This is a genomic window from Streptomyces sp. SirexAA-E (assembly GCF_000177195.2).
GTDB lineage: Bacteria > Actinomycetota > Actinomycetes > Streptomycetales > Streptomycetaceae > Streptomyces > Streptomyces flavovirens.
The window spans coordinates 3,551,368-3,779,791 of sequence record NC_015953.1 but is presented as its reverse complement, the minus strand read 5'-3'; the positions used below and the strand labels follow the sequence as shown (position 1 = coordinate 3,779,791).

Here is a 228,424-nt window from a genome sequence, read left to right as displayed (position 1 = left end):
ATGCCTGTCGCACGCGCCGGAGCCGGTCTGCGGCTCATGAGGACCACGGTGTTCACCGCGGTCTGCGTCGCGCTGGCCGCGGCAGGACACGGCCTCGCCGCGGGTGCCGGGGTTCCCGGCTGGACCCTGGCCGCAGGTTTCCTCGGGGTCTTCGCCGCCGTGGCGGTGCTCGCCGGGCGCGAGCGTTCCCTCCCCTCGATCGTCGGCGCGCTGGCCGCCGGACAGCTGGCCCTGCACGCCCTGTTCGGCCTCGGCCGGCACACCCAGGGGACCGCGACGGCGTCCGGGGACGACTCGCTGGTCCGGTTCGCGGCGAGCCTGGTGTGCGGGGCGGGGCCGACGCAGTTGAGCGCCGGCGAGGCGCACCGCATCGTCACCACCGCGGGCATCGACCCGGCGGCCGTGGCGCAGGGGCACAGCCACCTGGCGTCCGGAGCGGCCGCCGTCCCCGACGCCGCTTCGGCGGCGGACCCTTCGGCCATGGCCATGACGGCCGGGCTGCTGCCGAGCCTGCCCATGTTCCTGGGCCACCTCCTCGCCGCGCTCGCCACCGGCTGGCTGCTGCGCCGGGGCGAGGTCGCGGTCTTCCGGCTGGCCGAACTCTCGGCCCACGGCGGCCGGCAGCTCGCCGCCGTCGCCCGGCTCCGGGCGCTGCGCGCGGCCATGTCCCTCGTGCGCGCCCTGCGCGCGGGGCTTCCGGGGCAGCCCGCGAACGGGCCGCGCCGCCCCCTGCGTACCGCGGTGGACGCCCCGGCGCCCGCGACCGGGGACCCTCTGCAGCATCTGGTGATCAGGCGCGGGCCGCCGTCCGCGTACGTACGCGCAGCCTGACGCGGCCACTCCGCCGGATTCCGGTGCGGAGGCGGTCGCGAGCCGTCGCGCACCCGCGCGCCGGACCACCTTCTTCCGTGAACTGTGGAGTGATCCCTGTCATGAACGTTTCCCGTATCGTCCTCGCCGGCGGCGTCGCCGCGTCCACCGTCCTGCTCCTCGCCGGGCCCGCCGCCGCGCACGTCAGCGTGCAGCCGCAGGGCGAGGCCGCCAAGGGCGGGTACGCCACCGTCAACTTCAAGGTCCCCAACGAGCGTGACGACGCCTCCACCGTCAAGCTCGAGGTCAACTTCCCGACCGACCACCCGCTGGCCTCCGTCAGCCCGCAGCCGGTTCCCGGCTGGAAGATCGAGGTCACCAAGAGCGAGCTGGCCAAGCCGCTGGATGTGCACGGCAAGAAGATCGACAAGGCCGTCTCCAAGGTCACCTGGACCGCCGAGGGCAAGGGCATCGAGGCGGGCTTCTTCCAGCAGTTCCCTCTCTCGGTCGGGCAGCTCCCCGAGGACGCCGACCAGCTGGTCTTCAAGGCTCTGCAGACGTACAGCAACAAGGAGGTCGTCCGCTGGATCGAGGAGCCGACCGAGGGCGGCGAAGAGCCGGACAGCCCCGCTCCCGTCCTCCAGCTGACCGCCGCGTCCACCGACGCCCACGGCGCGTCCGCCGACGACAAGAGCGGCGAGGCGGACCACGCGAAGGAGACCACGGCCTCCTCGGACGACACCGCCTCGTCGAGCGACAGCGACAACACGGCCCGCGTCCTCGGTGTCGTCGGCATCGTCATCGGCATCGCGGGCGTCGCGTTCGGCGTCCTGGCCGGCCGCCGCCGCAGCGCCTGATCCACGGCTCCACCACCCGCACCACAGACCAGGAAACAGCTCTCCATGCGCAACAAGAAGACGGTGCTGGCCGCGGCGTTCGCCGCCGTGGCCGCACTGACCCTGTCCGCCTGCGACAACGGCGGCGACAGCTCCGCGGACTCGGCGGTCGCCGACGTGTCCGCGGAGACGAAGACCCAGGCCGCGACGGTGCTCGACCAGCCCTTCACCAAGCCGGACCTCGTCCTCACCGACACGCACGGCAAGACCTTCGACCTCCGGGAGAAGACCAAGGGCAAGCCGACGCTCATCTACTTCGGCTACACCAACTGCCCCGACGTCTGCCCGCTGACCATGAGCAACATCGCTCTCGCCAAGCGGGCCCTGCCCGCGGCCGACCAGGACAAGCTCCAGGTCGTCTTCGTCACGACCGACCCCGAGAGGGACACCCCGGCGTCCCTGGGCAGCTGGCTCAAGGCCCAGGACCCCGGCTTCACCGGTCTCACCGGCGACTTCCCGACCATCCAGGCGGGGGCACGGCAGATCGGCATCGGCATCGACGCGCCGAAGAAGGAGAAGGACGGCACCGTCGTCTCCATGCACGGGTCCCAGGTCATCGCGTTCTCCCCGAAGACCGACAAGGGATACGTGCTGTACAGCGAGGACACCACGGCCGACGACTACACGAAGGACCTCCCCGCGCTCATCGAGGGGAAGAACCCGTGAACCGCCGCACGCCCCTCGTCGGCGCCCTGGCCCTCACCACCGGGCTGGCGCTGACGGGGTGCTCCTCGGACGCCGCGCCCGCGCTGGAGGTCACCGGCGCGTTCATGCCGCAGCCGGTGAGTGACATGGCCGCCGGATTCCTCGTCGTGAAGAACAGCGGCGGGTCCGACCGGCTCACCTCGGTGACCAGTTCGCTCTCCGACCACGTCACGATCCACGAGACGACGAACCAGGCGATGCGGATGGTCACCTCCTTCGAGGTGCCCGCGGGCGGCGAGCTCGACCTCGAACGCGGCGGCGGCCACATCATGTTCGCCGACCTCAAGAAGCGGCCTCGGCAGGGGGACACCGTCTCGGTGCAGCTCCACTTCGAGAAGGCCGGCCCGATCTCGGTCGACGTGCCCGTCAAGGAGACCACCTACAACCCGAAGAAGAAGTGAGGTACTGACACCCCATGACGGCCACCGCCCCGCACTTCGGGCCCTCCCCGATACGACGGCCGCTCACCGCGGCCGCGCTCCTCGCCACGCTGATCAGTCTGCTGCTCGGCCTGGTGCTGGCCGGCGCGAGCCCGGCGTCCGCGCACGCCGCACTCACCGGGAGCGACCCGCAGGACGGGTCGGTGGTCGCCACCGCCCCCGAGGAGGTCACCCTCACCTTCTCCGAGGAGATCGCCGTCGGCGGCGACTCGATCAGGGTCCTGGGGCCCGACGGCGAACGCGCCGACACCGGCGAGCCCCGTGATCTGACGGACGGCGGGCCCGTGCGGTACGGCGTCGCCCTCCACAGCGGTCTGCCGGACGGCACCTACACCGTCGCCTGGCAGGCCGTCTCCGCGGACAGCCACCCGGTCGCCGGAGCCTTCACCTTCTCCGTCGGTGCTCCTTCGAAGACCACGGTCGCGCTCGACTCCGGCAACGCGGGCGGCGGCCTCGTCGGCACGCTCTACGACATCGCGCGCTACGCCGCGTACGCCGGTTTCATCCTGCTCGCCGGCGGCTCGGCCTTCGTCCTCGCCTGCTGGCGGCGCGGGGCCGGGGCACGGCCGTTGCAGCGTCTCGTCGTACGCGGCTGGATCACCATCACCGCCGCCACCCTGGTCATGCTGCTCCTGCGCAACCCCTACACAGGCTCCGGCAAGCTGGCGGACGCATTCGACCTGGACGGGCTCCAGGCCGCCCTCGACACCAAGCCGGGAGCGGCCCTGGTGTCCCGGCTGCTGCTCCTGGGGGCCTCCGCGCTCTTCGTCGCCGTCCTCTTCGGGGCGTACGCCAAGCGCGAGGACGAGAAGGAGAAGCAGGACCTCACCTTCGGACTGGCCGTCGGCGGAGCGGTGATCGCCGTCGGTATCGCGGGCACCTGGGCGCTGGCCGAGCACGCCTCGACGGGTATCCAGCCGGGCATCGCGATGCCCGTGGACGTGGCCCACCTGCTCGCCGTCGCCGCCTGGCTGGGCGGCCTCGTCGCCCTGCTGGTCGCCCTCTACCGGACGCCGCACATCACGGCCGACGCGGTACGGCGGTTCTCACGCATGGCGTTCGGCAGCGTCGTCGTCCTCGTCGGTACCGGCATCTACCAGTCCTGGCGGCAGGTGGGCTCGTGGTCCGCCCTGACCGGTACCCGGTACGGGCAGCTGCTGCTGATCAAGGTGGGGCTCGTCGCGGTGCTCCTCGCGGTCGCGTGGTTCTCCCGTCGGTGGACGGGCCGCCTCGCGGAGGGCGAGGAGGAGGCGGTAAGCGCCGTAGAGGTTTCGGAGGGTACGGACGGCCCGGAGGCCCCTGAAATCGCCGGACCCGCCGAAACCTCCGAGCCTGATCCGCAGCGCGCCGTCCAACTCGCCCGGCAGCGGGCCGCCCTGACGGCCACCCGGCAGAAGCGCGCCCGCGACTCCGATCCCGGGCGCTCCGGGCTGCGCCGCTCCGTACTGACGGAGACCGGCATCGCCGTGGTGCTGCTCGTGGTCACGACGATCCTGACCTCCACCGAGCCGGGGCGGACCGAGGAGGAGGCCGCCCGCGCCACCGCGGCGGTGACCGCGCCGGCGGCCGGCGGAGAGGTCAACCTGAGCCTGCCGTTCGACACGGGCGGCACCGACGGCAAGGGAACCGTCCGGATCGACATCACGCCCGGCCGGACCGGCGCCAACGACGTGCATCTCTGGATCGACGGGCCGGACGGTCCGATGGACGTCCCCGAGGTGAAGCTCGCCTTCACCCTGGAGTCCAAGGACATCGGCCCGCTGCCCGTCGTTCCCGACCACCTGGCCGCGGGGCACTGGACGGCGAGCGGCGTCCAGATCCCGATGGCGGGCGACTGGAAGCTCGCCGTGACCGTCCGGACGTCGGACATCGACCAGACGACCATCGACAAGAACGTGAAGATCGGCTGAGCAAGGTGAGCACGAAGAAGACGAAAGCCGCCCGGGAGAGCGCGCAGCAGACAGGCGTGACGCCGGGCAGCGGCGGCGGTGTCACCCGGCGGAGGCTGATCGGCGGTGCCGGGGCAGCCGGTGCGGCCGGCCTGGTACTCGGCGCGGCGGGCGGGGCCGGGGGCTATGCCGCCACCCGCGACGACGTGCCGGCCGCGCTGACGACGGTCGGCTCGACCGAGGAGATGTTTCACGGGAAACATCAACCGGGGATCCTCACTCCGCTTCAGGCCCGCGGGCACCTGATCGCCTTCGATCTGGCCCCCGGGGCGGGGCGGAAGGAAGCCGCGGCCCTGATGCGCCGCTGGTCGGCCGTGGCCGAACGGCTGATGGCAGGCCGGCCCTCCGGCGACGGCGCGGGCCACGACACCGGAGTGGCGCTCGACGCCGGACCGTCCTCTCTGACGGTCACCTTCGGGTTCGGCCGTACCTTCTTCGATCGCACGGGACTGGTCGCCCGCCGTCCGGCCGGGCTCGATCCGCTGCCGTCCTTCTCCTCCGATCACCTCGACGCCAAGCGGTCCGACGGCGATGTCTGGGTGCAGATCGGCGCCGACGACGCGCTCGTGGCGTTCCACGCCCTGCGCGCGGTGCAGAAGGAGGCCGGGGAGGCGGCCCGGGTGCGCTGGCAGATGAACGGCTTCAACCGGACCCCGGGTGCCACGGCCGAGCCGATGACGGCCCGGAACCTCATGGGCCAGCTCGACGGGACCGGCAATCCCAAGCCTGCGGAGAGCGACTTCGAGGAGCGGGTCTTCGTGCAGGCCGACGACGCCGCGCACGCGTGGCTGGAGGGGGGCTCGTACGCCGTCGTACGGCGGATCAGGATGCTCCTCGACGACTGGGAGAAGCTCACCGTCGACCGGCAGGAGCGGGTCATCGGACGACGCAAGGCGGACGGCGCGCCGCTCAGCGGCGGCACCGAGACGACGGAGATGGACCTGGACAAGGCGGGACCGGACGGCAGACTGCTGATCCCCGACAACGCCCACGCCCGGATCTCCTCGCCGGAGAAGAACGGGGGCGCCGCCATGCTGCGACGGCCCTTCTCGTACCACGACGGTCTCTCGGACGACGGCACCCCGGACGCCGGACTGCTGTTCATCTGCTGGCAGGCCGACCCGTTCAGGGGGTTCGTGCCGGTGCAGCGCAAGCTCGACCGAGGCGACGCGCTCTCCCCGTTCATCCGGCACGAGGCGAGCGGTCTCTTCGCCGTTCCGGGGGGCACCGCGCCCGGGGAGTACGTGGGGCAGCGGCTGCTCGAAGGGTGAGCGGGGGAGGACTCGGCAACGGTCCTTCCCGCCCCGTCGGCCCATTAGGGTGACCGTATGTCAGCCACGCGTTACGCCTATCTCGGCCCCGAAGGCACCTTCACCGAGGTGGCCCTCCGCACGCTTCCGGAAGCTGCCACCCGCGAGCTCGTCCCCATGGTCTCCGTCCCGGCCGCGCTGGACGCGGTGCGCAGTGGCGAGGCGGCGGCGGCGCTCGTCCCCATCGAGAACTCCGTCGAGGGCGGGATCACCGCGACGCTCGACGAGCTGACCACGGGCGCCCCGCTGATGATCTACCGCGAGGTGCTGCTCTCCATCACCTTCGCGCTGCTGGTACGGCCCGGCACCGAGCTGTCCGACATCAAGACCGTCACCGCCCACCCGGCCGCCCAGCCGCAGGTGCGCAACTGGATGGCCGCCCATCTGCCGAACGCGGTGTGGGAGTCCTCCGCGTCCAACGCGGACGGCGCACGGCTGGTCCAGGAGGGCCGGTTCGACGCCGCCTTCGCCGGGGAGTTCGCCGCCGCGACGTACGGGCTGGAACCGCTCGTGACGGAGATCCACGACGCGGCGAACGCGCAGACCCGTTTCGTTCTGGTGGGCCGTCCGGCCAGGCCCTCGGCGCCGACGGGAGCGGACAAGACGTCCGTCGTCATCTGGCTCGGCGAGGACCACCCGGGCGCCCTGCTCGAACTGCTCCAGGAGTTCGCGGTGCGCGGGGTCAACCTGATGCTGATCCAGTCGCGGCCCACGGGGGAGGGCATCGGCAACTACTGCTTCGCGGTGGATGCGGAGGGACACATCGCGGATCGCCGGGTCGGTGAGGCCCTGATGGGGCTGAAGCGGATCTGCCCGAATGTGCGCTTCCTGGGTTCCTACCCGAGGGCAGGGGTGACGCCCGACGAGGTAGGTCCCCTGCGCATCGGGACGTCGGACCGGGACTTCACCGAGGCTTCGGACTGGCTGGCCCGCAGCCAGGACGGCCGGGTCTGAGGAGCGGAAGCCGGGGGCCGGGTCTGAGGAGCGGAAGCCGGGGGCCGTGCCCGCGCGGGAGGCCGGGGGGGTGACCGAACCCCGAAAGTTATCCACAGGGGTCGTTTTCACCTGGGGACAAGTCGACAGCGGTAAGCCGCATGGTCGACAAATCGCCCTACCGCCCCAAGGTCCCGCACAGACGTGCAGTCTCGTCCATGTCACCCAAATTCCGTTGATCAACTCTTTAGAGCGAGGAATTCCCACTCGAATGAGTGCGTGAATCAGGTTTGAGCGACGAACGCAGCGCGCTCGCGCGACTTTCGGAACGCCCTCTTCCGATGTCCACAGAACTTCCTCACAGCCTGTGGATAACTAAAGCCGACCCCCTCCACCTGTGGACAAGAAACCGGAGCCGGCGACCCCCAACTCCCGCCGCGTGTACCGGTGATGCGCGGGCCACGGGGCGAATTTGCCCCTTTTCCGCACATTAGGTCTTCTTTATCGAAGGCCCCGCCCCCTCGTCCCGCCGCGCGATTCCCCGCAGGATTACCGATTCCGGCAATTCCGGCAAAACGCCACACCCGTCGATATCGGTTCGAGTGGTGGATGCCCGCACCGGTAGCCTTGAGGGGTGATTGACCTTCGCCTGCTCCGTGAGGACCCCGACCGTGTTCGCGCCTCCCAGCGCGCCCGTGGAGAGGACGTCGCGCTCGTCGACGCCCTGCTCTCCGCCGACGAGCTGCGCAGGTCGTCCGGCGTCCGCTTCGACGAACTCCGCTCCGAGCAGAAGTCGCTCGGGAAGCTGATCCCCAAGGCCACCCCCGAGGAGCGCACCGAGCTCCTGAAGAAGGCCGACCAGCTGAAGACCGAGGTGAAGGCGGCCGACGCCGCCCGGGACGAGGCCGATGCCGAGGCCAAGCGGTTGCTGCTCCTGCTCGGCAACGTCGTCCACGAGGACGTGCCGGTCGGCGGCGAGGAGGACTTCGTCGTCCTGGAGACGCACGGCACGATCCGTGACTTCGGTGCCGAGGGCTTCGAGCCCAAGGACCACCTGGAGCTCGGTGAGTCGCTCGGCGCCATCGACATGGAGCGGGGCGCCAAGGTCTCCGGATCACGCTTCTACTACCTGACGGGTGTCGGCGCGCTCCTGGAGCTCGCCCTGGTCAACGCCGCCATCGCACAGGCCACCGAGGCCGGTTTCGTCCCGATGCTGACGCCCGCCCTCGTACGCCCCCGCGCCATGGAGGGCACGGGCTTCCTGGGGCAGGCCGCGGAGAACGTGTACCACTTGGAGAAGGACGACTACTACCTGGTCGGCACCTCCGAGGTCCCGCTCGCGGCGTACCACATGGACGAGATCATCGAGGCCGACAAGCTGCCCCTGCGGTACGCGGGCTTCTCGCCGTGCTTCCGTCGCGAGGCCGGCACGTACGGCAAGGACACCCGGGGCATCTTCCGCGTCCACCAGTTCGACAAGGTCGAGATGTTCTCGTACGTCGACCCTGCGGACGCCGAGGCCGAGCACCGCAGGCTCCTGGACTGGGAGAAGCAGTGGCTCACCGCCCTGGAGCTGCCGTTCCAGGTGATCGACGTCGCCACCGGCGACCTGGGTGCCTCCGCCTCCCGGAAGTTCGACTGCGAGGCGTGGATCCCCACCCAGGGCAAGTACCGCGAGCTGACGTCCGCGTCGAACTGCGACGGTTTCCAGGCCCGCCGGCTCTCGGTCCGGATGCGCGACGGCAAGAAGGTGCAGCCGCTCTCCACGCTGAACGGCACCCTCTGCGCCGTGCCGCGCACGATCGTGGCGATCCTGGAGAACCACCAGCTGGCCGACGGTTCGGTGCGGGTGCCGGAGATCCTCCGCCCGTACCTGGGCGGCCGCGAGGTCCTGGAGCCGGTCTCCAAGTGAATTTCCCCTACAAACTCGTCGCGACCGACCTCGACGGCACGCTGCTGCGTGACGACCACACGGTCTCCCCGCGCACCCGTGAGGCGCTGGCGGCGGTGACCGCCGCCGGTGCCGCGCACATCGTCGTCACCGGCCGCGCCGTCCCCTGGACCAAGCACATCCTGGACGACCTGGGGTACGACGGTCTGGCGGTGTGCGGTCAGGGTGCGCAGGTCTACCACGCCGGAGAGCACCGGCTGCTGACCTCCCTGACCCTGGACCGCAGGCTGGCCGGGGTCGCGCTGGCCAAGATCGAGGCGGAGGTCGGCCCCCTGGCACTGGCCGCAAGCCGTGACGGACTCGACGGCGAGGTGCTGGTCGGCCCCGGCTACCGGGTGCAGGAAGGGCCGCTGCCGGCCCTCCTCGTGGACGACGTCGCCGAGATGTGGACCGCCCCGCTCAACAAGGTCTACATACAGCATCCGGAGCTGAGCGACGACGCCCTCACCGAGGCCGCCCGGCAGGCCGTGGGCGGCCTGGTGGACGTGGTGATGGCGGGGCCGGGCGTGGTCGAGATCCTGCCGCTGGGGCTGAGCAAGGCGACCGGCCTCTCGCTGGCCGCCCGCCGCCTGGGCCTGAAGGCGGCGGACACCGTGGCCTTCGGCGACATGCCGAACGACATCCCCATGTTCGGCTGGGCCCGGCACGGGGTGGCCATGGCCAACGCCCACGAGGAGCTGAAGGCCGTGGCCGACGAGGTCACCGCCTCCAACGAGCACGACGGCATCGCCCTGGTGCTGGAGAACCTGCTCCGGACAACGCCCCGCCTGTGAGGCGCCGCCCCACCCGCGTGCGGCGGCTCCGCACGCGGGTGGCGGTCACGGCGCGGTGGGGGCGGATCTCTCCTGTCGTCTTCTGCGGAGGATGCGCGGATCGAACGCGCGCGGGGGTGGACCCCGACGACGGCTTAGCAAGCCGCTGCCTTACCACTCGGCCAATCCTCCGGGAGGTGGCCCCGCGCGATGCGCACGGGTGGCCACCCGGGGGTCCTGCTGCGGCAGCGTCGCGCGTAGCTGATGTGGCTACCGCGGTGCCGGCTGCGGACCGCCCTGCGGGGAACTCGACGGACTCTCACTCCTGGTCATCGCCGTGCTCCTCCCCGGTTCCGGTGGGCGCCGCCCCGTGGCGCCGTCGCACATACTGTGCCCGAGCACACCGCCGGGGGCCACCGGTTTTCCGTCCCCCCGGCGACGGCCCCCGGCGGGTGGCCCGCCGCGGAGTGGGGTCACCCGCTCGTACAGCGGCCCAGGCCCCTGACCCGGCGGGCGACGTCGTCCAGGCACGCGTCCAGCCGGGCGATGTCCTGCGAGACCTCCGCCGGCCGGACGCTGACAGCACCGACGACCTGATGGGTGACGTCCAGCTTCCGGTCGAGTACGTCGAGTCGGCAGGACATCCTGCCGAGTACGGGCCCCAGCTCCTGGAGCGCGCTGCCGACACCGGCGAGGCACCTTTCCACCTGGGAGACCCGGCGGTCGAGCGAGGCGTAGGAGACCCGAAGTTCCTCCTCGGCGTCCAGCAGACGAGTCCGGACGCAGCGGGCGATGTCGCTGTCGCGAAGAATCATGGCCACGTTGAGCACGGTCCGGCGGGTGTACAACCGCAGCTGGGTCGCCGCCTGTGGATAACCTTCCGGCCCGCCACCCTTCCATAGCGACAGCATGTCGCTATGGAAGACCCGCAGGTCAGCGCCGCGCAGAGTCCTCATCCCGTTCTCCGTCAGCTCACGCTGATGCCGATCCGTGAGCCTCTTCAGCGTGGCTGTGGACACCTCGAAGTACCGGGCGACATCCTCTGTGCGCAGGTGCATCCCGTCGGGGAGCATGACAAGGGCCTTGACCTTGTCGAGGGCGTCGACGCGCCCCATCCGCTCGGCCCGCAGTGCGGGGGATTCGAGCAGGGCGGCTTCCGTGGGCATGGGCATGCCTTTCGTACGGGGACACGGCGATGGACTGCCCTGTCCCCCTGGGCTGCGGGGTGGAGGTCGCTCACGGTGGCCACTTGCCCGATGACCGGCCCGACGAGTGATGTCCGCCACCCGCGCCGGCACTCCCCGATGTCACGAAAGCTCGACGTCACAGATTCCAGTTGCCTCCACGCGCCCGGCCCAACGAACCGATAACCGTACGGGTTACGCCCCGCGCCCCGTGCCCCGCCCCGCGCCCCGTGCCCCGCCCCGTGCCCCGCGCCCCGCGCCCCGCGCCGTGCGCCCGCGCTCCGCGCACACGGAACAACCCCCGCCCATCGGGCGGGGGTTGCGTCCTGCATGCGTCGTGGCGTCGGCCTCACTCCTCGCCCGCGAGCTTCAGCGCCCGCAGCTTCTGGCCCGCGTACCAGGTCGCCACGATCGTGACGCCGACCAGGAGGACGGTGGCCAGCGGCAGGCCGACGTCCGAGGTGACCAGGCCTTCGCCGGCGACCCGCTCCGCGACCGACAGGGACCACTGCTGCACGCTCAGCGTCCTCGCGCCCGGCACCAGGCTGCCGAACAGCGCCTCCCACACCAGCGCGTACACCAGGCCGAAGACCACCGCGTGCCGGCTGACCGTGCCCAGCAGCAGGAACAGCGCGCTGTACGCGATCGACGCGACCAGCGCCGCGATCGTGTAGGCCACCGCGACCTGCCCGCCGTTGCCGTTGAGGATCAGCCCCGCGACGAGGGTCGGCACCGCGGAGAAGAGCATCGTCACCGCGACGGCGACGATCAGCTTGGTGAAGATGATCGTCGGCCGCTTCACCGGCTTGGCCAGCAGGTAGACGATCGACCCGTCGTCGATCTCCGGCCCGATGGCGCCCGTACCCGCGATGACACCGATCAGCGGCACCATCGTGGCGATGGCGAACCCGCCGAGAACGCCCGAGGCGACGCTGTCGTCAGCCCCGGCGAACGCCCGTACCGCCACGGCGATGGCCACCAGCAGCACGGGCAGGACGAACAGGATGGCGGCCCGGCGCCGGCCGAGCAGGGCCCGGTAGGTGAGCCGGGCGACTGTGGGGTCGTACATGACGCTTCACAGCTCCTTTCAGGCCACTACTCAGGCCGCTACGAGGTAGGAAAAGACCGATTCGAGGGACTCGTCGGACGGTGAGACGGTCAGCAGCCGGATGCCGTGTTCGCGTGCCACCTTCGGCAGCAGGGTGGTGAAGCGCCCGAAGTCGACGGCCTGGATCAGCAGGGCCCCTTCGGTGGTGTCGACCTCGATCCCCGCCGTCGACGGATCGGCGATGAGCGCGGCGGCGAGCGCCCGGTCGTCGCCGGAGCGCACGAGATAGCGGTGCGGCCGGTCCGTCATCAGCCGGCGGATCTTCCGGAAGTCGCCGGAGGCGGCGTGCCGTCCCGCGACGATCACCTCGATGTGGGAGGCGAGCTGCTCGACCTCCTCCAGGATGTGCGAGGAGAACAGGACCGTCCGGCCTTCCGCCCCCATCCGCCGCAGCAGTTCCATCAGCTGCATCCGCTGACGCGGGTCCATGCCGTTGAACGGTTCGTCGAGCAGCAGCACGGAGGGCTCGTGCACCAGGGCGGACGCCATCTTCACGCGCTGGCGCATGCCCTTGCTGTACGTGGAGATCTTCCGGTCCTGCGCGTACTCCATCTCGACCGTGGCCAGCGCCTTGTGCGCGGCCGCGTCTCCCAGGCCGTGCAGCTCGGCGTTGGCGACGACGAACTCCCGGCCGGTCAGGAAGTCGTACATCCCCTCCCGCTCGGGCACGATGCCGATGTCCCGGTACACGGCCTCGTTGCGCCAGATCTGCTTGCCGTCGAGGGTGACCTTTCCGGTCGACGGGGCCAGGAATCCGGCCATCATGTTGATCAGCGTGGACTTTCCCGCGCCGTTGGGGCCCAGCAGCCCCGTGACGCCGGGGCCCACGGTCATGCTCACGTCGTTGACGGCGACCACGTTGCCGAACCAGCGCGAGGTGTGGTCGATCTCGATGGTGGTCACAGCCCGACCCTCCGGTAGCGGCGCATCAGGACGGCGTACGAGCCGACGACGAGCGCGAGAACAACGAGCAGATAGACCACGCCTGCCGCGGCACCCGGTCCCTCGCCGCCGGGGAAGGCGGAGGAGGCGCCGAGGAAGGCGGTCTGCACCCCGTCGATGAGCGTGATCGGCGAGAACAGGCCCAGCCACGGGACGGCACTGGCCGACCCGGTCGACCAGGCGATGCCCTGGACGGTCGACACGGCTCCGTAGGTGATGGTCAGTACGGCGATGACGGCGGCGACGCCGAAGCCCCGCCGCGGGGTCAGCGCGGCGACGACGAGTCCGAGACCCGCGAAGAGGACCGACAGCAGGGCCACCGAGACCATCCCCTGTCCGAACCACTTGCTCTGGTCCGCGAGATCGAACTTGGCGAGCAGCGCGCCCACATAGAGGATCAGGAGCGGCAGCCCGGTGAGGACGAACAGGGCGGATGCCATCGCGCCCAGCTTGGCCAGCACGTAGTCGACGCGTTCGATCGGCCGCGAGAAGTACAGCGGCACGCTCTTGAAGCGGAGGTCCCTCGACACGGACTGCGGCGCCTGCGAAGCGACGAAGAGGCCGATCACGGCCTGGAGGTAGATCGCGAACGAGGTGTACTTGAGCGGCAGTTCGGTCATGTTCGGTGTGGCCATGGCGACCGCGACGATGATCAGTGCCACCAGGCACATCACCCCGCACAGCAGCATCGGCAGCACCTTGGACTTGGCGGACCGCCCCAGGCCGAACGACCCGCGCAGCGACTGCGAGTAGAGCGAACGGCGGGCGTAGGCGCGGCCCAGCCGCACGCCGTCGTACGAGCGGTATCCGATGTTGTGGATCCGGGAGGCGTCGCTCCCGGTGTCGGCGCTCATCACGACCGCTTCCCTTCTGTTCCTGTTCCTGCTCCGGCCGTCGCGACCGCGGCGGCCTGCGGGGCCGCCTCGCTCCGGAAGACCTCGGCGATGTGGTGGCGCCGCTGTTCCATGCGGATCAGGCCGAGCCCCAGCCCGGCCACGCTGTCGCGGACCAGGTCGTACGTCTCCTCGCCCGTCGCCTCCAGCAGGAGGATGTGGCCGGCGCCCGGCAGCCCTTCGGCGTCGAGCCCGTCGAGACCCAGGAGGGTGACACCGGCGTCGGCGAGCACCCGGCGCAGGGCGTGCGTCCCGTCGGGGTGCTCGTCGCTGTCCGTGACCTCGACGGCCAGGGTCGTGGTGGTCTGGGTGAACTCGCTGGTGGAGCTGGACCGCAGCAGCGTTCCGCCGTCGATGACGACGACGTGGTCGCAGGTGCGCTCCAGTTCGCCGAGGAGGTGCGAGGTGACCAGGACGGAGATCCCGAAGTCCGAGTGGACGCGGCGGATCAGGCCGAGCATCTCGTCCCGGCCGACCGGGTCCAGACCGTTGGTCGGCTCGTCCAGCAGCACCAGCTGCGGGTCGTGGACCAGGGCCTGGGCCAGCTTCACCCGTTGCTTCATGCCGGTCGAGTAGCCGCCGATGGGGCGGTACCGCTCCTCGTAGAGTCCGACGTGCCGCAGGGTGTCGGCGGTCCGCTCGCGCGCCGCCGTCGGCGGCAGGCCGGACATCCGCGCCATGTGGACGACGAACTCCGTCGCCGACACATCGGGCGGCAGGCAGTCGTGCTCGGGCATGTACCCGACCCGCTCCCGGATCGCGGCGCCTTCCGTGGCGACGTCGAGCCCGAGCACCGCGGCCCGGCCTTCGGTGGCGGGGGACAGACCCAGCAGGATCTTGATCAAGGTGGACTTGCCGGCTCCGTTGGAACCCACCAGACCGGTCACACCCGGTCCGATGTCCAAGGTGAGCCGGTCAAGCGCGGTCACCCGGGGGAACCTCTTGCTCAGGCTTTCGGTCGCGATCACAGTCACATCCACGAAGGTACTGGCGCGCCCCGCGGGAGTCGTCAGCCCAGACGGTCGTATCGGGATCAGACCAGAGGTGTACGGACCCGTAAGGGGGCCCCACGGAGGACGAGCCGTTGTCCACAGGTTCCCGGCATCCCTTGACGCGGAGGCGGTGGGTTGCCACATTCGGCGGTGTCACGTTACGGACACGTAGCGCGATGCCGACAACGACGAGGGAGCGGCGTGAAGCTTCTGGGCGCGCGCGAGCGCTGGGTGAGTACGGGCGGGATCGAGCTGTGTGTCGCCGAGTTGGGCGACCCGTCGCGGCCGACGATCGTCCTCGTCCACGGATATCCCGACAGCAAGGAGGTCTGGTCGCGGGTCGCGGACCGACTGGCGGAGCAGTGGCACGTGGTCCTCTACGACGTGCGGGGCCACGGCCGTTCGACGGCGCCCCGGCCGCTGCGCGGCGGCTTCACGCTCGAGAAGCTGACGGACGACTTCCTGGCGGTCGTGGACGCGGTGAGCCCTGACCGGCCCGTCCACCTGGTCGGACACGACTGGGGCTCGGTGCAGTCCTGGGAGTTCGTCACGGTGGAGCGGACCAAGGGCCGTGTGGCGTCGTTCACTTCGATGTCCGGGCCCGGCCTCGACCACTTCGGCCACTGGATCAAGCGCCGGGTGTCCCGGCGGACTCCCCGTGACCTGCGGGAGTTGGCCGGTCAGGGAGCCAAGTCCTGGTACGTGTACGCCCTGCACACACCCGTGCTGCCCGAGATGGCCTGGCGCGGTCCACTCGGCAGGCAGTGGCCTCGGATCCTCCAACGCATGGAGAGGGTCCCGGCGGACGGCTATCCGACATCCTCCCTGCCCAGGGACGCGGCCCACGGCGCCTGGCTCTACCGTGACAACGTCCGTACGCGGCTGCGCCGTCCACGCCACGACGCCCACGCCCACGTGCCCGTCCAGCTGATCACACCGACCGGTGACGCGTTCCTGTCCCCTTCGCTCTACGACGAACTGGAGTCGTGGGTCCCTACGTTGCTCCGGCGCTCCCTGCCGGCCAAGCACTGGGTCCCACGTACCCGCCCGGACCAGTTGGCCTCCTGGATCACGGAGTTCGCCAAGGACGTCTCCTGACGACGGCGAACGCCGCGGCGGACGCCCGCGTTTGAACATCTGCGGCCAACACGCCGACCCTCACCGCCTTTTGGCGTGTGACGTCCAACTCACGTGCGAGAAAACGCCTTTGCTACGAGGCACCTCAACTTCCCTGTCAGTGAGGAAGCTTGTGTAAATCCCCTGCGGCTCGGGCGAGTTGTCCACAGAATTGCCATCCAGCCTGTGGATAACTCGACTTGGTTGTGGATCAAACCTCGACCGCCTCAACGATGTCCCGAACGCCGCGTGAATTCCGGATGCGCCCAGGGCGCCCTTGCGGGCACGCTGGCCGGATGGACGCACACCGCACCGTAAAGGTGTCCAAGTACCTGTCGAGACATCTGCGGCATCAACCGGACCGGATCGGCATCACCCTCGACGCCCACGGCTGGGTGCCCGTCGACGACCTGCTGCGGGCCTGCGCCCGAAACGGCTTCGCCGTGTCCCGGGCCGAGCTCGACCATGTCGTGGCGGCCAACGACAAGCAACGGTTCACCCTGGACGGCGACCGCATCCGCGCCAACCAGGGCCACACGGTGACGGTCGACCTCGATCTGCCGCCGGCCGAGCCTCCCGAGTACCTGTACCACGGCACGGTGGGCCGGGTGCTCGACGCGATCCGCGCCGAGGGGCTACGGCCCATGGCGCGCCACCACGTCCATCTCTCACCCGACCGGGAGACGGCCGCCCGCGTCGGCGCCCGGCGCGGCGTCCCCGTCGTCCTGTCCGTACACGCGGGCGCCATGCACCGCGCGGGTCACCTCTTCCATGTGAGCACCAACGGGGTGTGGCTCACCGCCGCCGTCCCGCCGCGCTTCCTGCGGCTGCCCGCGTAACCAGGACCCGGCCTTCGCGGGGGTCACCGTAGAGTCGGGCGCATGACGTCCTCCCGCCGCCTGAGCACCGTGATCCTGCCCGTCCACCGATGGAACGACGGTGGACGCGCCCTGTGGACCCGAGCCGAAGAGCTGGGCTTCCACGCCGCGTACACCTACGACCACCTCGCGTGGCGCACGTTCCGCGACGGTCCGTGGTTCGGCGCCGTCCCCACCCTGACGGCCGCCGCGTGCGCCACCGAGCGGCTGCGTCTGGGCACGCTGGTCACCTCGCCCAACTTCCGGCATCCGGTGACGCTCGCCAAGGACCTCATCTCGCTCGACGACGTGTCCGGCGGCCGGGTCACCCTGGGCATCGGTGCCGGGGGGAACGGCTTCGACGCCACGACCCTGCTCCGACGCGGCGAGGAGCCGTGGACCCCGCGCGAGCGCGCCGACCACTTCGACGAGTTCGTCCCCCTCCTGGACCAGCTCCTCCGGGAGCCGTCGGTGACGCACGAGGGCCGGTTCTACGCGGCGAACGAGGCACGGAACATCCCGGGCTGCGTCCAGCGGCCCCGGCTGCCCTTCGCGGTCGCCGCGACGGGGCCGCGCGGGCTGAAGCTCGCCGCGCGGTACGGGCAGGCGTGGGTGACCACCGGAGACCCGAAGCTCTACGAGGCCGGCACCCCCGAGCAGTCGGTGGCGGCGCTCCGCGGGCAGATCTCCCGGCTCGGTGAGGCCGGGGAAGCCGTCGGCCGGGACGTCTCGGACCTCGACAAGGTCCTCCTGACCGGCTTCACCCCCGACCGCCCGCTCCAGTCGCTCGACGCGTTCGTGGACTTCGCCGGCACCCACTTCGCCCTCGGATTCACCGAGATCGTCCTGCACTGGCCGATCCCGGACTCCGATTTCGCGGCCGACGGCGCGGTCTTCGAACGGATCGCCACCGAGGCCCTCTCCCAGCTCCGCTGACCGCTCCGACCCGGATTTCGCACGGCCCAGCCTTTGGCATATGCCAGTGTCATGTACCGAGCTCAGAGGCCCGCCCTCTCAGATGTGCGCCCCTCTGCACGACCGTGCGACCTGGTACGGGAGAATGACGGGGTGACCTCAGCTATCGACCCGCCTCTTCCCGCCGTCACCCGGCTGATCGCCACCGATCTGGACGGCACTCTGCTGCGCGACGACAAGACCCTGTCGGACCGTACGATCGCGGCTCTCGCAGCCGCCGAGGAGGCGGGGATCGAGGTCTTCTTCGTCACCGGACGGCCGGCCCGCTGGATGGACGTCGTCAGCGCCCATGTGCACGGACACGGAATGGCGATCTGCGCGAACGGCGCGGCCGTCGCCGACCTGCACGCGGACGGCCGCCTGGTCGAGGTCCGGCCCCTGGAACGCGCGGCGGCCCTGGACGTGGTCCGGATCCTGCGCGATGCCGCCCCGAGCACGTCGTTCGCCGTCGAACTGGCCACGGGCATCCACTACGAGCCCTCCTACCCGCCGTTCCACCTGGACCCCGGCGCCACCGTGGCGGTCGCGGAGAAGCTGCTCCACGAGGAACGGCCGGGTGTCGGCGCGCCGGTCCTGAAGGTGCTCGCCCACCACCCCGAGCTGACCCCCGACGACTTCCTCACGCTGGCCCGCGAGGCCGCCGGAGGCCTCGCCTCGGTCACCCGCTCCAGCCCCACCGCGCTCTTGGAGATCAGCGGTCCCGGCGTCTCCAAGGCCGGCACGCTCGCCGCCTGCTGCGCCGAGCGCGGTATCGCCCCGGCCGAGGTGGTCGCCTTCGGTGACATGCCCAACGACGTGGAGATGTTGAGCTGGGCGGGCGCCTCGTTCGCGATGGGCAACGCCCACCCGGCCGCGGTGGCGGCCGCCACCGGGGTCACCCTCACCAACAACGAGGACGGCGTCGCGGTCGTCATCGAGCGGATCCTCGCGGAACGCTGAGGCCGGACACCCTCGTCAGAGGGGGACCTGCCAGTACACCGTCGTCCCTCCGCCGTCCTCGCCCGTCCCTGGACCGAACCAGCTCGCCCCGCCCAGCGACTCGGCGCGGCGGGCCAGGTTGCGCAGCCCGCTGCGCCGCCCGCTCTCCGGGATGCCCACCCCGTCGTCGGCGACCGACAGCCGTACCGCGTCCCGCCCGTCCGGCAGGACCGCGGTGGCGTCGACGGTCACCTCGACACGGGAGGCACGGGCGTGGCGGAAGGCGTTGGACAGCGCCTCGCGCAGCGCGGCGATCAGGTTCTTGCCCGCGAGTTCCCCGACGAGCGAGTCGACCGGCCCCAGGAAGCGGTGCGACGGCTTGAAGCCGAGGGGCACCGCGGCCATACCGATCTCCCGCATCACCCGGGTCCGCAGCCGTCCCGGCACCTCGGCGGGTTCCTGCTGCAAGGCGAAGACGGCCGTGCGGATCTCCTGGATGGTCACGTCCAGTTCGTCGACGGCCCGCCCGACCCCCTCGCGCACCGCGGTCACCGCGGACCGCTGCTGGGCCTGTTCGAGCATCATCCCGGTGCTGAAGAGCCGCTGGATGACCAGGTCGTGCAGGTCGCGTGCGATGCGGTCCCGGTCCTCGTAGACGGCCAGACGCTCCCGGTCGCGCTGAGCCTCGGCCGTCATCAGCGCGAGCGCCGCCTGCGCCGCGAACTGGGTGGCCAGCAGCCGTTCCGCCTCGCTGTAGGGCCGGCCCCCCTTCGCCCTCGGCATCGCGAGCGCGCCGAGCACCCGTCCGCCGACACTCAGCGGCAGCAGCATGTGCGGACCGAAGCGGTCGGCGAGCCGGGTGATCACACGGCTGTCGCCCGCCACGTCGTCCATGAAGACCGGCTCGCCCCTCAGCAGCGCGGCCGCCACCGGGCTCGTCGGTGGAATGATCACCCCCAGCGACGGGGCCGGGTCGTCGGACGCGACGGCCACCACCTCGAGGCCGCCCTCCTCCGCCGGCAGCAGCACGACGCCGGCGGCGGAGTCGGCGAGGCGGCGGGCCTGTTCGGCCACGACGGTCAGTGCGTCGTCGGCGTCCCCACCCGACAGGAGGGCCGTGGTCACGGCCACCGAACCGTCGATCCACCGTTCGCGCTGCCGGGCCGCCTCGTACGACCGCGCATGGCCGATGGCGATCCCGGCCTCCGTGGCGAGCACCCGCAACAGGTGGCGGTCGGTGACGCCGAATGGCTCTCCGCCCGCCTTCTCGGCCACGTAGAGGTTGCCGAAGAGGTCGCCCTGGACATGGACCGGAACCCCGAGGAACGTACGCATCCGCGGGTGGGCCGCCGGAAAGCCGGCGAACCGCGGGTCCTCCGTGAGGTCCTCCAGGGTGATCGGCCCCGGCTCGTGGATGAGCGCGCCGAGCAGACCGGTACGGCCGTCGGGGCGGCGCCCGACGGCGTGGGCGATCTCGCCGGGCACTCCGTGGGTGACGAAGTCGGAAAGCCCCTCGCCGGCCTCGTCGATGACGCCGATCGCCGCGTAGCGGGCACGGGTGAGCTCCGCGGCGGTCCCGCAGATGCGGTCGAGGGTGGAGTGCAGTTCCAGTCCGGTGCCGACCGACCTCGTGGCCTCCAGCAGTTCCGGCACGCGCGCGGTGAGCTCGTCGGAGAGCCCGCGCAGGCTTCCGGTGGCCCGCGTCGCGGAATCGGGCGAGTCCTTCGCGTCCTGCTCGGCCATGAGCCGAGCCTAATGAGCGCCGATCCGTCCGGAAAGTCGGATCTGAAGCGACGCGGAAGTGCCGGACTCCTGCGGCAGGCCTCGTGACGGACGGGAAGCCCCGCCTACACCCCCAGCGGCGCCATCCGCGTCTGTCGACGCTCGCGCTCCAGCATTCCGCGCAACGGACCGTCCACCGCGGCCAGCTCCGCGTAGGGGCCCCGCTGCACGACCCGGCCCCCGTCGAGCACCAGGATCTCGTCGACGGCGTCCAGTCCGGCCAGCCGGTGGGTGATGAGCACGGTCGTCCGGCCCCGGGTGGCGTCCAGCAGGTCCGCGGTCAGTGCGTCGGCCGTCGCCAGGTCGAGGTGCTCCGCCGGCTCGTCGAGGACCAGCACGGGGAAGTCGGCGAGGAGGGCGCGCGCCAGCGCGAGCCGTTGGCGCTGCCCGCCCGAGAGCCGGGCGCCGTGTTCGCCCACCAGGGTGTCGATGCCGTCCGGCAGCGACCGGACCCAGTCCAGCAGCCGGGCACGGGCCAGGGCCTCGCTCAGTTCGTCGTCCGTCGCACCGGTCCGGGCGAGCCGCAGGTTCTCCCGGAGGGAACTGTCGAAGACGTGCGCGTCCTGGGCGCACAGCCCGACGAACGTCCGGACCGTGTCCCCGTCCAGTGCGGACGCCTCCACACCACCGAGGCGGTACGTCCCCTGCCTCGGGTCCAGGAAACGGAGCAGCACCTGCGCGAGGGTGGTCTTCCCCGAGCCGGACGCCCCCACCACCGCCACACGGCGCCCGGGGACCAGCGTCAGGTCGACGCCGACCAGGGCGTCGCGTCCCGCCCCGTCGTACCGCGCGGACAGGTCTCGCAGAACCAGCGGGAACGGTGAGGCGGGCGCATCGGCCGGTGCGTCGGGTTCCCGCACCGGCAGGGGGGCGTCCAGCACCTCGTGGATGCGTTCCGCGCTCCGCCCGGTCCTTCGGCGGTACTGCACGGCGAGCGGCAGGCCGTTCACCGCTTCGAAGGCCGCGAGCGGGGTGAGGACGATCACGGCGAGCTCCACACCGGCCAGGCGTCCGTCGTGCACCGCCGCAAGGCCGACGAGTGCCGCTCCCACGACGGACAGGCCGCAGATCAGTACGGACAGTCCGCCACCGATCGCGGTCGCCGTCGCGGCGCGCGAGGCGATCGCGGTGAGGACCGCGTCGGCCGCCCGCGCCTGCCGCTTGCGTTCCGGCAGCGCGCCGGCGACCGTCAGCTCGGCCGTCCCGGTGAGCAGGTCGGCGCCCCGGACCGCGAGAGCCGACCGGGCGGGGGCCAGCCTGCGTTCGGCGTTCCGCGCACATGCGCCGCTCACCAGAGGCACACCGACCCCCGCGAGGAGGAGCCCGGCCGCCAGCACGGCCCCCGCCTCCGGGAGCAGCCAGCCGGTGAAGCCCACGGCACCCACCCCGACCAGGAGCGCGGTGCCGGCGGGCAGCAGCCACCGCAGCCAGTAGTCCTGGAGGGCGTCCACGTCGGAGACCAGCCGCGACAGCAGGTCCCCGCGCCGTGCCGTACGCAGACCGGCGGGCGCGACGCGTTCCAGCCCGCGGTAGACCGAGACCCTGAGTTCGGCGAGCATCCTGAGCACCGCGTCATGGGAGACCAGCCGCTCCGCGTACCGGAACACCGCCCGGCCCAGGCCGAAGGCCCTGGTCGCGGTGACCGCCACCATCAGGTACAGCACCGGTGGCTGCTCGGAGGCGCGCGAGATCAGCCAGCCGGAGACGGCCATGAGACCGACGGACGAGCCGACCGCGAGGCTTCCCAGCAGCAGCGCCAGGGCCAGCTTCCCCCGCTCGGCGCGGGCGGCCTCGCGGATCCGCGCGAACACGCTGCCGCGGCCCCGGGACTCCGTCCGTTCCAGTGGGGCGGACTCTTGGACCGCCACAGACTCCGGTCCCGGCCCGCTCCGGGCTTCCCGGGCCGCCCCTGCGGTCCCGGCGTCCGGCTCCGGCCGCCCGGTCGCCCGCGGCTCCAGCGTCACCACCCGGTCCGCGACCGCGAGCAGCGCCGGGCGGTGGACCACCAGCAGCACGGTCCGTCCCGCGGACAGGCGCCGTACCGCGTCGACGATGCCGGCCTCCGTCTCGCCGTCCAGGCTCGCCGTCGGCTCGTCGAGGAGCAGCAGCGGCCGGTCGGCGAGGAACGCCCGTGCCAGGGCGAGCCGTTGCCGCTGGCCCGCGGAGAGACCGGCGCCGTCCTCTCCCAGCGCGGTGCGTGCCCCGTCCGGCAGCGCGGCCACGAAGTCGTACGCCCCCGCCTCCCGCAGAGCCGTCTCCACCGCGTCGTCGTCCGCGTCCGGGCGCGCCAGCCGTACGTTGTCCGCGATCGTCCCGGAGAAGAGGTGGGGTCGCTGGGGCACCCAGGCGATCTGCTCGCGCCAGCGCTCCGGCGAGAGGGCCGACAGGTCGCTCCCACCGACGCGTACGCGCCCTTCGTCGGGCCGGGTGAAGCCCAGCACCACGTCGAGGAGCGTGGACTTGCCGACCCCGCTCGGGCCGACCAGGGCGACCGTCTCGCCCGGTTCCACCACCAGGCAGGCCGCGTCCAGCGCCGGTTCGGTGCGCCCCGGATGCCGGACGGTCACCTCGTCCAGCTCCAGACGCAGTGAGGCGGGCACGGCCGATGTGCCGCCGGACACCGGCTCCGTCTCCAGGACGGAGAAGATCTCCTCCGCGGCCGAGAGCCCCTCCGCCGCGGCGTGGTACTGGGCGCCCACCTGCCGGATCGGCAGGTAGGCCTCGGGCGCGAGGATGAGGATGACCAGCCCGGTGTAGAGGTCGAGTTCGCCGTGGACGAGCCGCATCCCGATCGTCACGGCGACCAGGGCCACCGAGAGCGTCGCCAGCAGTTCCAGGGCGAACGAGGAGAGGAAGGCGATGCGCAGCGTCTTGAGGGTGGCCTGCCGGTACTGCGAGGTGATGGTGCGGATCGACGCGGCCTGTGCCTTGGCCCGGCCGAAGACCTTCAGCGTCGGCAGTCCGGCGACCACGTCGAGGAAGTGCCCGGAGAGCCGCGAGAGCAGCTGCCACTGACGGTCCATCCGGGACTGGGTGGCCCAGCCGATGAGGGCCATGAAGAGGGGGATCAGAGGCAGCGTCACCACGATGATCGCCGCCGACACCCAGTCCTCCGTGACGATCCTGGCCAGTACCGCCACCGGTACGACGACGGCCAGCCCGAGCTGCGGAAGGTAGCGCGAGAAGTAGTCGTCGAGGGCGTCGACCCCACGGGTGGCCAGCGCCACCAGGGAGCCCGTGCGCTGTCCGCCCAGCCAGCCCGGGCCGAGGTCCGTGGCCCGTTCCATGAGCCGGCCGCGCAGCTCGGACTTGACCGCCGCGCTCGCCCGGAACGCGGCACGCTCCGTCAGCCAGGCCACGAGCGCGCGGCCGAGAGCGACCGCGAGGAGCAGCAGGAGGGGTGTGCGGAGTCCGTCGACGGCGAGGCCGTCCTCGAATCCGCCCACCACCACCTCGGCGACGAGCATGGCCTGAGCGATCACCAGGGCCGCCCCGGCCAGCCCGAGCGCCACCGCGGCCGCCAGGAAGAAGCGGGTGGCACGTGCGTACCGGAGCAGGCGCGGGTCGATCGGTTTCACGTGAAACAGCTCCCCAGTGAACTCATGTCGTTCGGTTGCGCGACGGGGTCAGTGCGGATCGGCGATGTGCTGCGTGCCGATGCGCTTGCGGAACACCCAGTACGTCCAGCCCTGGTAGAGCAGCACGAGCGGGGTCGCGATGCCCGCGCACCAGGTCATGATCGTGAGGGTGTATCCGCTGGACGAGGCGTTGCTGACCGTGAGGTTCCAGGCGTCGTCCAGCGAGGACGGCATCACGTTCGGGAACAGCGTCAGGAAGAGCATCGCCACCGTGGCCGTGATGGCCAGGCCGGAGAGTCCGAACGACCAGCCCTCGCGTCCCGCGGCGATGGCCCCGATGGCGGCGACCAGCGACACCGCGGCGACCACCAGCGCCAGCAGGCTCCATCCGTCGCCGTTGTCGCGCTGCGTCAGGACGAGGAAGACCAGGGCGAGCACCGCGGTGACCAGGCCGAGCTTGACCGCGAGCGAGCGCGCCCGCCCCCGGATGTCCCCGACGGTCTTGAGCGCGGCGAACACCGTGCCGTGGAAGGTGAAGAGGAAGAGGGTGACCACACCACCCAGCAGCGCGTACGGGTTGAGCAGGTCCCAGAGGTTACCGACGTACTCCATGTCGGCGTCGATCTTCACCCCGCGGACGATGTTCCCGAACGCCACGCCCCAGAGCACGGCGGGGATCAGAGAGGTCCAGAAGATCGCGTGTTCCCAGTTGGTCTGCCAGCGTTCCTCGGTCCGCTTGGCGCGGTACTCGAAGGCGACCCCGCGCACGATCAGGCAGACCAGGATGATCAGCAGCGGCAGGTAGAAGCCGGAGAACAGGGTGGCGTACCACTCCGGGAAGGCCGCGAAGGTCGCGCCGCCGGCGCTGAGCAGCCACACCTCGTTCCCGTCCCAGACGGGGCCGATCGTGTTGATCAGGACTCGGCGTTCCTTGCGGTCACGGGCCAGCAGCTTGGTGAGGACCCCGATACCGAAGTCGAATCCCTCGAGGAAGAAGTAACCGGTCCACAGGACGGCTATGAGTACGAACCAGACGTCGTGGAGTTCCATCTCTCAGCTCCGCAGCTCAGTAGGAGAAGGCCATCGGCCGGTCGGCGTCCTGGTCGTGGCCGCCGATCCTGGTGGGTGGATGCAGGTCGGCCTCGGTGAGCTCCGGCGGCCCGGCCTTGACGTACTTGACGAGCAGCTTGACCTCGATCACGGCGAGGATCGCGTAGAGCGCGGTGAAGCCGATCATGGAGGTGAGGACCTCGCCCTGCGAGACGCCGGGGGATACCGCGTCCCGGGTCTGGAACACCCCGAACACCACCCAGGGCTGTCGTCCCATCTCGGTGAAGATCCAGCCCCAGGAGTTGGCGATCAGGGGGAAGAGCATGGTCCACAGCGCGGTGATCCAGTAGAGCCGGGCGAACTTCGGGCTCAGCGCCTTGTTCTTGAAGAGGACCAGATGCGGCACCTCGTCCTCGCCCGTACGCAGCGACGGCGGCAGCAGGAACTTCCTCCGTGTCAGCCACAGCCCGAGCAGACCGAGCCCGAACGACGCCATGCCGAAGCCGATCATCCAGCGGAAGCTCCAGAACGCGACCGGGATGTTGGGCCGGTAGTCGCCGGGCCCGTAGGTCTCCTGGAGCTCCGCGTTGATGTCGTTGATGCCGGGGACGTGCGAGGTGAAGGTGTTGTCCGCGAGGAAGGAGAGCACTCCGGGGATGGAGATCTCCACGTCGTTGTGTCCTTCGGCGACGTCCCCGACCGCGAAGAGCGAGAAGGGCGCACCGTCCTCCCCCTCCCACAGGGCCTCCGCGGCGGCCATCTTCATCGGCTGCTGCTTGAACATCACCTTGCCGAGGGAGTCGCCGCTGACCGCGGTGAGCATTCCCGCGGCGACCACTGTGACCAGACCGACGCGCAGCGAGGTGCGCATCACCGGGATGTGCCTCTTGCGGGCCAGGTGGAAGGCGGAGATGCCCACCATGAAGGCGCCGCCCACGAGGAAGGCAGCCGTGATGGTGTGGAAGAACTGGGTGAGCGCGGTGTCCTGGGTGAGGACCTTGAAGAAGTCGGTGAGCTCGGCCCGCCCGCGTTCCTCGTTGATCCGGTACCCGACCGGGTGCTGCATCCAGGAGTTGGCCGCCAGGATGAAGAAGGTGGAGAGGACCGTCCCCAGGGAGACCATCCATATGCAGGCCAGGTGGATCTTCTTGGGCAGCTTGTCCCATCCGAAGATCCACAGCCCGATGAAGGTGGACTCGAAGAAGAAGGCGATGAGCGCCTCGAAGGCGAGCGGCGCCCCGAAGACGTCACCGACGAAGCGCGAGTAGTCGGACCAGTTCATGCCGAACTGGAACTCCTGGACGATGCCGGTGACCACGCCCATGGCGATGTTGATCAGGAACAGCTTTCCCCAGAACTTCGTGGCCCTGAGGTACTTCTCGTTGTCCGTCCGCACCCATGCGGTCTGCAGGCCGGCGGTGAGCGCGGCGAGAGAGATCGTGAGGGGGACGAACAGGAAGTGGTAGACGGTGGTGATGCCGAACTGCCATCGCGCCAGGGTCTCCGGTGCCAGAGCTAGATCCACGTCTCTTCTCCTTGCGTCACCGCGATCACGGGTGCGGATCATCCCCATTGATCCCGCCGATCACGGGAGGAAACGGGACACGCTTGTGAACGCGTTCACATTCACAAGCAATTATGGCGCACAAGGTTTCGAGACCGATGAGTGGGGGGTGCATTCCGGCCGAACCGGCGGAGAGACCCCGGGCCGCCCCGGGCAGCACAGTGGCCCCGGCCCGGTCGACGGTGATCGACACGGCCCGGGGCCACCGGTACGGACAACGGCAGGCGCCGCGCTCCTACAGCTCCCTGCGGTACGAATCCGCCACCTTCAGGAGAATGTCGTTGGCCTCGGTCTCCCCGATCGAGATCCGCACCCCCTCGCCCGCGAACGGCCGGACCGTCACACCCGCCTCCTCGCAGACCGCGGCGAAGTCGAGCGTGCGCTCACCCAGCCGCAGCCAGACGAAGTTGGCCTGCGACTCCGGAACGGTCCAGCCCTGCCGCACCAGCCCCTCCCGCACCCGGGTCCGCTCCCCGACCAGCGCGCCGACCCGGCCCAGCAGCTCGTCCTCGGCCCGTAGCGACGCGACCGCCGCGTCCTGGGCGACCTGGCTGACGCCGAAGGGGACGGCCGTCTTGCGCAGCGCCGCCGCCACCGGCTCGTGCGCCACCGCGAAGCCGACCCGCAGCCCCGCCAGGCCGTACGCCTTCGAGAAGGTCCGCAGCACCGCCACGTTGGGCCGGTCCCGGTAGATCTCGATCCCGTCCGGCACCTCGGCGTCCCGGATGAACTCCTTGTACGCCTCGTCCAGGACGACCAGCACATCGTCCGGCACACGATCCAGGAACCGCTCCAGCTCCGCCCTGCGCACCACCGTGCCGGTCGGGTTGTTGGGGTTGCAGACGAAGATCATCCGGGTCCGGTCGGTGATCGCGTCCGCCATCGCGTCGAGATCATGCACCTCGCCGTCGGTCAGCGGGACCTTGACGGAGGTCGCCCCGCTGATCTGCGTGATGATCGGGTACGCCTCGAAGGACCGCCAGGCGTAGACGACCTCGTCGCCCGGGCCCGACGTGGCCTGGAGCAGCTGCTGCGCCACACCGACCGATCCGGTGCCGGTGGCCAGATGGGAGACCGGCACACCGAACCGGTCGGACAGCTCGTTCATCAGACCGGTGCAGGCCATGTCCGGGTAGCGGTTGAAGACGGCGGCCGCGGCGAGGGCCGACTCCATCACCCCCGGCAGCGGCGGATACGGATTCTCGTTGGAGGACAGCTTGAAGGCGGCCGGTCCACCGGCGGCCGCCGGCTTGCCCGGTACATAGGCGGGGACGCCGTCCAGCTCGGCGCGCAGCTTGGGGCTCGTCTCGCTCACCGCAGGTCCTCCTAGACCGTCCGTACACAGCAATACTGCTCACCTTATGAGGATTGAGGGCCCCTGCGAACGGCTCGTGCCCGAAATCCGTGTCCGCGCGACCGAGCGCCTGCCCTCCCCCGGCGTCGGCACCGGGCGACCCGGGGCCGAGGAGGGGGGCGCCAGCGCGTTCCAGCGCGCGCCGGTGGCTCACTCCGTGGCGCGCGTCCCTCGAAGAGGTGAGTTGAGACCTCTTCGATACCTGGGCCATTCAACAGGCCGTCGCTGCCGGGCGCATGACACTTAACCCAGAAAGCCCTTAACTCCCTTGACTTGCAAGGCAGTAGCCAATGAATGATCATGCAGAAACGTGCCTGTCAACGCGTGCATATGCGACCGGCCCTACCCACCGTCGGAGCCCTACTATCGGCTCGCCATGACAGCAGCAGGGAAGCACCAGGTGAGCCGGACAGAGACGCCCCGGCGCAGCGGCCGACCGGGACGTGCGGGCATCCGTGATGTCGCGGCGGCGGCCGGCGTCTCCATCACGACCGTTTCCGACGCCCTCAACGGCAAGGGCAGACTGCCGGACGCCACCCGCCGCCATGTCCGCGAGGTCGCCGAGCGCCTGGGCTACCGGCCGTCGGCAGCGGCCCGCACCCTCCGCACGGGCAAGTCCGGCCTCATCGGTCTGACCGTGACCACGTACGGGGATGAACCTTTCACCTTCACCGAGTTCGCGTACTTCGCCGAGATGGCCAGAGCCGCCACCTCGGCCGCCCTGGCCCGCGGCTACGCGCTCGTCATCCTCCCCGCCACCTCGCGGCACGACGTCTGGTCCAACGTGGCCCTCGACGGCACGGTCGTCATCGATCCGTCCGACCAGGACCCCGTCGTCACCGAGCTGGTCCGCCAAGGGCTGCCGGTCGTCTCGGACGGGCGCCCGGCCGGGACACTGCCCGTCACCGCGTGGGTCGACAACGACCACCGCGCAGCGGTGCTCGACCTCCTCGACCATCTCGCCGCGGCGGGGGCCCGCCGCATCGGGCTGCTGACCGGCACCACGACCGACACGTACACCCGTCTGTCCACGACCGCCTACCTCCACTGGTGCGAGCGGGTCGGGCAGGACCCGGTCTACGAGTCGTACCCGGCCCACGACCCGTGTGCGGGCGCGGTGGCGGCCGACCGCCTCCTGGCCCGCCCGGACCGGCCGGACGCCGTCTACGGCCTGTTCGACCCCAACGGGACCGATCTGCTGGCCGCCGCCCGCCGCTACGGGCTGCGTGTCCCCGAGGACCTGCTGCTGGTCTGCTGCAGCGAGTCCACGGTGTACGCGTCGACCGAACCCCCCATCACGACGCTCTCGCTCAAGCCGCGCAGGATCGGCACGGCGGTCGTCCAGCTCCTCATCGACGCCATCGAGGGCGTTGAACACGACGGGCCGGTCGAGCAGGTCATACCGACGGAGCTCATCGTCCGGACGTCCTCGCAACGGCGTCCACCCCGTACGACGGTCAGCGCGCCACGCTCACCCGCCGGGGACTGACCGGGTCATTCCGGGCCAATTGACCGGTGAACTCCGAGTGCGTCCGGATTCACCACCCCTGGTGCGTCACACAGCACGATCCGCATTCCTATGATGGGCGCACGACACCGCGGACCACCTCTACCAGGCAAGGCCCGTCAGGTGTACGGCGGCGCAACGGTGGTGGAGGGGTCGATGACTCAGGGGGCCGGTCAGGAACCCGTGGTGCGGACAGCGACGTTGCGCGACTTCCGCGTACCGCCTTATGCGCAGGCGCCGATGCCCCCGCCCTCTCCGCACCCCGGCAACGCGCCGCTGCCGGGCGCGGTCCCGGAGGGGTACACCCCCACCGAGCGCGACCTCCCCGTGATCAGCCGTGGCGACACCGCCCAGGTGCCGGCCGCGCAGGAGCAGCGGCAGGGCGGTGATCCGGGCCGTGGGCCGCTGTACGTGGTCGGCGACGTCCACGGGTACCTCGACGAGCTGCTCGCCGCCCTGCGCGAACAGGGGCTCGTCGACGCCGAGGGCCGCTGGTCGGCCGGCAACACCCGGCTGTGGTTCCTCGGCGACTTCACCGACCGCGGTCCGGACGGCATCGGGGTCATCGACCTCGTCATGCGGCTGTCCGCGGAGGCCGCGGCGGCCGGCGGGTACTGCAAGGCCCTGATGGGCAACCACGAACTGCTCCTGATCGGCGCCAAGAGGTTCGGCGACACACCGGTGAACTCCGGGGCGGGCACCGCCACCTTCCAGGCGGCGTGGCTGCTCAACGGCGGGCAGAAGACCGACATGGAGCGGCTCCAGGACGTCCACCTCCAGTGGATGGCCCGGCTCGACGCGGTCGTCGAGGAGGACGGCCATCTGCTGATGCACTCCGACACGACCGCCTACCTCGACTACGGCTCCACCGTCGAGGACGTCAACGACACGGTGCACGCCATTCTCACGCGGCACGACGCGGACGAGTGCTGGGATCTCTTCCGCAAGCTCACCAAGCGGTTCGCCTTCCGCGACGAGGGCGGCGCACAGGCGGTCCGCGAGCTGATGGCGACCTACGGCGGCCGACGGGTCGTCCACGGTCACAGCCCGATCCCCTATCTGCTCGGCGAGGTCGGGTCGGAGGAGGGTGAGGACAGCGCCCGCACCGTGGTGGACGGTCCGCACGTGTACGCGGACGGGCTGGCCATCGCCATGGACGGCGGCGTCACAATGGCCGGAAAGCTACTGGTCGTCCAACTTCCCCTGCATGACTGACGCTTCCCGGGGAAGATCCCTCACGCCCTGACCGCGCGGCCGCCGGGCCCATTTTCGGAAACCCCCTGTCACGTCCTGCCGTAACAGCTCTACCATCGGCGTACCAGTAGCAGGCTCTCCTCCGTTTCCGCCCGACCCCGGCAGCCCGGTCGGTCAGGCCCTACGGAGCATCGGGGGATGCACATGAAAAGCGCTCCGCACCTGCTGACCGAGGACCGGCCCGCCTACGAGCGGATCCTCGCGGACGCACTGCGCCACGCCCATGAACGTCCGGATCTCGACGGGATCGGGGACCGCCTCACCGCGGAGCGGCTCCGGACGATGGCGCTCGACGCCACCGCCCTGATCACCGCGGCGGCCGCCCCCGAGTACGACCACTACGTGAAGGTCCGCGGCGAGCTGCGCCGGCCGGCCGGTCTGGCGGAGGCGAATCTCGGCCTCGGTTCCGCCCCAGGCGGCCAGGACCGCACGGGTGCCGGCACGCTCGCGGTGATCGCCGCGCTGGCCCCGGTCCTCGCCGGCACGGCCGCCCTGATATTCCTGCTGGTCGGCTATCTGCTGAAGGCGTTCAGCCCGTCCCTGTCCTTCGCCGGCACCATGGTCACCGCCGGGTGGTTCTTCGCCGTGGCCGCCGCCGTGGCGATCCTCGTCGCCGCCGTCGGACTCCTCGTCACCGCTCTGCGCAACGGCGCGACCGCGCTGCCCGCCATGGACGAGGAGGAGCTGCCCGAGGACGTGGCGCGGGCCCGGGAGGCCTGGCGCCACGCCCTGCTGGAACGCGGCATCCTGCCGTTCCTCCGGGACGCCCTGGCCGATCCGACCGCCGGGCCCGCGACGCGGACCCCGCACCGGTCGGCCCAGCGCATCCCGAAGATCGGTTACAGCAGGCCCGACTTCTCGGGTCCGCAGGAGGGCCGGTCGGCCGGAACCCGCCCGACGTTCACCAGCCCCGACTTCTCCAGTCCGGACTTCGGCGGCCCGGAGCACCAGCCGGAGTGACGGCGCGGCGTGGTGGCCGTCCGCGCCGCGCCGGTGCCTCGTCGACGCCCCGCGGTGCGCCGGGCGGCCCTGCTCGCCGGCCGCCCGGTGCCAGGTGGGCGGCCGGTGCCAGGTGGGCGGCCGGGTCAGGTGAGCGGCCGGGTCAGTCCGCCAACGGCAGATAGACCCGGTTACCACCGGCCGCGAACTCCACGGACTTCTCCCGCATCCCCGCCTCGATCGCGGCCTGGTCCTCACCGTGCTCGCGCCGGATGTCGTGCGAGATCTTCATCGAGCAGAACTTCGGCCCGCACATCGAGCAGAAGTGCGCCGTCTTGGCGGGCTCGGCCGGGAGCGTCTCGTCGTGGAACTCCCGCGCGGTGTCCGGGTCGAGCGCCAGGTTGAACTGATCCTCCCAGCGGAACTCGAACCGCGCGTCCGACAGCGCGTCGTCCCAGTCCTGCGCCCCGGGGTGGCCCTTGGCGAGATCCGCCGCGTGCGCGGCGATCTTGTAGGTGATGACCCCCGTCTTCACGTCGTCCCGGTTGGGCAGCCCCAGGTGCTCCTTGGGCGTGACGTAGCAGAGCATCGCCGTACCCCACCAGGCGATCATCGCCGCTCCGATGCCCGAGGTGATGTGGTCGTAGGCGGGCGCCACATCGGTGGTCAGCGGGCCGAGCGTGTAGAACGGCGCCTCCTCGCAGATCTCCTGCTGGAGGTCGATGTTCTCCTTGATCTTGTGCATCGGGACGTGCCCCGGGCCCTCGATCATCGTCTGGACGCCGAACCGCTTGGCCACGGAGTTGAGCTCGCCCAGCGTCCGCAGCTCGGCGAACTGCGCCTCGTCGTTGGCGTCCGCGATGGACCCGGGGCGCAGCCCGTCGCCGAGTGAGTACGTCACGTCGTAGGAGGCGAGGATCTCGCAGAGCTCCTCGAAGTGCTCGTACAGGAACGACTCCTTGTGGTGCGCGAGACACCAGGCCGCCATGATCGAGCCGCCGCGCGAGACGATGCCCGTCTTGCGCCGGGCGGTCAGCGGGACGTACGGCAGCCGCACACCGGCGTGCACCGTCATGTAGTCGACGCCCTGTTCCGCCTGCTCGATGACGGTGTCCTTGTAGACCTCCCAGGTCAGCTCCTCGGCCCGGCCGTCGACCTTCTCCAGGGCCTGGTAGAGCGGGACGGTCCCGATCGGTACGGGCGAGTTGCGCAGCACCCACTCGCGCGTGGTGTGGATGTTGCGGCCGGTGGACAGGTCCATGACCGTGTCGGCACCCCACCTGGTCGCCCAGGTCATCTTGTCCACCTCCTCCTCGATCGACGAGGTGACCGCGGAGTTGCCGATGTTGGCGTTGACCTTCACCAGGAACCGCTTGCCGATGATCATCGGCTCGATCTCCGGGTGGTTCACATTGGCCGGCAGCACCGCCCGGCCCGCCGCGATCTCCTCGCGCACGACCTCGGGAGCGACGTTCTCCCGAATCGCGACGTACTCCATCTCCGGGGTGATCTCGCCCCGGCGGGCGTAGGCGAGCTGGGTGACCGGCCGGCCGTCGCGGCTGCGGCGCGGGCGGCGCGGGCGGCCGGGGAAGACCGCGTCGAGGTTGCGCAGGCCTCCGCGCGGCGAGGTGTGCTTGAGCCCGTCGTCCTCGGGGCGCGCGGGGCGGCCCTCGTACTCCTCGGTGTCCCCGCGGGCGATGATCCAGTTCTCCCGCAGGGGCGCGAGCCCCCGGCGGACATCGGTTTCGGTGGCGGGATCGGTGTACGGCCCCGACGTGTCGTACAGCGTCACGTCCTTGCCGTTGGTGAGGTGCACCTGACGGACCGGCACCTGGAGGTCCGGGCGGGAGCCCTGGACGTATCCCTTGTGCCAGCCGATGGACTTCCCGGCCTCGTCCTCCGGTGCGCTCCGCGCATCCGGTACATTCCGCGCATTCCGCTTCGAGGCAGGCGTGCGTGCGTCCGCTGTGGTCATGAGACCTACTCCCTACGCCGGCATTACCCGGTAACAGGTTCGGCGGTCGGCGCAGCGTGTCCCGTACGGAAATACGGAGGTCAGCGCCCTCTCAGCCCGGTGCTCCGAGCTCCCGCGTGTGCAAAGGTGCCACCACGCTAGCCTCCTCCCTGGCGTGCTGGCCAGAGGGCCTCCCCTCTTCTTGGGATGATCGCGGTGTGACGTCCCCAGGAAACGCACCCGAGCCGCACGGCCCCGCATCGGGCAGCACGCAGAGCCATGCGCACGCCCATACGCACAGCCACGGCCCCGCCGCACCGGTCTCCAAGCACCTGCGCAAGGTCATCGCGGCCGTGCTCATCCCGTTCGCCACCGCGGTCCTCGTGGGTCTGGTGGCGTTCTGGCCCGGCGGAGCCCCGGACCACGAGCGCACCGGCGTCGGCTTCGACCGGCAGACCCAGGACGGCAGAGTGGTGAAGGTCGTCGCGGTGGACTGCGCCGACGTGAACGCCGGACAGGTGCCGCCGACCGGCGACACCTCGACACCGTCCGGGCGTGAGGCCGTCGCCGAGCAGACGGGCGCGTGCAAGAAGGCCACGGTCGAGGTGACGACCGGCAAGGACAAGGGCCGCACGTTCGTCGAGATCGTCCAGCCCGATGCCACACGGCAGCTGAAGCAGGGTCAGGGAGTGGTCGTGGCGTACGCCCCCGACGCGCCCCGCGATCTGCAGTACTCGGTGACGGACGTCGACCGCTCGTTCCCGATGGCCCTGCTGGCCGGAATCTTCGCCCTGGCGGTGGTCGTCGTGGGCAGGCTGCGCGGACTCATGGCGCTGATCGCACTCGCGGTCTCGTTCGCGGTGCTCACGCTGTTCATCCTGCCGGCGATCCTGCAGGGCTCGAATCCGCTGGTCGTGGCGGTCATCGGGGCCAGCGCCATCATGCTGATCGCCCTCTACACCTGCCACGGCCTGACGGCCCGTACCTCCGTCGCCGTACTCGGCACCCTCATCTCACTGCTGCTGATCGGGCTCCTGGGCTCCCTCTTCATCGGCTGGGCGAGCCTGAGCGGCAACACCGACGACAACACCGGCCTGATCCACGGGCTCTACCCGGAGATCGACATGAGCGGCCTGTTGCTGGCCGGTGTCATCATCGGATCGCTCGGTGTGCTCGACGACGTGACCGTCACCCAGACGTCGGCGGTCTGGGAACTGCACCAGGCGGACCCCACCATGGGCGTGCGGCGGCTCTACAAGGCCGGCATCAGGATCGGCCGGGACCACATCGCCTCGGTCGTCAACACGCTCGTGCTCGCGTACGCGGGCGCGGCGCTGCCCCTGCTGCTGCTCTTCTCCATCGCCCAGAGCAGCGTCGGAGTGGTGGCCAACAGCGAACTGGTCGCCGAGGAGATCGTCCGGACGCTCGTCGGATCGATCGGCCTGGTCGCCTCGGTGCCGGTGACGACGGTGCTCGCGGCGCTGGTGGTCTCCGCGGACCGCACGGGGCTCGGCGCGGAAGCCGGAGCTCCTGCACCCGTACGGACCGGGAGGGGCCGACGCCGCAAGGCGTGAGCACACGGGCTCACGGACGCCGGGAGCCCCGATCGCTCAGCCGGCGTTCTGCTCCTTGGCCAGAATGCGGCCCAGGGCCTCTTCCAGACTGCCGTCGAAGTCACCCAGCGTGTGCTCCTGTCCCAGTGGTACCAACTTGTCCGTCCGGTCGAGAAATGCCACAAGAGGTGCCGTACCGGCCCGGAAGAGCGCACGGTCGGCGCCTACCTGGAGCCTGATGTGTACATCCGAGAGACCCTCGGGTTCGGTCGGGGCAATGTGCACATCGCCGTCGCCGCTCGGGCTGTTGAGCCCGTCCAGCAGCAACTCACGGCCGAACGCCCAGGTGACGGGGGCGTCACCGGGCAGGTGGAAGGTCATCCGGATCGCATACGGATCGCTGACCTCGTACCGGAGCTCCACCGGAATACGGAACGAGAGCTCCTCCGAGACGAGGAAGCTCATCATGACCTCTGCTTGAACCGACTCGCGCATCGTTCAACCCCGCAGTAGATGAAACTGGCCAGGAATGATCCCCCATGGCCCTATTGACGCCATCGTGGTGCACGCGATAGCAGATCACAAGGAGTGATTTTTCAGATACTGATAGAGAACACGAACGAGCGCAAGAACGTGGTTACTTCGCAGCGTAGTTGTTCGATCGCAGCGAGCAACCGTTCTTCTTGCTCCAGGGGGAGCGAAACCGCCATCGCCGCCACAGCGGGGCCCACGGTGATCGGAATGGCCGCGCACACCGTCCCCAGGGCGTACTCCTGCCGTTCGACGACGGGCTCCATGCGCTTCATCGCTCTCAGCCGGGCGAGAAACGTCTGACGGTCCCGTACGGAGTAACGCGTCAACTGCCGCACCGGATACCGGTCGAGATGGTCCTCCCGCGCGCGCTCGTCGAGCTGTCCCAGGAGGCACTGCCCGAGCGCGTGGGCGTGCCCCGTCTCCCGGAAGGCGGCCCATTCGCGCACGGAGGGAGCGGCCGGACTGTCGGCCACCGCGACCAGCTCGATCTCGCCGTCCCGGTAGAGGGCGCAGTACACGGGCGCCCCGATGACGTCGGCCCAGTGGGCGAGCGAGTCCACGATCACGCCGGGGCGGGAGGAGCGGCCGCCGACCAGCTTCTCGGCAGCGGCGCCGAACAGGAAGACACCGTTCTCCCTGCGGAGATATCCCTCGTGGGTCAGGGTGCGCAGCAGGTGGTAGGCGGTGGGAAGAGGGAGCCCCGCCTCCCGCGCCAGTTGCTTCGCGGGGGCCCCGTCCCGATGGGTGCCCACAGCCTCCATCAGTCTCAACGCCCGCTGAACCGAACCGATCAACGTCGGGACAGCAGGGCTCGATGCCGTGGTCACAGGTCACCCCCAGGCATGGTGACGGGCTCTCAGCCCTCCCACGGGGGCCGCCCCCGCGGGCCCGCCGCGAGCCTGGGGTCCGGAGACCGACCGGTCGCACAAACCACTGGGCAGGATGGTGACGGACAGTCATTTCCCAGCTGGCGGCAGCGGTACGCAACTGTATCGGCACGTTCCGTCACGAGGGGAGTTTCGTGACGGACTTAGCTCAGCTGGGCTAATCGCCGTATCAGCGGCCCGCCCTGACCGTCACCGTCCGTCACGGGACGTTGTATGCACGATCGTCCTACCAGTCGCTCCGGGAGGACGACATGAACTTGCGCACGAGAAAGATCAGGCCGCCGACCAGCATGACGGCGATCAGCACCTTGAAGAGCAGGCCGATGACGAACCCGACCACGCTGGCGATCAGCCCGCCGAACACGACGAGCACGATGAGCGGCACCGCGACCCACTTCACCCACCAGGGCATCCCCGCGAAAATCTCCTGTACCGCCATCGTCCGTACCTCGTCTCTGTGAGTTCCTGCCTCGATGCTAGAGGCGTGGGGCGGCTCCGCGGAGGGGTGGCATCCCTTGAAGACCCCTGAGCGGTCCCCTAGGGAACCCCGAGTCGCGGCGCTCAGCCCTCGGGCGGGGAGAAGACCACCATGACCCGGAGGTCCTCGGTGACGTGGTGGAACTTGTGGGCGGTCCCCGCGGGCACGTACACGACGCTTCCCCGGCCCACCTGTGTGGTCTCCGTGCCGACCGTGATCGAGGCGCGGCCGCTCACGACGAGGTAGACCTCGTCCTGGCCATGGGGCTGCTGCGGGTCGAGTGCGCCGGCGTCCAGGGCGTACAGGCCGACGGACATGTTGCGTTCACGGATGAACTGCAGGTAGGCGCCGTCGTTGGCGGCGCGTTCCGCCTCCAGCTCGTCCAGTCGGAATGCCTTCATCGTCCGTCCGCCCCTCGCGCCTGTTCTCGTCACTCACGCCGGTGTCCGCCACCGATCACGTCTGCCACGATCAGACACATGAAGAATTTCGTAGTCAAGACGATCGCCAACGCGGGTGCGCTGGCCGTGGCCATCTGGCTGCTCCAGGACATCACGCTCACCGGCCACAGCACCGGCCGCAAGGTGCTCACGCTCATCGTGGTTGCGCTGCTGTTCGGCCTGGTCAACTTCGTCGTGAAGCCGGTGGTCAAGCTCCTGACCCTGCCGTTGTTCATCCTGACGCTCGGACTGATCACCCTGGTCGTCAACGCCCTGATGCTGATGCTGACCTCCTGGCTGGCCGGCGTCCTGGACGTGAGCTTCCACGTCGAGGGCTTCTGGACCGCCGTCCTGGGCGGCCTGATCATCTCGGTGGTCTCCTGGGCGCTCAACGTCGTGCTGCCCGACGAGGACTGAGCCCGCGCCCGAGGCGCGGTGCGGAGCGGACCGGTGAGGAGCCGGAAGAGAGACGAGGAAGCAGAGATGAGCACCACGAGCGACGGAACCCGGGCCGTACGGGCGGGACTGCCTACACCGCAGCAGTACGAGCCGACGCTGCCCGGCCCGGTCTTCGCCGCGCATTTCCATCTGTCCGGTGAGCCCGTGGGCCCGTACACCTACGGCCGGGACACGAACCCGACGTGGACCCATCTGGAGCGGGCGATCGGTGAGCTGGAGGCACCGGGGGAGCAGGTGGAGACCACGGTCTTCGCCTCCGGGATGGCGGCTGTCTCCGCCGTCCTGCTCTCCCGGGCCCGCACCGGGGACATCGTGGTCCTGCCAGACGACGGCTATCAGGCCCTGCCCCTGGTGCGGGAGCAGCTGGAGGCGTACGGGGTGCGGGTCCGTACGGCTCCGACCGGTGGCGATGCCCAGTTGCGGGCCCTGGAGGGGGCGAAGCTGCTGTGGCTGGAGACCCCTTCCAACCCGGGACTCGACGTCTGCGACGTGCGTCGGCTGGTCGCGGCCGCGCATGAGGCGGGCGCGCTGGTCGCGGTCGACAACACACTCGCCACACCCCTGGGCCAGCGCCCCCTGGAGCTCGGTGCGGACTTCTCGGTGGCGAGCGACACCAAGGGCATGACCGGGCACGGCGACATCCTGCTGGGCCATGTGTCGTGCAAGGACCCGGAACTGTCCGCGGGCGTGCGGCGGTGGCGGAAGGTCGTCGGCGCGATCCCCGGCCCGATGGAGGCCTGGCTCGCCCACCGTTCGCTGTCCACGGTGCAGCTGCGGGTGGACCGGCAGTGCGGCACTGCGCTCGCCCTGGCAGAGGCCCTGTCGAGGCGGTCGGACGTGACAGGTCTGCGCTATCCCGGGCTGCCCGACGATCCCTCGCACGCGACCGCCGTGCGGCAGATGCGGCGCTTCGGATCCGTGGTCTCCTTCGTCCTGGCGGACAAGGACACGGCCGAGCGCTTCCTGGCCGGGCTGCGGCTGGTCGACGACGCGACGAGCTTCGGCAGCGTGCGGTCGACCGCCGAGCGCCGGGCACGCTGGGGCGGCGACGCCGTCCCGGAGGGCTTCATCCGCTTCTCGGTGGGTGCCGAGGACCCGGACGACCTGCTGGCCGACGTCGAGAGCGCGCTGGACGAGGCCGCCCGCTGACGGACCGGTCCGCAGGGTCCGGTGTGACCGGCCGGGGGCGGGCGTCCCCGTCGCCCGGCCGGTCCGCTCGGGACGGATGGTCCGAGCCTCCCCCCTCGTGGCTCGGACCACCCCGGTTCCTCGCACGACGAACCGTCTGGACAAGGCTAGTTGACCGAGCGTCAGTGTCCAATCACAGAAGCGACAGCTCCCTATCGGCATATTTATGGTTGTGCGGTCGCACGCGTCGCCGGGGTGGGAGGGGCGAGCCGTGGACCTGGCCCTGCTGCGCACGTTCGTCACGGTGCACCGGGCCGGACCGTCCACCCGGGCCGCCGCTCTGCTCGGGCTGTCCCAACCGGCCGTCACCTGCCAGATACGGACGCTGGAGGGGCAGCTGGGCCGCCCTCTCTTCCTGCGCGGGGCACGGGGCGTGACTCCGACGACCGTGGGGGACGAGCTCGCGCGGCGAGCTGCTGACATCGACCGCGCTCTGCGACGAGGGACACGTCCTGGTCGCGGCGCCCCGGTGGGCGAGGAAGCTGGAGCCCGGAGCGCTGCGCCACCTGGAACGAGGTGAGGTAGTAGCGCTGCTGGACCCCCGGTGCCCCCGCTACGGACCTACTTCCTGGTGGTGAGGGACCGGCACACTCTCCTTTCCGCACATCGCGCGGGCGCACGAGTGGCTGGTGCGCGCTGCTGTCGACTGGTGAGCCGAGGGCCGACAGGCGTTTCAGATCGGGTTTCGTGGGCCACGCTCTTGCCATGACCGAACGCCCTGTGGTCAAGCGCACCGCACGCGCCGTCCTGCTCGACGGCGACGACCTCATCCTGATCAAGCGCACCAAGCCCGGGGTCGATCCGTACTGGGTCACGCCGGGTGGCGGTGTCGAGCCGGAGGACGCCACCGTCATCGACGCCCTGCACCGCGAGGTCGACGAGGAACTCGGCGCCAAGGTCGTCGACGTCGTCCCCTGCTTCGTCGACACGGTCGAGCACATCGAGGGTGGCGGCATCAAAGGCGTCAAGGTGCAGCACTTCTTCGTCTGCCGACTGGAGTCGATGGACCCCTCGCGCCGACATGGACCGGAGATCGAGGAGCCCTGCGGCGACTACGAGATCGTGCGCGTGCCCTTCAGCCGGGTGGGCATCGCGGCGGTACACCTCGTACCGCTCTCCCTCCGCCACTACCTCGACGGGAACATCGAGGGGGTACGGGCGATGCACGCCCCCGACCTGGGGTGACGCGAGCCCGGCGGTTCACCCTCGCCCGCTGGGCCGCACGGGACGCTGGACGCTCCGCGCGTCAGACGCCCCGCGGCCGTGCCCGGCGCCATGTTTCACGTGAAACCAGCGTCCTTCGTCATCGCCGATCCAGCGCTGAAGCTCCGGGTACGGTGCGCGGGAGTCAGTTCCGGCCGGCGGCGACGGGATCCGGATGCGGTGCCTGGCCGGCGACCGGACGGTTCTCGTCGCCCCGGGCCGAACGGCGCTCGATCGCACCGGAGACAAGCGCCAGGATCAGCGCGGCGGCTGCCAGGACGGCACCCACCCAGTTGGGCGCGGTGTAGCCGAAGCCGGCCGCGATGACCATGCCGCCGAGCCACGCCGAAAGGGCGTTGCCCAGATTGAAGGCCCCGATGTTCACGGCCGAGGCCAGAGTGGGCGCGCCCGCCGCGTGGTCCAGTACGCGCTTCTGGAGCGGGGGTACGGTCGCGAAGCCCAGAGCGCCGATGAGGACGACGGTGACGGCGGCGGCGATCTTGTTGTGTGCCGTCAGCGTGAACAGGGCGAGGACCAGGGAGAGCGCGCCGAGCGAGACGTACAGCATCGGCATCAGGTGGCGGTCGGCGAACCGCCCGCCGAGCAGGTTGCCCGCGACCATGCCGATACCGAAGAGGACCAGCAGCCAAGTGACAGAGGCCGGTGCGTAACCGGCGACCTCCGTCATCATCGGCGTGATGTACGTGATCGCCGCGAAGACCCCGCCGAATCCGAGCACGGTCATGGCCATGGCCAGCAGCACCTGGACATTGCGGAACGCCGCCAATTCAGGCCGGATGCGCACGTCCTTGGGCTTCGGCTGCTCGGGCACGAGCTTCGCCACGCCGAGGAGTCCGATCACGCCGAGCCCCGCGACGACGAAGAACGTGGTTCGCCAGCCGATGCTCTGCCCGATGAAGGTGCCGAGAGGGACACCGACGACGTTGGCGACGGTGAGGCCGGTGAACATCATGGCGATGGCGCCGGCCTTCTTCTCCGGGGCGACCAGTCCGGCGGCCACCACCGAGCCGATCCCGAAGAAGGCGCCGTGGGCGAGGGAGGCGATCACCCGTCCGGCCAGCATCACGCCGAAGACGGGGGCCAGCGCGGACACCACATTGCCCACGACGAACAGCCCCATCAGGAGCATCAGCATGCGCTTGCGGGTGGTCCGGGTGCCGAGAACGGTCATCAGCGGGGCACCGAGGACCACGCCGAGGGCGTAGCCCGTGACCAGGAACCCTGCGGTCGGGATCGAGACCTGGAAATCGGCCGCGACATCGGGGAGCAACCCCATGATCACGAACTCGGTCGTGCCGATTCCGAAGGCCCCGATGGCGAGAGCGAGGAGCGCGAGCGGCATGATTTCACCTTCACTAAAGATTGCGTCTGCGCCTTACGGGCGTCCACAATAATTGCGTACGCCGGTTAATTGCAAGCGCTGGCTATTGCGCACGTGCCCTACCCTGGACTGCAGTAGCTCCCGCGCCGAGGAGAGAGAGACATGACAGCGACGGACCCCGCACTCACCGCCCTCGCCCAGAGCTGGTGCGCCCTCTCCCTGCTCCACGGAAAGATCGAGGCGCACATCGAGCGGGCCCTCCAGTCCCGCCACGGCCTCAGCGTGCGGGAGTACTCACTGCTCGACGTCCTCAGCCGCCAGCACAGCGGCACCGGCGGCCATCTGCAGATGAAGCAGGTCGCGGACGCCGTGGTACTCAGCCAGAGCGCCACCACGAGGCTCGTCACCCGCCTCGAGGACCGCGGACTGCTGACCCGCTATCTCTGCGACACCGACCGCCGGGGCATCTACACCGACGTGACGGAAGCCGGTCTCACACTGCTGGACGAGGCCCGGCCCACCAACGACGGCGCACTGCGCGCAGCGCTGGACGAGGCCGCAAAGAACCCGGAGCTGGCTCCGCTGGTCCGGACGGTCGAAGCACTCAAAGTCCCTGCCTGAGCGGCCGGGTTGTTGCGTAGTCTGCCGATCATGAGCGATCTCGACATACGCCCCGCCGCACTCTCCGACCTCCCGGCCGTCGTGGCCATGCTGGCCGACGACCCGCTGGGCGCCCAGCGCGAGTCACCGGACGACCTCGCCCCCTACCGGACGGCGTTCCACCGGCTGGCGGACGACCCGAACCAGCACCTGGTCGTGGCCGTGCGTGAGGCGCGCGTCGTGGGGACCCTGCAACTGACCGTCGTTCCCGGGCTGTCCCGGAAGGGTGCGACCCGGTCGATCATCGAAGGTGTCCGCATCCACGCCGACGAACGCGGAAGCGGTCTCGGCACCCAGCTGATCCAGTGGGCGGTCGACGAATCGCGGCGTCAGGGCTGCCGCCTGGTGCAGCTGACGTCCGACGCCACCCGTACCGACGCCCACCGCTTCTACGAACGGCTCGGCTTCACCGCGAGCCATGTGGGGTTCAAGCTCAGCCTCTGAGCCGACCGGTCCCGCCGGCCCCCACCCCCGCCCTTCCCGTACGAACCCGCCGACCGCGAGGGACGCATGCACCGCATCGACGACGAGCAGCGCCGCCTCAGGCTCGGCCGCAGGCACCTGCTGGCCCCCTCGGTGCGCGCCCCCTCCGTTCCGGCCGTCGCGGACGCGGTGGTTGCGCTGCATTCCACCGACGCCGCGACGCTCCACCTCTCGGTGTGCGCCCGGCTGTCGGAGCCGCGCGTCACCCTTATGGAGCGGGCCCTCTACGACGAGGTCTCACTGGTCCGGCTCCTCTCCATGCGCAACACCCTCTTCACCGTCTCCAGCGGGTTCGCTCCCTTCGTCGACGCCGCGAACGCGCGGGCCGTCGCGGCGAAGGAACGGCGGACCTTCCTCAAGCATCTGGAAGCGGACGGCAAGGGTCTGGACGCACGCTGGCTCGCGGACGCCGAACAGGAGACCGTCGCCGTGTTGGCCGAGCGTGGCCGGGCCAGTGGGAGCGAGCTGTCGGCAGCCGTACCGGCCCTCCGGACCAAGATCACCGTCTTTCCCGGCACGAGGCAGGAGACCGTGCAGGGTGTCGCCTCCCGGGTGATCCGTCTCCTGGCTGCCGAGGGGCGCATCCGGCGTGACCGGCCGCGCGGCTCATGGACCTCCAGCCAGTTCCGATGGACGGCATCCGATCCCTGGCCGTCTTCGCCCCCGGCCACGGCACAGGCCGAGGTGGCTCGGCGCTGGCTCCACGCGTACGGGCCCGGCACCGAGGCCGACCTGAAGTGGTGGACGGGCTGGGGGCTCCGCGAGACACGCACGGCGCTGGCTGCCGTCGGTGCGGAGGAGGTGCTGCTCGACGGCGGGGCGGCGGGCTGGGTCGCTCCTGGGGATCTCGGCCCCGAGCCGCCCGTGGAGCCCTGGGCTGCGCTTCTGCCCAGCCTCGACCCCAGCGCCATGGGCTGGGCCGACCGAGGCTTCCAGCTCCAGGCCGACCATCGGGCGGCGCTGTTCGACCGGGCCGGAAACATCGGGCCGACGGTGTGGTGGAACGGCAGGATCGTGGGCGGCTGGGCCCAGCGAGCCGACGGTGAGATCGTGTGGCGGCTGCTGTCGGACGTCGGCCAGGACGGCTCCGCCCTGATCGAGTCCGAGGCGTCCCGTCTGACCGCCTGGGTGGGCGACACCAGGATCACTCCACGCTTCCGCACTCCCATGGAACGCGAACTGACGTCCTGACCCCTCGACGGTCCCGGCATACCGGAGCTGATGTTTCACGTGAAACGGCGCCCGCGACCGTGTGAGGGGTGGTCATGGTCGGAGGGGCTGCAGCCTGGTGCGCAGCGGCAGAATTCGTTGCCCTCCGGGTCGGCCAGAACGTGCCAGCTCTCGGTGCCGGTCTGGCCGACGTCGGCGGGCCTGGCACCGAGCGCGAGCAGCCGCTCCAGCTCCGCGTCCTGGTCGCGGTCGGTGGCGTTGACATCGATGTGCAGCGGGAGCTTCCCGGTACGCGGGTCACTGCTGGGGCTGAGGACGAGGGTGGGCTGCGGGCCACCGAAGCCGGTGTCGGGCGGACCGATCGCGATGCTTCCGTCGTCCTCGCGTTCGAGTTCGACGTAGCCGAGGACCTTGCTCCAGAACCCGGCAAGCCGCTCAGGGTCGGCGGCATCGATGACCAGTTCACTGATGCGGCATGACATGTGCGTCAGTGTATGTAGTCCACCCGCACATCGGTCAGCGTCGGCGCAACGGAACGCGGCACCTACGCGCTCACGCGCACAGGGACCCGCCGTGCCCACCGTCACGTGGCCAGGCCACGCCATCCCCCCTCGTCCACGCCCCCGGGCACGGCCGCCGCAGGGTCGTACGGCTCCCTCGTGAAGGCGAAGGAGCCCAGGTCCAGATGATCGACGGTGCCGTCGTCGGCACGTACGACCCGGAGGGTCTCGCCCGCGTAGTAGCCGTCGAGACCGGTCCAGGTCCCGTCCGCGGCGGCCCGGAAGCGAGCTCCGCGTCCGGGGCCCTGGAGCGGCCGGAGCTCCACTCCACGGTCCGCCCGGAGGGTGAGGGTGTGGGCGCGCGTGCCCCAGTACCAGGGGCCGGTCAGGGCCAGCAGTTCCTGGTCCACCTCGGGCAGCGGGCGCCAGGGTTCCGGGATCCTCGGCTCGGCCTCGGCGACGATCCGAACGAGGTCGGCGGCGACCGTGGCGATCGCCGGACCGGAAGTGGCATTGGAGAGCACCACCGCCGCGACGTCGTCCTCGACGCTGAACCACAGCGCGGCGAGGAAGCCCGGGAGCGATCCGGTGTGGCCCAGGAGCGTACGGCCCTCCTGCCGTACCGCCTGAAGGCCGAGTCCGTAGTTCCCGTCCTGGTCCACGGTCTCGAGCGGAGCCGCGGGCGTACGCATCTGCTCGACCGACGACGCGCTCAGCACGCGGTCGTCGCCCCGCGCGAGGAACAGGGCGAAGCGGAGCAGGTCGGTGGTGGTCGACCAGAGCTGACCCGCCGGCGCCATGAGTCCGAGGTCCTCGACGGGCTCGGGAAGCATGACGTCGGCCCACGGATGAACAGCCCAGCCGTCGGCGTGCGGGGCCTGGGGCTGCACCGTCGTTCGGTCCATCCCCAGAGGATCGAGGATCTCGCGGCGCAGTACCTCGGCCCAGGAGTCACCCCGCAGCTTCTCCACGAGCGCACCGAGCAGCGTGTAACCCGGGTTGGAGTAATGGTGGCCGTGGCCCGCCGGGTGCACCAGCGGCTGCCCGCCCAGCACGTCCGACAGCTCCGGCCTGATACGGCCCGGAGTCCTCTCCCACCAGGGCGCCGGCGTCTCCGCGGCCAGTCCCGCACTGTGGCCCAGCAGTTGGAAGACGGTCGCCTCACCCACACCGGTGCCGGGCAGATGCTTCTCCAGCGGATCGTCCAGGCCGAGCAGGCCCTCGTCACGGAGGCGCAGCACCAGCACGGCGGTGAAGGTCTTGGTGAGGGAGCCGATCCGGTACTGGGTGTCGTCGTCCGGGGCATGGTCCCGCACGCAGCTGCGCGCCCCGCTCCAGGCGATTCGGCCCGCGCGCTGCACCGCCGCGACGAGTGACGGGGTTCGGCCCTCGGTCTGGGCGGTGGCGATGCGGTGGAGCAGGGCTCGCCGGGTACCGGGAAGCAGCGATTCGGATGAGGTCATGGTCAAGGACTACCCGCGGCCGCACCCGTCCGGCCAGCCCTTTTCGCGGTCGGCGTGACGGACCGGCCGACTTCGCGGTCGGCGTGACGGACCGGCCGACTTCGCGGTCGGCGTGACGGACCGGCCGACTTCGCGGTCGGCGTGACGGGCCGGCCGACTTCGCGGTCGACGTGACGGGCCTGTGCCCGCACGCCTCGATGTGGGGCATGGCGGGTCCTGCCCGCTCGGAACGACCGCGCGCACACGCCCCGTTCAGCCGTGGCCCGTGTCCTTCGCCCCATGAGGGAGCAAGGGGAAGAGCCGGGCGATGAGCGCGACCGGCAGAGCATCCGCGGGCCGGGCCAGGGGACGCTCTTCGCGGTCCCGGTAGGGTGCGAGCGCCTGTCGGACGGCGTCAGCGACCCGGCTCATCTCTTCGGGGGTCAGATAGGCGATGGCGCTGAATGCCTCGTCGTGGCGCCACTCGGACGGTGCCTCGTCCCGCCGGGCCAGCCATCGCTGCCAGCTCTCGTCCTCCAGCCCCCGAGCCAGGTCGCCGAACTCCGCCCGCGCCGACGGCTCGACGGCGGGGTCCGGGCGCCTCAGACGCCAGGGGCGGGCACGGCCCCCCTGATGGGGGGCTTCCTCGATGTATCCGTGCCGTGCGAGCTGGCGTAGATGGAACGAGCAGAGTCCGGAGCTGTACCCCAGCCGGGAAGCCGCTTCGGTCGCCGTGACCGTCCCGACTTCGCCGAGCAGATCCAGCAACGCCGTACGCACCTCGTGCACGCGCAGGTCCTCGCCGGCTCCGGCCGCCCGGTCGTGCGGAGTGTTGACGTCGTCTTCAGTCACTTTGCAAAGTCTGCTACTTTGCAAAGCTCTTGGCAAGTGAAGTGGTGTGTGGGCGGAAGGAAGAGGAGACGGCCATGGCTGTGCGCGACGAGGGAGACGCTCCTGCCGACCGGCGGGTCCGGGTGCTGGGACGGCCGGTCGACACGTACCCGGATCTGGCGCCGGAGGCACGACGGGGCTCGGTACGCCGGATCACGGTGGTGGGTGAGGAGGTCCTGAGCCGTCCGTGCCAGGAGGTGACCTCGTTCGGCTCCCCCGGATTGGCGGCGCTGATCGACGACATGTTCGTGACAATGTACGTCGCCGACGGTGCCGGCCTGGCCGCCAACCAGGTCGACGTCGATCTGCGGCTGTTCGTCTACGACTGCCCGGACGACCAGGGCGTCCGGCACGTGGGGCACATCGTCAACCCGGTCCTGGACCAGCCCGATCCGGGCAGCCGCCGGCTCGTCGACGACTCCGAGGGTTGCCTGTCCGTGCCCGGGGCCTCCATGACGCTCCCCCGCACCGACCGTGCCACCGTTCGTGGCTTCGACAAGGACGGCAACCCGCTCGTCATCGAGGGCACGGGGTACTTCGCACGCTGCCTCCAGCACGAGAGCGACCACCTCGTCGGCCACACGTATCTCGACCGGCTGTCCAAGCGGGACCGCAAGGACGCGCTGCGTCAGATGGAGGAGCGCTCCGAGGACGTCTTCGCCCGCCGCGCCCTCAAGGCCTCCCACCCGAGGTGAAGCACCCCGCGCGCACTACGCCGCGGATGCCGGCTCCCCCGGCATCCGGAAGCCACCGATCTCCTGCTCGAGCAGTTCGGCCAGGCGTAGCGGAGTGCGGTCCTCGAACATCGGACCGATGATCTGCACGCCCACCGGCAGCCCCTCGGGGGACCGGCCCGCAGGTACGGCGGTGGCGGGCAGGCCGGGCATGGTGGCCAGGCCGGCCCAGACGAGCTGGTCGAAGTACGGGTACTCGGCGCCGTCGATGTCGATCCGGCGCTCCCTCGGGTCGGGGAGATGGTCGTGCGGGAACGCCGGGGTGGGCGTGACGGGGCACACCACGGCGTCGAACTCGACGAAGAGCCGCCGCCAGCCGTGACGATGGAGTTCTCGGCGGCCGTTCGCCTCCATCCAGTCATGGTGGCTCGACACCATGCTGCGCAGCCGGACCGCGTCGAGGCTCCGGTCGTCCACGCCCAGTCCGGCGGCGCGGATCCGCAACTGCTCGTACGTTTCGACGGGGAACCGCGCGACGGAGCTCGAGAACAGCAGCTGTGTGTAGACCGTCGCGGCTTCGACCAGGTCAGGCAGCAGCGGACTGTGCCGTTCGACTCGGGCACCGCCGTCGACAAGCGCGTCGGCCACCCGGTCCACGCCCGCGCGCACAGCGGAAGCCGTCGGAATGAGCGGGTGCGTGTCGACGAGCAGGACCCGGAAGTCGCGGAGCCGCTCGTGGCGGGCGGGCGGCAGCGTCACCTGGTGCGCCACACCGAACGTCAGCGGGTCCGGTCCGGCCATGACGTCCAGCAGGAGCGTGAGGTCGCGGGCCGAGCGCGCCATCGGACCGACGACGGCGAGGTCGGGCTCCGTCGGCCACGCGGGCGCGAGCGGGGGGACCATACCGCGGCCGGCCGCCAGACCGAGCGTCGGCTTGTGCGCGTAGACACCGCAGAAGTGCGCGGGGGTGCGCAGTGAACCGGCGATGTCGGAGCCGATCGACAGCGCGCCGAATCCCGAGGCCAGCGCCGCCGCCGATCCGCCGGAGGAGCCGCCCGACGTACGGCCGTGGTCCCACGGGTTGTTGGTGGTGCCGTAGATCTTGTTGAAGCTCTGCACGTCCTGCAGCCCCACAGGAACATTGGTCTTGCCGAGCACCACCGCGCCTGCCTCCTTCAGCCGCGACACCTGCACCGCGTCCTCGGCCGGCATGTGGTCCCGGTGCGGCTCCATACCCCAGTTCGTGGGCAGCCCGGCGACGTTGTACGACTCCTTGACCGTCACCGGAATGCCGAGCAGCGGCCGGTCCTCACCGCGGGCGCGCGCCTCGTCGGCATCACGCGCGGCGGCCCGCGCACGGTCGAAGTCCGGCACACAGATCGCGTTGACCGCCTTGTCGTCCCGCTCGATACGGGCGATCGCCTCGTCGGTCAGTTCCGCCGACGTCACTTCTCCGGCACGCAACGAACCCACGAGTTCCTCGGCCGTCAGAAAATTCCACTCCATGGATCGGACCGTACGGACCTACGCGAGAGGCCACGAAACGCCGCCGCGCACAACACCTCGGAAACGGCCGGGCACACCCCGCCGAGCCCGGACACGAGGGTGCCCCCGCAAGCCCGGACCGCGCACCGATGAGTCTCCCGCGCCACGCTGGTCAGTACGCCGGACACCCCGACCGGAAGGCTGAGCCATGCGGAAACTGATCTACGGCATGAACCTGACCCTGGACGGCTACACCGCCGCGGCCGGCGACGACATCGGGTGGAGCGGGCCGCCGAGCGACGAGCTGTTCCAGTGGTGGCTCGACCAGGAGCAGGCGAACGGCCTGTCGCTGTACGGGCGCAAGCTGTGGGAGACGATGAGCTCCTACTGGCCGACCGGCGACCAGCAGCCCGACGCCACCCCGGCGGAGATCGAGTTCGCGCGGAACTGGCGGGACACGCCGAAGGTGGTGTTCTCCTCGACGATCGACGAGGTCGACTGGAACACCCGCCTGGTCACCGGCGACGCGATCGCCGAGATCACCCGGCTCAAGGCCGAGGACGGCGGCCCGATGAACATCGGCGGCGCAACGCTCGCCGGGGCGGCCATGCGTGCTGGGCTGATCGACGAGTACGTGATCGCCGCCCATCCGGTCCTGGTGGGCAGCGGCACGCCGTTCTTCACCGCGCTGGACAGCTGGGTGAACCTGAATCTGGTCGAGACGCGGACGTTTCCCGGCGGCGTGGTCCTGACCAGGTACGAGACGAGGCGCTGAGCAGCAGCCCCCACGCGGTGGTCCCACGGCGACGCCGCATACGACATCGGGCCACCACTGCCCATGCCTCAGTCGGCCCGGACGACTCCGGCTGCGGGCCGCGCTCGGTGCGGCGGGTGACGGGCGTCCGCGCTGTCGAGGGGAGATCGCCCGTTCACCGCCCAGACGGCCAGCGCGCAGACCGCGAATCCTGCCCCGAGGAGGCTGGAACCTGCCCAGCCGTGGATGGAGAAGACCGCGGTGGTCGCGGCGGCTCCAAGGGCGGAGCCGAGCGAGTAGAACACCATGTAGCCGCCGATGACTCCGCTGGTGCGATCCGGGTGCGCGGTGGTGAGCAGGTGCTGGTTACTCACGTGTACGGCCTGGACCGCGAAGTCGAGGGCCACGATTCCGACGATGAGGAGCCCCGGTGTCCCCGGCAGCTGCGCGATGGCTGCCCACGAGAGGACGAGCAGGGTGAGCGCGAGGCCGGTGACCTGAGCCGTCCGTCCCGCATCCGCCCACCGTCCCGCGCGTGCGGCGCCGAGGGCGCCGGCAAGCCCCGCGATGCCGAACAATCCGATCTGGCTCTCGTTCAGGTGCCAGGGTGCGTCCGCAAGCGGCAGGGACAGCCCACTCCACAGCGTTCCGAAGGACGCGAACAAGAAGAACGCGATGAGCCCGCGCGTCAGCAGGAGGCGCTGTCCGAAGAGTCCGCCGAGTGAAACGACGGCCTGCCTGTACCCCGCGGGTCTGCTGTGACGGTCTTCCGTCGGCAGTGCGACGAGGACGAGAACCGCGAGCCCGAGCGACAGCACCGCCAGCACCACATAGATGCTCCGCCAGCCCCACACATCGGCGAGCGTGCCGGTGGCAACCCGTGCGCCCAGGATGCCGACCACGACACCCGAGGTCACGACACCGATGTTCCGGCCTCGTTCGGCAGGCGGCGAGAGGGACGCCGCGTAGGCCACGGTGGTCTGTACGACGACCGCGAACAGCCCGGCCACTGTGAGCCCCGCGAACGCCATCCATCCGGCTGACGCGGAGGCCGTCAGGACCAGGCCGGTCGCGGTGATCGCCAGGTGCACGGCGATGAGCCGCCGCCGGTCGACGACCACATCGCCGAGCGGCACCAGCAGCACCAGCCCTGCCAGATAGCCGAACTGACCGGTCGCAACGATCCACCCCGTGTGTGCCGCCGACACACCGAGATCCCGTCCCATCGGTTCCAGAACCGGCTGCGCGGCATAGATGCCGGCCACCGCGACGCCACACACCACCGCGAGCAGTAGCCGCCGCCACACGTCCATCGCACCCGGCCCCAATCAGTAGCGAATCGCAACCGTTTTGACGGTAGGGCATGCTGGTTTCATTCCGCAACTCTTTGGGAGGTGTCATGCCGCGCACCACCACGCGCGTCCCGAAGCCCGACTGGACCGACCCCGACTGCCCTGTAGCCCGCACACTCGATCTCGTCGGCGACAGATGGAGCCTTCTCGTCATCCGCGACGCGATGGACGGGGCGCGATCGTTCACCGAGTTCCAGCGACGTACCGGCATCGCCCGCAACATCCTCACCGAGCGCCTGCGCAAGCTCACCGCATACGGGCTCCTCGCCCAACGCACCGCGCCATCGGGCCGCCGTCAGGAATACGTGCTCACCGACGCCGGCCGCGACCTCTTCCCCGTCATCCTCACCCTGCGGCAGTGGGGGGAGCGCCACGCCTTCGCGCCCGGCGAGGCGCACTCCACCTTGGTCGACGAGCACGGCACCCCTGTGCCGGACATCGTGCCGACCAGCGCCGACGGCAACCCTCTCGACACCGATACCACGCACGTGCAGAAGATCCGGTAGAAGCCAAGACTCCGACGTGCTCGAACATCTGGGCCGGGGGCATCCACAGACCCGGGTCGACCAGGACGGAGTGCGGGCGTCATGGGCAGACCCGCCGTACCGGCGGAACGTACGCTACGGCGATACCCGCGACAGCCGGGAGACACCCCAGGCCAGTCGCCGCCAGGACTGCCCTCTCCACGACACGACAGCGGAGAAAACGACACGGCGACAGAGAAACACGACGGGGAACCTCAGGTCTGCGCCATGTCCACGAAGCGGGAGTAGTGCCCCTGGAACGCCACGGTGATCGTCGCGGTCGGGCCGTTACGGTGCTTGGCCACGATCAGGTCCGCCTCGCCCGCACGCGGTGACTCCTTCTCGTACGCGTCCTCGCGGTGCAGCAGGATGACCATGTCGGCGTCCTGCTCGATGGATCCCGACTCACGCAGGTCGGAGACCATCGGCTTCTTGTCCGTGCGCTGCTCGGGGCCACGGTTCAGCTGGGAGAGCGCGATGACCGGGAGCTCAAGCTCCTTGGCGAGGAGCTTGAGGTTTCGGGACATGTCCGAGACCTCCTGCTGCCGGCTCTCGGCGCGCTTCGCGCCACCGGACTGCATCAGCTGGAGGTAGTCGATGACCACCAGCTTGAGGTCGTTGCGCTGCTTGAGCCGACGGCACTTCGCGCGGATCTCCATCATCGAGAGGTTCGGCGAGTCATCGATGTAGAGAGGGGCGGCCGAGACGTCCGGCATCCGCCGTGCCAGCCGCGTCCAGTCCTCGTCGGTCATGGTGCCGGACCGCATGTGGTGCAGAGCCACCCGCGCCTCGGCCGAGAGCAGGCGCATCGCGATCTCGTTGCGCCCCATCTCCAGGGAGAAGATCACGCTCGGCAGGTTGCTCTTGATCGAGCACGCCCGGGCGAAGTCGAGCGCCAGGGTCGACTTACCCATGGCGGGACGCGCGGCGATGACGATCATCTGACCGGGGTGCAGGCCGTTCGTCAGGGAGTCGAGGTCGGTGAACCCGGTGGGGACACCCGTCATCTCACCGCTGCGGGAACCGATCGCCTCGATCTCGTCGAGGGCGCCCTCCATGATGTCGCCGAGCGGCAGGTAGTCCTCGCTGGTCCGCTGCTCGGTGACGGCGTAGATCTCGGCCTGCGCCGAGTTCACGATCTCGTCGACGTCCCCGTCGGCCGCGTACCCCATCTGCGTGATCTTCGTACCGGCCTCGACGAGACGGCGGAGGACCGCACGCTCGTGGACGATCTCCGCGTAGTACGAGGCGTTGGCCGCGGTCGGAACCGACTGGACCAGGGTGTGCAGATAAGGGGCCCCGCCGACCTTGGTGATCTCGCCGCGCTTGACCAGCTCGGCCGCCACGGTGATCGGGTCCGCCGGCTCGCCCTTGGCGTAGAGGTCGAGGATCGCCGTGTACACGGTCTCGTGGGCCGGACGGTAGAAGTCATGGCCCTTGATGATCTCCACGACGTCCGCGATGGCGTCCTTGGAGAGCAGCATCCCGCCCAGCACGGACTGCTCGGCGTCGAGGTCCTGCGGTGGGACCCGCTCGAAGCCGGACTGACCGTTGTCCCAGCCGCTGTCCCGCCCCCGCTCGTGCTGCTCGTCGCGCCCCTTGCCCTCGCCTCGGCGCTGACGGGAGACAGGCAGACGGTCACTGGGACCGACGTCGGCCCAGGGATCGTCCAAAGGCTCGGGGATGCTCACCGGGCCACCTCCTCCCGTCCGCTGAGCGGACCTAGCCGTGCCACTCTTTCTTACGGCACAGCACCGACAAACAAGACGCCCGACTCCGGTTCCGACGCGTCAAGTTCTGCGAGTTTCCAGGCCGGAACGAAGTGCGGGCGCCGGTACACGGTAGGCCCGTCCGCACCGTCAGCCAATCTGGTTATCCACAGGCCATGTGGACGACGTACCAGATGCTGTGGAGAACCTGCCTGATCCTGTGCACGGACCGGGGGACAGAACTGTGGACAAACTCATAGCCCCACCCCCGTAACCCACCTGACCTGCCCTTTCCCCGTCCACTGACTGTGGGAGAGAAAAACTTTCGCCCCCGCACCAAGATCACCGAGATCCTCACGCGACCACACCGGGAAGGCCCTCAGAAGTAAGGGATGCCAAGGCTTTGCATCTCTTACCTGTGGAAGATTAGATTGGCGCCTATGACCGAGGCTCCCGCGACCCCACCCCCGTCCCGTCGTCGACACGACCGCGAGATCATCGCACTCGCCGTTCCGGCCTTCGGCGCCCTCGTCGCCGAGCCACTCTTCGTCATGGTCGACAGCGCCATCGTCGGCCACCTCGGCACCCCGCAACTGGCCGGGCTGGGGGTGGCAGCAGCCCTGCTGACCACCGCGGTGAGCGTTTTCGTGTTCCTCGCCTACGCCACCACGGCCGCCGTCGCCCGCCGGGTGGGCGCGGGCGACCTTCCCGCAGCGATCCGTCAGGGCATGGACGGGATCTGGCTCGCCCTGCTCCTCGGGGCCGCCGTGGTCGCCGTCGCTCTGCCCACCGCGCCCTGGTTGGTCGAAGCGTTCGGCGCCTCCGACACAGCCGCCCCGTACGCCACCACTTATCTGCGCATCTCCAGCCTCGGCATCCCCGCGATGCTGGTCGTCCTCGCGGCGACGGGCGTACTGCGCGGGCTCCAGGACACCCGGACCCCCTTGTACGTCGCCGTCGGCGGATTCGCCGCCAACGGCGTCCTCAACGTGGTCCTTGTCTACGGAGCCGGCCTCGGCATCGCCGGATCCGCCTGGGGAACGGTGATCGCCCAGGCGGCCATGGCATTCGTCTACCTCGTCGTGGTGATCCGCGGCGCCCGACGGCACGGCGCCTCGCTCCGCCCTGACGCCGCAGGCATCCGGGCCAGCGCCCACGCGGGTGTCCCCTTGCTGGTCCGTACGCTCTCGCTCCGTTCGGTCCTGATGATCGCCACCGCCGTCGCCGCTCGGCTCGGCGACACGGACATAGCCGCGCACCAGATCATCCTCTCGCTGTGGAGCCTCGCGTCCTTCGCCCTGGACGCCATCGCCATCGCCGGACAGGCGATCATCGGCCGCTATCTCGGGGCGAACGACTCCGACGGAGCCCGCGAAGCCTGTCGACGGATGGTCCAGTGGGGCATCGCGGCCGGTCTCGTCATCGGGGTGCTCATCATCCTGACCCGCCCCCTGTTCATCCCGCTGTTCACCGGCGACACCTCCGTGCGCGAGACACTGCTGCCCGCTCTCCTCGTCGTCGCCCTCACCCAGCCGTTCGCGGGCGTGGTCTATGTCCTGGACGGCGTACTGATGGGTGCGGGCGACGGCCGCTACCTCGCCTGGGCCATGCTGCTGACCCTGGCCGTCTTCGCCCCTGCCGCACTCCTCGTCCCCGCCTTCGGAGGAGGCCTCACCGCGCTGTGGTGGACGATGGCGCTGATGATGGTGATCCGCCTGGCCACGCTCTGGCTACGCGCCCGGTCCGGCCGCTGGATCGTGACCGGCGCCACCCGCTGAACAACCCTGACCCCCGGAAACAGTCGGCCACCGGAAGCGTGGTTTCACGTGAAACGTCGTTCCGTTCGCGGTTTCACGTGAAACCGCGAACGGAATGACGAAGGGCCGCACCCGGTGGGGGTGCGGCCCTTCATTCAGCTCTGCCGAGCTGCGCCCTTAGGCGGCAACGACCTCGATACCGAGCTTCGCGGCAACCTCGGGGTGCAGACGAACGGACACCTGGTGCCCGCCCAGCGTCTTGATCGGCGAACCGAGCTCGACGCGACGCTTGTCGACGTCCGGGCCACCCGCGGACTTGATCGCCGAGGCGATGTCAGCCGGGGTGACGGAGCCGAAGAGACGGCCGGCGTCGCCGGAGCGAACAGCCAGACGAACCTTGACGCCCTCGAGCTTGGCCTTGATCTCGTTGGCCTGCTCGATGGTCGCGATCTCGTGGATCTTGCGGGCGCGGCGGATCTGCGCCACGTCCTTCTCGCCACCCTTGGTCCAGCGGATGGCAAAGCCACGCGGAACCAGGTAGTTACGGGCGTACCCGTCCTTGACGTCCACGACGTCGCCGGCGGCACCGAGGCCAGTGACCTCGTGGGTGAGGATGATCTTCATGATTCGGTCACCCTTCCCTTATCGCGCGGTGGACGTGTAGGGCAGCAGCGCCATCTCACGGCTGTTCTTGACTGCCGTGGCGACGTCACGCTGGTGCTGCGTGCAGTTGCCGGTGACGCGGCGGGCACGGATCTTGCCGCGGTCGGAAATGAACTTCCGCAGCATGTTCGTGTCCTTGTAGTCCACGTACTGGGTCTTGTCCTTGCAGAACGCGCAGACCTTCTTCTTAGGCTTGCGCACAGGCGGCTTCGCCATGGTGTTTCTCCTGTGTGATCAAGAAGTGGGGGTACGAGCAGCCCTAGAAGGGAGGCTCGTCCGAGTAGCCGCCGCCGGAACCGCCGGAGCTTCCGCCCCAGCCCCCGCCGCCACCCTGCGGAGCGGCGCCGCCGCCCTGCTGGCCGCCGGCCGGACCGCTGGTGGCCCAGGGGTCGTCCGCCGGAGCGCCGCCGCCCTGCTGACCGCCGGCCCCGGGACCGCCGCCCCAGTTGCCGCCGCCCTGCTGGCCGCCGCCGTATCCGCCCTGGCCACCCTGCCCACCACGACCGGTGGTCTTGGTGACCTTGGCCGTGGCGTTCTTGAGGCTGGGGCCGACTTCCTCGACATCCAGCTCGTAGACCGTGCGCTTGACGCCCTCGCGGTCCTCGTAGGACCGCTGCTTCAGTCGGCCCTGCACGACGACTCGCATGCCGCGCGTGAGCGACTCGGCGACGTTCTCCGCCGCCTGTCGCCAGACCGAGCAGGTGAGGAACAGGCCTTCGCCGTCCTTCCACTCATTGGTCTGCCGATCGAAGATGCGGGGAGTGGACGCGACACGGAACTTCGCGACCGCCGCACCGGACGGGGTGAAGCGCAGCTCGGGGTCGTCGACGAGATTGCCGACGACCGTGATGACGGTCTCGCCTGCCATGGATGAACCTCTCGGCGGGGATTGCTTCTGGCTGCTTGCTACTCGAACCCGATGACCGCTGAGCTGGTTGCTCAGTGGACCTCGGGACGGAGGACCTTGGTCCGGAGGACCGACTCGTTCAGGTTCATCTGTCGGTCGAGCTCCTTGACGACTGCGGGCTCGGCCTGCAGGTCGATGACCGAGTAGATGCCCTCAGGCTTCTTCTTGATCTCGTAAGAGAGACGACGACGGCCCCAGGTGTCGACCTTCTCGACCTTTCCGTTGCCCTCACGGACGACGGAGAGGAAGTTCTCGATCAGCGGGGAGACTGCTCGCTCCTCGAGATCGGGGTCGAGGATGACCATCACCTCGTAGTGACGCATGTGGAACCCACCTCCTTTGGACTCAGCGGCCACGGTCGTTCCGTGGCAGGAGGGTCGTGATGCGTGAGCAACAGTGTCTCCGAGTAAAACAGCCGCCACTGACAACGCTCTTCTCATGATGTGAAGGGGGCTGTCGGGTCGGCTTCGGGCAGACACCGGTGCAGACCGTACAGACTACCCGCAGACCGGCTTCCGGTTGAAATCCGGTGTTCAGGGCGCACAATCAAGACAGATGCGGTGTGACAGGCGCTACATCGCGCCGCCCTTTCGGCCAGGAGGTGCTTCATGGCACAGACAGTCCGATCCCCCGGCAGCCGGCCCGCTCCCAGCCACGTGACCAACGCACGCCCGGCCACCGGCTCACTCTTCGCGACGGACGGCAGGCCCCACCCCCTGCAAGAGGTGCTGATGGTGGTGACAGGGGTGCTCGGCGTCCTCGCGTTCGTGTCGGCCATGTTCCACAACCTGCACCTGCTCAGCTCGTGGGCCGGGCTGGTCGGCCTCCTGACCGGCGCCTACGGGCAGTACATCTCCAAGACCACCTGGCAGCGGTTCGCCTTCATCATGGGGATCGGCTCGTCCGGAGTCGGTTTCCTCCTCGGCATGGCGCACGGCGGCCTCTTCGGCGGCGTGATCACCTGACCGGCAGAGCCGCGGCCGACCCGGTCGGCCACGCCGCCCGGCGCTCCGGCGGGCGGCGTCCGCACGGCAGGCGCCCGGCCCGGTCCCGATGGGGCCGGGCCGGGCGCCGCTCGCTCACAGTAGGCTTCGGCGCGAGAGCCGGAGCCCCTGACCGATGGGGACACACCTGCCGAGGAGCGCCCCGCATGAGCCTGACCCTGAGGACCATCAGCCGAGAGCAGCATCTGGCGTACATCCAGAGCCTCCCCTCGGCCAGTCACTGCCAGGTCCCGGCGTGGGCGGACGTGAAGACCGAATGGCGCTCGGAGAACCTCGGGTGGTTCGACAAGAGCGGTGAGATGGTCGGTGCGGGTCTGGTGCTGTACCGCCAGCTGCCCAAGATCAAGCGCTACCTCGCCTACCTCCCCGAGGGCCCGGTCATCAACTGGTACGCCCCGAACCTGGACGACTGGCTCCAGCCGATGCTCGCGCACCTCAAGCAGCAGGGCGCCTTCTCGGTGAAGATGGGCCCGCCCGTGGTCATCCGCCGCTGGGACTCGGCCGCCATCAAGGCGGGCATCCAGGACCCCGAGGTCAAGCGGCTGCGCGACGTCGAGGCCACCCACATCGAGCCGCGGGCCTTCGAGGTCTCGGACCGGCTGCGGAAGATGGGCTGGCAGCAGGGCGAGGACGGCGGCGCCGGATTCGGTGACGTACAGCCCCGCTACGTCTTCCAGGTCCCGCTGGCCAACCGCTCCCTCGAGGACGTCCTCAAGGGCTTCAACCAGCTCTGGCGGCGCAACATCAAGAAGGCCGACAAGGCCGGCGTCGAGGTCGTCCAGGGCGGTTACGAGGACCTGGCCGAGTGGCAGCGGCTGTACGAGATCACCGCGGTGCGTGACCACTTCCGTCCGCGTCCGCTCTCCTACTTCCAGCGCATGTGGACGGTCCTCAACACCGAGGACCCCAACCGCATGCGGCTCTACTTCGCCCGGCACAACGGCGTGAACCTCTCCGCCGCCACGATGCTCGTGGTCGGTGGGCACGTCTGGTACTCGTACGGCGCTTCCGACAACATCGGGCGCGAGGTCAGGCCGTCGAACGCCATGCAGTGGCGGATGCTGCGCGACTCCTACGCGATGGGCGCGACCGTCTACGACCTGCGCGGCATCAGCGACTCCCTGGACGAGACCGATCATCTGTTCGGCCTGATCCAGTTCAAGGTCGGCACGGGCGGGGAAGCCGTCGAGTACGTCGGCGAGTGGGACTTCCCCCTCAACAAGCTGCTCCACAAGGCGCTCGACATGTATATGTCCCGCCGCTGACCCTCGCCCCACCCCTCACCCTCCGAACTCCACCGCAGCCACCAGAAAGGTTCCGGGCCGGCCATGGCGCTCTCCCTCTACGTCGACACCGCGCGCTGGCGGGCGCACCAGAAGTCCGTGATCGACCAGTTCCCCGGGCTCGTACCCGTCTGCAAGGGCAACGGATACGGCTTCGGCCACGAACGGCTGGCCGACGAGACCATCCGTTTCGGCTCCGACATCCTGGCCGTCGGCACGACGTACGAGGCCGCCCGGATCAAGGACTGGTTCAGCGGGGACCTGCTGGTGCTCACACCCTTCCGGCGGGGCGAGGAGCCGGTGCCGCTGCCCGACCGGGTGGTCCGCTCCGTCTCCTCGGTGGACGGCGTGCACGCCCTGGTGGGCGCCCGGGTCGTCATCGAGTGCATGAGCTCGATGAAGCGCCACGGCGTCAAGGAGGAGGAGCTCGGCCTGCTGCACGCGGCGATAGAGGACGTACGCCTCGAAGGGTTCGCCCTGCACCTGCCGCTGGACCGCACGGACGGCTCGGACGCGGTCGAGGAGGTCATCGCCTGGATGGACCGCCTGCGTGCCGCCCGGCTGCCCCTGCACACCATGTTCGTCAGCCACCTGAGGGCCGAGGAGCTGGCACGGCTGCAGCAGCAGTTCCCGCAGACCCGCTTCCGTGCCCGCATCGGCACGCGGCTCTGGCTCGGCGACCACGAGGCGACGGAGTACCGCGGCGCGGTCCTCGACGTCACGCCCGTCGTCAAGGGTGACCGGTTCGGTTACCGCCAGCAGAAGGCCGCCTCCGACGGCTGGCTGGTCGTCGTCGCGGGTGGCACCTCGCACGGTGTCGGCCTGGAGGCCCCCAAGGCGCTGCACGGGGTGATGCCGCGCGCCAAGGGCGTCGCACGTGCCGGTCTGGCCACGGTCAACCGCAATCTGTCGCCGTTCGTCTGGGCGGGCAAGCAGCGCTGGTTCGCCGAACCGCCGCACATGCAGGTGTCGATCCTGTTCGTCCCCTCGGACGCCGAGGAGCCGAAGGTCGGTGACGAACTGGTGGCCCATCTGCGCCACACCACCACCCAGTTCGACCGCCTGGTGGACCGCTAGTACCTCTTGGAACCGGGCCGCCGTTCAGGACGCGGGCGGGCCGTCCACCGTGCCCTCCTCCACCCGCGGCCCTTCGGCCGCGGGTGTCCGGTGTCCGGGGGAGCGGTGCGCGAGCCCGGCCAGGAGGGGCGTGTCCGGTGCCCCGTCGAGCACTCCCCCCGACGGGTCGTCCGAGCCGTCGCGCCGCACCGGGTCCCGCTCGGGCATCAGGATGTCCCGGACGACCACGGCGCACAGGTACAGCGTCCCCAGCAGGTGCAGGGCGATCGCCACCTGGTAGCCCTCCTGCGGCAGCCCCTGGTGCTTGTCACCGCTCGTCGTGTACGCGAGGTACATCCAGATCCCCAGGAAGTACACGACCTCGCAGGCCTGCCAGATCAGGAAGTCCCGCCAGCGCGGGCGGGCCAGCGCGGCGAGCGGGATCAGCCACAGCACGTACTGCGGTGAGTAGACCTTGTTGGTCAGGACGAAGGCGGCCACCACCAGGAACACCAGCTGGGCGAAGCGCGGCCGGTGGCGGGCGCTCAGGGCAAGCCCGGCGATGGCCGCGCAGAGCACGACCATCAGGAGCACCGAGGCCGTGTTCACGGTGGAGACGTCGATGGGTTTACCGGTGCGCTGGGTGATGAGCAGCCAGAACGAGCCGTAGTCGATCTGCCGTTCCTGACTGAAGGTGTAGAACTTCTTCCACCCCTCGGGGGCCGCGAGCATGACCGGCACGTTCACCACCAGCCACGCGGCCACGGCACCGAACAGCGCCCTGGTGAAGTCGCGCGGCCTCCCGGCCCGCAGACACAGGACGAGCAGGGGGCCCAGCAGCAGCACCGGGTAGAGCTTGGCCGCCGTCGCCAGGCCGATGAGGACACCGAAGGCGAGCGCCCGGCCGCGGGACCACATGAGCATCGCCGCCGCGGTCAGCGCGACGGCGAACAGGTCCCAGTTGATCGTCGCGGTGAGCGCGAACGCCGGGGCGAGGGCGACCAGCAGGCCGTCCCAGGGGCGGTACCGGTGCGTCCGGGCGACGCAGACGACGACGACCACGGCGCAGATCATGAGCATGCCCGCGTTGACCAGCCAGTACATCTGCTCGCGCTGCTGCATGGGGTCCGAGTCGGGCGTCAGCGTCAGCCAGGACGCGACCTGCATGAACAGCCCGGTGAGCACCGGGTACTCCAGATAGGCCATGTCGCCGTTGAGCCGGTCGGCATACGGCACCAGGCCGTCGGCGAAGCCCCGTCCGACGTACAGGTGCGGGATGTCGGAGTAGCAGGCGTGCGTGTACTGCGAGCTGACTCCCTGGAACCACGCCCAGTCGTAACAGGGGATCTTCTGGACCATGCCGAGGGCGAACATCCCGATCGCCACGAGCACCAGGACGCGCACCGGGGTGAGCGGGCCGGTGCCGACACGCGCCCAGCGCCCTACGGGCCCGCCGATCAGCTCGCTGCCGGCCGCCGCGACCTCGTCCTGCCGCGTAGGCCGGGCGACCGGCCGGTCCTGGTGCACGCTCGTGTCCTGTGGGCTTGGCATGCCGCACATCCTGCCGTACGGCGCTGTGTGCGCGCGGACCGTGCCCCGGGACACGCGAAGGGCCCGCCGGCACCTGGATGGTGCGGGCGGGCCCTTGTCACGCGTACCGGCGGGGTCCGGGGCGGTGGCTATCCGCCGCCGCCGAACCAGCCGCCTTGGTTACCGCCGTTGCTGTTGCCGCTGGTGCCGTTCGCACCGTCGGTCGTGCCCTCCGTGGTGCCGGCGTCGGCGCCCCCGTCCGAGGTGCCGGCATCGGTCCCGCCGTTGGCGCTCCCATCGGTGGCACCGCCGTTCGCGTTGCCCGTGTTGGTTCCGCCGTTGTCCTCCTCGCAGTCCCAGCCCCAGACTCCGCAGGTGTCGCTCGGCGACGGGCTGGGGGACGTGGTCTCCGCCGAGGGCGTCGCCGAAGGCGACTTCGACTCCGACTCCGACTCGGAGGCCGAGGGGGTCGGCGACGGGGTGGGGCTCGGGGTACCGATGACCTCGCCGTACGGCTCGGGCTTCGGGAAGCTCAGCGCCTCCTTGCCCTGGAGCGCGGTGGTCATGTAGTCGTGCCAGATCTGCGCGGGGAAGGAGTTTCCGTGGATCTTCTCCTCGCCACCGGTTCCGTACATCTCCTCGAACTTACGGTCCTTGTTCGACTCGTCGTCGTCCATGCGGAACATACTGATCGCCGTCGACAACTGCGGCGTGTACCCGACGAACCAGGCGGAGAGGTTGCCGTCCGTGGTACCCGTCTTGCCGGCCGCGTCCCGGCCTTCGAGCCGGGCGGGCTTGCCGGTGCCGTTCTCGACGACGCCCTTGAGCACGTCGGTGACGTTGTCCGCGATGGCGCTCTCCATCGCGGTCTTGGTCGCCTTCTCGTGCCGGTAGACGGTCTCCCCTTCGTGTTTGACCTCGGTGACCGAGAAGGGCTCGTTCTGCTTGCCGCTGGTGGCGAAGGTCGCGTAGGCACCCGCCATGCGGATGGCGCTCGGCGAGGACGTACCGATCGAGAACGAGGGGACGGACGAGTTCGCCATGTAGTCGTCGTCCCGAAGTCCCGCCGCGATCGCGACCTGCTTCACCTTGTCGGTGCCGACGTCCATACCGAGCTGGACATAGGGGGAGTTGGCGGACTGCTCCATCGCCTCCCGCAGGGTGATGTCGCCGTGGTCCGCGTGGTCGTCGTTGGTCTGGAGCCAGGGCTTGCCGTCGTCGTTCAGCCAGACCGTGCCGTCGTAGTTCTTGATCTCGAGGGCGTTGTCGGCGTTGTAGATGCTCTTCGGGGAGATCTGCGTACGGGTGGCCTTGTCCTGCTCCCTGCTCCCCTTCGGATCACGCACGCCGTACTGCATGCCGGCGGCGAGGACGAACGGCTTGAAGGTCGACCCGACCTGCGCACCTGTCGCGTCCGCGTTGTTGGTGTAGTGCTTGGTCGCGTCCTGGCCGCCGTAGGTCGCGAGGATCGCGCCCGTCCCGGTGTCCACCGAGGCGCCGCCGAACTGGACGTGCGCGTCCAGCTCGGGCCGCTTCTTCACGTCGATCTTGTTCTCGTAGACCTTGTTGATGGCCGCCTCGAGCTCCTTGACCTTCTTCTTCTCGAAGGTCGTGTGGATCTCGTATCCGCCCTGCGCCAGCTGCTGTTCGGTGATGTCCTGGTCGTTGTGGGCGAGGAAGTAGTCCGTGGCGAGGTCGACGAGGTAACCGGTCTGTCCGCCCAGCTCGCCGCTCTTCGTGGGCTCCTTCAGCTCGGGGAGCTTCGTGTACTTCGCCCGCTCGGTGGCGCTCAGCCGGTTGTCCTTGACCTCTTCGTCGAGGATCCACGCCCAGCGCTTCGTGGCCCTCTCCGTATTGGCCTTCTTGGACATGTTGACCGGATCGATCTCCGGGTGCCCGGCGGGGTCGTAGTAGCTCGGACCCTTGAGCAGGGTCGCCAGGAAGGCGCACTCGCTCGGGTCGAGCTTGACGGCGTCCTTGCCGAAGTACGTGCGGGCGGCCGCCTGGAGGCCCGAGGCGCTCCGGCCGTAGTAGGAGACGTTGAGGTAACCGGCCATCACCTCTTCCTTCTTCACGGTCTTGCCGACCTTGAGCGTGATGAAGAGTTCCTTGAACTTCCGGCTGAGGGTCTGCTCCTGGGAGAGCATCGAGTTCTTCACGTACTGCTGTGTGATCGTCGAACCACCCTGGGTGTCACCCCCCTTGGCCATGTTCCAGAACGCCCGGGCGATGCCCATGGGGTCGATGCCCTTGTCGTGGTCGAACGACTTGTTCTCCGCGGAGATCACCGCGTTCCGCATGGCCTCCGGGATCTGCGCGTAGGCGATCTCCTGGCGGTTGACGGAGCCGCCCGTGGCGACCAACTGCGTGTCGTCGGCCCAGTAGTAGACGTTGTTCTGCGCCTTGGCCATGTCCTTCACCTCAGGGGGCACCACAAGCGCGTACGCGATGCCGGCCGCGCCCATCATGAGGCCGAGGAAGCCCAGACACAGTCCGGAGACCAGCTTCCACGAAGGAACCCAACGCCGCACGCCGTACTTGCCGGCGCGCGGGTAGTCGATGATCCTCTTCTTGCCGGAGCGGCTGCCCGCCGCCCGGCCACGGCCTTCGGGGCCTGCGGCGTCGCCACCGCCCCGGCGCCTGCCCCCGCCGCGCTGGGCGGCTCGACGGGCCTCGGCCCGGCCGCCGTACGACTGTTCGTCGTCGTGGGCGCCGGAGGGTGATGCTGATGTGGCCCTGCGTGACGACTCGCGTCGTCCGGAGGGCTGCTGGGCGGCTCGTCTGGCCGCGGCACGTCCGCCACCTTGCGGTTGCGGCGTCTTGCGACGGTGCTCGCTCATCGAACGACTACTCCTCGGGCAGGCGAGAGCGCCTGGAAGCGGCAGTTGAGATCCGGTCCCCCCGAATTGCGGACGAGCCCTGCGGAAGGCTCATCCGCAGTACATCCGGCAGTCCGCGTTGACTGACGCGCGAGGGCGCCTCGCGGTTCCCGGTGGTCTGCATGCCGCACAGACTACGCACGGTCAAAAACCTCCTGGGACCGAACTTCACCCCAAATAACGCAAGTCGCTCCCTACGAATCACCAATGTGACGCCGCTCACGAATGCCCCTCTTGTCGAACATCACGGACCGATCTATCGTGCTGATGTATCGAGTCGATACATCAGCACGGCATAAGGTGGGCTCAGGAGCTCCGCAGGAGCACCGGACGAAGGAGGACGCGAAGGTGAGCAGACGCTCCGGCATCCTCGAATTCGCGGTGCTCGGCCTGCTCCGTGAGTCCCCGATGCACGGGTATGAGCTGCGCAAACGCCTCAACACCTCGTTGGGTATCTTCCGCGCGTTCAGCTACGGCACGCTCTATCCCTGCCTCAAGACGCTGGTCGCCAACGGCTGGTTGATCGAGGAGACCGCGAGCGATGCGGCGGCTCCGCCCACCACGGCCCGTGGGGTCGCCTCCACGGGCTCGCTGGCAGGACGCCGCGCCAAGATCGTCTACCGGTTGACGGCAGAAGGTAAGGAGCACTTCGAGGAGTTGCTGTCGCACACCGGTCCGGACGCCTGGGAGGACGAGCACTTCGCCGCTCGGTTCGCCTTCTTCGGGCAGACGGAGCGCGAGGTGCGGATGCGCGTCCTCGAAGGCCGGCGCAGCAGGCTGGAGGAGCGCCTCGAAAAGATGCGCGCCTCGCTGGCCCGCACCCGGGAACGACTCGATGACTACACGCTTGAGCTGCAGCGGCACGGCATGGAGTCCGTGGAGCGCGAAGTGCGCTGGCTGAACGAGCTCATCGAGAGCGAGCGGTCGGGACGGGATCAACGCCGATCCTCGCCCGAGGGCTGCACTCAGCACGACACATCAGGAGAGACGGGCGGCCTGCCCCGGCACCGGGACAACACCCGGCCGGATCCGTCCGACGACACCAAGTGACACCCCCTCAGGACCGCACGGGTCCGTCGGGGAACACAGAGAACACACAGGGAGCAATCGGCATGGGTTCGGTTCGCGTAGCCATCGTCGGCGTGGGCAACTGCGCCGCCTCGCTGGTGCAGGGCGTCGAGTACTACAAGGACGCCGATCCGGCCGGCAAGGTGCCCGGCCTGATGCACGTCCAGTTCGGCGACTACCACGTGAGCGACGTCGAGTTCGTCGCCGCCTTCGACGTCGACGCGAAGAAGGTCGGCCTCGACCTGGCGGACGCCATCGGCGCCAGCGAGAACAACACGATCAAGATCGCCGACGTGCCCAGCACCGGCGTGACCGTCCAGCGTGGTCACACCCACGACGGCCTGGGCAAGTACTACCGCGAGACGATCGAGGAGTCCGCCGAGGCGCCGGTCGACATCGTCCAGGTCCTCAAGGACAAGCAGGTCGACGTCCTCGTCTGCTACCTGCCGGTCGGTTCCGAGGTGGCTGCGAAGTTCTACGCGCAGTGCGCCATCGACGCCAAGGTCGCGTTCGTCAACGCCCTCCCGGTCTTCATCGCCGGCACCAAGGAGTGGGCGGACAAGTTCACCGAGGCCGGCGTCCCGATCGTCGGTGACGACATCAAGTCCCAGGTGGGCGCCACCATCACGCACCGTGTGATGGCGAAGCTCTTCGAGGACCGGGGTGTCATCCTCGACCGCACGATGCAGCTGAACGTCGGCGGCAACATGGACTTCAAGAACATGCTCGAGCGTGAGCGTCTGGAGTCCAAGAAGATCTCGAAGACCCAGGCCGTCACCTCGCAGATCCGTGACCGTGAGCTCGGTGCGGACAACGTCCACATCGGCCCCTCGGACTACGTGGCCTGGCTGGACGACCGCAAGTGGGCGTACGTCCGCCTCGAGGGCCGTGCCTTCGGTGACGTCCCGCTGAACCTGGAGTACAAGCTCGAGGTCTGGGACTCCCCGAACTCCGCCGGTGTCATCATCGACGCCGTCCGGGCGGCGAAGATCGCCAAGGACCGCGGAATCGGCGGCCCGATCCTCTCGGCCTCCTCCTACTTCATGAAGTCCCCGCCGGTGCAGTACTTCGACGACGAGGCCCGCGAGAACGTCGAGAAGTTCATCAACGGCGACGTCGAGCGCTGATCCCACCGGTGACGGCTCCCGCCTCACCGACATCGGGATGACGGGCGGCAACGCCCCGTCGGCACAGCATGCGAGGGGCCCCCGGGCAGTCCACCCGCCCGGGGGCCCCTCGCATGTGTGACCCTTGCCCACATGCCTGTCGTGCGTGATCTGGGCGTTCTCCTGCGCCTGAGGAACTTCCGTCGTCTCCTGGCTGTGCGGCTTCTCTCCCAGTCGGCCGATGGCGTCTACCAAGTCGCCCTCGCCACCTACGTGGTGTTCTCACCGGAGAACCAGGCGACACCCGGAGCCATCGCCTCGGCCATGGCGGTACTGCTGCTTCCGTACTCGCTGGTCGGCCCGTTCGCGGGTGTCCTGCTGGACCGCTGGCCGCGCCGGCAGGTCTTCCTGTACGGCAACCTCCTGCGTGCCGTACTCGCTTGCTGCACAGCCCTGTTGCTGCTCAGTTCCGTACCGGACTGGGCGTTCTACGCCTCGGCCCTGTGCGTCACCGCCGTCAACCGCTTCGTGCTGGCCGGGTTGTCGGCCGCCCTCCCACGTGTGGTGGACGACGACCGGCTCGTGGTCGCCAACTCCCTGTCCCCGACCGCCGGCACACTGGCAGCCACACTGGGCGGTGGACTGGCCCTGGCCGTCCGGCTGCTGACGGACGGATCCGACGCCGTGGTGGTGCTGCTGGGGGCCACGCTCTACCTCCTGTCGGCCCTGGCCTCCCTGAGCCTGCCCCGTGACCTCCTCGGGCCCGATAGGGGCCAGGCGCACGTGCGGCTGCGTGAGGCCCTCGCCACGACCGCACGCGGTCTCGCCGCCGGCTTCCGCCACCTCTCGGAGCGCAGGAACGCCGCACGTGCCCTCGCCGCGATGACGGTCATGCGCTTCTGTTACGGGGCGCTGACCGTAATGCTGCTGATGCTGTGCCGCTACGCGTGGGCCGACTCCGAGTCCGACGGGCTCGCCCTGCTCGGTCTGGCGCTGGGCTTCTCCGCCGCGGGCTACTTCGTGGCCGCAGTGATGACGCCTTGGGCCGTCGGACGCTTCGGTCGGTACGGCTGGCTGGCAGTGTGTGCGGGAGTGGCCGCCGTTCTGGAACCTGCGCTGGGACTGCCCTTCGCCCCCGTCCCGATGCTGGCGGCCGCTTTCGTCCTCGGCCTCGTGACCCAGGGGTCGAAAATCGCGACGGACACCGAGGTGCAGACCTCCGTCGACGATGCCTTCCGCGGCAGGGTCTTCTCGCTGTACGACGTGCTGTTCAATGCGGCCTTCGTGGCGGCGGCGGGCGCATCGGCCCTGGCCCTGCCCGCCGATGGGCGATCCACCACCGTAGTGGTCGCTGTGGCGGTGCTCTATGCCGGCGTATCCGCGGCAATGGCACACCGACCGGTCTCCCGAAGCGCTGCGGTCAAAGACTGAAGGGCGTTGTTTCACGTGAAACAACGCCCTTCAGCCCGAAGGTGCCGACGCCACCTCTGCCGCGCTCATGTTTCACGTGAAACATGAGCGAGCCACCCCGTCAGCTCTGCCCCTCCCACCACTCCTTGAGCGCCGCGATCGCCGCGTCACGCTCCATGGGCCCGTTCTCCAGGCGAAGTTCCAGGAGAAAGGCGTAGGCCTTCCCGATGACCGGTCCGGGACCGACGCCCAGGATCTTCATGATCTCGTTGCCGTCCAGGTCCGGGCGGATCGCGTCCAGCTCCTCCTGGTCCTTCAGCTGGGCGATGCGCTCCTCGAGTCCGTCATAGGTGCGCGACAGGGCGTTCGCCTTGCGCTTGTTCCGCGTCGTGCAGTCCGAGCGCGTCAGCTTGTGCAGCCGGTCCAGCAGCGGACCCGCGTCCCGCACATACCGGCGCACCGCGGAGTCGGTCCACTCCCCGTCGCCGTACCCGTGGAAGCGCAGGTGCAGCTCCACGAGCTTGGAGACGTCCTTGACCATGTCGTTGGAGTACTTGAGCTCCGTCAGCCGCTTCCTGGTCAGCTTGGCGCCCACCACCTCGTGATGGTGGAACGAGACCCGGCCGTCCTTCTCGAAACGCCGCGTCTTCGGCTTGCCGATGTCGTGCAGCAGGGCGGCGAGCCGCAGCACGAGGTCGGGGCCCTCTTCCTCCAGATCGATCGCCTGCTCCAGGACCGTCAAGGAGTGCTCGTAGACATCCTTGTGACGGTGATGCTCGTCACGTTCCAGCCGGAGCGCGGGGAGCTCGGGCAGTACACGATCCGCCAGTCCCGTCTCCACGAGCAGGCCCAGCCCCTTGCGGGGGTGACCGGACAGGAGCAGCTTGTTGAGCTCCTCGCGGACCCGCTCGGCCGAGACGATCTCGATGCGTCCGGCCATGTCCGTCATCGCCGTGAGGACATCGGGTGCGACCTCGAAGTCCAGCTGAGCCGCGAAGCGGGCGGCCCGGAGCATACGCAGCGGGTCGTCGGAGAAGGACTCCTCGGGTGTGCCCGGAGTGCGCAGCACACGCGCCGCCAGGTCGTCGAGACCGCCGTGGGGGTCGACGAACTCCTTCTCCGGCAGCGCGACGGCCATGGCGTTGACCGTGAAGTCACGGCGGACCAGGTCCTCCTCGATGGAATCCCCGTAGGAGACCTCCGGCTTCCTCGATGTCCGGTCGTACGCCTCCGACCGATAGGTCGTGATCTCGATCTGGTAGCCGTCCTTCTGCGAACCGACGGTGCCGAAGGCGATTCCGACCTCCCACACCGAGTCGGCCCACGGACGGACGATCTTGAGCACGTCCTCGGGGCGGGCATCGGTCGTGAAGTCCAGGTCGTTGCCGAGCCTGCCGAGCAATGCGTCGCGGACGGACCCCCCGACCAGAGCGAGCCGGAAGCCGGCCTCCCGGAATCGGCGGGCGAGGTCGTCGGCGACCGGGGACACCCGCAGCAGTTCACTGACTGCGCGGTGCTGCACCTGGCTCAGTGCACTGAGGTTGTCTTCGTTGGCGTTCGGCACAACAGAAAAGGGTACGTGCACCGACCGACCCGGGCGGCATCGTTTCCCGGCTCCCTGCGAGACTCTCCCGATCATGGGGCGCAGTCCGTGGCACTGAGCTCTCGGCCGCATCGTTACCATGCGTGGACGCAGAGACCGGCAGGACCGACAACCAGCCGACGACGACGAGGGACGGGTACGCGTGGCCGAGGCGGCAGACTCTCAGGGGATGACTACCTCTCCTGCCCGCCGGTGGCTCCGGCGCACAGCCTCCTTGCTCGTCGGGGTACCCCTGCTGGCAGGGCTCCTCACGGGTCCTGCGGCCCTCCCGGCCCAGGCCGCCGGTACGAGCAAGGCCGCCACCGGCTCACGGACGGTCGCTGTGTCCCTGGACACGCTCGCTCCGAGCGCGCCGGTCGAAGGCGACACCCTGACGATCTCGGGCACGCTGACCAACAAGGGCAAGAAGACGGTCAAGGACGCCGAGGTCGATCTGCGCGTCGGACCGAGGCTGTCCGGCCGGTCCGCGGTGGACGACGCCGCCTCTCGCACCGGCTACCTGCCCGGTGGCGACCCGGCCAAGCTCGGGGACCCGTACACGCTGAAGGTCCCCGCGCTCGCCTCCGGGGTCAGCCAGGACTTCACCCTCACCGTCCCTGTGGACAAGCTGGAGCTGGGAGAGGAGGGCGTGTACCAGCTGGGGGTCTCCCTCACCGGCCAGACCTCCGAAGCCCCTTACGACCAGGTACTCGGCATCCAGCGGACCTTCCTGCCGTGGCAGCCCGAGGACACCGGAAGCAAGACGAAGCTGACCTTCCTCTGGCCGCTGATCGCCTCCGCGCACGTCACGGCCGAGACGGGCTCCGACGAGCAGCAGACCCCCGTCTTCGCCGACGACGACCTCGCTCTCGAGCTCGCTCCCGGTGGCCGGCTGGAGCAGATGGTCTCGCTCGGCAGCGGGCTCCCCGTGACGTGGGTGATCGATCCGGACCTGCTGGCCTCGGTCGACGCCATGACGAAGAACTACCGCGTCAAGACCGGCGACACGACGGTCGCCGGGACGAACCAGGCCATCGCACGGCAGTGGCTCACCTCGCTGCAGTCGGCGGTGAAGGACAGCACCGTGGTGGCCCTGCCCTTCGCCGACCCCGATCTCGCGTCGATCGCCCACCGGGGCAAGAACGTCTCCGGGACGCTCAGCCATCTGCAGACGGCGACCGAGGTGGCGGGCTCGACCGTGGAGACCATCCTCCATGTGAAGCCCTCCACCGATTTCGCCTGGCCGGTCGACGGCGCCATCGACCCCTCCGTCGTCGATGTCGCCACCTCGGCCGGCGCGCACAAGGTGATCGCCAGGAGCGACAGCCTCGAAGAGGTCGGCGGCCTGTCGTACACCCCGACCGCGGCCAGACCCGTCGGAGGCGGCACCACCGCGGTCGTCGCCGACCACCGGCTCTCCACCGCCTTCACGGGCGACCTGGCCAAGGCCGGCAGTTCGACACTGGCCGTGCAGAAGTTCCTCGCGCAGACATTGGCCCTGACCGAGCAGGAGCCCGACAAGGCCCGCAGCATCGTCGTGGCTCCGCAGCGGACGCCCACGGCGGCCCAGGCACAGACCATGGCGCGCGCCCTGCGGGCCCTCACGGACGAGCACTGGACCGAGCCCCTCGACCTGGTGGCGGCGGCCGGGGAGAAGCCGGACGCCCGCGCCACCACCAAGGTGCCCAGGGCCTCCGCCTACCCGAAGAAGCTTCGCAAACAGGAGCTCCCCACCCAGGCGTTCCAGGACATCCGTACGACGCAGGACTCGCTCAACAGCTTCCAGGTCATCCTCACCCAGCCCGACCGGGTGGTGACGCCGTTCGGAAACGCGGTCAACCGCGCCGTGTCCACGTCCTGGCGTGGCAGGCCGTTGGAGGCCCAGCAGTACCGTGACGCCGTCCGGTCCTATCTGAAGAGCCTCACCACCGAGGTGCAGCTCATCACGAAGTCCGACGTCACACTCTCCGGACGCAGTGCGACGATCCCGGTCACCGTGCAGAACAAGCTGGTCCAGGGCATCGATCACCTCGTGCTCCGGCTGACGTCGGGCAACTCCACCCGCCTCAAGCTGGACGACGGCGGGGCGATGGCCGAACAACCGGTCAAGATCGCGGGCGGGCACAGCCAGTCCGTGAAGTTCGACGCCTCGGCCAACGCCAACGGCCAGGCCCAGGTCACCGCGCGGCTCTTCACCCAGGACGGGACACCGTACGGCGAGGAGATGACCTTCACGGTGAAGGTCTCCGAGGTCACACCGACGGTGCTCCTGGTGATCGCGGGCGGCCTGCTGCTGCTCGTCCTCGCGGGGATCAGGATGTACACCCAGCGCAAGCGCGCGGCGGCGGGTGACACGGAGGAGAACGACGGCGGCGAACCCGAGCAGCCGAGTGACCCGACACCGGACACCGGTCCGGAAAGCGGGAACCCTTCGGGGACGGGTGAGAAAGTGGACCGTTGAGCGATGTCTGTCGTGGCCGGTCGGCCGGGGACAATGAGGTGGGGTTTCGATGAACGCGCCGTACGACGGTGACCGCGGCCAGGGCGCGGGCGGAGCTGGGGCGCCCAGCGGTCCGCCGGTGCCTCCGGGCCCCGGTCAGGACGGGGCCGCACCCGACCCGTACCTGCAGCACGCGTACGACCACGATCCGTACCGGTCCCAGGATCTCGCCGCCCAGGACCCGGTCGCGGAGGCCCTGTACGACCGGGCCTCCCACCCGCCGCCGCCCCCCGGGACCTACCAGGAGCCGCAGGCGCTCTACCAGCAGCCTCCCGCGGCCCAGTACCCACCGGACCCCCGTGTCTGGGCCCAGACGCCGCCACCGGAGCCCGCAGGCCCTTCACGACACCTTCCCTACGGGGACGACGCGGCGACCACCCAGTACGTGGGCGTGGACGACCTGGTCACGCAGGCCGCCGAGGTCCCGGCTGAGCCCGACGCCTTCGCGCACCTCTTCCGCGACCAGCAGCAGGGCTCGGGACGGCCTCCCGAGCCGCCGGCCGAGCCTGAGGCCGCTCCGGCCCCGGTACCGCCGAAGTCGGGTGGCCGTGCCTCCGGGATACTGAAGTCGAGCGCCCTGATGGCGGCCGGGACCCTGGTGTCCCGGCTCACCGGTTTCGTCCGCAGCCTGGTGATCACGGCCGCCCTCGGCGCGGCGCTGCTCGGTGACAGCTTCACGATCGCCTACACCCTGCCGACGATGATCTACATCCTCACCGTGGGCGGCGGGCTCAACTCGGTCTTCGTGCCCCAGCTCGTCCGGTCCATGAAGGACGACGCGGACGGCGGCGAGGCCTACGCCAACCGGCTGCTCACCCTCGTGATGGTGACGCTCGGGGCGATCGTGGCCCTGGCCGTCTTCGCCTCGCCGTGGCTCATCCACACGATGTCGCCGACCATCGCCAACGACGCCGCGGCCAACAGCGTGGCCGTCACCTTCGCCCGCTACTGCCTGCCCACCATCTTCTTCATGGGCGTCCACGTGGTGATGGGCCAGATCCTCAACGCCCGCGGGAAGTTCGGGGCGATGATGTGGACCCCGGTCCTCAACAACATCGTCATGATCGTCACGTTCGGGCTCTTCATCTGGGTCTACGGCTCGTCGGCCGAGTCCCGGATGGGCGTCGAGACGATCCCGCCGGAAGGTGTCCGCCTGCTGGGCGTCGGCACCCTGCTCGGCCTCGTCGTCCAGGCCCTCGCCATGATCCCCTACCTCCGCGAAACGGGGTTCCGCTTCCGTCCGCGCTTCGACTGGAAGGGCCACGGGCTCGGCAAGACGGTCAGGCTCGCCAAGTGGACGGTCCTCTTCGTCCTGGCGAACCAGGCCGGCGTCATCGTGGTCACCCAGCTGGCGACCTCGGCCGGCAAGCTCTCCGGCAAGGACGGCACCGGCTTCCTCGCCTACTCCAACGCCCAGCTGATCTGGGGCATGCCACAGGCGATCATCACCGTCTCGGTCATGGCGGCCCTGCTGCCCCGCATCTCCCGCGCCGCCCACGACAACGACCCCGGTGCCGTCCGCGACGACATCTCGCAGGGGCTGCGCAACTCGGCGGTGGCGATCGTGCCGGTCGCGTTCACCTTCCTGGCGCTCGGTCTGCCGATGTGCACCCTGCTCTACGCCTCCAGCGGCACCGAGGCGGCACGGTCCATGGGCTTCATCCTGATGGCGTTCGGGCTCGGCCTCATCCCGTACTCCGTGCAGTACGTCGTGCTGCGCGGCTTCTACGCGTACGAGGACACCCGCACGCCCTTCTACAACACCGTCATCGTGGCGGCGGTCAACGCCGCGGTCTCCGCCCTCTGCTACGTGGTCCTTCCGGCCCGCTGGGCCGTCATCGGCATGGCGGGTGCCTACGGCCTGGCCTACGCGGTCGGCGTCGGCATCGCCTGGCGCCGACTGCGCAACCGGCTCGGAGGCGACCTCGACGGCGCCCGCGTGGTGCGCACCTACGCCCGTCTCTGCCTGGCCGCGGTTCCCGCGGCGGTGGTCGGGGGTGCCGTCGGTTTCGCCCTGCTGAAGACCCTCGGCGAAGGAGCCGGCGGGTCGGTGGTGGCCCTGGTCTGCGGCAGCGTGGTCCTGCTGGGCATCTTCTACGTCGCGGCGAGGAAGATGCGGATCGAGGAGCTCAACGGCATGGTCGGCATGGTCCGCGGACGGCTCGGACGCTGAAGTTCCCGCCGGCCGCACAACCATCACCGGACACCGCGTGTCGTGCATAGCACCGGAGTGTGGGCACAATTGGCCTGTGCAGAGCTGGCTGGCATCGCGCAACGGATGGGGAGGCAGGAACGACGGTGGCGGAACGTAGCACGGCTGCCGTCGACGTGGCCGACAACAGCGGCGACAAGCCGCTGACCGCCAAGGCGGACAAGGCCACGACCGACGGGACGGAACCCCAGGACGCCAAGGGCGCGGGCCCTGACGGCACGGACGACGGCCGGACGAGCCCGGACGCCGTGCCGGCGGCACCCGATCTGCACAGCGGCCACAAACTGGCCAAGCGCTACCGCCTCGAGGAGTGCATCACCCGTCTGGACGGATTCAGCAGCTGGCGCGCCGTCGACGAGAAGCTGCGCCGCGCGGTGGGCGTTCATCTGCTGTCCGCCGACCATCCGCGCGCCCGCTCGGTCCTGGCTGCCGCCCGCTCCTCGGCCCTGCTGGGAGATCCCCGCTTCGTCCAGGTGCTGGACGCCGTGGAGGAGGACGACCTCGTCTACGTCGTCCACGAATGGCTCCCGGACGCCACGGAGCTCACCGCGCTGCTGGCGGCCGGCCCGATGGAGGCTCATGACGCGTACCAGCTCGTGAGCCAGCTCTCCCAGGCCATGGCCGCGGCCCATCGGGAGGGCCTGTCGCACCTGCGGCTCACTCCGGGCGCCGTGTTGCGCAGCTCCACCGGCCAGTACCGGATCCGCGGCCTCGCGGTGAACGCGGCGCTGCGGGGCGTCACCGCCGAGCACCCGCTGCGTACGGACACCGAGGCCATCGGGGCCCTTCTCTATGCGGCCCTGACCCGTCGCTGGCCGTACGAGAACGACGCCTACGGCCTCACCGGTCTCCCCAAGGACCTGGGGCTGATCCCGCCCGACCAGGTACGCGCGGGCGTCCACCGGGGCCTGTCGGAGCTCGCCATGCGCGCGCTCGCCAACGACGGCGCCACGGCGTCACGGCAGGAACAGCCGTGCACCACACCGGACGAGCTGGCCAAGGCCGTCGCGGCCATGCCCCGCGTCCTGCCCCCCGAGCCCGTTTTCACGGCGCCGCCCGAGTACCAGCGCACGACCTATCAGCAGGGCACCTACGGACGGCCCTCCGCCGTCCCGGCCTCCGCCACGCAGCCCGTCGTCCAGGCCCCGCCGCCGCCCCTCCAGAGCCGTACCGGCAAGGTGCTCAAGTGGGCGGTGTCCGCCCTCCTCATCGCAGCGCTCGGACTCGGCAGCTGGCAGCTCGCGGAGACCGTCATCGACCACGGCAAGGACAGCACCGAGCCGACCACCACGCAGAACACCGAGACCGACAGCGACGACAACAACGCCCCGGAGCCCAGCAAGCCCGTCACCATCGTCGACGCCCAGGACTACGACCCGCTGGGTGACGGTTCCGAGAAGCCGGACTCGGTAAAGAGCGCCTACGACGGAGACACCAGCTCCTACTGGCCGACGGACGGCTACTACACCACGGACTTCGGCAGGCTGAAGGAAGGCGTCGGCATCGTCCTCGACCTCGGCACGTCCCAGCGGGTGGGCAGCGTCGACGTGTCCTTCCTCGGCGGCGAGACCTCGGTCGAGCTCCGGACAGCGGACAGCGCGTCGATTCCCCCGCTGCCGAACGGATTCACCAAGGTCGCTCAGGGCTCCGGAACGAAGGTGTCCCTCAGCCCCGACAAACCGGTGCAGGCGCGCTACCTTCTGGTCTGGCTCACGAAGGTGCCGTACAGCAGCGACGACGGCAAATACCGGGGCAAGATCTCGGACATCAAGATCACCAGCTGACGGCACCAGGGGAGGGGGCTCACCGTTGGACGACGCCAGATTCGCCGACACCAGCGACCAGGATCTCCTGGATCAGCATGTCGCAGGCGAACCGGACGCCTTCGGTGAGCTCGTTCGCCGCCATCGTGACCGTCTCTGGGCCGTGGCCCTGAGGACGCTCGGTGATCGCGAAGAGGCCGCGGACGCCGTGCAGGACGCTCTCGTCTCCGCCTTCCGCGCCGCACACACCTTCCGCGGTCAGTCCGCCGTCACCACATGGCTGCACCGGATCACCGTGAACGCGTGTCTGGACCGAGCCCGTAAGGCCGCCTCGCGCAGAACCGCGCCGGTGGATGACGCCGAACGGCTCGATCAGCTTCTGGAACCGCACGAATCCGCTGAGGCGCCCGCCGAACGACAGGATCTGCACCGCGAACTGCTCGCCGCCCTGGCCACCCTGCCCGCCGAGCAACGGGCCGCCCTCGTCCTCGTGGACATGCAGGCCTACCCCGTCGCCGAGGCCGCCCGCATCCTCGACGTCCCGACCGGCACGGTGAAGAGCCGTTGCGCACGGGGCAGAGCCAGACTGCTTCCCCTTCTCACACACCTGCGGAACGGCGGCGGTAAGAGCGGAGACAGCATGATGGAGAGGAACCGGACGCAGAGGGCATCCGTCCCACCACCGGCAGAACCGCACGACGCAGGCACCAGTGACCCCGCTGCGGTGAAGGGAGGAGGTGGTCACGCATGACATCGGCAGCTGACACGGCCGGGACGGATCAGCACCCGGACATCTCAGAGCTCTCCGACCTCACCGAAGGACTGGTGCCCGCCCCCCGGGCGGCAGTACTCCGCGACCACATCGACACCTGTGCGCAGTGCGGTGACGTCCACGCCTCGCTGGAAGAAATCCGCACACTGCTCGGAGACGTGCCCAGCCTCCTTCCCATGCCTGTGGAGATCGCCGACCGCATCGATGCCGCGCTGGCGGCGGAATGCCTCCCCGCGTCCGGGACGACGGCTTCTGCGGACTCGGTTTCACGTGAAACACGACAGCAGCCCTTGGACGGCACACCGGTCGCCCGTCCCGCCGGTCGCCCGAGGGCGGCCACCGGCCCGGGCCGGCGCGCGGCTGGGCGCCGTCGCCGCACCCTGATACTCGGGACCGCCTTCGGCGCCGCAGTCGTCGGGATGGGCGTCCTCCTGATGCAGTCGGTGCAGACGTCCGAGAACGCGGCTCTGAAGACCTCCGATCAAGGCGCCGAAACCATGGCGGACGCGCCCCGTGACTTCGCCGACGGCACGCTTGAGGGCCAGGTCCATGCCCTCCTGAGCGATGCCCCCACGCCCGATGCTCCGGGGACCAAGACCGTCGGCCCTGATTTGAGCGAACCCACGATGGACACCAAGTCGTCCCCGCAGGGCATGTCCCCCCGCACCGGTGTCTCCGGCGACCCCCTGCTCGCTCCCGTGGTGGACATGCCTCCGTGCATCCAACAGGGAACAGGGCGCGAGGCACCCGCTCTTGCCGTTGAGGAGGGCGCCTACCGAGGAACCCCTGCCTTCCTCGTCGTCCTGCCCCATGTGACCGACCCGAGCCGCGTGCAGGCCTACGTCGTCGACGCCGCGTGTGTCGGCTCGAGGCCCCCGTCGAAGGGACGCCTCCTCCTCTCCCACGCCTACACACGCTCCTGATCACCTCGCCGGGAAGCCGATCCGGTACTTCGGGAATGTGTGCCCCGTAGGATCCGTTGGGTGGGGTGAGAGTCGTGGAACCGACCCCAGTAGGCAGTAGGCAGTCCGCAGAGACGAGGAAGAAACCCGTGAGCGACGTCCGCAATGTGATCATCATCGGCTCCGGGCCGGCCGGTTACACCGCCGCCCTGTACACCGCACGCGCGTCGCTGAAGCCGCTGGTCTTCGAGGGCGCCGTCACCGCCGGCGGCGCGCTGATGAACACCACCGACGTGGAGAACTTCCCGGGCTTCCAGGACGGCATCATGGGCCCCGATCTCATGGACAACATGCGCGCCCAGGCCGAGCGCTTCGGTGCCGAACTCATCCCCGACGACGTGGTCTCCGTCGACCTCACCGGTGACGTCAAGACGGTCACCGACACCGCCGGGACCGTGCACCGCGCCAAGGCCGTCATCGTGACCACGGGATCCCAGCACCGCAAGCTCGGCCTGCACAACGAGGACGCCCTCTCCGGACGCGGCGTCTCCTGGTGCGCCACCTGCGACGGCTTCTTCTTCAAGGACCAGGACATCGCTGTGGTCGGCGGGGGCGACACGGCCATGGAAGAGGCGACGTTCCTCTCCCGGTTCGCCAAGTCCGTCACGATCATCCACCGCCGTGACTCCCTGCGTGCCTCCAAGGCCATGCAGGAGCGTGCCTTCGCCGACCCGAAGATCAGCTTCGCCTGGAACAGCGAGGTCGCCACGGTGCACGGCGACCAGAAGCTCTCCGGGGTCACCCTGCGCGACACCAGGACCGGTGAGACGTCCGAGCTCCCGGTGACCGGGCTGTTCATCGCCGTCGGCCACGACCCGCGCACAGAACTCTTCAAGGGTCAGCTCGAACTCGACGACGAGGGCTATCTCAAGGTCGATGCTCCGTCGACCCGCACCAACCTGCAGGGTGTCTTCGGCGCCGGTGACGTCGTCGACCACACCTACCGGCAGGCCATCACCGCTGCCGGGACCGGCTGCTCCGCCGCTCTCGACGCCGAGCGCTTCCTGGCCGCCCTCGCCGACGAGAAGCCGGCCGAGCCGGAGAAGACGCCCGCAGTCTGAACCCCCTCCTCACCCACACCCCCCGAAGTTAAGGAGGTCGCCGTGGCCGGCGCCCTGAAGAACGTGACCGACGCCTCTTTCGATGAGGACGTCCTGAAGAACGAGAAGCCCGTCCTGGTGGACTTCTGGGCTGCCTGGTGCGGCCCGTGCCGCCAGATCGCTCCTTCTCTGGAGGCCATCGCGGCCGAGCACGGCGACCAGATCGAGATCGTCAAGCTCAACATCGACGAGAACCCGTCCACCGCTGCCAAGTACGGCGTGATGTCCATCCCGACGCTCAACGTGTACCAGGGTGGAGAGGTCGCCAAGACCATCGTCGGTGCCAAGCCGAAGGCCGCGATCCTTCGCGACCTTGAGGCCTTCATCGCCGAGTAATAGCGCTGAAGCGATGTTTCACGTGAAACGGGCTCGTCCTCCGGGGCGGGCCCGTTCCGCGTGTCCGGCCACCATGCCGGGCCGCCAGGCCGTGTCCGTCCCGTCTGCGGGGGAACGAGGGTCGGACAAGAGGAAACACGGTCAAAGCGGCCTGAGCACGGGCTCCTTCTGTACGGCGCCCAACAGCCTGTCCAACGCCAGCTCGACGTCCTCCTTCCAGGAGAGCGTCGTCCGTAGCTCCAGCCTCAGCCGTGGATACGCCGGATGCGGGCGTACGGTTTTGAACCCGACCGCCAGCAGGTGGTCCGCGGGCAGGACACAGGCAGGTTCCTTCCATCGGGCGTCCCCGAAGGCCTCGACCGCTCGGAAGCCCCGCCGCAGCATGTCCTTGGCTACGGTCTGCACCAGTACCCGACCCAGCCCCTGTCCCTGGAACCCAGGCAGAATCAGAGCGGTCATCAGCTGCACGGCGTCTGGGGAGACCGGGCTCGTGGGAAACGCCGTGGACCGCGGCACGTAAGCAGGCGGTGCGTAGAGGACATAGCCGGCCGCGACATCATCGACATAGACGACCCGCCCGCAGGAGCCCCACTCCAACAGCACGGCCGAGATCCAGGACTCCTTCTCCACCTCGGGCCTACCCGCTTTTACTGCGGCTTCCCCGCTGACCGGATCAAGCTCCCAGAAGACGCACGAGCGGCAGCGCCTGGGGAGGTCCGAAAGGTTGTCCAAGGTGAGCGGTACAAGCCGACGCCCCATGTAGGCGGTTCCTCGCTTCCTTCGCCCGCCGCTTCACGCACGGCCGCCAGCGCATTCCGTTCACGGAACAGGCTGCCGACGAACCCTCCGACGGCTCCCAGCCCCAACCCGACTGTCACCAGGTGGCTGCGATGCACTGACCGCACGGCCCCGCCTCCTCTGAGGTGGTTCACGGTGGTGGATACGCCCTACCAGAACGCATCGTATCCACCCAGACCTGATGCGGATACCGAGAAAAAGCAAAGGGCGGGCCTCGTCCCGGATCACTCCGGACCTCAGCCCGCCCTCTCGTCGTCCGCCGTGGCCGGCGGACGGTTCAGTCCTCGTCCTCGGCCTGCTCCTCCGCGACGCTGCGCTCCAGCACGCGTCCCTCACCCGGCGCGAGGCTGCCGAGGATGCGGTCCAAGTCCTCCATCGAGGCGAACTCGACGACGATCTTCCCCTTCTTCTGCCCGAGGTCGACCTTCACCCGCGTCTCGAAGCGGTCCGAGAGCCTGGAGGCCAGGTCTGTCAGCGCCGGGGAGACACGCCCTCCGGCCCGGGGCCCCTTCGGCTTCGCCGAGCTGGCGAGTTCGGACCCACGAAGGTTGACGATCTCCTCGACCGCACGCACCGACAGACCCTCCGCGACGATGCGGTGAGCGAGCCGGTCCTGCTCTTCGGAGTCGTCCAACGACAGCAGTGCCCGCGCGTGGCCGGCCGAGAGAACACCCGCCGCCACCCTGCGCTGCACCGGCGGGGAGAGCCGCAGCAGCCGCAGTGTGTTGGACACCTGCGGGCGTGACCGCCCGATGCGGTCGGCCAGCTGGTCATGCGTGCAGTTGAAGTCCTTGAGCAGCTGGTCGTAGGCTGCCGCCTCCTCCAGCGGGTTCAGCTGAGCCCGGTGCAGGTTCTCCAGGAGCGCGTCGAGCAGTAGCTTCTCGTCGTCGGTCGCCCGGACGATCGCCGGGATGTCCTCCAGTCCCGCTTCGCCGCAGGCGCGCCAGCGCCGCTCACCCATGATGAGCTCGTAGCGCTCGTCTGCCACCTTGCGCACGACCACAGGCTGAAGGAGCCCGACCTCCTTGATGGAGGTGACCAGCTCGGCAAGGGCGTCCTGGTCGAAGACCACGCGCGGCTGCTTGGGGTTCGGCGTGATCTGGCTCAGCGGGATCTCGGCGAAGTACGCTCCGGCCGAATCCGTTCCTCCCACGACACTTTCCAGGTCTCCGGGGGAACTCGGCTCGGGCACCACCGGGCTGGACGACAGCGCCGTCACCTTGGCCGCGGCCACACCCCGGTCCGTGGTCCGTACAGGGCTCGTCCCGGCCACGCCCAGGCCTGCACCAGGAGCCGATACCTGCTTCTCCTGCGGAGCTGCGGGGATCAGCGCACCGAGCCCACGCCCCAGCCCTCTACGACGCTCACTCACTGCATGCCCTCCGAATTGCTCTGCTGGTGGTTCTGAACGCCCTGCTGGGCATGCTGCTGAGCCTCGTAGTGGATCCCGACGCCCCTCAAAGCGATCTCACGGGCCGCCTCGAGGTAGGACAAGGACCCGCTGGAGCCAGGATCATAGGTCAGTACGGTCTGCCCGTAACTCGGAGCCTCCGAGATGCGCACCGAGCGGGGAATGCTCGTCCGCAGCACTTCCTTTCCGAAGTGGCTGCGCACCTCCTCCGCCACCTGGGAGGCGAGCCTGGTCCGGCCGTCGTACATGGTGAGCAGAATCGTCGATACGTGGAGATCGGGGTTCAGGTGCCCCCGGACCAGATCGACATTACGCAGCAGCTGGCCGAGGCCCTCCAAGGCGTAGTACTCGCACTGGATCGGGATGAGCACCTCGGCACCAGCCACGAGCGCGTTGACGGTCAGCAGACCGAGCGACGGCGGGCAGTCGATGAGGATGTAGTCCAGCGGCTGGTCATACGCCTGGATCGCCCGCTGTAGCCGGCTCTCCCGCGCCACCAGCGAGACCAGCTCGATCTCCGCACCGGCGAGATCGATGGTGGCCGGGGCGCAGAAGAGGCCTTCGACGTCCGGGACGGGCTGAACCACCTCGGAGAGAGGCATGCTCTCCACCAGGACGTCGTAGATGGAGGGAACTTCCGCATGGTGGTCGATTCCCAGAGCAGTGGAGGCGTTCCCCTGCGGGTCGAGGTCCACCACCAGGACGCGCGCACCATGCAGTGCGAGAGAAGCGGCAAGGTTGACCGTCGAAGTCGTCTTGCCCACGCCACCCTTCTGGTTGGCGACGACCATGATGCGTGTCCGGTCAGGGCGGGGCAGGCCCTCGCCGGCGCGGCCGAGGGCCTCGACCGCCAGCTGGGCCGCCCGACCGATGGGAGTGTCGTCCATCGGCGGCGGTGTTTCACGTGAAACACCGTCCCCCATGGACTCGGTACGGGGACCGGGGACCGGATCGGTCATCGGTCCCGCGGTGTCGGCGTCGGACCGCAAGGATTCACTCTCCTCGACTTCAGGCTCGCAATGAACAGAGCCTGCCATGCTTTCGGGGTAGCGAACCAGCGAGGCCGACTCTTCTGTGGACGAATCCACTTCTGTGGACAACTCCGTGGCCCGTACGGGAGCCCGTACGGGCTTACGGTCGCGCGGTGCGGTAGACGCGCGACCGCGACCGATAATTCCCTGCAGGAGAGAGCGACGTTTCACGTGAAACACGATGCCCCTGCCGCCGAGTGCCGTGGTTTCGACACTCCGCAGACAGCAGATATCGCTGCTTTCGTGGAGCATCCACCAAAAACCGACCTAAAAGGGATGGATTGGTCGCGCCGCGTAACCAGTGCGTCTTCAGCGACGCCGACGCGTCCGGCTGGTCCTCGCGGCCTTGGCTCGCTTGGCGGCGAACCTCACGCCGCCCGGACTCTCACCGACGACGACCCGCACCACCGTGGACATCGGCTCGACGACCCCCTCACCGACGTGCAGCACCTCGGTCTCCACCACTCCGAGCTTGCTCAGAGCGGCCCGTGCGCCCTGGATCTCCTCCTCGGCGGTGCCGCCCTTCAGCGCGAGCATCTCCCCGTAGGGCCGCAGCAGGGGGACCCCCCAGCCCGCGAGCCGGTCGAGGGGAGCCACGGCCCGCGCCGTCACCACATGGACAGGGGGAAGCGATCCGAGGACCTCCTCCGCCCGACCGCGTACGACGGTCACGTGGTCGAGGCCCAGCAGCTCGACGACCTCCTGGAGGAAGTTCGTCCGGCGCAGCAGCGGCTCCAGGAGCGTGATCTTCAAGTCGGGGCGTACCAGCGCCAAGGGGATGCCGGGCAGCCCTGCCCCGGACCCCACATCGCACACCGTGACACCCTCGGGAACCGCTTCGGAGAGCACCGCGCAGTTCAGCAGGTGGCGTCCCCACAGGCGTGGCACTTCACGAGGACCGATCAGGCCCCGCTTCACCCCGGCGTCCGCCAGGAGCTCGGCGTACCGGACAGCCTCCGGAAAGAACTCTCCGAATACCGCCCGCGCCTCCTCGGGCGCCTCAGGGAGCTCTGTTTCCTCCGTCACGGGGACCGTCCTTCCATACCGCACTAGCGCACTGTGGGTGGCTGACAAACAGGCTGACAAAGATCGGCCCCGCCTGCGAACAGACGGGGCCGAGCGTACAAGGGTCCGGTCAGGCCGGAAGAACGACGACGAAGCGCTGCGGCTCCTCGCCCTCGGACTCGCTGCGCAGGCCGGCCGCGGCGATCGCGTCGTGCACGACCTTGCGCTCGAACGGGGTCATCGGCTCCAGCCTCACGGGCTCGCCCGAGCTCTTGACTTCGTCCGCCGCCTTGGCGCCCAGTGCGGCGAGCACCTCACGCTTCTTGGCGCGGAATCCGGCGATGTCCAGCATGAGGCGGCTGCGGTCACCGGTCTCACGGTGCACGGCCAGGCGCGTCAGTTCCTGAAGGGCCTCCAGCACCTCGCCGTCGCGCCCCACGAGCTTCTGCAGGTCACGCGCCGAGTCGCTGATGATCGAAACCGCGGCCCGGTCCGCCTCCACATCCATGTCGATGTCGCCGTCGAGGTCGGCGATGTCGAGCAGACCCTCGAGGTAGTCGGCCGCGATCTCGCCTTCCTGTTCGAGGCGGGTCAGGGTGTCGCTGCCCTCAGCGGCCGTGGTGGTGGTGCCTTCCGTCACGGATGGACTCCTTCTTACTTCTTGGACGGGTGCTTGGGCCGCTGGGGGCCCTTGCGCTGTCCGGACTTGGCTTGGCGTGAGGAACCGGACGCAGCGGACTTGCCCGCCGACTTCGGCTTGTCGACCTGTGATGCGTCCTGCTTCGTCAGGGAGGTCTTGGGTCCGGCATCGTCGGCCGTTCCCGACTCCTTGGCCGCACCGGGCTGGGTGGCGGCCGTCTGACGCTTCGCCTTGGTCTGGCGCTTGGGCTGCTGCCGCTTCGGCGCGGCGCCGCCCTCGGCTTCGGTGAGGGCCGCTTCGCTCTTCTCCACGGTCCCGTCCTCCTGGGCGGCGAGGCCCAGCTTGGCGAGACCGGTGATGAACTTGCGCTCGATGTCGTTGCGGTCCGAACCCTTGGCCACGATCCGCTTGACGGTGTTGCGCCGCGTCCTGCCCCGTACCTGCCCGTGCGTGGTGACGCTCTTCAGCAGCCGGCTCAGGTACTGCTCCTGCGCCTTGCTGCCCGGAGTCGGGTTCTGGTTGATCACGTACATCTGCTGACCCATGGTCCAGACGTTGGTGGTCAGCCAGTAGACGAGGACACCGACGGGGAAATTGATACCCATGACCGCGAAGATCAGGGGGAAGATGTACATCAGCATCTTCTGCTGCTGCATGTACGGGGTCTTGACCGTCAGGTCGACGTTCTTCGTCATCAGCTGGCGCTGGGTGAAGAACTGCGAGGCCGACATCATCACGATCATGATCGCGGTGACGACCCGGACGTCGGTCAGTGAGGCACCGAGCGCCGCGACCTTGTCGTCACTGTCCATGAACTTCGCGGCCAGCGGAGCACCGAAGATGTGCGCCTGACGTGCGCTGTCGAGCAGCGGCTGGTCGATGACGCCGATCGTCTTGCCCGAGGCGATGGCCGAGAGCACGTGGTACAGGGCGAAGAAGAACGGGGACTGCGCCAGGATGGGAAGGCACGAGGAGAGCGGGTTGGTCCCGGTCTCCTTGTACAGCTTCATCATCTCTTCGGACTGACGCTGTTTGTCGTTCTTGTAGCGCTCCTGGATCGCCTTCATCTTCGGCTGGAGCACCTGCATGTTCCGGGTCGACTTGATCTGCTTCACGAAGAGCGGGATCAGGCAGATCCGGATCAGGACCACGAGGGACACGATGGACAGGCCCCAGGCCCAGCCCGTGTCGTCACCGAAGATCGCTCCGTACAGCTTGTGGAACTGGACGATGACCCACGAGACAGGTGTGGTGATGAAGCTGAACAGACTGGCAATCGTGTCCACTAATCAGGCTCCTTGAGCATTGGGCGAGGTCTCTGTGGCCGGGCTCGAAGGGTCGGACACCGACCCCCGGGCAGGCACATCGGCGGCGGAGTCCCCGCCCTTGCCGCGACCCGCATGGCTGCGCAGCAGTTCGTGCCAACGCGGACGTTTGCGTGGCGGTACGTGATCCACGCCGCCGGGTGACCACGGATTGCAACGCAGGATGCGCCATGCGGTCAGCGCCGTTCCCTTGATCGCACCGTGCCGGTCGATCGCCGTATATCCATAGTGGGAACACGACGGGTAGTAACGGCAGACAGGCCCGAGAAGCGGGCTGATCGTCCACTGATACAGCTTGATGAGAGCCAGCAGCGGGTACTTCATCGCGCGCCCCCTCCCAGCAGCCGCTCCAGAGCGGCGTCCAGGTCTCGGGCCAGCTGTGCATGATCGGCATCGCCCGATCCAGGCAACGCTCGTACGACAACAAGGCTACCGGGGGGCAGCAGAGCCAGCCGGTCACGCATCAGATGGCGAAGCCTGCGCTTCACCGCGGTGCGGACGACCGCTCCACCCACTGCCTTGCTGACAACGAAACCCGCACGTGGCGGGGGAAGGCTCTCCCCCGGCACGTGCGGGTCCGTAGCACCGCTGCGTAGATGTACGACGAGCGACGGGCGGCCGGCCCGGCGTCCCCGGCGTACCGCGGTCGCGAAGTCCTCGCGCCGCCTCAGCCGGTTCTCGGTAGGCAGCACGTCATGACCTGGCCGCGATCAGGCGGACAGGTTGGCGCGACCCTTGCCACGGCGGTTCGCGAGAATCGCGCGGCCGGCACGGGTACGCATACGCAGCCGGAAGCCGTGGGTCTTGGCGCGACGACGGTTGTTCGGCTGGAAGGTGCGCTTGCTCACTCGGGGGCTCCAGAAATGATTCGTGTGTTGGCGGGACATCGCCTGGCTGTCACCGTGCGCCCACGAGGAACTCGCGTAAACGCCTTAGTGCACCGCTTCACAATCACAGGATCGTGATGTTTGCCCATCGGAGGCAGGCGGCAGCAGCCATCGACAACTCGACCTGGTCACGGTACGCGCGGCCGCGCCATTCGGTCAAACCAGCTCCACACGACCCCGTTCTGTACACAGCCTGTGGACAACGACTTGAACCGCGCGGGTCGGCCTGACTACCGTGGCTGAACTCCGGTTCCTTTCCTTCCCCCCTGCCGGGCCTCACCCGACCCGACCCATCCCGTCCCGAGAAGCACACATTCGTGGGACATGCGAGAGAGCGTGCCTTGTGGCTGATGTACCTGCCGATCTTGCCGCAGTGTGGCCACGCGTGCTGGACCAACTCCTCGGGGAGGGTCAGCAGGGCATCGAGCCGAAGGACAAGCAGTGGATCGAGCGCTGCCAGCCGCTGGCCCTCGTGGCGGACACCGCGCTGCTGGCCGTGCCCAACGAGTGGGGCAAGCGCGTCCTGGAGGGCCGGCTCGCGCCACTGATCAGCGAGACGCTGACCCGTGAGTGCGGGCGCCCGATCCGGATCGCGATCACGGTCGACGACTCCGCGAACGAGCCGCCCACCCCGCCCGCGCCGCCCATGCACCAGCAGCACCAGTCCCAGGGACAGCAGCCCCACCACTACCAGGGGCCGCAGCGGGACGAGCAGCCGCGCAACGACGTGTACGACGGCTACGGGCACCGCCCGTCCGACGACGGCATGCCCACGGCCCGTCCCGCCTACCCGGACTACCAGCAGCAGCGCCCCGGTGCCTGGCCGCGCAGCCAGGAGGACCTGTCCTGGCAGCCCCGGCACGGCGGCTACCAGGACATGGACCCGTACGCGAGCACGCGCCCCCAGCAGCCGCAGCACGACTACCGTCCGCAGCCGCCGGAGCGCCAGGGCTACGAACCGCAGCGCGACGGACGCGACCGCCACGACATGCAGGAGCAGCAGCCTCCGCACCACCAGGGCGGACACGGGCGGGCCGGCGGCCCGCCCGGCTCGCAGTCCGCGCCGGCCCCGGGGACGAACGAGCCCCATGCCCGGCTGAACCCGAAGTACCTCTTCGACACCTTCGTCATCGGCGCGTCCAACCGCTTCGCGCACGCCGCGGCGGTCGCCGTGGCCGAGGCTCCCGCGAAGGCGTACAACCCCCTGTTCATCTACGGGGAGTCGGGGCTGGGCAAGACCCACCTCCTGCATGCCATCGGGCACTACGCGCGCAGTCTCTACCCGGGCACCCGGGTGCGGTACGTGAGCTCCGAGGAGTTCACCAACGAGTTCATCAACTCGATCCGCGACGGCAAGGGCGACACCTTCCGCAAGCGGTACCGCGACGTGGACATCCTCCTGGTCGACGACATCCAGTTCCTGGCGAGCAAGGAGTCGACGCAGGAGGAGTTCTTCCACACCTTCAACACGCTCCACAACGCCAACAAGCAGATCGTGCTCTCCTCTGACCGGCCGCCCAAGCAGCTGGTGACGCTGGAGGACCGGCTCCGCAACCGCTTCGAGTGGGGCCTGACCACCGATGTGCAGCCGCCCGAGCTGGAGACGCGTATCGCGATCCTGCGGAAGAAGGCGGTGCAGGAGCAGCTCAACGCACCGCCGGAGGTGCTCGAGTTCATCGCCTCGCGGATCTCGCGCAACATCCGCGAACTGGAGGGCGCGCTCATCCGCGTGACCGCCTTCGCCAGCCTCAACCGCCAGCCGGTGGACCTGGGGCTGACCGAGATCGTGCTCAAGGACCTGATCCCGGGCGGCGAGGACACCGCGCCCGAGATCACCGCTCCGGCCATCATGGCTTCCACCGCCGACTACTTCGGGCTGACGGTGGAGGACCTCTGCGGATCCTCGCGCAGCCGCGTCCTGGTGACGGCGCGCCAGATCGCCATGTACCTCTGCAGGGAGCTCACCGATCTCTCCCTGCCCAAGATCGGGGCGCAGTTCGGCGGCCGCGACCACACGACCGTCATGCACGCCGACCGGAAGATCCGCGCGCTGATGGCGGAGCGCCGCTCCATCTACAACCAGGTCACCGAGCTCACCAACCGCATCAAGAACGGCTGACGACCGCCCAGCCGCGCCGAAGGGCGCCCGCGAGGACTGTATACAGAGGTCCCGCCGGGCGCCCTTCGGCGTATCCGGCCCCGCTCCTGTTCGAATTACGGCTGTCACCTGCGCCTTCTCCACAGATGGAGGAGGAATCTGGCGTCCACAGCCTGGGGACTGGGAAGTTGTCCATATTGCGTCCACAGGGCGTCCTGCCGATACTCCATCAGGCCAGGTCACGCGCCTGGGGATTTGTGGTCAACCGTGATCCACAGCCTGTGGACAGAATCTGGCCCCTGAGGCGCTCGCCCGTGTTGTCCACCGGCGGCCCACAGGCCAGCCCCTGTTGTCCCCAGGTTTTCCCCGGTTCCCCACAGGGCTGTCCACTGTTCGGCAACGCAACACCCTCTTTCACTGCCGAGAGTGAAAGGCGTCACACCAAGGTCGTCGATTGAGCTGTGGGGAACGTGGGTAAAGCTGGGGACAGCCCTGGGGAGAAGTGCACCCCGCCTGTGCATCGGGTGTGCAGAACTTTCGCGTGTCCACAGAGACGCCTAGTTGTCCACGGGTGCCGCCCACAGGCGCGGTGGACAAAAAACGGCTACTGACCTGCGAAAACGACGTTATCCACGGTTTCCACAAGGCCTACTACTACTACCACTCAGAGTTAGCCAGGAATCAGCTTCGAAGTGGGCCCTGTGCACAACTCGGCCTCGGAGCGTCACGCGCCTCTCGGCGCGACTTGACCCCGAGCAGCAACGAGTGTCGGTGCCGTACGTCAGACTGGACCCCGGCGGTCTCCCCGGCCCATCGGCAGGGAGCCTCCACCAGACGACGAAGGCCAGCAGGGCGAGCGAGCAACAGCAGGAGGCGGTTCCGGTGAAGATCCGGGTGGAGCGCGATGTACTCGCGGAGGCGGTGGCCTGGGTGGCCCGCAGCCTCCCGGCCCGTCCGCCGGCGCCCGTTCTCGCGGGCCTTCTGCTGAAGGCCGAGGACGGAGCACTCAGCTTCTCCAGCTTCGACTACGAGGTGTCGGCACGGGTCTCGGTGGACGCCGAGATCGAGGAGGACGGCACGGTCCTCGTCTCCGGCCGGTTGCTCGCCGACATCTGCCGCGCCCTCCCCAACCGCCCGGTGGAGATCTCCACCGACGGTGTACGGGCCACGGTGGTCTGCGGCTCCTCGCGGTTCACCCTCCACACCCTTCCTGTGGAGGAGTACCCGGCGCTGCCGACCATGCCGACGGCGACCGGCACCGTCCCCGGTGAGGTCTTCGCCTCCGCCGCCGCCCAGGTCGCCATCGCGGCCGGACGGGACGACACCCTGCCGGTGCTCACGGGCGTCCGCATCGAGATCGAGGGCGACACGGTCACCCTCGCCTCCACCGACCGCTACCGCTTCGCGGTCCGCGAGTTCCTGTGGAAGCCGGAGAACCCGGACGCCTCGGCCGTCGCCCTGGTGCCCGCCAAGACGCTCCTGGACACCGCCAAGGCGCTCACGAGCGGCGACACGGTCACCCTGGCCCTGTCCGGCTCCGGTGCCGGTGAGGGCCTCATCGGCTTCGAGGGTGCCGGCCGGCGTACGACGACGCGGCTGCTCGAGGGCGACCTGCCGAAGTACCGCACGCTCTTCCCCACCGAGTTCAACTCGGTCGCGGTCATCGAGACGGCCCCGTTCGTCGAGGCCGTCAAGCGCGTGGCCCTGGTCGCCGAGCGGAACACCCCGGTGCGGCTCAGCTTCGAGCAGGGGGTGCTGATCCTGGAGGCCGGTTCCAGCGACGACGCACAGGCTGTGGAAAGGGTCGACGCCGTCCTGGAGGGCGACGACATCTCGATCGCCTTCAACCCGACCTTCCTGCTGGACGGGCTCAGCGCGATCGACTCCCCGGTCGCCCAGCTGTCCTTCACGACGTCGACCAAGCCCGCCCTGCTCAGCGGCCGTCCGGCCGTGGACGCCGAGGCGAACGACGCCTACAAGTACCTGATCATGCCGGTCCGCCTCTCCGGCTGACCCGGCGGTCGTTCCTGTCACGGCAGCGGCCGGCGGGCGTGTTCGGCGCTGAGCACACCCGCCCCGCCGCCCCGGCCGGGCGTAGGCTCGGTCCTGGGTACGAATCGGCACAACGCTTAAGGAATCTTCTGATGGAGCTCGGTCTCGTCGGTCTCGGCAAGATGGGCGGCAACATGCGCGAGCGCATCCGCCGCGCAGGCCACACCGTCATCGGATACGACCGCAACCCGGACGTCGCCGATGTCCACAGCCTCGAAGAGCTTGTGGGCAAGCTCAAGGGTCCGCGCGTCGTGTGGGTGATGGTCCCGGCGGGCGCCGCGACCCAGTCCACCATCGACGAGCTGGCCGAGCTGCTCTCCCCGGGTGACGTCGTGGTGGACGGCGGGAACTCCCGCTGGACCGACGACGAGAAGCACGCCGTCGAGCTGGGCATCAAGGACATCGGGTTCGTCGACTGCGGCGTCTCCGGTGGCGTCTGGGGCCTGGAGAACGGCTACGCCCTGATGTACGGCGGCACCGAGGAGAACGTCGCCAAGGTCCAGCCGGTCTTCGACGCGCTGAAGCCCGAGGGCGACTTCGGTTCCGTGCACGCGGGCAAGGTCGGCGCCGGCCACTTCGCGAAGATGGTCCACAACGGCATCGAGTACGCCATGATGCAGGCGTACGCCGAGGGCTGGGAGCTGCTGGAGAAGGTCGACTCCGTCACGGACGTGCGTGAGGTCTTCCGCTCCTGGCAGGAGGGCACGGTCATCCGCTCCTGGCTGCTGGACCTGGCGGTCAACGCGCTGGACGACGACGAGCACCTGGACAAGCTCCGCGGTTTCGCCGCGGACTCAGGCGAGGGCCGGTGGACGGTCGAGGCGGCCATCGACAACGCGGTGCCGCTGCCCGCGATCACCGCGTCGCTCTTCGCGCGCTTCGCCTCGCGGCAGGACGACTCCCCGCAGATGAAGATGATCGCCGCGCTGCGCAACCAGTTCGGCGGCCACGCGGTCGAGAACAAGAAGTAGTCACACCAGCACACGCAGAGCACGAAGCAGGAAAGCGGGAAGGCCGGCGACCATGCACGTCACGCATCTCTCGCTGGCCGACTTCCGCTCGTACGCCCGGGCCGAGGTTCCTCTCGACCCGGGCGTCACCGTGTTCGTGGGGGCCAACGGCCAGGGCAAGACCAACCTGGTCGAGGCGGTCGGCTACCTGGCGACGCTCGGCAGCCACCGGGTCTCCTCCGACGCCCCGCTGGTGCGGATGGGCGCGGAGCGCGCCGTCGTCCGCGCCGCGGTCACCCAGGGCGAGCGGTCGCAGCTGATCGAGCTGGAGATCAATCCGGGCCGCGCCAACAGGGCGCGCGTCAACCGGTCCTCCCAGGTCCGCCCCCGTGACGTCCTGGGGATAGTCCGGACCGTGCTGTTCGCCCCGGAGGACCTGGCCCTGGTGAAGGGCGATCCGGGGGAGCGCCGCCGCTTCCTCGACGAGCTGGTCACCGCGCGTTCCCCGCGGATGGCGGGCGTCCGGTCCGACTACGAGCGGGTGCTGAAGCAGCGCAACACCCTGCTGAAGTCCGCCGCGATGGCCCGGCGGCACGGCGGCCGGTCGATGGACCTGTCCACCCTCGACGTCTGGGACCAGCACCTGGGCCGGGTCGGCGCGGAGCTGCTCGCCCAGCGGCTGGACCTGATCGCGACCCTTCAGCCGCTGGCCGACAAGGCGTACGCGGACGTCGCGCCGGGCGGGGGTCCGGTGGCGCTGGAGTACCGCAGCTCCGTCGGCCCCGAGGTGGGGCCCTCCCGCACCCGCGAGGAGCTGTACGAGCAGGTGATGGCGGCGCTCGCCGAGGCCCGCAAGCAGGAGATCGAGCGGGGTGTGACGCTCGTGGGCCCGCACCGCGACGACCTGGTGCTCGGACTGCGCGGGATGCCCGCCAAGGGGTACGCGAGCCACGGTGAGTCCTGGTCGTACGCGCTGGCGCTGCGGCTGGCCTCCTACGACCTGCTGCGCGGCGAGGGCAACGAGCCGGTGCTGGTCCTGGACGACGTCTTCGCCGAGCTGGACACCCGCCGCCGTGAGCGGCTGGCCGAGCTGGTGGCCCCGGGCGAGCAGGTGTTGGTGACGGCGGCGGTGGACGACGACGTCCCCGGAGTGCTGTCGGGAACGCGGTACGCGGTGTCCGAGGGCGCGGTGGAGCGGCTGTGAGCGACTCGTCGCAGATCCCCGAGCCCGCCTCTGCGGGGGCGAAGGAGCCCGAGCTGTCGGGCGTCGACCTGGCCCGGGTGGCGCTGCGGGCGGCGAAGGAGCAGGCGCGTGCCCGTGGCACGGCCGCGCAGCAGCGGAAACAGGCCGGACGTGGTGGCGGTCTGCGGTCGGGAGCCCGGTCCGACGGGCGGGACCCGCTGCCGCTGGGCTCGGCGATCAACCGGCTGATCACGGAGCGCGGCTGGGAGACGCCGGCCGCGGTGGGCGGTGTGATGGGCCGGTGGCCCCAGATCGTCGGGGACGACCTGGCCAAGCACTGCGTACCGGTGCGCTACGACGAGGAGCCGCAGGAGCGGGTGCTCACCGTCTCCTGTGATTCCACGGCGTGGGCGACGCAGCTGAGGCTGCTGGCTCCACAGCTGGTGGCGCGGCTGAACACCGATCTCGGGCACGGCACAGTGCGGATGATCAAGGTACTGGGTCCGGGGGGCCCGCAGCGGGGTTTCGGTCCGCTTCGCACCCCCGGCAGCAGAGGACCCGGCGACACCTACGGCTGACCTGGCCGTTTCCCTCTTCGCCGACCCGTCTCCCGCTCCGCGTACGGGCTCCGGAACCCCCACCGGGATGCCGGGATGGGCGGTCTGCGCCGGTTCGCACCGGCCGGCTCGGGTGAGGCGTCCCTCACCGTAGCGGGAGGTTGACAGCCCGAAGCGCTCAATGCCCGCGTGAGCCTCCCAGGGACCCGTCCTGAATATGGGGAGTCGTCAGCCGCTCATTCAGGGCGGCACATGCGTACTCAGGTACCGGCAAACCCCCATTCATGTCGGCGCTAGCGGTAGACTGGGGGCACAATCCCGCTTCCGTGCGGGAGTCGTCGATACAAGCCGAACGACGCAGCCGCTCCCGTCTGTCCGGAGAACGGCCTGTGCTGTGCCAGAAAGGGCGCTTCGTGGCCGATTCCGGCAACCCCAACGAGAACATTCCGTCCACAGCCGGTGAGCAGAGCGAGGGTTCCCCCTCGTACGACGCCAGCGCGATCACGGTCCTCGAGGGCCTGGACGCGGTCCGCAAGCGCCCGGGTATGTACATCGGTTCCACCGGTGAGCGCGGCCTCCACCACCTCGTGCAAGAGGTTGTCGACAACTCGGTCGACGAGGCGATGGCCGGGCACGCGGACACCATCGATGTGACGATCCTGGCCGACGGCGGCGTGCGCGTGGTCGACAACGGCCGCGGTATCCCGGTCGGCATCGTGCCGTCCGAAGGGAAGCCGGCCGTCGAGGTCGTGCTGACCGTGCTGCACGCCGGCGGCAAGTTCGGCGGCGGCGGCTACGCCGTCTCCGGCGGTCTGCACGGTGTGGGCGTGTCCGTCGTCAACGCCCTGTCCACACGGGTGGCCGTGGAGGTCAAGACGGACGGCTACCGCTGGACCCAGGACTACAAGCTGGGTGTCCCGACAGCCCCGCTGGCCCGTCACGAGGCCACCGAGGAGACGGGTACGACCGTCACCTTCTGGGCCGACGGCGACATCTTCGAGACCACCGACTACTCCTTCGAGACCCTCTCGCGCCGCTTCCAGGAGATGGCGTTCCTGAACAAGGGCCTCACCCTCAAGCTCACCGACGAGCGCGAGTCGGCGAAGGCGACGGCCGGTGCGGACAGCGCCGAAGCGGTCGAGGTGCCCGAGGAGGAGTCGACCCGTACGGTCACGTACCACTACGAAGACGGCATCGTCGACTTCGTCAAGTACCTGAACTCCCGCAAGGGCGACGTCATCCACCAGTCGGTGATCGACATCGAGTCCGAGGACAAGGAGCGCCTCCTCTCGGTCGAGATCGCCATGCAGTGGAACACGCAGTACAGCGAGGGTGTCTACTCCTTCGCCAACGCGATCCACACGCATGAGGGCGGTACGCACGAGGAGGGCTTCCGTGCGGCGCTGACCTCCCTGGTCAACCGGTACGCGCGGGACAAGAAGCTGCTGCGCGAGAAGGACGACAACCTCACCGGTGAGGACGTCCGCGAGGGCCTGACGGCGATCATCTCGGTGAAGCTGGGCGAGCCGCAGTTCGAGGGCCAGACCAAGACCAAGCTGGGCAACACCGAGGCCAAGACCTTCGTGCAGAAGGTCGTCCACGAGCAGCTGACGGACTGGTTCGACCGGAACCCGAACGAGGCCGCCGACATCATCCGCAAGGGCATCGCGGCCTCCACCGCCCGGGTGGCGGCCCGCAAGGCACGTGACCTGACCCGGCGCAAGGGGCTCCTGGAGAGCGCCTCGCTGCCGGGCAAGCTGAGCGACTGCCAGTCCAACGACCCGACGAAGTGCGAGATCTTCATCGTCGAGGGTGACTCCGCCGGTGGTTCGGCGAAGTCCGGCCGCAACCCGATGTACCAGGCCATCCTGCCGATCCGGGGCAAGATCCTGAACGTCGAGAAGGCCCGGGTCGACAAGATCCTCCAGAACACCGAGGTCCAGGCGCTCATCTCGGCGTTCGGCACCGGTGTCCACGAGGACTTCGACATCGAGAAGCTCCGCTATCACAAGATCATTCTCATGGCGGACGCCGACGTCGACGGCCAGCACATCAACACCCTGCTGCTGACGTTCCTCTTCCGCTTCATGCGCCCGCTGGTCGAGGCGGGGCACGTGTACCTCTCGCGTCCGCCGCTCTACAAGATCAAGTGGGGCCGCGACGACTTCGAGTACGCCTACTCCGACCGTGAGCGCGACGCCCTGGTGGCCCTCGGCAAGCAGAACGGCAAGCGGATCAAGGAAGACTCGATCCAGCGCTTCAAGGGCCTCGGCGAGATGAACGCCGAGGAGCTGCGGATCACCACGATGGACATCGACCACCGTGTGCTGGGTCAGGTCACGCTGGACGACGCGGCGCAGGCCGACGACCTGTTCTCCGTGCTGATGGGCGAGGACGTCGAGGCGCGGCGCTCGTTCATCCAGCGCAACGCCAAGGACGTCCGCTTCCTCGACATCTGAGTCGGCCGTACCAGCAAGCCGCAGCTCGAAAGGATTTTGACCAGTAATGGCCGACGAGAATTCCCCTGTGACGCCTGAAGAGGTGCCCGCCGTCCCGGGTGTGGGCATGCGTGTCGAGCCCGTGGGGCTCGAGACGGAGATGCAGCGCTCCTACCTCGACTACGCGATGTCCGTCATCGTCTCGCGTGCGCTGCCCGACGTGCGGGACGGCCTCAAGCCCGTCCACCGCCGGGTGCTGTACGCGATGTACGACGGGGGTTACCGGCCCGAGAAGGGCTTCTACAAGTGCGCTCGTGTCGTCGGTGACGTCATGGGTACGTACCACCCGCACGGCGACTCCTCGATCTACGACGCGCTCGTGCGACTGGCGCAGCACTGGTCGATGCGCATGCCGCTCGTGGACTCCAACGGCAACTTCGGTTCCCCGGGCAACGACCCGGCCGCCGCCATGCGGTACACCGAGTGCAAGATGATGCCGCTGTCCATGGAGATGGTCCGGGACATCGACGAGGAGACCGTCGACTTCCAGGACAACTACGACGGCCGCAACCAGGAGCCGACGGTTCTGCCGGCGCGCTTCCCGAACCTCCTGGTGAACGGTTCCGCGGGCATCGCGGTCGGTATGGCGACCAACATCCCGCCCCATAACCTCCGCGAGGTGGCGGCGGGCGCCCAGTGGTACCTGGAGCACCCGGAGGCCTCGCCGGACGAGCTCCTGGACGCCCTGATCGAGCGGATCAAGGGCCCGGACTTCCCGACGGGCGCGCTGGTCGTGGGCCGGAACGGGATCGAGGACGCCTACCGCACGGGCCGCGGCTCGATCACGATGCGCGCGGTCGTCGCGGTCGAGGAGATCCAGAACCGGCAGTGCCTGGTCGTCACGGAGCTCCCGTACCAGACCAACCCCGACAACCTCGCGCAGAAGATCGCCGACCTGGTCAAGGACGGCAAGATCGGCGGGATCGCGGACGTCCGCGACGAGACGTCCTCGCGTACCGGCCAGCGCCTGGTCGTGGTGCTCAAGCGGGACGCGGTCGCCAAGGTCGTCCTGAACAACCTGTACAAGCACACCGACCTTCAGACGAACTTCGGCGCGAACATGCTGGCGCTCGTCGACGGTGTTCCGCGCACCCTGTCGATCGACGCGTTCATCCGGCACTGGGTGACGCACCAGATCGAGGTCATCGTCCGGCGTACGCGCTTCCGGCTGCGCAAGGCCGAGGAGCGCGCGCACATCCTGCGTGGCCTGCTCAAGGCGCTCGACGCGATCGACGAGGTCATCGCCCTCATCCGCCGCAGCAACACGGTGGAGATCGCGCGTGAGGGCCTGATGGGCCTGCTGGAGATCGACGAGATCCAGGCGAACGCCATCCTGGAGATGCAGCTGCGGCGGCTGGCCGCGCTGGAGCGCCAGAAGATCACCGCCGAGCACGACGAGCTCCAGGCGAAGATCGACCAGTACAACGCGATCCTCGCCTCGCCGGAGTTGCAGCGGAAGATCGTCAGTGAGGAACTGGCCGCGATCGTCGACAAGTTCGGCGACGACCGGCGTTCCAAGCTGGTGCCCTTCGAGGGTGACATGTCCGTCGAGGACCTGATCGCCGAGGAGGACATCGTCGTCACGATCAGCCGTGGCGGCTATGTGAAGCGCACCAAGACGGACGACTACCGCTCGCAGAAGCGGGGCGGCAAGGGCGTCCGGGGTACGAAGCTCAGGGAAGACGACATCGTCGACCACTTCTTCGTGTCGACGACCCACCACTGGCTGCTGTTCTTCACGAACAAGGGCCGGGTCTACCGGGCCAAGGCCTACGAGCTGCCGGACGCCGGCCGGGACGCGCGCGGCCAGCACGTCGCGAACCTGCTCGCCTTCCAGCCGGACGAGCAGATCGCGCAGATCCTGGCCATCCGCGACTACGACGCGGCGCCGTACCTGGTCCTGGCGACCAAGGGCGGTCTGGTGAAGAAGACGTCGCTGAAGGATTACGATTCGCCGCGTTCGGGTGGCGTCATCGCGATCAACCTCCGGGAGACGGAGAGCGGCGCGGACGACGAACTGATCGGTGCGGAGCTGGTGTCGGCCGAGGACGACCTGCTGCTCATCAGCAGGAAGGCCCAGTCGATCCGGTTCACGGCGACGGACGACGCGCTGCGTCCGATGGGCCGTGCGACTTCTGGTGTGAAGGGCATGAGTTTCCGCGAAGGCGACGAACTGCTCTCGATGAATGTCGTCCGGCCCGGTACGTTCGTCTTCACGGCCACCGACGGCGGGTACGCGAAGCGGACCGCCGTGGACGAATACCGCGTCCAGGGCCGTGGCGGTTTGGGCATCAAGGCTGCCAAGATCGTCGAGGACCGGGGATCCCTCGTGGGGGCGCTGGTGGTGGAGGAGACGGACGAGATCCTCGCCATCACACTCGGCGGTGGTGTGATCCGTACGCGAGTCAATGAAGTCAGGGAGACGGGCCGTGACACCATGGGCGTCCAACTGATCAATCTGGGCAAGCGCGACGCCGTCGTCGGCATCGCGCGCAACGCCGAGGCGGGTCGCGAGGCCGAAGAGGTCGACGGGACCGAAGGGGCCGAAGACGACACGGTCGAGGCCCATGCCGAGAGCGTGGCCGAGGGCACGGAGCCTTCGGCCGGGGAGCACGAGGAGTAGAGCGTGAGTGGAGCCACGGGCGCCGGTCCGGCCGCTTCGGGAGCAGGCTCGAACGGTGCCCGTGGCCCTGCCACGGACTCCCAAGGGGGCACTGTGACGGACACTCGGGGACCTCAGCCCCAGTACGAGGGGTACGCGACCGGGCCACTGCCCGGCGAACGCGAACCCGCGACGGGCCCTGCGGGGCCCTACCACCCGCCCCAGGCGTACCCGTCCCCCGCGGGCGGTACGCAGGGCGTCGGTACACAAGGAGGAGTGCGGGGCGACGAGGGCGCGCAGGCGACCCGTCTGCCCCGGACGGGGGCGCGGACCACTCCGCGTACCCGTAAGGCCCGTCTGCGGGTGGCGAAGGCCGATCCGTGGTCGGTGATGAAGGTCAGCTTCCTGCTGTCCATCGCGCTGGGCATCTGCACGGTGGTCGCCTCCGCGGTGCTGTGGATGGTGATGGACGCCATGGGCGTCTTCGAGACGGTGGGTGGCACGATCAGCGAGGCCACCGGCTCGAACGAGAGCAACGGCTTCGACCTGCAGTCGTTCCTGTCGCTGCCGCGCGTCCTCATCTTCACGTCGGTCATCGCGGTGATCGACGTGGTGCTGGCCACCGCGCTGGCGACGCTGGGCTCGTTCATCTACAACCTGTCGGCCGGCTTCGTGGGTGGCGTGGAGCTCACTCTCGCCGAGGACGAGTAGGCCGCCGGGTATCGATTTTGGGACTGGCCCCGACGTGCGCTAATCTTCAGAAGTCAGCGCGACACAACAGCGCGGCGGGGCTATAGCTCAGTTGGTTAGAGCGCATCCCTGATAAGGATGAGGCCACAGGTTCAAATCCTGTTAGCCCCACCAGCACGAAGGCCCCCACCGGTTCGGTGGGGGCCTTCGGCGTCTGTGGGGCCAGGGTCGCCCTACGCCCGTGTCTGCCGACGTGCCTGGCCGCGTGCCCTGTCGCGAGATCGGCCCGTCTCTTGTCGTGGAGAAGGTTCGGTGCCGTGACCAGGGGAACGTCCGCCAGGGCCGCCTCCCCGCCGGCCGGATCGCGGGTGGCGCCGAGCAGTCCGGTTCGACCGATCCCGCTCCGCGTCCGCCCGAGGGCCGGCCGTCGGCCCTCGGGCGGACGGGCATGAAGAAGGCCCCTGCCGGAGTGGATCCGGTCCAGGGGCCTTGCCGTGTCAGCCGCGGGGCTCTCAGGGTGGCAGCGGGGTCGAATCCCTGGCGGGGGTGGGGCCGAGGGCGGCGAGGGCTCCGAGCGTCGTGCGGGCGGTGTTCACGGAGTCGGTGGTCAGCTGCCGGGTGGCGGGTGAGGAGCCGTGCGCCTCGGCGCGGATGCGCTGCTTCATCGTGGGTGGCAGCGCCCTGTCACGCGGAAGGGTCCATCGCACCGACGGGATGGCCGCGGTTGCCGGGGTCGCCGTCGTGTGCTCCTGGGGCGTGGCCGCCGGTTCCGTGGCCGTGGCCTGGGCGGTGGCGAGGCCCAGCGACGCGAGAAGTGCGAAGAAGGCGGTGACGAAGGCGGTCCAGATGCTCTTGGCCTTGAAGCTGTTCATGGCCCCTCGCTTTCAGGTGGTCCGGTTTGCTTACCTTTCTGATGATGTGGATCCGGGGTCCGAATCCGGGCACCGACGCCCGCGCTGCGCCGATCTTCCGATGAACACCACTCTTCTGGTGCAACCACCTCCGAGAACCTGCCCGACGGGCCCCGCGACGGCCGTCGTGAAGTGCCCCGGAACGGGGCGGCCGCGGGGCGCCGGGCAGGTCACCGAACGGTATCGGCCGGTGTGTATAGTCGGGCCGCAGAAGTCCCTTACGTCAAGGAAAGACGAGGTCGCGCGGTGAAGAAGCTTCTCCTGGTCGCACTGGCCGCCATCGGCGGGCTCCTCGTGTACCGCCAGATCCAGGCGGATCGCGCCGAGCAGGATCTGTGGACGGAGGCGACCGACTCCGTGCCCGCAGGTTCGGGTGTGTGAGACGGAACAGTCTGAACGTGAGGCCCCGGTCGCTCAGCGGCCGGGGCCTCGTGCTGTCCGGGTTCCTGTTGCGGGACCGTGACGGTTGTGCTCTTGAGTTCACCCCAGCAAATCATTAGCTTGCGATAGCGAAGAAGCGGGTCGGACGGCCGAGGGGGTCGCGGTGGGGGCACGGACGGGGGCGGTGGACCGGTGCCGCAGGGCGGGAGCGGCGGTGGCGGGGGCGCTGCTGGTGCTGTCGGCGGGAGCACTGCCCGTGGCGGCCGTGCCGGCCGTCACGGACGATGCCGGCGGCAGCCTGGTCATGGTGCTCGACTCGTCCGGCTCCATGGGTGAGGACGACGGCACGGGCAGCACCCGTATGGAGAGCGCCCGCCGGGCCGTGGGGGCCGTGGTCGACGCCCTGCCCGACGGCTATCCGACAGGGCTGCGGGTGTACGGCGCGGACCGCCCCCAGGGTTGCGCGGACACCCGCCTGGTGCGGCCCGTGCGCCCGCTGGACCGGGCCGCCGTGAAGAGCGCCGTCGCGGGTGTCCGGCCCACCGGGGACACCCCCATCGGCCTCTCCCTCCGGAAGGCCGCCGAAGACCTGCCCGCGCCCCGGGACGGCGCCGCCCGGACGCGCACGATCGTCCTGGTCTCCGACGGCGAGGACACCTGCGGCACGCCCCCGCCGTGCGAGGTCGCCGCGCGGCTCGCCGGGCAGGGCGCCGGTCTGCGGATCGACACCGTGGGCTTCCAGGTGAAGGGCGCGGCCCGTGAGCAGCTCGAATGTGTCGCAGAGGCGGGCAACGGGCGCTACTACGACGCCCCCGACGCCGACGCGCTCGCCCGGCAGCTCCTGCGTTCGGCCCAACTCTCCGCCTCCGGCTACCGCTTGAAGGGCGATCCGGTCGAGGGGTCCGCGCGGGCGGACGGGGCGCCGGCGCTCGGGCCCGGGCAGTACTTGGACACCATCGGGCCGGGTGAGAAGAGGTACTACTCCCTCTCCCTGGACGCCGTCTCCACGGCCGGCTTCTCGGTGACCGCCGTTCCGCAGCCCGGCGCGGCCGTCGATGCCTTCGACACCCTGCGTACCGCGCTGACGCACGCCCCCTCCGGCTCCCTGTGCGATACGGACACCCGGTACTTCGGTCAGGCCGAGGGGGCGAGTCCGCTGACCTCCGCCGTCGCGCGGATCCCGTCCGGGGACGGCAGCCGCGCCTGCGACGAGGCGGGCGGCTACCGGCTCGTGGTCGAGCGGCAGACCAAGAAGGGCTCGGACGGCGCCCGTTGGCCGCTGGAGATGGTGTACGGACTGGAGGAGCCGCTGGCCGACGGGGTCACGCCCGCCGAATCCCGGCCGGAGTACGGCACGGGTGGGAAGCGGGCCGTCCTGCCCACGGGGGATCCGCGCGACGTCCGGGGCGGCACCGGGTTCAACGACGCCGAGGAGCTGGGCGCGGGCGTATGGCGGGACCGGATCCTGCCCGCGCAGACCCTCTGGTACAAGGTCGCGGCCGGCTGGGGACAACAGGTGCGCTACGACGTGGAGTTCGCCAACGAGCCGACCGTGGACGGCGTCCCCTCGACGTACTCGTACGGGGCGACCCGGCTGTACACCCCGGAGCGGTTCCCGATCGGTGGCGGCGGCGAGTTCACCGGGAGGACGTCGTACACCGGCCGCCCGGCGACCGTGCGGATGGGGTCGGTGCCCGTCGCCTGGACGAACCGCTACGAGTCCGCCGCCTGGGTCCGGCCGGTGCACTCCGGAGGCGACTTCTACCTGGCGGTGACCCTGGGCTCGAAGGTGGCCGAGATCGCCGAGAACCCGGGGATCGGGGTGGTGCTGCGCGTGGCGGTCGTCGGGGACGAGCTGGCCGGGCCCCAGCACGGAGCCCCTGCCGTGACGCGTCCCCCCGGGCAGACGAAGCCGGGCGAGGGCGGCGATTCGGTTGCGGTCGCAGACAGCGGCGGTACGGGCGGGGCAGGATGGACCGGCATCGCGACCGCGGGCGCAGCGGGTGCCCTGGTCGCACTGATCGCGGGGCTCGTCGTCGTACGCGGCCGCCGGCGGTCGGGCGGAAGGACGACGAGGGGGAGCGCGTGAAGAGGCAGGCCAGCAGGGGCCGGGTGGCGTCGGCGGTCGCCGCGGCGATGTGCGCGGTGGCGGCGCTGCCGGGACAGGCGCACGCGGCGGCCGGCCCGGGGGCGTACGTCTTCGACCCGGCGGCGAGGACGGTGCGCGGTGCGGAGAACAACTCCGAGGCCCAGGAGCTGACGGCCGGGTCGGTCCACCGCAGTTCGATCAAGCCGGGCGAGAAACTCTACTACCGCGTGGACCTCGACGACAGGACCGACGCGTACGTCTCCGCGGTCGCCGTGCCGAAGGCCGCCGGGCAGGTCGCCTACGGGGACGGGATCACCGTCAGCATGCGCAACCTGGACGACACCCGGTGCGGTTCGGGGGACGCGTCCTTCGAGTCGGCGGAGTTCCCACGCCCCATCGCCGCGTACGCCTACCGGACGGTGGAGAAGGACGGCACCGCGCCGTGCGACGCGGCCGGCACCTACAACGTCCTGATCGAGCGGGAGAGCAAGCCGACCTCGTCCCCCGCCGCGTGGGACCTGGAGCTGCGCTTCGCCACGGAGCCGGCGCTGAAGTCCGGCCAGGCGCGGCCGACCCAGGCCCCCGAGAACTGGCCCTCGGCGTCCCCGACCCCGCCGACCGGGCAGCAGAAGCGGTCGGGCGGCAGCAGCTACTACGAGGCCACCGGCCTGGAGACCGGTGAGTGGGTGGACACCGTCGCCCCGGGGCAGACGCGCTTCTACCGCGTACCGGTGGACTGGGGCCAGCAGATCTTCGCGACGGCCGCGCTCAGCAACGACAACAAGTCCACGGAGTACCTCGGCAACGCCCTCGCGGTGGCGCTCGACAACCCGGCGCTGGGGCACGTGGACGACGCCACGGCGTCGTACTCGGGGAAGCCGGTCTCGGTGGCCCTGAGGCCGCTGCCCCCCGTGGCGTACGAGAACCGCTACGACTCCGCCTCGACCATCAGCGCCATGCGGTTCGCCGGCTGGTACTACCTGTCGGTGACGCTCGACCCGGCGGTCGCCGACCACTACGGGGACGACCCCATCGGCCTCACCCTCCGGATCAGCGTACGGGGCGAGGCCCGCTCCGGTCCCTACGCGGGCGACGCGGGGATCTTCGGCGTCACCGACGACGACAGGGACATGGCCAGGAGCGGGCAGAGCGCCCCGCAGGCGGCGAAGAGCGGCACGATGACGATGGTGGCCGCCGCCGGGATCGGCGCGGGTTCCGTGCTCGTGCTCGGGCTGGGGGTGTGGACGCTGCTCGCCAGGCGCCGGACCACCGCTCCCGGGGCGACGCCGCCGTACGGCGGTCAGCCGCCCCAGGCCTGGGGCGGCTGACCGGGCGGGTCAGGTCTGGGTCAGCGCCCAGATGCCCACCGCGAAACAGATCAGCGCCACGAGCAGCACCGGGACCGCCACCACGCGTGGCGGTCCCGGACGCGTCCGGGGCGCGGGCGGGGAGGGCACGGCGGCCGGGCCTTGGTAGGGGGCGGCCTCCGTGTAGGCGCGGGTGGGCGCCGTGCCGTGCCGCGCGGGGGCGGTGGGCGCCTGGGCGGGGTCCGGCGCGGTGGTGAAGGGCGCGCCCGGGGGCGCGGGCGGCGTACCGGGCGGGGTGTACGGCTGCGCCGGCCGGGGCGGTGGCGCCGGCTGCCGCGGGGGCGGCGCGAGGTGGAAGCTCCCCGTCTCGGACATGGAGACGGGCGGCGGCCCGTAGGCCTGCTGTCCCGCGCCCAGGGGCTGTTGGGGCGGCTGTGACGCCTGTCCGGCGCCCACGGCGCCCACGGCCCCGCCGAGGGCCTCTACGGGCGTCTGCGGGGGGCTCACGGGTCCGTCGGGGCCGAATCCGTCCGGCAGCGGACCGATCTGGTCGAAGACCTCCACCGGTTCGTCGTCCGGTCCGGCGTCCGGCAGCATCTCGACCGCCGCCGTGAGAGCCTTGCGCGCACCCGTGGCGGTACGGAACCGGGCCTGGGGGTCCGGCTGCAGGAGCCCGGCGAGGACCTGCCAGAGGGGCTCCGGCACCCCCTGCGGCGCTCCCGGGGTGCCGTGCGCGGCGAAGTACTCGATCAGCGCCTGGGAGTCGGGCTTTCGGCCCTGAAGCAGGTAGAGCGCGACCAGGCCGACCGCGAACAGGTCGGCGGGGAAGTCGGGTTCGGCTCCCATCATCTGCTCGGGGGCGAAGTAACCCGGCGTACCCACCACGTAGTTGGTCTCGGTCAGCCGCGGCTCGCCCTTGCGCATCGAGATGCCGAAGTCGGAGAGGCGCAGATGCGGCCGGTTCGTACCGGTGGCCTCCAGCAGGATGTTGGCCGGCTTGATGTCCCGGTGCACCACCCCTTCGGCGTGCACGGTGGACAGCCCGGACAGCAGCTGGTCGAGCAGCAGGCAGACGAAGCGCGGAGGCAGCGGGCCGTAGTCGCCGATGAGATGGGCCAGCGATCCGCCACTGACCAGGTCCATCGTGAACAGGACCTTGTCGTCGTCGGCGGCCCAGCTGGCGGGGGCCAGGACGTGCGGGTGCTCGATCCGCAGCGCCTGCTCGCGGACGAAGCGCAGCAGCGTGTGCGCGTCGCTCTGCTGGAGCACCTTGGCCGCCACGTACCTGCGGCGCCGGTGGTCCCAGGCGCGCCAGACGGCCCCGACCCCACCGCGTCCGATCGGATCGATCAGTTCGTACCGACCGGCGAAGACCTCACCCATTGTGCTGTGCCCGCTCCCCGTCCAAGTTCCGGCTCGTTGCCCGGCCCCCGGGACACGAGGGGCCCTGTCGTCCAGGCCCCCGCCCCCGTGGCCCCAGGGCTTCTCAGCTCTGGTGGCCTTCGTAGTGCGCGACCGCGTCGGCGGTGCGCCCCGCTCCGTACACCCGGAGGAACTCTGCCAGTTCCGGGTGGGTCGGGGCGAGGGAGTCCGCGGCGTCGATGATGTCGCCCGCGGCGGCGACCGACCGGAGCAGGGACTGGATCTCGCGGACCACGCGCCGGACCGTGGGCGCCCCGCCGCTCGTGGTGGTCTGGCCGGTGCCGGTGAGGACCGAACCGCCCTGGGACTTCTTGATCTCCTCCATACGGTCGGTGGCCTCTCCCGCGCTGACGCTGCCGTCGGCCACCTGACCGGCGAGTTCCTGAAGGGCCTGGACACGCTGGACGACCGCGGGGTTGCCGATCTTGGCCCGCTGGCCGCTCATCAACTGGGAGAGCATCGGAGCGGACAGCCCCAGTACCGCGGCGAGCCGCGCCTGGTTGAGCCCGAGGTCGTCGATCAGCCTGCGGAAGAGCGCCCCCAGCGGCTCTCCGTACCAGCTGCGCTGGAGCTCCCGGGCTCTAGCCGTCGCCTCTTGCTGCGCTGCGTCCATTGCGTCTCCCCATCGCTGCGGCTTCGCTGCTGCGAACCTCGTCGTGCATCTTACGGAGAGTGGTTGTGGACCGGGAGCCCCAATCCTTTTGCAGGATCCGGGGGGTGAACCGGTACTCTGTCCTGCGACGGACGTCGTGGCACGCAGGTGTCCGGCGCCGCCATCCCTTCCCGGGGCCTTAGCTCAGTTGGTAGAGCGCTGCCTTTGCAAGGCAGATGTCAGGAGTTCGAATCTCCTAGGCTCCACATCGAAAGCCCCCTGACCGGCAAGAACGCGGTCAGGGGGCTTCTTCCATGGCTTCGTTCATGGGCAGTGGCACGACGAGAGGGGCGTCGGAAGGACGGTTGTCCTTCCGACGCCCCTCTCGTGCGTCCCGGGCCGTTTCGCCGCTCAGGGGCGCTCGCCCCGCTCGCCGTCCTCCGAGCGGATCTCACCGATGCCGGCCTCGTCCTGCTCGGTCCTGACCTCCGGGTCGAACACCGTCGTCCCGCTGCCGTCCACGGAGGACAGCGGCGCGCGGTCGTCGGACACCTCGGTGGGGGCGGGCGGTTCCACCAGCCAGTCGGGGTTGGCCTGCTTGTCCCACCACTTCCAGGCGGCGAACGCGCCGCCCGCCAGTGCGCCGAGCACGAGGACGCCCTTGGCGAACCGGCCGCACTTGGCCCGACGCTCGTGCTTGCGTACGAGCTTCTGGACCTCCTTGGCCGTCACCTGGCCACGCAGCGCGGCCAGCGCGGCGGCGCTCCGGGCGGTCGCCTCCTCGGCCATGGGCCGGCTCGCGGCCACCGCGGACTCCACCCGCGGCACGGCGTACTCGGCGGCGCTCCGGGCCGCTCGGCGCGTCCGTACCGCGGCGCGCTGCGCCGCGTCGTCGACCTTCGGCGGCACATGGGTCAACGCCTGCTCGATACGTGGGGCGAGGTAGGCGTCGTACTGGCCACGAGCCTGCGACGCGGCCTTCGACACCTTGGGCGCGAGCCGTGCGCGGGCCTCGTGTGCGTAGTGCGCGGCCTGTTCCTTGGCCGTGTCGGCGTAGGGCGCCACCACTTCCGCGGCGTGCTGCGCGCTGTCCTTCGCCGAGTAGGTTGCGGCGCGCACGCTGTCGATGCGGGTCACGTGATCCTCCTCCTTGGTGGCGGGTAGGTACTCCGCCTATCCACCCAATTCGAAATCATGCCCGCCAAGGCCTTCGGCGCCAGATGGGACGGGCATCCGGGTCAAGAGCGACACACTCCATCAAAAGGGCATAAGGGGAGTGTTCCGACGACCATGCCACGGTGTGTGCCGGTGTGCCCCGCCCCGGCGCGCACTTGGCCGCACGTGTTCCGTGGAAAGTGGAGGAAAGGTGGGGAAGGACGGATGACAGGGTGAGCGACGCCCGAGCGCCCCGTCGGCCGGGCCGTGCGGGGGGCGCCCCGTGCGAGGATCGGAGCTCCTCAGCGCAGACGTACGGAAGGCGGACCGTGGCCGAGCAGCTTTACGCCACTTTGAGGACCAGCCAGGGAGACATCGCGATCCGGCTCCTGCCGAACCACGCGCCCAGGACGGTCAGGAACTTCGTCGAGCTCGCCACCGGGGGGCGCGAGTGGACCGACCCGGCGACGGGGACGAAGTCCACGGACCGGCTCTACGACGGCACCGTCTTCCACCGTGTGATCGGCAATTTCATGATCCAGGGCGGCGACCCACTGGGGAACGGCACGGGCGGTCCCGGGTACGAGTTCGCCGACGAGTTCCATCCGGACCTCGCCTTCACCCAGCCGTACCTGCTCGCGATGGCTAACGCGGGCCCGGGCACCAACGGCTCGCAGTTCTTCGTGACCGTGTCGCCGACGGCCTGGCTGACCGGCAAGCACACCATTTTCGGTGAGGTGGACACGGAGACCTCCCGGAGGGTCGTCGACGCCATCTCGGCGGTACCGACCAATCCGCGCACCCAGCGTCCGCTGCGGGACGTCGTGCTGGAGTCGGTCGTCATCGAGACCCACTGAGGCGGCCCGGGCCGCCGGTCGGTTCGGTCGGTCGGTTCGGCCGGGAGGTCGGTCGGTCAGCCGGTCGGTCGGTTCGGGAACCAATCGCCCTGTTCGTCCGTACTGCTACACAACGGGCGAGCGGGGCGGTCGCATGTCTGCCGCCTGCCCAGGTGAGCGCCGGGACGAGGACCGAAGGGGCCGTGACCGATGGAGCAGCAGCCTGACGACCAGGACGGGTCCGCGGCGGCGGGCGGGCCGCTCACCTGCTACCGGCATCCGGACAGGGAGACGGGCATCCGTTGCGTCCGGTGCGAGCGGCCGATCTGTACGGAGTGCATGATCGACGCCTCGGTCGGCTTCCAGTGCCCGGAGTGCGTCCGTGAGGGTTCCGGCACCGGGCACCACCCGGCCGCGAGCAGACCCCGCACCCTGGCGGGCGGGAGCGTCGCCGCCGACCCGCGTCTGATCACCAAGATCCTGCTCGTCCTCAACCTCGCGGTCTTCATCGCCGTGTCGGTCGACGACTCCCTGCTCGACGAACTGCTGCTGTTCGGCCGGGCCTACCTCGGCGATCCGTCGGCCGGGATCGAGGGGGTGGCCGAGGGGCAGTGGTACCGCCTGTTCACGTCGATGTTCCTGCACCAGGAGGTGTGGCACATCGCGTTCAACATGCTGGGGCTGTGGTGGCTGGGCGGGCCGCTCGAAGCCGCCCTGGGACGGGTGCGCTATCTCGCGCTCTACCTGCTCTCCGGCCTCGCGGGCAGTGCGCTCACCTACGCGGTCTCCGACCCCGCGCAGGGTTCGCTCGGTGCCTCCGGCGCGGTCTTCGGGCTGCTGGGCGCCACGGCCGTCCTCATGCGCCGGATGAACTACGACATGCGGCCGGTGATCGCGCTGCTCGTGGTGAACCTGATCTTCACCTTCAACCCCTGGGGATCGATCGCCTGGCAGGCCCACCTGGGCGGCCTGGTCGCCGGTGTCGTGATGGCGATCGCCATGGTGCACGCGCCCCGGGCGCACCGGGGCCTCGTACAGTTCGGCACCTGCGCACTGGTGCTGATGACGGTCGTGGTGACCGTCCTCGTGCGCACCGCAGTCCTTGTCTGAGCGGAATCGGTTGCTCGGTGATCATAGTTGTCCACAGAGCGTGCCGGATCTTGTGTATGACGTGGGGAACAGGTGTGCCCCTTGTCGCTGAGCCGGGTTCTATCAGGCAGGACAAGGGGCGTACCGGCCCCGGATGCGGAAGCGTGCACGGAGTACGGTCACACCGGCGTCAACACGAGGGAGAGTTATCCACAGATCGTCTGACCTTTTCCCCCGTCTGTGGATAACTCTGTGGGTAACTTCAGGGGAAGGCCGGGATCCGGGCTACTTCCACTGCGTGGAGACGCCGAAGCCGCCGGCGATGAAGCCGAAGCCTACGACGATGTTCCAGTTGCCCAGCGCGCTGAGCGGCATGTCGCCCTCGGTCACGTAGAAGAGCACGATCCAGGCCAGACCGATCAGGAAGAGCGCCAGCATCACCGGCGCCACCCAACTGCGGTTGGTCAGCTTTATGTTGGTGGACTGCTTCGCCGGGGGCGGCGTGAAGTCTGCCTTCTTGCGGATACGTGACTTCGGCACGAGGGACTCTCCTGTCGATGCGCTGCGTGACCGCGCAGGGATCTGTGGCTGGCGCCGGGGCGCGAGGGGGAATGCTGCCTCCCCGGGGCGTCCGTTAGCGTAGTGCTTCCGTGGCGCCTAAGGAGATAAGGGTACGTTGAGCAATTCTGCCGACTCCCCCCAAGGTCCGGTCCGGCGCGGGTCCCGGTGGCCGGTCCAAACGCTCACGGCTGCCGTTTTCGCCCTTGCCGGGCTGATCTTCGTCACCAGCGCGAACACGGCCAAGGGCACCGATATCCGCACCGACTCGTCCCTGCTGAAGCTCTCCGACCTCATTCAGCAGCGCAGCGAGAACAACGCCGAGCTGGACCGGTCGACCGCCGCCGTGCGCGCGGACATCGACGCCCTGGCCCGGCGCGACGACCGGAGCACCCGGGCCGAGGACGCGAAGCTGGACGCCCTGGAGAAGTCGGCGGGCACCACGAAGCTCACCGGCGAGGCCCTGACCGTCACCCTGGACGACGCCCCGCCGGACGCCACCGCCAACCCCGGCTACCCCGAACCGCAGCCGAACGACCTGGTCATCCACCAGCAGGACCTGCAGGCCGTCGTCAACGCGCTCTGGGAGGGCGGGGCCCGCGGCGTCCAGGTGATGGACCAGCGGCTGATCTCCACCAGCGCGGTGCGCTGCGTCGGCAACACGCTGATCCTGCAAGGCCGGGTCTACTCCCCGCCGTACCGGATCGCGGCCGTCGGCGACCGGGCCGCGCTCCGCAAGGCCCTCGACGACTCGGCGGCGATCCAGAACTACCAGCTGTACGTCAAGGCGTACGGGCTGGGCTGGAAGGTCGAGGAGAAGGACAAGGCGACGCTCCCCGGCTACTCCGGCACGGTGGACCTCCATTACGCACAGCCGGTGGAGTAGCCCGTATCCGTCCCGCTCCCGCACCCCCGCCGTTTAGTCTGGTGCCGTACCGAATGGAGGGGACAGCATGTACGGCTGGATCTGGCGGCATCTGCCGGGCAACGTGTGGGTTCGGGGTCTGATCTCACTCGTCCTGGTCCTGGCGGCCGTCTACGCGCTGTTCCAGTACGTCTTCCCCTGGGCGGAGCCGCTGCTCCCGTTCGGCGACGTGACGGTGGACGGCCAGGGCGCCCAAGGAGCGGGGACCGGCCGGTGAGCACACGCGTTCTCGTCGTGGACAACTACGACAGCTTCGTCTTCAACCTCGTCCAGTACCTCTACCAGCTCGGCGCCGAGTGCGAGGTGGTGCGCAACGACGAGGTGACCACCGCGCACGCCGAGGACGGGTTCGACGGGGTCCTGCTCTCGCCGGGCCCCGGCACCCCGGAGCAGGCGGGTGTCTGCATCGAGATGGTGCACCACTGCGCGGCCGTCGGCGTCCCGGTCTTCGGGGTCTGCCTGGGCATGCAGTCGATGGCCGTGGCGTACGGGGGTGTGGTGGACCGGGCGCCGGAACTGCTGCACGGCAAGACCTCCCCCGTGTTCCACGAGGGCCAGGGCGTGTTCGCCGGGCTGCCCTCGCCGTTCACGGCGACGCGCTACCACTCGCTGGCCGCCGAACCGGCGACCGTGCCCGATGCGCTGGAGGTCACGGCGCGTACGGAGGACGGCATCATCATGGGCCTGCGCCACCGTGAACTGGCGGTGGAGGGTGTGCAGTTCCACCCGGAGTCGGTGCTCACGGAGCACGGGCACCTGATGCTGGCCAACTGGCTTCAGCGGTGCGGGGACTCCGGGGCCGTCGCCAGGTCGGCGGGACTCGCCCCGGTGGTGGGCAAGGCCGCCGCGTGACCCCACCAGGCCCCGAGCACGACGACGGCCCCGACGGCCCGTACGTGCGGGGTGCGTACGCGGCCGACGGCACGTTCGAGGCGGCGGTGGACCAGCTCGCGGACCCGCTGAACGATCCGCTGCCGGGGCAGCACACCTCGCCGTGGTTCCGGGCGGAGACGGCTCCGAGCGGTGGTGAGGGCGGCCGGGGCGCGCCTTCGGCGGCCCAGCAGGGCGCCCAGCAGCCCGTGGAGACCCCGGGCGAGTGGTACGACCCCGAGGGCTACCGACGGGACTGGTACGGCTCCCAGGACGCCCCTCAGGCCCCTCAAGCCCCTCAAGTCGTCTCGCAGGCCCCTCGGGCGTCCGAGACCCCTCAGGCCGTGCGTGGTCCAGGGGCTCCGCAGGGGGTGCGGCCGCCCCGCGCTCCGCGGGGTGCCGAGCAGCCCGCCGCCGAGCCGGGCACGACGCGCGTGCACCGCGGCCCGGTCGTCCCTGACGAGACCGCCGTCCTGCCGGTCGCGGAGCCACGGCAGGCGGACGACGTCGACGGCACCGTGTCCGACGGCGCTGCCCCGACGTCTGAATTTGCGCCGACCGGCGGGCGGGCCGAGCGCAGACGGGCGGCGAAGGGGCGCGGACGGCGGCGTCCGGAGCCCCGCCCCGCGGCGGACACGTCCGCCGGGAAGCCGGCGGCGCCGATGTCACGTCTGGAGGCCAGACGGGCGGCCCGCGCCGCCAAGGACAGTCCGGCCGTCGTGGCCAGCCGGGTCGTGGGAGAGGTGTTCATCACCTTCGGCGTCCTGATGCTCCTCTTCGTCACCTACCAGCTGTGGTGGACCAACGTCCGCGCCGACCAGATCGCCGGGCGCGAGACCCACAAGATCCAGGACCAGTGGGCCAACGGGTCGCGCACGCCGGGCGCCTTCGAGCCCGGCCAGGGCTTCGCCATCATGCACATCCCGAAGCTGGACGTCGTCGCGCCGATCGCCGAGGGCATCAGCAAGGAGAAGGTCCTCGACCGCGGGATGGTCGGGCACTACGCCGAGGGCACGCTGAAGACCGCGATGCCGTCCGCGAAGCAGGGCAACTTCGCGGTGGCGGGCCACCGCAACACCCACGGCGAGCCGTTCCGCTACATCAACAAGCTGAAGCCCGGGGACCCGATCGTGGTCGAGACCCAGGACGCGTACTACACGTACGAGATGACCAGCATCCTCCCCCAGACGTCACCGTCCAACGTCTCGGTGATCGACGAAGTGCCGCAAGGTTCCGGCTTCACCGGTCCGGGCAGGTACATCACGCTGACGACGTGTACGCCTGAATTCACGAGTACGTACCGAATGATCGTGTGGGGCAAGATGGTCGACGAACGGCCGCGCAGCAAGGGGAAGCCCGACGCGCTCGTCGGCTGAGGCAGGCTGGGCGACATCACGACAGGGGCGGGTGCGGTGGCAGCGAGGACCGAGCAGGAAGAGCGTGCCGACGTATCGGCGCCCCCGGTGCGCGGTGGAGGCCGCCGCCATCCCGTCGCGGCGGTGGTGAGCGTCTTCGGCGAGCTGCTGATCACCGCGGGCGTGCTGCTCGGGCTCTTCGTCGCCTACTCGCTGTGGTGGACCAACGTGCTCGCCGACCGGGAGGCCGGCAAGCAGGGCGACACCGTCCGCGACCACTGGGCCGACGGCCGGGGCCCCGGCGAGCTGGACACCAAGGACGGCATCGGCTTCCTGCACGTACCCGCCATGGAGAACGGTGAGGTGCTGGTCAAGAAGGGCACCGACACCGAGACCCTCAACAACGGCATCGCCGGCTACTACACGGACCCGGTGAAATCGGCCCTGCCCGCGGACGAGAAGGGTAACTTCACGCTCGCCGCGCACCGGGACGGACACGGCGCCAGGTTCCACAACATCGACAAGGTCAAGAAGGGCGACGCGATCGTCTTCGAGACCAAGGACACCTGGTACATCTACAAGGTCTACGCGGAGCTCCCGGAGACGTCGAAGTACAACGTCGACGTGATCGCCCCGGTGCCGAAGGAGTCCGGGGTGAAGAAGCCCGGCCGGTACATCACGCTGACCACGTGCACCCCGGTCTACACGTCCAAGTACCGCTACATCGTCTGGGGCGAGCTGGTCCGTACGGAGAAGGTCGACCAGGACCGCACGAAGCCGGCGGAGCTGCGCTGAGCCGTCCGGCCTCCGGGTGGGGCCCCTTCTCGTTCAGCGCAGTGCCTGGAGCACCGTGCCCGCGCTCCACGCCTCCAGCAGCCCGCGATGGACGGCGGTGACACCGGCCTGCGCCGCGACGTCGTGCGCCTCGCGGGAGAGGGGGCGGGTCGCCACGTACACGGCCACGTCGGCCCGGTGAAGTGCCTTGGTCCCGACGAACTCCCGCATCTCGCCATCCCCCACCGCCCGGTGCGGCGTGCGGTTCCCGCACCGGGCGACCAGGCCGCGCCCGTCGGCGGTGCGGGCGGTGAGGGTGGCGTCCCTGTCGCCGCCGCTGTCGATCTCCACGTCCGTGCAGCCGTCGCGGCGCAGCGGCTCCGCCACGTGCTGCGCGAACTCCCGGCCCGTCATGGCGTCCGTCGAGGCCGTGGACCTGGCCGGGGGCCGTGATCCGGTCAGTGGCCGTCGCGCGCGGGCGCGCTCCAGCCGGTGCGGCTTCTGCTCGTGCTGGGCGAGCTTGCGTTGTGCGCGGTGGATGTCCTCACGGGCCGGGAGGAGGCCCCTGCGCTGTTCGCCCGCGCTTTCGATCAGGGCGTTCAACAGGGGCACGACGGTCGTGCCGAGGATGTGCGTGACGCGTTGGTCGATGCGGTTGTCGAGACCTGCGGCAAGGGCGGCGAGCAGGTCGGCGGGGAGGTTGTGGACAGAGTTGTCCACAGGCCGGTTCCGGGCCGTGTACTCCGTGTCGAGCAGGTAGGCACGCACCTGACGTGCGACGTTGCTGTCGCGGAGGAGCATGGCGACGTTGAGGACGGTGCGTCGGGAGAAGAGTGCGAGCGACGCTGTGTGCGTACGGATCCCACTGAGTTGCTTGAAGTAACTCAGTTCCGGGCCGGTGAGAACGCGGTAGCCGTTGCCTTCGAGTTCCTCGCGGTGGTCGAACACGACGGCCCTGATGACGGTCTCCGCCACTTCGAAGTAGGTCGCGACCATCGACGTCGTCACGTGCATGCCGTCAGGAAGAAGAGACAAGGGTTTGATCGTGTCGATGACGTGCGTACGGTCCACTACGTCATCGCGAAGCGACCTCGACTCCAGCAGTGCGGCTTCGTTGATCATGCTCATGGCCTCTCGCGTCACGGATGCGACCGGTTCGATATCCGGTTTCAGCTGTTCAACGAGTCAGCCCATATGAAGACACAACCAATGGGCTGGGCACAGCGAAGGGCCCCGGTCACTGTCCAGGTGACCGGGGCCCTGTGCGGAGGCGAGACGCCTGGTGGTCAGTCCCGTGATCCGGACTGGCCGCCGAAGAAGTTGCCGTTGCCGCCCGGCATCGTCTGCACGTTGACCGTGCTGTTCTTGTCGACCATCTGGCCTGCCTGCGGCTGGAATCCGAGGACCCTGGCGTTGTCCTCGTCCACGCCCTGGACGCTGATCTGCAGCCCGGCCTGAGCCAGGGCGGCCTTGGCCTCGGCGAGCGTCTTGTTGGACAGATCGGGGACAGCCACCTGCTCCGGCTGGGGGGGTCCCTTGGAGACCTTCAGGACGATCTGGACGTCCTTGGCCTGCTTGCTGGGGCCCTCCGGGGTCTGGCCGACGACCGTGCCCGCCGGCTGGTCGGCGTCGACTTCCTGCTTCGAGATGTTGCTGAAGCCGATGCCGTTGAGCTGGGACACCGCCTCGTCGTACGTGCGGTTGAGCACCGGAAGGTCCAGCAGCTTCTCCTTGGCCACGGTGATCGTGACCTCGGACTCCCGCTCGGCCTTGTCGCCGGGCTCCGGGGACTGCTTGGTCACCGTGTCGGGGGTGCTGTCGGACTCGACCGACTCCACCTTCACGGTGAAGCCCTTGTCCTCCAGGATCTTCTGGGCGCTCTCCTGGGACTTCTCCAGGACGTCCGGTACCTCGACCTTGGGCGCTCCGGTGGAGACGACGACGGTGACGGTGTCGCCCTTCTTCATCGTGGCGTCCGCGGCCGGATCCTGGCTGCAGATCTTGCCCTCGGCCTGGTTCTCGCACTCCTCCTTGGCGCCGACCTTCAGGGTGACGCCGGAGTTGTCCGCGAAGTTCTGCGCCTCGTCGACCGTGTAGCCGACCACCTTCGGCGCCGGGATCTCGTCGCTGCCGCTGTCGCTGGTGAAGACCGTGCGGCCGATCAGGATGGCCCCGATCAGCACCAGGACGCCCGCGACGACCAGCAGGATCGTCGAGGTGTTGCTCTTCTTCTGCTGACGTCGGCGGCCGCCGCGGTCGTCGTAGCCGCCGTCGTCCGGGTTGATCGGAGGAAGCATCGAGGTCGGGGCGCCGCCCGGGTCCGTCGGCCGCAGGGCCTGCGTGGGCTGGTCGTTGCCGTAGCCGTCGTACCCGCCGTAGCCCGCCGCGCCCATCGCCGCCGCGGCGGCGACCGGCTGGCCGTCGAGGCAGGCCTCGATGTCGGCGCGCATCTCGTCGGCCGACTGGTAGCGGTAGTCGGGGTCCTTGGTGAGCGCCTTCAGCACGATCGCGTCCATGGCGGGCGTGATCTCGGGGTCGAAGGTGCTCGGCGGCTGCGGCTCCTCGCGCACGTGCTGATAGGCGACCGCGACGGGCGAGTCCCCGACGAACGGGGGCCGCACCGCGAGGAGTTCGTAGAGCAGACAGCCGGTGGAGTACAGGTCGGAACGTGCGTCGACCTGCTCGCCCTTGGCCTGCTCCGGGGAGAGGTACTGGGCGGTGCCGATGACGGCCGCGGTCTGGGTCATCGTCATGCCGGAGTCGCCCATGGCGCGGGCGATGCCGAAGTCCATGACCTTGACCTGGCCGGTGCGCGTCAGCATGACGTTCGCCGGCTTGATGTCGCGGTGGACGATCCCGGCGCGGTGCGAGTACTCCAGCGCCTGGAGGATCCCGACCGTCATCTCCAGGGTGCGCTCCGGCAGCAGCCGGCGACCCGAGTGCAGGAGCTCTCTGAGCGTGGAGCCGTCGACGTACTCCATCACGATGTACGGGATGGACACGCCGTCGACGTAGTCCTCGCCGGTGTCGTAGACGGCGACGATCGCCGGGTGGTTGAGCGAGGCGGCCGACTGGGCCTCCCGGCGGAACCGGGCCTGGAAGGACGGATCGCGGGCGAGATCCGCCCGCAGCGTCTTCACGGCGACGGTGCGGCCGAGCCGGGTGTCGTGGGCGAGGTAGACCTCGGCCATGCCACCACGGCCGAGCACCGAGCCCAGCTCGTACCGGCCGCCGAGGCGACGCGGCTCTTCCATAACTGATCCAGCCCTCTCCGTCAGTCCCGACCGCACCCGTGTGTGGTCCGGCGGTGCGCTGTTCGCGCTTACGCTACCGGGCTAGCCCGGAGTGATCGCCCCGCACCCGTCAGCTGATATCCGACCGGTATCCCAATGTGCTGGAGCGGACAGAAGTTGTGACGGGTGTCACTTCTTTCCGTCGAGTACGGCCTTCATCACTTTCTTCGCGATCGGCGCTGCCAGACCGCCTCCGGAGATGTCGTCCCGGTTGGCCTCGCCGTCCTCGACGACCACGGCGACGGCGACCGGGGAGCCGCTGTCGGTCTTGGCGTACGAGATGAACCAGGCGTACGGCTTCTCGCTGTTGTCGAGGCCGTGCTGCGCGGTTCCGGTCTTGCCACCGACAGTGACGCCGTCGATCTGCGCGCTGGTTCCCGTGCCCTCCTCGACGACGGTCTCCATCATCTGCTGGACCTTCTGGGCGTTCTCCGCAGAGAGGGGCTGGCTGAGCTGCTCCTTGTCGTGCGTGTAGATGACGTCCAGGTTCGGTGCCTGCCGTTCGGCGACCATGTACGGCTGCATGAGCTTGCCGTCGTTGGCGATCGCCGAGGCCACCATGGCCATCTGGAGCGGGGTGGCACGGTTGGACGCCTGGCCGATGCCCGCCATGGCGTTCTGGGGCTTGTTGTCCTCGGGGTAGACGCTGGCGTCGGCCCGGACCGGCGTGAAGACCTCTTTGTTGAAGCCGAACTTGTCGGCCTGCTCGATCATCTTGTCGTTGCCGAGGTCGTCGCTCATCTTGCCGAAGACCGTGTTGCAGGAATAGCGCAGGGCCTCCCGGAGCGAGGCGTTCTCGCACGGGATGGAGCCCTCGTTCTGCAGCAGGTTGGTCGACTGCGGGAGCCGCCAGGGCAGCGGGGACTCCGTCTTGGCGTCGATGTCGGTGTAGAGGCCGTTCTCCAGCGCCGCCGCGGCCGTGACGACCTTGAACGTCGAGCCCGGCGGGTAGGTCTCCCGCAGGGCCCGGTTCAGCATGGGCTTGTCCTTGTCCTCCAGGAGCTTCTGCCGGGCGTCCGCGTCCTTGAGGGAGTTGCCCGCGAAGACGGAGGGGTCGTACGAGGGGGTGCTGGCCAGCGCCAGGATCGCGCCGGTCTGCGGGTCGAGCGCGGCGACGGCGCCCTTCTTGTTCCCGAGCCCCTGGAAGGCGGCCCGCTGGGCGGCGCCGTCGAGGGTGGTGACGATGTTCCCGCCGGTCTGCTTCTCACCCGTGAACATCGACAGCGTCCGGTCGAAGAACAGCTGGTCGCTGTTGCCGGTGAGGATGCCGTCCTCGAGGTTCTCCAGCTGCGAGGAGTCGAAGGCCTGCGAGGAGTAGCCGGTGACGGGCGCCCACATGGCGCCGTCCTTCCAGACCCGCTTGTACTTGAAGTCGCTGCCCGTGGTCTCGACGGACCCGGTGATCGGTTCGCCGTCGACGATGATGTCGCCGCGCTCGTGGGCGTACCGCTCGATCTGAACGCGGCGGTTGTGCTCGTTGGTGTTCAGTTCGTCGGCACGCACGTACTGGAGGTAGTTGGTGCGGACGAGCAGCGCGAGGACGAGGACCCCGCAGAACATCGCGATTCGGCGGAGCGGCTTGTTCACGGCCTGACCACCTGGGTCATCTCGGAGTCGGGGGAAGGCGCGGGGGCCGGGGCGGGACGACGTGCGGTGTCGCTGATTCTGATCAGGATGCCGATCAGGGCCCAGTTGGAGATGACGGACGAACCACCGGCCGCGAGGAACGGCATGGTCATACCGGTCAGCGGGATGAGCCCCATGACACCGCCGGCGACGACGAAGACCTGGATGGCGAAGGAGCCGGAGAGGCCGATCGCCAGCAGCTTGCCGAACGGGTCGCGGGCGGCGAGGGCGGTACGGACACCGCGCTCGACGATCAGGCCGTAGACGAGCAGGACGGCCATCATGCCCGCCAGACCGAGCTCCTCGCCGACGGTGGCGAGGATGAAGTCGGAGTTGGCGGCGAAGCCGATGAGGTCGGAGTTGCCCTGGCCGAGGCCGGTGCCGAGGGTCCCGCCGGAACCGAAGGCCATCAGGGACTTGGCCATCTGCTCACTGGCGTCGATCTTGCCCCATCCCGCGAACGGGTCGAGCCAGGCGGTCACACGGTCCTGGACGTGCGGTTCGAACGTGGCGACCCCGACGGCCCCTGCCGCGGACATCAGCAGACCGAAGACGATCCAGCTGGTGCGCTCGGTGGCGACGTACAGCATGACGACGAACATGCCGAAGAACAGCAGGGACGAGCCGAGGTCGGTCTCGAAGACCAGGATGAGGATCGAGAACGCCCAGACCATGAGGATCGGACCGAGGTCGCGGCCACGGGGCAGGTAGAGCCCCATGAAGCGACGGCTGGCCAGGGCCAGCGCGTCGCGTTTGACCATGAGGTAGCCGGCGAAGAACACCGCGATGATGATCTTGGCGAACTCTCCCGGCTGGAGCGTGCCGACGCCCGGGATGCTGATCCAGATCTTGGCGCCGTTCACCGCGGGGAAGAACATCGGAAGGATGAGGAGGACGAGCGCCACCAGCATGGAGATGTAGGTGTAGCGCTGCAGGATGCGGTGGTCCTTGAGGAGGATCAGGACGACGACCATGAAGGCCACACCCACAGCTGAGAACATCAGCTGCTTGGAGGCCGCAGCCACGAAGTCCCGGGTCGCCTGGAACCGTTCCGACTGGTCCAGCCGCCAGATGATGGCCAGCCCCAGCCCGTTCAGCAGGGTCGCCAGTGGCAGCAGCAGCGGGTCCGCGTACGGGGCGAACCGCCGTACCGCGAGGTGGGCCACACCGCCGAGGAGTGCGAGGCCCAGCCCGTATCCGAGCATGCCGGCGGGCAGTTCGCCGTTGAGGGCGAGGCCCACGTTGGCGTAGGCGAACACCGAGATGAGTACGGCGAAGGCGACCAGCGCCAGCTCGGTGTTGCGGCGGCTCGGTGCGTCGATCGCGCCGATGGTGGTCGTGTTGGTGACAACGCTCATGGTGCTGAAGGCCCCCTACGGCTTACTGCTTACCGCACTGCGGGACCAGCTTCTTCTCTTCCTCCGAGAGGCTGGGGCCGGGAGTGGGGGTCGCGGTCTTCTTGTTCCCCTCGGCGGGGGGCTTGGCGGACGTGCTGTCGGTGGCCTCGTCCCGGTCCTTGGCGGCTTCCGCCTCGGCCGCGCGGCGCTGGGCGTCCTTCTTGCAGGCGGACGCCTGTACCTCGAGTTCACCGACCTTCTTGCGGGCGTCGGTGAGGTTGCCCTCGGCGATGGTCGCCTCGACCTGCTTGCGCTGGTAGGGCGGGAGGTACTTCAGTTCGATCTCGGTGCTCTCCTCGACCTTCGAGAGGTCGACCCAGGCGAGATCCTGGCTGATCCCGCGGAAGAGCGCGACGTTGTCCTTCTCGACACCGACGTAGAACTGGGTCTGTGTCCAGCGGTAGCCGCCGTAGACGCCACCGCCGATGACGGCCAGCGCCAGCACGATGTAGATCGAGCGCTTCAGCCACCTGCGGCCGCCGCGCGGCTTCACGAAGTCGTCGTCGGTGTACGAGTCGAAGGCGCTGTCCGGCCCGGACCCGTAGCCGAGGTCGTCGCCGCTGCCGGGCGGGCCGAAGCCCCCGGCGGGCGGCGGGACGGTCCGGCCGAGACCGGCCGCGCGTCCGGCGGGTGTCTCCATGGCCCCGCCGTCGGCGAGCTGCGCGGCCTGGTTCTCGGCGACGGCTCCCACGACGACCGGGGTGTCGTTGAGCTGCCCGGCCAGGGTGTCACCGCTGTCGACGTCCAGGACGTCGGCGACGATGCACGTGATGTTGTCGGGGCCGCCGCCGCGCAGGGCGAGCTGGATGAGGTCCTGGATGGTCTCCTGCGGGCCCTGGTAGCTCGCCAGGGTCTCTTCCATCGTCTGGTGCGAGACGACGCCGGAGAGCCCGTCGGAGCAGATCAGGTAGCGGTCGCCGGCGCGGACCTCCCGGACGGAGAGGTCCGGCTCCACGTGGTCGCCACTGCCCAGCGCGCGCATCAGCAGCGAGCGCTGCGGGTGGGTGGTGGCCTCCTCCTCGGTGATCCGGCCCTCGTCGACGAGACGCTGCACCCAGGTGTGGTCCTGGGTGATCTGCGTCAGCACACCGTCGCGCAGCAGGTACGCACGGGAGTCGCCGACGTGCACGAGGCCGAGGCGCTGACCGGTCCAGAGCAGGGCGGTGAGCGTGGTGCCCATGCCCTCCAGCTGGGGGTCCTCCTCGACCATGACGCGCAGCTGGTCGTTGGCCCGCTGGACCGCCGTGCCGAGCGAGGTGAGGATGTCGGAGCCCGGTACGTCGTCGTCGAGCTGGACGAGAGTGGAGATCACCTCGGAGCTCGCGACCTCGCCGGCCGCCTGGCCGCCCATGCCGTCGGCGATGGCCAGGAGGCGGGGGCCGGCGTAACCGGAGTCCTCGTTGCCCTCCCGGATCATGCCCTTGTGCGATCCGGCGGCGAAGCGCAGCGACAAGCTCATGCGCACCTCGCCCGTCGGCTCGGGGTACAGCCGGTCTCGAGCCACACTGCCCACCCTCCGGTCGGGAGCCGGACGGGGTCCAGGGTCAGGACCGCCGCGGCTCGCTCGCTCCGCTCGCTCATTGTCGTACTACTTCCGCAGCTCGATGACGGTCTTGCCGATGCGGATCGGCGCGCCCAGCGGAACAGGTGTCGGGGTGGTGAGCCGGGTCCGGTCGAGATAGGTGCCGTTGGTGGACCCGAGATCCTCGACGATCCACTGGCCGTCACGGTCCGGGTAGATCCTGGCATGCCGGCTGGACGCGTAGTCGTCGTCCAGCACGATGGTCGAGTCGTGCGCCCGGCCCAGGGTGATGGTCTGCCCCTGGAGCGCGACCGTGGTGCCGGTGAGGGTCCCCTCGGAGACGACCAGCTTGGTGGGCGCCCCGCGCCGCTGGCGCCCGGACTGCTGGCGCTGCTGGGGTGGTGCCGCCGCCTGTTGCTGGCGGGCTTGCTGCGGGCGCGCGTCGTTGGCAGTGCGGCGTGAGCCGCGCTGCGTGACGCGCGTTCCGAACAGGTCACTGCGAATGACCTGGACGGCCACGATCACGAATAGCCACAGAACAGCCAGGAAACCTAGCCGCATGACCGTCAGGGTCAGCTCTGACATTGCCCCCGCTTCACCCTTCGGCTTGCCGGTAAACGATGGTGGTGCTGCCCACGACGATCCGCGAGCCGTCGCGGAGCGTAGCGCGGGTGGTGTGCTGCCCGTCCACCACGATGCCGTTGGTGGACCCGAGATCCTGGATCGTCGAGGGCGTTCCGGTCCGGATCTCACAGTGCCGGCGCGATACGCCGGGGTCGTCGATCCGCACGTCGGCGTCGGTGCTTCGTCCCATCACCAACGTCGGGCGGGAGATCTGATGGCGGGTGCCGTTGATCTCGATCCAGCGCCGCACCTGGGCGTCCGGCACAGGTGCGGACGCCGGCTGCGCGCGCCAGTCGCCGCCGGCCGGGGTCCCCGGACGCCCGCCCGGCGGCGGTGCCGCGGGCATGGGTGGAGGGGCGGTCGGCGGATAGCCGTAACCGCCCGGGCCCTGCGGGCTGGCGGGCGGATCGGGCTGGGCGTAGGGGGCGGGGCCTGTCGGCCGGCCCGGCTGCTGCGACGTACTCGACGCCAGGGTCCGGCTGCGTACGCGGTAGAGACCCGTGTCGAGGTCGTCCGCCTTCTCCAGGTGGACCTTGATCGGTCCCATGAAGGTGTACCGCTGCTGCTTGGCGTAGTCCCTGACGAGACCGGACAGTTCGTCCCCGAGCTGGCCGGAGTACGGGCTGAGGCGTTCGTAGTCGGGCGTGCTCAGTTCGACGATGAAGTCGTTGGGCACGACGGTCCGCTCGCGGTTCCAGATCGTGGCGTTGTTGTCGCACTCGCGCTGGAGAGCGCCCGCGATCTCGACCGGCTGCACCTCGGACTTGAAGACCTTGGCGAAGGTGCCGTTGACCAGACCTTCGAGACGCTGCTCGAAACGCTTCATGACTCCCATGGGGCACCTCCTCCGGTGTCGTCGTCCCTGTACTGCTTACTGATCGTATCCACGCGTCGGGAAATCGGCTGGTTCCCCTTGTCCGCAGGGTGGATGAGTGTCACCTCTCACACGGATCGTAGAGGTGGCCTCCTGCCAGTGTCCCGCACTCGGGGCGCACTCAGAAGGAGTGGGGGCGGGCTCCCAGGGTTCCCGCTTCCCCTCGTGGGTCCACGGAAACAACGGATGTGAATCCACCCCCGCCGACGTGCTAATCTTCCGGATGTCGCCAGGGGATCGCACCACACGGTGGGAGACCCGGGAAACACCACTCTTGCGCGAGTGGCGGAACGGCAGACGCGCTGGCTTCAGGTGCCAGTGTCCTTAGGGACGTGGGGGTTCAAATCCCCCCTCGCGCACAGCAGGGCACCGATGAGGTGTCCGGTAGACGAAGAGGGCCCACCGTGAAAACGGTGGGCCCTCTTCGTCATGTCCGGGCGTGGCGGACACGGGCGGGTGTGACGGTCGTTACATGGTTCGGATGTCGGCGGGCGAGGGCGCGGCGGTTGTCCGGTGTGCACCGGTCCGGGTGAAACGGCCGCGCAGGGCGGTGTGTTGACGTCTGGGACGCGTTCCCGGGCCGGTGTGCCTGTGGCGCGGGAACGGCGGTTCGACTCCGTGGGGCCGGCCGACCCACGGCCCGGTGGAACGGCTCCGTGGGTCGGCCGACTTCGGGCCCGGCGGTCAGTCCCGTAGCCCGGCCGACTCCACGGCCCGGCGGCGGAGGGCGAGTGCGGCCGGGACGACGGCCGCGATCACGGCGACCACCGCGCAGACGACCACGGCCATGCCGACGACGGCCCAGGGAAGGACGATCGTGGCGCGCACCGACAGCAGGTTCAGGGCGGCCCACATGCCCGCCAGGTTGGTTCCGGCGACCAGGACGCCCAGGACCGTGCCGACAGCCACGACCGTGAGGGCTTCGGCGCCCACCAGTCGCAGCACCTGGGGCCGGGTGGCCCCGGCCAGCCGCAGCACCGCCAGGTCGCGGACCCGGTCGGAGGTCGCCATGACCATGGTGTTGGCCAGGGAGATACCGGTGTACAGCAGCGCGATACCGAGGACCAGCAGGAGGCCGAGGCGGGTGGTGCGGTTCGTCTCCGGGTGGGTGGCGCGGATCCACGCGTCCCGGGTGAGGACCTGCCCGCCGGTGCCCCCCACCGCGGCACGGAGTCCGGCGGCCACCGCTGCGCGGTCGGCACCGGTGGCGAGGGCGACGTCGACGCGGTCGGTGCTCGCTCCCGGGGCGTTGCGCGGGGTGACGTAGGCGCCGTTGCCGCCGGTGCCGGTGGTCATCACGGCGGCGATCCGCAGTGTCTTCTCCGTCCCGTCGCCGAGCCACACCCGCACCGACTGCCCCACGGTGTGCCGCTCCCACTCCTCGTTGACGATGATCGAGCCGTCGTCCAGGTCGCTCGTCCTCCCGGCCGTGAGCGGCAGCCGGGTGGTGGCCGTGAGCGCCCCGGGGGCGACGGCACGCGCCTCGGACCGGACGAGTGCCACGCCTTCCTCCAGGACGTGGACGGCGCTGGAGGACGTCGCCGCCACCTCGGCGCCGGGCACCTCACGCAGTCTGCGCAGGGTGTCCGGGGCGAAGCCCGTCGCGGACACCGGTGTGACGACGAAGGCCGCGGTGGTCCGGTCGCGGATCTCCGCGGCCTTCGCCTCGTCCAGCGTGGCGGTGGCGCCCAGCAGCGAGCCCGCGAGGGCGACCGTGACCAGGACGGGAGCCGCGACGGCGGCGGAGCGGCGCACCCCGGCGGCCGCGTTCTCCCGGACCAGCATTCCTCCCGCGCCGGGGAGTTGGGCCGGGAGCCAGGCGATCATCCGGGTCAGCGGACGCACCACGACCGGGGCGAGCAGCGCGGTGGCGGTGACGAGCAGCATCGGACGGCTCACGTAGGTCTTGCGGTGCAGCAGGTCGCCGGGGTCGCCGTACAGGGCCAGGCCCGAGGTCACGGCCGCGGTGAGGAGCAGGGCCACCCCGGCGAGCCGGCGGCCCCACGGAAGGGTCCTGGTGTCCACGGAGGCCTCGCGCTGCGCTTCGGTGGGTCCTGTCCGCCCGGCCCGCCAGGAGGCGGCGAGGACACCGCACAGGGAGACGAGCAGGCCGGCCCAGAAGGCCAGGTGGTACGGCCAGGTCGCGGAGCCGATGGCGAACCATCGGGGCCCGAGGCCGTTGTCGGCCACCCAGCCGGCCAGCCACGGCGCGGCGTAGGAACCGAGGACGCAGCCGGCGGCCGAGGCGAGCACGCCGACCAGGAGGGCCTCGGCGGCCACCATGCGGCGGATCTGCCCGGGGGTCGCCCCGGCCGTACGCAGCAGCCCGAACTCGCGGCGCCGCTGGGCGACCGCGAACGCGAAGGTGGACGCCACCACGAAGACCGACACGAAGGCGGTGACACCCCCGGCCGTGCCGAAGAGGGCGTTCATCGCGGTGAGCGCCTTGCTGTCCCGGTCGGGGTCGGTGTCGGCCGAGCGGCGCATCGCGCCGGTGAGGACCTGGACGCCGTCGTCGCCCCGTACGGCCTCGCGTACGGCCGCCGCGTCGGCGTCCACCACGAGCTGGGTGCTCGTCGGCGCCAGTTCGGCGGCTCGGGCGTCGGTGTAGAAGACGGCCTGCTCGAATCCGCGTGAGGGGGTGGTGCCGACGACGCGCACGGTGCCGTCCCCGGTCCTCAGTTCGTCGCCCGGTTCGGCCCGGTCGCCGGTGACGACGACCTCGTCGGCCGCGCGGGGGGCACGGCCCGCCCCGATCGCGTACGGGGCGAAGGCGGCAGTGGACCAGGGGTGGCCCACCAGGTCGCCGGGCGCCCCCTGGGCCCGTACGGCGAAGGTCCGGTCCTCGACGACGGGGCCGAGTCCTCGGAGCCGGCGGACCGTCTCGGCGGGCACGGGGCGGGGGTGTGCGAGCCGCTGCACGCGGTCGCCGACGGCGGTGGGGACGCGCAGCGTGTCGGCGCCCTTGACCACGACGGACGCGGCGGCGAACCGTTCGGGCGCACGCTCGGGCGCGTCGAGCGACGAGGCGAGGGCCAGGCCCATCACGCTGAGCAGTGCCACGCCCAGCGTGAGCGCGACGAAGCTGCCGACGAAGGTGACCCAGCGGGTCCGCAGGGTGCGCAGGGCGACGCTCAGCACGACACGGCCTCCAGTCCGGTCAGGCGTGCCGCGATCGCGTCGGCGCCCGCTCCGACGAGCTCGCCGTTGACCCGGCCGTCGACGAGGAAGACCACGCGGTCGGCGTACGAGGCGGCCACCGGGTCGTGCGTGACCATGATGATCGTCCGGTTCTCGCGGTCGACCATCCCGCGCAGCAGCGAGAGCACCTCACGGCTGGTCCGTGAGTCGAGGGCGCCGGTCGGCTCGTCGGCGAAGAGCACCTCGGGGCGGGTGATCAGGGCGCGGGCCAGGGCCACGCGCTGCTGCTGGCCGCCGGACAGCTCCGTCGGCCGGTGCCCGGTCCGTGTGCCGAGCCCGACCTGCTGGAGCACCTCCCGCACCCGGGCTCGGGAGACGCGCCGGCCTGCGAGGCGCAGCGGCAGCGCCACGTTCTGCTCGGCTGTCAGCGACGGCAGCAGGTTGAAGGCCTGGAAGACGAAGCCGACGCGGTCACGGCGCAGCAGGGTCAGCCGGGTCTCGCTCAGCTTCGTCAGATCGGTGCCGCCCACGACGACGGCTCCGGAGGTGGGCCGGTCGAGTCCGGCGGCGCACTGCAACAGGGTCGACTTGCCGGAACCGGAAGGCCCCATGACCGCGGTGAACGTGCTCCGGGGAAAGGACAGCGAGACCTTGTCCAGGGCCGTCACGGCGCTGTCGCCCGTACCGTGCCGTCGGCTGACGGAGCGCAGCAGGACCGCGTCGTCGTGCATCCGCCCCCACCCGTCCGGTTCCAGCTCCCGGGATGCGCCGTTCCTGTGTGCGTCCTGCGCGGGACGGTCCGTCATCGGAGCGCCACCACCTCTCGTTTCTCGGTGGCTTCACGACATCGCGAAGGGGGGCTCCGGCGCAGTCCGGCAGGGTCTAGACCTTGGGTAGGGCCAGGCATACCCACGGCTTTCCGGCCGGACGGATGTGCGGCCCGCCCAAGGGGGCGGGGTAGTGCCTGCCCTACCCGTGGTGTGGTCCCAGGGCCCATGGCCCGCTCCCGAGCCGCCTTCTACGGTGGCGGCATGCACCCCCGATCTACGTGGCAGGCCATGGCACGGCCCGGCTTCCTGCTGTCCTCGTGGCCCTGGCGCTCGGCCGCCTATCTGCTCACCGGCGCGGTGAGCGGCGTCGTCGTCCTGGTGGGGATCGTGACCGCGGCCGTGTGCGGCGGTGTGCTCGCCCTGGTGCTGGTGGGGCTGCCGCTGCTCGTTCTCACGGCGCTCTCGGGCCTCCCGGTGGCCTGGGCGGAGCGGCACAGGCTGCGCCTGGTCGACCGGGCCCCGGCCCGCGGGCAGCACCGGAAGCCCGCCGCCGAGGGGCTGTGGGCCTGGCTCACGACACGGTTGAGGGAGCAGGCGACCTGGCGGGAGCTGGGTTACGCGGTGCTGTTCGCGGGCCTGTTGTGGCCGGTCGACGCGATCGTGGTGACCGTGGCCCTGCTCTTCCCGCTGGCCATGGCCACCACCCCGCTCTGGCTGGCCACGACAGGTGGCGGCGAGGAGGTGAAGGTGCTCAAGCTGTGGACGGTCACCACCTGGCCGGGCGCCTTCGGATTCGTGGTGCTCGGCACCGCGTTCCTGGGCCTGGGCGCCTATGTCCTGGGCGTCGCGGCGGGCGCCAGGGCCGAGCTGACCCGGCTTCTGATCGCCCCACGAGACGCCGACATGGGGGCCACGGTGGTGGAACTGACGCGCTCACGGGTGCGGTTGGTGGACGCTTTCGAGGCGGAACGGCGACGCATCGAGCGCGATCTGCACGACGGGGCCCAACAGCGGCTCGTCGCCCTGACGATGGCCCTCGGACTGGCCCGACTGGACGCGCCCGAGGGGCCGCTCGCCCAGCAGCTCGCCAAAGCCCACGACGAGGCGGGCAAGGCACTGTCGGAGCTGCGGGAACTGATCCGAGGTATCCACCCCAAGGTGCTCGCGGACTACGGACTGGCGGCAGCTGTGGCCGATGCCGCTGACCGTTCGGCTGTCCCTGTGGACATGGACCTCGAACTTCCGGGCCGCTTCTCCCAGTCCGTGGAGGCCGCCGGGTACTTCGTGGTGTGTGAGGCGCTCGCCAACGTGGGCCGGCACAGCGGGGCGAGCCGTGCGCGGGTGAGCGGCGCCTATCGGGACGGCCGGCTCTCGCTGAAGGTGAGCGACGACGGGCGGGGTGGTGCGGACGCGGCGGCGGGGAGCGGACTGACCGGACTCGCGGACCGGGTCTCGGCCCTTGATGGCAGACTCTCCCTGTCCAGTCCGCCGGGTGGTCCGACCCTGCTGTGTGTGGAGATCCCTTGCGAGTTGACCGAGGCGGCCGAACGCTGCGCGTAGTGCTGGCCGAGGACAGTGTGCTGCTGCGGGAAGGGCTCATCAGTCTGCTCGAACGGCTCGGACACGAGGTGGTCGCGGCCGTCGGGGACGCCCCGGCGCTCGTCGCCGCCGTCGAGGAGCACGACCCGGACATCGTGGTGACGGACGTGCGTATGCCGCCCGGCTTCCAGGACGAGGGCTTGCACGCGGCGGTACGGCTGCGTGAGGGACGACCCGCCCTTCCGGTCCTGGTCCTGAGTCAGTACGTGCAGCGGACCTACGCCTCCGATCTGCTGGACTCCGGCGACGGCACGGGGATCGGTTACCTGCTGAAGGACAGGGTCGGCCAGGTCGAGGAGTTCGTGGACGCCCTGTGCGAGGTGGCGGACGGCGGCACGGTCGTCGACCCGGAGGTGGTGCGTCAGCTGCTGCGCCGCCGCCGCGATCCGCTGGAGCGGCTCACCCCGCGTGAGCGCGAGGTGCTGGCCCTGATCGCGGAAGGCAAGTCGAACGGCGCCATCGCCCGTGATCTGGTGGTGTCCGAGGCGGCCGTGGGCAAGCACATCGGCAGCATCCTGGCCAAGCTGGACCTTCCCCAGGCGGACGAGACCCACCGCAGGGTCCTGGCTGTCCTGGCCTTCCTCCGGGCCTGATCCGCCGTACGACCGCTTCCCGAGCCGCAGCCGTGCGGACGTTTCACGTGAAACGGCGCACAGGCCGACCGCCGTCAGGGCTCGACGATGTCAGGGAGCGGTGTTCTCAGGGTGCGGCGTTCTCAGGGTGCGGTGCCGGTGTCTCCCGCCTCGTTGTAGCGCAAGAGGTACTCCGCGAACCGGGTGAGATCCTCCGAGGCCCATGAGCCGAGGCGCTTCCGATAGGCGGCGCGGCGGCTGGCCTGGGTCGAGGCGAGGGCCTCGGTGCCGCTGGGTGTCGGGTGCAGCACCTGCATGCGGTGGTCGTCCGGGTCCGGATGCCGTTCGACCAGGCCGAGTTTCTCCAGCGCCGCGACCTGCCTGCTGACCGTCGACTTGTCGAGCAGGTAGTGCGCCGCGAGGTCGGTGGCGCGGCAGCCCTGCTGGTGGTCGATGTGCGCGAGCAGTGTGTAGGAGACCAGGGGCAGGTCGGGGTGGAGCCGCGCCGCAGTCGCGCGGGCGCGACGTGCGAAGGCGGTCAGTTCGCGTTGGATCACGTCCATCGACTCTTCGCGTTCCTGGGGAGTACCTGTCACGAGATCACCTTTCCTCAGGCATTAGATGTATGCTACAACTATTAGTGAAGTTGTAAAAGACAACTATGAGAGGACTGCCCGAATGTCCGCAGGTCCGAGTGCGGCCCCCGGTTCGAATGCCGGAGCGCTGCGTCATGTGCTCAGCCATCTCGTCACGCCGCTGCTGATGTGCGTCGGCATGGGGCTCGCCTACCTGGGAGCCTTCCACGCTCCGGAGCCGCACGACCTGAGGGTGGATGTCGTCGGTTCGGGGCCGAGCGCCCAAGTGCTCGCGCAGACCCTGCAGGACAAGGGCGACGGCGCCCTGAGCGTGCGTACGGTGACCGACCGCGACACCGCGGTGGACCACCTGATGACCCAGCAGAGCTACGGGGCATACCTCCCGGGGAAGAGCCCGGAACTGCTGGTGGCGACCGCCTCGTCCGACACCAGCGCCACGGTGGTCCAGAAGGTGTTCACCGAGGTCGCGGCCGGACAGGGTGCGCCGCTCGACGTGACGGACGTGGCGCCGACGGCGGACGGCGACCCGACCGGCCAGGGCCTTTTCTTCCTGATGGTGGCCGTCAGTATCGGCTCCTATGCGTCGGTCGCCGTGATCGGAGGCGCCGGTGCGGTGCTGGCACTGCGGATCCGGGCCGCGCTGGCGATCGGCACCTCGTTCGTGGTGAGCCTGATCGGTGTGGCGTTCGCGGGGCCGGTGTTCGGGCTCGTGGACCACGGACTCGGCGGACTCTGGGCGATGGCGTGGCTGTACTCGGCGGGAATCCTGCTGGTCGGAGTGGGGCTGCACACCTTCCTCAAGCGGTGGACCACGCTCGGAGTGATGGCGCTCTTCGTCATGCTCAACTTCACGAGCTCGGGGGGCATCTTCCGGCCGGAGCTCCAGCCCGGCTTCTTCGGTGCCCTGCACTCCTTCTGGAACGGCGCGGGCTTCGTCGAGGGGCTGCGCAGCCACGTGTACTTCGACGGGTACGGGCTGGGCGGACATGTCCTCGTGCTGGCGCTCTGGTTCGTGGTGGGCCTGGCCGCCGTGGGGGTCGCGGGTCTCGCCGAGGCCAGGCGGCTTCGCACCGCCGCCGTGACGCCCGGGACGACGGCCGACCCGTCGGCCCTGCCGGCGGGCGCTGCTCCGGCGGCCGGGGCCGGGGGCGGTGCCGGTGCCGGTGCCGGTGCTTCCCCGAGGGGTGACGGTGCCGACGAGGAAGAGGAGATGGAGGAGGCGGTCGGGGTCTGAGCACCCGCCGCTTCGGGGGCCGCGCCCCCGGTCATAGGTGTCCACAGGCGTCCCGGCCGGTTGTCCACAGGGGAGGACGGCGGCTGCGGGGCGCCTGTACCGTCGTCGCGTTCGATACGGATAGAACAGCTGGACGAGGGCGGGGGGCGACGCTCCATGAGCGGAACCGATGTGAGGGTGCCGGTGCGGCGGACCGCGGCCGAGAGGCCCCGCATCCCGGTCGTGCCCGGCTTCGCACGGCGTCCGGCCGGGGGAGCGGCGGGGCGCGGGGCGGCCCGTGCGGTCTCCCCGAAGGCAGCAGGGAAGGCGCTTCGGCTCGCCGTGCCGCGCGCGTGGCACAGCCGTCTGGATCTGCCCACCGACCGACCGGACGCGGTGCGTGCGGTCGAGGAGTCCAACCGAGGCCGGGTCCCCGGCCTGACACCGATCCGGGTGGGACGCATGGCGGCGACCCCGTTCGCCTTCCTGCGCGGCTCGGCCGGACTGATGGCCCACGACCTGACGGGGACCCCGGTCACCGGAGTGGGCGCCCAGCTCTGCGGTGACGCGCACGCGGCCAACTTCGGGCTGTACGGCGACGCGCGCGGCAACCTGGTCATCGATCTCAACGACTTCGACGAGACCGTCTTCGGCCCGTGGGAGTGGGACCTCAAGCGGCTGGCCACCTCACTGGTGCTGGCCGGCCGTGAGGCGGGTGCGGACGAGGAGACCTGCCGTCGTGGCGCGTACGACACGGTGGGCGCGTACCGGCGCACGATGCGTCTGCTGGCCCAGCTGCCCGCGCTGGACGCCTGGAACGCCATCGCGGACGAGGAGCTCGTCTCGCACACCGACGCGCGGGACCTGCTGGGGACGCTGGAGCGGGTCTCGGCCAAGGCCCGTAAGAACACCAGCGCCCGCTTCGCGGCCAGGTCCACGACGGACTCCGACGACGGTGGCCGCTGCTTCGTCGACGCGCCGCCGGTGCTGCGCCGGGTGCCGGACGCGGAGGCCGCCGCCGTGGCGGCGGGGCTCGAGGGGTATCTCGGGACGGTGTCGGAGGACCGCGTCCCCCTCCTCGCCCGTTACGCGATCCATGACGTGGCGTTCCGTGTGGTCGGTACGGGCAGCGTGGGGACCCGGTCGTACGTCGTGCTGCTGCTCGACCACCGCGGTGAGCCGTTGGTCCTACAGGTGAAGGAAGCCCGCCCCTCCGCTCTGGCGCCCTATCTTCCGGCGGCCGGCTTCGACGTGCCGTCCGTCGAGCACGAGGGGCGCCGGGTGGTCCTCGGCCAGAAGCGGATGCAGGTCGTGAGCGACATACTGCTCGGCTGGGCGGAGGTGGACGGCCGGCCGTACCAGGTACGGCAGTTCAGGAACCGCAAGGGCAGCGTGGACCCGGGCGCGCTGGCGGCGGACGAGGTCGACGACTACGGACGGATGACCGGGGCCCTGCTGGCCCGTGCCCACGCGCACAGCGCCGACCCCCGGCTGCTCGCGGGCTACTGCGGGAAGAACTCCGAGCTGGACGAGGCGGTCGCCGCCTTCGCGGTGGCCTATGCGGACCGGACGGAAGCGGACCACGCGGAGCTCGTCCGGGCGGTCCGAGCGGGTCGTACAGCCGCCGAGTTGGGCGTGTGACCGCCTCCGGGCCCTGCCTTCGCAGGCGCGCCTGCTCTTCGACGTCCGGCACGCACGCTCGCCGCGTCGTCGGGATCACTCCCATGCGTCTGATACGTCCGGTACGGGGTGCCCTCCGCCTCGCGATCGCCCGCACCGGACGCCGTAGGGCCCACCCTCCGGGTGCGGGCGGCGCTGCTCCGAGGAGAGGCACTGGGGCGCCGCGGGTCCTCGGGGCACGGGCGTTGGCCATACGCTGGACGGGTGACCCATGAAGCCGCCGGGGTGCCGGCCACCCGGAACGACGAAGACCGGCAGGACCAGGACCGGCAGGACCAGGACCGGCAGGACCACGACCAGCCGGCCCAGGAGCAGCGGGATCCGGACCGGCCGCAGCCGGCGTACGAGGCCGGGGACGCGGCCGACGGCACGGCTGCCGGTACCGCCGCCGGTGAGCCCGCCGGGGAACCCGGTGACACGGCGGCGGACACCGGTGCTCCGACCGCACCGCGGCCCGAGGAGCGGCTCGCGAAGTCCGTGCGGGCTGCCGAGCAGGCCTTGATCGAGTTCGAGATCGCGGTGGAGACCTTCCGGGTGGAGGTCGAGAACTTCTCCCGGCTGCACCACCAGAAGCTCGGCCCGATGTACGCGCGGCTGGACGAGCTGGACGCGCAGATCGCCGAGGCGCGTGCCGCGAGGACCGGGGACCCGGAAGACCTGCGCAAGGCGCAGGAGGCCCGGGCGATCGTCATGCCGATGCCGGGTGTCGAGGAGCTCTTCCACGACTGGATGGACTCCGACGGTCTCTCGCCCGAGGCCGCGGCCATGCTCACCGAGCAGCCGGTCCGCCCGCCGAAGCGGGTCCGCCCGGGCGAGGAGGCGCGCAAGCTCTACCGGGAGCTGGCGCGTAAGGCCCACCCCGACCTGGCACCGGACGAAGCCGAGCGGGCTCGCCGGGACGAGTTCATCGCACGGGTCAACGCGGCGTACGGGCGCGGAGACGTGGCCCTGCTCAAGGAGCTGGCCGCGGAGTGGGACGCCGGGCCGGTGACACCGGAGCTCCAGCTCGGTGAGAGCGAGGAGCTCTACGCGCGGCTGGAGTGGCTGAGCCGCCGCAAGGAACTGCTCACCGTCCTCGCCAAGGAGCTGGAGGACAGTGCCATCGGCTCGATGCTGCGGATGGCGCCCGAGGATCCCGACCGGCTGCTCGACGAGATCGGCGAGAAGCTTCTGGGCGAGGTGTCGCAGCGCGAGGCCGAGCTGGCGGAGCTGGTGCAGTAGCGTTCCCGGTGACCCTGGCGTGTACGTACGAGAGAAGGCATGACCCATGAATTTCGCCCCGCTGCCCTCGGTGGACGTCGCGGCGGTGCCGTCGGACGGCTTCGTGCTGGACGTGCGTGAGGCCGACGAGTGGGCGGCCGGTCACGTCGAGGGCGCGCTGCACATCCCCATGAGTGACTTCGTGGGCCGCTTCGGCGAGCTGACCGAGGCGGCCGACGACGGACGGCGCGTTCACGTGATGTGCCGGGTCGGCGGCCGGTCCGCCCAGGTCACCCAGTACCTGGTGCAGCAGGGCGTGGACGCGGTGAACGTCGAGGGCGGCATGCTGGCCTGGGACGGCGCCGGACGACCGATGGTCACGGACAACGGCAGCCCCGCGTTCGTCCTCTGAGCCGAGCAGGTCGAGCCGAGCAGGCCGAGCCGAGCAAGCGGAGCAAGCCGAGCAAGCCGCGCCGAGAAAGCCGAGCCGAGAAAGCCGGGATGAGCCGAGCCGGGGCGGTTCGTACGACCGCCCCGGCGCTTGTGGCTACCAGCGCCTGTGGTCCCGGCCGTCAGCGGCTTCCGGCGCCTGCGGCTTCCGGCCGTCAGCGGTCGAAGTCGAGCTCCACGTCCGGGGTGACCGGGTGCGACTGGCAGGCCAGCACGAAGCCCGCCTCGGTCTCCTCCGGCTCCAGCGCGAAGTTGCGGTCCATCCGCACCTCGCCCGAGACCAGGTAGGCCCGGCAGGTCCCACACACGCCGCCCTTGCACGCGTAGGGGGCATCCGCCCGGCGCCGTAGCACCGTCTCCAGCAGCGATTCGCCCTCTTGGACGGGCCAGCTGCCCGAGCGGCCGTCCAAGGTCGCCGTGAGTGTGCTCTGCGCCGGTGCGGTCACCGTGGCCGCTGCCGCCGGCCGGGCAGGACCGTCGTCGGCGACATGGAAGATCTCCTGGTGGATGCGGGACCGGTCGACCCCCAGCTCTCGTAGCGCGCCTTCCGCCTGCCGCACCAGTCCGAAGGGACCGCACAGGAACCAGCCGTCCACGGATGGCACCACGAGCAGTGCGGGCAGCAGCCCGGTGAGGCGCTCTCGGTCAAGCCTGCCGGACGGAAGACCGGCGGCCTGTTCCTCCCGGGACAGCGCCGTCACCAGGTGGAAGCGGCCCGGATAGAGGTCCTTGAGGTCGGCCACCTCCTCCAGGAACATCGTCGACGCGGCGGTCCGATCGCTGCGGATCAAGCAGAAGCGGGCCTCGGGCTCGCGCGCCAACAACGTCGCCGCGATGGACAGCACCGGTGTGATGCCGCTGCCACCCACGACCGCGGCGTAGTGCCCGGGGCGTGGCTTCAGGACGAACCGGCCGGTCGGGGCCATCGCCTCCACCACGTCACCGACGGCGAGTTCCTTGAGGGCGTAGGTGGAGAACGCCCCGCCGTCGACCAGGCGGATGCCCACCTTGAGGACCGGCGGGTCCGGCTTCGCCGTCGCCGGCGCGCAGATCGAGTAGGAACGCCGTATCTCCTCGCCGTCGACGCGGTAGCGCACGTTCAGGTGCTGGCCCGGGGTGTGGCGGAAGGTCTCGCGCAGCTCGGACGGCACGGCGAAGGTGACAGCCACCGCGTCGTCCGTGATCCGTTCGATCGCGCTGACCCGGAGCGGATGGAACATCTACAACTCCTTGAAGTGGTCGAACGGCTCACGGCAGTCCACGCACCGGCGCAACGCCTTGCAGGCCGTGGAGGAGAAGCGGCTCAGCAACTCCGTGTCGGTGGACCCGCAGTGCGGGCAGCGCACCGACAGGGTCACCGGAACCGGCCCGTCCGGGCCCCGGTTCGGGCGGGGCGGTGCTACGCCGAACGCCGCGAGCTTGCGGCGTCCTTCGTCACTGATGTCGTCCGTCGACCAGGCCGGAGCGAGCACGGTGACCACGGACACCTCGGGCACGCCGTGTTCGTGCAGCACCCGCTCGATGTCGGCCGACATGGTCTCGACGGCCGGACAGCCGGTGTAGGTCGGGGTGAGATGAACGGTGACCCTGCCTGGACCCTGCACCTGGACGTCCCGGAGTACACCCAGTTCCTCCAGGGTCAGGACCGGGAGCTCGGGATCCGGCACGGAGCCGGCGAGCCGACGGACCTCCGCCTCCAGCGGTGTCTCCGTCACCATGACGCCCCCGGGTGGCTGCGGTGCAGGTGCTGCATCTCGGCGAGCATCCGCCCGAACGGTTCGGTGTGCAGCCCTTGCCGGCCCGCGCCTGCGGCCCAGCCCCCCGACTGCGGGCCCGTGGGGAGAGTGAGCGTGGCCCGCCGGACGACGGAGGTGACGGCAGCCAGCCAGTCGTCCCCCAGCGTCTGCCGGTCGAGGTCCAGGCCTTCGACGGGCTCGAACAGCTCCCCCGTGTACCGCCACAGCGCATCCAGGCCGCGCTGCATCCGCTCGTGGCTCTCCGCCGTGCCGTCGCCGAGCCGCAGCACCCACTGCTCCGCGTGGTCGCGGTGGTAGGCGACCTCCTTGACGGCCTTGGCCGCGAGTGCGGCGAACTGCCCCTCGCCGGCGGCCAGCCGCCCGTACAGCAGGTGCTGGTAGACGGAGAAGTAGAGCTGCCGCGCGATGGTGTGGGCGAAGTCGCCGTTGGGCTGCTCCACCAGCTGCACGTTGCGGAAGGACCGCTCCTCGCGGAGAAAAGCCAGCTCGTCCTCGTCCCCCACGGAGGAGAGCAGGGTCCTGGCCTGGCCCAGCAGGTCCAGGGCGATGTTGGCCAGCGCCACCTCCTCCTCCAGTACGGGGGCGTGACCCGCCCACTCCCCCAGCCGGTGCGAGAGGACCAGAGCGTCGTCTCCGAGAGCCAGTGCCGCGGTCACAGGTGCTTCACCCCGTCCGGGATCTCGTAGAAGGTGGGGTGCCGGTAGGGCTTGTCACCGGCGGGCTCGAAGAAGGCGTCCTTCTCGTCCGGCGAGGAAGCGGTGATCTCCGTCGACGGAACCACCCAGACGGAGACCCCCTCCGAGCGGCGGGTGTAGAGATCGCGTGCGTTGCGCAGGGCCATCTCGGCGTCCGGGGCGTGCAGGCTCCCGGCGTGTGTGTGGGACAGTCCGCGCCGGGAGCGCACGAACACCTCCCACAGCGGCCAGTCGGTCGAGCTGCTCATGCGGTCGCCTCCACGGGGTGTGCCGTCGCCTCGGCGTCGGTGGTCGTGCCTTCGGCGCCGGAGCCGTCGGCCCGCGCCCTCTGCTTGTCCGCGTACACCGCCGCCGCGTCGCGGACCCAGGCGCCCTCTTCGTGGGCGGTGCGCCGCTGGGCGAGCCGCTGGTCGTTGCAGGGGCCGTTGCCCTTGAGGACCTCCTGGAACTCCGTCCAGTCGATCTCTCCGTAGTCGTGCTGCCCGATCTCCTCGTTCCACCGGATGTCGGGGTCCGGGAGGGTGAGCCCGAGGGCCTGAGCCTGTGGCACGCAGATGTCGACGAAGCGCCGGCGCAGCTCGTCGTTGGAATGCCGCTTGATCTTCCAGGCCATCGACTGGGCCGAGTGCGACGAGGCGTCGTCGGGCGGGCCGAACATCATCAGGGAGGGCCACCACCAGCGGTCGACCGCGTCCTGGGCCATGGCGTGCTGGGCGGGCGTGCCCCGGCTGAGAGCCAGCAGCAGCTCGAACCCCTGGCGCTGGTGGAAGGACTCCTCCTTGCAGATCCTGACCATCGCCCGCGCGTACGGGCCGTAGGAGCAGCGGCAGAGCGGCACCTGGTTGGTGATGGCGGCGCCGTCGACCAGCCAGCCGATCGCGCCCACGTCCGCCCAGGTCAACGTCGGGTAGTTGAAGATCGATGAATAGCGCTGGCGTCCCGCGTGCAGCTTGTCGAGCAGCTCCTCACGGCTGGTACCGAGCGTTTCGGCGGCGCTGTACAGATACAGGCCGTGTCCGGCCTCGTCCTGCACCTTCGCCATCAGGATGGCTTTGCGGCGGAGCGAGGGCGCCCTGCTGATCCAGTTGGCCTCCGGCTGCATGCCGATGATCTCGGAGTGGGCGTGCTGCGCCATCTGGCGGACCAGCGTGGCGCGGTAGGCGTCGGGCATCCAGTCGCGCGGCTCGATCCGCTCGTCCGCCGCCACCGCGGCGTCGAACGCCGCCGCTTCCCTCTCGCTCCCGGCCTCCGCCGCGTCCGCCACGCCCTGCGCTGTCCGGCCCGCAGTCACTGCCACCATGCCAGGCTCCCTACCGACCGATCGTTCGGTTCACTTGGGTTCAATGGTGAGTCGGAGGGCCTTAGGGTGTCAACCCTGTGGATAACTGACCGGCGATCGACGGTGAGCGGGACGGGGCGCAATGGATGCGGACCACGGTGGGCGGGCCGCCGACGAGGGCAAACCGGTCTGGCCGGAGGTGACGAGCCCGTCGGCCGCCGGGCACCGGCCGTCCGGTGGTGCCGACGACCCGGCCGGCCGCATACCCGGCGCCCGGTCGGGGAGCACACCCGGTGCCGCCCCGGCGGTGGACGGCGGGGCGGCACCCCAGGGCTCGGCGGCCGAGGCCGACGACCCGCACCCCACGCCCGCCGGGCACGACCCGCACTCCACGCCTGCCGGGCACGACCCGCACTCCACGCCCGCCGGGCATGGCCAGGGAGGCGGGATAGCCGCGCTCTCGCTTCCGTACCAGGTCGTCGCCGCGTTGGCGCTGTCCGGCATCGGGCTGCTGGCCTGCCTGCACCTGGCCATGGTCTTCTTCCACGTCGCCCCGTCCAACACGCTGACGAAGCGGCACGGCAATGCGGTCGACGAGTGGGTCTACCCCGAGTTCGAGCAGAACTGGAAGCTGTTCGCCCCCAATCCGTTGCAGCAGAACATCGCCGTGCACGTACGGGCCGAGGTCCTGGGTCCGGACGGCCGTCGCACCACGCGCTGGACGAGCCTCTCCCGCGAGGACGGGGAGGCGATACGCGGAAGTCTCCTGCCCAGCCACGTCCACCAGAACGAGCTGCGTCGTGCCTGGGACTTCTACACCGGTTCGCACGACGAGCAGAACCGTGCCAACGGACTGCGCGGGGAACTCTCCGAGCGGTACATCCGCCGCATCGTGATGCTGCGTCTCTCCGGGCGTGACAACGGCGGCACCGTCGAACGCATCCAGATCCGGTCCGCGGTCACGGCCGTCGGAGCACCGGAATGGAGTGACGAGAAGATCGACACCCAGGCGACCTACCGCGTCCTCCCGTGGTGGACCGTCACTCCGTCCGACCTCCCCGAAGGCTCCGGGCAGGACCGGGCGCCGGGCGCTGCGGAGGTGGCGAAGTGAGCACGTCCCTCCGGTCCGGTGACGTGGCGCAGCGCGTCGACCGCTCGCTCGCCCGCGCCGTCCAGCGCGTCACCTCCGCCCCCCTGGGCCGATACCAGAGCGCGGTGCTCCGGATCGGTGTCTCGGGAACCTACCTGCTGTTCCTGCTGCGCGAACTGCCGAACCGGCGCGAGCTGTACGGCCCCGACAGCCCCTGGCACTGGGAGATGGCGAGTCGGCTCATCGCCGACAACCGGGCGTTCACCGCCCTGATGTGGTCGGACAGCGCGGTCTGGTTCGAGGCGGTGTACGCCCTCGCGCTGATCTCCGCAGGGCTGTTGCTGGTCGGCTGGCGTACCCGCGCCACGTCCGTGCTGTTCATGGCCGGTGTGCTCTCCCTGCAGAACCGCAGCATCTTCATGGGCGACGGCGGAGACAACGTCATCCATCTGATGGCGGTCTACCTGATGCTGACCCGGTGCGCGCGGGTCTGGTCCCTGGACGCGCGCAGGGCGGCACGTGACGCCGCACGGGTCGCGGAAGGCGGCCGTCCGGCCCGGGACGCCGTGGGGCCCGTCCTGTGGGTGCTGCTCGGCTGCGTCCTGCTGTCCGCCACGTCGGCGGGCGGCCTCGGCGGGACCCGGTGGCTGCCCGTCCTCCTGTGGATCCTGTGGCTGGGGAACGGCGCCTGGTGGGCCCTGAACCGCTCGGCGGCGGCGCGCGAACCACGCCTGCTCCTCGACGTCGTGGCCAATCTCGCCCACAATGCCGCGCTCCTCGTGATCATGGCCGAGGTGTGCCTCATCTATGCCACCGCCGGCTGGTACAAGGTCCAGGGCTCCCGCTGGCAGGACGGCACCGCGCTGTACTACCCCCTCAAGCTGGACTACTTCACCCCTTGGCCGTGGCTTTCGGGTCTGCTCGCGTCCAGCGCACTGATGGTCATGGTGTTGACGTACGTGACGGTGATCGTGCAGGTCGCCTTCCCGTTCACCCTGTTCAACCGCAAGGTCAAGAACGTCCTGCTGGTGTTGATGATCGGTGAGCACGCCGGAATCGCCGTCATACTCGGCCTGCCCTTCTTCTCGCTGGCGATGATCGCCGCGGACGCGGTCTTCCTGCCGACGGTGTTCCTGGTGTGGTTGGGCGACCGGGTGACGCGCGGGCGCCGGGGCCTGGTCTCGCGGGCGAAGGGCGGTGCCCGGGTGCTTCGGCCGCGACAGCCGGACGGTGATGCCCAGGAGGCCCCTCCACGCGGCGACGGCCCTGGCCATACGCTCGTCGGGTGACCAGCGAGACCGGCAGTACACAAGAGCAGCCCGGAGCGGCCGAAGCGGCCAGGGCGCCAGCGGCGCCCGAGGCGTCGGCGGAGCCCCTCCAGTACGACGACGGCTACGGCAACGAGGTCGGCGTCGGGCCGCACCCGCTGCCCTGGCCCGAGGGTGACCGCTACGACCCGGAGCTGCTCGCTCACGGGGACCGTCGCAACGTGGGTGATGCGTACCGGTACTGGACACGGGAGGCGATCGTCGCCGACCTCGATCTGCGCCGCCACGATTTCCACGTGGCGGTGGAGAACTGGGGGCACGACTTCAACATCGGCTCGGTGGTCCGCACGGCCAACGCCTTCCTCGCCAAGGAGGTCCACATCGTCGGGCGGCGGCGCTGGAACCGGCGGGGCGCCATGGTCACCGACCGCTACCAGCATGTGCGCCACCACCCGGACACAGCGGATCTGACCGCGTGGGCGGCCGCCGAGGGGTTGCCCGTCATCGGGATCGACAACCTGCCGGGAGCCGTACCGCTGGAGCGGACGGAGCTGCCGCGGCGCTGTGTACTGCTCTTCGGTCAGGAGGGGCCGGGGCTGACGGAGGAGGCACGCGCCCACGCCTCGATGGTCTGCTCGATCGCGCAGTTCGGTTCGACGCGGTCGATCAACGCGGGTGCGGCGGCGGCCGTCGCGATGCACGCGTGGGTGCAGAGGCACGCGGACATCCCGGACCCCCGGGGCCGGTGACCGGGTGGCCGGGGCGTCCGGCCCCGGTCACCCGGTGGGGGAACTCAGGCCTGGCGGCGTACCTCGACCACCCGGAACCGGTTGGACACGAAGGCCCCGTCGCACAGTGCCGCGTTGGCCGCAGGGTTCCCGCCCGAACCGTGGAAGTCGGAGAACGCCGCCGTCTGATTGACGAACACCCCGCCCGTGAGGTTCAGCGAGAGCTGGGCCGACTCGTCGAAGCAGACCTCCTCCACCGCGCGCTCCACGTCCGGGGAGGTCGTGTAGGCGCCGACCGTCATCGCGCCCTTCTCCCGGACGGTGCGGCGGAGCAGATGCAGCGCGTCGGCGGTCGAGTCGACGGCCACCGCGAAGGAGACCGGGCCGAAGCACTCCGAGAGGAAGGCCGCCCCGTCGTCCGGCTTGGAGCCGTCGAGCTTGACGACGACCGGTGTCCGCACCACCGCGTCGGGGAAGTCGGGGTTGGTGACGGCGCGCGAGGCGAGTGCCACCTCGCCCAGTCCCGCCGCCGCTTCGAGGCGGGCCTTCACGTCCGGGTTGACCAGCGCGCCGAGCAGGCCGTTGGCCCGTGCGTCGTCGCCGAGGAGCCCGTCGACCGCCTCCGCGAGGTCCGCGACCACCTCGTCGTAGGACTTGGCACCCGCGTCGGTGGTGATGCCGTCCCTGGGGATGAGCAGGTTCTGCGGGGTGGTGCACATCTGGCCGCTGTAGAGGGAGAGCGAGAAGGCCAGGTTGGAGAGCATGCCCCGGTAGTCGTCGGTGGAATCGACGACGATCGTGTTGACGCCCGCCTTCTCGGTGTACACCTGCGCCTGCCGGGCGTTGGCCTCCAGCCAGTCCCCGAAGGAGCTGGAACCCGTGTAGTCGATGATCTTGATCTCGGGCCGCACCGCCAGGGCCTTCGCGATCCCCTCGCCCGGACGCTCGGCCGCCAGCGCGACCAGGTTCGGGTCGAAACCGGCTTCGGCCAGCACCTCGCGTGCCAGCTGGACGGTCAGTGCCAGCGGCAGCACCGCACCCGGATGCGGCTTGACCAGGACCGGGTTGCCGGTCGCGAGCGAGGCGAAGAGGCCCGGGTAGCCGTTCCACGTGGGGAAGGTGTTGCAGCCGATCAGAAGGGACACCCCGCGGCCGGCCGCCGTGTACGACTTGTGCAGCCGGAGCGGATCGCGCTTGCCCTGGGGCTTCGACCAGTCGGCGGTCCGCGGCGTCCGGGTCTGCTCCGCGTACGCGTACGCCACCGCTTCCAGGCCGCGATCCTGGGCGTGCGGGCCGCCGGCCTGGAACGCCATCACGAAGGCCTGGCCACTGGTGTGCATCACGGCGTGGGCCAGCTCATGGGTGCGTGCGTTGATGCGGGCGAGGATCTCCAGGCAGACGAGGGCCCTGGTCTCCGGGCCCGCCGCGCGCCAGGAACCCATCGCGGCCCCCATCGCGGGCAGCAGGACGTCCGGATCGACGTGGGGGTACTCGACGCCGAGCTCCGGCCCGTACGGCGAGACCTCGCCGCCGACCCAGCCGTCGGTGCCGGGCTGGCCGAGGTCGAGCCGACCGTGGAGCACGGCGTCGAAGGCGGCCTTGCCCTCCGCCGGGCCGAGGCTGCCGGGCACACCGCCCTCGCCGTAGGCCTTGGGGTGTTCGGGATGCGGGGACCAGTACGCGCGCGTGCGGATCGCTTCGAGGGCCTGGTCGAGCGTCGGGCGGTGGGTCTCGGACAGCTTCTCGGGGGAAAGCGCGGCGGCCATGACGGACCAACTCCTCGTCGAGCCGGGCAGGGATGTGCGGACGGAGTTAGAGTAACCGAACGATCGGTCGGGACAAGGGGCCCGGAGAACCTGTGGACAACTCATGGGGGAGGATCGCGGTCATGACCACGGCCAAGCGGGACACATACACACCGGAGACCCTCCTCGCCGTCGCCGTCCATGTCTTCAACGAGCGTGGCTACGACGGCACGTCCATGGAGCACCTCTCCCAGGCGGCGGGCATCTCCAAGTCGTCGATCTACCACCACGTGGCGGGCAAGGAAGAGCTGCTCCGGCGCGCGGTGAGCCGGGCTCTGGACGGACTGTTCGGCATCCTCGACGAGCCCGGCGCCCAGCGGGGCCGCGCCGTCGTACGGGTCGAACACGTCACCCGCCGCACCGTCGAGGTGCTGATGGACGAGCTCCCCTACGTCACGCTGCTGCTGCGGGTCCGCGGTAACACGCAGACCGAGCGGTGGGCCCTGGAGCGGCGGCGCGAGTTCGACCAGCGGGTCGCCGCACTGCTCGAAGCGGCCGTGGCGGACGGTGACCTCCGTGCCGACGTGGACATACGCATGGCCACCCGGCTGCTCTTCGGAATGGTGAACTCCCTGGTGGAGTGGTACCGCCCGCAGCCGGAGGGCGCCGGTGAACGGCAGCAGCTCGCCGACACCGTCGTGCGGCTCGCCTTCGACGGGATGCGGGCCGGCCACTGACCTCCCCGGTCGGTTGAAGGGGTCAGGCGAGCTCGGACGGATGGTCCGGGCGCGGCCCCAGGTCGGTTTCCTCGAAGACCAGCAACGTGCGGGTGGACAGCACCTCGGGGATGGACTGGATCCTGGTCAGGACCAGCTCACGCAGGGCCCGGTTGTCCGGGGTGTGGACCAGGAGCAGTACGTCGAAGTCGCCGCTGACCAGGGCGATGTGGGTGGCGCCCGGCAGGGCCTGGAGCTGTTCGCGCACGGTGCGCCAGGAGTTCTGGACGATCTTGAGCGTGATGTACGCCGAGGCGCCCTGCCCGGCCCGCTCGTGGTTCACCCGCGCGCTGAAACCGCGGATCACCCCGTCCTCGACGAGCCGGTTGATCCGGGCGTAGGCGTTGGCCCGCGACACATGGACCCGCTCGGCGACGGCGCGGATCGAGGCCCGTCCGTCCGTACGCAGGATGCGGAGGATGTCGCGGTCGACGGAGTCCAGCGGGCGCGCGGGAGGCAGGGGGGCAAGGCTGTCCCCGCCCGTGTCGGCCATTTGTTCAGCTGCCATCTGCCGGTGCCTCCCTGTTGTGGACGACCTGTCCCTATCCCAGGCTGTGGAGAACCGTTTGTCCACAGGCTGGAGGTGCCTGTAGCCAAAATGCACTCGCGACCGAACAATCGGTAGGTGAGGCACGCCACACCCGTGCCCCGCTCACGCCTCGACATTTCTGCGGATTTCGACACCCCTCGATCCATCTCGATGCCAGGAGGTGCTTGTCATGACGGTCCAAGAGCTGACCGGCGCAGCCGCCTACCGGCCCACGCCGCCCCCGGCCTGGAAGCCGCTCACCGATCCCGCGCCGCTGCTCCCGGACCCTGAGCCGTACCGCGTGCTCGGTACGGACGCCGCGGCTGCCGTGGACCCCGACCTGCTCCTCCGGCTCTACGCCGAGCTGGTGCGCGGTCGCCGGTACAACGCCCAGGCCACGGCCCTGACCAAGCAGGGCAGGCTCGCGGTGTACCCGTCGAGCACGGGACAGGAGGCGTGCGAGGTGGCGGCGGCCCTCGTGCTGGAGGAGCGCGACTGGCTCTTCCCGAGCTACCGCGACACGCTCGCGGCCGTGGCGCGCGGCCTGGACCCGGTGGAGGCGTTGACGCTGCTGCGGGGCGACCGGCACACCGGCTACGACCCGCGTGAGCACCGCATCGCCCCCCTGTGCACCCCGCTGGCCACCCAGCTGCCGCACGCCGTGGGTCTCGCACACGCGGCCCGGCTCAAGGGTGACGACGTGGTCGCGCTCGCCATGGTCGGCGACGGCGGGACGAGCGAGGGCGATTTCCACGAGGCGTTGAACTTCGCGGCCGTCTGGCGCGCCCCGGTCGTCTTCCTGGTGCAGAACAACGGCTTCGCCATCTCCGTTCCGCTGGCCAAGCAGACCGCGGCTCCGTCCCTGGCCCACAAGGCCGTGGGGTACGGCATGCCGGGCCGGCTCGTCGACGGCAACGACGCGGCCGCGATGCACCAGGTGCTCGGAGAGGCCGTGGCACGGGCCAGGAGCGGCGGGGGCCCGACGCTGGTCGAGGCCGTCACGTACCGGATGGACGCGCACACGAACGCCGACGACGCGACGCGGTACCGCGGCGACAGCGACGTGGAGGCCTGGCGTGCCCACGACCCGATCCTGCTGCTGGAGCGGGAGCTCACCGGGCGCGGGCTGCTGGACGAGGAGGCCGTCGGGACGGTGCGGGAGGCCGCGGAGCGGATGGCGGCGGATCTCAGGGAGCAGATGAACGCCGATCCGCCGCTCGACCCCATGGATCTCTTCTCCCACGTCTTCGAGGAGCGGACCGGGCAACTGCTGGAGCAGGAGGCCCGGCTGAGGGACGAGCTGGAGGCAGGGCAGGGCCCGCACGAGGGCGAAGCGGAGGAAGCGCGATGACGACGACCGCTGCGGCGACGGCCGGTGGGCGGACCGGCCGGGCCGCGCAGACCACCATGGCGCAGGCTCTCGGGCGGGCGTTGCGCGACGCGATGGCCGAGGACCCGGCGGTCCACGTCCTGGGTGAGGACGTGGGCACGCTCGGAGGCGTCTTCCGCGTCACCGACGGGCTGGCGAAGGAGTTCGGCGACGACCGCTGTACGGATACACCGCTGGCGGAGGCGGGAATCCTCGGCGCGGCGGTCGGCATGGCGATGTACGGGCTGCGGCCCGTGGTGGAGATGCAGTTCGACGCGTTCGCCTACCCGGCGTTCGAGCAGTTGGTCAGCCATGTCGCCAAGATGCGGAACCGTACCGGGGGAGCCATGCCCCTGCCGATCACCGTCCGGATCCCGTACGGCGGCGGGATCGGCGGGGTGGAGCACCACAGTGACTCCTCGGAGGCGTACTACATGGCGACGCCCGGTCTCCATGTCGTCGCGCCGTCCACGGTCGAGGACGCGTACGGGCTGCTGAGGGCGTCCATCGCCTCCGACGACCCGGTGGTCTTCCTGGAGCCGAAGCGGCTGTACTGGGCCAAGGCGTCGTGGTCGCCTGACGCTCCTTCGGTGGTCGAGCCGATAGGGCGGGCCGTCGTCCGGCGCTCGGGACGCAGCGCGACCCTGATCACCTACGGGCCGTCCGTGCCGGTGTGTCTGGAGGCGGCGGAGGCGGCCACGGCCGAGGGCTGGGACCTGGAGGTCATCGACCTCCGGTCGCTCGTGCCGTTCGACGACGAGACCGTCGCGGCCTCCGTCCGGCGTACGGGGCGGGCCGTCGTCGTCCACGAGTCCTCGGGCTTCGGCGGCCCGGGGGGTGAGATCGCGGCCCGGGTGACCGAGCGCTGCTTCCACCACCTGGAGGCGCCGGTGCTGCGTGTGGCGGGCTTTGACATCCCGTATCCGCCGCCGATGCAGGAGCGGCACCACCTTCCCGGTGTGGACCGGGTGCTGGACGCGGTGGCCCGTCTTCAATGGGAGGCCGAGAGCTGATGGCCCAGGTACTCGAATTCAAGCTGCCGGACCTCGGCGAGGGGCTTACCGAGGCCGAGATCGTGCGCTGGCTGGTGGACGTCGGCGACGTCGTCGCCATCGACCAGCCGGTCGTCGAGGTCGAGACGGCCAAGGCGATGGTCGAGGTGCCCTGCCCCTACGGGGGCGTGGTGACGGCCCGGTTCGGCGAGGAAGGCACCGAGCTTCCCGTCGGATCGCCGCTGCTGACGGTCGCGGTCGGTTCGGCGGAGGACACGGCTGGCCCGGGAGCCTCCGGCCCGGCCCCTGGTCCCGCCCGGACCTCGGACCCCGATGCCGATGCGGATACCGACGGCGACGGCGGCTCGGCGGGGGAGACGTCGGGGAACGTACTGGTGGGCTACGGCACCGGGGCCCCCGCCGCGCGACGCCGACGTGTCAGGCCGACCGCGTTCGCGGCGTCGGCCTCATCGCCTGCTCCCGCCAGAGGGCCGGCTCCCGAAGGGGCATCTCACGTCGCGGCTGCGGCAGCCTCGGCTTCGGCGCCGGTGTCCGCGCGGGTACGGGACACCGAGGACCAGGGGCCCGTCGCGGTCGTCTCCCCACTGGTACGGAGGCTGGCCCGGCAGCACGGCCTCGACCTCCGGCACATCGCGGGTTCGGGTCGGGACGGCTTGATCCTGCGTACGGACGTCGAGTCCGCGATCAGAAACACGGAGCAGGAGAGCTCCTCCGCCGCGTCCCTGGACGCGCGTCCGGCACCGGACGCGGTGGGACCGGTGGCAGGCGAGCGGATCGCTCTGCGCGGGGTCCGGGGCGCGGTCGCGGACAAGCTGTCGCGTAGTCGGCACGAGATTCCCGATGCCACGTGCTGGGTGGATGCCGATGCCACCGAGCTGATGGCGGCACGGGCCGCGATGAACGGCACCCGTGCCACAGGAACGACGCCCAAGATCTCGGTGCTCGCCCTGCTGGCCCGTATCTGCACGGCGGCCCTGGCTCGCTTCCCCGAGCTCAACTCGACCGTGGACACCGAGGCACGGGAGATCGTGCGGCTGCCCGGGGTCCATCTCGGTTTCGCCGCCCAGACGGAACGGGGCCTGGTCGTCCCGGTCGTGCGTGACGCCCACACGCGCAACGCGGAGTCGATCAGCGCGGAGATCGGCACGCTGACCGAGGCGGCACGGGCGGGCAGGCTCACCCCGGCGCAGCTCACCGGCGGGACGTTCACGCTGAACAACTACGGCGTGTTCGGTGTCGACGGATCGACCCCGATCATCAATCACCCCGAGGCGGCGATGCTCGGCGTCGGCCGGATCGTCGCCAAGCCATGGGTGCACGAAGGGGAGCTGGCGGTCCGCCAGGTTGTCCAGCTCTCGCTCACCTTCGATCACCGGGTGTGCGACGGAGGGACCGCCGGGGGTTTCCTGCGCTACGTGGCGGACTGCGTGGAGCAGCCGGCGCTGCTGCTGCGCACGCTCTAGGTGTTCTGTCCACGGAGGCGGTGCTCGGGTCCGGAACCGGCGTCACAGGCGCAGGATCCGGACCGGTCTCTGCCTGGAGGCGGGATTGGGGCCAGGCCCAGTCCCAGGCGCAGGTTCGGCATCGGTGTCCGCCTCGGTTCGGGCCCGTGCCGTCAGTCGGGCCCGTGCCGTCAGTCGAGCTCGTGCCGTCAGCCGGGCCCTGTGCGCAGGCGGCTGGTTGACGGTCGTCGGCTGCCGGTCGTCGGACCTTCGGGGGCCGGTGCGGTCATGGGTTTCCTACCCCGGTGTTTCCTACCCCGGTCGGCTTCGGGGGCATGAGGGGCACGCATACTCGGGGCATGACCGCGTATGACGCCATCGTTCTCGCCGGCGGGGCCGCGAGGCGGCTCGGTGGCGCCGACAAACCAGGGCTGCGGGTAGGGGGGCGTTCCCTGCTCGACCGGGTGCTCGCCGTCTGTGCCGATGCCGGGACCACGGTGGTGGTGGGCGGGCGCAGGCCCACCCGGCGTCCGGTCGTATGGACGCGCGAAGCTCCCGCAGGCGGTGGGCCGTTGGCCGCTCTGGACGCCGGTGTGCGGCAGACGGCCGGGGACAGGATCCTGGTGCTCTCCGCCGATCTGCCGTTCCTGGCCGAGGAAACCGTCCGCTCGTTGCTGACGGAAGCGGGAACAGGCGCCTGGGAGGGGGCCATGTGCACCGATCCCGGCGGCAGGGACCAGCCTCTCGTCGCGGCCTACCGCGCCGAGCCGCTCCGCCGGGAACTGGCGCTCCTGGCCACCGAACACGGCAGCCTCGCCGGACTTCCTCTGCGGCTGCTGACCGCCGAGCTGGCCATGGCCCGCGTCGAGGCGGGGCCGCTCGCCTCGTTCGACTGCGACACCTGGGAGGACCTCGCCACCGCCCGCGCACGCATCAGGGAGCATGGGACCGTGCTGGACGAATGGATCACCGCAGTCAAGAACGAGCTGGGCATCGAACTCGAAGTCGACACCGATGTCCTGCTCGACCTCGCCCGTGACGCCGCGCACGGCGTCGCCCGGCCTGCCGCGCCGCTGACCACCTTCCTGGTGGGGTACGCGGCGGCGGCAAGCAGAGGGCAGAGCCCTGATGCCGCAGCCGAGGCGGTGGCCGAGGCCGCTCGCAAGGCCGCCGCGCTCGCCCTGAGGTGGGAGGAAGAAACAGAGGCCGGCGGAGAGACCGGCACTCCATGACCGCGCGTGGAGGCGAGGCCTCCGGCCCGCGACCGTCCTCCGGAGGGGCTGCCGGGAAGGTGACTGCCGAGACACGGGCCGCCGAAGCACGGGCCGCCGAGGAGCGGGCCGCCGAAGCACGGGCCGCCGAGGAGCGGGCCGTGGAACAGGCCCTGGCGCTCGTGGGCCGAGGACGTCGGGCGTCGGACCCCCACACCACGCAGACCCACACCACGACGCCCCATACCACGCAGGCCCGAACCAGACCGGCCTCAGCCGGAACACCGGCCTCAGCCGGAACACCGGCCTCAGCCGGAACACCGGCCTCAGCCGGAACACCGGCCTCAGCCGGAACACCGGAATCGAGCTCGCCCCCGCCCGCCCCGCCGTCCCCGGACGCGGCAGCCCATCACACCCCCAGCACCCACCACACCCCCGGCGCCTCCCACACCCACCACACCCCCAGCACTGCTCCCCGCGCGCACTCCGAGACCCCATGGCGTGAGGCGCGCGCACTGGCGGAGCGGTTGGGCCGTGCCGTACCCCTCGCCGCCCACCGCCTGCCTCTGGACCGCGCCCTCGGCCACGTCCTGGCCGAAGCGGTGGTGGCGCTCACCGATCTGCCGTCCTTCGACACGTCCGCCATGGACGGCTGGGTCGTCGCCGGGCCCGGACCCTGGACCGTACGGAACGGCGAAGGGCTCCTCGCCGGGTGCGGCGCCGCGGAACCGCTCCTCGACGGGCAGACGGTCCGCATCGCCACCGGAGCCCGCATCCCGGCCGAGGCCACCGCCGTCATCCGGAGTGAACACGCGCGGCTCGACGAGGCGAAGGGGAGGCTCCATGCCACCCGCGATGTCGTACCGGGCCAGGACATCCGCCCGCGTGGCCAGGAATGCCGTTCCGGTGACCAACTTCTCCCCGTGGGAGCCGTAGTGACCCCGCCGGTGCTCGGGCTGGCGGCAGCAGCCGGGTACGACGCGCTGGTGGGCGTGCCCCGTCCCCGCGTGGACGTCCTCGTCCTGGGCGACGAGCTCCTCACCGCCGGCCTCCCCCACGACGGGCTGATCCGGGACGCCCTCGGTCCGATGTTGGGCCCCTGGCTCCGTTCGCTGGGCGCCGAGGTCAGTGCTCCCCGGCGACTCGGCGACGACGCGGAAGCGCTCCGGCATGCCCTGACCACGTCGGACGCCGACCTCGTCCTCACCACCGGTGGAACCGCCTCCGGACCCGTCGACCACGTCCACCCGGTGCTCGCCGCAGTCGGAGCGGAACTGCTGGTGGACGGGGTGTCGGTGCGTCCCGGCCATCCGATGCTCCTGGCGCGGCTACCGGGCGGTGGGCCCTGCGTGGTGGGCCTGCCCGGCAATCCGCTCGCCGCCGTGTCCGGGCTGCTGACGCTGGCCGAGCCTCTGCTGCGGGGCATGGCCGGGCGCCCGGCTCCGGACGCGTACCGTCCGCCCGTGTACGAAGAGGTGCAGGGCCACCCGCACGACACCCGGCTGATCCCCGTCGTCCACCGTGCGGACAGCGTCGTTCCCCTGCATTACAACGGGCCTGCCATGCTTCGGGGGGTCGCCGCCGCCGACGGACTGGCCGTGGTGCCTCCGGGCGGGGTACGGTCCGGCACCGAGGTGGAGATCCTCGATCTACCGTGGACCTCGGCAGCGCCGTGGACGGAAGGGTGTTTCACGTGAAACTTCCCGGCCACGATGCGATGGCCAGGCGCGCCGACGAGCACGTCGTACCCACGCGGGTGCTTCTGCCCCGGCGTGTGGTGGACCGACCGCTCCGCCAGGTCGCCAAACGGCTCGCGATGGCCCTCACGGTGCTGGCCGTCACGGTGTTCATCGTCTGGGCGGACCGGGACGGGTACCACGACAACGCCGACAGCAAGGTCGACTTCCTCGACGCCGTCTACTACGCGACGGTGACCCTGTCGACGACCGGTTACGGCGACATCGTCCCCTACAGCGATCCGGCCAGGCTGGTCAACGTCGTGCTGGTGACGCCGTTGCGCGTGCTCTTCCTGATCATCTTGGTCGGCACCACCCTTGAGGTCCTGACAGAGCGGACCCGGGAGGACTTCCGGCTGAACCGTTGGAGATCCAACTTGCGTGAACACACCGTTGTCGTCGGTTTCGGCACGAAGGGCCGCTCGGCGATCCAGACACTCTGTGCCACAGGCCTGAGGAAAGAACAGATCGTCATCGTCGACCCCGCCGGCAAGGTGATCGAAGCCGCCAATGCCGAGGGGTTCGTCGGTGTGCTGGGTGATGCGACGCGCAGCGACGTGCTGTTGCGGGCAGAGGTCCAGAAGGCGCGGCAGGTCATCATCGCCACCCAGCGAGACGACACCGCGGTGCTTGTGGCGCTGACCGCTCGCCAGCTCAACCGGGGTGCGAAGATCGTGGCAGCCGTGCGCGAGGAGGAGAACGCGCCGCTGCTGCGTCAGTCGGGTGCCGACGCCGTGATCACCAGCGCGAGTGCGGCGGGCCGTCTGCTCGGCCTGTCCGTCCTGAGTCCCAGCGCGGGCACGGTGATGGAGGACCTCATCCAGCAGGGCAGCGGGCTCGACCTCGTCGAACGGCCGGTGATAAAGGCCGAGGTGGGCAAGAACGTCCGGGAGACCGGTGACCTGGTGGTCAGCGTGCTCCGTGGTCACCGGCTGCTGGGTTACGACGATCCGGCGGCGAGCCCGCTCCAGCTGACGGACCGGTTGATCACCATCGTGCGCGCATCTCCGCCCGCAGGCCCGCAGGTGGCCCATCCTCCGCAGTCCAACCCGCGACCGTAGGGAGGGAAGCGCCGAGGGCGTGGAGCGGGCGTGGAGCGGCCCGACCGGGACCCGCAGGCAGGTCTGAACGCTCCTGGGCGCCGCACGGAGTAGCCTCGCGCCCATGTATGCGATCACGATCCCCGAACCCGGTGGCCCCGAGGCGCTCGTATGGGCCGAGGTCCCTGATCCCGTACCAGGCGAGGGCGAAGTCCTCGTCGAGGTCGTGTCCAGCGCGGTCAACCGGGCCGATGTTCTCCAGCGGCAGGGCTTCTACAACCCGCCTCCGGGTGCCTCTCCCTACCCCGGTCTCGAATGCGCGGGTCGGGTCGCGGCGCTCGGCCCGGGGGTGACCGGCTGGTCCGTGGGCGACGAGGTGTGTGGTCTGCTCGCGGGGGGCGGCTACGCGGAGAAGGTCGCCGTGCCGTCCGGCCAACTGCTGCCCGTGCCCGAGGGGGTCGATCTGACGGTTGCCGCGGCGCTGCCCGAGGTGACCGCGACCGTCTGGTCCAACGTCTTCATGGTGGCCCACCTGCGCCCTGGCGAGACCCTGCTGGTCCACGGCGGGTCCAGCGGAATCGGCACCATGGCGATCCAGCTCGCCAAGGCCGTCGGCGCGCGCGTCGCGGTGACGGCGGGCGGCCCCGAGAAGCTGGCCCGGTGCAAGGAGCTGGGGGCCGACATCCTCATCGACTACCGCGAACAGGACTTCGTGGAGGAGCTTCGCCAGGCGACGGACGGCGTGGGCGCGGACGTCATCCTCGACATCGTCGGGGCCAAGTACCTGGACCGGAACGTCCGGGCTCTCGCGGTCAACGGCCGACTGGCGATCATCGGCCTCCAGGGCGGCGCCAAGGGCGAGCTGAACCTGAACGCCCTGCTCACCAAGCGGGCCGCCGTCACGGCGACCTCGCTGCGGAGTCGGCCGCTCGCGGAGAAGGCGGCGATCATCGCGGCCGTACGGGAACACGTCTGGCCGCTGATCGCCGACGGCGTCGTCCGGCCGATCGTGGACCGCACACTGCCGATGGCGGACGCGGCGGAGGCCCACCGGGTGCTGGAGTCGAGCACCCACATCGGCAAGGTGCTCCTCCAGACCCCTGCGGCCTGAGCCCGAGTACGGGGGCCTGAGCCCGAGCACGGCGGCCTGAGCCCGAGCACGGCCGCAGAGCCGCCCCCGTAGCCCCGGACACACACAGCGGCCCGGCGCACATCGGCCCGACCCGGCGCCCACACCGGCCGACGCACACCGAGGCCCGGCACACCATGTGTGCCGGGCCTCGCCACGTACGCCGCACACGGAACACACGTGCGGCGTACGCGTGGTTACAGGTACGGGCCGGAGCGCGCCGGACCGTGCGGGTCGGGGCCGTCCTGGTCCTCCTCGTGGAGTGCGCCCGGGGGAAGGGCACGCCGCATCTGCTCAAGCTGCGCGCGGGCCGCCATCTGCTGGGCGAACAGAGCCGTCTGGATGCCGTGGAACAGGCCTTCCAGCCAGCCGACCAGCTGGGCCTGCGCGATCCGCAGCTCCGCCTCGGAAGGGATGGAGTCCTCGGTGAACGGCAGCGAGAGGCGTTCCAGCTCCTCGACCAGCTCGGGCGCCAGGCCGTCCTCCAGCTCCTTCACGGAGCCCGCGTGGATCTCCTTCAGCCGCACCCGGCTCGCCTCGTCGAGAGGAGCCGCCCTGACCTCTTCCAGAAGCTGCTTGATCATGCTGCCGATGCGCATGACCTTCGCGGGCTGCTCGACCATCTCCGTCACCGGGACCTCGCGCGACTCTTCGTCACCGCCACCACCGCCGCCGATGGCCATTCCGTCCTGCCCCACCACGAGGACTTGGGGGTGCTCCTGCGACCGGTCATTCCTCGGCATCTCCATGTCGCCATTGTCTCGCACACGAGCCGTACGTCATGGTGGTGCCCCCGGAAAAGCATGATCCACCTTTCCCGGGGGCACCTGAACAGCCGGTCGAACCCGCCCCGGCCCCACGAGGCGCCGGGGCCCGCCTACCCGGCCCTCCGGGTCAGGGTCAGGCGCGACCCGGCGAACAAGGCGGCGAGCAGCCCGGCCGTCACCGGCACGACCACGGCCAGCAGCCCGAGGGTCTCCCACGGCAGCACGATCGGCGTGTAGGCCGAGTCCATGGGCTGCTCCCGCATCGCCTCCATGGCCTTGCTCAGGTCGACCAGACGCAGGGCCACCGCGGGCACGACACCGGCCACCGTGCCGAGCAGGACCCCGGTGAGCGCGACCACCACACACTGGAATCCGGAGAGCGTGCGCCGCAGCCGCGGGGGCGCCCCCACCGCGCTGAGCGTGGTCAGGTCGGCCTCCGCGTCGGCCTTGGCGAGCCCGGTCGTGATCGCGGCGGCTCCCAGCGTCACGATGCCTGCGAACAGGGCGAGGATCAGCAGGACCACGTCCTCCCGGGCGGCCCCGCCGTGCTCCGCCTGAAGGTAGAAGCGGCCTCCGGCCTGCGTGAAGGAGGCCGACACGGCCTGCGTCTCGGCATCCGTCGGCGTGTGCGCGACGGTGTAGAGGCTGCCGTAGGGCGCCGTGTGCAGACCGAGCCGGTCCGCGGTCTTCTGCGGCATGATCATCCGGATTCCCGGGGTGGCGGCGTACTTCGCGGGGGCGACGTACACCTTCAGCCGGTCCGTGGTGACCTCGGCCTTGCCCGGGTGCGGTTTCCGGTTCTTCTCGTCCTGGTCGCTGTACCTGTGGACGGCCTTGAGGGTGACCTCGCCGTTCTCCGCGTACGCCGAGTTGAGGAGCACAGGCGTGCCGGCGGCCAGCGCCTCGGCCGCCGCGGGGTCGTCGAGCCGGACGTACGAGGTGAGCACCTCGGCTCCCCCCACGACGATCTTGCTGCTTCCCGTGTCGAACGCGGACATGTCCAGGTACTCGTCCGTGCAGGCCGGGGACCGCATCAGCCTCTTGTGCTCGTCGGCGGAGAGGGTCTCGGCGAGCTTCTTGGCGCCGGCACCCTGCAGCGGGCAGCGATGGCTCTCGCCCTTCGGCTTGACCATGTCGAGCGAGCCGCAGTCGTTCTCCTTCTCGAAGTACACGGAGCAGTCGGACCCGGCCCAGACCCGCCCGAAGTCGGCACGGGCTCCGGTGACGGCCAGGTTCCGTTCGGTGGCGGCACGGGCCAGGGGCAGCTGGTCGACGCCCGACGCGTCCGACAGAACCAGGGCCACCGTGCCGGGGGTGAGCATGGGGATGTAGTCGTAGTCGTGTTCCGCCGACACGCTGGTCGTGTACGTGGCGATGGCCATGGTTCCCGCGACCGCCGCCATCACCGCGGCCACCGCCGGAGCCGTACGTCCACGGTTGCGGGCGGCGTCGCGCAGGGCCATCCGGGGGGAGAGCGGCAGCCGGGTGCCCAGCCGGCCCAGGAAGCCGACGATGACCGGGACGCAGGCGAGCAGCCCGAGCTCCGCGACCACGGACCCGCCGGCGATCATCGCCGTGTCGCCGCTCGTGCCGCCGAGGACGGCAACGGCCACGCCGCTCACCAGTGCCACGCAGCCCAGCAGCGGGAGCACGCGGGAGCTCCGGCGTGTTCCGCGACGGCCGGTGAGCGACTCCAGCACCGACTGCCGGCCGGCCACGATCGCGGGGGCCAGGGCCGCGAGTACCCCGGTGACGAGGCCGATCGCGGCGATGGCCAGCAGCTCCGGCGGACGGATGTCGAGGGCGCCGAACCGGATCCCGGACCAGCTCTCGATCAGCGGACGGAAGGCGGCTGTCAGCCCGATGCCCGCGGCGACCCCGGCGGTGGCGCCGACTCCGCCGAGGACCACACCGCCGGCCAGGACCACGGCCCGTACCTGACTCCGGTCGCCGCCGCAGGTGCCGACGAGGCCGAGCTGTCTGCGGGAGCGGCGGGCACCGACGGCGAAGGCGGGACCGGCCAGCAGGACGATCTCCAGGACGGCCATGGCGATGACGGTCACCAGGGCGGCACTCAGCTCCAGCTCGATCGGCTCGAAGCTCTGCCCGGCATGCGCGGCCCTCGGTATCTCCGAGTCGGGCGGCGGGTCGAGGACGACCTGGCGGGACAGCACCAGGACCCCCTTCTTGTTGGCCGTGAGCACGTCGGACCAGGGGACTCCGACTCCGGCCGGTCCCTCGACCAGCCAGGTCATGTCACCGACCTGGGGCGGCACCACCTTCTTGTCCCGGTCGGACGCGGCCTGCCAGGGCGCGATGACCGCCCCCGGATCGGCGTACAGCGCTTCCCGCCACAGATCGGCGGGCAGTTCCACGCTCCCGGTGATCGTGTACGTCTGCTCGGGACCGCGCAGCGTCGTGCGGGAGCCGATGTGGAGCCCCGTCGACTTCAGGAAGTGCTCGGTCGCCACGACCTGGTCCTTGCCGTCCGGGTAGGACCCCTTCGTCAGCTCGACCTTGCCCCGGACGAGCGGATCCGCGGTGCGCAGTTCGACGATGTCGGTGGTGATGATGCCGTGCCGGGTGGTGACCGTGGCGGGCACGCCCTGCTCGGTGATGTACCGGGCGCCCTCGGGGAGCGTGCCCGGTACGTCGACGGGGGCGGAGTCGGCGTCGGCGGCGGCGGCGTACGGTTCGGCCGGGCTGTCGTCCAGTGCGCCCCAGTTCGTGGCGTTGGGCATCTGCTCCACCTCGACGGGGCCGATGCCCGCCGAGCTGAACAACGCGTCCGCCGATCCCAGCTGGGCCGTCAGCTGCTCAGCCTTGCTGGGCGTGGAGCTGCGGTACGTGACGTCGGCGGCCGTGACCCCGAGGACCGGCAGGGCGATCATGGCGACGACGAGGGCGCTGCGGCCCTTGGACCGCAGGGCGTCGCGCCGGGCGATCCGCAGGGCGGCGCGCCAGCCGGAGAGGAGGCTCACTCGGCCCCCTCCGCGGTGAGCAGCGACTCGGCCCGGGCGGACAGCGTCTGGTCCACGACCGAGCCGTCCCGGAGGAAGACGACCCGGTCCGCCCAGGCCGCGTACCGGGGCTCGTGCGTCACCATCACGCCGGCCGCCCCCTGGTCACAGCGGTTGCGGAGCAGGGCCAGGACGGTTTCACCGGTCTCGGAGTCGAGGGCCCCGGTGGGTTCGTCGGCGAGCACCAGGCGCCGGTCGCCGACGAGGGCGCGTGCGATGGCGACCCGCTGCTGCTGGCCGCCGGACATCTCGTCCGGGAAGCGGTCGGCGACGTCGGCCAGGCCCATCTCCTCCAGAGCGGCCACGGCCTCCTTGCGCGCCTTGCGGACGGAGACGCCGTCCAGCTCCCGGGGCAGGGCGATGTTCTCCGCCGCGGTGAGGGCGGGTATCAGGTTGTAGTCCTGGAAGACGTAGCCCACGCTGCGGCGGCGCAGGGCGGCGAGCCCTCGGTGGCCCAGCGTGGAGAGGTCCTGGCCCTCGATGACGACCTGGCCGCTGGTCGCGGTGTCGAGCCCGCCGGCCAGGGTCAGGAGGGTGGACTTGCCGGAGCCGGAGGGTCCCATGACGGCGACGAGCTCGCCGGTGCGCACGGACAGGTCGATGCCCCGCAGGGCGTGCACCTCCGCGGCACCGGAGCCGTGGGTACGGGTCAGCGCCCGCAGTTCGAGGACCGGCCCGTCCACGGACGGACCGGTGGACGGGGCAGGGACGGACAAGGGCATGGCGGGTGGTTCCCCCTGAGGAAGAAGTACGGAAGACGCGGTACGCAGGTGCGGGGCCGAGCCGGCCCCCGGTCAGCGGCGGGACCCCTCGGCCCGCGTGGTCCGGCGTACGGCGGGCGTAGCAGGACGGGCGGGGGGCTCCGTGGCGGCGGCCTCGGCGAGGCGTACGAGGCGGGACTCGCAGTGGTCCAGCCACCGGGCCTCCGCCTCGGCCTGGAAGATCAGCTGTTCCACCACGAGCAGCCAGGCCACCTCGTCGCGGTCCGAGGGGACGTCGGCGAGCGCCTGTGCCTTCAGCCGCGTGTAGTCCTGCATGGCCTTCAGCGTGTGGCTGCGCTGTGACTGGATGACGGCCCGGATGTCGACCCCGGGCGCCCCCACGGCCATGGCGAGCTTGATGGCCAGCTCGTCCCTGGGCGGGTGGCTGCGGTCGACGGGCGTCCCGAACCAGTTGCGCAGCTCGGTGCGGCCGTCGTCGGTGATCGAGTAGAGCGTGTGTCCGGCGTCGTCCTCGCCGTCCTGGGTGACCATGCCGTCACGTTCCAGCCGGCTGAGCGTCGTGTAGACCTGGCCGACGTTCAGCGGCCAGGTGGAGCCCGTGCGGGACTCGAATTCGGTGCGGAGCTGGGAGCCGTACCGAGGCCCCCGTTCCAGAAGGGCCAGAAGCCCGTGACGGATCGACATACTGAGTATGTATACCGAGTATGCTCGCCACCGCAAGCCTTCCGGGGAGCGCGGACAAAGGGGGGTCAGTTGGCGCGGCGCATACGGATGGCCAGAAACCCCGTCCCCAGCCCGACCAGGACGATCCCCGTCCCGAGCAGGACCTGCTTCACGTGGCGCACGGCCGGGCGGCTCATCGCCCGCTCGCGCGCCGTCCGCCCCGGCTCGGGGAACGCGCCGGGCGGCGGGGTGTACGCGGGCGCCTCGCCCGGTTCGTCCTCCGGCGGGACCTCGTCGGCCGGAGTCCCGGTGGGCGCGACCTCCGAGGGTGCCAGCGACCTCCCGGGGCGCGCCCGCCCCTCTGCGGCCGACCGTCCGGCCATGGGCGCCTCGTCCGTGGAAGCGGAGGAAGAAGCGGAGCCGTGGGGGGAAGGGGAGGCGGGGGCCTGAAGGGCCGCGCGGAGGCCGGCGGCCGGGGCGTGCTCAGAGGCACACGCCGCCGTGGTCGCGGGGCCGAGTGCCACCCCCGCCGCCATCACCAGACAGGCCACGCACTGTGACGGCCGTGAAGCCAGGAGTCCTGGAGGCATGGGATCAGGGTCACATGCACGGATATGTCCGGCATCCTGGATGCAGCCACCGGCCGACGGGGGAGCCACCGGCCGTCGGGGGAGCCACCGGCAGCGCCGGACCCCGCCCTCATGAGCGACCCGAGCCGCCTCGGCGGAGCAGGCCGAGCCGCCTCGGCGGAGCAGGCCGGGTCACCTCGTCGGATCAGGCAGGGTCGCCCGTGGCGATGCGGAGCTCGAAGTGCGCGCCCCGCTCGGCCACGGCGGTCCCTGTGGTCGGGAACTGGTCGATGACCTGGTCCTCGGCGTACGTGTTGCCCGGGATCTCGATCACCTTGACCGTCCATCCGGCGGCGTCGATGCACGCCCTCGCCGAAAGGATGTCCTTGTAGATGAAGTTGGGCGCCTGGACCTTCGCCGGATCGTTGGTGTCCTCCGTCGCGTCCGTGCACTGGTCGGTCTTCATCGTCCGGTTGCGCTCCGGCGGCTTGTGCTCGCCGTCCGCCACGGAACCGCTGGTCCCGGGGTCGCCGTCCTTGCCGTTCTCGGAGTCGTCGTTGTTCATCACCAGCGCGCCGATCAGGCTGCCCACCGCGACCAGGGCCACCAGGGCCGACCCCACGACGATCCACTTGCTCCGCGAGGAACCGCTCCCGCCCCCCGCACCGCTCACCGTGGGCTGCGGGGACATCGTGTAGGGCGCCGGGGTCTGGTGCGCGAGGTGGGCGGGCGGCGTCCCGTAGGGCTGGGGTGCCTGCGGGTATCCGTACCCCGGGGTGGGCGCGGGCGTGGGAGCGTACGGGCCCGGCTGGTGCGGCTGCGGCTGGTAGGGCGTCTGGACGCCGTGCGGGGCCGGTGCCGCCTGGTCGACGGGCGGGAAGACCGCCGAGCCGACCCCCGCGCCGCTGTTCGCCGGGCCGCCGCCGGCGACGATCGCCGGGGCGCCCGCGTGGCCGCCCGCGTTCAGGACGCGGGTGATCTCGTCCTGCATCGCGGCGGCGCTGGGGAAGCGCTCGTTCGGATTCTTCTTCAGGGCGCGGGCGACGAGGGCGTCCATCGCGGGTGTGACCGACCGGTTGATGCTGGACGGCGCGACCGGCTCCTCCTGCACATGCGCGTACGCGATGGCGAGCGGCGAGTCCGCGTCGAACGGGATCCGGCCCGTGAGGAGTTGGAAGAGCATGATGCCGACCGAGTAGAGGTCGGAGCGCGCGTCCACCCCGCGTCCCAGGGCCTGTTCGGGGGAGAGGTACTGCGGGGTGCCGACGACCATGCCCGTCTGGGTCATGGAGGTGACGCCGGACTGCATGGCGCGGGCGATGCCGAAGTCCATGACCTTGACCACACCGCGCTTGGTCATCATGACGTTGCCGGGCTTGATGTCCCGGTGCACCAGGCCCATCTCGTGGCTGGTCTCCAGGGCGGCGAGCACGTCGGCCGTCACCTTGAGCGCCTTCTCGGCGGGCATCGCGCCGAACTGCCGGATGTCCGCCTGGAGTACGGAGCCGAGCGGCTGCCCCTCGACGTACTCCATGACGATGTACGGCATCAGCGCGCCGCCGAGCTCGTCCTCGCCCGTGTCGAACACCGAGACGATGTTGGTGTGCTGGAGTTTGGCGACCGCCTGGGCCTCGCGCCGGAAGCGCTCACGGAAGGACTGCTCGCGTCCCAGCTCCGTGTGCAGGGTCTTGATGGCGACCTGGCGGTCGAGCGCCGAGTCGTAGGCCAGGTAGACGGAGGCCATACCGCCCTCGCCGAGCAGATCGCGCAGCTGGTAGCGGCCCCCGGCCACGGAACCGCCCGCGTACCGCCCCTGCGTTCCGTGCGCGTCCTGGCTCATGAACTGCATCCCCCTGGTGATCCCTGTTACAGGCCAAGTCTGCCCGAGGGGTCCGACACGTCAAGCCGGGTGCCCGTTCCGTGACCCTACGCACAAGAAGCGTCTCGGAAGCGTTACAGGAAACGCATCGGATTTGCGCAGGCGGCGCGCCAGCCGATTGGATGACCCGTCCCTCTCGGAATCGGTGTGCGGGCCGGAGGCTGTAGCGTGACGTGGCAATGCAGCACACCGTGAGAACCCGCGGACGCGTGGACAGATACGACGGCGAGGACTGATGGCACCCGATTCCGAAGCAAACGGCGGCGGAGTTTCGGATGGCACCGACTCCTGGGGTGTCGATGGTGTCGTCGGAGACGGCCGTTACCGCATGACCCACCGGCTCGGCCGGGGCGGTATGGCGGAGGTGTTCGCCGCGGAGGACGTGCGTCTGGGACGCACCGTCGCGGTGAAGCTGCTCCGCTCCGACCTCGCCGAGGACCCTGTTTCCAAGGCCCGCTTCACACGCGAGGCGCAGTCGGTCGCCGGGCTCAACCACCATGCGATCGTCGCCGTGTACGACTCCGGCGAGGACGTCGTGGGCGGCGCGACCGTGCCGTACATCGTGATGGAGCTGGTCGAGGGGCGCACCATCCGCGACCTCCTGATCAGTGCCGAGGCCCCGCCGCCGGAGCAGGCGCTGATCATCGTCTCGGGGGTGCTGGAGGCGCTCGCGTACTCGCACCAGCACGGCATCGTGCACCGGGACATCAAGCCGGCGAACGTGATCATCACCAACTCCGGTGCCGTCAAGGTGATGGACTTCGGCATCGCCCGTGCGCTGCACGGTGCCCAGTCGACGATGACGCAGACCGGCATGGTCATGGGGACGCCCCAGTACCTCTCCCCGGAACAGGCGCTCGGCAAGGCGGTCGACCACCGCTCCGACCTGTACGCCACCGGCTGCCTGCTCTACGAACTCCTCGCCATGCGACCGCCGTTCACCGGCGAGACGCCGCTGTCGGTGGTGTACCAGCACGTGCAGGACATCCCGGTCCCGCCGTCCGACGTCTACGACGCCGTGCCGCCCGAGCTGGACGGCATGGTCATGCGCTCCCTGGCCAAGGAGCCGGACGACCGGTTCCAGAGCGCCGAGGAGATGCGCGGCCTGGTCCAGTACTCCCTGCAGATGCTCCAGGTCCAGGGCGGTCACACCGGCACGTGGAACACCGGCCCGGTCATGGCGAACGACGGCGGCGGCCACACCGCGGCGATGCACATGGGCGGCGGCACGGCCGCCATGGCGCACCCGATGCACGGTGACACCTCGCAGGGCCCGATCCTGCCGCCGATGAACCCCGACGACGGGGCGTACACCGGCAGCCATCAGAGCGGCGGCGGCGGCCGCGGCAAGATGGTGCTCTTCGTCGTGCTCGCCCTCGTCGCGATCGCGGCCGGTGTGGCGTTCGCCGTGAAGGCGGGGAACGACAGCAGTGGCGAGAAGAAGCCGTCCTCCCCCACCACGACGGTCTCGCCCTCGCCCGACGCGTCCTCGGCGAAGCCGACGGACGAGGCGACGGACGAGGCGACCGAGGAGCCGGAGAACTCCACGGGCGACCAGAACTGGCGCACCCGGCAGCCGTCCTACGAGCCGTCCTACACCCCGACCAAGCCGACCCAGGAACCGACGGAGCCCACGAGCTCACCCGACCCGGGCACGAGTGACGGCGGTACGGCGACGGAGGGCGGCTCCGGCGACGACGGCGGGTCGGAGGGCGACTCCGGCGACACCGGCGAGAGCGGTGACCCGGCCAACGGCGGTACGACCGAGGGCAACACCACCACCGGAACGGGTACCGCCGCCGGGGCCGCGGCGGGCGCGGCGGCCGGCAACACCACCACCGGCACCGGCACGACCCCGTAGGTGCGGGCGCCCGGCCTCACCCCGTGAAGGCCTCGCTGACCGCGTCGTAGGCGCGTGTCCACCACACCGCCAGGGCCGACACCGCAGGGAACTGCGGGTCGGCCCTGCGGTCGTGCAGGCGGTAGCGCCAGCTCAGTATCCAGAAGTCGTTCAGCCGCTCCCACCACACCCGGTGCACCGCGGACGCGAGTTCGGCCGCGGAAGCCCCGGCCGAGCGCCGGTAGGCGCGGGCGTACGCCCGCACCTTCTCCAGGGCCAGTTCCCCGTCCGGCCGGACGAAGAAGATGACCGCGGCCCGCACCGCCTCCTCCGCCCGTGGCTGCACGCCGAGTCGGTCCCAGTCCACGATCGCCACCGGGTCGGGCCCCCGGTAGAGCAGGTTCAGCGGATGGAAGTCGCCGTGCACCCAGCCGCGTGCCGGCTCACCGGGCGGGGGCGGGCGGCGGTGGGCGTGCTGTTCCAGCAGGGCGCGGCGTTCCACCAGCCGGTGCACGGCGAGTTCGTCGAAGGCGTCCCGGGGGCCCGTGCCGTGCGCGGAGGCGGACGCCAGCAGGTCGTCGATCAGCGCGAAGGTGTCGGCGGGGTCCGGGCTCTGCCCCCGTCCGGCCGGCGGCGGGGCCTCCTCCATGACCTGCTCCAGGCCCGTGTGCACGGCGCCGAGCAGTGCTCCGAGCCGCCGGGACTGGGCGGTCGTCAGCTGGGTGCCGTCCCGGTGGAGCCCGTCGACCCACGGGTGCAGGGCATAGCGACGGCCTTCGATGACGGTCACCGTGTCACCGTCCGTGTCCGCGAGGGGCGGGGCGACCGGGACGCCCAACGAGTGCAGCTGCTGGGTCGCACGGTGCTGCCGGACGATGGTGGCGTGGTCACCGCTGGCGTCGTCGAGGTGGTGCTTGTCGAGGTGGTGCTTGAGGAAGAACGTCCCGCGGGTGGTGGAGACCCGGTAGCCGTGGTTCAGGAGCCCCTTGGTGAGCGGCTCGCAGGCGAGGGGCTCACCGGCCCGGGGGTAGCGGCGCAGCACCTCGCCGACCGGAGGAACAGGTGGAAAAGTCACAGATGAGCGCAGCACTCGCCACATGTTAGGTGACCCTGAGTGGCCGGTTTTACGGACTTGCGTCGTAGGCGAGAGTGTGCATACGCACCACGTGGGGATCGAGTCGGAGGTACACCGGATCGAAGGGCTCGCCGTTCACTTCGAGCGGCCCGGCCCCGAAGAGATCCCGCTGACCGGGCGTGGGTTCGGTGAGTTCGGCGGGGCCCGTGCACTGCACCGCCCACAGGCCGTCGGTGCCGGACGACGCGGGGAGCCCGGGGAAGCCGACGTTGTCCGCCCCGTACGCGATGACGTTGCCGTCGCAGCACTCGTGGTAGCCCAGCCCCCTGTGCAGCCGCAGGAACACCCGGCCCTCGATCACCTGGTGCCTGGCCACGGCCAGGAGGGGCAGGGCCCGCATGCTCGCGGCCAGCCGGCCGTGACGCACCTGGGCAAGCAGCTCCATCGCCCTCCGCCCGTCGGCGACCGAGGCGGAACCGGAACCCGAACAGTCGGCCGGGCCGGAGCCGGTACACGGCCCGGCGCCCGGATCCGGAACGGGACCACCGCCGGGTCCGGTCGCGTCGGCGGGCCGGGAAGCGGAGCCGGAACCGCTGTCGGTGCCGGGGCCGAAGGGGCGGGGAGAAAGCATGGCTCCCACTGTCCGGTAGCCGTAGGAACCGCGTAAGAGTCGGCGGCCCCGAGAGGACCGGGACCAAAGTCCCCGCGGCGTCGCTCAGCGCTTCTCGGCCTGGAGCCTGGCCACGTACGCGGCCGCCTGGGAGCGGCGCTCCATGCCCAGCTTGGCCAGCAGGCTGGAGACGTAGTTCTTGATCGTCTTCTCGGCGAGGTGCAGCCGCTCGCCGATGACCCGGTTCGTCAGGCCCTCGCCGATGAGGTCGAGGATCTTGCGTTCCTGTTCCGTCAGACCGGCCAGCCGGTCGTCGCCCCCGCTCTTCCCCTCGCGGAGCCGTTCCAGCACCCGCGCGGTCGCGACCGGGTCGAGCAGGGACTTTCCGGCCGCCACGTCGCGTACGGCGCTCAGCAGCTCGTTGCCGCGGATCGCCTTGAGGACGTAACCCGAGGCCCCGGCCATGATCGCGTCGAACAGCGCCTCGTCGTCGGCGTAGGAGGTCAGCATCAGACACTTGATGCCCTCGTCCCCGGAGCGGACCTCGCGGCAGACCTCCACGCCGCTGCCGTCCGGCAGCCGCACGTCCAGGATCGCCACGTCCGGCCGCGTCGCCGGGATGCGTGCCAGGGCGTCCGCGGCGGTGCCCGCCTCGCCGACGACCTCGATGTCCTCCTCGACGGAGAGCAGCTCATGGACTCCGCGGCGGACGACTTCGTGGTCGTCGAGCAGGAATACAGTGATTTTTCCGTCTTCACGCACAAACGAAGTCTCACACACTCCTTTCCCGTCCGCCCTTCCCTGGCGGTGACGGCCGGGATAACGTGCCGTTGTTCCGGCGGCCTCGGGGGCTGTTATCAGTGCTGTGACCAGCAAGGCTTCGCGATTTTTTCGATTTACTTGGAAATCCAAGCAAAATCGCAGGTCACAGGGTGTTTCGCAGTTATGCGACGCACTGGGTAACGTGCTTATGACAGGGCGCTCGCCGGGGCACCTGTCACGCCTGTTTCCGGCCGAGGGCACCCACCCCGTGCACGGGTAACGGACACAGGCGAGCCGCACTGGTTCCCGGCCATCCCGGGGGCCGGACCGACGGAGGAGCACGCACGTGACCGTGGAGAGCACTGCCGCGCGCAAACCGCGACGCAGCAGCAAGCGGACCAGCGCCGCGAAGACGCCACAGAAATCCGAGCCGCAGCTCGTACAGCTGCTGACGCCGGAGGGTGAGCGTGTCGAGCACCCTGACTACACGATCGACCTGAGCGGCGACGAGCTGCGCGGCCTGTACCGGGACATGGTCCTGACCCGCCGCTTCGACGCCGAGGCGACCGCGTTGCAGCGGCAGGGCGAGCTGGGCCTGTGGGCCTCGCTGCTGGGCCAGGAGGCCGCGCAGATCGGCTCCGGCCGGGCGCTGCGCGACGACGACTACGTCTTCCCGACCTACCGGGAGCACGGCGTCGCCTGGTGCCGCGGGGTCGATCCCACCAACCTGCTCGGCATGTTCCGCGGCGTGAACCACGGCGGCTGGGACCCGAACAGCAACAACTTCCACCTGTACACGATCGTCATCGGCTCGCAGACCCTGCACGCCACCGGCTACGCCATGGGCGTCGCCAAGGACGGCGCGGACTCGGCCGTGATCGCGTACTTCGGTGACGGCGCCTCCAGCCAGGGTGACGTCGCGGAGTCCTTCACCTTCTCCGCCGTCTACAACGCCCCCGTCGTCTTCTTCTGCCAGAACAACCAGTGGGCGATCTCCGAGCCGACCGAGCGGCAGACCCGGGTGCCCCTCTACCAGCGCGCCCAGGGCTACGGCTTCCCCGGTGTCCGGGTCGACGGCAACGACGTCCTGGCGTGCCTGGCCGTCACGAGGTCGGCGCTGGAGCGTGCCCGCCGGGGCGAGGGTCCGACCCTCGTCGAGGCCTTCACCTACCGGATGGGCGCCCACACCACCTCCGACGACCCGACCAAGTACCGGGCGGACGAGGAGCGGGCCGCGTGGGAGGCGAGGGACCCGATCCTGCGGCTGCGCACCTACCTGGAGAAGCAGGACCTCGCCGACGCCGCGTACTTCACCGCGCTGGACGAGGAGAGCGAGGCCCTCGGCAAGCGGGTGCGCGAAGCCGTACGAGCGATGCCCGACCCGGACCGGCTGGCCATCTTCGACCACGCCTACGCCGACGGCAGCCCGCTCGTCGACGAGGAGCGCGCCCAGTTCGCCGCCTACCAGGCATCGTTCGCCGAGGAGGGCAACTAGCCATGGCCGCCCAGAAAATGTCCATCGCCAAGGCGCTCAACGAGTCGCTGCGCAAGGCCCTGGAGACGGACCCCAAGGTCCTGATCATGGGTGAGGACGTCGGTAAGCTCGGCGGTGTCTTCCGCATCACGGACGGGCTCCAGAAGGACTTCGGCGAGGACCGCGTCATCGACACGCCGCTCGCCGAGTCGGGCATCGTCGGCACGGCGATCGGCCTGGCCCTGCGCGGCTACCGTCCGGTCGTGGAGATCCAGTTCGACGGCTTCGTCTTCCCGGCGTACGACCAGATCGTCACGCAGCTCGCCAAGATGCACGCCCGCGCGCTCGGCAAGATCAAGCTGCCCGTCGTCGTCCGTATCCCCTACGGCGGCGGCATCGGGGCCGTCGAGCACCACAGCGAGTCGCCCGAGGCGCTGTTCGCGCACGTGGCCGGGCTGAAGGTCGTCTCGCCGTCCAACGCGAGCGACGCCTACTGGATGATGCAGCAGGCCGTGCAGAGCGATGACCCGGTCATCTTCTTCGAGCCGAAGCGGCGCTACTGGGACAAGGGCGAGCTGGACACCGAGGCCATCCCGGGCTCGCTGCACAGCGCCGCCACCGTCCGAGAGGGCACCGATCTCACGCTCGTCGCCTACGGCCCGATGGTGAAGGTCTGCCTGGAGGCCGCCTCGGCCGCCCAGGAGGAGGGCAAGTCGATCGAGGTCCTGGACCTGCGGTCGATGTCCCCGATCGACTTCGACGCCGTGCAGGCGTCGGTCGAGAAGACCGGCCGGCTGGTCGTGGTCCACGAGGCACCGGTGTTCTACGGCTCCGGCGCCGAGATCGCCGCACGGATCACCGAGCGCTGCTTCTACCACCTGGAGGCCCCGGTGCTACGGGTCGGCGGCTACCACGTCCCGTACCCGCCGGCCCGGCTGGAGGACGAGTACCTGCCCGGCCTGGACCGGGTGCTCGACGCCGTCGACCGCTCGCTGGCGTACTGAGGAGAGGGGTCGTGACGACGATGACCGAAACGTCTGCTCGCTTCCGTGAGTTCAAGATGCCCGATGTGGGCGAAGGACTGACCGAGGCCGAAATCCTCAAGTGGTTCGTCCAGCCCGGCGACACCGTGACCGACGGCCAGGTGGTGTGCGAGGTCGAGACGGCCAAGGCCGCGGTCGAGCTGCCGATCCCGTTCGACGGGGTCGTGCACGAGCTGCGCTTTCCCGAGGGCACCACCGTCGACGTCGGCGAGGTGATCATCGCGGTGGACGTGGCGCCCGGCAGCGGTGACGCCCCGGCCGAACCGGAACCCGTGCAGGAGGCCGTACCGGAGCCCGAGGCCGAGGAGGCCCCCAAGGGCCGCCAGCCGGTGCTCGTCGGGTACGGCGTGGCCGAGAGCTCCACCAAGCGGCGGGCCCGCAAGGGCGCCGAGGTCCCCGGCCCGGCCGCCGCCGCGGTCCAGGCCGAGCTGAACGGCCGCGCCCCCGTGGCCCCCGCCCCTTCGCCGGTGCCGGAGGGCAGGCCGCTGGCCAAGCCGCCGGTGCGCAAGCTGGCCAAGGACCTCGGGATCGACCTCGCCACGGTCACCCCGACCGGCGAGGGCGGCATCATCACCCGCGACGACGTCCACGCGGCCGCCACCCCGGCCACGCCCGAGCAGCCCGCGCCCGCCGTCGAGGAGCCGGCAGCGGCCGTGAGCCCCGCCCCGGCAGCCGCCCAGGGCGCCCGGGAGACCCGCATCCCGGTCAAGGGCGTACGCAAGGCCATCGCCCAGGCCATGGTCGGCAGCGCCTTCACCGCGCCGCACGTCACCGAGTTCGTCACCGTCGACGTGACGCGCACGATGAAGCTGGTGGCGGAGCTCAAGGAGGACAAGGACATGGCGGGGGTGCGGGTCAACCCGCTCCTCATCATCGCCAAGGCCCTCCTGGTCGCGATCAAGCGCAACCCGGCCGTCAACGCCGCCTGGGACGAGGCTGCCCAGGAGATCGTCCAGAAGCACTACGTCAACCTGGGCATCGCCGCGGCCACCCCGCGCGGCCTGATCGTGCCGAACATCAAGGACGCGCACGAGAAGACCCTCCCGGAGCTGGCCGGGGCCCTGGGCGAGCTGGTCTCCACCGCCCGCGAGGGCCGGACGTCCCCCGCCGCCATGGCGGGCGGCACGGTGACCATCACCAACGTCGGCGTCTTCGGTGTCGACACCGGCACGCCGATCCTCAACCCCGGCGAGTCGGCGATCCTCGCGGTCGGCGCCATCAAGCTCCAGCCGTGGGTCCACAAGGGCAAGGTGAAGCCGCGTCAGGTGACCACGCTGGCGTTGTCGTTCGACCACCGACTGGTCGACGGCGAGCTCGGCTCCAAGGTCCTCGCGGACGTCGCGGCGATCCTGGAACAGCCGAAGCGGTTGATCACCTGGGCCTGACGGCCCCGGCGGTAGGTGTGACGGGTGGGCCCGCGCGGAGGGCGTGCGGGCCCATCGCCATGTCCGGCGCCGGTCGCCGCAGGGAGAGTTCGGCGTAGACCGTCTTGCCCACGGCACGCGGCTCGACGCCCCAGTCGTCGGCGAGCTGCGCCACGACCACGAGGCCCCGCCCGTAGCACTCGTCGTCCGCCGCCGCCCGCAGCCCCGGCAGCCGCTCCCCGCGTGGATCACTCACCGCGATCCGGAGCGTGGCCGCGGTGAGGGTCAACTCCACGCGGAAGAGGCGGCCCCGCAGCGAGCCGTGCAGCAGGGCGTTCGTCGCCAACTCGCTGACCAGCAGCGCGGTGTCACAGGCCAGTTCCGGGTGCCCCCACTGCGCGACGAGCCGGGCGGCCCGGTGCCGGCAGAGGGACACGCTGCGTGAGGTGGGGGTGTAGTCGAGCCGGTCCCGGCGGAGGACGGGGTCGGGTGCGGGGATTTCCTGGGCTGCGGTCATGGACGCGTGCCTCCGTGGGGTGCGGGCGGTGGCGATGCCGGGGCCTGCGGTGTGGGGGCCGGGGGCGGCCCGGAGCAGGGCAGGGCGGTGCACTTCCGCCGTTCGGTTCCGCTGAGCGAGCGGGTGCGTGCTGAACGTAGCGACCTCGTGAGTTGGGTGCAAGTGAAACGGGGACAAGTGTCCCCAATGGGGGAGCGTGGTCGACGACTGGATCCGGGAGGCGGGACACTGATGCGGTGAACGGAGCGACGCGGCAAGGTAATCGGTCGTCAACTGTCCTGGCACGCAGGCTCGGTAGTGAGCTGCTGCGTCTGCGGGATGCGTCCGGGAAGACGCAGCAGGAGGCGGCCCAGGTCATCAGCGCGACCAACTCGAAGATCGTGAAGATGGAACGGGGGTGGGTCCCGATGAGGGACCCGGACATCCGTACTCTCTGCGAGTTCTACGGTGTCGATGACGCGAAGCTTGTCGGTCGCCTGCTGGAGGTGGCACGGCTGGACCGCGAGCGCCGTAAGGCGAAAGGCTGGTGGAACCAGTATCCGGAGCTGCGCTCGCTGGTCGAATACGTTGCGCTCGAAGACATCGCGACGGCCGTCAGGACCTGGCAGGTGGCCTTCGTGCCTGGGCTCCTACAGACCCCGGACTACGCGCGGGCGCTCGCGGTCGGTAACGCGGAGTGGGACGACCCGGAGGAGATCGAGCGCTTTGTCGAGGCGAAGATCGCCCGGCAGGCGCGTCTGGGGGACGCCAACCCGCTCGCCCTGTGGGCGATCGTCGGAGAAGGGGCCCTCCGTCAACTGGTCGGTGGCCGTGAGGTGATGCGTGCGCAATTGGCACGTCTCATCGAGGCTGCCGCTGAGCCAAATGTCACGGTGCAGGTTGTCCCGTTCCTCGCGGGGTCGCATCCGGGCATGACCAGCGCATTCAGCGTCGTATCGTTCGCCGAACCCGGTGCTTTGGACGTGGTTTACATGGACACGACTTCGTCTACGCTGTGGCTGGAGAGCGAGACGGACGCCGCGCGTCACAATGTCACGTTCGGCCGCATTGCTCGAAGCGGACTCGCTCCCCGCGATTCCATCGCTCTGATGGAGCGTATTCGCAAGGAGTTGTAGTCGTGCCCCACTTCGAGTTCGTCAAGTCCAGCTACAGCAGCGGCAACGGCGAGTGCGTCGAAGTAGCCCGCAACATCCCCCGTACCGTCGCCGTCCGCGACTCCAAGCGGCCCGGCGGCCCGCACGTCACCGTCACCCCCGCCGCCTGGGACGCCTTCACGGCCGACCTGCGCCGGCAGCCGTAGGCGCGACGGAGGGGCCCGGTCCGCGCAAGCGAGTGCGCGGGCCGGGCCCCTCCTCCGTACGGCCGTCGGCTACTTCTTGAACCCGTAGTCCAGCAGCTTCTTCGCGTCGCTCGTCCGGGAGCTCACCGAGGACGACGTCAGCACCGTGCCGATGACCGTCTTGCCGTTCCGGGTCGCGGCGAAGACCAGGCAGTACTTGGCGGTCGGTCCCGAGCCGGTCTTGACCCCGATCGCGCCGCTGTAACCGCCCAGCAGCGGGTTGGTGTTGTCCCACGCCATGTAGCGGTAGCCGCCGCTCTTGGTCGTGACCTTCTGCTTCGTCGACTTCGTCTTCACGACGGTGCGGAACGTGGAGTTCTTCATCGCGTTGCTCGCGAGCTTCGTCAGGTCGCGCGGGGTCGAGTAGTTCGAGCCGCTGCCGATGCCGTCGAACGAGTCGAAGTGCGTGTTCTTCAGACCGAGGCTCTTGGCGCTCGCGTTCATCTTGCCGATGAAGGACTTCACGCGGGCCGCGCGGGTGCTGCCGGAACCGAACTTGTCGGCGAGCGCGTAGGCCGCGTCACAGCCGGACGGCAGCATGAGGCCGTACAGGAGCTGGCGCACCGTCACCTTGTCGCCGACGATCAGCCGGGCCGACGAGGCGTTCTTGGAGACGATGTAGTCGCTGTACGCCTTCTGGATCGTGACCTTGGAGTCCAGATTCAGGTTCTTCTGGGCCAGCACCACCTTGGCGGTCATTATCTTCGTGGTGGAACCGGTCGGACGCCGGGTGTCGGCGGCCTTGCTGTACAGGGCCTTCGCCGTGCCGTTGTTCATCACGAACCCGCCCTTGGCGGTGATCGAGGGCGTCGGCGGTGCCGCGGCCTGGGCCCCGGAGGCGAAAGCCCCGCCCGCGAGCAGTGCTCCCGCCGTCAGGGCGATCACGGTCGCGACCGATGCGCGACGTGCGCCCGTAATGCCGTGTATCAAGGTCAACGCTCCAAATGTGTCTGCCAGGCGCCCGCACAGAGCGGTGCGCTCAGTGGTGAGACTCATGAGGCGGCCGGGAGGCTGTACACACGGACGGGTGAATGTGCGGGTGCTTGGTGATGCATCCGTCCAGATCTGCCGGCGGAAGGGAGGGCGGCCGGGCCGGAAGCTGCCCGGCCGGGGACGCCGCGGTCCAGAATCCGGACGTGGGGAACCTGCGCGTCCCTGTTGTATCTATGCTGTGTGCATGCCTGCTGCTCCTCCGGCCCCCGCCCCCCACTCGCCGCCGCCCGCCAAGCGTCCTCCCGCCGCCGAGCGGGTCTACACCCACATCAAGGAAGCGGTCCTGGACCGCCGCTACGAGGGCGGAACGCTCCTCACCGAGGGCGATCTCGCCGAGGCCGTCGGGGTCTCCCGCACGCCCGTACGGGAGGCGCTGCTGCGCCTGGAGGTCGAAGGGCTGATCAAGCTCTACCCGAAGAAGGGCGCGCTGGTGCTCGCCGTCTCCGCGCAGGAGATCTCGGACGTGGTGGAGACCCGGCTGCTGGTCGAGGAGTTCGCCGCCCGCAAGGCGGTCCCCGCCTCTCCGCGGCTCATCGCCCGGCTGGAGCAGCTTCTGGAGGAGCAGCGGCAGCTCGCGGAGGAGGGGGATCTGGCCGCCGTGTCCGTCAAGGACCGCTGCTTCCACGCCGAGATCGTGCGTCACGCGGGCAACGAGATCCTCTCGCGCCTCTACGACCAGCTCCGCGACCGTCAGTTGCGGATGGGTGTCGCCGTGATGGAGGCACATCCCGGGAGGATCGCCGCCAACATCACGGAGCACGGTGAGCTGCTCGACGCGATCCGGTCCGGTGACGCGGAGGGTGCCGCCCAGGTCGTGCGCCGCCACGTCAGCCGGGTCAGGGTGCTGGTGCGGGGTGAGGACCGATGACGTCTGCCGCTCCCGGCCTGGCGCTGCCCGGTGATCCGCCCGGCGGCCGGCGTGCCGTCTGGATCTGGGGCATCGGTGTCGCCGTCTACTTCGTCGCCATCATCTTCCGTACGAGTCTGGGGGTCGCCGGACTCGACGCCGCTGACCGGTTCGACGTCAACGCCTCGGCCCTGTCGACGTTCTCGATCCTCCAACTGCTGGTCTACGCGGGCATGCAGATACCCGTCGGCCTGATGGTCGACCGCCTCGGCACCAAGAAGGTCCTCGCGCTCGGTGCCGTGCTCTTCACCCTGGGGCAACTGGGCTTCGCGCTCTCCCCCTCGTACGGCATGGCGCTCGCCTCCCGCGCGCTGCTCGGCTGCGGGGACGCGATGACCTTCATCAGTGTCCTGCGGCTGGGCTCCCGTTGGTTCCCGGCCCGCCGCGGCCCCATGATCGGCCAGGTCGCCGCCCTGTTCGGGATGGCCGGCAACCTCGTCTCGACGCTCGTCATCGCCCGCGCGCTGCACGGCTACGGCTGGACCACCACCTTCGTCGGCAGTTCGCTGGCGGGTGTGGTGGTGCTGGTGGTCATGCTGCTCTTCCTGAAGGACCACCCCGAGGGCCATGAACCGCCGCCCGCCGAGCACGCCGGAGCGGCGTTCGTGCGGAAGCAGATCGCGGCCTCCTGGCGTGAACCGGGCACCCGGCTGGGGATGTGGGTGCACTTCACGACCCAGTTCCCCGGCATGGTCTTCCTGCTGCTGTGGGGCATGCCGTTCCTGGTCGAGGCGCAGGGGCTGAGCCGGGGGACCGCCGGTGAGCTGCTCACTCTGGTGGTGCTCTCCAACATGGTGGTGGGGCTCGTCTACGGGCAGATCATCGCCCGGCACCACGCGGCACGGGCCCCGCTCGCCCTCGGGACGGTGGCCATGACGGCCCTGCTCTGGGCCTCCGCGATCTTCTACCCCGGGGACCACGCGCCGATGGGGCTGCTGGTCACCCTGTGCGTGGTGCTCGGAGCCTGCGGGCCGGCCTCGATGATCGGCTTCGACTTCGGCCGGCCCGCCAATCCACCGGAGCGCCAGGGCACCGCCTCGGGGATCGTCAACATGGGCGGCTTCATCGCCTCGATGACCACGCTGTTCGCGATCGGGGTCCTGCTGGACGCGACGGGGGACAACTACCGCATCGCGTTCGCCTCGGTCTTCGTCCTGGAGGCGCTCGGCGTCGTCCAGATCCTGCGTCTGCACTCCCGCGCCACGGCGCGTGAACGCGACCACCACGTGGTCAGCCGGGTGGAAGCCGTGCACGTACCCGCGTGAGGTGAGGGCCGGACCGCGCCCCGGGGCCCAGGCCCGCGCCAGGGCCCTCGGGCACGCCGGGGCTACGGCGTGACGGCGAAGTGGTGCAGGATCGCCGAGGCCAGGTCCTGGTCACCCTCGACCTTGACCCGGTCCTCCACCGCCTGCGCCCGAACCCGCCCGCAGGCCAGTCGGTAGTACGTCTCCCAGTCCATCACCAGCGTCGCCGCCGGCCCCAGCGAGGGCGCGCCGTCGACCGAACCGCGCCCCTCGGCGTCGACCCGCACCGTGCGCAGGAACTCGACCGGGCCGTGCACGTCGAAGACCACGGCCGAATTCGGGGGAGCGCCCGCGTCCTTCGCGACGACCTTGGGCAGCGCGGCCAGCAGGGTGTCCCGGGCGACGAGCGCCCCGGGGGAGTCCAGGTTGCCCGGCTGACCCAGCGACGTACGCAGGTCCTGCTCATGCACCCAGACGTCGAAGGCCCGCATGTGCAGCGCCAGTTCCAGGGTCTGCTCGGTCCCGAGGGGCGCCCGCACCATGGTGTCGGGGGCACGCGTCTCGTTGCGCAGCTGACGCATGCGGCGGATGAGCGTGTACTCCAGCTCCGAGGTCATCTCCGGCGCCGTGTGGTGGCGCCGGACGTCCACCTGCATCTCCATGTAGCGCTGGATGTCGTTCTGCACGTGGTAGAGGTCGCGCGGCAGCGAGTGGATCGGACGCGGATCGCCGAGCTGTTCGCACTCCATCCCGATGACGTGCGAGACGATGTCCCGCACCGACCAGCCCGGGCATGGCGTACGTCGGTTCCACTCCCCCTCGACGAGCGGCTTCACCAGCTCGGCTATCGACTCGATGGAGTGGGTCCAGGCATCGGCGTAGGTCTGGAGGCTGGGATGGACGGTCACGGGACCCCTCGTGCGGTTCTGCGGTGCATGGGCTGAAGAGCAGGTAGTTCCGGCGGACTGGCCGGTACTGACGGCGGGTTGCGTGGGGCTCCTAAGTTACGCTGCGAGTAGGCACCCCGGCAGTGCTTTCGTGTGACGATCGTAGGCCGGTGTTGACGTCTCCCCTGCCAGGACGGTGGTAGTGTGCACGCCTCCCTCATCCAGATCGCTGTAAACCCGGATGAATCGGTCAATTCCCGTAGGGAACGCGCTGCTTCACTAGTCGTCGACCAGCGGGGGGCGGACCTGGTCGTCCTTCCCGAGCTGTGGCCGGTCGGCGCCTTCAACTACACCGAGTTCGCCACCGAGGCGGAGCCGCTGCTCGGACCCACGCACGACGTGATGGCGAAGGCCGCCGCCGAGGCCGGTGTCTGGCTGCACGCGGGCTCGTTCGTCGAGCGGGGCGAGGACGGCACCCTCTACAACACCTCGCTCGTCTTCTCTCCCGAGGGCCGGCTCGCCGCCGTCTACCGCAAGATCCACCGCTTCGGCTTCGACAAGGGCGAGGCCGTGATGATGGGCGCCGGTGAGGAGCTCGTCTCGGTCGCCCTGCCGCAGACCGTGCTCGGCCTCGCCACCTGCTATGACCTCCGTTTCCCGGAGCTGTTCCGGGGGCTGGCCGACGCGGGCGCCGAGACCCTCGTCGTCGTGGCCGGCTGGCCCGAGCGCCGCCGCTCGCACTGGACGCTGCTGGCGAAGGCCCGGGCCGTGGAGAACCAGGCGTACGTCCTGGCCGTCGGCTCGGCGGGCACCCACGCGGAGATCCAGCAGGCCGGACACAGCATCGTCGTCGACCCCTGGGGCGAGGTGCTCGCCGAGGCCGGTGCGGACGAGGAGGTGCTCACCGTGGAGTTCGACCCGGCGAGGACCGCCGCCGTCCGGGAGCAGTTCCCCGCGCTCAAGGACCGCCGCCTGGGACTCGCCCCGCGCCGCTGAGACGCGGGGCCCCCTGTTTCACGTGAAACAGGGCGTCATCCGTCGCGCTCCTTGTCGGCGAGGACGATCACGCACACCGCCACCGCCACCAGCAGGGGCACGTCCGCGTCCTCGCGCACGATGTCGATGCCGTAGGTGTCGCGGACGGTGAGCCAGCGCCGGGAGATCTGAGCCAGCAGTTCGCCGTCGTAGTCGACGGCGAACTCGCGGTCCAGGATCTTGCCGCTGACGTCGAGTTCGGTGCCTTCCACGAGCGTCACGCGATAGTGGTTGCGCAGCAGCGAGAGCCGCTTCCGCTTGATCCGGGCCAGCTCCTCGCCGCCGCGCTCGATGATCATCGTGTCGCGCAGGCTGATCAGCTTCTGGCGGAACTCCACCAGGACCCGGCCGTCGGGGTCCTTCAGCTCGAAGGTGTCGCGCAGCCGCATGGCCTTGCCGTCGACGAGGAAGAGCTTGCGTCCGTCCGCGTCCTCGATCCAGTAGTCGTCGCCGATGGCGAACATGCGCTCGCGTACGAGAAGTCTCATGGATCACAGGTTCCCGGACACTCCGGCGGAATGTGTGCAGGCCGCGGTGATGTTGACTGGTGGCATGACAGCACGTGCACGGGTCCGCGCCCCCGAACTGATCGGCAAGGGCGGCTGGCTCAATACAGGCGACCGCTCGTACACCCTCGCCGACCTGCGAGGACGTATCGTCATCCTCGACTTCTGGACCTTCTGCTGTGTGAACTGCCTGCACGTCCTGGACGAGCTGCGCGAGCTGGAGGAGAAGCACCGCGACACCGTCGTGATCATCGGTGTCCACTCGCCGAAGTTCGTGCACGAGGCGGAGCACCAGGCCGTCGTGGACGCCGTGGAGCGCTACGAGGTGCACCACCCCGTCCTTGACGACCCCGAGCTCGCCACCTGGAAGCAGTACGCGGTGCGGGCCTGGCCCACGCTGGTCGTGGTGGACCCCGAGGGATACGTCGTCGCCCAGCACGCGGGCGAGGGCCACGCGCACGCCATCGAGAAGCTCGTCGAGGAGCTGGAGGCCGAGCACGCGGCCAAGGGCACCCTGCGCCGGGGCGACGGCCCGTACGTGGCCCCCGAGCCGGTCGCGACGCATCTGCGCTTCCCCGGCAAGGCGCTCGCCCTGGCGGACGGCGGCTTCCTGGTCTCCGACACCACCCGGCACCGGCTGGTCGAGCTGGACGCGGACGGCGAGACGGTGCGCGGACACTTCGGTACCGGTGAGCGCGGCCTGACCGACGGCGGTCCGGGCGAGGCGCGGTTCAGCGAGCCGCAGGGGCTCGCGCTGCTGCCCGACGGGAGGATCGCCGTCGCCGACACGGTCAACCACGCGATCAGGGCCCTCGACCTGACCACCGGCGCCACCACCACGCTGGCGGGGACCGGCCGCCAGTGGTGGCAGGGTTCGGCCACCTCCGGCCCCGCGGCCGAGGTGGACCTCTCCTCGCCGTGGGACGTCGCCTGGTTCGGTGACCGGCTGTGGATCGCCATGGCGGGCGTGCACCAGCTGTGGACGTACGACCCGGAGGACGGAACCGTACGGGTCGCCGCCGGAACGACCAACGAAGGGCTGGTCGACGGGCCGGGCCCGGAGGCCTGGTTCGCCCAGCCCTCCGGCCTCGCCGCGACCGACGACCGGCTGTGGGTCGCCGACTCGGAGACCTCCGCGCTGCGTTACGTCGACCTGGACGGCGCGGTGCACACCGCCGTCGGCACCGGTCTCTTCGACTTCGGGCACCGGGACGGCGCCGCCGACCAGGCGCTCTTCCAGCACCCGCTGGGCGTGACGGCCCTGCCCGACGGCTCGGTGGCCGTCAGCGACACCTACAACCACGCCCTGCGGCGGTTCGACCCGGAGAGTGGCAGGGTCACGACGCTCGCCACCGATCTGCGTGAGCCCAGCGACGCCGTACTCGTCGACGGTGACCTGGTCGTCGTCGAGTCCGCCCGGCACCGGCTGACCCGGCTGCGTCTCCCCGAGGAGGCTGTCCGCGTCGCCGACCGGGCCCACCGCACCCAGCGCGCGGCCACCGGGATCGCCCCCGGCACGCTCCGGCTGGACGTGGTCTTCCAGGCCCCCGCAGGACAGAAGCTGGACACCCGCTACGGCCCCTCGACCCGGCTCCTGGTCTCCTCGACCCCGCCGGAACTGCTGGCCGAGGGTTCTGGCCCCGGCACGGACCTGAGCCGTGACCTGGTCCTCGCCGACGGGGTCACCGAGGGCGTCCTGCACGTCTCCGCGATGGCCGCCTCCTGCGACGACGACCCGGCCAACGAGTACCCGGCCTGCCATGTGCACCAGCAGGACTGGGGCGTCCCCGTCCAGGTCACCGCGGACGGGGTCGCCAGGCTCCCGCTGGTGCTGGCCGGGCTGGACGAGGAAGGCTGAGCGCCTCGGCAGCCGGCGGCGCGGTCAGGGGACCGCGCCCTCGGCGGGCCCGAGCGGCAGCGGGCCGGTGCGGGTGGCGGCCGAGACCGTGCCGGGCAGCCGGAATTCCACGGGGGCTTTCTTCCGGGTGGAAGGCACCCGGGGAGGGCCCGGATCGGGCCCCGGAACATCCGCGCCGCCCGACGGCGGCGGAGGTGCCGGGTCGCTACGAGCGGCCCGCCCGGCCCGGGCTCGGGTCCTACATCATGCGTCGGTCGTCATCCGGTACGACGGTGGTGGTCGGGGGCACGAGCATGCGGCGCCGGCGCATGATGCTCGCGTAGACGAAGACGCCGATGACTCCGACGATCATCATGATCCAGCCGACCAGGTCCACGTTGACGGTGTCCATCTCCCAGTCGGTGGCAAAGGCCAGAATGGCCCCCGCACCGATGAGGATGATGCATCCTCCGAGTCCCATGAATACCGCCTCCTCGACGGCCCGGTGGCTCCGGGCCGGTGTACGGATCGCGTACCCGGCCCGGTGCCGACCATGCGCCGGACAAAGGGAGGTGGCGGAGCGTCAGCCCGCCAGGAACGCCGTGAGGGAGTTCGCCAGGAGGTAGGGGTCGTCCGCGCCGCACAGCTCACGGGCGCTGTGCATGGAGAGGATCGCGACGCCGATGTCGACGGTCTGGATGCCGTGGCGGGCGGCGGTGATCGGGCCGATCGTCGTGCCGCAGGGCATCGCGTTGTTGGAGACGAACGTCTGCCACGGCACGCCGGCCTTCTCGCACGCCGCCGCGAACACGGCCCGGCCGCTGCCGTCGGTCGCGTAGCGCATGTTGACGTTGACCTTGAGGATCGGTCCGCCGTTGACCACCGGGTGGTGCGTGGGGTCATGGCGCTCGCCGTAGTTCGGGTGGACCGCGTGGCCGGTGTCGGAGGAGAGGCAGACGGTTCCGGCGAAGGCCCGGGCCCGGTCCTCGTAGGTGCCGCCGCGGGCGAAGACGGAACGTTCCAGGACCGTGCCCAGGAGCGGGCCGTCGGCTCCGGTGTCGGACTGGGAGCCGTTCTCCTCGTGGTCGAAGGCGGCCAGCACGGGGATGTACGGGAGGTCGCCGTCGCTCTGCCCGGCCACGGCGGCCAGTGCGGCCGTGGCCGCGTGCACCGAGAGCAGGTTGTCCATGCGCGGCCCGGCGACCAGCTCGCGGTCCCGGCCCAGGTAGGCGGGTGCCTCGACGGCGTGCGGCATCAGGTCCCAGCCGGTCACGTCCGCCGGATCGACGTCCGCCTCCCCGGCGACGAAGCGGATGAGGTCGCCCTCCTCGACCTCGCCCAGGCCCCAGATCGGCTGCATGTGCTTCTGGCGGTCGAGCTTGAGGCCCTCGGTGTTGGCCGACCGGTCCAGGTGGACGGCGAGCTGGGGCACCCGCAGCAGCGGGCGGTCGATGTTCACCAGCCGGTGCGAACCGTCACGCAGGGACAGCCGCCCCGCCAGGCCGAGGTCCCGGTCGAGCCAGGTGTTGAGCAGGGTCCCGCCGTAGATCTCGACGGCGATCTGGCGCCAGCCGTACGCGCCCGTGTCCGGCTTGGGCTTCACCCTCAGGTTCGGGGAGTCGGTGTGGGCCCCCACGATCCGGAACGGGGTGTGTGCCGAAGCCCCCTCCGGCACGTACCAGGCGACGATCGCACCGCCGCGCAGGACGTACTTCCCGCCCGCCGAGGCGTCCCAGGCCGCGGTCTCCTCGACCTGCCGGAAACCGGCCTTCTCCAGCCGGGCCGCAGCCGTGGCGACGGCGTGGTACGGGGAGGGGCCGGCCATCAGGAAGGCCATCAGATCGTCGGTGTGCCCGCGGTCGAAGCGGAGGGAAGAGCTCATGTTCTTCACTGTATCGACGCCGGACCTGGAGGGTTCACGGCGGAGGGCCGCCGCGGCCCGTCATCGTCCGGAAGTCGTCGTCATCCGGCGCCGGTCACGGAGAAGGCCCGCCCCCGGCGGGGGCGGGCCATCTCACGGATCCGTCGTGACGAGCGGAAAGGCTAGAACGCCGCCTCGTCCAGCTCCATCAGCGAGTTGTCCACGGACTCGGCGAGCGCGCGCTCGGCCGAGACGCCCGGCAGGACGTTCGCCGCGAAGAACTTCGCCGCGGCGATCTTGCCCTGGTAGAAGGCGACGTCCTTGGGGGAGGCGTTCCGCAGCTTCTCGGCCGCGACGGCCGCACCCTTCAGCAGCAGGTAACCGACGACGACGTCGCCGGAGGCCATCAGCAGGCGGGTGGTGTTGAGACCGACCTTGTAGATGTTCTTGACGTCCTCGCCGGTCGCGGTGAGGTCGGTGATCATCGTGCCGACGATCGCCTCCAGGTCCACGGCGGCCTTGGCGAGACTGTCCAGCGCGCCGGCCAGCTCCTCGTTGCCCTGGGCCTCGGCGAGGAACTTCTTGATCTCCTCGGACAGCGTGTTCAGCGAGGCGCCCTGGTCACGGACGATCTTCCGGAAGAAGAAGTCCTGGCCCTGGATCGCGGTCGTGCCCTCGTACAGGGTGTCGATCTTGGCGTCGCGGATGTACTGCTCGATCGGGTACTCCTGGAGGTACCCGGAGCCGCCGAAGGTCTGGAGCGACTGCGCGAGCTGCTCGTAGGACTTCTCGGAGCCGTAGCCCTTCACGATCGGGAGCAGCAGGTCGTTGAGGCCGTGCAGCGCCTTGGAGTCCTCGCCCGCGGCCTCCTTGACCTGGATCGCGTCCTGGACGGAGGCGGTGTACATGACCAGCGAGCGCATGCCCTCCGCGTACGCCTTCTGCGTCATGAGGGCGCGGCGCACGTCGGGGTGGTGGGTGATGGTGACCTTGGGGGCCGTCTTGTCCATGAACTGCGACAGGTCGGTGCCCTGGACGCGCTCCTTGGCGTACTCCAGCGCGTTGAGGTAACCCGTCGACAGGGTCGCGATGGCCTTCGTGCCGACCATCATGCGGGCGAACTCGATGATGCGGAACATCTGGCGGATGCCGTCGTGCTTGTCGCCGATGAGCCAGCCCTTGGCGGGGTGCTGGTCGCCGAAGGTCATCTCGCAGGTGTTGGACGCCTTGAGGCCCATCTTGTGCTCGACGTTCGTCGCGTACACGCCGTTGCGCTCGCCGAGCTCGCCGGTGGTCCAGTCGAAGTGGTACTTCGGGACCAGGAAGAGCGAGAGGCCCTTGGTGCCGGGGCCGGCGCCCTCGGGACGCGCCAGCACGTAGTGGAGGATGTTCTCGGACATGTCGTGCTCGCCCGAGGTGATGAAGCGCTTCACACCCTCGATGTGCCAGGAGCCGTCCTCCTGCTCGACCGCCTTCGTGCGCCCGGCGCCGACGTCCGAACCGGCGTCCGGCTCGGTCAGGACCATCGTCGAGCCCCACTGCTTCTCGACGGCGATCTCGGCGACCTTCTTCTGCGCCTCGTTGCCCTCGTCGAAGAGGATGCCGGCGAAGGCCGGGCCGGAGGAGTACATCCACACGGCCGGGTTCGAGCCGAGCAGCAGCTCCGCGTAGCCCCAGATCAGGGAGCGGGGGGAGGTGGTGCCGCCGATCTCCTCGGGGAGGCCCAGACGCCAGTACTCGGAGTCCATGAACGCCTGGTACGACTTCTTGAAGGAGGCCGGGACCGGCGCCGTGTTGGTCTCGGGGTCGAACACCGGGGGGTTGCGGTCGGCGTCGGCGTACGAGTCGGCGAGCTCGTTCTCCGCGAGGCGGGTGACCTCGTCGAGGATCGACTTCGCGGTGTCGACGTCCATCTCCTCGAACGGACCGGTGCCGTACACCTTGTCCCGCCCGAGGACCTCGAAGAGGTTGAACTCGATGTCGCGGAGGTTCGACTTGTAGTGCCCCATGGCAAGGCTCCGTAATCAATAGCAGTGGCGCTCAGCGCCCCGGGGAGGGTGAGGATCGGGCGACGGGCCGGCGCGTACGTATCAGCTGACCCCACGATGATGCTACCCGTCAGTAATAAGACGCAACCCCTCAAGGTGGAGATGTGTCCGATTACTCTTTGCGGCATGTATGGCTACGACCAGAACCCGGGCGCGCAGCAGCAGATGGCCGGCGGCTACGGCGAACAGCCGCTGTATCCGGAGCCCTCTCCGCCGTCCCTGGCCGACGCGGTACGGGCCTTCACGACCGGCTCCCTCTCTGCGGAGGACTTCCAGCAGATCTTCGCGACCTCCAAGGTCTACTGTCCGCGCGGTGACAACCCCGGCTTCCTCGCCCTGCACAACACCCAGCAGCCGGTGATCCCGATGTTCACCACGCTCAAGGAGCTGCGGCGGTACGCGGGCAAGGAGTCCAAGTACTTCGTGATCACCGGCGCCGAGGTGATCGACCTGCTGCCGACCGGCTACGGCTTCGTCCTGGACATGGAGGGCGACCACCGCATGGTCTTCGACGCCAAGGCGGTGGAGCAGATGGTCGACTTCGCGATGCGCCGCATGTACGGCTGACGGCTCCCGCCCCGCGCGGCGGGACCCCTGCGCGACCCGGTCAGGGCCCGTACCGAGAGACCTCGGTGCGGGCCCTCGTGCTGTCCCGGGAATGGGACACGCCTTGCAGGATGTTCACCATTCAACTAAATTGACAGCACGACTCAGCCGGAGGTGGCTCCCATGCCCGCAGTGACCGTCGAAAACCCGCTGACCCTGCCCAGGGTCGCCGCCCCGGCGGACGCCGTGGCCCGCCCCGTGCTGACCGTGACGACCGCGCCGTCCGGCTTCGAGGGCGAGGGATTCCCGGTGCGGCGCGCCTTCGCCGGGATCAACTACCGGCACCTCGACCCGTTCATCATGATGGACCAGATGGGTGAGGTGGAGTACGCGGCGGGCGAGCCGAAGGGCACGCCCTGGCACCCGCACCGCGGCTTCGAGACCGTCACCTACATCATCGACGGCAGCTTCATCCACCAGGACAGCCACGGCGGCGGCGGGGCCATCGAGAACGGCGATACGCAGTGGATGACGGCCGGTTCGGGGCTGCTCCACATCGAGACGCCGCCCGAGGCCCTCGTCATGTCCGGCGGCCTCTTCCACGGCCTCCAGCTCTGGGTGAACCTGCCGAAGGCCGACAAGATGATGGCCCCGCGCTACCAGGACATCCGCGGCGGCCAGGTCCAGCTCCTCACCTCGTCGGACGGCGGCGCGCTGCTGCGGGTCATCGCCGGCGGCCTCGACGGACACGAGGGCCCGGGCATCACCCACACCCCCATCACCATGATCCACGCGACGGTCCGGCCGGGCGCCGAGGTGACCCTGCCCTGGCGCGAGGACTTCAACGGCCTGGCCTACGTGCTCGCCGGGCGCGGATCCGTCGGTGAGCAGCGCCGCCCCGTGCGGACCGGGCAGACCGCGGTCTTCGGCGCGGGCTCCTCGCTGACCGTCCGGGCCGACGAGACGCAGGACGGGAACACCCCGGACCTGGAGGTCGTCCTGCTCGGCGGCCGTCCCATCCGGGAGCCGATGGCGCACTACGGGCCGTTCGTGATGAACACCCAGGAGGAGCTCCAGCAGGCCTTCGAGGACTTCCGGGCCGGCCGCCTCGGCAGCGTCCCCTCGGTCCACGGCATGTGACGGGGCGTCCGGCGTACGGGTGACGGCATGTCACCTGTACGCCTGTGGGCCGGGGAACGGCCCGCACGGCGTGATCAGGTGGGTGGATGCCTCCCCGGAAGCCCCTCCTGCCCGAGAGCGCGCGGCGGACGGCCGCCTGGTGCGGCGTGCTGCTGCTGGTCGCCGGAGTCGCCGCGGTGGCCGTCTGGCTGTGCGTCGCCCTCAAGACCGCCGTCACCCCCGTGCTGCTGGCCCTCCTCGGCACGGCCCTGCTCGGCCCGGTGCACCGCTGGCTGACCGGCCGCAAGGTCAACAGGTCGCTGGCCGCCGGGCTCACCTGCGCCGCGCTCGTCGCGGTGGTCGGCGGTGCCGGCTACATCGTCGTCACCGCGCTCATCGACAGCGGTGACCAGATCGTCTCGTCGCTGAAGCAGGCGGCGCAGTGGGTCATCGACCACTTCCACATCGACGGGGTCGCGAATCCGGACGATCTCGCCGACAACACCAAGGGCCTGGTCGACAAGTTCGGTGCGAGCGCCGCGGGCGGGCTGCTGACCGGCATCAGCCTCCTCACCACCCTGGGGGCCACCGCCGTCCTGGCGCTGCTGCTGACCTTCTTCTTCCTGCGTGACTCCGACCGCGCCGCACACCTCGCGCACGTCGTGGCCCCGCGCGGCACCGGCGACCTCGTGGAGGCCATGGGGCGCAGGGCCTTCGAGGCCGTCCAGGGCTTCATGCGCGGGACCACGCTCATCGCCCTGATCGACGCCGTGTGCATCACCGTCGGCCTGCTGATCCTGCGGGTGCCCGGCGCGGTGGGGCTGGGGGCGCTGGTCTTCGTCGGCGCGTACATCCCGTACCTGGGGGCCTTCGTCTCCGGGACCGTCTCCGTGCTGGTCGCGCTGGCCGACCGGGGGTTCGTGATCGCGCTCTGGGCGCTGGGGGTGGTGCTCGTGGTCCAGCTGCTGGAAGGCCATGTGCTCCAGCCGGTCATCCAGAGCCGTACGGTCCAGATGCACCCGGCCGCGATCCTGGTCGCACTGACCGCGGGGGCGAGCGTGGCGGGCCTGCTGGGCATGCTGCTCGCGGTGCCGTTCTGCGCGGCGGTGTTCGGGGTGATCGGGGAGCTGCGCGACGGAAGGAGCCTCCCGGGAGGCTCATGAGGGGCCGGTGACCCCGAGCTCCGCCGGGTCCCGGGCCTCGTAGAGCTCGAACCAGATGCACTTCCCCTCCCCGCGCGGGTCCACCCCCCAGGTGTCGGCGAGCATCTCCATCAGCATCAGCCCCCGGCCGCTGGACGCCATCTCGCCGGGCCTGCGCTTGTGCGGCAGCTCGTCGCTGGAGTCGGCCACCTCGACGCGCAGCCGGCGCTCACCGCGCTCGCCGTTGACCTCGGCGACCAGGAGGGCGTCGCCGTCCGTGTGGACCAGCACGTTCGTGGCCATCTCGGAGACCATCAGCTCCGCCGAGTCCACCTGTTCACCGTCCGCCCAGTCGTGCAGCAGCTCGCGCAGCTGCTGGCGGGCGGTGGCGATCCGCTCGGGCTCGGCCTGGGCGATGGTCATGGCCGAGCGGCGGTGCGGGGTCCTGCGGGTGCGGCCGGCGTCGCGGCGCAGCACCAGCACCGCGATGTCGTCCTCCCGGCGGTCCACCAGCGGGCCGGTCGTGGAGTGCGACTCGGGGCCGTGGACGGCCTGGACCAGGGCGTCGGCCAGCTCCTCCAGGTCGTCCACGGGGTGTTCCAGGACAGGCCGGAGCCGGGTCCAGCCGGTGGCCATGTCGTGGCCGCCGGTCTCGATGAGCCCGTCCGTGCACAGCATGATGGTCTCGCCGGCCCCCAGGACGACCCGGGTCGTCGGGTAGTCGGCGTCCGTCTCGACGCCCAGGGGCAGCCCTCCCGCGGTCTGCCGGATCACCGCGGTGCCGTCGACGCTGACCACCACCGGGTCCGGGTGCCCGGCGCGGGCGATGTCGAGGGTGCCGCTGGCCGGGTCGGCCTCCGCGTACAGGCAGGTGGCGAAACGGGCTGCGGCGACCGCGTCCTCCCCGTCGGCGGGCTCGTACGCGTCGGTGAGGCCGGACAGGAAGCGGGAGGCCCGGGAGAGCACGGCGTCCGGCCGGTGGCCCTCGGAGGCGTAGGCGCGCAGCGCGATCCGCAGCTGCCCCATCAGCCCCGCCGCCCGCACGTCGTGGCCCTGGACGTCGCCGATGACCAGGGCGATACGGCCGTTGGGGAGCGGGATCACGTCGTACCAGTCGCCCCCGACCTGGAGTCCGCCCCCGGTGGGGACGTAGCGGGCCGCCACCGTCAGGCCCGGCACGCCGGGGCCCAGGGACGGCATCATCGTCTTCTGGAGCCCGATCGACAGCTCGCGCTCGGTCTCGGCCGTTCCGGCCCGGTTCAGGGCCTGGGCGAGCATCCTGGCCACGGTCGCCAGCACGGAGCGCTCGTCCGGCGAGAAGACCACGTGGTGCTGGAAGCCGGCCATCCAGGCCCCCGTGGTGTGCCCCCCGGAGATGAGGGGCAGGAACGCCCAGGACCGGCGCCCGAAGTCGCGGGCCAGCGGCCAGGTGGTGGGGAAGCGGCGACGGTACTCCTCGGGCGACGACAGATAGATCGCCTGGCCGGTCCGCACCACCTCGGCCGCCGGGTAGTCGGTCTCCAGCGGCATGTCCGTGAACCGCTTCTCGTCGCCGGGCTCCTGCCCGTAGTGGCCGACGACCGTCAGATGGTCGCCGGAGACCCCGAAGACGGCGAGGCCGTCCAGTGAGAAGCCGGGCATGGAGAGCGAGCCGGCGACCCGCAGGACCTGCGCGGTGGAGCCCGCCTCGGCCAGCGCGCGCCCCGCGTCCAGCAGGAACGCCTCACGGGACCTCCGCCAGTCCCCGGAGACCGAGCCGTCCGCCGACGGGGCCGGTTCCGTCACCTCCTGGATCGTCCCCCGCAGGACGAACCGGTGCGGCCCCGGCTCGTCCACGGTGACCGGCCTGGACCGGCTGCGCACCGTACGCAGGACCGTGCCCTGCGCGTCCACGACCCGCAGCCGCGTCTCGGCCATGGTGCCCTTGGTGACCGCGAAGTTGACGATGCCGTTGAGCTCGTCGACGTCCCCCGGGTGGAAGCGGTGGCGCACCTCGTCGGCGTGGCAGGTGACGGGCTCCGCGGGCATGCCCATCAGCCGGGCCGCCTCCGCGTCGAGTGAGATCGTCTCCACCGCGCTGTCCCAGCTCCACAGACCGGTCCCGGTCGCGGCCAGGATGTCCTCGGTGCGCATTGCCCCACTTTATGGAGGTCTGCTCTGCGGGCGCCACCGAGGAACGGCCGCCCGAACGCGCCCTGGACAGGGGCGGTGGGCCCGAGCCGGAGGGCCGGGGAAGGGCCCGCGCCGACAATGACAATGAAGTGGTGCGCGTACGGGCGGTAGCCTGGGGTGTCAATCCACACCGACCGCGAAGACTGGATGAACGACGATGCATCGGTACAGGTCCCACACCTGCGGCGAGCTCCGCGCCTCTGACGTCGGCACCGACGTCCGGCTGAGCGGCTGGCTGCACAATCGCCGAGACCTGGGCGGCATCCTCTTCATCGATCTGCGCGACCACTACGGTCTGGTGCAGCTCGTCGCCCGCCCCGGTACCCCCGGCAACGAGGCCCTGGCGAAGCTGACCAAGGAGACCGTCGTACGGATCGACGGCAAGGTCTCCGCACGCGGCGCCGACAACGTCAACCCGGAGCTGCCCACCGGTGAGATCGAGATCGAGGTCACCGAGGTCGAGGTGCTCGGCGAGGCCGGCCCGCTGCCCTTCACGATCAACGCCGAGGACGGGGTCAACGAGGAGCGGCGCCTGGAGTACCGCTTCCTCGACCTGCGCCGCGAGCGCATGCACCGCAACATCATGCTCCGCTCGGCCGTGATCGCCTCCATCCGCTCCAAGATGGTGGCCCTCGGCTTCAACGAGATGGCGACCCCGATCCTCACCGCGACCTCCCCCGAGGGCGCCCGTGACTTCGTGGTCCCCTCCCGGCTGAACCCGGGCAAGTTCTACGCCCTCCCCCAGGCGCCGCAGCAGTTCAAGCAGCTGCTGATGATCTCCGGCTTCGACCGGTACTTCCAGATCGCGCCCTGCTTCCGCGACGAGGACGCCCGCGCCGACCGCTCGCCGGGCGAGTTCTACCAGCTCGACGTCGAGATGTCGTTCGTCGAGCAGGAGGACGTCTTCCAGCCGATCGAGAAGCTGATGACCGAGCTCTTCGAGGAGTTCGGCAACGGCCGCCACGTCACCTCGCCGTTCCCGCGCATCCCGTTCCGCGAGTCGATGCTGAAGTACGGCAACGACAAGCCGGACCTGCGCGCGCAGCTGGAGCTCGTCGACATCTCGGACGTCTTCGCCGACTCCGGGTTCAAGGCGTTCGCCGGCAAGCACGTCCGCGCGCTGCCCGTGCCGGACACCGCGGGCCAGTCCCGCAAGTTCTTCGACGGGCTGGGCGAGTACGCCGTCGAGCACGGCGCCAAGGGCCTGGCCTGGGTCCGCGTCGGCGAGGACGGCACGCTGGCCGGACCGATCGCGAAGTTCCTCACCGAGACGGACGTCAAGACGCTCACCGAGCGCCTCTCCCTCGTCCCCGGGCACGCGGTCTTCTTCGGCGCGGGTGAGTTCGACGAGGTCTCCAAGATCATGTCGGCCGTCCGGGTCGAGGCCGCCAAGCGCTCCGGCCACTTCGAGGAGGGCGTCTTCCGGTTCTGCTGGGTCGTCGACTTCCCGATGTACGAGAAGGACGAGGAGACCGGCCGGATCGACTTCTCGCACAACCCCTTCTCGATGCCCCAGGGCGGCCTAGAGGACCTGGAGACGAAGGACCCGCTGGACATCCTCGCCTGGCAGTACGACATCGTCTGCAACGGCATCGAGCTGTCGTCCGGCGCCATTCGTAACCACGAGCCCGAGCTGATGATCAAGGCGTTCGAGATCGCGGGCTACGACCGCGAGACCGTCGAGCACGAGTTCGCGGGCATGCTCCGCGCCTTCCGCCTCGGCGCCCCGCCGCACGGTGGGATCGCCCCCGGTGTCGACCGCATCGTCATGCTGCTCGCCGACGAGCCCAACATCCGCGAGACCATCGCCTTCCCGCTCAACGGCAACGCCCAGGACCTCATGATGGGCGCGCCCACGGTCCTCGACGAGACCCGGCTGCGCGAGCTGAACATCCAGCTCCGCAAGCCCGTGGCGGGCGTGAAGGAGAAGGCCGAGGCCAAGGACTCGGTCGCGCGGGACACCGGCGCGAAGTAGGCGTCGGCGGTTCCGCTTCGGTTCCACGTGAAACAGTCCCCGGCCGGATGGCCGGGGACTGTTTCACATGCGGGCCGCAAGCGGTGCGGAACCCCTCGGAAGGGGGTACGCGGAGCGGTACAGCCGGATGGCCCCGGATCCGGTTCGGCGTTGCCGGGCCCGGCAAAGACTGCCACCGGAAGACCGCGTCCACCCGCCCACGAGGAGCCCCGCACCGTGTCCGTCCTACGCCGTCCGTACGTCCTGTTCGTCGCCCTGTTGCTGCTGGTCGCCGGCTGCTCCGCCGGTGCCGCGGAGAACTCCTCGCCGCGTGGCGCGGCGGGGCCCGAGTCCTCCGCCGGGCCCGCCACGTCCTCCTCCGCCTCCCCTCGGACGGCGCCCGCCCCACCACCCGCGGAGATCCCGGCGCTGGGGCCGCAGACCCGGGCGCAGATCCCGGCCGAGGCCCGTCAGGCTGTCGTGGTGACCGGTGACGGCGTCGACTCCAACCGCTCGGTGGTCGTGCTCTACACCCGCGACGACCCCGCCACCGGATGGAGACCCACGGCCGGCCCATGGGCCGCCCACAACGGCATGAAGGGCTGGACCGAGCACCATCTCGCGGACGACCTCCGGTCACCCGTGGGAGTGTTCGGCCTCACCGACGCGGGCGGCCGCCTCCCGGACCCGGGCGCGCTGCTCCCGTACGACGAGGAACCGCGCTTCGCCGTGAGCGGCGAGGGGTTCCTCGGGGAGCCGCTCGACGGCTCCTTCGACTACGTCGTCGCCATCAACTACAACCGGGTCTCGGGGGTCAGCCCGCTGGACCGCACCCGGCCGCTCGGAGCGGAGCGGGGCGGCGGCATCTGGCTCCACGTGGACCACGGCGGACCCACGCAGGGGTGCGTCTCGCTCCCCGAGGACCGGATGAGGGAACTCCTGCGCACGCTGGACCCGGCGCGACACCCGGTGATCGTGATGGGGGACGCCACGTCCCTGCGCAGGTGATCCCCGCACGCGCGAGGGCCCGGGACCGATACCGGTCCCGGGCCCTCGTCGTGCGTGGCGGCGGTTACGCCGGCTTCTCCTCCAGGCGCGGGAAGAGCACCGCTCCCTTGGTCACCGTCGCACCGGCGGGCAGCCGGCCCCAGGTGCCCGCGTCCTGCACCGGCTGATCGGCCAGGGCGCCGAGGGACGCCTCCGCGCCGAGGGACTCCCACAGCTTCTGCGAGGTCTCCGGCATCACGGCGTTGAGCAGGACCGCGACCCCGCGCAGCGCCTCGGCCGCCGTGTACAGGATCGTCGCGAGCCGGGCCTGGCCCTCGGACGACTCGTCCTTGGCGACCTTCCAGGGCTCCTGCTCCGTGATGTAGCCGTTGACCTGCTTCACGAAGTCGAAGATCGCCAGGATGCCGCCCTGGAAGTCCAGCTCCTCGCCGATCTTCTCGTCGGCCGTGGCGACGGCCCGCGCGAGACCTTCCCGGACCGCCTGCTCCGCCTCACCGGCGGCCGTGGCCTCCGGCAGCGCGCCGCCGAAGTACTTGCCGACCATGGCCGCGAGGCGGGAGGCCAGGTTGCCGTAGTCGTTGGCGAGCTCGGAGGTGTACCGGGCGCTGAAGTCCTCCCAGGAGAACGAGCCGTCGCTGCCGTAGGCGATGGCCCGCAGGAAGTACCAGCGGTAGGCGTCCACACCGAAGTGCGAGGTCAGGTCCTGCGGCTTGATGCCGGTCAGGTTCGACTTCGACATCTTCTCGCCGCCGACCATCAGCCAGCCGTTGGCGACGACCTTGCCGGGCAGCGGGAGTCCCTGCGCCATCAGCATCGCCGGCCAGATGACCGAGTGGAAGCGCAGGATGTCCTTGCCGATCAGGTGCACGTCGGCGGGGAAGGTGGAGTCGAACTTCTCCTGGTTGGCGCCGTAGCCGACCGCCGTCGCGTAGTTGAGCAGCGCGTCGATCCACACGTAGATGACGTGCTTGGGGTCCCACGGCACCGGGACACCCCAGTCGAACGTGGAACGCGAGATCGACAGGTCCTGCAGGCCCTGCTTGACGAAGTTCACGATCTCGTTGCGCGCCGACTCGGGCTGGATGAAGCCCGGGTTGGCCTCGTAGAACTCCAGGAGCTTCGGGCCGTACTCGCTCAGCTTGAAGAAGTAGTTCTCCTCCTTGAGGATCTCCACCGGCTTCTTGTGGATCGGGCACAGCTTGGTGCCGTCCTCGGCCTCGATGAGGTCGCCGGGGAGCTTGTACTCCTCGCAGCCCACGCAGTACGGGCCTTCGTACCCGCCCTTGTAGATCTGGTCCTTGTCGTACAGGTCCTGCACGAACTCCTGCACACGGTCGGTGTGCCGCTTCTCCGTCGTCCGGATGAAGTCGTCGTTCGCGATGTTCAGGTGCTCCCAGAGGGGCTTCCACGCCTCCTCGACGAGCTTGTCGCACCAGGCCTGGGGCGTGACGTCGTTCGCCTCGGCCGTGCGCATGATCTTCTGACCGTGCTCGTCCGTGCCGGTGAGGTACCACACCTTCTCGCCGCGCTGGCGGTGCCAGCGGGTGAGCACGTCGCCTGCGACGGTCGTGTAGGCGTGGCCCAGGTGAGGAGCGTCGTTGACGTAGTAGATGGGGGTCGAGACGTAGTACGCCTTCGCCCCCTGCTTCTCGGATCCAGTGGCCGCCATGGTCGAAATCCTAACGGTCCGTGGGAGATCCACTCACCTCGATAACCGCGGCTCCGGACGCGGAGAGCTTTGCGAAACATCCTTTCCCGTACCAAAGACGCATCCTGGGAGGAGTGGGCACGCGTGCACGAGGCAGGGGACAACACCATGCGGGTACTGGTCGCCGAGGACGAGGAGATCCTGGCGGAGCTCGTCGCCACCGGACTGCGGCGGGCGGGCTTCGCCGTCGACACCGTCTACAGCGGGGACGCGGCACTCGCCTACCTGGGGCTCCACGACTACGACGTGGTCGTCCTGGACCGCGATCTTCCCCGGGTCCACGGGGACGACGTGGCACGGCGGCTGGTGGCCACCGGATCCCGGACCAAGATCCTGATGCTGACCGCGTCCGGGACCATGGAGGACCGGGTGGAGGGGCTCGATCTGGGCGCCGACGACTACGTGACCAAACCCTTCGAGTTCCCCGAGCTGGTCTCCCGGGTGCGGGCGCTGCGCCGCCGCAGCGCCCGACCCGTGCCGCCCCAGCTGGAGCGGCACGGCATCCGGCTGGACAGTGTGCGCCGGGCCGCCACCCGGGACGGGCGCGACCTGGACCTGTCACCGAAGGAGTTCACGGTGCTGCAACTGCTGCTGGAGGCCGACGGCGCCGCCGTCAGCGCGGAGGAACTGCTGGAGCGCGCCTGGGACGCCAACGCCGACCCCTTCACCGGCGCCGTCCGCGTCTGCATGAGCAAGCTGCGCGCCAAGCTGGGGGAGCCGGCGCTCATCCGCACCGTGCAGGGCGTGGGGTACGCCCTGTGACCCGGTGGCCGAAGTCCTCGCGGCGGGCGGAGGCGTGGCAGGGGCGGCACTCCACGATCCGGATGCGGATCGCCCTCGTGTACGGCGGGGTGTTCCTGGTCCTCGGCACGGCGCTGCTCGCCACGGTCAATCTGGCCTCCCGTGCCGGGACGGACTCGCAGGCCCGCGCCATCGCCACCTCGGCGGCGGTCGCCCAGCCGGGCTTCGCGGTGAACGGCCCGCTGCACCACCGCGGCCGGCTCGGGCCGCCCACGGTCTACGACGTCACCGACGACGTCAGCGACGCGGCCAGCCGTGAGCTGCTGTACTGGTCGGTCGCCGCGCTGCTCGTCATGACGGGGTGCGCGGTCGCCGTGGGCTGGTGGACGGCGGGGCGGGTGCTGCGGCCGGTCCACGCCATGACGGCGAAGGCCCGCAAGCTGTCCGAGCACACCCTGCACGAACGGATCGCGGCGGGCGGGCCGGACGACGAGCTGAAGGAGCTGGGCGAGACGCTGGACGCGCTGCTGGCGCGGCTGGAGAAGGCGTTCGACAGCCAGCGGAGGTTCATCGCCAACGCCTCGCACGAACTGCGCACCCCGCTGGCCACCCAGCGGGCCGCGATCCAGATCGGGCTCGACGACCCGTCCCCGGAGGACCTCGTACGCACCCGGCAGACCCTGCTGGACAACAACCGGCGCAGCGAACGGCTCATCGAGGGGCTGCTGGTGCTGGCGCGCAGCGAGAGGGGGCTGGCACACGGCGAGCGCGAGGACGTCGACCTGGCGCAGGTGGTGGCCGAGGAGGCCGCACGGCCCGGGTCGGCGGCGGGGCGAGCGGGTGCGGTTCCCGGCCCGGAGATCGCGGTCCTCGTCGAGCCCTGCGTCGTGCGGGGGAACCGGCAGCTGCTGGCGCAGCTGGTGGCGAATCTGCTGTCCAACGCCGTCCGGTACAACGTGCCCGGCGGGACCGTGGACGTCTCGCTGTCGGCGGGCGCGGAGCTGGTCGTCCGCAACACCGGCCCCCAGGTCGCCGACGGGGACATCGCGGGGTTCTTCCAGCCGTTCCGGCGGGGGGAGGGGCGGGACCGGATGGGCCAGGGGTCCGGTCTGGGGCTGTCGATCGTCCGGTCCATCGCGGTGGCCCACGGCGGTACGGCCACGGCGCGGCCCGGCCCGGGGGGCGGGCTCGCCGTGACCGTACGGCTGCCGGCGGGGCGTCAGTCCTCGGCGCGGAGCCCGCGGGCGGCGGTCCAGGCCGGGAGTCCGGCGAGCACCTCGCGGTAGAACGTCGCGTCGGGCACCTCGCGGGGAGCGGGCCCGGCGTGGAAGAACCCGGCGTTCGGGGCGTCCAGCCTGCGCAGGAAGTCGAAGGCCTTCGAGTCCTCGTCGCCGAACGCGACGAACTGGAAGTACAGCGGCAGCCGCGCCGCGTCCACGAGCGCCTGCTTGGCAGCGACCCTGGCGTCCGGGGCGCCGTCCGTCTGGAAGATCACGAGCGCCGGGTCCGAGGACCCGGACGCCTCGTAGTGCGCGACGACCTCCTCGACGGCCCGGTGGTAGTGGGTCCGGCCCAGTCGGCCGAGTCCCGCGTGCAGCTCGTCGATCCTGCCCTCGTGGGAGGTCAGGCCGACGGTGCCGGTGCCGTCGACGTCGGTCGAGAAGAAGACCACGGGCACGGTGGCGTCCGTGTCCAGGTGCGCGGCCAGCGCCAGGGCGCGGTCGCCCAGGTGCTGGGCGCTGCCGTCCTTGTAGAACGGCCGCATGGACCCGGACCGGTCGAGCACCAGGTAGACGGTCGCCCGCAGTCCGGTGAGCCCCTGCGCCTTGAGCTTGGCCTGCGCCGCCTTGTAAGGGGCGACGAGTCCGGGCGCGGCGGCCTTGACCCGGGCGAGCGGAACGGCGGGCCTGCCGGTGGCGGCGGGCTTCGCGGCCACCGGGGTGGCCGGGGCCGCGGCCTCCGGGGCGGGCGCCTCGGTTGCGGCCTCGGTGACGGTCTCAGGGGCGGCGGTCGGGGTGTCCTCGACCACCGGGGCGGCGGGCGCGGCCTCGGCCGCCACGATCTCGATGACCTCGACGACCTCGGCGCCCGTCTCCGGCTTCGGCTCCGTCTCCGGCTCTGCCTCCGGCTTCGGTTCGGCCGCCGTTACGGACTCCGGCTCCGGGCCCACGTCGATCGTGACCGGCTCGGACGTGGACACGGCGGCCTTGGAGGGCGTCGCCTCGGACGGCTTGGCGTCGGGGCTCGTGCCCTGGGCCGGGACCGTCGGCGCGGCGGGCGCGGACGGCTTGTCGAACGCGGCGGCCACCAGATCCGAGGCCGCTCCGTCCGTCCGGTCGGCGGTGGTGGACCGGTCCACGGGCGAGGCCGGGGCCGGTACCGAGGCCTTCGCGGGCTCGGTCGCCGAAGCGTCCGAGGAGGCCGAAGCGTCCGCAGCGGCCGAAGCGTCCGAGGAGGCCGAAGGCGTGGTCTCCGGCTCCGGCTCCGCGGGCGGGGTGCGCTCGGCCTGCGGCGGAACGGTGGCCGTGGTCGGCTCGTCCTGCTCCGTGCGGCCGAACACCTTGCGCAGCAAGCTCCGAATGCCCATGGGCGAGGCCTTTCGCATGAGTTGGGTGCGATAAATGTCCGTACTGCGGGAATTGATCCCAGGCCAGGGCGGATACGTAAGGTTAGCGGCCGGATCCGGCCGTTCGGTGGGCGCGGGCCGTCCCCGCGCCCACAGGCCTCCGACCGGGTATCCGGTGCCGTGGTGTTGACGCCGCGACAGGTGCGGAAGCCCAGCGGTGTCCGGGGCTTCACCCTCCGTTCACCGGCAGTCCCTCGTACGGCGTGGACGCGCCCCTAGCGTCACGCACGACACACAGACGGAGGGACGGACATCGTGCGGAACATGCTGCCGCTCATCGGCTCGCACCCCGGCGGGCGCTCGGCGCTGACCTGCCGCTATCGCTGCGGGGACGCCTGCTTCCAGGAGGTACCGAACACCAGCGACAACGAGTACGCCGGCGACGTCATCGCCGGTGCCCTCTCCCGCCGGTCGATGGTGCGCGCCGCCGCGGTGGTGACCGTCGCGGCCGCCGCCGGGACCGCGACGCTCGCCGGGGCGGGCGCTCCGCAGGCCGAGGCCGCGCCGCTCGCCGGGCACCCCGGGAAGAAGCCGAGGCCCACCGCGTCCGGCGCCCGCGGTCTGCGCTTCGCGCCCGTGGCGCCCAACACCCACGACAAGGTCACCGTCCCCGACGGCTACGGCCAGAACGTGGTGATCCGCTGGGGCGAACCGATTCTGCGCGGGGCCCCGGCCTTCGACCCGGACAAGCAGTCCGCCAAGGCGCAGGCGGGCCAGTTCGGTTACAACAACGACTTCCTGTCCCTGCTGCCGCTCCAGGGCGAGCGGGGCCGCCAGGTGCTGGTCGCCAATCATGAGTACACGGACGAGAACCTCATGTTCCGTGGTTACGATCCGGCCGACCCGACCCGTGAGCAGGTCGAGATCGCCTGGGCGGCGCACGGACTCTCCGTGGTCGTCGTCCAGGAGGAGAACCGCACCGGCAAGCTCTCCCCGGTCACCCGTCACCCGCTGAACCGACGGCTCACCGCGACCAGCGTCTTCCAGGTCACCGGACCGGCCGCGGGCAGCCCGCTGCTGCGTACCTCCGCCGACCGCACCGGCCGCAAGGTCCTGGGCACCCTGAACAACTGCGCGGGCGGCACCACCCCGTGGGGCACCACGCTGCACGGCGAGGAGAACTTCAACCAGTACTTCGCCCACGGCTCCAGCGCCACCGACAAGCGCTACGGCATCGGCACGGGCGAGACCGAGCGCAAGTGGGAGCGGTTCGACCGGCGCTTCGACCTGGCGAAGGAGCCCAACGAGGCGCACCGCTTCGGCTGGGTCGTCGAACTCGACCCGTACGACCCGGACTCCACGCCCCGCAAGCGGACCGCGCTGGGCCGCTTCAAGCACGAGGCCGCCCAGCCCCGGCTGACCGCCGACGGCCGGCCGGTCGTCTACATGGGCGACGACGAGAAGTTCGACTACTTCTACAAGTTCGTCTCCAGCAGGAAGATGAAGAAGGGCACCTCCCGGGCTGCCCGCGCGCACAACCTGACCCTGCTGGACGAGGGCACCCTGTACGTCGCCAAGCTGACCGGCGACTCGCCCGCCGGGGAGATCGACGGCACCGGGAAGCTCCCCGCCGACGGCGAGTTCGACGGCAGCGGTGTGTGGATCCCGCTCGCCACCGGGGACACCTCGCACGTACCCGGGATGACCGCCGACGAGGTGTACGTCTTCACGCGCCTGGCCGGTGACAAGGTCGGCGCCACCAAGATGGACCGCCCCGAGGACGTCGAGCCGTCGCCGCGTACCGGCCGGGTCTACATCGCCCTCACCAACAACTCCGACCGCGGCAAGGCGGGCCTGGCCGGTGCGGACGAGGCCAACCCGCGCAACGCCAACAAGCACGGCCAGATCCTGGAGCTCGCGGAGAACTGGGACGACCCGGCGGGCGACGGCTTCGCCTGGCGGCTCTTCCTCGTCGCGGGCGACCCCGACGACCCGTCGACGTACTTCTCCGGCTTCCCGAAGGAGAAGGTCAGCCCGATCTCCTGCCCGGACAACGTGGCCTTCGACGACCACGGCAACCTGTGGATCTCCACGGACGGGAACCAACTCGGCTCGCACGACGGGCTGTTCGGTGTGGCGACCGCGGGCGAGCGGCGCGGTGAGCTGAAGCAGTTCCTGACCGTGCCGACCGGGGCGGAGACCTGCGGGCCGGTGATCCAGGACCGCAGGGTGCTGGTCGCGGTCCAGCACCCGGGCGAGATCGACGGCGCGTCCGTGGAGAAGCCGGCCAGCACCTGGCCGGACGGCCCGGGCCGCATCGTACGGCCCTCGGTCGTGGCCGTATGGCGTAGGGACGGTGCGGACATCGGGGTCTGAGGCCCGCCGGACCGGACGATGCCCTCAGGCCTGTGCCCGTGCGGTGCGGGCCTGACGGACGTCGTTCGAAGGTTTGGTTCGGCGGAGTGGGTCGCGCGCACGGCGGGGCCGACGGGGCCACGGCGAAGCCGTGGTCGCTCGGCGAGCACCCGCCGAGCGCCTGCGGCGTCTGCGAGCGGGAGCCGTCCGCCTACGAGACGGGCGCGGTCATCAAGGGTTTCGGCTCCTGACCCCCGCGGGGGCGCCTTGCCGGACTAGAGTCGGCCCCATGGTTTCCGGTGAGGCGCCACAGGCGGAGGGCAGCGCCCGGGTCGACGTGTGGATCTGGTCGGTGCGGCTGACCAAGACGCGCTCCCAGGCGGCCGCCGCCTGCCGGGCGGGGCACGTCCGGGTCAACGGCGAGCGGGCCAAGCCGGCGCAGTCCCTGCGGTCGGGCGACGAGGTGCGGCTCCGGCACGCCGGCCGCGACCGGATCGTGGTCGTCTCCAGGATCGTGAAGAAGCGCGTCGGACCGCCGGTCGCCGTCGAGTGCTACGTCGACAACAGTCCGCCCCCGCCGCCGCGCGAGGCGGCGGTCCAGGTGCCGGTCCGCGACCGCGGGGCCGGCCGCCCGACCAAGCGCGACCGCCGCGAGATCGAGCGCCTCCAGGGCCTCCAGGGTGCCCGGCGCGCCTCCCGCCGGGACCGGGACGCCGGCTCCTGACCGGGCCCCGGCGGCCGAGCTCTCAGCTGCGGTAGTCCTCCACCTCGTCGGCGGGGCGGACCGTCGCCTTCGACGGATCGTCGCCGAACTCGGTGAGCGCCCGGCGCTGCCGCAGCAGGTCCCAGCACTGGTCGAGCCGGATCTCCACCTCCCGCAGCCGGGCCCGCTCCTCGTCCACGAGGCCGTCCAGCGTGGAACGGGCCCGCAGGTCCCGCTCCTCCGCGACCAGCCCGTCGATGTACTCGATGATGTCCTTCTCGCCCATGGTGTCGGCGCTCCTTACCCGGTGGGATGACCGGACACGGTCGGTTGACGAAGACGGCCGGTCGACGAAGTCGGTTCAGATCACGAGGACGGTCTTGCCGCGCGCACCGCCCGCGCGGTTCTGGGCCAAGGCCTGGGGGGCCTTCTCCAGGGGGAGTTCGAGGTCGATGGGCACCTGGAAGCCCCCTCGCGCGGCTCCCTCGGCCAGGGCGTCGAGCAGCTCCGCCGTCGGGGCGAGGCGGAAGTCCACCAGGGCGACGCCGGGCGGGCCCGGAACGCCCCGGGTGGTGACGGCGACACCGCCGTCCCGGACCAGCGCGGTGTGCGCGGCGAAGGCCGCCGGATCGGTGGAGACCAGATCGACGAGGACGTCGACGCCCTGTGGATACAGATCGGCCACCGCCGTCGCCAGCCCGTCCGGGCCGGTCGTGGTGTCGACGGTGGCGGCGGCGCCGAGCGCGGCCATCCGCCTCTTCTCGTCCCCCCGCACCGCCGCGACGACCCCGACCGAGCGGGCCGCCGCGAGCTGGGTCAGGAAGCTCCCCACCCCGCCCGCCGCGCCGACGACCAGCAGGCTCCGCCCGCTGCGGACGGACGTGCCGCCCAGGATCTGCGCGGCGGCCGTCCCGGCGCACGGGAGGGCCGCGGCCAGCCGGAGCGGGAGGCCGTCCGGGACCAGGGCCATCGGCGAGTCCTGGGCCACGCAGAGGTACTCGCCGTACGCGCCGCAGCGCCCCACCGGTGGTGCCGTCACCCGGCCGAACACCGGGTCGCCGACCCGGAAGCGGTTGGCACCGCCGCCGATCATGTCGACCCGGCCCGCGAAGTCGGCTCCGACGAGGAGCGGGAAGGTGTGCGGGACCGTCCCGTCCAGGGAGCCGTCGGCGGTCTGCCAGTCCAGCGGGTTGAGGCCCGCGTACTCGACCTTCACCCGCACCTCGCCGGGCGCGGGATCGGGTTTCGGTACCTCCATCAGCGAGGGTTCCACACGGAACGCGCTGACGGCGATGGCTCGCATACGGCAGACCTCTCGTTCGGCCCCCTGTCCACGCCTCCCACTGTCGCCCGGCCCCCGGGGCCGCGCATGTCGGAACCGGGTGGCCCACGACGGTGTGCCCCGGTGCGGTGCGGGCCCCTACCGTCCGGTGGTCCGCCGCGTCGCGACGATCCGTCCGGCCGTCCCGCAGACCGCCAGCACCACGCCCGCCGCGAGCACCGCCCACACGGTCGTGCGCAGCGACGCGGTGAGCGCGTCGTACACCGCCGCCGCCCCGTCCCGGTCGCTGTCCGGCACCTGGTCCAGCACCCTGCTCCGGCCGACGGCGACCGCGACGCGCAGCAGGAGCGCGCCGAGCACGAATCCGGCGCCCGCCACGGCGGTGGCCGCGAGTCCGCCCCGCGCCCCGCGCCGTACGAACGCGAGGCCGACGACGAGGACGAGCAGGACCGCCGTCCCGACGGCCGGCCAGACACTGCAGTACCGGAGCCACCGGAACGAGGTCCGCAGCTCGTCGGCGCGGTCGGCGGAGAGCAGGGTGATCGTGGTGTGCCGTACGGGGATGAGCTCGGCGAACGGCACACCGTCGTCGACCAGTTCCCGCTTGACGCGTTCGGTCACCGGCGCCAGGTCGATGGTGACGGCCTGCCCGTCGTCGCCGTGCAGGGCGGCGGTCACGGCCTGGTGCGCGGTGCGGTTGGCGCTGTCCCAGGCCTTCTGGAACGCCTCGGTCGTGGTGAAGGACCGCGCGGTGTCGTCCAGGAACTCCTCGACGGTGTCCTGGAGCGGGCCGACGTCGATGTTCTTCATCGCCTCGTCGGTGACGAGCGTGGCGACGGTGTCCCGGACGCCGGTGTCCGAGGCCAGCGGGGAGACGGCGGCGAGATAGCGGTCGGAGTCGTCGAGCTCCAGGTCGACCCAGGCGGCGAGGGCGCTGAACGGGACCAGCAGGGCGAGCAGGACGAGGAGTACCGCCGACAGGGCCGCTGAGAAGTAGGTCCGCACAGCCCCAGCCAATCGTCTGCGGCGGCGGCGCGCTGCGGGCCGTACGCCATTCGAGTTGCCGGGCGGCGCGGCCGGGTGTGCGCTGGAGAGACCGGAGGACGGGGGCGAGTCAAGGAGCTGGCGCCATGACCACACACGCAACACTGTCCCGGCACGGAGCGAGGCGTACCCGGGCCCCGGCCCGGCACCCGCACCACGCGATCGGCTGGGCGCTGCCGCTGGTGCTGGGGGTGATCGTCGGGTTCTGGGCGTTCTTCATCCGGCGGGACGGCGGCGAGACCACCGGCGGGCTGATCTGGCTCGGCGTCGCCTGCGGTGCGGCGTTCGCCGTGCTGTCGTTCCTGCTGGGGCGGATCCAGGGGAGGCTGCCGGTCGAGGTGCGGGCCGCGGCCTACGGGGCGGTGACCGCGATCGTGATCGGTTACCTCTTCAGCCTGCACCACCACACGGTGCTGGCCTCCACGGCGCTCGGACTGGGCGTCGGCGCGGGGGTGACCGCCTACGCGTACTACCTCTTCTACACGCGGTCCGAGTGAGGGCCGCGCGCACGGAGCCCGGCCCACGAGGCTGAGTAGGGTGTCCGTCTGCCTGAGGACCGTCCCCCGGGGCGGTCCTCGGGCCTTCGTGCGCCGGGGGCCCGGCCGGCGGTTGACCTTCCCGGCGGGGGAAGCCCCAGCATCGGCGGGGCCGGGCCACCCGCCCGGTACGAGGAGGGGTGCGGTGGACAGCGAAGGCCGGACGCGGGCGGCCCGGGACGCGGAGCTGGTGACGATCGGGGAGTTCGCCCGGCTGTCCCGGCTCTCGGCCAAGGCTCTGCGCCGCTACGACGAGCTGGGCCTGCTGCGGCCGGACCTGGTCGACCCGGTGAACGGCTACCGCTACTACGACCGGGCGCAGGCCGGGACGGCCCGGCTGGTGGCCTGGCTGCGCCGCATCGGGATGCCGCTCGCCCGGATCGCGGAGGTGACCGCGCTGGACGACGCCGCGGCCGCCGCCGAGATCCGCGCCTACTGGGCGCGGGTGGAGGCCGAGACCGCGGCCCGGCGGGAGCTCGCCGCCTTCCTCGTCGACCGTCTGTCAGCGAAGGAGAACGTCGGCATGGGTGACATCGACACGGACGGTCGTGGACCGGCCACGCTCGGGATCCGGTACGCGGCCCTGGCGCACCCGGGAGCGGTACGCGGGATCCAGCAGGACACGGCCTACGCGGGGGCCCGGCTGCTCGCCGTGGCCGACGGCTTCGGCGCGGCCGGTGCCGAGGCGAGCGCGGCGGCGGTCGACGCGCTGAAGCCGGCGGCGCGCGGGGCGGTCGACGCGGACGACCTGCTGGGCGCCCTCCGGGACGCGGCCGACGGTGCCGCGCGGGCGGTGCGGGAGGCGGTGGCGGGCGGCGGGGCCCCGGCGGAGTCCGGGAGCACCCTGACCGCGCTGGTGTGGACCGGGTCGCGGCTCGGGCTGGTGCACATCGGGGACTCGCGGGCGTACGTGGTGCGGGACGGGCGACTGCTGCGGATCACGCACGACGACACTCTGGTGCAGTCGATGATCGACGACGGTTCGCTGACCGAGGAGGAGGCGGCCTCGCACCCTCAGCGGGCCCTGCTGCTCAGGGCGCTGTCCGGTGACGGCGGGGAGCCCGGCCCCCGCCCGGAGGTACGGCTGCGCGACACACTGCCCGGCGACCGCTACCTGCTCTGTTCGGACGGTCTGTCGGCGGTCGTGGACGAGGCCGCCCTGACCCGCGCGGTCGTCGCCGCGGACGGCCCGGACGTGGCGGTGCGCGACCTGGTCGCGCTGGCCGGTGACGCCGGGGGCCCCGACAACGTGTCCTGTGTGGTGGCCGACGTCGTGGCCCTGTGACGCCATGGCGGACGACGGCGGGCCCCCACGCGCGTGGTGCGCGTGGGGGCCCGCCGGGTCGGTGCGGGGTCCCTCACTCGTGGACGACGGTGACGGGGCAGGTGGCGTGCTGGGTGACGTGGAGGCTGACCGAGCCGAGCAGGGTCGCCTTGAAGCCGCTGTAACCACGTGCGCCGACGACCAGCAGCTCGGCGCCCTTGGAGCGCTCCACCAGGGTCAGGGCGGCGTTGCCGATCACGACGACCTTCTCCACGCGCGCGGCGCCCTCGGCGCCGAGTGCCTCCTCCAGCGCCTCGTTGAGCGCCACGGTGGCCACGGCCTGCGGGTCGAAGTCCTCCGGCAGGCCCGGCATCATCGACGCCCAGCTGGTCGCGGGATACTCCCAGCTGTTGACCGCCTCGACCGTGTCGCCGGTCAGCTCCGCCTGGCGTACCGCCCAGCGCAGCGCCTTGATCGACTGGTCCGAGCCGTCCACACCCACGACGATCCTGCCCATGTCCGCCTCCAGCTCCTCGGAGCACGTACGGCACGTGCCCCATGTTGCGTGTATCCGTAATAACACGCGCCAAACCGGGCGCAAAGGGCCCGTAGGCCCCTTGCGTTGCCCTGTTCCCCTGTGCCTCCGAGGGCCGCTCGGTCCCGGCGGTGTCAGCTCGTCCGCAGTGCGGCGAGCTGCTGTTCGAACGGCACGACCGCGTCCTCGCCGTCGTCGGGCGTGGCCGCCCGGGAGGCCCCGGAGACGGTGCGTCCGGTGACGGCGGAGGCGAGCTCGCCACCCGCGCGGCGGATGCGGGAGGGCAGGCCCTCGGTGTACTCGTCGCCGGGCGCCCCCCAGTCCTCGGACGCCGCGTACACCGAGGTCGGCAGGGTGACCGCCCGCAGGTAGGAGAAGAGCGGGCGCATCGCGTGGTCCAGGACCAGGGAGTGGCGGGAGGTGCCGCCGGTCGCCCCGATCAGGACGGGCTTGCCGGTCAGGGCGGTGGGGTCGAGGAGATCGAAGAAGGACTTGAACAGGCCGCTGTAGGAGGCGGTGAACACGGGCGACACGGCGATCAGGCCGTCCGCCCCCGTCACCGCGTCGATCGCTTCCCGCAGGTCGGCCGGCGGGAAGCCGGTGACCAGGTGGTTGGCGACGGAGACGGCCAGGTCGCGGAGCTCGACGACGCGGACCTCGACGGCGCGGTCCTGGTCGGCGGTCAGCCGCTCACGGGTGGCCTCGGCGAGCCGGTCGGCCAGCAGCCGGGTGGACGAAGGGCTGCTCAGTCCGGCCGAGACGGCCACGATCCTCAGCGGTGCGGTGGCGAACACGGTGGTCAGACCTCCTTCGGGGCGGCGGCGGCGCGGGCCGCGGCGACCGCGGGGTGGACGGGGGCGTCCGGCACACCGGCCGGGCGCAGGGCGGCGAACTCCTTGCGCAGCACGGGCACGACCTCCTCGCCGAGGATGTCGAGCTGCTCCAGGACCGTCTTGAGCGGCAGTCCCGCGTGGTCCATCAGGAAGAGCTGGCGCTGGTAGTCGCCGACGGCGTCGCGGAAGGTCAGGGTGCGCTCGATGACCTCCTGCGGGGAGCCGACGGTCAGCGGGGTCTCGCGGGTGAAGTCCTCCAGCGAGGGCCCGTGTCCGTAGACCGGCGCGTTGTCGAAGTACGGGCGGAACTCCTTGACCGCGTCCTGCGAGTTCTTCCGCATGAAGACCTGGCCGCCGAGGCCCACGACGGCCTGCTCCGCGGTGCCGTGGCCGTAGTGGGCGTAACGGCGCCGGTAGAGCTCGACCATCTTCTTCGTGTGCTCCATGGGCCAGAAGATGTTGTTGTGGAAGAAGCCGTCGCCGTAGTACGCGGCCTGTTCGGCGATCTCCGGGGAGCGGATCGAGCCGTGCCAGACGAACGGCGGGACGCCGTCCAGCGGGCGCGGGGTCGCGGTGAAGGACTGGAGCGGGGTGCGGAACTTGCCCTCCCAGTCGACGACGTCCTCCCGCCACAGCTTGTGCAGCAGCGCGTAGTTCTCGATCGCCAGCGGGATGCCCTGGCGGATGTCCTTGCCGAACCACGGGTAGACCGGCCCGGTGTTGCCGCGGCCCATCATCAGGTCGACCCGGCCGTCGGCGAGGTGCTGGAGCGTGGCGTAGTCCTCGGCGATCTTCACCGGGTCGTTGGTGGTGATCAGCGTGGTGGACGTCGAGAGGATGAGGTTCTCGGTCCGGGCCGCGATGTAGCCGAGTGTCGTCGTGGGTGAGGACGGGACGAAGGGCGGGTTGTGGTGCTCTCCGGTCGCGAAGACGTCCAGGCCCACTTCCTCGGCCTTCTGCGCGATCGCGAGGGTCGCCTTGATCCGCTCGTTCTCGCTCGGTGTCCTGCCGGTCGTGGGGTCGGTGGTGACGTCCCCGACGGTGAAGATCCCGAACTGCATGGCGCCCGCCTCCATCTGTGCCGAACCATTTAATTGAACGTTGAACTATCGAACACACCCTACAACGGGGCACCCCCGGCCCCTATTCCCGGCCGCGCCGGACGCCCGCGGTGCGGGTCTGCGTACGCTGGACGGACCGCCGGCCGTGACGGCCGGGACGAAGGAGGAGCCCCGGATGAGCGAGAGCGAACGCTGGAAGGAGCGCGGCGTCATGCTGCGCGTCTTCGTCTACGTCTTCGCGACGCACCTCTTCGCCGGCTTCGTCATGCTGCTGTTCTACGTGGGCGGCCACGACAAGTAGCCGGCGGAGGCCCCCGGCGAAGCGCTCTCCCTCCAGGATCACCCCGCGGCCGGTGCCCTCGCGACGCGAGCGGGATCACGCGCGCGACCCCTCCCCGCCAGGACCCGTGGTCGGTACACTCGGTTCATGACCTCCGTACCGTGCCGTAACTGGTGGCGCTCCTCCTAGGAGCGGCCGCCTCACCAGCACGGAACAAGGGCCGTTCATCCATGGACGGCCCTTTCGCGTTGCCCGGGGTCCCGGGCGGGCCGTCCTCCACGCACCGACCACCCGCGAGGAGAGCCCCATGACCGCCGTCACCGACCAGCCCGTGAGCCCCGCCGTGCGCCGCAGCGCCGAGCTGGAGCAGCGCATCGCCCTGGACCCCTCGGGATTCCGGGTCCTCAGCGGGGACCGGCCCACCGGGGCCCTGCACCTCGGCCACTATTTCGGCACCCTGCGCAACCGGGTGCGGCTCCAGGACCTCGGTGTGGACGTCTTCGTGCTCATCGCCGACTACCAGGTCCTCACCGACCGGGACATCGCCGAGCGGCTCTCCGAGCATGTGGAGGGCCTCCTGCTGGACTACCTGGCGATCGGCATCGATCCCGCCCGTACGACGGTCTTCAACCACAGCGCCGTACCGGCCCTCAACCAGCTGCTGCTGCCGTTCCTCTCGCTGGTCTCCGTCGCCGAGCTGGGCCGCAACCCCACCGTGAAGGACGAGATCGCCCACTCCCGGCAGGCCGCCGTCAGCGGGCTCATGTACACCTACCCGGTGCACCAGGCCGCCGACATCCTCTTCTGCAAGGGCAACCTCGTCCCCGTCGGACAGGACCAGCTGCCGCATCTGGAGGTCACCCGCACCGTCGCCCGCCGCTTCAACGAGCGGTACGGGGCGGTCTTCCCGGAACCCGACGCGCTGCTCTCCGCCGCGCCCCTGCTGCTCGGCACCGACGGCACGAAGATGAGCAAGAGCCGCCACAACTCCGTGGCCCTGGGCGCGAGCGAGGACGAGACCGCCCGGCTGATCAAGGGCGCCACCACCGACGCCGACCGGCACATCACCTACGACCCCGAGACGCGCCCGGGGGTGTCGAGCCTGGTGCTGCTGGCCGCGCTCTGCCTCGACCGGGACCCGCACGCCGTCGCCGAGGAGATCGGGGACGGCGGCGCGGCCGCGCTGAAGCGGACGGTGACCGAGGCGGTCAACGCGACGATGGCGCCGATCCGCGCCCGCCGGGCCGAGTACGCCCGGGACATGGGACAGGTCCGGGACATCCTGCGCGCCGGCAACGAGCGCGCGAACGCCGTGGCCGAGGCGACCCTGGACGAGGTGCGGGAGGCCATGGGCATGTTCCGCTGACCCCGGCCCCTACCGGACGGTCGTCGCCCGCTGCCGGCGCAGCAGCTCCGCCAGCCCGCGCCGGGTCGCGGCGATGACCACCCGGTCCTCCGCGCGCAGCACATAACCCGGGTGCAGGTTCCAGACGAGCCCGGAGGACCGGCCCGCCGCGTCCGGGGCGGAGGGGTCGTACGGCGGCACGGCGGCCAGGTCCGGGCGGCGGTCGGCCGGCGGGGTGGCGTCCAGCGCCAGGACCCGCCAGGCGCCCGCCCGGAACGCCTGCTCGACGGTGCGGCCCACGAGCTGGGGGTAGGCGCCCACCTCCAGCGCGGCGAACAGCATCACCTTGCGCTCGACCGGCACCGCGCCGAGGATCTGCCGCCCCATCATGGCCACCGCGAACGAGGGTGCCGCCAGGTGGGAGACCGAACGCGACCGGGTCAGAGCCTGCGGGTGGGCGGTGCGCAGGGTGCGGAAGACGGCGGTGGCGAACTCGTCGTCGTACAGCCGCAGGGCCACCTGGAGGTCCGGCTTGACGGAGCGGGCGTACAGCGTGGCTTCCAGGTTGGTGGTGTCGATGCTGGTCAGGGCGAGCAGGGCGTGTGCCCGGCGGATCTTGGCCGCCTCCAGCACGCCTTCCTGGGTGACGTCGCCGATGACCGTCGGCACGTGCATGCTGCGGGCCAGCGGGATGCCCCGCGCCTCCGGGTCCTCCTCGACCACCACCACGGGGATCTCCAGCTCCCGCAGCCGCACCAAAACCCGGGTGCCGATCTTGCCGAGACCGAGCAGCACCACGTGCCCGGACAGGCCGCGCGGCGGGCGGCGCAGCGAGGACGCGTTGCGCAGCGAACCGAACGCCTCCAGCACGGCGGCGACCAGCAGCGGCAGGAGCAGCAGCCCCGCCATCCCGGACAGCAGCTGGATGACCTGACGGGACGGCGGCTCGCCCTCGGCCGGATCGCCCATCGCGAGCAGGTCGAGCAGCGTGAGATAAGCGGCGTGCAGGGGGCTGTCGCCGGTGGTGACGACGGAGGCGACGGCCAGGGCCACGGCGGCGGTCGCGACACCCAGCGCCGACCAGCGCAGCCGGCGCGAGAAGATGTGGCTCAGCGGCGCGCCCCGGCCGCCCATGCGCACGGCGACCCGGTCCGGCCCGGCGTGGCTGATGGCCTCCAGCACCACCGTGCCCCGCCCGGTGGCTGCGGCCACCGTCGCGTGGTCGGGCAGGAGTTGGGGCCCGTCGTCGCCGCTGCTGTCGGAGCCCTCGGAGCCGGCCGGGTCGTGGGTGGTGGAGGAGAGCAGGGCCAGGGTGCAGAGTCCCGGGTCGGCGAGCTCGCCCTGCCGGGGCGGGGTGCGTTCGGCGGCCCGCAGGAGCAGGCCCTCGGCCTGGATGACCTTGCTGCTGCCGGTCACCGCTGTGGCGGCGAGCGCCGGGGCTGCGGTGTCGGCGTCGGACAGCACCGTCGTGGAGGCGTCCAGCACCTCCGGGTCCATGCCGGGCATCGCGAGCGCAGCCGCCTGGTCGAGCAGGGTCTCCAGGTGCTGGCCGAGCTTGCGGTTGTAGAGCCGGATGACCAGCCGCAGGCGCGGGTTGAGCCGACGGGCCGTCAGGGCGGCCCGGATGTTCAGCTCGTCGTCGTCGTAGACCAGCGCCAGGGCGGCGGCCCGTTCGACGCCGGCCTCCTCCAGCACGTCGTCGGAGGGCTCGTGCGCCTCCATGATGCGCACCGCCTCGACCCCGGCGTTGGTGTCGCCGTCCCCGGCGCCGCCCGTCGTGCCGTTGCGGTTCATCGCGGCCGACATCCGGCCGAACAGGGCTGCGGCACGGGCCCGTTGGGTGAGCGGCAGCTCGGGGCGAGCGGCGTCGCGGCCCGGTGGGAGCAGCAACGTGACCCGTTCGCCGTACACGTAGCGCAGCTCCACGGCGAGCCGCCGGGCGAGCGCGTCGTCACCGCAGACCACCATGTGGCCGCCGGAGGTGGGTGGTTGGGGTTGATGAGGAAGTGGGGACACGAAGCCCAGCATGCCTGCTGACCCTCTTCCTGTCAGTCGTGCGTCGGCCCGGGACCGGCCAGGAGGCGGCGTGGGTCCGCCGCCCGGTCGATGGCCGTCTCCACCGCCGAGAGGCGGTCCGCGAGCAGCCCGAGGGCCGCGACCGCCCGGGTGACGGGATCGCCCTCCGGGCCGCCGAGCGCCTGTGTGCGGACGTAGGAGGCGGTGACCGCCGCCCAGCGCTCGGCCTGCCGCGCGGTGAGCGTGCCCCGCAGCGCGGCCAGCTTCAGCAGGTTCGCCTCGGCGCCCGAGGTGAGGGTCTGGGCCTCGCCCGCGTAGTGGTCGTCGACCACGGCGGACAGCTCGGCCTCGTTCATCACGGGCACGATCCGCTCGGCGATCTTGTTCATGTTGCGGTACGAGCCCTGTAGCTGGAACGGCGGCTCGGTGCGCGTCGCGTCGGTCCGCGCCGCCGACGCGATGTACGCCGCGTTCACCGCGAGGACCGTCTCCCTGGCGGTGAGCAGATGGCGCAGGACCGACACGATCCGCTCCAGCTCGGCCGGGGCGTAGGCGTGCTCCAGCTGGTCGGCGCGCACCGCGAGACCGGAACCGGACGCCATGCGCACGAGCAGCGCCAGATCGGCGCGGGAGCGGCCCGCGAGCGGGGCGAGGACCGGGTTGGCGGTCAGCGCGTTCTCCACGAAGCTCAGCGCGAAGACGTCCTCCCGGCCGCTCAGCACCTCGCCGAGGTTCCACACGTCGGCCCGGTTGGCGAGCATGTCCGGGATCCTGAACCGGTCCCCGGACTCGGTGTACGGGTTGCCCGCCATGACCACCGCGAACCGCTTCCCCCGCAGGTCGTAGCTGCGCGGCTCGCCGTCCCGCACCCCCTCGACGCGGCGCGTGGCGTCGCAGAGCGGAATGAACTTCTGGAGCAGCTCCGGCGAGGTGTGCTGGATGTCGTCCAGGTAGAGCAGGGTGTTGTTGCCCGACTCCAGCGCGAAGTTGATCTTCTCGACCTCGCGCCGGGCGGTCGCCCCGCGTGCCTGCGCCGGGTCCAGCGAGGTCACGTCGTGTCCGAGGTTGGGGCCGCTGACCTTCACGAGGACCATGCCGAGCCGGTCGGCCACGTACTCCATGAGCGTCGTCTTGCCGTAGCCGGGCGGGGAGACGAGCAGCAGCAGGCCCTGCGAGTCGGTGCGGCGGTCCGCGTCGGCGGTGCCGAGCTGCTTGGCGAGGCTGTCGCCGATCAGCGGCAGGTACACCTCGTCCAGCAGCTGGTTGCGGACGAAGGCGGACATCACGCGGGGCCGGTGGTCGTCCAGCCGCAGCCGGGCACGCTCGGCGTCGACCAGCGCGGTGCGCAGCCGCTGGTACGCGCGGAACCCGGGCACGGACTCGGCTCGGAACTCGGCGGTACGGGCGAGGAGTTCGTCCAGCCGGACCGGCAGGGTCCCCCGGTCGATCCGGGGGTGGTCGCCGAGCAGCCCGTCCACCGTCGCGGTCAGCGGGGCGTCGCGGTCGTACCGCTCCAGCTCCGGGCACAGCTCCACGGCGGCGGCCTCCGCCAGGTCCCCGGCGTCCGCCTCGGTGCCGGACGCGGCGGCGTACGAGCCGATCCAGCCCTCCACCAGCTGGCGCCGGGCCGGCAGGTCGTCGTGGAGCGCGGCCAGGTCGTCGTCGTACGCCGACGTGCCGGTCGCCCGGCGGAACTTCTCCAGGAAGGTCCGGGTGGACGTGCGCGTGACGAACCCCGCGGGGCCGCTCGTCAGCTCCTCGAAGAGGTACACGGCGGCCTGGTCCCCCGCCCCCATCACGGCCGCCCACTCCTCCTGGAGGACGGCGATCGCCGGGGCGAGCCCGAAGGTGTCGCGGGCCCGCGCCAGCGACACCGCCCGGCGCGTCCAGGAGGTGCGCAGCGCCTCGTCGGCCTCGTGCGCCCAGAACAGCTGGGCGGCCGCGCGTACGGCGGGCGGGAAGCGCAGCAGGCCCGCGCCGGTGTACAGCCGCAGCAGGACGGTCAGGATCGCGGTGGCGTCCTCGTCGTGGACGCCCCGCTGGTGGCCCTCGTCGTACGCGGCGGCGGCCGCCTCCCGGACGAGGGCCGCCAGGTCCTCGGCGCCCGCCAGCGCGTCGGCGCCGTGCTCGTCCAGCAGCCGGGCGGCCAGGTGCTCGGCGCGGTAGACGTCCTCCGACTCGGAGGGCAGCAGCCGGTCCCAGTACGGGCGGGTCGCCGCGAACTCGGGGTCGGTGACCGGGGCCCGGTAGTCGGTGCCGGTCAGCGCGAAGGCGAGCCGGTCCCCGTGCGGGACGAGGGTCAGGTCGAAGGGCTGGGTGTTCACCGCGAACCGGTGGCGGCCCAGCTTGAGGACCGTGCCGCCGTCCGCGTACAGCTCGCCCCGGTCCCGCAGCGCCCGGCCGGCCTCCTGCCGGGCCGCCTTCAGCCGCCCGTCGAGCTCGTCGGCGCGCACCGGGTCGCCCAGCTCGCGCAGCTCGTCGGCGGTGCGCCGGACCTTGGCGACCATCGGGTCGGACGCGAAGTAGGTGTGGACGGCGTCCAGGTCCTCCAGCGCGGCCAGGCGCCGGGTGACCGTCTCCAGCACCCGGGCGGCCGAGTCCGCGAGCCGCTCGGCCCGCCGGGCGCGGGCGTCCTGGAGCGTCTGCCGCCGGGCCGAGAACGCCTCGTAGACCTCGGTCCTGCGCTCGGCCAGCCGGCCGAGGAAGTCGTCGGACTCCGCGAACCGGGACTCCAGGTTCTCCAGCTGGAGCAGCAGCCGCGCCAGCTGCTCGTCGCAGGACTCGGGGGAGTCGGCGGCGGCCAGCGCCCCCGTGACGGCCTGCCCCAGCAGCGCGAACTCGGCGGCGAACTCCGCCCGGCCCTCCTGGGACAGCAGCTCCCTGCGACGGGCGTCGAGGGTGGCGCGGGCCCGGTTGGCGTCGCCCAGCACCCCGGCGATGCGCTCCAGGATGGACGTACGGACGGTGGCGTCCCCGATGTCGAGTCCGGTCACCACGTCCGTGACGGTGGCCAGCCCCTCGGTGATGCCCGTCAGCCGGTCACCGACCTCCGAGGCGTCGGCGACGGCGGTCAGCGCCTCGGCCGACTCGGTGAGGGAGGCGAGCTCCTCGTGGTAGCCGGTGAAGGCGTCGTCGCGGGAGAGGAAGGAGACGGCCCGCCGGGCGGCCGACGCCAGGTCGTCCTCGGCCTCGGCGGACAGCTCGGCGATCCGCCCGGTGTCCGCGTACCGCATCTCGGCGAGCGTCGCCAGGTGCCCGTGGGTGCGGCGCAGTTCGGTGAGCTGGTCGACCCAGGCGGCGGCCGAGCGCGGGGCCTCGCCCCGGATACGGCGCACCAGGGCGGTGAGGCGGCCGGCCGTCTCGTCGAGGGCCTCGGCGGCCTGCCGCGTCAGCTCCTGCACCGTCTCGAACTCGGCGAGGACCTGGCCGGCGGTGGCCCCGATCTCGGTCAGGGGCTCGGCGAGCAGGCCCAGCTCGGGATCGGTGAGCCAGTGGTAGCGGTCGCCGGCCCGGGCGCAGTCGGCGACGAGCCGGGCGTACACGGCGGCGGTCGGCGTCATGTCGCGTACGCCGTGGGCCAGGGCGAGGCAGTCGGAGATCCCGCGCACCAGGTCGGCGTTGCCGGTCCGGGCGAGCGGGCCCGTCCCGGCGGGGTGCGAGGCGGCATAGGTGTCGGAGACGTACGGGGTCTGCCAGCGCTGCAACGGGTGGACACGGGCGGGCCCGTCCTCGCCGCCCTTCAGCAGGACGAGGGTGCCGTCGTCCAGAAGCGCGTGCCCCCGGCCGACCAGCGGGGTGGCGACCTCCTGGCGGATCAGGTTGTACGGCAGGAGCAGGGTGCGGCTCTCGTCACGGGACCGGAAGACGTACAGCACGTCCTCGCCGTTGGGCGAGCGGACCGCACCCTCGAAGACCGGGTCGGTGAGCTCCTCGGCGGTGTCGAACGTCTTGGCCGCGCCGGTGGTGAGGTAGTAGCCGCCGGGGAAGATGATCCCCTGGTCCTCGGGGAGCCGGTGGCACGACGGCCCGATGGCGTCCAGCCGCTGGACCCGGCCGAGCAGGGTGTTGAAGACCAGGTGGCGCCAGGCCTCCTCCTTGTACGGGCGCACCCGCAGCAGGACCAGCGGCCCGGCCCGCGCGTACTCGACGTCGGCGTCCGCCAGGGACTGGAGCGGCTCGTCGACGGGCTCCTCGTAGATCCCGTCGGGGGTCTCGGTGTCGTCCTCGGTCTTGACGGTGAGCGTGCCGCCCAGGGTGTCGACGAAGAGCGCGCCCTCGGCCACGGCGATGTGCGGGTGCCGGCCGGTCCGGTGGGCGTCCCGGCCCGCCGGGATCCAGTCGAAGTCGTGCGACGGCGGGAAGACGTGGTCCTTCTCGCCCCGCGCGTCCAGGAACTCCCCGGGCGTCCCGTCCGGCCCCAGCGCCCAGCGCAGGACGCGGACGTCCTCGGCGCTCTCCCCGGTGCGGAACACCGCGATCAGCCGGCCGCCGACCCTGCGCAGCCGCAGCAGCCGGGCGTCGCGGAAGTAGCGGTGCAGACCCGCGAACTCCCGGACGAACGCCTCGTCGGCCAGGGGCCCTTCGCCCACCACCTCCTCCAGGCCGGCCTCCCGCAGGACGAGGACGTCACCGACCCCGGCCTCCCCGCCCGCCCCGGGCCCCCGCTCGAAGCCGAACAGCAACCGGTTGCCGACCGCCACCAGGTCCCGGGCCAGCGAGGGGCGCCCGGTGGGCACCTGCTCGGTGGCCAGCAGCCGCAGGCCGGTCGACCCGAACTCCTCGGTCCGCCGCGCGTTGAGCGCCTCGGCCCGCCGGACGAGCTCGTCGGCCTGCGCCCCGAGCCGCCGCCGGAGCACCTCGTAGGCACCGCCGTCGGCGAGTGTGGTGTCGGTGTCACGGTCCATGCGTACGGCTCCCTACGGGCGGTTCAACTGCGCACTGCGTATCGATGGTGGGGCTGGAGCACACGGTTCGGGGCCGCGGATCCGGCCCGTCCGGTGTGCGGGGCCCCCGCGGCCGGCGGTGCGGAATCCGCTTCCCGGGGGCCGTGGCAGGCCCCCGGGACGGGGTCCGGCTACGCCACCCCCGTGGCGGCGGCGCCGTTGCGCGAGGGCACCGGCTCCGCGGCGACGGCCCCGGCCGCCGTACCGCCGCCACCCGCGAGCGACGACACCGTCATCCCCGCCAGCCCCAGCTCCTCCGCCGCGGCCAGCAGCTGCCGTACCTGGCCGGTGGCGGCCCCCGACGTACCCCGCATCAGCTGCATCAGCAGCGCGGACACCGTCAGGTTCTGCACGTCCCCCGAGGAGACGGACCCCAGCACCCGGGTCAGGTCGTCCGTGAAGGACGCGCTGCCGTCCAGCCACGGCCCGGCCAGCGTCCGCGCGGTCTTGGAGTTGTCGACGAACCCGTCCACGCTCCGGCCCAGCGAGATCGACGACACGAGCCGGTCGAAGAAGACCGAGTCCCCGCCGACGATGTCGATGTCCGCGTTCTCCAGACCCGTCGCCAGGATCGTCGCCTGCGCCTCGGCCACCTGCCGCTGCACGTCGAACTCCGCCAGCCGGATCTCCTTCTCGGCGGCCAGCCGCAGCCGGTACTCCTCGTGCCCGCGCGACGCCTCGTCCAGCGCGGCCATCGCCGCGGCCTTCTCCGTGAGCCCCTCCGCCTCGGCCTTCAACCTCTCGCCGATGACCGCCGCGTCGGCGGTCGCCTGCGCCTGCGTACCCTCCGCGGTCGCCAGCGCCTTGAGGCGCGCGCCCTCCGCCTCGGCCTTGAGCCGGGCCTCGGTCGCCTGGGCCTCCGCGAGACCGGCCTTCTCCGTGACGTCGGCCTCCGCGTCCCGGACCTGGACCTCCGCCAGCCCGGCCGCGGCGGACTCGGCCTGGATGCCCTCCGCCAGCCGCAGCTTCGCCCGCGCGTCGAGGTCCGCCGTCTTCAGCCGGGCCTCGGCGAGCGTCAGCTGCTCGGCCGCCAGGTGCGTCGCCGCCGCCTCCGCGGCCTCCGCCGCCTTGATGTCCTTGACCAGCTTCTCCTGCGCCTCCGCCTCGGCCGCGATGATCACGGACCTGCGGGTGCGCTCCGACTCCTCGACGGACCGCAGGGTCAGGATCGACTCCTCCTGCTCGGCGACCGTACGGTCCACCGCGATCCGCTCCCGGATCACGTCCGCGACCTCGCGGCGCTCGGCCTCGACCTCCTTCGTCGCGGCGATCCGGTTCAGCTCCGTCTCGCGCTCACGGCCGATGACCTCCAGCAGCCGGTCCTTCTCGATGCGCTCGTTCTCGACGGCGATGACCCGCTCGCGGTTCTTCTGGGCGACGGCGATCTCCCGGGCCTGGTTCTCCCGCTGGATGCCGAGCTGCTCCTCGGTGCGGATGAACGCGCCCTGCGAACCGAGCCGCTCCTCCTCCTGCACGCGGGCGGTGGCGGCCTCCTCGCGGGCCCGCAGCGTCTCGACCTCGCGGCGCTGCTTGATCTCCGCCTCGGCCTGCCGGCGCTCCAGCTCCAGGATGGTCTCGCGGGCGTCGACGTCCTGCCGGGTGATCTCCTTCTGCTCGGTGCGCTGGAACTCGTTGGTCCGCACGTGCTCGATCGCCGTCAGCTCGGTGATCTTGCGGATGCCCTGCGCGTCCAGGATGTTGGCCCCGTCGAGCTGGACCATCGGCGTCTGCTCGAGGAAGTCGATCGCGGCGTCGTCGAGGTGGTAGCCGTTCAGGTCGGTCCCGATGACCCGGATGATCCGGTCCCTGAACTCCTCGCGCTTGGTGTAGAGGTCGACGAAGTCGAGCTGCTTGCCGACGGTCTTGACCGCCTCCGAGAACTTCGCGACGAAGAACTCCTGGATGGCGACCTTGTCGCTGGCCCGCTCGGTACCGATGGACTGGGCGACCTTGATGACGTCCTCGACGGTCTTGTTGACCCGGACGAAGAACGTGATGTGGATGTCGGCGCGGATGTTGTCCTGGCAGATCAGCCCCTCACGTCCGGTGCGACGGATCTCGATCGTCTTCACCGAGATGTCCATGGTCTCGGCCTTGTGGAGCACGGGCAGGACGACCGCACCGGTGAAGGTGACGTCGACCTTCTTGGTCTTGGAGATGATCAGCGCCTTGCCCTGCTCGACCTTGCGGAAGAGCCGGGTGACGACGAAGACCAGAGCGATGACGATGAGCAGGACAACGGCGATCAGCACGCCGATGCCCAAGGAGATGGCATCCATGTCAGTCCTTGACGGCTGGGGAGATGAAGCGGAAGTGAGCGGCACGCCGGGTCAGGGCATGCGGAAGCCTGGAGCCGGCCCGGTGGGCGGGTCCGGACGGCGGTCGGAACGTCAGCCCGCGTCGCGCGGCAGGGGGCGTGGGGCGAGCGCGGCGTCGTACGGCGAGACCCAGAAGAACTCGCCCTCGGCGTCGTACGCGTAGAGGAGTCCCGCGCTGCCCGCGGCGAACGCCTCGTCGGGGGTGGCGGGCGGCGTCAGCTGGCGCACCTGCACGATCGCGGTCGACCCGTCGGCCGCGGCGACCTCCGCCTGCCCGAAGTCGGCACCGACCGTTCCCGTACGGATCGTGCAGACCTGCCCCACGAAGTCCTGCCGGGATGGAGGAGGTTCCGCGGGGAAGTACCGGCGGAATCGGCGCAGAACCATGCGGACGGCCCCCCAGGCGATGAGTAGCGCTCCTACCAACACCAGGACGTGGAACAGGGCGCGTGCGGTTCCGGTGGCACCGCTGCGGAGCACCAGGACCGAACCCGTCAGGCTGACGAACCAGGAGACGAGGACGAGCAGCGACAGCGAGACGGAGACCGGCACACCACCGAGACCGACCGTGTCGGCGTCGAGATCGGTGTCGAAGGAGTCGTGTCCGACGGCCCCGGTGAGGACCAGGAGCCAGAAACAGATGACGACGACCAGGGCGGCGCCGAAGAGGACGGCCGGAAAGGCGAGTGCTGCGGAAAGGAATTCGTTCATCCGGTCCACCCCCTGGCGTCGAAGCGCCCCTGTACGAACCAGGAAGTCGGCCGGTGACGGGTGGGCGGGGCCCCGGCGCCGCGAAACCGTCGAGACGGCTCCGCAGCGACCGGGTTCTTCCCCCGTGTCCCCCGACTTTCCCCCGTAACCCCCGTGATTCCCCCGTGTGTTGCTGAAGGAATCGTGCCATCCGGCGACGGTTGGGCGCATTGCCGGAATCCGGCAAACTTGCCGGAGCCCTGTTGCCGGGCACCGGCATGCCTTCCGGGGCGTTGCCGCAATGACATAGCTGTTACATGCAAGGAGGAGTGAGCCGTGGCGGAACCGGAGATCCCGGACAGGTTCCTGGGGGGCTATGCCCAGATTCTGGGCGAGGTGGCCGACACCGGCCGCCGGCTCACCCGGGACGAGCTGGAGGCCCGGCGCACGCTGGGCCGTGAGTCCGCGGAGGCCGGGCACCAGCTCCGGGCCCTGGTACGGCTCCATCTGGCGGAGACCCGCGCGGCCTGGCCGGGCGCCGCGAAGGGGTCGGACCCGGCGGCCACCGACGCCGTGCTGGCCGCCGTGGAGCAGGTGGTCGACGCCTTCGCGGAGGGCTTCGAGCGGGCCCAGCGGCTGACGGTACGGCGCGAGGAGGCGGCCCGCCGGGAGTTCATCGACGACCTGCTGTACGGCCGCAGCGACCTGGGCCGCCTCGCGGAGCGCGCCACCCGCTTCGGGCTGCGGCTCTCCCGGGCGCACGCCGTCGCGGTGGCCACCGGCCCGGAGGCGTACACCGAGAGCGACGCGGTGCCGCGCAGTGTGGAGTCGGCCCTGCTCGCCCGGTTCAGCGGCCGGAAGATCCTGCTCACCACGAAGGACGGACGCCTCGTCTGCATCGCCCCGGGCAGCCAGCCGGACGTCCTGCGGTACTTCGCCAAGCAGGCGCACGCGGCGACGGACGGCGGCCAGGTCGCGGTCGGCCGCCCGCACCGCGGTCCGGGCGGTGTCGTCCACTCGTACGACGAGGCGCTCGAAGCCCTGGACCTGGCCCAGCGGATGGGCCTGGACGACCCGGTGCTCTACGCGGCCGACCTGCTGGTCTATCCGGTGCTGACCCGTGACCGGCAGGCGATGGCCGATCTGGTGCGCAGTGAGCTGGGCCCGCTCCAGCAGGCGAGGGGCGGCGCGGAACCGTTGCTGCACACGCTGTCCGTGTACTTCGACGCGGGCTGCGTCGCCGCCGAGACGGCCCGCCGGCTGGCGCTGAGCGTGCGGGCGCTGACCTACCGGCTGGAGCGCATCCACCAGCTGACCGGGTCCGACCCGTCCGATCCGATGCACCGCTACTCGTTGCAGACGGCGGTGATCGGTGCCCGCCTGCTGGACTGGCCGGCGAAGGAGCTCTGAGCGGACGGGCGCGGGTGGAGGTCGGCCGGGGGTGCGCAGGGGGAGTGGGCACCCCCGGCCTGCCGGGCGCGAAACGGGTGGGTGGGCCGCCGCGATCGCCCGGCGTACAGGGGTACGCCGGCCTCCGGGCCGCTACGACGCGGGTGGAGGCGGGCGTACGGACAGGCGGGACTCTTCAAGCGCGCCCTAGAGGTCGAACTCGTGCGGCGGCAGGTCGAGCGCGAAGCACGCCTCCCGTACGACGGCCCGCTCCTGCGCGTCGAAGTCGCCGTCGGCCCCGCCGATGACGATGCCGATCTGGATGACGGCCCGCGCCTCGGCGGGCTTCTTCTTCGCCTTGGCGATCTCCTGGAGCACGCTGACCTTGCCGAAGGCGAAGTCGGCGGTCAGCTGGTCCACGTAGCCGTTGAAGCGGCGCTGGAGGTCGTCCGCCGGGAAGTTGCGCAGCACGTCGTTGGCGGAGATCAGATCGGCGACACGCTGCCGCTCGGACGGGTCGATGTGGCCGTCGGCGGCGGCGACCAGGGCGCAGACGGCCATGCTCGCGTCGCGGAACGCCCCGCTCTTGAGGTCGTTCTTCTTCGCCTCCAGCTGCTGCTGCATCGTCGACGCGGATTCCTTGATCCGATCCCAAAGGGCCATGACGTCTCCATACGTTGCGGTATGTGTGGTGCGGAACCAGGGAAACTCTACAGCGGTGTAGAAGTTGCCGGGTGCCCTGTCCGTACCTTCGGTGGACGAGGTCCTGAGAACCACGGCCCCAAGCCGTCAGAAGTGCTCCTCCACCAGGACGACGAAGGGGATCGAGGCGCCCGCCCTCCGGTACTCCTCGGTGCTGCCGTCGACGGTGAGGCCCAGTGAGGCGCAGAACCGGCGCGCGGCCCGGGGCTGTCGGAGCGCGGACCGGGCCATCGACTCGCCGCACTCCTCCGGCTCCGGGAAGCGGGCGGACACCGCGTGGTAGCCGCGCCCGGCCTGCACGACGGCCTGCGGGTTGCCGCGGAGGTCGCGGTACCAGCCCGCCCGCGTCCCGCGACCGGACGCCACGGTCCAGGCCCTGCGCCCGTCCGTCCGTCCCGCCTCGACCACCTCCAGGACGGTCCGGCGCGGCTCGCCCGTGAGCCGCCCGGTGTGCACGAGCAGCAGCAGCCGCCCGCGGAACAGCGGGCCGAGCCCCATGCGGAAGAGGTGGACGGGCGCCCGTACCGCCGAGCGCCTCCAGCGGGGCGGCGGCGCGGGACGGCGGGGTCCGGAGGCGGCGGGCTCGGTGGGCGGGGGCGTCACGGGGGTACCTCGATCCGGTCGGCGGTCGGCGGGCGACGGTCGGTAGTCGGTCACACGACGTTTGCCCCATGCAAACGTCGCGCAGTCCAAGCGTGCCCGTCGTGGGCCGGGGGGCGCGAAAGGGTGCCACCGCGATGCCGGTGCGAAGGGGGTGGCCGCGCGGGGGTACAAAGAGGCATGCCCGAACATCCCGCCGCCCCCGGCGCCGCCGCGTCCGACGACGACGCCGCCCGCGACGACCCCGACCCCGACTCCGGGCGCTCCGGCGTGCTGGACGCGGGGGCCGTCCCGGCCGAGGTGGACGACGTCGACGCCGTGACCCACGCGGTGCTGACCGCGTCGCGGCTGCTCGTCGCCGTCACCGCCCGCTCGCTCGCGGCGGTCGAGGACCGGGTGACCCTGCCTCAGTTCCGGCTGCTGGTGGTGCTCGCCACACACGGCGACGCCAAGCTGGTGGAGCTCGCCGACCGGCTCGGCGTCAATCCCTCCACCGCGATGCGGATGGTGGACCGGCTGATCGCGGCCGGTCTCGCGGAGCGCCGGGTGAACCCGGGCAACCGCCGCGAGACCGTCCTGCGGGTGACGCCGGAGGGCGATCGGCTCGTCTCCGACGTCACCGCGGCCCGCCGCCGGGAGATCACCTCGATCGTGGAACGCCTCGCCCCGCGGCAGCGCACGGCGCTGGTGGAGGCGCTGACGGCGTTCACACAGGCGGGCGGCGAGGCGGCGGCCCACCCGCCGGGCTGGACGTAGACGGGGCCCGGACAAAGCCTCAGTCGGCGTCGCGCCCGGCGTGCTCGGGCGTCAGGTCCTCCAGCGAGGGCATCGGCTCCTCGCCCGCCGGAGCCTGCACGGCGTTGCCGTCCGTGCCGCTCTTGCCGCCCTTGTCCCCGGGGGTCTTGCCCTTGCCGGCGAGCATCGCCTGGAGCTTGGAGGCGACCGGCTCGGTCCAGCGGGCGGTGAGCGGACCGACGATGACCAGGATCAGCACGTACGCCGTCGCGATGGGCCCGATCCTCGGTTCCGTCGCCACGGCCAGACCGGCGATGACGATCGAGAACTCACCACGCGCGACCAGGGTGCCGCCCGCGCGCCAGCGGCCCCGGGGGCCGATTCCCGCACGTCGCGATGCGTACCAGCCGGTGCCGATCTTGGTGAAGACGGTGACGACCGCGAGCAGGGCGGCCGGGAGCAGGACCGGCGGGATCTCGGCCGGGTCGGTGGACAGCCCGAAGAAGACGAAGAAGACGGCCGCGAACAGGTCGCGCAGCGGCGTCAGCAGCTTGCGCGCGCCCTCGGCGACCTCACCGGACAGGGCGATACCCACGAGGAACGCTCCCACGGCCGCGGAGACCTGGAGCTGCTGGGCCACACCCGCCACGAGGACGGTGAGCCCGAGCACGACGAGGAGCAGCATCTCGGGGTTGTCCGAGGACACGGCCCGGCTGATGAGCCGCCCGTGGCGCAGTGCCAGGTACAGCACGAACCCGACGGTGCCGAGCGCGATGAGCAGGGCGATGCTGCCACCGGCCAGACCGACACCGGCCAGCATGGCGGTGAGCAGCGGCAGGTAGACGGCCATGGCCAGGTCCTCGATGACGAGGACGCCGAGGATGACGGGGGTCTCACGGTTACCGAGCCGCCCCATGTCCGTCATCACCTTGGCGATGACACCGGACGACGAGATCCAGGTGACGCCGGCGAGCGCGACGGCCCCCACGGGGCCCCACCCGAGCATCAGACCGGCGATGGCGCCGGGTGTCGCGTTCAGCAGGAAGTCGACGGCCCCGGACGGGTATTGCGTCTTGAGACTGGTGACGAGCTCGGAGGCGCTGTATTCCAGCCCGAGCAGAAGCAGCAGCAGGATGACGCCGATCTCGGCGCCGATGGCGGTGAACTCCTCACTTGCGCCGAGCGGCAGCAGCCCGCCCTCCCCGAAGGCCAGTCCGGCCAGCAGATACAGGGGAATGGGCGAGAGCCCTATCCGCCCGGCAAAGCGTCCGATGATGCCGAGCCCCAGAATGACGGAGCCGAGCTCCACCAGCAGTGCGGTCGTGTCGTGCACGGTCAGCCCTCCGCGATGATCTCGGAGAGCGTGTCCACGCCCTCACGCGTTCCTACAACAACGAGCGTGTCCCCGATGGCCAGCCGGAAGTCCGGCCCCGGAGACGGATGCGCACTGTGCGTGCGCAGAACAGCCACGATCGACGCCCCGGTACGGGTCCGCGCCTTCGTGTCCCCGAGCAGCCGCCCGCCGTACGGCGAGCGGGTCCCGAGCGGAATGTGCTCGGTGACGAGGTCGATCCCCTCGGTCCGTACGGCGTCGATCGGCGCGGCATCGATGAGATGCGCCAGACCGGTGGCCTCGGCGGTCGTCAGGGGTACGGAGAGCCGGCACGAATCTGGGTCGTCCTTCTCGTAGAACCCCAGGAACCGTCGTCCGTCGTGGTGCACGACCACGGAGATGTGCTGTCCCGACTCGGTGGTGTAGTCGTACTGCACGCCGACTCCGGGCAGAGATGTGCGGTGGGTTCCCATGGCTTCCTCCCGAGGAGCACGGCGGTAGGGTGATGCTTTTGATCATTTCTTTAGTCGTCCATTACCTTATCGGGCCACGTCAATGGGTCCGGGCGCGGACCGTAGGCTGGACCGATGACCAAGGGCCGACGTATACGCCGCCTGGTGGCCGGGGACACGGTCTGGCTCTGGTCCACGCGCCACCGGCACCCCGGATGCCGTGACGAGGTCTTCCTGCGCGACGAGGACTCCGGTGCGGCCCTGCGCATCGTCTTCGACCAGGCCCCCGGCCGCATCACCTCGGGCGGCTTCACCGACGCCACGGGCACGGTCTCCGCCTCCGGCGGCGGCCACCTGAACCTCCACGAACCGGGCGTGGTCCGCCGGCTGCTGGACGAGGTACTGAGGCGCGGACCGGTACCGGCGGACGGCGTGGTGGCGGTGGTGGACGGCTGGCCGCTGTTCGACGCGGTGGCCGGCGACTGATCGCGGGTGCCCGACCCGGGGCCTCCGGCGGGTGCGCCGGACCGCACCCGGGTGTCGATACCGAGCGTGCCGCCGAGCTCGTACGCCAGCAGATCGAGAGCCGGGCCGACGAGCCGGGCCATGGGGAGCAGGCGCGCGAACAGCCCCACCTCGGCCGTCCCCCGTGCGAGCTACACGCAGGTGTCCACCGTGAGGTGACGATTCGGGATCGCCCGATCCGTAGCGTTCGGATCAGTCGCGGCGCGCTCGGGCCGCAGGTCTGGCGAGGGGTTCTCATGCGGGTGGTCTGGCAGCTCGTGGCCGTGGTGGCGGTCACCATGATCGGCGGAAACGCAGTCAGCGCGTTGGACGGCGGTCCGTGGCTCACCCTCGGGCTCGGCCTCGTGACAGCAGTGGTCTCGGTGCTCGTCTACCGGTGGGTGGTGGGGAGGACCGAGCGCCGGCCGGTCACCGAGTTGGCCCGTAAGGGGGCCTGGTCCGCGATCGGGCGGGGGGCGGTGATCGGGGTCGCGATGTTCGGGGCCGTCATGGCGAACATCGCCTTCCTCGGGTACTACGACGTCCACGGCCTCGGCTCGGTGACCGGTGCGGTGGGGCTGGTCGGTTTCATGGCGGCCGCCGCCTTCACCGAGGAGGTCATGTTCCGCGGCGTCCTGTTCCGGATCATCGAGGAGTACACCGGCACCTGGATCGCGCTGATCTCGACCGGACTGGTGTTCGGCCTGATGCACCTCGCGAACCCGCACGCCGACCTGTGGGGTGCCATCGCCATCGCGATCGAGGCCGGCGGCATGCTCGGCGCCGCCTACGTCGCCACCCGCAGCCTGTGGCTGCCGATCGGCCTGCACTTCGGCTGGAACTTCGCGGCGGCCGGCATCTTCAGCACCGAGGTCTCCGGCAACGACACCCCGCAGGGACTGCTGGACACCACGACATCGGGCCCGACGCCGATCACCGGAGGTGCGTTCGGTCCGGAGGGCAGCTTGTACTCGGTGCTGTTCGGGGTGCTGGTGACCCTCGGGTTCCTGTGGCTGGCGCACCGACGCGGCAACCTGGTGCCCCGTCGCCGTGCCGACCGGACCGAGGCCGCCACTACACTCGTCCGGTGATCGGCATACCCCACATCCGGCTGCTCACAGGCAAGTTGGGCAGCCGGGTCTGGTACGTCCCGCTCACGGCGCTGCTCTTCACCGCCTCGTTCCTGCCGGGCTTCCGCAGCAACGGGACGGAGCTCGGCGGCCTGCCGGCCCGTCCCTTCGACGTCCTGGCCGTCGCGGCGGTGGCCCTCCAGGCCCTCCCGCTCGCCGCACGGCGGCGGTGGCCGGTCCTCTGCCTCACCCTGGTGGCGACCGGTTTCTCCCTCGACCAGCTGCGCGGCTACCACACGGTCGCGGGCACCGCGCTCCCCATCGCTCTGATGGCCGTGGGCTCCTACCTGGAGAGGCACCGGCGCGCCACCGCGCTCGCCTTCACCACGGCGTACGTCCCGCTGGCGGTGGCGCTCGACCGGACGGGCCCCGGCCGGTCGGTGGAGGAGTTCGTGACGTTCTACCTGGCCCTGGCCCTCGCCTGGGGCGTCGGGGCGTGGTACCGCTCCGTGAGGGCCGCCGAGGACGAGCGCCGCCGCCGCGTCGCCGAGGACAGCCGGAACGCCGAACGCACCCGGATCGCCCGCGAGCTCCACGACATCGTGACCCATCATGTGACGGCGATGGTCGTGCAGGCCGAGGCGGCTCGGTATCTGACCGCCGCGCCCGACCGTCTGGACCAGTCCCTGACGGCCGTCACCGACACCGGCCGGCGGGCCATCTCCGACCTGCGGCACCTGCTCGACCTGCTCGACCCCGACCACGGCACCGAGGCCAGGACGCCGACCGTCGGCCGGCTCCTCGCACTCGTGGAGCAGACCCGCCGGGCCGGGCAGCCCGTGGAGTTCACCGAGGAGGGCACTCCTGCCGAGTCGGCCGGAAGCGCCGAGCTCGTGGCCTACCGTGTGGTGCAGGAAGCCCTGACGAACGCACTCAAGTACGCCTACGGCAGCCCCACTTCGGTCCGGGTGCACCACGGCGAGAAGGAGATCTCGGTGGAGGTCGGTACGGACGGCTCCGGCTCGAAGGCCGGGCTCATGGGCGGGAGCGGACGTGGCCTGGCCGGTCTCCGCGAGCGGGTCGACGTCCTGGGGGGCGACTTCAGCGCGGCCGGACAGAAGGACGGCGGCTTCCTCGTGCGGGTCCGCATCCCTGCCGGGAGCCCGGCGTGACCGCACCGATACGGGTCCTGATCTGCGACGACCAGGTGCTGATCAGGACAGGGCTGTCGACGATCATCGACGCCCAGCCCGATCTGGAGGTGGCGGGCGAGTGCGGGGACGGGCGGGCCGCCGTCGACCTCGCCGCGAAGCTGCGTCCGGACGTCGTGGTGATGGATGTCCGCATGCCGGTCCTCGACGGCATCGAGGCCACCCGCCTGCTCGCCGGTGCCGGGGTGCCGCACCCCGTCAAGGTGCTGGTGGTGACGACGTTCAACCTGGACGAGTACGTCTACGAGGCGCTGCGCGCCGGTGCCGGCGGGTTCCTCCTCAAGGACGCGCCGCCCTCCCAACTCCTGCAAGGCATCCGGACCGTGGCGGCGGGCGCGGCGCTGCTCGACCCGGAGGTGACGCGCCAGCTCGTGGGCAGGTACGCCGCCCGGATCCGGCCCACCGGCGACGCGGCGCGGGACATCCCGCTGACCCCGCGCGAGTTGGAGGTCCTCCGCCTCATCGCGGACGGCCTCTCCAACAACGAGATCGCCGCCGCCCTGGTGATCAGCCGGGAGACCGTCAAGACGTTCGTCTCCCGCATCCTCACCAAGCTCGGTCTCCGCGACCGTGTCCAGGCGGTCATCTACGCCTACCGCCAGGGCCTGGTGACCTGAAACCGCCGTACGACCGGCAGCGCGCGGCCCCCGGCCACTCCTCGGTGTGATCGTTCCGCCGAAAGTCCTGCGCGGGGTTCCCGTTACGGTACGGTGATCGCGTCATCACGCTGTGTGCGTATACGCGCATGGCGCGGTCCCCGGGGGTGTGTAGGAGCACCCAGCCGAGGACCTTCATCACCAGTGGAAGCAGCCACCAGAGATGCTTTGGCATGCTATCGCGCCGTCCCGGCGCTATACGAAGGCTTCGCACGATGTCGTGCGCCATCCGCGTCTGAGCAGCGACGCGAAGATTCTCCTCCTCTACGTCCAGGGGCTCCCCGCCGAGCGGCGCGCTGTGGCCCTCAGCGAGCACGCGCGGACGCTCGGCATCACCGGGCGGGCGTATCAGAAGGCCAAGAAACTGCTGGTCGTGAACGGTTTCCTGCACGAGTGGCGGCAGCAGGGCGGGCGGGGGTTCTGGACCACCGAGCAACTGCTGGCGAACGTGGTGCTCAGCCCCGTGGAGGCCGTCCGGTCCCGGGAGGCGGGGGCGGGCGAGGCCGCCGTGGTTCCGGGTGCGCGGAAACCGACCGTCGGTCAGCCGGAGGGTCCGGCCGTCGGTGACTACCGACCGGAGGAGGAAGAACGGGAGAAGAACTCTTCCCACCCACCCTCCGAGGAGCCGCCCGAAGACGGCTGGGGACCCGAGGAAGTCGAGGCCGAACGCGCGCTGTTGTCGCTGCGGCGGTGCCATCGGTCGCTGCACCTGGGCGTCGTGGAGGCCCGCAAGCTGGTGCGGCTCGCCGTGGAGTGGCTGCGACGCGGGGTCACGGCCGAGGAGATGCGCCGGGTGCTGACCAGCGATCTGCCGCCGGACGGGGTGCGGTCGGCCGTGGGCTTCCTGCGGTACCGGCTCGTGCGGAAGCTCCCCGAGCCGCCGGGGGAGAGGACGGCGCGCACGGCCGGGCCCGAGCCGGACCGGGCCGAGGGGCCTGATCCCGCGCCGCTCCCGCCGGGGTGGGTGACGTGCCAGGGCCCCGGGGACGAACACGTCTTCCGGCCCGTGGAGGGCGCCGAGGGCGAGACGCACTGCGGGCCGTGCCGCCGCCGGACGGCCTGGGACCTCTGGTCGGAGCGCAGGGCCGCCCAACTGGCCGCCGAGCAGGCCGCCGAGGACGACTACCGGCACACCCCCTGGCGGGAACGGGTCGCCGCCCTGGAGGCCGAACGCACATAGGCCCGGCCGCGACACGGTGGGTGTCGCGGCCGGGCCCGGTGGGGACGGGGCCGGTCAGTCCTTGATCTCGATCTGCTCGCCGTTCGACGAGGAGGACGAGGACGAGGTGGGCGACGGGGCCGGCGAGGGCGCCGGTACGTCGGCCGTCCTGCCCCGCAGGTTCTGGAGCAGCGCGCCCAGGTCGACGCCCGTGGTCGAGCTGAGGAGCTCCATACCCTGGGCCACGTTGTCCGTGACCGTACGGGACAGCTGGCTGGCGCCGTCCGTGGAGATGACCGTCATCTTGTCGATGGCGCTCAGCGGCTCGGAGGCCTTGGCGACGACGCTCGGGAGCACCTCGACCAGCATCTGGAGCACGGCCGCGTCGCCGTACTGCGCGAACGCGTCGGCCTTCTTCTGCATGGCCTCGGCCTCGGCCGCACCCTTCGCGGCGATGGCCGCCGCCTCCGCCTCGCCCTCGATGCGTACGGCGTCGGCGAGCGCGGAGCGGTGGAGCTTCTCACCCTGACCGGTCAGGCGGGAGCGCTCGGCCTCGGCCTCGGCCTCCTTGACCTGGGCGATGCGGCGGGCCTCGGCCTCCTGCTCGGCCTGGTAGCGGGCGGCGTCGGCGGGCTTGCGGACCTTGGTGTCGAGCTCGCGGTCCGTCAGGGCGGCCTGGCGCTCGGCGACCTTCTCCTGCTCGCTGAGGACCTCCTGCTGGCGGGCGGCCTCGGCGAGCGGACCCGCGGCGTTGGCCTTGGCGGCGGCGGCTTCCGTCTCCGCCTTGATCTCGGCCTGCTTGAGGTAGAACGTCCGCTCGGCGATGGCGATCTCCTCGGCCGCCTTCAGCCGTGCCTGCTCGGACGCGCGCCGGGCGATGGCCTCGGCGATGTCGGCCTCCTGCTTGGCGCGGGCGGCCTCGGGGCGGCCGAGGTCCTCCAGGTAGGAGCCCTCGGTGGTGATGTCCTGGATCTGGAAGGCGTCCAGGATGAGGCCCTGGCCGGAAAGGCTGGCCTCCGCCTCCTCGGCGACCTGGCCGGCGAAGGCGGCGCGGTCGCGGATGATGTCCTCGACCGACATGCGGCCGACGATCGCGCGCAGGGCGCCGGAGAGCACTTCCTGGGTGAAGCCGACGATGCCGTCCTGCTGCTGCAGGAAGCGCTGGGCGGCGGCGCGGATCGCGTCCTCGCTGCCGCCGACCTTGACGATCGCGACGCCTTCGAGGTTGGACTTCACACCGCGCAGGGTGACGGCGCCGCGCACGGCGACGGGGATGTGCCGGCTGGACAGGTCGAGGGTGAACTTCTGCTGGACGAACGGCACGACGAAGACGCCGCCGCCGACGACGACCTTCTGCCCGCTGTTGTCGATGCTGGTGCGGCCGGTCACCGGGTCGGTGGACTTCTTGCCGCGGCGGCCGGTGATGATGAAGGCCTGGCTGGGACCCGCGACCTTGTACCGGGTGATCACGGCGAGGGCCAGGAGTACGACAAGGACGACGACGCCGACGACGGCGATCACTACTGGACTCATGAGAGGTGTCCCCCCTGCCTCCCCACGGGGGGCAGTTTGTTCGGACTGTGCGGAATGCGGACGGGCATCGGGGTCGGTGGTGTGGTGCGCTCAGCCGGTGCGCCGGGCGCGCTGGATGTCGTGCGCCCGGCGGTGGGCCGGGCGCGGCGGGTGCGTCCGCGCCCAGCGGTGCTCGGCGCGGCGGGTGTTCAGCGCTCCACGGGTCGGACCGTGACCGAGGTCGTCGAGAGCGTGCCCTCGACCCAGATCTCCGTCCCCCGCTCGACGGGCACCGCGCTCTTCGCGGAGTACTTCACCGTCTGGCCCGCGAGACGCAGCAGGACCTCACCGTAGCCGTCGGCCGGGATGCGGGTCACGACGGACCCGGAGGTGCCGACGAGATCCTCACCGCGTGGCGTGGCCGTCGTCTGGTCCCGCATCAGGGCCTTGCTGAACTTCCACGTCAGCCAGCCGGCCACGAGCCCCGCGGCCCCGCCCGCCACGGCGGCGCCGGTGGTGCCCGCCCCCGTCGTGCCGAGGACGATCGCGCCGCCGAAACCGAGCATGGAGAGGAAGCCGGCGATGACGGGGAGGGAGAGCAGACCGTCGAAGAGACCGTTCAGCAGACCGCCGAACGCATCACCCAGGAGCCCTTCGAGGACTCCGTCGAAGATCAGCGACAAGGTGAGGAGCACGATTCCCGCGATGCCGAGACCGAGAAAAACGGTCATGTGATCACTCCCCCGACTTTCGACTTCCCCCGAAGTATTTGCGCCGAACTGGCTGAATGATCCCATACACCATGGGAAAACCACACTGCCGGATCCCGGCAGTCTTTACGCGTTCTTGATGCCGGACAGCTGTGCGGCGAGCGTGTCGATCGACTGGAACGTGGCCCCCAGCAGCGCGACGTGCTTCCACCGCAGCACCCCGTCCGGGCCGATCAGGAAGACGGAACGCCGTACGCCGATACCGGGCGCGGCCACCTTGTACGCTCGGGCGACCTCCCGGTCGGTGTCGGCCAGCAGGGGCATGCGCAGCCCCTGGGCGCGGGCGAACGCCTCGTGGCTGTCCACACCCTGTGGACTGATCCCCCAGACCTCGGCGTCGAGCCCCTCGAAGATCTCGAACCCGGAGGAGTAGGAGCAGAGCTGCCTGGTGCAGACGGCCGTGTTGTCGCCCGGGTAGAAGGCGAGGACCACGGACCGGCCGCGCGCGGAGGAGAGCGTGTGGTCGCGCCGCTCGAAGGCGTCGCCGGACAGCACCCCGCCCGGCAGCGTGAAGTCCGGGGC

The 228,424-nt window shown here is 70.7% G+C and carries 201 protein-coding genes, 4 tRNA genes, 2 pseudogenes and 1 riboswitch (2 of these 208 running past the window's edge); of the genes and pseudogenes, 110 read left to right on the top strand and 97 right to left on the bottom strand.

What is annotated here, in order from left to right; translation table 11 throughout:
* The 9 genes from SACTE_RS16790 to SACTE_RS16750 form a co-directional block, all read left to right on the top strand.
* Positions 1–831, top strand: partial view of a hypothetical protein gene (locus tag SACTE_RS16790; RefSeq protein WP_014047232.1) — the 3' portion only. 6 nt of this gene lie to the left of the window's left edge; the window shows 831 of its 837 coding nt (coding positions 7–837); its start codon lies beyond the left edge, outside the window; its stop codon occupies positions 829–831.
* Positions 832–932: 101 nt separating this feature from the next.
* Complete coding sequence (locus SACTE_RS16785) at positions 933–1,667, top strand: YcnI family protein (RefSeq protein ID WP_014047231.1); 735 nt, start codon at positions 933–935, stop codon at positions 1,665–1,667.
* Positions 1,668–1,712: 45 nt separating this feature from the next.
* Positions 1,713–2,372 (top strand): SCO family protein, encoded by a 660-nt coding sequence (locus SACTE_RS16780; RefSeq protein ID WP_014047230.1) that lies wholly within the window; start codon positions 1,713–1,715, stop codon positions 2,370–2,372.
* Positions 2,369–2,812: a copper chaperone PCu(A)C gene (locus SACTE_RS16775; protein ID WP_014047229.1), complete on the top strand. Its 444-nt coding sequence runs from the start codon at positions 2,369–2,371 to the stop codon at positions 2,810–2,812. The genes SACTE_RS16780 and SACTE_RS16775 overlap by 4 nt, the downstream gene beginning before the upstream one ends.
* A 14-nt stretch (positions 2,813–2,826) precedes the next feature.
* Positions 2,827–4,761, top strand: a complete 1,935-nt coding sequence (locus SACTE_RS16770; protein WP_014047228.1) for a copper resistance protein CopC — start codon at positions 2,827–2,829, stop codon at positions 4,759–4,761.
* A gap of 56 nt (positions 4,762–4,817) precedes the next feature.
* Positions 4,818–6,071: an iron uptake transporter deferrochelatase/peroxidase subunit gene (gene efeB, locus SACTE_RS16765; protein ID WP_019992479.1), complete on the top strand. Its 1,254-nt coding sequence runs from the start codon at positions 4,818–4,820 to the stop codon at positions 6,069–6,071.
* Positions 6,072–6,128: 57 nt separating this feature from the next.
* Positions 6,129–7,064, top strand: coding sequence for a prephenate dehydratase (gene pheA / locus SACTE_RS16760; protein WP_014047226.1), 936 nt, complete (start codon positions 6,129–6,131; stop codon positions 7,062–7,064).
* A 613-nt stretch (positions 7,065–7,677) separates the two neighbouring features.
* A complete protein-coding gene (gene serS, locus SACTE_RS16755; RefSeq protein ID WP_014047225.1) occupies positions 7,678–8,955 on the top strand; it encodes a serine--tRNA ligase in 1,278 nt (425 codons plus the stop codon).
* Positions 8,952–9,767 carry an HAD family hydrolase gene (locus SACTE_RS16750; protein WP_014047224.1) on the top strand — a complete coding sequence of 272 codons (816 nt, stop codon included), beginning with the start codon at positions 8,952–8,954 and terminating at the stop codon, positions 9,765–9,767. Before serS ends, SACTE_RS16750 begins: the two co-directional genes overlap by 4 nt.
* Before the next feature lie 85 nt (positions 9,768–9,852).
* Here SACTE_RS16750 and SACTE_RS16745 read toward each other — a convergent pair.
* From SACTE_RS16745 to SACTE_RS16720, 6 genes are all read right to left on the bottom strand, one after another.
* Positions 9,853–9,938 (bottom strand) — tRNA-Ser (locus SACTE_RS16745).
* Between the two features lie 281 nt (positions 9,939–10,219).
* Positions 10,220–10,912 carry a hypothetical protein gene (locus tag SACTE_RS16740; RefSeq protein WP_014047223.1) on the bottom strand — a complete coding sequence of 231 codons (693 nt, stop codon included), beginning with the start codon at positions 10,910–10,912 and terminating at the stop codon, positions 10,220–10,222.
* Between the two features lie 367 nt (positions 10,913–11,279).
* A complete protein-coding gene (locus SACTE_RS16735) occupies positions 11,280–11,999 on the bottom strand; it encodes an ABC transporter permease subunit (RefSeq protein WP_014047222.1) in 720 nt (239 codons plus the stop codon).
* A 30-nt stretch (positions 12,000–12,029) separates the two neighbouring features.
* On the bottom strand, positions 12,030–12,941 hold the full coding sequence (locus tag SACTE_RS16730; protein ID WP_014047221.1) for an ABC transporter ATP-binding protein: 912 nt from the start codon (positions 12,939–12,941) through the stop codon (positions 12,030–12,032).
* Complete coding sequence (locus SACTE_RS16725; protein ID WP_014047220.1) at positions 12,938–13,834, bottom strand: ABC transporter permease; 897 nt, start codon at positions 13,832–13,834, stop codon at positions 12,938–12,940. Before SACTE_RS16725 ends, SACTE_RS16730 begins: the two co-directional genes overlap by 4 nt.
* Complete coding sequence (locus SACTE_RS16720; protein WP_014047219.1) at positions 13,834–14,841, bottom strand: ABC transporter ATP-binding protein; 1,008 nt, start codon at positions 14,839–14,841, stop codon at positions 13,834–13,836. The genes SACTE_RS16725 and SACTE_RS16720 overlap by 1 nt, the downstream gene beginning before the upstream one ends.
* Positions 14,842–15,066: 225 nt before the next feature.
* Here SACTE_RS16720 and SACTE_RS16715 point away from each other — a divergent pair.
* From SACTE_RS16715 to SACTE_RS16700, 4 genes and pseudogenes are all read left to right on the top strand, one after another.
* Positions 15,067–15,945: pseudogene (locus SACTE_RS16715) on the top strand (alpha/beta fold hydrolase); the annotation flags it as partial.
* A gap of 332 nt (positions 15,946–16,277) precedes the next feature.
* Positions 16,278–16,820, top strand: a complete 543-nt coding sequence (locus SACTE_RS16710) for an RNA 2'-phosphotransferase (protein ID WP_014047217.1) — start codon at positions 16,278–16,280, stop codon at positions 16,818–16,820.
* 42 nt (positions 16,821–16,862) lie between these two features.
* Positions 16,863–17,774 carry an LLM class flavin-dependent oxidoreductase gene (locus SACTE_RS16705; RefSeq protein ID WP_014047216.1) on the top strand — a complete coding sequence of 304 codons (912 nt, stop codon included), beginning with the start codon at positions 16,863–16,865 and terminating at the stop codon, positions 17,772–17,774.
* 132 nt (positions 17,775–17,906) lie between these two features.
* A complete protein-coding gene (locus SACTE_RS16700; RefSeq protein WP_014047215.1) occupies positions 17,907–18,752 on the top strand; it encodes an HAD hydrolase family protein in 846 nt (281 codons plus the stop codon).
* Between the two features lie 15 nt (positions 18,753–18,767).
* Here SACTE_RS16700 and SACTE_RS16695 read toward each other — a convergent pair whose 3' ends face one another.
* The 5 genes from SACTE_RS16695 to hisC all read right to left on the bottom strand — a co-directional run bounded on the left by SACTE_RS16695 (position 18,768) and on the right by hisC (position 28,020).
* Positions 18,768–20,474: a GAF domain-containing protein gene (locus SACTE_RS16695; RefSeq protein WP_014047214.1), complete on the bottom strand. Its 1,707-nt coding sequence runs from the start codon at positions 20,472–20,474 to the stop codon at positions 18,768–18,770.
* A 104-nt stretch (positions 20,475–20,578) separates the two neighbouring features.
* Positions 20,579–24,091 carry a thiol reductant ABC exporter subunit CydD gene (gene cydD, locus SACTE_RS16690; RefSeq protein ID WP_014047213.1) on the bottom strand — a complete coding sequence of 1,171 codons (3,513 nt, stop codon included), beginning with the start codon at positions 24,089–24,091 and terminating at the stop codon, positions 20,579–20,581.
* 48 nt (positions 24,092–24,139) lie between these two features.
* Positions 24,140–25,141: a cytochrome d ubiquinol oxidase subunit II gene (gene cydB / locus SACTE_RS16685; protein ID WP_014047212.1), complete on the bottom strand. Its 1,002-nt coding sequence runs from the start codon at positions 25,139–25,141 to the stop codon at positions 24,140–24,142.
* Between the two features lie 16 nt (positions 25,142–25,157).
* Entirely contained in the window at positions 25,158–26,666 is a 1,509-nt protein-coding gene (locus SACTE_RS16680; RefSeq protein WP_014047211.1) for a cytochrome ubiquinol oxidase subunit I, read from the bottom strand.
* Positions 26,667–26,940: 274 nt separating this feature from the next.
* Complete coding sequence (gene hisC, locus SACTE_RS16675) at positions 26,941–28,020, bottom strand: histidinol-phosphate transaminase (protein WP_014047210.1); 1,080 nt, start codon at positions 28,018–28,020, stop codon at positions 26,941–26,943.
* Between the two features lie 415 nt (positions 28,021–28,435).
* On the opposite strand from hisC, the gene SACTE_RS16670 reads away from it, so the two are divergent.
* The 3 genes from SACTE_RS16670 (at position 28,436) to SACTE_RS16660 (ending at position 31,780) form a co-directional block, all read left to right on the top strand.
* Positions 28,436–29,548 (top strand): LacI family DNA-binding transcriptional regulator, encoded by a 1,113-nt coding sequence (locus tag SACTE_RS16670; RefSeq protein WP_037758261.1) that lies wholly within the window; start codon positions 28,436–28,438, stop codon positions 29,546–29,548.
* 174 nt (positions 29,549–29,722) lie between these two features.
* Complete coding sequence (locus tag SACTE_RS16665) at positions 29,723–30,781, top strand: metallophosphoesterase (RefSeq protein WP_014047208.1); 1,059 nt, start codon at positions 29,723–29,725, stop codon at positions 30,779–30,781.
* 177 nt (positions 30,782–30,958) lie between these two features.
* Positions 30,959–31,780 carry a membrane protein gene (locus SACTE_RS16660; RefSeq protein ID WP_014047207.1) on the top strand — a complete coding sequence of 274 codons (822 nt, stop codon included), beginning with the start codon at positions 30,959–30,961 and terminating at the stop codon, positions 31,778–31,780.
* Between the two features lie 142 nt (positions 31,781–31,922).
* Here SACTE_RS16660 and thiC read toward each other — a convergent pair whose 3' ends face one another.
* Positions 31,923–33,734, bottom strand: coding sequence for a phosphomethylpyrimidine synthase ThiC (thiC, locus tag SACTE_RS16655; protein WP_014047206.1), 1,812 nt, complete (start codon positions 33,732–33,734; stop codon positions 31,923–31,925).
* Positions 33,727–33,860: riboswitch (TPP riboswitch) on the bottom strand. Its footprint overlaps the gene before it by 8 nt.
* A gap of 71 nt (positions 33,861–33,931) precedes the next feature.
* On the opposite strand from thiC, the gene SACTE_RS16650 reads away from it, so the two are divergent.
* A complete protein-coding gene (locus SACTE_RS16650; RefSeq protein WP_014047205.1) occupies positions 33,932–35,287 on the top strand; it encodes a YibE/F family protein in 1,356 nt (451 codons plus the stop codon).
* 36 nt (positions 35,288–35,323) lie between these two features.
* Here the strand turns inward: SACTE_RS16650 and SACTE_RS16645 are convergent, their stop codons facing one another.
* The 4 genes from SACTE_RS16645 to SACTE_RS16630 form a co-directional block, all read right to left on the bottom strand.
* Complete coding sequence (locus tag SACTE_RS16645; RefSeq protein ID WP_019992482.1) at positions 35,324–35,761, bottom strand: SsgA family sporulation/cell division regulator; 438 nt, start codon at positions 35,759–35,761, stop codon at positions 35,324–35,326.
* 101 nt (positions 35,762–35,862) lie between these two features.
* Positions 35,863–36,627 carry a helix-turn-helix domain-containing protein gene (locus tag SACTE_RS16640; RefSeq protein WP_093760841.1) on the bottom strand — a complete coding sequence of 255 codons (765 nt, stop codon included), beginning with the start codon at positions 36,625–36,627 and terminating at the stop codon, positions 35,863–35,865.
* A 286-nt stretch (positions 36,628–36,913) separates the two neighbouring features.
* On the bottom strand, positions 36,914–37,126 hold the full coding sequence (locus SACTE_RS16635; protein WP_014047202.1) for a DUF5326 family protein: 213 nt from the start codon (positions 37,124–37,126) through the stop codon (positions 36,914–36,916).
* Positions 37,127–37,248: 122 nt separating this feature from the next.
* Positions 37,249–37,566 carry a cupin domain-containing protein gene (locus SACTE_RS16630; RefSeq protein ID WP_014047201.1) on the bottom strand — a complete coding sequence of 106 codons (318 nt, stop codon included), beginning with the start codon at positions 37,564–37,566 and terminating at the stop codon, positions 37,249–37,251.
* A gap of 78 nt (positions 37,567–37,644) precedes the next feature.
* Between SACTE_RS16630 and SACTE_RS16625 the strand changes: the two genes are divergently transcribed.
* The 4 genes and pseudogenes from SACTE_RS16625 to SACTE_RS16615 all read left to right on the top strand — a co-directional run bounded on the left by SACTE_RS16625 (position 37,645) and on the right by SACTE_RS16615 (position 40,437).
* Positions 37,645–38,022 (top strand): phage holin family protein, encoded by a 378-nt coding sequence (locus tag SACTE_RS16625; protein ID WP_014047200.1) that lies wholly within the window; start codon positions 37,645–37,647, stop codon positions 38,020–38,022.
* 66 nt (positions 38,023–38,088) lie between these two features.
* A complete protein-coding gene (locus SACTE_RS16620) occupies positions 38,089–39,213 on the top strand; it encodes a cystathionine gamma-lyase (protein ID WP_014047199.1) in 1,125 nt (374 codons plus the stop codon).
* Between the two features lie 250 nt (positions 39,214–39,463).
* Positions 39,464–39,905, top strand: a pseudogene (locus SACTE_RS33280) (LysR family transcriptional regulator).
* Between the two features lie 52 nt (positions 39,906–39,957).
* A complete protein-coding gene (locus tag SACTE_RS16615; protein WP_014047198.1) occupies positions 39,958–40,437 on the top strand; it encodes an NUDIX hydrolase in 480 nt (159 codons plus the stop codon).
* A gap of 163 nt (positions 40,438–40,600) precedes the next feature.
* Here the strand turns inward: SACTE_RS16615 and SACTE_RS16610 are convergent, their stop codons facing one another.
* Positions 40,601–41,818 carry an MFS transporter gene (locus SACTE_RS16610; RefSeq protein ID WP_014047197.1) on the bottom strand — a complete coding sequence of 406 codons (1,218 nt, stop codon included), beginning with the start codon at positions 41,816–41,818 and terminating at the stop codon, positions 40,601–40,603.
* A 141-nt stretch (positions 41,819–41,959) separates the two neighbouring features.
* Between SACTE_RS16610 and SACTE_RS16605 the strand changes: the two genes are divergently transcribed.
* The 3 genes from SACTE_RS16605 (at position 41,960) to SACTE_RS16595 (ending at position 44,131) form a co-directional block, all read left to right on the top strand.
* Positions 41,960–42,418 (top strand): MarR family transcriptional regulator, encoded by a 459-nt coding sequence (locus tag SACTE_RS16605; protein ID WP_014047196.1) that lies wholly within the window; start codon positions 41,960–41,962, stop codon positions 42,416–42,418.
* A gap of 30 nt (positions 42,419–42,448) precedes the next feature.
* Entirely contained in the window at positions 42,449–42,901 is a 453-nt protein-coding gene (locus SACTE_RS16600; protein WP_019992484.1) for a GNAT family N-acetyltransferase, read from the top strand.
* Between the two features lie 66 nt (positions 42,902–42,967).
* The gene (locus SACTE_RS16595; RefSeq protein ID WP_014047194.1) at positions 42,968–44,131 is read left to right on the top strand and encodes a winged helix DNA-binding domain-containing protein; all 1,164 of its coding nucleotides are present in this window, start codon (positions 42,968–42,970) and stop codon (positions 44,129–44,131) included.
* A 35-nt stretch (positions 44,132–44,166) separates the two neighbouring features.
* Here the strand turns inward: SACTE_RS16595 and SACTE_RS16590 are convergent, their stop codons facing one another.
* The 3 genes from SACTE_RS16590 to SACTE_RS16580 form a co-directional block, all read right to left on the bottom strand.
* Positions 44,167–44,592 (bottom strand): VOC family protein, encoded by a 426-nt coding sequence (locus SACTE_RS16590; RefSeq protein WP_014047193.1) that lies wholly within the window; start codon positions 44,590–44,592, stop codon positions 44,167–44,169.
* Between the two features lie 101 nt (positions 44,593–44,693).
* The gene (locus SACTE_RS16585) at positions 44,694–46,073 is read right to left on the bottom strand and encodes a serine hydrolase domain-containing protein (RefSeq protein ID WP_014047192.1); all 1,380 of its coding nucleotides are present in this window, start codon (positions 46,071–46,073) and stop codon (positions 44,694–44,696) included.
* 252 nt (positions 46,074–46,325) lie between these two features.
* Positions 46,326–46,904 carry a helix-turn-helix domain-containing protein gene (locus tag SACTE_RS16580; RefSeq protein ID WP_014047191.1) on the bottom strand — a complete coding sequence of 193 codons (579 nt, stop codon included), beginning with the start codon at positions 46,902–46,904 and terminating at the stop codon, positions 46,326–46,328.
* A gap of 74 nt (positions 46,905–46,978) precedes the next feature.
* Here SACTE_RS16580 and def point away from each other — a divergent pair, with 74 nt between their 5' ends.
* On the top strand, positions 46,979–47,638 hold the full coding sequence (gene def, locus SACTE_RS16575) for a peptide deformylase (protein ID WP_014047190.1): 660 nt from the start codon (positions 46,979–46,981) through the stop codon (positions 47,636–47,638).
* A gap of 15 nt (positions 47,639–47,653) precedes the next feature.
* Here def and SACTE_RS16570 read toward each other — a convergent pair whose 3' ends face one another.
* Positions 47,654–49,123 (bottom strand): amidase, encoded by a 1,470-nt coding sequence (locus tag SACTE_RS16570; RefSeq protein ID WP_014047189.1) that lies wholly within the window; start codon positions 49,121–49,123, stop codon positions 47,654–47,656.
* A gap of 187 nt (positions 49,124–49,310) precedes the next feature.
* Between SACTE_RS16570 and SACTE_RS16565 the strand changes: the two genes are divergently transcribed.
* A complete protein-coding gene (locus SACTE_RS16565; RefSeq protein WP_014047188.1) occupies positions 49,311–49,877 on the top strand; it encodes a dihydrofolate reductase family protein in 567 nt (188 codons plus the stop codon).
* A 68-nt stretch (positions 49,878–49,945) separates the two neighbouring features.
* Here the strand turns inward: SACTE_RS16565 and SACTE_RS16560 are convergent, their stop codons facing one another.
* On the bottom strand, positions 49,946–51,169 hold the full coding sequence (locus SACTE_RS16560; RefSeq protein WP_014047187.1) for an MFS transporter: 1,224 nt from the start codon (positions 51,167–51,169) through the stop codon (positions 49,946–49,948).
* Between the two features lie 86 nt (positions 51,170–51,255).
* Here SACTE_RS16560 and SACTE_RS16555 point away from each other — a divergent pair, with 86 nt between their 5' ends.
* On the top strand, positions 51,256–51,714 hold the full coding sequence (locus tag SACTE_RS16555; protein WP_014047186.1) for a helix-turn-helix domain-containing protein: 459 nt from the start codon (positions 51,256–51,258) through the stop codon (positions 51,712–51,714).
* A 233-nt stretch (positions 51,715–51,947) separates the two neighbouring features.
* Here SACTE_RS16555 and dnaB read toward each other — a convergent pair whose 3' ends face one another.
* Positions 51,948–53,423 (bottom strand): replicative DNA helicase, encoded by a 1,476-nt coding sequence (dnaB, locus tag SACTE_RS16550; protein WP_014047185.1) that lies wholly within the window; start codon positions 53,421–53,423, stop codon positions 51,948–51,950.
* Between the two features lie 458 nt (positions 53,424–53,881).
* Between dnaB and SACTE_RS16545 the strand changes: the two genes are divergently transcribed.
* Positions 53,882–55,219, top strand: a complete 1,338-nt coding sequence (locus SACTE_RS16545; protein ID WP_014047184.1) for an MATE family efflux transporter — start codon at positions 53,882–53,884, stop codon at positions 55,217–55,219.
* A gap of 156 nt (positions 55,220–55,375) precedes the next feature.
* On the opposite strand, the gene rplI is transcribed toward SACTE_RS16545, so the two are convergent.
* The 4 genes from rplI to rpsF all read right to left on the bottom strand — a co-directional run bounded on the left by rplI (position 55,376) and on the right by rpsF (position 57,091).
* Positions 55,376–55,822 carry a 50S ribosomal protein L9 gene (gene rplI, locus SACTE_RS16540; protein WP_014047183.1) on the bottom strand — a complete coding sequence of 149 codons (447 nt, stop codon included), beginning with the start codon at positions 55,820–55,822 and terminating at the stop codon, positions 55,376–55,378.
* A gap of 18 nt (positions 55,823–55,840) precedes the next feature.
* Positions 55,841–56,077: a 30S ribosomal protein S18 gene (rpsR, locus tag SACTE_RS16535; protein WP_003967857.1), complete on the bottom strand. Its 237-nt coding sequence runs from the start codon at positions 56,075–56,077 to the stop codon at positions 55,841–55,843.
* A gap of 43 nt (positions 56,078–56,120) precedes the next feature.
* On the bottom strand, positions 56,121–56,729 hold the full coding sequence (locus tag SACTE_RS16530) for a single-stranded DNA-binding protein (RefSeq protein WP_014047182.1): 609 nt from the start codon (positions 56,727–56,729) through the stop codon (positions 56,121–56,123).
* Between the two features lie 71 nt (positions 56,730–56,800).
* Positions 56,801–57,091, bottom strand: coding sequence for a 30S ribosomal protein S6 (rpsF, locus tag SACTE_RS16525; protein ID WP_014047181.1), 291 nt, complete (start codon positions 57,089–57,091; stop codon positions 56,801–56,803).
* A 285-nt stretch (positions 57,092–57,376) separates the two neighbouring features.
* Between rpsF and SACTE_RS16520 the strand changes: the two genes are divergently transcribed.
* The 3 genes from SACTE_RS16520 (at position 57,377) to SACTE_RS16510 (ending at position 60,132) form a co-directional block, all read left to right on the top strand.
* Positions 57,377–57,733 carry a hypothetical protein gene (locus SACTE_RS16520; protein ID WP_014047180.1) on the top strand — a complete coding sequence of 119 codons (357 nt, stop codon included), beginning with the start codon at positions 57,377–57,379 and terminating at the stop codon, positions 57,731–57,733.
* 185 nt (positions 57,734–57,918) lie between these two features.
* The gene (locus tag SACTE_RS16515; protein WP_014047179.1) at positions 57,919–59,037 is read left to right on the top strand and encodes a peptidoglycan bridge formation glycyltransferase FemA/FemB family protein; all 1,119 of its coding nucleotides are present in this window, start codon (positions 57,919–57,921) and stop codon (positions 59,035–59,037) included.
* Between the two features lie 63 nt (positions 59,038–59,100).
* Positions 59,101–60,132 (top strand): alanine racemase, encoded by a 1,032-nt coding sequence (locus tag SACTE_RS16510; RefSeq protein ID WP_014047178.1) that lies wholly within the window; start codon positions 59,101–59,103, stop codon positions 60,130–60,132.
* A 24-nt stretch (positions 60,133–60,156) separates the two neighbouring features.
* On the opposite strand, the gene SACTE_RS16505 is transcribed toward SACTE_RS16510, so the two are convergent.
* Both SACTE_RS16505 and SACTE_RS16500 read right to left on the bottom strand, forming a co-directional pair.
* Positions 60,157–61,662, bottom strand: a complete 1,506-nt coding sequence (locus SACTE_RS16505) for a glycosyltransferase 87 family protein (RefSeq protein ID WP_014047177.1) — start codon at positions 61,660–61,662, stop codon at positions 60,157–60,159.
* A 128-nt stretch (positions 61,663–61,790) separates the two neighbouring features.
* Positions 61,791–64,481, bottom strand: coding sequence for a transglycosylase domain-containing protein (locus SACTE_RS16500; protein ID WP_014047176.1), 2,691 nt, complete (start codon positions 64,479–64,481; stop codon positions 61,791–61,793).
* Positions 64,482–64,868: 387 nt separating this feature from the next.
* Here SACTE_RS16500 and SACTE_RS16495 point away from each other — a divergent pair, with 387 nt between their 5' ends.
* From SACTE_RS16495 to SACTE_RS16485, 3 genes are all read left to right on the top strand, one after another.
* Positions 64,869–65,570 carry a PadR family transcriptional regulator gene (locus tag SACTE_RS16495; RefSeq protein WP_014047175.1) on the top strand — a complete coding sequence of 234 codons (702 nt, stop codon included), beginning with the start codon at positions 64,869–64,871 and terminating at the stop codon, positions 65,568–65,570.
* Positions 65,571–65,632: 62 nt separating this feature from the next.
* Positions 65,633–66,715 (top strand): inositol-3-phosphate synthase, encoded by a 1,083-nt coding sequence (locus SACTE_RS16490; RefSeq protein WP_014047174.1) that lies wholly within the window; start codon positions 65,633–65,635, stop codon positions 66,713–66,715.
* A gap of 132 nt (positions 66,716–66,847) precedes the next feature.
* Positions 66,848–68,125, top strand: a complete 1,278-nt coding sequence (locus SACTE_RS16485; protein WP_014047173.1) for an MFS transporter — start codon at positions 66,848–66,850, stop codon at positions 68,123–68,125.
* A 100-nt stretch (positions 68,126–68,225) separates the two neighbouring features.
* Here SACTE_RS16485 and SACTE_RS16480 read toward each other — a convergent pair whose 3' ends face one another.
* Positions 68,226–69,668: a CCA tRNA nucleotidyltransferase gene (locus SACTE_RS16480; RefSeq protein WP_019992490.1), complete on the bottom strand. Its 1,443-nt coding sequence runs from the start codon at positions 69,666–69,668 to the stop codon at positions 68,226–68,228.
* Positions 69,669–69,849: 181 nt separating this feature from the next.
* On the opposite strand from SACTE_RS16480, the gene SACTE_RS16475 reads away from it, so the two are divergent.
* From SACTE_RS16475 to trxA, 7 genes are all read left to right on the top strand, one after another.
* Positions 69,850–72,147, top strand: coding sequence for a DUF6049 family protein (locus SACTE_RS16475; protein ID WP_014047171.1), 2,298 nt, complete (start codon positions 69,850–69,852; stop codon positions 72,145–72,147).
* A gap of 49 nt (positions 72,148–72,196) precedes the next feature.
* The gene (gene murJ, locus SACTE_RS16470; RefSeq protein ID WP_014047170.1) at positions 72,197–74,359 is read left to right on the top strand and encodes a murein biosynthesis integral membrane protein MurJ; all 2,163 of its coding nucleotides are present in this window, start codon (positions 72,197–72,199) and stop codon (positions 74,357–74,359) included.
* Between the two features lie 125 nt (positions 74,360–74,484).
* On the top strand, positions 74,485–76,182 hold the full coding sequence (locus SACTE_RS16465) for a serine/threonine protein kinase (protein ID WP_014047169.1): 1,698 nt from the start codon (positions 74,485–74,487) through the stop codon (positions 76,180–76,182).
* Positions 76,183–76,207: 25 nt separating this feature from the next.
* Positions 76,208–76,912 carry an RNA polymerase sigma factor SigM gene (gene sigM / locus SACTE_RS16460; protein WP_014047168.1) on the top strand — a complete coding sequence of 235 codons (705 nt, stop codon included), beginning with the start codon at positions 76,208–76,210 and terminating at the stop codon, positions 76,910–76,912.
* The gene (locus SACTE_RS16455) at positions 76,909–77,856 is read left to right on the top strand and encodes a hypothetical protein (RefSeq protein ID WP_014047167.1); all 948 of its coding nucleotides are present in this window, start codon (positions 76,909–76,911) and stop codon (positions 77,854–77,856) included. Before sigM ends, SACTE_RS16455 begins: the two co-directional genes overlap by 4 nt.
* A 128-nt stretch (positions 77,857–77,984) precedes the next feature.
* On the top strand, positions 77,985–78,956 hold the full coding sequence (gene trxB, locus SACTE_RS16450; protein WP_014047166.1) for a thioredoxin-disulfide reductase: 972 nt from the start codon (positions 77,985–77,987) through the stop codon (positions 78,954–78,956).
* A 42-nt stretch (positions 78,957–78,998) separates the two neighbouring features.
* Positions 78,999–79,331 carry a thioredoxin gene (gene trxA, locus SACTE_RS16445; RefSeq protein WP_014047165.1) on the top strand — a complete coding sequence of 111 codons (333 nt, stop codon included), beginning with the start codon at positions 78,999–79,001 and terminating at the stop codon, positions 79,329–79,331.
* Between the two features lie 141 nt (positions 79,332–79,472).
* On the opposite strand, the gene SACTE_RS16440 is transcribed toward trxA, so the two are convergent.
* From SACTE_RS16440 to rpmH, 9 genes are all read right to left on the bottom strand, one after another.
* A complete protein-coding gene (locus SACTE_RS16440; protein WP_014047164.1) occupies positions 79,473–80,090 on the bottom strand; it encodes a GNAT family N-acetyltransferase in 618 nt (205 codons plus the stop codon).
* Between the two features lie 316 nt (positions 80,091–80,406).
* A complete protein-coding gene (locus SACTE_RS16435) occupies positions 80,407–81,501 on the bottom strand; it encodes a ParB/RepB/Spo0J family partition protein (RefSeq protein WP_014047163.1) in 1,095 nt (364 codons plus the stop codon).
* Positions 81,498–82,577, bottom strand: coding sequence for a ParA family protein (locus tag SACTE_RS16430; RefSeq protein ID WP_078492691.1), 1,080 nt, complete (start codon positions 82,575–82,577; stop codon positions 81,498–81,500). The genes SACTE_RS16435 and SACTE_RS16430 overlap by 4 nt, the downstream gene beginning before the upstream one ends.
* Before the next feature lie 303 nt (positions 82,578–82,880).
* The gene (rsmG, locus tag SACTE_RS16425; protein WP_014047161.1) at positions 82,881–83,597 is read right to left on the bottom strand and encodes a 16S rRNA (guanine(527)-N(7))-methyltransferase RsmG; all 717 of its coding nucleotides are present in this window, start codon (positions 83,595–83,597) and stop codon (positions 82,881–82,883) included.
* A gap of 109 nt (positions 83,598–83,706) precedes the next feature.
* On the bottom strand, positions 83,707–84,216 hold the full coding sequence (locus SACTE_RS16420) for a R3H domain-containing nucleic acid-binding protein (RefSeq protein ID WP_014047160.1): 510 nt from the start codon (positions 84,214–84,216) through the stop codon (positions 83,707–83,709).
* Between the two features lie 14 nt (positions 84,217–84,230).
* Positions 84,231–85,502, bottom strand: a complete 1,272-nt coding sequence (gene yidC, locus SACTE_RS16415; RefSeq protein ID WP_014047159.1) for a membrane protein insertase YidC — start codon at positions 85,500–85,502, stop codon at positions 84,231–84,233.
* 3 nt (positions 85,503–85,505) lie between these two features.
* A complete protein-coding gene (yidD, locus tag SACTE_RS33275) occupies positions 85,506–85,865 on the bottom strand; it encodes a membrane protein insertion efficiency factor YidD (protein ID WP_014047158.1) in 360 nt (119 codons plus the stop codon).
* The gene (gene rnpA / locus SACTE_RS33270) at positions 85,862–86,233 is read right to left on the bottom strand and encodes a ribonuclease P protein component (protein WP_014047157.1); all 372 of its coding nucleotides are present in this window, start codon (positions 86,231–86,233) and stop codon (positions 85,862–85,864) included. The genes yidD and rnpA overlap by 4 nt, the downstream gene beginning before the upstream one ends.
* Positions 86,234–86,251: 18 nt before the next feature.
* Positions 86,252–86,389 (bottom strand): 50S ribosomal protein L34, encoded by a 138-nt coding sequence (gene rpmH / locus SACTE_RS16410; RefSeq protein ID WP_014047156.1) that lies wholly within the window; start codon positions 86,387–86,389, stop codon positions 86,252–86,254.
* A 382-nt stretch (positions 86,390–86,771) separates the two neighbouring features.
* Here rpmH and dnaA point away from each other — a divergent pair, with 382 nt between their 5' ends.
* The 9 genes from dnaA (at position 86,772) to SACTE_RS16365 (ending at position 99,232) form a co-directional block, all read left to right on the top strand.
* Complete coding sequence (dnaA, locus tag SACTE_RS16405) at positions 86,772–88,547, top strand: chromosomal replication initiator protein DnaA (protein ID WP_078492633.1); 1,776 nt, start codon at positions 86,772–86,774, stop codon at positions 88,545–88,547.
* A gap of 861 nt (positions 88,548–89,408) precedes the next feature.
* A complete protein-coding gene (gene dnaN / locus SACTE_RS16400; RefSeq protein WP_014047154.1) occupies positions 89,409–90,539 on the top strand; it encodes a DNA polymerase III subunit beta in 1,131 nt (376 codons plus the stop codon).
* Between the two features lie 131 nt (positions 90,540–90,670).
* Complete coding sequence (gnd, locus tag SACTE_RS16395) at positions 90,671–91,549, top strand: phosphogluconate dehydrogenase (NAD(+)-dependent, decarboxylating) (RefSeq protein WP_014047153.1); 879 nt, start codon at positions 90,671–90,673, stop codon at positions 91,547–91,549.
* Between the two features lie 52 nt (positions 91,550–91,601).
* Positions 91,602–92,732 (top strand): DNA replication/repair protein RecF, encoded by a 1,131-nt coding sequence (gene recF / locus SACTE_RS16390; protein WP_014047152.1) that lies wholly within the window; start codon positions 91,602–91,604, stop codon positions 92,730–92,732.
* Positions 92,729–93,289, top strand: a complete 561-nt coding sequence (locus SACTE_RS16385; RefSeq protein WP_014047151.1) for a DciA family protein — start codon at positions 92,729–92,731, stop codon at positions 93,287–93,289. The genes recF and SACTE_RS16385 overlap by 4 nt, the downstream gene beginning before the upstream one ends.
* A gap of 368 nt (positions 93,290–93,657) precedes the next feature.
* Complete coding sequence (gyrB, locus tag SACTE_RS16380; protein WP_014047150.1) at positions 93,658–95,727, top strand: DNA topoisomerase (ATP-hydrolyzing) subunit B; 2,070 nt, start codon at positions 93,658–93,660, stop codon at positions 95,725–95,727.
* 46 nt (positions 95,728–95,773) lie between these two features.
* On the top strand, positions 95,774–98,389 hold the full coding sequence (gyrA, locus tag SACTE_RS16375) for a DNA gyrase subunit A (RefSeq protein WP_014047149.1): 2,616 nt from the start codon (positions 95,774–95,776) through the stop codon (positions 98,387–98,389).
* Positions 98,390–98,482: 93 nt separating this feature from the next.
* On the top strand, positions 98,483–99,079 hold the full coding sequence (locus SACTE_RS16370) for a DUF3566 domain-containing protein (RefSeq protein WP_014047148.1): 597 nt from the start codon (positions 98,483–98,485) through the stop codon (positions 99,077–99,079).
* Positions 99,080–99,155: 76 nt separating this feature from the next.
* Positions 99,156–99,232 (top strand) — tRNA-Ile (locus SACTE_RS16365).
* Between the two features lie 338 nt (positions 99,233–99,570).
* Here SACTE_RS16365 and SACTE_RS16360 read toward each other — a convergent pair.
* A complete protein-coding gene (locus SACTE_RS16360; protein WP_014047147.1) occupies positions 99,571–99,930 on the bottom strand; it encodes a DUF6344 domain-containing protein in 360 nt (119 codons plus the stop codon).
* Between the two features lie 285 nt (positions 99,931–100,215).
* On the opposite strand from SACTE_RS16360, the gene SACTE_RS35080 reads away from it, so the two are divergent.
* The 3 genes from SACTE_RS35080 (at position 100,216) to SACTE_RS16350 (ending at position 103,767) form a co-directional block, all read left to right on the top strand.
* The gene (locus SACTE_RS35080) at positions 100,216–100,350 is read left to right on the top strand and encodes a DLW-39 family protein (RefSeq protein WP_003958712.1); all 135 of its coding nucleotides are present in this window, start codon (positions 100,216–100,218) and stop codon (positions 100,348–100,350) included.
* A gap of 214 nt (positions 100,351–100,564) precedes the next feature.
* A complete protein-coding gene (locus SACTE_RS16355; RefSeq protein ID WP_014047146.1) occupies positions 100,565–102,439 on the top strand; it encodes a VWA domain-containing protein in 1,875 nt (624 codons plus the stop codon).
* Positions 102,436–103,767, top strand: coding sequence for a hypothetical protein (locus tag SACTE_RS16350; RefSeq protein WP_014047145.1), 1,332 nt, complete (start codon positions 102,436–102,438; stop codon positions 103,765–103,767). The genes SACTE_RS16355 and SACTE_RS16350 overlap by 4 nt, the downstream gene beginning before the upstream one ends.
* A gap of 9 nt (positions 103,768–103,776) precedes the next feature.
* Here the strand turns inward: SACTE_RS16350 and SACTE_RS16345 are convergent, their stop codons facing one another.
* Both SACTE_RS16345 and SACTE_RS16340 read right to left on the bottom strand, forming a co-directional pair.
* A complete protein-coding gene (locus SACTE_RS16345; RefSeq protein WP_014047144.1) occupies positions 103,777–105,129 on the bottom strand; it encodes a serine/threonine-protein kinase in 1,353 nt (450 codons plus the stop codon).
* Positions 105,130–105,232: 103 nt separating this feature from the next.
* Positions 105,233–105,781 (bottom strand): DNA-binding protein, encoded by a 549-nt coding sequence (locus SACTE_RS16340; RefSeq protein WP_014047143.1) that lies wholly within the window; start codon positions 105,779–105,781, stop codon positions 105,233–105,235.
* A 172-nt stretch (positions 105,782–105,953) separates the two neighbouring features.
* On the opposite strand from SACTE_RS16340, the gene SACTE_RS16335 reads away from it, so the two are divergent.
* Positions 105,954–106,026 (top strand) — tRNA-Ala (locus SACTE_RS16335).
* 145 nt (positions 106,027–106,171) lie between these two features.
* On the opposite strand, the gene SACTE_RS16330 is transcribed toward SACTE_RS16335, so the two are convergent.
* Positions 106,172–106,897 (bottom strand): DUF5324 family protein, encoded by a 726-nt coding sequence (locus tag SACTE_RS16330; RefSeq protein ID WP_014047142.1) that lies wholly within the window; start codon positions 106,895–106,897, stop codon positions 106,172–106,174.
* A gap of 347 nt (positions 106,898–107,244) precedes the next feature.
* On the opposite strand from SACTE_RS16330, the gene SACTE_RS16325 reads away from it, so the two are divergent.
* Together SACTE_RS16325 and SACTE_RS16320 are read left to right on the top strand one after the other, a co-directional pair.
* Positions 107,245–107,772: a peptidylprolyl isomerase gene (locus tag SACTE_RS16325; RefSeq protein ID WP_014047141.1), complete on the top strand. Its 528-nt coding sequence runs from the start codon at positions 107,245–107,247 to the stop codon at positions 107,770–107,772.
* 189 nt (positions 107,773–107,961) lie between these two features.
* Positions 107,962–108,861, top strand: coding sequence for a rhomboid family intramembrane serine protease (locus tag SACTE_RS16320; RefSeq protein WP_014047140.1), 900 nt, complete (start codon positions 107,962–107,964; stop codon positions 108,859–108,861).
* Positions 108,862–109,125: 264 nt separating this feature from the next.
* Here SACTE_RS16320 and crgA read toward each other — a convergent pair whose 3' ends face one another.
* Positions 109,126–109,380, bottom strand: coding sequence for a cell division protein CrgA (gene crgA / locus SACTE_RS16315; protein WP_014047139.1), 255 nt, complete (start codon positions 109,378–109,380; stop codon positions 109,126–109,128).
* Between the two features lie 136 nt (positions 109,381–109,516).
* On the opposite strand from crgA, the gene SACTE_RS16310 reads away from it, so the two are divergent.
* The 5 genes from SACTE_RS16310 to SACTE_RS16290 all read left to right on the top strand — a co-directional run bounded on the left by SACTE_RS16310 (position 109,517) and on the right by SACTE_RS16290 (position 113,343).
* Positions 109,517–110,284, top strand: a complete 768-nt coding sequence (locus tag SACTE_RS16310; RefSeq protein ID WP_014047138.1) for a DUF881 domain-containing protein — start codon at positions 109,517–109,519, stop codon at positions 110,282–110,284.
* 67 nt (positions 110,285–110,351) lie between these two features.
* On the top strand, positions 110,352–110,540 hold the full coding sequence (locus SACTE_RS16305; RefSeq protein WP_014047137.1) for a hypothetical protein: 189 nt from the start codon (positions 110,352–110,354) through the stop codon (positions 110,538–110,540).
* A complete protein-coding gene (locus SACTE_RS16300) occupies positions 110,537–111,175 on the top strand; it encodes an aminodeoxychorismate/anthranilate synthase component II (RefSeq protein ID WP_014047136.1) in 639 nt (212 codons plus the stop codon). The genes SACTE_RS16305 and SACTE_RS16300 overlap by 4 nt, the downstream gene beginning before the upstream one ends.
* A complete protein-coding gene (locus SACTE_RS16295; RefSeq protein WP_014047135.1) occupies positions 111,172–112,569 on the top strand; it encodes a class E sortase in 1,398 nt (465 codons plus the stop codon). The genes SACTE_RS16300 and SACTE_RS16295 overlap by 4 nt, the downstream gene beginning before the upstream one ends.
* A gap of 36 nt (positions 112,570–112,605) precedes the next feature.
* Entirely contained in the window at positions 112,606–113,343 is a 738-nt protein-coding gene (locus tag SACTE_RS16290; protein ID WP_014047134.1) for a class E sortase, read from the top strand.
* A gap of 33 nt (positions 113,344–113,376) precedes the next feature.
* On the opposite strand, the gene SACTE_RS16285 is transcribed toward SACTE_RS16290, so the two are convergent.
* The 7 genes from SACTE_RS16285 to SACTE_RS16255 all read right to left on the bottom strand — a co-directional run bounded on the left by SACTE_RS16285 (position 113,377) and on the right by SACTE_RS16255 (position 122,619).
* Positions 113,377–114,357: a restriction endonuclease gene (locus tag SACTE_RS16285; RefSeq protein WP_226995169.1), complete on the bottom strand. Its 981-nt coding sequence runs from the start codon at positions 114,355–114,357 to the stop codon at positions 113,377–113,379.
* Positions 114,358–114,608: 251 nt separating this feature from the next.
* Entirely contained in the window at positions 114,609–116,576 is a 1,968-nt protein-coding gene (gene pknB / locus SACTE_RS16280) for a Stk1 family PASTA domain-containing Ser/Thr kinase (RefSeq protein WP_014047132.1), read from the bottom strand.
* Positions 116,577–116,744: 168 nt separating this feature from the next.
* A complete protein-coding gene (locus SACTE_RS16275) occupies positions 116,745–118,202 on the bottom strand; it encodes a penicillin-binding transpeptidase domain-containing protein (protein ID WP_014047131.1) in 1,458 nt (485 codons plus the stop codon).
* Positions 118,199–119,599 (bottom strand): FtsW/RodA/SpoVE family cell cycle protein, encoded by a 1,401-nt coding sequence (locus SACTE_RS16270; RefSeq protein WP_014047130.1) that lies wholly within the window; start codon positions 119,597–119,599, stop codon positions 118,199–118,201. The genes SACTE_RS16275 and SACTE_RS16270 overlap by 4 nt, the downstream gene beginning before the upstream one ends.
* A 22-nt stretch (positions 119,600–119,621) precedes the next feature.
* Positions 119,622–121,097 (bottom strand): Stp1/IreP family PP2C-type Ser/Thr phosphatase, encoded by a 1,476-nt coding sequence (locus SACTE_RS16265; RefSeq protein WP_026358964.1) that lies wholly within the window; start codon positions 121,095–121,097, stop codon positions 119,622–119,624.
* A gap of 129 nt (positions 121,098–121,226) precedes the next feature.
* Positions 121,227–121,745 carry an FHA domain-containing protein gene (locus tag SACTE_RS16260; protein WP_014047128.1) on the bottom strand — a complete coding sequence of 173 codons (519 nt, stop codon included), beginning with the start codon at positions 121,743–121,745 and terminating at the stop codon, positions 121,227–121,229.
* A gap of 10 nt (positions 121,746–121,755) precedes the next feature.
* The gene (locus SACTE_RS16255; RefSeq protein WP_014047127.1) at positions 121,756–122,619 is read right to left on the bottom strand and encodes a DUF3662 and FHA domain-containing protein; all 864 of its coding nucleotides are present in this window, start codon (positions 122,617–122,619) and stop codon (positions 121,756–121,758) included.
* A gap of 315 nt (positions 122,620–122,934) precedes the next feature.
* On the opposite strand from SACTE_RS16255, the gene SACTE_RS16250 reads away from it, so the two are divergent.
* Positions 122,935–123,017, top strand: a tRNA-Leu gene (locus SACTE_RS16250).
* Positions 123,018–123,342: 325 nt separating this feature from the next.
* Here SACTE_RS16250 and SACTE_RS16245 read toward each other — a convergent pair.
* Positions 123,343–125,799 (bottom strand): ABC transporter permease, encoded by a 2,457-nt coding sequence (locus tag SACTE_RS16245; RefSeq protein WP_014047126.1) that lies wholly within the window; start codon positions 125,797–125,799, stop codon positions 123,343–123,345.
* Positions 125,793–126,530, bottom strand: a complete 738-nt coding sequence (locus SACTE_RS16240; protein WP_026358965.1) for an ABC transporter ATP-binding protein — start codon at positions 126,528–126,530, stop codon at positions 125,793–125,795. Before SACTE_RS16240 ends, SACTE_RS16245 begins: the two co-directional genes overlap by 7 nt.
* Positions 126,531–126,857: 327 nt before the next feature.
* Here SACTE_RS16240 and SACTE_RS16235 point away from each other — a divergent pair, with 327 nt between their 5' ends.
* Positions 126,858–128,129, top strand: a complete 1,272-nt coding sequence (locus SACTE_RS16235) for a sensor histidine kinase (protein WP_014047124.1) — start codon at positions 126,858–126,860, stop codon at positions 128,127–128,129.
* On the top strand, positions 128,093–128,761 hold the full coding sequence (locus SACTE_RS16230; RefSeq protein ID WP_078492631.1) for a response regulator transcription factor: 669 nt from the start codon (positions 128,093–128,095) through the stop codon (positions 128,759–128,761). Before SACTE_RS16235 ends, SACTE_RS16230 begins: the two co-directional genes overlap by 37 nt.
* Before the next feature lie 122 nt (positions 128,762–128,883).
* On the opposite strand, the gene SACTE_RS16225 is transcribed toward SACTE_RS16230, so the two are convergent.
* On the bottom strand, positions 128,884–129,336 hold the full coding sequence (locus tag SACTE_RS16225) for a MarR family winged helix-turn-helix transcriptional regulator (protein ID WP_014047122.1): 453 nt from the start codon (positions 129,334–129,336) through the stop codon (positions 128,884–128,886).
* Positions 129,337–129,418: 82 nt separating this feature from the next.
* Between SACTE_RS16225 and SACTE_RS16220 the strand changes: the two genes are divergently transcribed.
* From SACTE_RS16220 to SACTE_RS16205, 4 genes are all read left to right on the top strand, one after another.
* Positions 129,419–130,570, top strand: a complete 1,152-nt coding sequence (locus SACTE_RS16220) for a membrane protein (RefSeq protein WP_014047121.1) — start codon at positions 129,419–129,421, stop codon at positions 130,568–130,570.
* 156 nt (positions 130,571–130,726) lie between these two features.
* Positions 130,727–132,190: a DUF2252 domain-containing protein gene (locus tag SACTE_RS16215; RefSeq protein ID WP_014047120.1), complete on the top strand. Its 1,464-nt coding sequence runs from the start codon at positions 130,727–130,729 to the stop codon at positions 132,188–132,190.
* A 243-nt stretch (positions 132,191–132,433) separates the two neighbouring features.
* Entirely contained in the window at positions 132,434–133,450 is a 1,017-nt protein-coding gene (locus SACTE_RS16210; RefSeq protein WP_014047119.1) for a J domain-containing protein, read from the top strand.
* 46 nt (positions 133,451–133,496) lie between these two features.
* Complete coding sequence (locus SACTE_RS16205) at positions 133,497–133,841, top strand: rhodanese-like domain-containing protein (protein WP_014047118.1); 345 nt, start codon at positions 133,497–133,499, stop codon at positions 133,839–133,841.
* A 193-nt stretch (positions 133,842–134,034) separates the two neighbouring features.
* Here SACTE_RS16205 and SACTE_RS16200 read toward each other — a convergent pair whose 3' ends face one another.
* Genes SACTE_RS16200 through paaA form a run of 5 tightly spaced genes read right to left on the bottom strand, consistent with a single transcriptional unit; the run spans position 134,035 to position 137,631 of the window.
* Positions 134,035–135,099 (bottom strand): 2Fe-2S iron-sulfur cluster-binding protein, encoded by a 1,065-nt coding sequence (locus SACTE_RS16200; RefSeq protein WP_014047117.1) that lies wholly within the window; start codon positions 135,097–135,099, stop codon positions 134,035–134,037.
* On the bottom strand, positions 135,100–135,597 hold the full coding sequence (gene paaD / locus SACTE_RS16195) for a 1,2-phenylacetyl-CoA epoxidase subunit PaaD (protein ID WP_014047116.1): 498 nt from the start codon (positions 135,595–135,597) through the stop codon (positions 135,100–135,102). It lies immediately after the preceding gene.
* Positions 135,591–136,292, bottom strand: coding sequence for a 1,2-phenylacetyl-CoA epoxidase subunit PaaC (gene paaC / locus SACTE_RS16190; RefSeq protein ID WP_014047115.1), 702 nt, complete (start codon positions 136,290–136,292; stop codon positions 135,591–135,593). The genes paaD and paaC overlap by 7 nt, the downstream gene beginning before the upstream one ends.
* A complete protein-coding gene (gene paaB / locus SACTE_RS16185) occupies positions 136,289–136,579 on the bottom strand; it encodes a 1,2-phenylacetyl-CoA epoxidase subunit PaaB (RefSeq protein WP_014047114.1) in 291 nt (96 codons plus the stop codon). The genes paaC and paaB overlap by 4 nt, the downstream gene beginning before the upstream one ends.
* On the bottom strand, positions 136,576–137,631 hold the full coding sequence (gene paaA, locus SACTE_RS16180) for a 1,2-phenylacetyl-CoA epoxidase subunit PaaA (RefSeq protein WP_014047113.1): 1,056 nt from the start codon (positions 137,629–137,631) through the stop codon (positions 136,576–136,578). Before paaA ends, paaB begins: the two co-directional genes overlap by 4 nt.
* Positions 137,632–137,752: 121 nt before the next feature.
* Between paaA and SACTE_RS16175 the strand changes: the two genes are divergently transcribed.
* From SACTE_RS16175 to SACTE_RS16165, 3 genes are read left to right on the top strand one after another with little or no spacing between them, the layout of a single operon-like run.
* Positions 137,753–138,721 (top strand): DUF5819 family protein, encoded by a 969-nt coding sequence (locus SACTE_RS16175; RefSeq protein ID WP_014047112.1) that lies wholly within the window; start codon positions 137,753–137,755, stop codon positions 138,719–138,721.
* On the top strand, positions 138,718–139,989 hold the full coding sequence (locus tag SACTE_RS16170; protein ID WP_014047111.1) for an HTTM domain-containing protein: 1,272 nt from the start codon (positions 138,718–138,720) through the stop codon (positions 139,987–139,989). The genes SACTE_RS16175 and SACTE_RS16170 overlap by 4 nt, the downstream gene beginning before the upstream one ends.
* Entirely contained in the window at positions 139,986–140,717 is a 732-nt protein-coding gene (locus tag SACTE_RS16165) for a TrmH family RNA methyltransferase (RefSeq protein WP_014047110.1), read from the top strand. Before SACTE_RS16170 ends, SACTE_RS16165 begins: the two co-directional genes overlap by 4 nt.
* A gap of 44 nt (positions 140,718–140,761) precedes the next feature.
* On the opposite strand, the gene paaN is transcribed toward SACTE_RS16165, so the two are convergent.
* Positions 140,762–142,462, bottom strand: coding sequence for a phenylacetic acid degradation protein PaaN (paaN, locus tag SACTE_RS16160; RefSeq protein ID WP_014047109.1), 1,701 nt, complete (start codon positions 142,460–142,462; stop codon positions 140,762–140,764).
* Positions 142,463–142,584: 122 nt separating this feature from the next.
* Here paaN and SACTE_RS16155 point away from each other — a divergent pair, with 122 nt between their 5' ends.
* Positions 142,585–143,178, top strand: a complete 594-nt coding sequence (locus SACTE_RS16155; RefSeq protein WP_014047108.1) for a TetR/AcrR family transcriptional regulator — start codon at positions 142,585–142,587, stop codon at positions 143,176–143,178.
* A gap of 22 nt (positions 143,179–143,200) precedes the next feature.
* On the opposite strand, the gene SACTE_RS16150 is transcribed toward SACTE_RS16155, so the two are convergent.
* Positions 143,201–143,725 carry an Lrp/AsnC family transcriptional regulator gene (locus tag SACTE_RS16150; RefSeq protein WP_014047107.1) on the bottom strand — a complete coding sequence of 175 codons (525 nt, stop codon included), beginning with the start codon at positions 143,723–143,725 and terminating at the stop codon, positions 143,201–143,203.
* Between the two features lie 211 nt (positions 143,726–143,936).
* On the opposite strand from SACTE_RS16150, the gene pdhA (SACTE_RS16145) reads away from it, so the two are divergent.
* From pdhA (SACTE_RS16145) to SACTE_RS16115, 7 genes are all read left to right on the top strand, one after another.
* Positions 143,937–145,097 carry a pyruvate dehydrogenase (acetyl-transferring) E1 component subunit alpha gene (gene pdhA / locus SACTE_RS16145; protein ID WP_014047106.1) on the top strand — a complete coding sequence of 387 codons (1,161 nt, stop codon included), beginning with the start codon at positions 143,937–143,939 and terminating at the stop codon, positions 145,095–145,097.
* Positions 145,094–146,128, top strand: coding sequence for an alpha-ketoacid dehydrogenase subunit beta (locus tag SACTE_RS16140; RefSeq protein ID WP_014047105.1), 1,035 nt, complete (start codon positions 145,094–145,096; stop codon positions 146,126–146,128). The genes pdhA (SACTE_RS16145) and SACTE_RS16140 overlap by 4 nt, the downstream gene beginning before the upstream one ends.
* The gene (locus SACTE_RS16135; RefSeq protein WP_014047104.1) at positions 146,128–147,591 is read left to right on the top strand and encodes a dihydrolipoamide acetyltransferase family protein; all 1,464 of its coding nucleotides are present in this window, start codon (positions 146,128–146,130) and stop codon (positions 147,589–147,591) included. Before SACTE_RS16140 ends, SACTE_RS16135 begins: the two co-directional genes overlap by 1 nt.
* Before the next feature lie 338 nt (positions 147,592–147,929).
* Positions 147,930–148,802 (top strand): NTP transferase domain-containing protein, encoded by an 873-nt coding sequence (locus SACTE_RS16130; protein ID WP_014047103.1) that lies wholly within the window; start codon positions 147,930–147,932, stop codon positions 148,800–148,802.
* Positions 148,799–150,478: a molybdopterin molybdotransferase MoeA gene (locus tag SACTE_RS16125; protein WP_014047102.1), complete on the top strand. Its 1,680-nt coding sequence runs from the start codon at positions 148,799–148,801 to the stop codon at positions 150,476–150,478. Before SACTE_RS16130 ends, SACTE_RS16125 begins: the two co-directional genes overlap by 4 nt.
* Positions 150,436–151,578, top strand: coding sequence for a potassium channel family protein (locus SACTE_RS16120; protein WP_037758275.1), 1,143 nt, complete (start codon positions 150,436–150,438; stop codon positions 151,576–151,578). Before SACTE_RS16125 ends, SACTE_RS16120 begins: the two co-directional genes overlap by 43 nt.
* Before the next feature lie 103 nt (positions 151,579–151,681).
* Entirely contained in the window at positions 151,682–152,668 is a 987-nt protein-coding gene (locus SACTE_RS16115) for an NAD(P)H-quinone oxidoreductase (protein WP_014047100.1), read from the top strand.
* A 215-nt stretch (positions 152,669–152,883) separates the two neighbouring features.
* Here SACTE_RS16115 and SACTE_RS16110 read toward each other — a convergent pair whose 3' ends face one another.
* The 6 genes from SACTE_RS16110 to SACTE_RS16085 form a co-directional block, all read right to left on the bottom strand.
* Complete coding sequence (locus SACTE_RS16110; protein ID WP_014047099.1) at positions 152,884–153,435, bottom strand: bacterial proteasome activator family protein; 552 nt, start codon at positions 153,433–153,435, stop codon at positions 152,884–152,886.
* A 128-nt stretch (positions 153,436–153,563) separates the two neighbouring features.
* Positions 153,564–156,434, bottom strand: coding sequence for an FtsX-like permease family protein (locus SACTE_RS16105; protein ID WP_014047098.1), 2,871 nt, complete (start codon positions 156,432–156,434; stop codon positions 153,564–153,566).
* The gene (locus SACTE_RS16100; protein ID WP_014047097.1) at positions 156,431–157,195 is read right to left on the bottom strand and encodes an ABC transporter ATP-binding protein; all 765 of its coding nucleotides are present in this window, start codon (positions 157,193–157,195) and stop codon (positions 156,431–156,433) included. Before SACTE_RS16100 ends, SACTE_RS16105 begins: the two co-directional genes overlap by 4 nt.
* 72 nt (positions 157,196–157,267) lie before the next feature.
* Complete coding sequence (locus tag SACTE_RS16095) at positions 157,268–157,879, bottom strand: PadR family transcriptional regulator (RefSeq protein ID WP_014047096.1); 612 nt, start codon at positions 157,877–157,879, stop codon at positions 157,268–157,270.
* 65 nt (positions 157,880–157,944) lie between these two features.
* The gene (locus tag SACTE_RS16090; RefSeq protein ID WP_014047095.1) at positions 157,945–158,241 is read right to left on the bottom strand and encodes a hypothetical protein; all 297 of its coding nucleotides are present in this window, start codon (positions 158,239–158,241) and stop codon (positions 157,945–157,947) included.
* Between the two features lie 391 nt (positions 158,242–158,632).
* A complete protein-coding gene (locus SACTE_RS16085; RefSeq protein WP_014047094.1) occupies positions 158,633–160,267 on the bottom strand; it encodes a protein kinase in 1,635 nt (544 codons plus the stop codon).
* Between the two features lie 274 nt (positions 160,268–160,541).
* Between SACTE_RS16085 and SACTE_RS16080 the strand changes: the two genes are divergently transcribed.
* Positions 160,542–162,167: a protein kinase gene (locus tag SACTE_RS16080; protein WP_014047093.1), complete on the top strand. Its 1,626-nt coding sequence runs from the start codon at positions 160,542–160,544 to the stop codon at positions 162,165–162,167.
* A 16-nt stretch (positions 162,168–162,183) separates the two neighbouring features.
* Here SACTE_RS16080 and SACTE_RS16075 read toward each other — a convergent pair whose 3' ends face one another.
* The 3 genes from SACTE_RS16075 to SACTE_RS16065 all read right to left on the bottom strand — a co-directional run bounded on the left by SACTE_RS16075 (position 162,184) and on the right by SACTE_RS16065 (position 164,593).
* Positions 162,184–163,188 (bottom strand): phosphotransferase, encoded by a 1,005-nt coding sequence (locus SACTE_RS16075; protein ID WP_019992511.1) that lies wholly within the window; start codon positions 163,186–163,188, stop codon positions 162,184–162,186.
* Between the two features lie 82 nt (positions 163,189–163,270).
* Positions 163,271–163,666 carry a pyridoxamine 5'-phosphate oxidase family protein gene (locus tag SACTE_RS16070; protein WP_226995168.1) on the bottom strand — a complete coding sequence of 132 codons (396 nt, stop codon included), beginning with the start codon at positions 163,664–163,666 and terminating at the stop codon, positions 163,271–163,273.
* Between the two features lie 270 nt (positions 163,667–163,936).
* Positions 163,937–164,593 (bottom strand): response regulator transcription factor, encoded by a 657-nt coding sequence (locus SACTE_RS16065; protein WP_014047090.1) that lies wholly within the window; start codon positions 164,591–164,593, stop codon positions 163,937–163,939.
* 346 nt (positions 164,594–164,939) lie between these two features.
* On the opposite strand from SACTE_RS16065, the gene pdhA (SACTE_RS16060) reads away from it, so the two are divergent.
* Genes pdhA (SACTE_RS16060) through SACTE_RS16050 form a run of 3 tightly spaced genes read left to right on the top strand, consistent with a single transcriptional unit; the run spans position 164,940 to position 168,495 of the window.
* Positions 164,940–166,088 carry a pyruvate dehydrogenase (acetyl-transferring) E1 component subunit alpha gene (gene pdhA / locus SACTE_RS16060; RefSeq protein WP_014047089.1) on the top strand — a complete coding sequence of 383 codons (1,149 nt, stop codon included), beginning with the start codon at positions 164,940–164,942 and terminating at the stop codon, positions 166,086–166,088.
* Positions 166,089–166,090: 2 nt separating this feature from the next.
* Positions 166,091–167,071: an alpha-ketoacid dehydrogenase subunit beta gene (locus SACTE_RS16055; RefSeq protein ID WP_014047088.1), complete on the top strand. Its 981-nt coding sequence runs from the start codon at positions 166,091–166,093 to the stop codon at positions 167,069–167,071.
* An 11-nt stretch (positions 167,072–167,082) separates the two neighbouring features.
* Positions 167,083–168,495, top strand: a complete 1,413-nt coding sequence (locus SACTE_RS16050; RefSeq protein WP_014047087.1) for a 2-oxo acid dehydrogenase subunit E2 — start codon at positions 167,083–167,085, stop codon at positions 168,493–168,495.
* Here SACTE_RS16050 and SACTE_RS16045 read toward each other — a convergent pair.
* On the bottom strand, positions 168,482–168,991 hold the full coding sequence (locus SACTE_RS16045) for an ATP-binding protein (RefSeq protein ID WP_014047086.1): 510 nt from the start codon (positions 168,989–168,991) through the stop codon (positions 168,482–168,484). The two genes, SACTE_RS16050 and SACTE_RS16045, sit on opposite strands and share 14 nt — an antisense overlap.
* 236 nt (positions 168,992–169,227) lie before the next feature.
* Between SACTE_RS16045 and SACTE_RS16040 the strand changes: the two genes are divergently transcribed.
* Both SACTE_RS16040 and SACTE_RS16035 read left to right on the top strand, forming a co-directional pair.
* Entirely contained in the window at positions 169,228–170,106 is an 879-nt protein-coding gene (locus tag SACTE_RS16040; protein WP_014047085.1) for a helix-turn-helix transcriptional regulator, read from the top strand.
* Between the two features lie 2 nt (positions 170,107–170,108).
* Positions 170,109–170,291, top strand: coding sequence for a DUF397 domain-containing protein (locus SACTE_RS16035; RefSeq protein WP_014047084.1), 183 nt, complete (start codon positions 170,109–170,111; stop codon positions 170,289–170,291).
* 69 nt (positions 170,292–170,360) lie between these two features.
* Here SACTE_RS16035 and SACTE_RS16030 read toward each other — a convergent pair whose 3' ends face one another.
* Positions 170,361–171,212 (bottom strand): serine hydrolase, encoded by an 852-nt coding sequence (locus SACTE_RS16030; RefSeq protein WP_050986410.1) that lies wholly within the window; start codon positions 171,210–171,212, stop codon positions 170,361–170,363.
* A 295-nt stretch (positions 171,213–171,507) separates the two neighbouring features.
* Here SACTE_RS16030 and SACTE_RS16025 point away from each other — a divergent pair, with 295 nt between their 5' ends.
* Complete coding sequence (locus SACTE_RS16025) at positions 171,508–172,191, top strand: GntR family transcriptional regulator (protein WP_014047082.1); 684 nt, start codon at positions 171,508–171,510, stop codon at positions 172,189–172,191.
* Complete coding sequence (locus SACTE_RS16020) at positions 172,188–173,495, top strand: MFS transporter (RefSeq protein WP_014047081.1); 1,308 nt, start codon at positions 172,188–172,190, stop codon at positions 173,493–173,495. Before SACTE_RS16025 ends, SACTE_RS16020 begins: the two co-directional genes overlap by 4 nt.
* A 62-nt stretch (positions 173,496–173,557) precedes the next feature.
* Here SACTE_RS16020 and SACTE_RS16015 read toward each other — a convergent pair whose 3' ends face one another.
* Positions 173,558–174,382 (bottom strand): maleylpyruvate isomerase family mycothiol-dependent enzyme, encoded by an 825-nt coding sequence (locus SACTE_RS16015; protein ID WP_014047080.1) that lies wholly within the window; start codon positions 174,380–174,382, stop codon positions 173,558–173,560.
* 183 nt (positions 174,383–174,565) lie between these two features.
* Between SACTE_RS16015 and SACTE_RS16010 the strand changes: the two genes are divergently transcribed.
* A complete protein-coding gene (locus SACTE_RS16010) occupies positions 174,566–175,357 on the top strand; it encodes a carbon-nitrogen family hydrolase (protein ID WP_014047079.1) in 792 nt (263 codons plus the stop codon).
* Positions 175,358–175,392: 35 nt separating this feature from the next.
* On the opposite strand, the gene SACTE_RS16005 is transcribed toward SACTE_RS16010, so the two are convergent.
* On the bottom strand, positions 175,393–175,884 hold the full coding sequence (locus SACTE_RS16005) for an LURP-one-related family protein (RefSeq protein WP_014047078.1): 492 nt from the start codon (positions 175,882–175,884) through the stop codon (positions 175,393–175,395).
* A 64-nt stretch (positions 175,885–175,948) separates the two neighbouring features.
* Here SACTE_RS16005 and SACTE_RS16000 point away from each other — a divergent pair, with 64 nt between their 5' ends.
* Complete coding sequence (locus SACTE_RS16000) at positions 175,949–177,760, top strand: NHL domain-containing thioredoxin family protein (RefSeq protein WP_019992516.1); 1,812 nt, start codon at positions 175,949–175,951, stop codon at positions 177,758–177,760.
* Between the two features lie 238 nt (positions 177,761–177,998).
* Here the strand turns inward: SACTE_RS16000 and SACTE_RS15995 are convergent, their stop codons facing one another.
* The 3 genes from SACTE_RS15995 to SACTE_RS15985 form a co-directional block, all read right to left on the bottom strand.
* Positions 177,999–178,220 (bottom strand): DUF6458 family protein, encoded by a 222-nt coding sequence (locus tag SACTE_RS15995; RefSeq protein WP_014047076.1) that lies wholly within the window; start codon positions 178,218–178,220, stop codon positions 177,999–178,001.
* Between the two features lie 102 nt (positions 178,221–178,322).
* The gene (locus SACTE_RS15990) at positions 178,323–179,621 is read right to left on the bottom strand and encodes a M18 family aminopeptidase (RefSeq protein ID WP_014047075.1); all 1,299 of its coding nucleotides are present in this window, start codon (positions 179,619–179,621) and stop codon (positions 178,323–178,325) included.
* 161 nt (positions 179,622–179,782) lie between these two features.
* On the bottom strand, positions 179,783–181,609 hold the full coding sequence (locus SACTE_RS15985) for an acyl-CoA dehydrogenase (RefSeq protein WP_014047074.1): 1,827 nt from the start codon (positions 181,607–181,609) through the stop codon (positions 179,783–179,785).
* A 165-nt stretch (positions 181,610–181,774) separates the two neighbouring features.
* Between SACTE_RS15985 and SACTE_RS15980 the strand changes: the two genes are divergently transcribed.
* The 3 genes from SACTE_RS15980 (at position 181,775) to SACTE_RS15970 (ending at position 184,476) form a co-directional block, all read left to right on the top strand.
* The gene (locus SACTE_RS15980) at positions 181,775–182,215 is read left to right on the top strand and encodes an SseB family protein (protein ID WP_019992517.1); all 441 of its coding nucleotides are present in this window, start codon (positions 181,775–181,777) and stop codon (positions 182,213–182,215) included.
* Positions 182,216–182,377: 162 nt separating this feature from the next.
* The gene (locus SACTE_RS15975; RefSeq protein ID WP_014047072.1) at positions 182,378–183,334 is read left to right on the top strand and encodes a pirin family protein; all 957 of its coding nucleotides are present in this window, start codon (positions 182,378–182,380) and stop codon (positions 183,332–183,334) included.
* Between the two features lie 86 nt (positions 183,335–183,420).
* Positions 183,421–184,476, top strand: a complete 1,056-nt coding sequence (locus SACTE_RS15970; RefSeq protein ID WP_014047071.1) for an AI-2E family transporter — start codon at positions 183,421–183,423, stop codon at positions 184,474–184,476.
* On the opposite strand, the gene SACTE_RS15965 is transcribed toward SACTE_RS15970, so the two are convergent.
* Positions 184,471–186,588, bottom strand: coding sequence for a SpoIIE family protein phosphatase (locus tag SACTE_RS15965; protein ID WP_014047070.1), 2,118 nt, complete (start codon positions 186,586–186,588; stop codon positions 184,471–184,473). The two genes, SACTE_RS15970 and SACTE_RS15965, sit on opposite strands and share 6 nt — an antisense overlap.
* 196 nt (positions 186,589–186,784) lie before the next feature.
* Here SACTE_RS15965 and aspS point away from each other — a divergent pair, with 196 nt between their 5' ends.
* Both aspS and SACTE_RS15955 read left to right on the top strand, forming a co-directional pair.
* Complete coding sequence (aspS, locus tag SACTE_RS15960; protein WP_014047069.1) at positions 186,785–188,602, top strand: aspartate--tRNA ligase; 1,818 nt, start codon at positions 186,785–186,787, stop codon at positions 188,600–188,602.
* Positions 188,603–188,818: 216 nt separating this feature from the next.
* A complete protein-coding gene (locus tag SACTE_RS15955; protein ID WP_014047068.1) occupies positions 188,819–189,589 on the top strand; it encodes a hypothetical protein in 771 nt (256 codons plus the stop codon).
* A gap of 64 nt (positions 189,590–189,653) precedes the next feature.
* On the opposite strand, the gene metG is transcribed toward SACTE_RS15955, so the two are convergent.
* Positions 189,654–191,258 carry a methionine--tRNA ligase gene (gene metG, locus SACTE_RS15950; protein ID WP_014047067.1) on the bottom strand — a complete coding sequence of 535 codons (1,605 nt, stop codon included), beginning with the start codon at positions 191,256–191,258 and terminating at the stop codon, positions 189,654–189,656.
* A gap of 147 nt (positions 191,259–191,405) precedes the next feature.
* Here metG and SACTE_RS15945 point away from each other — a divergent pair, with 147 nt between their 5' ends.
* A complete protein-coding gene (locus SACTE_RS15945; RefSeq protein WP_026358969.1) occupies positions 191,406–192,059 on the top strand; it encodes a response regulator transcription factor in 654 nt (217 codons plus the stop codon).
* Between the two features lie 62 nt (positions 192,060–192,121).
* Positions 192,122–193,324: a HAMP domain-containing sensor histidine kinase gene (locus tag SACTE_RS15940; RefSeq protein WP_202434473.1), complete on the top strand. Its 1,203-nt coding sequence runs from the start codon at positions 192,122–192,124 to the stop codon at positions 193,322–193,324.
* Here the strand turns inward: SACTE_RS15940 and SACTE_RS15935 are convergent.
* Complete coding sequence (locus SACTE_RS15935; protein ID WP_014047064.1) at positions 193,258–194,625, bottom strand: VWA domain-containing protein; 1,368 nt, start codon at positions 194,623–194,625, stop codon at positions 193,258–193,260. The two genes, SACTE_RS15940 and SACTE_RS15935, sit on opposite strands and share 67 nt — an antisense overlap.
* Before the next feature lie 294 nt (positions 194,626–194,919).
* Here SACTE_RS15935 and SACTE_RS15930 point away from each other — a divergent pair, with 294 nt between their 5' ends.
* The 3 genes from SACTE_RS15930 to SACTE_RS15920 all read left to right on the top strand — a co-directional run bounded on the left by SACTE_RS15930 (position 194,920) and on the right by SACTE_RS15920 (position 197,683).
* Positions 194,920–196,980, top strand: a complete 2,061-nt coding sequence (locus tag SACTE_RS15930) for a PhoX family phosphatase (RefSeq protein ID WP_014047063.1) — start codon at positions 194,920–194,922, stop codon at positions 196,978–196,980.
* An 86-nt stretch (positions 196,981–197,066) separates the two neighbouring features.
* Positions 197,067–197,210 (top strand): hypothetical protein, encoded by a 144-nt coding sequence (locus tag SACTE_RS15925; RefSeq protein WP_019992520.1) that lies wholly within the window; start codon positions 197,067–197,069, stop codon positions 197,208–197,210.
* Positions 197,211–197,248: 38 nt separating this feature from the next.
* Positions 197,249–197,683, top strand: coding sequence for an RNA-binding S4 domain-containing protein (locus tag SACTE_RS15920; protein WP_014047061.1), 435 nt, complete (start codon positions 197,249–197,251; stop codon positions 197,681–197,683).
* A gap of 22 nt (positions 197,684–197,705) precedes the next feature.
* Here the strand turns inward: SACTE_RS15920 and SACTE_RS15915 are convergent, their stop codons facing one another.
* The 3 genes from SACTE_RS15915 to SACTE_RS15905 all read right to left on the bottom strand — a co-directional run bounded on the left by SACTE_RS15915 (position 197,706) and on the right by SACTE_RS15905 (position 199,949).
* A complete protein-coding gene (locus SACTE_RS15915; RefSeq protein ID WP_014047060.1) occupies positions 197,706–197,948 on the bottom strand; it encodes a DUF2630 family protein in 243 nt (80 codons plus the stop codon).
* Positions 197,949–198,023: 75 nt separating this feature from the next.
* Positions 198,024–198,965 carry an NADP-dependent oxidoreductase gene (locus tag SACTE_RS15910; protein WP_014047059.1) on the bottom strand — a complete coding sequence of 314 codons (942 nt, stop codon included), beginning with the start codon at positions 198,963–198,965 and terminating at the stop codon, positions 198,024–198,026.
* Positions 198,966–199,082: 117 nt separating this feature from the next.
* Entirely contained in the window at positions 199,083–199,949 is an 867-nt protein-coding gene (locus tag SACTE_RS15905) for a hypothetical protein (RefSeq protein WP_014047058.1), read from the bottom strand.
* A gap of 125 nt (positions 199,950–200,074) precedes the next feature.
* On the opposite strand from SACTE_RS15905, the gene SACTE_RS15900 reads away from it, so the two are divergent.
* On the top strand, positions 200,075–200,485 hold the full coding sequence (locus tag SACTE_RS15900) for a hypothetical protein (RefSeq protein ID WP_014047057.1): 411 nt from the start codon (positions 200,075–200,077) through the stop codon (positions 200,483–200,485).
* A gap of 184 nt (positions 200,486–200,669) precedes the next feature.
* Positions 200,670–201,809 (top strand): MerR family transcriptional regulator, encoded by a 1,140-nt coding sequence (locus SACTE_RS15895; RefSeq protein WP_014047056.1) that lies wholly within the window; start codon positions 200,670–200,672, stop codon positions 201,807–201,809.
* Positions 201,810–201,882: 73 nt separating this feature from the next.
* On the opposite strand, the gene SACTE_RS15890 is transcribed toward SACTE_RS15895, so the two are convergent.
* From SACTE_RS15890 to SACTE_RS15880, 3 genes are all read right to left on the bottom strand, one after another.
* Positions 201,883–202,305, bottom strand: a complete 423-nt coding sequence (locus SACTE_RS15890; RefSeq protein ID WP_014047055.1) for a universal stress protein — start codon at positions 202,303–202,305, stop codon at positions 201,883–201,885.
* 152 nt (positions 202,306–202,457) lie between these two features.
* Positions 202,458–203,117 carry an FMN reductase gene (locus SACTE_RS15885; RefSeq protein WP_014047054.1) on the bottom strand — a complete coding sequence of 220 codons (660 nt, stop codon included), beginning with the start codon at positions 203,115–203,117 and terminating at the stop codon, positions 202,458–202,460.
* A gap of 5 nt (positions 203,118–203,122) precedes the next feature.
* On the bottom strand, positions 203,123–204,217 hold the full coding sequence (locus SACTE_RS15880) for an LLM class flavin-dependent oxidoreductase (RefSeq protein ID WP_014047053.1): 1,095 nt from the start codon (positions 204,215–204,217) through the stop codon (positions 203,123–203,125).
* Positions 204,218–204,392: 175 nt separating this feature from the next.
* Here SACTE_RS15880 and SACTE_RS35075 point away from each other — a divergent pair, with 175 nt between their 5' ends.
* Together SACTE_RS35075 and trpS are read left to right on the top strand one after the other, a co-directional pair.
* The gene (locus SACTE_RS35075; protein ID WP_014047052.1) at positions 204,393–204,518 is read left to right on the top strand and encodes a DUF6126 family protein; all 126 of its coding nucleotides are present in this window, start codon (positions 204,393–204,395) and stop codon (positions 204,516–204,518) included.
* Between the two features lie 286 nt (positions 204,519–204,804).
* On the top strand, positions 204,805–205,863 hold the full coding sequence (gene trpS, locus SACTE_RS15875) for a tryptophan--tRNA ligase (RefSeq protein WP_014047051.1): 1,059 nt from the start codon (positions 204,805–204,807) through the stop codon (positions 205,861–205,863).
* Between the two features lie 9 nt (positions 205,864–205,872).
* Here the strand turns inward: trpS and SACTE_RS15870 are convergent, their stop codons facing one another.
* The 4 genes from SACTE_RS15870 to SACTE_RS15855 all read right to left on the bottom strand — a co-directional run bounded on the left by SACTE_RS15870 (position 205,873) and on the right by SACTE_RS15855 (position 215,830).
* Positions 205,873–207,870 carry an NAD(P)-binding protein gene (locus SACTE_RS15870; protein WP_026358971.1) on the bottom strand — a complete coding sequence of 666 codons (1,998 nt, stop codon included), beginning with the start codon at positions 207,868–207,870 and terminating at the stop codon, positions 205,873–205,875.
* Positions 207,871–207,890: 20 nt separating this feature from the next.
* Positions 207,891–212,762 (bottom strand): DNA repair ATPase, encoded by a 4,872-nt coding sequence (locus tag SACTE_RS15865; RefSeq protein ID WP_014047049.1) that lies wholly within the window; start codon positions 212,760–212,762, stop codon positions 207,891–207,893.
* Positions 212,763–212,932: 170 nt separating this feature from the next.
* Positions 212,933–215,080, bottom strand: a complete 2,148-nt coding sequence (locus SACTE_RS15860) for a hypothetical protein (RefSeq protein WP_014047048.1) — start codon at positions 215,078–215,080, stop codon at positions 212,933–212,935.
* A 111-nt stretch (positions 215,081–215,191) separates the two neighbouring features.
* Complete coding sequence (locus SACTE_RS15855) at positions 215,192–215,830, bottom strand: hypothetical protein (RefSeq protein WP_014047047.1); 639 nt, start codon at positions 215,828–215,830, stop codon at positions 215,192–215,194.
* Between the two features lie 315 nt (positions 215,831–216,145).
* On the opposite strand from SACTE_RS15855, the gene SACTE_RS15850 reads away from it, so the two are divergent.
* Positions 216,146–217,219: a helix-turn-helix domain-containing protein gene (locus tag SACTE_RS15850; protein ID WP_014047046.1), complete on the top strand. Its 1,074-nt coding sequence runs from the start codon at positions 216,146–216,148 to the stop codon at positions 217,217–217,219.
* A 186-nt stretch (positions 217,220–217,405) separates the two neighbouring features.
* On the opposite strand, the gene SACTE_RS15845 is transcribed toward SACTE_RS15850, so the two are convergent.
* Complete coding sequence (locus tag SACTE_RS15845) at positions 217,406–217,861, bottom strand: TerB family tellurite resistance protein (RefSeq protein ID WP_014047045.1); 456 nt, start codon at positions 217,859–217,861, stop codon at positions 217,406–217,408.
* Between the two features lie 126 nt (positions 217,862–217,987).
* On the bottom strand, positions 217,988–218,503 hold the full coding sequence (locus SACTE_RS15840) for a nitroreductase family deazaflavin-dependent oxidoreductase (RefSeq protein ID WP_014047044.1): 516 nt from the start codon (positions 218,501–218,503) through the stop codon (positions 217,988–217,990).
* Positions 218,504–218,680: 177 nt separating this feature from the next.
* Here SACTE_RS15840 and SACTE_RS15835 point away from each other — a divergent pair, with 177 nt between their 5' ends.
* Positions 218,681–219,256 (top strand): MarR family transcriptional regulator, encoded by a 576-nt coding sequence (locus SACTE_RS15835; protein ID WP_014047043.1) that lies wholly within the window; start codon positions 218,681–218,683, stop codon positions 219,254–219,256.
* A 19-nt stretch (positions 219,257–219,275) separates the two neighbouring features.
* On the opposite strand, the gene SACTE_RS15830 is transcribed toward SACTE_RS15835, so the two are convergent.
* Both SACTE_RS15830 and SACTE_RS15825 read right to left on the bottom strand, forming a co-directional pair.
* On the bottom strand, positions 219,276–220,568 hold the full coding sequence (locus tag SACTE_RS15830) for a cation:proton antiporter (protein ID WP_014047042.1): 1,293 nt from the start codon (positions 220,566–220,568) through the stop codon (positions 219,276–219,278).
* Between the two features lie 2 nt (positions 220,569–220,570).
* Positions 220,571–221,041 carry a TrkA C-terminal domain-containing protein gene (locus tag SACTE_RS15825; RefSeq protein WP_014047041.1) on the bottom strand — a complete coding sequence of 157 codons (471 nt, stop codon included), beginning with the start codon at positions 221,039–221,041 and terminating at the stop codon, positions 220,571–220,573.
* Between the two features lie 114 nt (positions 221,042–221,155).
* On the opposite strand from SACTE_RS15825, the gene SACTE_RS15820 reads away from it, so the two are divergent.
* From SACTE_RS15820 to SACTE_RS15800, 5 genes are all read left to right on the top strand, one after another.
* The gene (locus tag SACTE_RS15820; RefSeq protein WP_014047040.1) at positions 221,156–221,506 is read left to right on the top strand and encodes a hypothetical protein; all 351 of its coding nucleotides are present in this window, start codon (positions 221,156–221,158) and stop codon (positions 221,504–221,506) included.
* 275 nt (positions 221,507–221,781) lie between these two features.
* Positions 221,782–222,615, top strand: a complete 834-nt coding sequence (locus tag SACTE_RS15815; RefSeq protein WP_014047039.1) for a type II CAAX endopeptidase family protein — start codon at positions 221,782–221,784, stop codon at positions 222,613–222,615.
* A complete protein-coding gene (locus SACTE_RS15810; protein ID WP_014047038.1) occupies positions 222,612–223,766 on the top strand; it encodes a histidine kinase in 1,155 nt (384 codons plus the stop codon). Before SACTE_RS15815 ends, SACTE_RS15810 begins: the two co-directional genes overlap by 4 nt.
* Positions 223,763–224,422 carry a response regulator transcription factor gene (locus tag SACTE_RS15805; RefSeq protein WP_014047037.1) on the top strand — a complete coding sequence of 220 codons (660 nt, stop codon included), beginning with the start codon at positions 223,763–223,765 and terminating at the stop codon, positions 224,420–224,422. Before SACTE_RS15810 ends, SACTE_RS15805 begins: the two co-directional genes overlap by 4 nt.
* A gap of 259 nt (positions 224,423–224,681) precedes the next feature.
* A complete protein-coding gene (locus SACTE_RS15800; protein ID WP_019992523.1) occupies positions 224,682–225,641 on the top strand; it encodes a hypothetical protein in 960 nt (319 codons plus the stop codon).
* Between the two features lie 54 nt (positions 225,642–225,695).
* Here SACTE_RS15800 and SACTE_RS15795 read toward each other — a convergent pair whose 3' ends face one another.
* The 3 genes from SACTE_RS15795 to SACTE_RS15785 all read right to left on the bottom strand — a co-directional run.
* Positions 225,696–227,153 (bottom strand): flotillin family protein, encoded by a 1,458-nt coding sequence (locus SACTE_RS15795; protein ID WP_014047035.1) that lies wholly within the window; start codon positions 227,151–227,153, stop codon positions 225,696–225,698.
* Positions 227,154–227,341: 188 nt separating this feature from the next.
* Positions 227,342–227,863: a hypothetical protein gene (locus SACTE_RS15790; RefSeq protein ID WP_014047034.1), complete on the bottom strand. Its 522-nt coding sequence runs from the start codon at positions 227,861–227,863 to the stop codon at positions 227,342–227,344.
* A 105-nt stretch (positions 227,864–227,968) separates the two neighbouring features.
* Positions 227,969–228,424: the 3' portion of a peroxiredoxin gene (locus tag SACTE_RS15785; protein ID WP_014047033.1), read on the bottom strand. The gene runs 30 nt beyond the window's last position; 456 of the gene's 486 nt are visible here — the last part of the coding sequence; its start codon lies off the right edge, out of view; it ends in the stop codon at positions 227,969–227,971.

Excerpts from the sequence above, each read along its gene's own strand:
- SACTE_RS16625 (WP_014047200.1), top strand. The coding sequence starts at position 37,645 with ATGAAGAATTTCGTAGTCAAGACGATCGCCAACGCGGGTGCGCTGGCC.
- thiC (WP_014047206.1), bottom strand. The coding sequence starts at position 33,734 with ATGACCACAGCGGACGCACGCACGCCTGCCTCGAAGCGGAATGCGCGG.
- recF (WP_014047152.1), top strand. The coding sequence starts at position 91,602 with ATGCACGTCACGCATCTCTCGCTGGCCGACTTCCGCTCGTACGCCCGG.
- SACTE_RS16560 (WP_014047187.1), bottom strand. The coding sequence starts at position 51,169 with ATGGACGTGTGGCGGCGGCTACTGCTCGCGGTGGTGTGTGGCGTCGCG.
- SACTE_RS16135 (WP_014047104.1), top strand. The coding sequence starts at position 146,128 with ATGGCCCAGGTACTCGAATTCAAGCTGCCGGACCTCGGCGAGGGGCTT.
- SACTE_RS16635 (WP_014047202.1), bottom strand. The coding sequence starts at position 37,126 with ATGGCGGTACAGGAGATTTTCGCGGGGATGCCCTGGTGGGTGAAGTGG.
- SACTE_RS16085 (WP_014047094.1), bottom strand. The coding sequence starts at position 160,267 with ATGAGCCAGGACGCGCACGGAACGCAGGGGCGGTACGCGGGCGGTTCC.
- SACTE_RS16115 (WP_014047100.1), top strand. The coding sequence starts at position 151,682 with ATGTATGCGATCACGATCCCCGAACCCGGTGGCCCCGAGGCGCTCGTA.
- SACTE_RS16610 (WP_014047197.1), bottom strand. The coding sequence starts at position 41,818 with ATGCCGCTCGCGCTCCTCGCTCTCGCCATCGGGGCCTTCGGAATCGGC.
- SACTE_RS16660 (WP_014047207.1), top strand. The coding sequence starts at position 30,959 with ATGCACATGAAAAGCGCTCCGCACCTGCTGACCGAGGACCGGCCCGCC.
- SACTE_RS16705 (WP_014047216.1), top strand. The coding sequence starts at position 16,863 with ATGACGTCCTCCCGCCGCCTGAGCACCGTGATCCTGCCCGTCCACCGA.
- SACTE_RS16500 (WP_014047176.1), bottom strand. The coding sequence starts at position 64,481 with ATGAGCGAGCACCGTCGCAAGACGCCGCAACCGCAAGGTGGCGGACGT.
- SACTE_RS16020 (WP_014047081.1), top strand. The coding sequence starts at position 172,188 with ATGACGTCTGCCGCTCCCGGCCTGGCGCTGCCCGGTGATCCGCCCGGC.
- gyrA (WP_014047149.1), top strand. The coding sequence starts at position 95,774 with ATGGCCGACGAGAATTCCCCTGTGACGCCTGAAGAGGTGCCCGCCGTC.
- SACTE_RS16670 (WP_037758261.1), top strand. The coding sequence starts at position 28,436 with ATGACAGCAGCAGGGAAGCACCAGGTGAGCCGGACAGAGACGCCCCGG.
- SACTE_RS16565 (WP_014047188.1), top strand. The coding sequence starts at position 49,311 with ATGCGGAAACTGATCTACGGCATGAACCTGACCCTGGACGGCTACACC.
- SACTE_RS15970 (WP_014047071.1), top strand. The coding sequence starts at position 183,421 with ATGCCTCCCCGGAAGCCCCTCCTGCCCGAGAGCGCGCGGCGGACGGCC.
- SACTE_RS16215 (WP_014047120.1), top strand. The coding sequence starts at position 130,727 with ATGAGCGGAACCGATGTGAGGGTGCCGGTGCGGCGGACCGCGGCCGAG.
- SACTE_RS16645 (WP_019992482.1), bottom strand. The coding sequence starts at position 35,761 with ATGCGCGAGTCGGTTCAAGCAGAGGTCATGATGAGCTTCCTCGTCTCG.
- cydB (WP_014047212.1), bottom strand. The coding sequence starts at position 25,141 with ATGGAACTCCACGACGTCTGGTTCGTACTCATAGCCGTCCTGTGGACC.
- SACTE_RS16590 (WP_014047193.1), bottom strand. The coding sequence starts at position 44,592 with ATGTCATGCCGCATCAGTGAACTGGTCATCGATGCCGCCGACCCTGAG.
- SACTE_RS16270 (WP_014047130.1), bottom strand. The coding sequence starts at position 119,599 with ATGAGCGTTGTCACCAACACGACCACCATCGGCGCGATCGACGCACCG.
- aspS (WP_014047069.1), top strand. The coding sequence starts at position 186,785 with ATGCATCGGTACAGGTCCCACACCTGCGGCGAGCTCCGCGCCTCTGAC.
- pheA (WP_014047226.1), top strand. The coding sequence starts at position 6,129 with ATGTCAGCCACGCGTTACGCCTATCTCGGCCCCGAAGGCACCTTCACC.
- SACTE_RS16780 (WP_014047230.1), top strand. The coding sequence starts at position 1,713 with ATGCGCAACAAGAAGACGGTGCTGGCCGCGGCGTTCGCCGCCGTGGCC.
- SACTE_RS16005 (WP_014047078.1), bottom strand. The coding sequence starts at position 175,884 with ATGAGACTTCTCGTACGCGAGCGCATGTTCGCCATCGGCGACGACTAC.
- SACTE_RS16055 (WP_014047088.1), top strand. The coding sequence starts at position 166,091 with ATGGCCGCCCAGAAAATGTCCATCGCCAAGGCGCTCAACGAGTCGCTG.
- trpS (WP_014047051.1), top strand. The coding sequence starts at position 204,805 with ATGACCGCCGTCACCGACCAGCCCGTGAGCCCCGCCGTGCGCCGCAGC.
- SACTE_RS16595 (WP_014047194.1), top strand. The coding sequence starts at position 42,968 with ATGCACCGCATCGACGACGAGCAGCGCCGCCTCAGGCTCGGCCGCAGG.
- SACTE_RS16665 (WP_014047208.1), top strand. The coding sequence starts at position 29,723 with ATGACTCAGGGGGCCGGTCAGGAACCCGTGGTGCGGACAGCGACGTTG.
- SACTE_RS16735 (WP_014047222.1), bottom strand. The coding sequence starts at position 11,999 with ATGTACGACCCCACAGTCGCCCGGCTCACCTACCGGGCCCTGCTCGGC.
- SACTE_RS15995 (WP_014047076.1), bottom strand. The coding sequence starts at position 178,220 with ATGGGACTCGGAGGATGCATCATCCTCATCGGTGCGGGGGCCATTCTG.
- SACTE_RS16220 (WP_014047121.1), top strand. The coding sequence starts at position 129,419 with ATGTCCGCAGGTCCGAGTGCGGCCCCCGGTTCGAATGCCGGAGCGCTG.
- SACTE_RS15910 (WP_014047059.1), bottom strand. The coding sequence starts at position 198,965 with ATGCGAGCCATCGCCGTCAGCGCGTTCCGTGTGGAACCCTCGCTGATG.
- pdhA (WP_014047106.1), top strand. The coding sequence starts at position 143,937 with ATGACGGTCCAAGAGCTGACCGGCGCAGCCGCCTACCGGCCCACGCCG.
- SACTE_RS16605 (WP_014047196.1), top strand. The coding sequence starts at position 41,960 with ATGACAGCGACGGACCCCGCACTCACCGCCCTCGCCCAGAGCTGGTGC.
- SACTE_RS15825 (WP_014047041.1), bottom strand. The coding sequence starts at position 221,041 with ATGGGAACCCACCGCACATCTCTGCCCGGAGTCGGCGTGCAGTACGAC.
- rpsR (WP_003967857.1), bottom strand. The coding sequence starts at position 56,077 with ATGGCGAAGCCGCCTGTGCGCAAGCCTAAGAAGAAGGTCTGCGCGTTC.
- SACTE_RS16630 (WP_014047201.1), bottom strand. The coding sequence starts at position 37,566 with ATGAAGGCATTCCGACTGGACGAGCTGGAGGCGGAACGCGCCGCCAAC.
- SACTE_RS16585 (WP_014047192.1), bottom strand. The coding sequence starts at position 46,073 with ATGACCTCATCCGAATCGCTGCTTCCCGGTACCCGGCGAGCCCTGCTC.
- SACTE_RS16265 (WP_026358964.1), bottom strand. The coding sequence starts at position 121,097 with ATGAGCTTGTCGCTGCGCTTCGCCGCCGGATCGCACAAGGGCATGATC.
- SACTE_RS15915 (WP_014047060.1), bottom strand. The coding sequence starts at position 197,948 with ATGGGCGAGAAGGACATCATCGAGTACATCGACGGGCTGGTCGCGGAG.
- murJ (WP_014047170.1), top strand. The coding sequence starts at position 72,197 with ATGAACGCGCCGTACGACGGTGACCGCGGCCAGGGCGCGGGCGGAGCT.
- SACTE_RS16515 (WP_014047179.1), top strand. The coding sequence starts at position 57,919 with ATGAGCCTGACCCTGAGGACCATCAGCCGAGAGCAGCATCTGGCGTAC.
- SACTE_RS15990 (WP_014047075.1), bottom strand. The coding sequence starts at position 179,621 with ATGAGCTCTTCCCTCCGCTTCGACCGCGGGCACACCGACGATCTGATG.
- SACTE_RS16430 (WP_078492691.1), bottom strand. The coding sequence starts at position 82,577 with ATGGCAGGCTCTGTTCATTGCGAGCCTGAAGTCGAGGAGAGTGAATCC.
- SACTE_RS16235 (WP_014047124.1), top strand. The coding sequence starts at position 126,858 with ATGGCACGGCCCGGCTTCCTGCTGTCCTCGTGGCCCTGGCGCTCGGCC.
- SACTE_RS15920 (WP_014047061.1), top strand. The coding sequence starts at position 197,249 with ATGGTTTCCGGTGAGGCGCCACAGGCGGAGGGCAGCGCCCGGGTCGAC.
- SACTE_RS15845 (WP_014047045.1), bottom strand. The coding sequence starts at position 217,861 with ATGGCCCTTTGGGATCGGATCAAGGAATCCGCGTCGACGATGCAGCAG.
- SACTE_RS16545 (WP_014047184.1), top strand. The coding sequence starts at position 53,882 with ATGACCGAGGCTCCCGCGACCCCACCCCCGTCCCGTCGTCGACACGAC.
- SACTE_RS15790 (WP_014047034.1), bottom strand. The coding sequence starts at position 227,863 with ATGACCGTTTTTCTCGGTCTCGGCATCGCGGGAATCGTGCTCCTCACC.
- SACTE_RS15865 (WP_014047049.1), bottom strand. The coding sequence starts at position 212,762 with ATGGACCGTGACACCGACACCACACTCGCCGACGGCGGTGCCTACGAG.
- SACTE_RS16100 (WP_014047097.1), bottom strand. The coding sequence starts at position 157,195 with ATGCCCTTGTCCGTCCCTGCCCCGTCCACCGGTCCGTCCGTGGACGGG.
- SACTE_RS16455 (WP_014047167.1), top strand. The coding sequence starts at position 76,909 with ATGACATCGGCAGCTGACACGGCCGGGACGGATCAGCACCCGGACATC.
- SACTE_RS16360 (WP_014047147.1), bottom strand. The coding sequence starts at position 99,930 with ATGAACAGCTTCAAGGCCAAGAGCATCTGGACCGCCTTCGTCACCGCC.
- SACTE_RS16080 (WP_014047093.1), top strand. The coding sequence starts at position 160,542 with ATGGCACCCGATTCCGAAGCAAACGGCGGCGGAGTTTCGGATGGCACC.
- SACTE_RS16155 (WP_014047108.1), top strand. The coding sequence starts at position 142,585 with ATGACCACGGCCAAGCGGGACACATACACACCGGAGACCCTCCTCGCC.
- SACTE_RS15900 (WP_014047057.1), top strand. The coding sequence starts at position 200,075 with ATGACCACACACGCAACACTGTCCCGGCACGGAGCGAGGCGTACCCGG.
- SACTE_RS15855 (WP_014047047.1), bottom strand. The coding sequence starts at position 215,830 with ATGAACGAATTCCTTTCCGCAGCACTCGCCTTTCCGGCCGTCCTCTTC.
- SACTE_RS16345 (WP_014047144.1), bottom strand. The coding sequence starts at position 105,129 with ATGGGTGAGGTCTTCGCCGGTCGGTACGAACTGATCGATCCGATCGGA.
- SACTE_RS15935 (WP_014047064.1), bottom strand. The coding sequence starts at position 194,625 with ATGGGCATTCGGAGCTTGCTGCGCAAGGTGTTCGGCCGCACGGAGCAG.
- SACTE_RS16090 (WP_014047095.1), bottom strand. The coding sequence starts at position 158,241 with ATGGCCGGACGGTCGGCCGCAGAGGGGCGGGCGCGCCCCGGGAGGTCG.
- SACTE_RS15940 (WP_202434473.1), top strand. The coding sequence starts at position 192,122 with ATGCGGATCGCCCTCGTGTACGGCGGGGTGTTCCTGGTCCTCGGCACG.
- SACTE_RS16095 (WP_014047096.1), bottom strand. The coding sequence starts at position 157,879 with ATGTCGATCCGTCACGGGCTTCTGGCCCTTCTGGAACGGGGGCCTCGG.
- pknB (WP_014047132.1), bottom strand. The coding sequence starts at position 116,576 with ATGGAAGAGCCGCGTCGCCTCGGCGGCCGGTACGAGCTGGGCTCGGTG.
- SACTE_RS16320 (WP_014047140.1), top strand. The coding sequence starts at position 107,962 with ATGGAGCAGCAGCCTGACGACCAGGACGGGTCCGCGGCGGCGGGCGGG.
- SACTE_RS16740 (WP_014047223.1), bottom strand. The coding sequence starts at position 10,912 with ATGCCCACGGAAGCCGCCCTGCTCGAATCCCCCGCACTGCGGGCCGAG.
- SACTE_RS16440 (WP_014047164.1), bottom strand. The coding sequence starts at position 80,090 with ATGGGGCGTCGGCTTGTACCGCTCACCTTGGACAACCTTTCGGACCTC.
- SACTE_RS16140 (WP_014047105.1), top strand. The coding sequence starts at position 145,094 with ATGACGACGACCGCTGCGGCGACGGCCGGTGGGCGGACCGGCCGGGCC.
- def (WP_014047190.1), top strand. The coding sequence starts at position 46,979 with ATGGCTGTGCGCGACGAGGGAGACGCTCCTGCCGACCGGCGGGTCCGG.
- SACTE_RS16240 (WP_026358965.1), bottom strand. The coding sequence starts at position 126,530 with ATGCACGACGACGCGGTCCTGCTGCGCTCCGTCAGCCGACGGCACGGT.
- SACTE_RS16785 (WP_014047231.1), top strand. The coding sequence starts at position 933 with ATGAACGTTTCCCGTATCGTCCTCGCCGGCGGCGTCGCCGCGTCCACC.
- SACTE_RS15835 (WP_014047043.1), top strand. The coding sequence starts at position 218,681 with ATGCCCGAACATCCCGCCGCCCCCGGCGCCGCCGCGTCCGACGACGAC.
- SACTE_RS16490 (WP_014047174.1), top strand. The coding sequence starts at position 65,633 with ATGGGTTCGGTTCGCGTAGCCATCGTCGGCGTGGGCAACTGCGCCGCC.
- SACTE_RS16725 (WP_014047220.1), bottom strand. The coding sequence starts at position 13,834 with ATGAGCGCCGACACCGGGAGCGACGCCTCCCGGATCCACAACATCGGA.
- SACTE_RS15795 (WP_014047035.1), bottom strand. The coding sequence starts at position 227,153 with ATGAGTCCAGTAGTGATCGCCGTCGTCGGCGTCGTCGTCCTTGTCGTA.
- SACTE_RS16200 (WP_014047117.1), bottom strand. The coding sequence starts at position 135,099 with ATGTTCCATCCGCTCCGGGTCAGCGCGATCGAACGGATCACGGACGAC.
- SACTE_RS16520 (WP_014047180.1), top strand. The coding sequence starts at position 57,377 with ATGGCACAGACAGTCCGATCCCCCGGCAGCCGGCCCGCTCCCAGCCAC.
- SACTE_RS16510 (WP_014047178.1), top strand. The coding sequence starts at position 59,101 with ATGGCGCTCTCCCTCTACGTCGACACCGCGCGCTGGCGGGCGCACCAG.
- SACTE_RS16710 (WP_014047217.1), top strand. The coding sequence starts at position 16,278 with ATGGACGCACACCGCACCGTAAAGGTGTCCAAGTACCTGTCGAGACAT.
- paaA (WP_014047113.1), bottom strand. The coding sequence starts at position 137,631 with ATGGTGGCAGTGACTGCGGGCCGGACAGCGCAGGGCGTGGCGGACGCG.
- SACTE_RS16025 (WP_014047082.1), top strand. The coding sequence starts at position 171,508 with ATGCCTGCTGCTCCTCCGGCCCCCGCCCCCCACTCGCCGCCGCCCGCC.
- SACTE_RS15880 (WP_014047053.1), bottom strand. The coding sequence starts at position 204,217 with ATGCAGTTCGGGATCTTCACCGTCGGGGACGTCACCACCGACCCCACG.
- SACTE_RS16505 (WP_014047177.1), bottom strand. The coding sequence starts at position 61,662 with ATGCCAAGCCCACAGGACACGAGCGTGCACCAGGACCGGCCGGTCGCC.
- SACTE_RS16695 (WP_014047214.1), bottom strand. The coding sequence starts at position 20,474 with ATGGCCGAGCAGGACGCGAAGGACTCGCCCGATTCCGCGACGCGGGCC.
- SACTE_RS15860 (WP_014047048.1), bottom strand. The coding sequence starts at position 215,080 with ATGGATGCCATCTCCTTGGGCATCGGCGTGCTGATCGCCGTTGTCCTG.
- SACTE_RS15980 (WP_019992517.1), top strand. The coding sequence starts at position 181,775 with ATGTATGGCTACGACCAGAACCCGGGCGCGCAGCAGCAGATGGCCGGC.
- SACTE_RS16255 (WP_014047127.1), bottom strand. The coding sequence starts at position 122,619 with ATGGGAGTCATGAAGCGTTTCGAGCAGCGTCTCGAAGGTCTGGTCAAC.
- rplI (WP_014047183.1), bottom strand. The coding sequence starts at position 55,822 with ATGAAGATCATCCTCACCCACGAGGTCACTGGCCTCGGTGCCGCCGGC.
- SACTE_RS15890 (WP_014047055.1), bottom strand. The coding sequence starts at position 202,305 with ATGGGCAGGATCGTCGTGGGTGTGGACGGCTCGGACCAGTCGATCAAG.
- SACTE_RS15870 (WP_026358971.1), bottom strand. The coding sequence starts at position 207,870 with ATGCTGGGCTTCGTGTCCCCACTTCCTCATCAACCCCAACCACCCACC.
- SACTE_RS16130 (WP_014047103.1), top strand. The coding sequence starts at position 147,930 with ATGACCGCGTATGACGCCATCGTTCTCGCCGGCGGGGCCGCGAGGCGG.
- SACTE_RS15965 (WP_014047070.1), bottom strand. The coding sequence starts at position 186,588 with ATGCGCACCGAGGACATCCTGGCCGCGACCGGGACCGGTCTGTGGAGC.
- SACTE_RS15815 (WP_014047039.1), top strand. The coding sequence starts at position 221,782 with ATGCGGGTGGTCTGGCAGCTCGTGGCCGTGGTGGCGGTCACCATGATC.
- SACTE_RS16340 (WP_014047143.1), bottom strand. The coding sequence starts at position 105,781 with ATGGACGCAGCGCAGCAAGAGGCGACGGCTAGAGCCCGGGAGCTCCAG.
- SACTE_RS16555 (WP_014047186.1), top strand. The coding sequence starts at position 51,256 with ATGCCGCGCACCACCACGCGCGTCCCGAAGCCCGACTGGACCGACCCC.
- SACTE_RS15975 (WP_014047072.1), top strand. The coding sequence starts at position 182,378 with ATGCCCGCAGTGACCGTCGAAAACCCGCTGACCCTGCCCAGGGTCGCC.
- metG (WP_014047067.1), bottom strand. The coding sequence starts at position 191,258 with ATGGCGGCCACTGGATCCGAGAAGCAGGGGGCGAAGGCGTACTACGTC.
- SACTE_RS16570 (WP_014047189.1), bottom strand. The coding sequence starts at position 49,123 with ATGGAGTGGAATTTTCTGACGGCCGAGGAACTCGTGGGTTCGTTGCGT.
- gnd (WP_014047153.1), top strand. The coding sequence starts at position 90,671 with ATGGAGCTCGGTCTCGTCGGTCTCGGCAAGATGGGCGGCAACATGCGC.
- rpsF (WP_014047181.1), bottom strand. The coding sequence starts at position 57,091 with ATGCGTCACTACGAGGTGATGGTCATCCTCGACCCCGATCTCGAGGAG.
- SACTE_RS15985 (WP_014047074.1), bottom strand. The coding sequence starts at position 181,609 with ATGGGGCACTACAAGTCGAACCTCCGCGACATCGAGTTCAACCTCTTC.
- SACTE_RS16110 (WP_014047099.1), bottom strand. The coding sequence starts at position 153,435 with ATGGAGATGCCGAGGAATGACCGGTCGCAGGAGCACCCCCAAGTCCTC.
- paaD (WP_014047116.1), bottom strand. The coding sequence starts at position 135,597 with ATGGTGACGGAGACACCGCTGGAGGCGGAGGTCCGTCGGCTCGCCGGC.
- SACTE_RS16485 (WP_014047173.1), top strand. The coding sequence starts at position 66,848 with ATGCCTGTCGTGCGTGATCTGGGCGTTCTCCTGCGCCTGAGGAACTTC.
- SACTE_RS15820 (WP_014047040.1), top strand. The coding sequence starts at position 221,156 with ATGACCAAGGGCCGACGTATACGCCGCCTGGTGGCCGGGGACACGGTC.
- paaN (WP_014047109.1), bottom strand. The coding sequence starts at position 142,462 with ATGGCCGCCGCGCTTTCCCCCGAGAAGCTGTCCGAGACCCACCGCCCG.
- SACTE_RS16125 (WP_014047102.1), top strand. The coding sequence starts at position 148,799 with ATGACCGCGCGTGGAGGCGAGGCCTCCGGCCCGCGACCGTCCTCCGGA.
- yidD (WP_014047158.1), bottom strand. The coding sequence starts at position 85,865 with ATGAAGTACCCGCTGCTGGCTCTCATCAAGCTGTATCAGTGGACGATC.
- SACTE_RS16530 (WP_014047182.1), bottom strand. The coding sequence starts at position 56,729 with ATGGCAGGCGAGACCGTCATCACGGTCGTCGGCAATCTCGTCGACGAC.
- SACTE_RS16205 (WP_014047118.1), top strand. The coding sequence starts at position 133,497 with ATGAATTTCGCCCCGCTGCCCTCGGTGGACGTCGCGGCGGTGCCGTCG.
- SACTE_RS16770 (WP_014047228.1), top strand. The coding sequence starts at position 2,827 with ATGACGGCCACCGCCCCGCACTTCGGGCCCTCCCCGATACGACGGCCG.
- SACTE_RS35075 (WP_014047052.1), top strand. The coding sequence starts at position 204,393 with ATGAGCGAGAGCGAACGCTGGAAGGAGCGCGGCGTCATGCTGCGCGTC.
- SACTE_RS16045 (WP_014047086.1), bottom strand. The coding sequence starts at position 168,991 with ATGACCGCAGCCCAGGAAATCCCCGCACCCGACCCCGTCCTCCGCCGG.
- SACTE_RS16000 (WP_019992516.1), top strand. The coding sequence starts at position 175,949 with ATGACAGCACGTGCACGGGTCCGCGCCCCCGAACTGATCGGCAAGGGC.
- SACTE_RS16615 (WP_014047198.1), top strand. The coding sequence starts at position 39,958 with ATGACCGAACGCCCTGTGGTCAAGCGCACCGCACGCGCCGTCCTGCTC.
- SACTE_RS16175 (WP_014047112.1), top strand. The coding sequence starts at position 137,753 with ATGGATGCGGACCACGGTGGGCGGGCCGCCGACGAGGGCAAACCGGTC.
- SACTE_RS16070 (WP_226995168.1), bottom strand. The coding sequence starts at position 163,666 with ATGGAGCTGCTTGCCCAGGTGCGTCACGGCCGGCTGGCCGCGAGCATG.
- SACTE_RS15945 (WP_026358969.1), top strand. The coding sequence starts at position 191,406 with ATGCGGGTACTGGTCGCCGAGGACGAGGAGATCCTGGCGGAGCTCGTC.
- paaB (WP_014047114.1), bottom strand. The coding sequence starts at position 136,579 with ATGAGCAGCTCGACCGACTGGCCGCTGTGGGAGGTGTTCGTGCGCTCC.
- SACTE_RS16150 (WP_014047107.1), bottom strand. The coding sequence starts at position 143,725 with ATGGCAGCTGAACAAATGGCCGACACGGGCGGGGACAGCCTTGCCCCC.
- SACTE_RS16305 (WP_014047137.1), top strand. The coding sequence starts at position 110,352 with ATGTACGGCTGGATCTGGCGGCATCTGCCGGGCAACGTGTGGGTTCGG.
- SACTE_RS16620 (WP_014047199.1), top strand. The coding sequence starts at position 38,089 with ATGAGCACCACGAGCGACGGAACCCGGGCCGTACGGGCGGGACTGCCT.
- SACTE_RS16600 (WP_019992484.1), top strand. The coding sequence starts at position 42,449 with ATGAGCGATCTCGACATACGCCCCGCCGCACTCTCCGACCTCCCGGCC.
- SACTE_RS16260 (WP_014047128.1), bottom strand. The coding sequence starts at position 121,745 with ATGTCAGAGCTGACCCTGACGGTCATGCGGCTAGGTTTCCTGGCTGTT.